214 protein-coding genes, 7 tRNA genes, 3 rRNA genes, 2 pseudogenes and 1 riboswitch (2 of these 227 cut by a window edge) are annotated in these 224,427 nt (G+C 64.3%); of the genes and pseudogenes, 168 read left to right on the forward strand and 58 right to left on the reverse strand.

Annotated features, from left to right (window positions below):
• A protein-coding gene (locus AB3K92_RS23490) for an efflux RND transporter periplasmic adaptor subunit (protein WP_369465923.1) crosses the window boundary here: on the reverse strand, positions 1 to 1,077 show its 5' portion. The gene continues 129 nt to the left of window position 1, outside the view; 1,077 of the gene's 1,206 nt are visible here — the first part of the coding sequence; it begins with the start codon at positions 1,075 to 1,077; its stop codon lies beyond the left edge, outside the window.
• A gap of 371 nt (positions 1,078 to 1,448) precedes the next feature.
• Here AB3K92_RS23490 and AB3K92_RS23495 point away from each other — a divergent pair, with 371 nt between their 5' ends.
• Positions 1,449 to 1,682: a hypothetical protein gene (locus tag AB3K92_RS23495; RefSeq protein WP_369465924.1), complete on the forward strand. Its 234-nt coding sequence runs from the start codon at positions 1,449 to 1,451 to the stop codon at positions 1,680 to 1,682.
• Positions 1,683 to 1,761: 79 nt separating this feature from the next.
• Here AB3K92_RS23495 and AB3K92_RS23500 read toward each other — a convergent pair whose 3' ends face one another.
• Positions 1,762 to 2,532, reverse strand: coding sequence for a Mut7-C RNAse domain-containing protein (locus AB3K92_RS23500; RefSeq protein ID WP_059490205.1), 771 nt, complete (start codon positions 2,530 to 2,532; stop codon positions 1,762 to 1,764).
• A gap of 21 nt (positions 2,533 to 2,553) precedes the next feature.
• Here AB3K92_RS23500 and AB3K92_RS23505 point away from each other — a divergent pair, with 21 nt between their 5' ends.
• The gene (locus AB3K92_RS23505) at positions 2,554 to 3,498 is read left to right on the forward strand and encodes an NAD(P)-dependent oxidoreductase (RefSeq protein ID WP_369466853.1); all 945 of its coding nucleotides are present in this window, start codon (positions 2,554 to 2,556) and stop codon (positions 3,496 to 3,498) included.
• Positions 3,499 to 3,572: 74 nt separating this feature from the next.
• Positions 3,573 to 4,214, forward strand: coding sequence for a LysE family translocator (locus tag AB3K92_RS23510; RefSeq protein WP_021158591.1), 642 nt, complete (start codon positions 3,573 to 3,575; stop codon positions 4,212 to 4,214).
• Positions 4,215 to 4,290: 76 nt separating this feature from the next.
• Here AB3K92_RS23510 and AB3K92_RS23515 read toward each other — a convergent pair whose 3' ends face one another.
• Complete coding sequence (locus AB3K92_RS23515; RefSeq protein ID WP_369465925.1) at positions 4,291 to 5,586, reverse strand: MFS transporter; 1,296 nt, start codon at positions 5,584 to 5,586, stop codon at positions 4,291 to 4,293.
• Positions 5,587 to 5,683: 97 nt separating this feature from the next.
• On the opposite strand from AB3K92_RS23515, the gene AB3K92_RS23520 reads away from it, so the two are divergent.
• Positions 5,684 to 6,613 carry a LysR family transcriptional regulator gene (locus AB3K92_RS23520; RefSeq protein ID WP_021158589.1) on the forward strand — a complete coding sequence of 310 codons (930 nt, stop codon included), beginning with the start codon at positions 5,684 to 5,686 and terminating at the stop codon, positions 6,611 to 6,613.
• Positions 6,614 to 6,797: 184 nt separating this feature from the next.
• Here AB3K92_RS23520 and AB3K92_RS23525 read toward each other — a convergent pair whose 3' ends face one another.
• The 7 genes from AB3K92_RS23525 to AB3K92_RS23555 form a co-directional block, all read right to left on the reverse strand.
• The gene (locus tag AB3K92_RS23525; RefSeq protein WP_042974143.1) at positions 6,798 to 7,631 is read right to left on the reverse strand and encodes an OmpW family protein; all 834 of its coding nucleotides are present in this window, start codon (positions 7,629 to 7,631) and stop codon (positions 6,798 to 6,800) included.
• Positions 7,632 to 7,649: 18 nt separating this feature from the next.
• Positions 7,650 to 8,900: a DUF2957 domain-containing protein gene (locus AB3K92_RS23530; protein WP_048025340.1), complete on the reverse strand. Its 1,251-nt coding sequence runs from the start codon at positions 8,898 to 8,900 to the stop codon at positions 7,650 to 7,652.
• Between the two features lie 139 nt (positions 8,901 to 9,039).
• Positions 9,040 to 10,467, reverse strand: a complete 1,428-nt coding sequence (locus tag AB3K92_RS23535) for a DUF2957 domain-containing protein (RefSeq protein ID WP_111998739.1) — start codon at positions 10,465 to 10,467, stop codon at positions 9,040 to 9,042.
• A 437-nt stretch (positions 10,468 to 10,904) separates the two neighbouring features.
• Positions 10,905 to 11,855: an N-acetyl-gamma-glutamyl-phosphate reductase gene (gene argC, locus AB3K92_RS23540; protein WP_369465926.1), complete on the reverse strand. Its 951-nt coding sequence runs from the start codon at positions 11,853 to 11,855 to the stop codon at positions 10,905 to 10,907.
• A gap of 153 nt (positions 11,856 to 12,008) precedes the next feature.
• A complete protein-coding gene (locus AB3K92_RS23545) occupies positions 12,009 to 12,581 on the reverse strand; it encodes a flavodoxin family protein (RefSeq protein ID WP_021158582.1) in 573 nt (190 codons plus the stop codon).
• 245 nt (positions 12,582 to 12,826) lie between these two features.
• On the reverse strand, positions 12,827 to 13,447 hold the full coding sequence (locus AB3K92_RS23550) for a YbhB/YbcL family Raf kinase inhibitor-like protein (protein ID WP_060127418.1): 621 nt from the start codon (positions 13,445 to 13,447) through the stop codon (positions 12,827 to 12,829).
• Positions 13,448 to 13,687: 240 nt separating this feature from the next.
• Entirely contained in the window at positions 13,688 to 14,374 is a 687-nt protein-coding gene (locus AB3K92_RS23555; protein ID WP_011546659.1) for an orotate phosphoribosyltransferase, read from the reverse strand.
• Positions 14,375 to 14,832: 458 nt separating this feature from the next.
• On the opposite strand from AB3K92_RS23555, the gene AB3K92_RS23560 reads away from it, so the two are divergent.
• Complete coding sequence (locus AB3K92_RS23560; RefSeq protein WP_059814599.1) at positions 14,833 to 17,103, forward strand: NADP-dependent malic enzyme; 2,271 nt, start codon at positions 14,833 to 14,835, stop codon at positions 17,101 to 17,103.
• Positions 17,104 to 17,247: 144 nt separating this feature from the next.
• Here AB3K92_RS23560 and AB3K92_RS23565 read toward each other — a convergent pair whose 3' ends face one another.
• Positions 17,248 to 20,838 (reverse strand): indolepyruvate ferredoxin oxidoreductase family protein, encoded by a 3,591-nt coding sequence (locus AB3K92_RS23565; protein ID WP_369465928.1) that lies wholly within the window; start codon positions 20,836 to 20,838, stop codon positions 17,248 to 17,250.
• Positions 20,839 to 21,167: 329 nt separating this feature from the next.
• Here AB3K92_RS23565 and AB3K92_RS23570 point away from each other — a divergent pair, with 329 nt between their 5' ends.
• Positions 21,168 to 21,362, forward strand: a complete 195-nt coding sequence (locus AB3K92_RS23570) for a hypothetical protein (RefSeq protein ID WP_048025345.1) — start codon at positions 21,168 to 21,170, stop codon at positions 21,360 to 21,362.
• A 132-nt stretch (positions 21,363 to 21,494) separates the two neighbouring features.
• Here the strand turns inward: AB3K92_RS23570 and hppD are convergent, their stop codons facing one another.
• Entirely contained in the window at positions 21,495 to 22,592 is a 1,098-nt protein-coding gene (hppD, locus tag AB3K92_RS23575; RefSeq protein WP_021158576.1) for a 4-hydroxyphenylpyruvate dioxygenase, read from the reverse strand.
• Between the two features lie 213 nt (positions 22,593 to 22,805).
• Here hppD and AB3K92_RS23580 point away from each other — a divergent pair, with 213 nt between their 5' ends.
• Complete coding sequence (locus AB3K92_RS23580) at positions 22,806 to 23,330, forward strand: Lrp/AsnC family transcriptional regulator (protein ID WP_369465929.1); 525 nt, start codon at positions 22,806 to 22,808, stop codon at positions 23,328 to 23,330.
• 59 nt (positions 23,331 to 23,389) lie between these two features.
• On the opposite strand, the gene AB3K92_RS23585 is transcribed toward AB3K92_RS23580, so the two are convergent.
• The 8 genes from AB3K92_RS23585 to paaA all read right to left on the reverse strand — a co-directional run bounded on the left by AB3K92_RS23585 (position 23,390) and on the right by paaA (position 29,669).
• Positions 23,390 to 24,037, reverse strand: coding sequence for a GNAT family N-acetyltransferase (locus tag AB3K92_RS23585; protein WP_021158574.1), 648 nt, complete (start codon positions 24,035 to 24,037; stop codon positions 23,390 to 23,392).
• Positions 24,038 to 24,281: 244 nt separating this feature from the next.
• Positions 24,282 to 24,887 carry a TetR/AcrR family transcriptional regulator gene (locus tag AB3K92_RS23590; RefSeq protein ID WP_011350658.1) on the reverse strand — a complete coding sequence of 202 codons (606 nt, stop codon included), beginning with the start codon at positions 24,885 to 24,887 and terminating at the stop codon, positions 24,282 to 24,284.
• A gap of 16 nt (positions 24,888 to 24,903) precedes the next feature.
• The gene (locus AB3K92_RS23595) at positions 24,904 to 25,728 is read right to left on the reverse strand and encodes a DUF1835 domain-containing protein (RefSeq protein ID WP_369465930.1); all 825 of its coding nucleotides are present in this window, start codon (positions 25,726 to 25,728) and stop codon (positions 24,904 to 24,906) included.
• Positions 25,729 to 25,856: 128 nt separating this feature from the next.
• Entirely contained in the window at positions 25,857 to 26,945 is a 1,089-nt protein-coding gene (paaE, locus tag AB3K92_RS23600) for a 1,2-phenylacetyl-CoA epoxidase subunit PaaE (protein ID WP_369465931.1), read from the reverse strand.
• A gap of 5 nt (positions 26,946 to 26,950) precedes the next feature.
• Entirely contained in the window at positions 26,951 to 27,511 is a 561-nt protein-coding gene (gene paaD, locus AB3K92_RS23605; RefSeq protein ID WP_048025350.1) for a 1,2-phenylacetyl-CoA epoxidase subunit PaaD, read from the reverse strand.
• A 23-nt stretch (positions 27,512 to 27,534) separates the two neighbouring features.
• Positions 27,535 to 28,338, reverse strand: coding sequence for a 1,2-phenylacetyl-CoA epoxidase subunit PaaC (paaC, locus tag AB3K92_RS23610; protein ID WP_021158570.1), 804 nt, complete (start codon positions 28,336 to 28,338; stop codon positions 27,535 to 27,537).
• Positions 28,339 to 28,348: 10 nt separating this feature from the next.
• Positions 28,349 to 28,633, reverse strand: a complete 285-nt coding sequence (gene paaB / locus AB3K92_RS23615) for a 1,2-phenylacetyl-CoA epoxidase subunit PaaB (protein WP_027788585.1) — start codon at positions 28,631 to 28,633, stop codon at positions 28,349 to 28,351.
• Between the two features lie 37 nt (positions 28,634 to 28,670).
• Positions 28,671 to 29,669, reverse strand: a complete 999-nt coding sequence (gene paaA / locus AB3K92_RS23620) for a 1,2-phenylacetyl-CoA epoxidase subunit PaaA (RefSeq protein ID WP_369465932.1) — start codon at positions 29,667 to 29,669, stop codon at positions 28,671 to 28,673.
• A 198-nt stretch (positions 29,670 to 29,867) separates the two neighbouring features.
• Here paaA and AB3K92_RS23625 point away from each other — a divergent pair, with 198 nt between their 5' ends.
• From AB3K92_RS23625 to rrf, 6 genes are all read left to right on the forward strand, one after another.
• Complete coding sequence (locus AB3K92_RS23625) at positions 29,868 to 31,139, forward strand: SGNH/GDSL hydrolase family protein (protein WP_059678269.1); 1,272 nt, start codon at positions 29,868 to 29,870, stop codon at positions 31,137 to 31,139.
• Between the two features lie 563 nt (positions 31,140 to 31,702).
• A 16S ribosomal RNA gene (locus tag AB3K92_RS23630) occupies positions 31,703 to 33,235 on the forward strand.
• A 62-nt stretch (positions 33,236 to 33,297) separates the two neighbouring features.
• A tRNA-Ile gene (locus AB3K92_RS23635) sits at positions 33,298 to 33,374 on the forward strand.
• 38 nt (positions 33,375 to 33,412) lie between these two features.
• Positions 33,413 to 33,488: transfer RNA gene (locus AB3K92_RS23640), tRNA-Ala, on the forward strand.
• Positions 33,489 to 33,763: 275 nt separating this feature from the next.
• Positions 33,764 to 36,645, forward strand: a 23S ribosomal RNA gene (locus AB3K92_RS23645).
• A 154-nt stretch (positions 36,646 to 36,799) separates the two neighbouring features.
• Positions 36,800 to 36,912, forward strand: a 5S ribosomal RNA gene (gene rrf / locus AB3K92_RS23650).
• Together the 16S, 23S and 5S rRNA genes with 2 tRNA genes alongside form the textbook arrangement of a ribosomal RNA operon.
• A gap of 1,203 nt (positions 36,913 to 38,115) precedes the next feature.
• On the opposite strand, the gene AB3K92_RS23655 is transcribed toward rrf, so the two are convergent.
• Entirely contained in the window at positions 38,116 to 38,307 is a 192-nt protein-coding gene (locus AB3K92_RS23655; protein WP_369465933.1) for a hypothetical protein, read from the reverse strand.
• Positions 38,308 to 39,059: 752 nt separating this feature from the next.
• On the opposite strand from AB3K92_RS23655, the gene AB3K92_RS23660 reads away from it, so the two are divergent.
• The 49 genes from AB3K92_RS23660 to dsbD all read left to right on the forward strand — a co-directional run bounded on the left by AB3K92_RS23660 (position 39,060) and on the right by dsbD (position 77,184).
• Positions 39,060 to 39,145: transfer RNA gene (locus tag AB3K92_RS23660), tRNA-Tyr, on the forward strand.
• Positions 39,146 to 39,188: 43 nt separating this feature from the next.
• Positions 39,189 to 39,262: transfer RNA gene (locus tag AB3K92_RS23665), tRNA-Gly, on the forward strand.
• A 24-nt stretch (positions 39,263 to 39,286) separates the two neighbouring features.
• A tRNA-Thr gene (locus AB3K92_RS23670) sits at positions 39,287 to 39,361 on the forward strand.
• A gap of 69 nt (positions 39,362 to 39,430) precedes the next feature.
• Positions 39,431 to 40,621, forward strand: coding sequence for an elongation factor Tu (gene tuf / locus AB3K92_RS23675; RefSeq protein WP_006482910.1), 1,191 nt, complete (start codon positions 39,431 to 39,433; stop codon positions 40,619 to 40,621).
• 59 nt (positions 40,622 to 40,680) lie between these two features.
• Positions 40,681 to 40,756: transfer RNA gene (locus tag AB3K92_RS23680), tRNA-Trp, on the forward strand.
• A gap of 43 nt (positions 40,757 to 40,799) precedes the next feature.
• Positions 40,800 to 41,180 (forward strand): preprotein translocase subunit SecE, encoded by a 381-nt coding sequence (gene secE / locus AB3K92_RS23685; RefSeq protein ID WP_006482892.1) that lies wholly within the window; start codon positions 40,800 to 40,802, stop codon positions 41,178 to 41,180.
• A gap of 1 nt (position 41,181) precedes the next feature.
• Positions 41,182 to 41,739, forward strand: a complete 558-nt coding sequence (nusG, locus tag AB3K92_RS23690; protein ID WP_006400672.1) for a transcription termination/antitermination protein NusG — start codon at positions 41,182 to 41,184, stop codon at positions 41,737 to 41,739.
• Positions 41,740 to 41,880: 141 nt separating this feature from the next.
• On the forward strand, positions 41,881 to 42,312 hold the full coding sequence (gene rplK / locus AB3K92_RS23695) for a 50S ribosomal protein L11 (RefSeq protein WP_006477201.1): 432 nt from the start codon (positions 41,881 to 41,883) through the stop codon (positions 42,310 to 42,312).
• Positions 42,313 to 43,011 carry a 50S ribosomal protein L1 gene (gene rplA, locus AB3K92_RS23700; RefSeq protein WP_006482906.1) on the forward strand — a complete coding sequence of 233 codons (699 nt, stop codon included), beginning with the start codon at positions 42,313 to 42,315 and terminating at the stop codon, positions 43,009 to 43,011.
• 309 nt (positions 43,012 to 43,320) lie between these two features.
• Positions 43,321 to 43,818, forward strand: a complete 498-nt coding sequence (gene rplJ, locus AB3K92_RS23705) for a 50S ribosomal protein L10 (RefSeq protein ID WP_021161756.1) — start codon at positions 43,321 to 43,323, stop codon at positions 43,816 to 43,818.
• 63 nt (positions 43,819 to 43,881) lie between these two features.
• Positions 43,882 to 44,256, forward strand: a complete 375-nt coding sequence (gene rplL / locus AB3K92_RS23710) for a 50S ribosomal protein L7/L12 (protein ID WP_021161757.1) — start codon at positions 43,882 to 43,884, stop codon at positions 44,254 to 44,256.
• 377 nt (positions 44,257 to 44,633) lie between these two features.
• On the forward strand, positions 44,634 to 48,740 hold the full coding sequence (rpoB, locus tag AB3K92_RS23715; RefSeq protein WP_027788581.1) for a DNA-directed RNA polymerase subunit beta: 4,107 nt from the start codon (positions 44,634 to 44,636) through the stop codon (positions 48,738 to 48,740).
• A gap of 21 nt (positions 48,741 to 48,761) precedes the next feature.
• Positions 48,762 to 53,009, forward strand: a complete 4,248-nt coding sequence (gene rpoC, locus AB3K92_RS23720) for a DNA-directed RNA polymerase subunit beta' (protein ID WP_021161759.1) — start codon at positions 48,762 to 48,764, stop codon at positions 53,007 to 53,009.
• A 317-nt stretch (positions 53,010 to 53,326) separates the two neighbouring features.
• Positions 53,327 to 55,174, forward strand: coding sequence for a DNA helicase RecQ (recQ, locus tag AB3K92_RS23725; protein ID WP_369465935.1), 1,848 nt, complete (start codon positions 53,327 to 53,329; stop codon positions 55,172 to 55,174).
• A gap of 227 nt (positions 55,175 to 55,401) precedes the next feature.
• Positions 55,402 to 55,782 carry a 30S ribosomal protein S12 gene (rpsL, locus tag AB3K92_RS23730; RefSeq protein ID WP_006400662.1) on the forward strand — a complete coding sequence of 127 codons (381 nt, stop codon included), beginning with the start codon at positions 55,402 to 55,404 and terminating at the stop codon, positions 55,780 to 55,782.
• Between the two features lie 172 nt (positions 55,783 to 55,954).
• Complete coding sequence (rpsG, locus tag AB3K92_RS23735; protein ID WP_006477195.1) at positions 55,955 to 56,425, forward strand: 30S ribosomal protein S7; 471 nt, start codon at positions 55,955 to 55,957, stop codon at positions 56,423 to 56,425.
• A 123-nt stretch (positions 56,426 to 56,548) separates the two neighbouring features.
• Entirely contained in the window at positions 56,549 to 58,651 is a 2,103-nt protein-coding gene (gene fusA / locus AB3K92_RS23740) for an elongation factor G (RefSeq protein ID WP_021161762.1), read from the forward strand.
• Between the two features lie 39 nt (positions 58,652 to 58,690).
• Positions 58,691 to 59,881: an elongation factor Tu gene (gene tuf, locus AB3K92_RS23745; RefSeq protein WP_057056448.1), complete on the forward strand. Its 1,191-nt coding sequence runs from the start codon at positions 58,691 to 58,693 to the stop codon at positions 59,879 to 59,881.
• A 284-nt stretch (positions 59,882 to 60,165) separates the two neighbouring features.
• Complete coding sequence (gene rpsJ, locus AB3K92_RS23750) at positions 60,166 to 60,477, forward strand: 30S ribosomal protein S10 (RefSeq protein WP_004199280.1); 312 nt, start codon at positions 60,166 to 60,168, stop codon at positions 60,475 to 60,477.
• A gap of 178 nt (positions 60,478 to 60,655) precedes the next feature.
• The gene (gene rplC, locus AB3K92_RS23755) at positions 60,656 to 61,306 is read left to right on the forward strand and encodes a 50S ribosomal protein L3 (protein WP_006482922.1); all 651 of its coding nucleotides are present in this window, start codon (positions 60,656 to 60,658) and stop codon (positions 61,304 to 61,306) included.
• Positions 61,306 to 61,926: a 50S ribosomal protein L4 gene (gene rplD / locus AB3K92_RS23760; protein WP_006477192.1), complete on the forward strand. Its 621-nt coding sequence runs from the start codon at positions 61,306 to 61,308 to the stop codon at positions 61,924 to 61,926. The genes rplC and rplD overlap by 1 nt, the downstream gene beginning before the upstream one ends.
• A complete protein-coding gene (gene rplW, locus AB3K92_RS23765; RefSeq protein WP_004199275.1) occupies positions 61,923 to 62,237 on the forward strand; it encodes a 50S ribosomal protein L23 in 315 nt (104 codons plus the stop codon). Before rplD ends, rplW begins: the two co-directional genes overlap by 4 nt.
• 2 nt (positions 62,238 to 62,239) lie before the next feature.
• Positions 62,240 to 63,067 carry a 50S ribosomal protein L2 gene (gene rplB / locus AB3K92_RS23770; RefSeq protein WP_006482900.1) on the forward strand — a complete coding sequence of 276 codons (828 nt, stop codon included), beginning with the start codon at positions 62,240 to 62,242 and terminating at the stop codon, positions 63,065 to 63,067.
• A 10-nt stretch (positions 63,068 to 63,077) separates the two neighbouring features.
• A complete protein-coding gene (rpsS, locus tag AB3K92_RS23775; protein ID WP_004199273.1) occupies positions 63,078 to 63,353 on the forward strand; it encodes a 30S ribosomal protein S19 in 276 nt (91 codons plus the stop codon).
• Positions 63,354 to 63,365: 12 nt separating this feature from the next.
• The gene (gene rplV, locus AB3K92_RS23780; protein ID WP_004199272.1) at positions 63,366 to 63,695 is read left to right on the forward strand and encodes a 50S ribosomal protein L22; all 330 of its coding nucleotides are present in this window, start codon (positions 63,366 to 63,368) and stop codon (positions 63,693 to 63,695) included.
• An 11-nt stretch (positions 63,696 to 63,706) separates the two neighbouring features.
• Positions 63,707 to 64,507 (forward strand): 30S ribosomal protein S3, encoded by an 801-nt coding sequence (gene rpsC / locus AB3K92_RS23785; RefSeq protein ID WP_006482899.1) that lies wholly within the window; start codon positions 63,707 to 63,709, stop codon positions 64,505 to 64,507.
• Positions 64,508 to 64,509: 2 nt separating this feature from the next.
• Positions 64,510 to 64,926, forward strand: a complete 417-nt coding sequence (gene rplP, locus AB3K92_RS23790; RefSeq protein ID WP_006482873.1) for a 50S ribosomal protein L16 — start codon at positions 64,510 to 64,512, stop codon at positions 64,924 to 64,926.
• Between the two features lie 9 nt (positions 64,927 to 64,935).
• A complete protein-coding gene (rpmC, locus tag AB3K92_RS23795; protein WP_006400652.1) occupies positions 64,936 to 65,130 on the forward strand; it encodes a 50S ribosomal protein L29 in 195 nt (64 codons plus the stop codon).
• Complete coding sequence (rpsQ, locus tag AB3K92_RS23800) at positions 65,127 to 65,399, forward strand: 30S ribosomal protein S17 (protein ID WP_006477189.1); 273 nt, start codon at positions 65,127 to 65,129, stop codon at positions 65,397 to 65,399. The genes rpmC and rpsQ overlap by 4 nt, the downstream gene beginning before the upstream one ends.
• Before the next feature lie 309 nt (positions 65,400 to 65,708).
• On the forward strand, positions 65,709 to 66,077 hold the full coding sequence (rplN, locus tag AB3K92_RS23805) for a 50S ribosomal protein L14 (RefSeq protein ID WP_006482918.1): 369 nt from the start codon (positions 65,709 to 65,711) through the stop codon (positions 66,075 to 66,077).
• A gap of 9 nt (positions 66,078 to 66,086) precedes the next feature.
• Positions 66,087 to 66,395, forward strand: coding sequence for a 50S ribosomal protein L24 (gene rplX, locus AB3K92_RS23810; protein WP_006477187.1), 309 nt, complete (start codon positions 66,087 to 66,089; stop codon positions 66,393 to 66,395).
• A gap of 16 nt (positions 66,396 to 66,411) precedes the next feature.
• Complete coding sequence (gene rplE, locus AB3K92_RS23815; protein WP_006482882.1) at positions 66,412 to 66,951, forward strand: 50S ribosomal protein L5; 540 nt, start codon at positions 66,412 to 66,414, stop codon at positions 66,949 to 66,951.
• 7 nt (positions 66,952 to 66,958) lie between these two features.
• Positions 66,959 to 67,264, forward strand: a complete 306-nt coding sequence (gene rpsN, locus AB3K92_RS23820; RefSeq protein ID WP_011350676.1) for a 30S ribosomal protein S14 — start codon at positions 66,959 to 66,961, stop codon at positions 67,262 to 67,264.
• A 14-nt stretch (positions 67,265 to 67,278) separates the two neighbouring features.
• Positions 67,279 to 67,674 carry a 30S ribosomal protein S8 gene (gene rpsH, locus AB3K92_RS23825; RefSeq protein WP_006477185.1) on the forward strand — a complete coding sequence of 132 codons (396 nt, stop codon included), beginning with the start codon at positions 67,279 to 67,281 and terminating at the stop codon, positions 67,672 to 67,674.
• A gap of 18 nt (positions 67,675 to 67,692) precedes the next feature.
• Positions 67,693 to 68,223 (forward strand): 50S ribosomal protein L6, encoded by a 531-nt coding sequence (gene rplF / locus AB3K92_RS23830; RefSeq protein ID WP_006758786.1) that lies wholly within the window; start codon positions 67,693 to 67,695, stop codon positions 68,221 to 68,223.
• A gap of 12 nt (positions 68,224 to 68,235) precedes the next feature.
• A complete protein-coding gene (rplR, locus tag AB3K92_RS23835; protein ID WP_006477183.1) occupies positions 68,236 to 68,601 on the forward strand; it encodes a 50S ribosomal protein L18 in 366 nt (121 codons plus the stop codon).
• Positions 68,602 to 68,615: 14 nt separating this feature from the next.
• Complete coding sequence (rpsE, locus tag AB3K92_RS23840) at positions 68,616 to 69,134, forward strand: 30S ribosomal protein S5 (protein WP_006482895.1); 519 nt, start codon at positions 68,616 to 68,618, stop codon at positions 69,132 to 69,134.
• A gap of 15 nt (positions 69,135 to 69,149) precedes the next feature.
• Positions 69,150 to 69,332 (forward strand): 50S ribosomal protein L30, encoded by a 183-nt coding sequence (rpmD, locus tag AB3K92_RS23845; protein ID WP_006400644.1) that lies wholly within the window; start codon positions 69,150 to 69,152, stop codon positions 69,330 to 69,332.
• Between the two features lie 26 nt (positions 69,333 to 69,358).
• Positions 69,359 to 69,793, forward strand: coding sequence for a 50S ribosomal protein L15 (gene rplO, locus AB3K92_RS23850; RefSeq protein ID WP_006482880.1), 435 nt, complete (start codon positions 69,359 to 69,361; stop codon positions 69,791 to 69,793).
• A 41-nt stretch (positions 69,794 to 69,834) separates the two neighbouring features.
• Entirely contained in the window at positions 69,835 to 71,184 is a 1,350-nt protein-coding gene (secY, locus tag AB3K92_RS23855) for a preprotein translocase subunit SecY (protein WP_006482915.1), read from the forward strand.
• 8 nt (positions 71,185 to 71,192) lie between these two features.
• Entirely contained in the window at positions 71,193 to 71,411 is a 219-nt protein-coding gene (infA, locus tag AB3K92_RS23860; RefSeq protein WP_004521905.1) for a translation initiation factor IF-1, read from the forward strand.
• 20 nt (positions 71,412 to 71,431) lie between these two features.
• Entirely contained in the window at positions 71,432 to 71,548 is a 117-nt protein-coding gene (rpmJ, locus tag AB3K92_RS23865; protein WP_004199844.1) for a 50S ribosomal protein L36, read from the forward strand.
• 38 nt (positions 71,549 to 71,586) lie between these two features.
• Positions 71,587 to 71,952, forward strand: coding sequence for a 30S ribosomal protein S13 (gene rpsM / locus AB3K92_RS23870; RefSeq protein ID WP_006400641.1), 366 nt, complete (start codon positions 71,587 to 71,589; stop codon positions 71,950 to 71,952).
• Positions 71,953 to 71,980: 28 nt separating this feature from the next.
• Entirely contained in the window at positions 71,981 to 72,382 is a 402-nt protein-coding gene (rpsK, locus tag AB3K92_RS23875) for a 30S ribosomal protein S11 (RefSeq protein ID WP_004197937.1), read from the forward strand.
• Positions 72,383 to 72,536: 154 nt separating this feature from the next.
• Positions 72,537 to 73,160 (forward strand): 30S ribosomal protein S4, encoded by a 624-nt coding sequence (gene rpsD, locus AB3K92_RS23880; protein ID WP_021161733.1) that lies wholly within the window; start codon positions 72,537 to 72,539, stop codon positions 73,158 to 73,160.
• A gap of 124 nt (positions 73,161 to 73,284) precedes the next feature.
• Positions 73,285 to 74,262 (forward strand): DNA-directed RNA polymerase subunit alpha, encoded by a 978-nt coding sequence (gene rpoA / locus AB3K92_RS23885; protein ID WP_006477176.1) that lies wholly within the window; start codon positions 73,285 to 73,287, stop codon positions 74,260 to 74,262.
• A 148-nt stretch (positions 74,263 to 74,410) separates the two neighbouring features.
• Positions 74,411 to 74,806 carry a 50S ribosomal protein L17 gene (gene rplQ, locus AB3K92_RS23890; RefSeq protein WP_006477175.1) on the forward strand — a complete coding sequence of 132 codons (396 nt, stop codon included), beginning with the start codon at positions 74,411 to 74,413 and terminating at the stop codon, positions 74,804 to 74,806.
• Positions 74,807 to 75,014: 208 nt separating this feature from the next.
• On the forward strand, positions 75,015 to 75,341 hold the full coding sequence (cutA, locus tag AB3K92_RS23895) for a divalent-cation tolerance protein CutA (protein WP_021161734.1): 327 nt from the start codon (positions 75,015 to 75,017) through the stop codon (positions 75,339 to 75,341).
• Complete coding sequence (gene dsbD / locus AB3K92_RS23900) at positions 75,334 to 77,184, forward strand: protein-disulfide reductase DsbD (RefSeq protein WP_369465941.1); 1,851 nt, start codon at positions 75,334 to 75,336, stop codon at positions 77,182 to 77,184. Before cutA ends, dsbD begins: the two co-directional genes overlap by 8 nt.
• Before the next feature lie 95 nt (positions 77,185 to 77,279).
• Here the strand turns inward: dsbD and hemB are convergent, their stop codons facing one another.
• Positions 77,280 to 78,278, reverse strand: a complete 999-nt coding sequence (gene hemB / locus AB3K92_RS23905) for a porphobilinogen synthase (protein ID WP_021161736.1) — start codon at positions 78,276 to 78,278, stop codon at positions 77,280 to 77,282.
• Positions 78,279 to 78,531: 253 nt separating this feature from the next.
• Positions 78,532 to 79,191, reverse strand: coding sequence for a ribosome biogenesis GTP-binding protein YihA/YsxC (gene yihA, locus AB3K92_RS23910; RefSeq protein WP_021161737.1), 660 nt, complete (start codon positions 79,189 to 79,191; stop codon positions 78,532 to 78,534).
• Between the two features lie 214 nt (positions 79,192 to 79,405).
• Between yihA and AB3K92_RS23915 the strand changes: the two genes are divergently transcribed.
• The 5 genes from AB3K92_RS23915 (at position 79,406) to msrQ (ending at position 85,454) form a co-directional block, all read left to right on the forward strand.
• Positions 79,406 to 80,059 carry a cytochrome c gene (locus AB3K92_RS23915; protein ID WP_042976545.1) on the forward strand — a complete coding sequence of 218 codons (654 nt, stop codon included), beginning with the start codon at positions 79,406 to 79,408 and terminating at the stop codon, positions 80,057 to 80,059.
• Between the two features lie 122 nt (positions 80,060 to 80,181).
• Complete coding sequence (locus AB3K92_RS23920; RefSeq protein WP_369465942.1) at positions 80,182 to 82,398, forward strand: cytochrome c biogenesis protein ResB; 2,217 nt, start codon at positions 80,182 to 80,184, stop codon at positions 82,396 to 82,398.
• 4 nt (positions 82,399 to 82,402) lie between these two features.
• Positions 82,403 to 83,593, forward strand: a complete 1,191-nt coding sequence (ccsB, locus tag AB3K92_RS23925; RefSeq protein ID WP_021161740.1) for a c-type cytochrome biogenesis protein CcsB — start codon at positions 82,403 to 82,405, stop codon at positions 83,591 to 83,593.
• A gap of 158 nt (positions 83,594 to 83,751) precedes the next feature.
• A complete protein-coding gene (gene msrP / locus AB3K92_RS23930; protein ID WP_059857798.1) occupies positions 83,752 to 84,747 on the forward strand; it encodes a protein-methionine-sulfoxide reductase catalytic subunit MsrP in 996 nt (331 codons plus the stop codon).
• 20 nt (positions 84,748 to 84,767) lie between these two features.
• The gene (gene msrQ, locus AB3K92_RS23935; RefSeq protein ID WP_059857799.1) at positions 84,768 to 85,454 is read left to right on the forward strand and encodes a protein-methionine-sulfoxide reductase heme-binding subunit MsrQ; all 687 of its coding nucleotides are present in this window, start codon (positions 84,768 to 84,770) and stop codon (positions 85,452 to 85,454) included.
• A gap of 76 nt (positions 85,455 to 85,530) precedes the next feature.
• Here the strand turns inward: msrQ and AB3K92_RS23940 are convergent, their stop codons facing one another.
• A complete protein-coding gene (locus AB3K92_RS23940; protein ID WP_060130758.1) occupies positions 85,531 to 85,809 on the reverse strand; it encodes a lipoprotein in 279 nt (92 codons plus the stop codon).
• Between the two features lie 36 nt (positions 85,810 to 85,845).
• Between AB3K92_RS23940 and cyaY the strand changes: the two genes are divergently transcribed.
• Positions 85,846 to 86,172 carry an iron donor protein CyaY gene (gene cyaY, locus AB3K92_RS23945; protein WP_021161744.1) on the forward strand — a complete coding sequence of 109 codons (327 nt, stop codon included), beginning with the start codon at positions 85,846 to 85,848 and terminating at the stop codon, positions 86,170 to 86,172.
• A gap of 78 nt (positions 86,173 to 86,250) precedes the next feature.
• Here the strand turns inward: cyaY and AB3K92_RS23950 are convergent, their stop codons facing one another.
• Positions 86,251 to 88,644 (reverse strand): penicillin-binding protein 1A, encoded by a 2,394-nt coding sequence (locus AB3K92_RS23950; protein ID WP_048025740.1) that lies wholly within the window; start codon positions 88,642 to 88,644, stop codon positions 86,251 to 86,253.
• A 219-nt stretch (positions 88,645 to 88,863) separates the two neighbouring features.
• Between AB3K92_RS23950 and AB3K92_RS23955 the strand changes: the two genes are divergently transcribed.
• The 12 genes from AB3K92_RS23955 to ugpQ all read left to right on the forward strand — a co-directional run bounded on the left by AB3K92_RS23955 (position 88,864) and on the right by ugpQ (position 100,974).
• Positions 88,864 to 89,784 (forward strand): competence protein ComA, encoded by a 921-nt coding sequence (locus AB3K92_RS23955; protein WP_369465943.1) that lies wholly within the window; start codon positions 88,864 to 88,866, stop codon positions 89,782 to 89,784.
• Positions 89,781 to 90,389, forward strand: coding sequence for a hypothetical protein (locus AB3K92_RS23960; protein ID WP_059857802.1), 609 nt, complete (start codon positions 89,781 to 89,783; stop codon positions 90,387 to 90,389). Before AB3K92_RS23955 ends, AB3K92_RS23960 begins: the two co-directional genes overlap by 4 nt.
• A complete protein-coding gene (locus AB3K92_RS23965; protein ID WP_369465944.1) occupies positions 90,386 to 91,252 on the forward strand; it encodes a pilus assembly protein in 867 nt (288 codons plus the stop codon). The genes AB3K92_RS23960 and AB3K92_RS23965 overlap by 4 nt, the downstream gene beginning before the upstream one ends.
• Positions 91,249 to 92,892, forward strand: a complete 1,644-nt coding sequence (pilQ, locus tag AB3K92_RS23970; RefSeq protein ID WP_369465945.1) for a type IV pilus secretin PilQ — start codon at positions 91,249 to 91,251, stop codon at positions 92,890 to 92,892. The genes AB3K92_RS23965 and pilQ overlap by 4 nt, the downstream gene beginning before the upstream one ends.
• A 40-nt stretch (positions 92,893 to 92,932) precedes the next feature.
• Positions 92,933 to 93,487: a shikimate kinase AroK gene (gene aroK, locus AB3K92_RS23975; RefSeq protein WP_034189844.1), complete on the forward strand. Its 555-nt coding sequence runs from the start codon at positions 92,933 to 92,935 to the stop codon at positions 93,485 to 93,487.
• Positions 93,484 to 94,563, forward strand: coding sequence for a 3-dehydroquinate synthase (aroB, locus tag AB3K92_RS23980; protein ID WP_027788565.1), 1,080 nt, complete (start codon positions 93,484 to 93,486; stop codon positions 94,561 to 94,563). Before aroK ends, aroB begins: the two co-directional genes overlap by 4 nt.
• Before the next feature lie 66 nt (positions 94,564 to 94,629).
• Positions 94,630 to 95,814, forward strand: coding sequence for a deoxyguanosinetriphosphate triphosphohydrolase (locus AB3K92_RS23985; protein WP_369466854.1), 1,185 nt, complete (start codon positions 94,630 to 94,632; stop codon positions 95,812 to 95,814).
• Positions 95,815 to 95,904: 90 nt separating this feature from the next.
• Entirely contained in the window at positions 95,905 to 97,239 is a 1,335-nt protein-coding gene (ugpB, locus tag AB3K92_RS23990) for a sn-glycerol-3-phosphate ABC transporter substrate-binding protein UgpB (RefSeq protein ID WP_048025746.1), read from the forward strand.
• A 97-nt stretch (positions 97,240 to 97,336) separates the two neighbouring features.
• Positions 97,337 to 98,221, forward strand: a complete 885-nt coding sequence (gene ugpA / locus AB3K92_RS23995) for a sn-glycerol-3-phosphate ABC transporter permease UgpA (RefSeq protein ID WP_369465946.1) — start codon at positions 97,337 to 97,339, stop codon at positions 98,219 to 98,221.
• Positions 98,218 to 99,063, forward strand: coding sequence for a sn-glycerol-3-phosphate ABC transporter permease UgpE (gene ugpE, locus AB3K92_RS24000; RefSeq protein WP_027788562.1), 846 nt, complete (start codon positions 98,218 to 98,220; stop codon positions 99,061 to 99,063). The genes ugpA and ugpE overlap by 4 nt, the downstream gene beginning before the upstream one ends.
• Before the next feature lie 32 nt (positions 99,064 to 99,095).
• Entirely contained in the window at positions 99,096 to 100,181 is a 1,086-nt protein-coding gene (locus tag AB3K92_RS24005) for a sn-glycerol-3-phosphate import ATP-binding protein UgpC (protein ID WP_042977269.1), read from the forward strand.
• Between the two features lie 28 nt (positions 100,182 to 100,209).
• A complete protein-coding gene (ugpQ, locus tag AB3K92_RS24010) occupies positions 100,210 to 100,974 on the forward strand; it encodes a glycerophosphodiester phosphodiesterase (protein ID WP_369465947.1) in 765 nt (254 codons plus the stop codon).
• 164 nt (positions 100,975 to 101,138) lie between these two features.
• Here ugpQ and AB3K92_RS24015 read toward each other — a convergent pair whose 3' ends face one another.
• Entirely contained in the window at positions 101,139 to 101,870 is a 732-nt protein-coding gene (locus AB3K92_RS24015; protein ID WP_021162706.1) for an OmpW family protein, read from the reverse strand.
• Between the two features lie 193 nt (positions 101,871 to 102,063).
• Between AB3K92_RS24015 and AB3K92_RS24020 the strand changes: the two genes are divergently transcribed.
• The 5 genes from AB3K92_RS24020 (at position 102,064) to thpR (ending at position 111,698) form a co-directional block, all read left to right on the forward strand.
• Positions 102,064 to 102,777: a transposase gene (locus AB3K92_RS24020; RefSeq protein ID WP_006477151.1), complete on the forward strand. Its 714-nt coding sequence runs from the start codon at positions 102,064 to 102,066 to the stop codon at positions 102,775 to 102,777.
• Positions 102,778 to 103,065: 288 nt separating this feature from the next.
• Positions 103,066 to 107,769 (forward strand): glutamate synthase-related protein, encoded by a 4,704-nt coding sequence (locus AB3K92_RS24025; protein ID WP_021162704.1) that lies wholly within the window; start codon positions 103,066 to 103,068, stop codon positions 107,767 to 107,769.
• 85 nt (positions 107,770 to 107,854) lie between these two features.
• Complete coding sequence (locus tag AB3K92_RS24030; protein ID WP_021162703.1) at positions 107,855 to 109,321, forward strand: glutamate synthase subunit beta; 1,467 nt, start codon at positions 107,855 to 107,857, stop codon at positions 109,319 to 109,321.
• A gap of 311 nt (positions 109,322 to 109,632) precedes the next feature.
• A complete protein-coding gene (locus AB3K92_RS24035) occupies positions 109,633 to 111,123 on the forward strand; it encodes a sodium:alanine symporter family protein (protein ID WP_059859855.1) in 1,491 nt (496 codons plus the stop codon).
• The gene (gene thpR / locus AB3K92_RS24040) at positions 111,120 to 111,698 is read left to right on the forward strand and encodes an RNA 2',3'-cyclic phosphodiesterase (protein ID WP_124469771.1); all 579 of its coding nucleotides are present in this window, start codon (positions 111,120 to 111,122) and stop codon (positions 111,696 to 111,698) included. Before AB3K92_RS24035 ends, thpR begins: the two co-directional genes overlap by 4 nt.
• 295 nt (positions 111,699 to 111,993) lie before the next feature.
• Here the strand turns inward: thpR and AB3K92_RS24045 are convergent, their stop codons facing one another.
• From AB3K92_RS24045 to AB3K92_RS24060, 4 genes are all read right to left on the reverse strand, one after another.
• The gene (locus AB3K92_RS24045; RefSeq protein WP_060233284.1) at positions 111,994 to 113,328 is read right to left on the reverse strand and encodes a D-amino acid dehydrogenase; all 1,335 of its coding nucleotides are present in this window, start codon (positions 113,326 to 113,328) and stop codon (positions 111,994 to 111,996) included.
• A 25-nt stretch (positions 113,329 to 113,353) separates the two neighbouring features.
• The gene (locus AB3K92_RS24050; RefSeq protein ID WP_027788552.1) at positions 113,354 to 114,616 is read right to left on the reverse strand and encodes an MFS transporter; all 1,263 of its coding nucleotides are present in this window, start codon (positions 114,614 to 114,616) and stop codon (positions 113,354 to 113,356) included.
• A 238-nt stretch (positions 114,617 to 114,854) separates the two neighbouring features.
• Entirely contained in the window at positions 114,855 to 115,631 is a 777-nt protein-coding gene (locus tag AB3K92_RS24055; RefSeq protein ID WP_059589735.1) for an SDR family NAD(P)-dependent oxidoreductase, read from the reverse strand.
• Entirely contained in the window at positions 115,628 to 117,397 is a 1,770-nt protein-coding gene (locus AB3K92_RS24060) for an ABC transporter ATP-binding protein/permease (protein WP_021163928.1), read from the reverse strand. The genes AB3K92_RS24055 and AB3K92_RS24060 overlap by 4 nt, the downstream gene beginning before the upstream one ends.
• A 269-nt stretch (positions 117,398 to 117,666) precedes the next feature.
• Positions 117,667 to 117,790: riboswitch (TPP riboswitch) on the forward strand.
• Between the two features lie 225 nt (positions 117,791 to 118,015).
• Here AB3K92_RS24060 and AB3K92_RS24065 point away from each other — a divergent pair.
• The 29 genes from AB3K92_RS24065 to tatC all read left to right on the forward strand — a co-directional run bounded on the left by AB3K92_RS24065 (position 118,016) and on the right by tatC (position 139,481).
• A complete protein-coding gene (locus tag AB3K92_RS24065; protein WP_124923787.1) occupies positions 118,016 to 119,152 on the forward strand; it encodes an FAD-dependent oxidoreductase in 1,137 nt (378 codons plus the stop codon).
• Positions 119,153 to 119,183: 31 nt separating this feature from the next.
• Positions 119,184 to 119,381: a sulfur carrier protein ThiS gene (thiS, locus tag AB3K92_RS24070; protein ID WP_011350713.1), complete on the forward strand. Its 198-nt coding sequence runs from the start codon at positions 119,184 to 119,186 to the stop codon at positions 119,379 to 119,381.
• Between the two features lie 38 nt (positions 119,382 to 119,419).
• The gene (locus AB3K92_RS24075; protein ID WP_021163925.1) at positions 119,420 to 120,235 is read left to right on the forward strand and encodes a thiazole synthase; all 816 of its coding nucleotides are present in this window, start codon (positions 119,420 to 119,422) and stop codon (positions 120,233 to 120,235) included.
• Positions 120,232 to 121,356 carry a thiamine phosphate synthase gene (gene thiE, locus AB3K92_RS24080; RefSeq protein WP_063807512.1) on the forward strand — a complete coding sequence of 375 codons (1,125 nt, stop codon included), beginning with the start codon at positions 120,232 to 120,234 and terminating at the stop codon, positions 121,354 to 121,356. The genes AB3K92_RS24075 and thiE overlap by 4 nt, the downstream gene beginning before the upstream one ends.
• 84 nt (positions 121,357 to 121,440) lie before the next feature.
• A complete protein-coding gene (locus AB3K92_RS24085; RefSeq protein ID WP_006477138.1) occupies positions 121,441 to 122,262 on the forward strand; it encodes an ABC transporter ATP-binding protein in 822 nt (273 codons plus the stop codon).
• On the forward strand, positions 122,259 to 123,026 hold the full coding sequence (gene mlaE / locus AB3K92_RS24090) for a lipid asymmetry maintenance ABC transporter permease subunit MlaE (protein WP_021164333.1): 768 nt from the start codon (positions 122,259 to 122,261) through the stop codon (positions 123,024 to 123,026). Before AB3K92_RS24085 ends, mlaE begins: the two co-directional genes overlap by 4 nt.
• A gap of 30 nt (positions 123,027 to 123,056) precedes the next feature.
• Entirely contained in the window at positions 123,057 to 123,620 is a 564-nt protein-coding gene (gene mlaD, locus AB3K92_RS24095; RefSeq protein WP_059484024.1) for an outer membrane lipid asymmetry maintenance protein MlaD, read from the forward strand.
• A gap of 31 nt (positions 123,621 to 123,651) precedes the next feature.
• On the forward strand, positions 123,652 to 124,590 hold the full coding sequence (locus AB3K92_RS24100; RefSeq protein ID WP_059484008.1) for a VacJ family lipoprotein: 939 nt from the start codon (positions 123,652 to 123,654) through the stop codon (positions 124,588 to 124,590).
• Between the two features lie 111 nt (positions 124,591 to 124,701).
• Positions 124,702 to 125,331, forward strand: a complete 630-nt coding sequence (locus tag AB3K92_RS24105; RefSeq protein ID WP_042976633.1) for a phospholipid-binding protein MlaC — start codon at positions 124,702 to 124,704, stop codon at positions 125,329 to 125,331.
• Complete coding sequence (locus AB3K92_RS24110) at positions 125,328 to 125,603, forward strand: lipid asymmetry maintenance protein MlaB (protein WP_027788544.1); 276 nt, start codon at positions 125,328 to 125,330, stop codon at positions 125,601 to 125,603. The genes AB3K92_RS24105 and AB3K92_RS24110 overlap by 4 nt, the downstream gene beginning before the upstream one ends.
• Positions 125,604 to 125,795: 192 nt before the next feature.
• Entirely contained in the window at positions 125,796 to 126,722 is a 927-nt protein-coding gene (locus tag AB3K92_RS24115) for an ABC transporter ATP-binding protein (protein ID WP_021161862.1), read from the forward strand.
• The gene (locus tag AB3K92_RS24120) at positions 126,719 to 127,474 is read left to right on the forward strand and encodes an ABC transporter permease (RefSeq protein ID WP_048026521.1); all 756 of its coding nucleotides are present in this window, start codon (positions 126,719 to 126,721) and stop codon (positions 127,472 to 127,474) included. The genes AB3K92_RS24115 and AB3K92_RS24120 overlap by 4 nt, the downstream gene beginning before the upstream one ends.
• 56 nt (positions 127,475 to 127,530) lie before the next feature.
• The gene (locus AB3K92_RS24125) at positions 127,531 to 127,770 is read left to right on the forward strand and encodes a BolA family protein (protein ID WP_006477131.1); all 240 of its coding nucleotides are present in this window, start codon (positions 127,531 to 127,533) and stop codon (positions 127,768 to 127,770) included.
• A gap of 14 nt (positions 127,771 to 127,784) precedes the next feature.
• Positions 127,785 to 129,134, forward strand: coding sequence for a UDP-N-acetylglucosamine 1-carboxyvinyltransferase (gene murA / locus AB3K92_RS24130; protein ID WP_027788541.1), 1,350 nt, complete (start codon positions 127,785 to 127,787; stop codon positions 129,132 to 129,134).
• 8 nt (positions 129,135 to 129,142) lie between these two features.
• Positions 129,143 to 129,796: an ATP phosphoribosyltransferase gene (gene hisG, locus AB3K92_RS24135; protein WP_027788540.1), complete on the forward strand. Its 654-nt coding sequence runs from the start codon at positions 129,143 to 129,145 to the stop codon at positions 129,794 to 129,796.
• A gap of 24 nt (positions 129,797 to 129,820) precedes the next feature.
• Positions 129,821 to 131,137 carry a histidinol dehydrogenase gene (gene hisD, locus AB3K92_RS24140; protein WP_021161858.1) on the forward strand — a complete coding sequence of 439 codons (1,317 nt, stop codon included), beginning with the start codon at positions 129,821 to 129,823 and terminating at the stop codon, positions 131,135 to 131,137.
• Positions 131,138 to 131,282: 145 nt separating this feature from the next.
• On the forward strand, positions 131,283 to 132,356 hold the full coding sequence (hisC, locus tag AB3K92_RS24145; protein ID WP_369465955.1) for a histidinol-phosphate transaminase: 1,074 nt from the start codon (positions 131,283 to 131,285) through the stop codon (positions 132,354 to 132,356).
• Positions 132,357 to 132,421: 65 nt separating this feature from the next.
• Positions 132,422 to 133,009 (forward strand): imidazoleglycerol-phosphate dehydratase HisB, encoded by a 588-nt coding sequence (hisB, locus tag AB3K92_RS24150; protein ID WP_011350728.1) that lies wholly within the window; start codon positions 132,422 to 132,424, stop codon positions 133,007 to 133,009.
• Between the two features lie 66 nt (positions 133,010 to 133,075).
• Positions 133,076 to 133,696, forward strand: a complete 621-nt coding sequence (locus tag AB3K92_RS24155; protein ID WP_021161856.1) for a MarC family protein — start codon at positions 133,076 to 133,078, stop codon at positions 133,694 to 133,696.
• The gene (gene hisH, locus AB3K92_RS24160; protein ID WP_014898304.1) at positions 133,693 to 134,334 is read left to right on the forward strand and encodes an imidazole glycerol phosphate synthase subunit HisH; all 642 of its coding nucleotides are present in this window, start codon (positions 133,693 to 133,695) and stop codon (positions 134,332 to 134,334) included. Before AB3K92_RS24155 ends, hisH begins: the two co-directional genes overlap by 4 nt.
• A gap of 163 nt (positions 134,335 to 134,497) precedes the next feature.
• Positions 134,498 to 135,253: a 1-(5-phosphoribosyl)-5-[(5-phosphoribosylamino)methylideneamino]imidazole-4-carboxamide isomerase gene (gene hisA, locus AB3K92_RS24165; protein WP_021161854.1), complete on the forward strand. Its 756-nt coding sequence runs from the start codon at positions 134,498 to 134,500 to the stop codon at positions 135,251 to 135,253.
• A 106-nt stretch (positions 135,254 to 135,359) separates the two neighbouring features.
• On the forward strand, positions 135,360 to 136,133 hold the full coding sequence (gene hisF / locus AB3K92_RS24170) for an imidazole glycerol phosphate synthase subunit HisF (protein WP_011350732.1): 774 nt from the start codon (positions 135,360 to 135,362) through the stop codon (positions 136,131 to 136,133).
• On the forward strand, positions 136,133 to 136,549 hold the full coding sequence (hisI, locus tag AB3K92_RS24175; RefSeq protein WP_021161852.1) for a phosphoribosyl-AMP cyclohydrolase: 417 nt from the start codon (positions 136,133 to 136,135) through the stop codon (positions 136,547 to 136,549). Before hisF ends, hisI begins: the two co-directional genes overlap by 1 nt.
• On the forward strand, positions 136,546 to 136,911 hold the full coding sequence (locus AB3K92_RS24180) for a phosphoribosyl-ATP diphosphatase (protein ID WP_006485344.1): 366 nt from the start codon (positions 136,546 to 136,548) through the stop codon (positions 136,909 to 136,911). The genes hisI and AB3K92_RS24180 overlap by 4 nt, the downstream gene beginning before the upstream one ends.
• A 69-nt stretch (positions 136,912 to 136,980) precedes the next feature.
• Positions 136,981 to 137,373 (forward strand): membrane protein, encoded by a 393-nt coding sequence (locus tag AB3K92_RS24185; RefSeq protein WP_011350734.1) that lies wholly within the window; start codon positions 136,981 to 136,983, stop codon positions 137,371 to 137,373.
• A 31-nt stretch (positions 137,374 to 137,404) separates the two neighbouring features.
• On the forward strand, positions 137,405 to 137,770 hold the full coding sequence (locus AB3K92_RS24190; RefSeq protein WP_021161851.1) for a histidine triad nucleotide-binding protein: 366 nt from the start codon (positions 137,405 to 137,407) through the stop codon (positions 137,768 to 137,770).
• Between the two features lie 93 nt (positions 137,771 to 137,863).
• Complete coding sequence (gene tatA / locus AB3K92_RS24195; RefSeq protein ID WP_021161850.1) at positions 137,864 to 138,094, forward strand: Sec-independent protein translocase subunit TatA; 231 nt, start codon at positions 137,864 to 137,866, stop codon at positions 138,092 to 138,094.
• Positions 138,095 to 138,120: 26 nt separating this feature from the next.
• Positions 138,121 to 138,651 (forward strand): Sec-independent protein translocase protein TatB, encoded by a 531-nt coding sequence (gene tatB / locus AB3K92_RS24200; protein WP_059491978.1) that lies wholly within the window; start codon positions 138,121 to 138,123, stop codon positions 138,649 to 138,651.
• A 41-nt stretch (positions 138,652 to 138,692) separates the two neighbouring features.
• Positions 138,693 to 139,481, forward strand: coding sequence for a twin-arginine translocase subunit TatC (gene tatC, locus AB3K92_RS24205; protein WP_021161848.1), 789 nt, complete (start codon positions 138,693 to 138,695; stop codon positions 139,479 to 139,481).
• A 204-nt stretch (positions 139,482 to 139,685) separates the two neighbouring features.
• On the opposite strand, the gene AB3K92_RS24210 is transcribed toward tatC, so the two are convergent.
• Complete coding sequence (locus AB3K92_RS24210) at positions 139,686 to 140,891, reverse strand: Do family serine endopeptidase (RefSeq protein ID WP_021161847.1); 1,206 nt, start codon at positions 140,889 to 140,891, stop codon at positions 139,686 to 139,688.
• 21 nt (positions 140,892 to 140,912) lie between these two features.
• On the opposite strand from AB3K92_RS24210, the gene AB3K92_RS24215 reads away from it, so the two are divergent.
• The 17 genes from AB3K92_RS24215 (at position 140,913) to AB3K92_RS24295 (ending at position 155,719) form a co-directional block, all read left to right on the forward strand.
• The gene (locus AB3K92_RS24215; protein ID WP_048026516.1) at positions 140,913 to 141,659 is read left to right on the forward strand and encodes a Nif3-like dinuclear metal center hexameric protein; all 747 of its coding nucleotides are present in this window, start codon (positions 140,913 to 140,915) and stop codon (positions 141,657 to 141,659) included.
• Between the two features lie 218 nt (positions 141,660 to 141,877).
• Positions 141,878 to 142,498 carry a ubiquinol-cytochrome c reductase iron-sulfur subunit gene (gene petA / locus AB3K92_RS24220; RefSeq protein ID WP_011350741.1) on the forward strand — a complete coding sequence of 207 codons (621 nt, stop codon included), beginning with the start codon at positions 141,878 to 141,880 and terminating at the stop codon, positions 142,496 to 142,498.
• Positions 142,495 to 143,877 carry a cytochrome bc complex cytochrome b subunit gene (locus AB3K92_RS24225; RefSeq protein WP_091924937.1) on the forward strand — a complete coding sequence of 461 codons (1,383 nt, stop codon included), beginning with the start codon at positions 142,495 to 142,497 and terminating at the stop codon, positions 143,875 to 143,877. Before petA ends, AB3K92_RS24225 begins: the two co-directional genes overlap by 4 nt.
• A gap of 21 nt (positions 143,878 to 143,898) precedes the next feature.
• On the forward strand, positions 143,899 to 144,657 hold the full coding sequence (locus tag AB3K92_RS24230) for a cytochrome c1 (protein ID WP_021161843.1): 759 nt from the start codon (positions 143,899 to 143,901) through the stop codon (positions 144,655 to 144,657).
• Between the two features lie 92 nt (positions 144,658 to 144,749).
• Positions 144,750 to 145,361: a glutathione S-transferase N-terminal domain-containing protein gene (locus AB3K92_RS24235; protein ID WP_006400565.1), complete on the forward strand. Its 612-nt coding sequence runs from the start codon at positions 144,750 to 144,752 to the stop codon at positions 145,359 to 145,361.
• Positions 145,362 to 145,432: 71 nt separating this feature from the next.
• On the forward strand, positions 145,433 to 145,960 hold the full coding sequence (locus AB3K92_RS24240) for a ClpXP protease specificity-enhancing factor (protein ID WP_027788532.1): 528 nt from the start codon (positions 145,433 to 145,435) through the stop codon (positions 145,958 to 145,960).
• Positions 145,961 to 145,978: 18 nt separating this feature from the next.
• Positions 145,979 to 146,054, forward strand: a tRNA-Thr gene (locus AB3K92_RS24245).
• A 97-nt stretch (positions 146,055 to 146,151) separates the two neighbouring features.
• The gene (locus tag AB3K92_RS24250) at positions 146,152 to 147,192 is read left to right on the forward strand and encodes a site-specific integrase (protein ID WP_059557094.1); all 1,041 of its coding nucleotides are present in this window, start codon (positions 146,152 to 146,154) and stop codon (positions 147,190 to 147,192) included.
• 46 nt (positions 147,193 to 147,238) lie between these two features.
• Positions 147,239 to 148,486 (forward strand): abortive infection family protein, encoded by a 1,248-nt coding sequence (locus AB3K92_RS24255; protein ID WP_369465971.1) that lies wholly within the window; start codon positions 147,239 to 147,241, stop codon positions 148,484 to 148,486.
• A gap of 354 nt (positions 148,487 to 148,840) precedes the next feature.
• Positions 148,841 to 149,059 carry a hypothetical protein gene (locus AB3K92_RS24260; protein ID WP_038772165.1) on the forward strand — a complete coding sequence of 73 codons (219 nt, stop codon included), beginning with the start codon at positions 148,841 to 148,843 and terminating at the stop codon, positions 149,057 to 149,059.
• Positions 149,059 to 150,105, forward strand: a complete 1,047-nt coding sequence (locus AB3K92_RS24265; RefSeq protein WP_369465973.1) for a hypothetical protein — start codon at positions 149,059 to 149,061, stop codon at positions 150,103 to 150,105. The genes AB3K92_RS24260 and AB3K92_RS24265 overlap by 1 nt, the downstream gene beginning before the upstream one ends.
• Before the next feature lie 356 nt (positions 150,106 to 150,461).
• Positions 150,462 to 150,848, forward strand: a complete 387-nt coding sequence (gene traJ / locus AB3K92_RS24270) for a conjugal transfer transcriptional regulator TraJ (RefSeq protein ID WP_369465976.1) — start codon at positions 150,462 to 150,464, stop codon at positions 150,846 to 150,848.
• The gene (gene traI / locus AB3K92_RS24275) at positions 150,845 to 152,830 is read left to right on the forward strand and encodes a TraI/MobA(P) family conjugative relaxase (protein WP_369465978.1); all 1,986 of its coding nucleotides are present in this window, start codon (positions 150,845 to 150,847) and stop codon (positions 152,828 to 152,830) included. Before traJ ends, traI begins: the two co-directional genes overlap by 4 nt.
• Before the next feature lie 175 nt (positions 152,831 to 153,005).
• Positions 153,006 to 153,785 (forward strand): P-type conjugative transfer protein TrbJ, encoded by a 780-nt coding sequence (gene trbJ / locus AB3K92_RS24280; protein ID WP_369465980.1) that lies wholly within the window; start codon positions 153,006 to 153,008, stop codon positions 153,783 to 153,785.
• Positions 153,786 to 153,795: 10 nt separating this feature from the next.
• Positions 153,796 to 153,987, forward strand: coding sequence for a hypothetical protein (locus tag AB3K92_RS24285; protein ID WP_369465983.1), 192 nt, complete (start codon positions 153,796 to 153,798; stop codon positions 153,985 to 153,987).
• A gap of 10 nt (positions 153,988 to 153,997) precedes the next feature.
• The gene (gene trbL / locus AB3K92_RS24290; protein WP_369465985.1) at positions 153,998 to 155,422 is read left to right on the forward strand and encodes a P-type conjugative transfer protein TrbL; all 1,425 of its coding nucleotides are present in this window, start codon (positions 153,998 to 154,000) and stop codon (positions 155,420 to 155,422) included.
• A gap of 66 nt (positions 155,423 to 155,488) precedes the next feature.
• Positions 155,489 to 155,719 (forward strand): type I toxin-antitoxin system ptaRNA1 family toxin, encoded by a 231-nt coding sequence (locus tag AB3K92_RS24295; protein ID WP_369465986.1) that lies wholly within the window; start codon positions 155,489 to 155,491, stop codon positions 155,717 to 155,719.
• A gap of 28 nt (positions 155,720 to 155,747) precedes the next feature.
• On the opposite strand, the gene AB3K92_RS24300 is transcribed toward AB3K92_RS24295, so the two are convergent.
• Positions 155,748 to 155,906, reverse strand: a complete 159-nt coding sequence (locus AB3K92_RS24300) for a hypothetical protein (RefSeq protein ID WP_369465987.1) — start codon at positions 155,904 to 155,906, stop codon at positions 155,748 to 155,750.
• A 492-nt stretch (positions 155,907 to 156,398) separates the two neighbouring features.
• On the opposite strand from AB3K92_RS24300, the gene AB3K92_RS24305 reads away from it, so the two are divergent.
• Complete coding sequence (locus AB3K92_RS24305) at positions 156,399 to 157,691, forward strand: AAA family ATPase (RefSeq protein ID WP_369465988.1); 1,293 nt, start codon at positions 156,399 to 156,401, stop codon at positions 157,689 to 157,691.
• Between the two features lie 2 nt (positions 157,692 to 157,693).
• Positions 157,694 to 158,602, forward strand: coding sequence for a hypothetical protein (locus AB3K92_RS24310; protein WP_369465989.1), 909 nt, complete (start codon positions 157,694 to 157,696; stop codon positions 158,600 to 158,602).
• A 738-nt stretch (positions 158,603 to 159,340) separates the two neighbouring features.
• Here AB3K92_RS24310 and AB3K92_RS24315 read toward each other — a convergent pair.
• Entirely contained in the window at positions 159,341 to 159,703 is a 363-nt protein-coding gene (locus tag AB3K92_RS24315; protein ID WP_021161841.1) for a hypothetical protein, read from the reverse strand.
• A gap of 377 nt (positions 159,704 to 160,080) precedes the next feature.
• On the opposite strand from AB3K92_RS24315, the gene AB3K92_RS24320 reads away from it, so the two are divergent.
• From AB3K92_RS24320 to AB3K92_RS24330, 3 genes are read left to right on the forward strand one after another with little or no spacing between them, the layout of a single operon-like run.
• On the forward strand, positions 160,081 to 162,213 hold the full coding sequence (locus tag AB3K92_RS24320; protein ID WP_369465990.1) for a type VI secretion system Vgr family protein: 2,133 nt from the start codon (positions 160,081 to 160,083) through the stop codon (positions 162,211 to 162,213).
• A 21-nt stretch (positions 162,214 to 162,234) separates the two neighbouring features.
• Positions 162,235 to 162,657 carry a DcrB-related protein gene (locus AB3K92_RS24325; protein ID WP_021161838.1) on the forward strand — a complete coding sequence of 141 codons (423 nt, stop codon included), beginning with the start codon at positions 162,235 to 162,237 and terminating at the stop codon, positions 162,655 to 162,657.
• A 7-nt stretch (positions 162,658 to 162,664) separates the two neighbouring features.
• On the forward strand, positions 162,665 to 167,278 hold the full coding sequence (locus tag AB3K92_RS24330; protein ID WP_021161837.1) for a DUF6531 domain-containing protein: 4,614 nt from the start codon (positions 162,665 to 162,667) through the stop codon (positions 167,276 to 167,278).
• A 552-nt stretch (positions 167,279 to 167,830) separates the two neighbouring features.
• Here the strand turns inward: AB3K92_RS24330 and AB3K92_RS24335 are convergent.
• The 3 genes and pseudogenes from AB3K92_RS24335 to AB3K92_RS24345 all read right to left on the reverse strand — a co-directional run.
• Positions 167,831 to 167,926: pseudogene (locus tag AB3K92_RS24335) on the reverse strand (transposase); the annotation flags it as partial.
• Between the two features lie 3 nt (positions 167,927 to 167,929).
• Positions 167,930 to 168,664 carry a LytTR family DNA-binding domain-containing protein gene (locus tag AB3K92_RS24340; protein ID WP_021161836.1) on the reverse strand — a complete coding sequence of 245 codons (735 nt, stop codon included), beginning with the start codon at positions 168,662 to 168,664 and terminating at the stop codon, positions 167,930 to 167,932.
• A gap of 1 nt (position 168,665) precedes the next feature.
• A complete protein-coding gene (locus tag AB3K92_RS24345) occupies positions 168,666 to 169,751 on the reverse strand; it encodes a sensor histidine kinase (protein ID WP_369465991.1) in 1,086 nt (361 codons plus the stop codon).
• Between the two features lie 358 nt (positions 169,752 to 170,109).
• Between AB3K92_RS24345 and AB3K92_RS24350 the strand changes: the two genes are divergently transcribed.
• Positions 170,110 to 170,706: a DUF6622 family protein gene (locus AB3K92_RS24350; protein ID WP_306415731.1), complete on the forward strand. Its 597-nt coding sequence runs from the start codon at positions 170,110 to 170,112 to the stop codon at positions 170,704 to 170,706.
• Between the two features lie 354 nt (positions 170,707 to 171,060).
• A complete protein-coding gene (locus AB3K92_RS24355; RefSeq protein WP_027788527.1) occupies positions 171,061 to 171,264 on the forward strand; it encodes a hypothetical protein in 204 nt (67 codons plus the stop codon).
• 59 nt (positions 171,265 to 171,323) lie between these two features.
• Here the strand turns inward: AB3K92_RS24355 and AB3K92_RS24360 are convergent, their stop codons facing one another.
• Together AB3K92_RS24360 and AB3K92_RS24365 are read right to left on the reverse strand one after the other, a co-directional pair.
• On the reverse strand, positions 171,324 to 172,124 hold the full coding sequence (locus tag AB3K92_RS24360) for a transporter substrate-binding domain-containing protein (RefSeq protein ID WP_369465993.1): 801 nt from the start codon (positions 172,122 to 172,124) through the stop codon (positions 171,324 to 171,326).
• Between the two features lie 342 nt (positions 172,125 to 172,466).
• Positions 172,467 to 172,597: pseudogene (locus AB3K92_RS24365) on the reverse strand (IS256 family transposase); the annotation flags it as partial.
• Between the two features lie 363 nt (positions 172,598 to 172,960).
• On the opposite strand from AB3K92_RS24365, the gene AB3K92_RS24370 reads away from it, so the two are divergent.
• The 8 genes from AB3K92_RS24370 to AB3K92_RS24405 all read left to right on the forward strand — a co-directional run bounded on the left by AB3K92_RS24370 (position 172,961) and on the right by AB3K92_RS24405 (position 177,874).
• Entirely contained in the window at positions 172,961 to 173,269 is a 309-nt protein-coding gene (locus tag AB3K92_RS24370) for a hypothetical protein (RefSeq protein WP_059486524.1), read from the forward strand.
• A 672-nt stretch (positions 173,270 to 173,941) separates the two neighbouring features.
• Complete coding sequence (locus tag AB3K92_RS24375) at positions 173,942 to 174,283, forward strand: hypothetical protein (protein ID WP_369465994.1); 342 nt, start codon at positions 173,942 to 173,944, stop codon at positions 174,281 to 174,283.
• Positions 174,284 to 174,542: 259 nt separating this feature from the next.
• Positions 174,543 to 174,866, forward strand: a complete 324-nt coding sequence (locus tag AB3K92_RS24380) for a hypothetical protein (protein ID WP_059486522.1) — start codon at positions 174,543 to 174,545, stop codon at positions 174,864 to 174,866.
• Positions 174,867 to 174,958: 92 nt separating this feature from the next.
• Entirely contained in the window at positions 174,959 to 175,735 is a 777-nt protein-coding gene (locus AB3K92_RS24385) for a hypothetical protein (protein ID WP_369465996.1), read from the forward strand.
• 103 nt (positions 175,736 to 175,838) lie between these two features.
• Complete coding sequence (locus AB3K92_RS24390; protein WP_369465997.1) at positions 175,839 to 176,327, forward strand: DUF4265 domain-containing protein; 489 nt, start codon at positions 175,839 to 175,841, stop codon at positions 176,325 to 176,327.
• A 52-nt stretch (positions 176,328 to 176,379) separates the two neighbouring features.
• On the forward strand, positions 176,380 to 176,820 hold the full coding sequence (locus AB3K92_RS24395) for an SMI1/KNR4 family protein (RefSeq protein WP_060070288.1): 441 nt from the start codon (positions 176,380 to 176,382) through the stop codon (positions 176,818 to 176,820).
• Positions 176,817 to 177,182: a hypothetical protein gene (locus tag AB3K92_RS24400; protein ID WP_369465998.1), complete on the forward strand. Its 366-nt coding sequence runs from the start codon at positions 176,817 to 176,819 to the stop codon at positions 177,180 to 177,182. The genes AB3K92_RS24395 and AB3K92_RS24400 overlap by 4 nt, the downstream gene beginning before the upstream one ends.
• The gene (locus AB3K92_RS24405; protein ID WP_369465999.1) at positions 177,179 to 177,874 is read left to right on the forward strand and encodes a hypothetical protein; all 696 of its coding nucleotides are present in this window, start codon (positions 177,179 to 177,181) and stop codon (positions 177,872 to 177,874) included. Before AB3K92_RS24400 ends, AB3K92_RS24405 begins: the two co-directional genes overlap by 4 nt.
• A 92-nt stretch (positions 177,875 to 177,966) precedes the next feature.
• Here the strand turns inward: AB3K92_RS24405 and icmH are convergent, their stop codons facing one another.
• The 3 genes from icmH to tssJ form a co-directional block, all read right to left on the reverse strand.
• On the reverse strand, positions 177,967 to 178,749 hold the full coding sequence (gene icmH / locus AB3K92_RS24410; RefSeq protein ID WP_021161821.1) for a type IVB secretion system protein IcmH/DotU: 783 nt from the start codon (positions 178,747 to 178,749) through the stop codon (positions 177,967 to 177,969).
• A complete protein-coding gene (tssK, locus tag AB3K92_RS24415; protein WP_011350756.1) occupies positions 178,746 to 180,092 on the reverse strand; it encodes a type VI secretion system baseplate subunit TssK in 1,347 nt (448 codons plus the stop codon). The genes icmH and tssK overlap by 4 nt, the downstream gene beginning before the upstream one ends.
• 102 nt (positions 180,093 to 180,194) lie before the next feature.
• Entirely contained in the window at positions 180,195 to 180,806 is a 612-nt protein-coding gene (gene tssJ / locus AB3K92_RS24420; protein WP_059677145.1) for a type VI secretion system lipoprotein TssJ, read from the reverse strand.
• Positions 180,807 to 181,179: 373 nt separating this feature from the next.
• On the opposite strand from tssJ, the gene AB3K92_RS24425 reads away from it, so the two are divergent.
• The 9 genes from AB3K92_RS24425 (at position 181,180) to tssA (ending at position 192,220) form a co-directional block, all read left to right on the forward strand.
• Entirely contained in the window at positions 181,180 to 181,818 is a 639-nt protein-coding gene (locus tag AB3K92_RS24425) for a M48 family metallopeptidase (RefSeq protein WP_042976611.1), read from the forward strand.
• 46 nt (positions 181,819 to 181,864) lie between these two features.
• Complete coding sequence (tssB, locus tag AB3K92_RS24430; RefSeq protein ID WP_006484395.1) at positions 181,865 to 182,380, forward strand: type VI secretion system contractile sheath small subunit; 516 nt, start codon at positions 181,865 to 181,867, stop codon at positions 182,378 to 182,380.
• Between the two features lie 15 nt (positions 182,381 to 182,395).
• Complete coding sequence (gene tssC, locus AB3K92_RS24435) at positions 182,396 to 183,886, forward strand: type VI secretion system contractile sheath large subunit (protein ID WP_006477094.1); 1,491 nt, start codon at positions 182,396 to 182,398, stop codon at positions 183,884 to 183,886.
• Between the two features lie 70 nt (positions 183,887 to 183,956).
• Positions 183,957 to 184,460, forward strand: coding sequence for a type VI secretion system tube protein Hcp (locus AB3K92_RS24440; RefSeq protein WP_006477093.1), 504 nt, complete (start codon positions 183,957 to 183,959; stop codon positions 184,458 to 184,460).
• A 62-nt stretch (positions 184,461 to 184,522) separates the two neighbouring features.
• Complete coding sequence (gene tssE / locus AB3K92_RS24445) at positions 184,523 to 185,008, forward strand: type VI secretion system baseplate subunit TssE (RefSeq protein WP_021161818.1); 486 nt, start codon at positions 184,523 to 184,525, stop codon at positions 185,006 to 185,008.
• Between the two features lie 77 nt (positions 185,009 to 185,085).
• Positions 185,086 to 186,921 (forward strand): type VI secretion system baseplate subunit TssF, encoded by a 1,836-nt coding sequence (tssF, locus tag AB3K92_RS24450; RefSeq protein WP_060130803.1) that lies wholly within the window; start codon positions 185,086 to 185,088, stop codon positions 186,919 to 186,921.
• The gene (gene tssG, locus AB3K92_RS24455; protein WP_021161816.1) at positions 186,885 to 187,985 is read left to right on the forward strand and encodes a type VI secretion system baseplate subunit TssG; all 1,101 of its coding nucleotides are present in this window, start codon (positions 186,885 to 186,887) and stop codon (positions 187,983 to 187,985) included. The genes tssF and tssG overlap by 37 nt, the downstream gene beginning before the upstream one ends.
• 404 nt (positions 187,986 to 188,389) lie before the next feature.
• On the forward strand, positions 188,390 to 191,059 hold the full coding sequence (tssH, locus tag AB3K92_RS24460; protein ID WP_369466000.1) for a type VI secretion system ATPase TssH: 2,670 nt from the start codon (positions 188,390 to 188,392) through the stop codon (positions 191,057 to 191,059).
• A 39-nt stretch (positions 191,060 to 191,098) separates the two neighbouring features.
• The gene (tssA, locus tag AB3K92_RS24465) at positions 191,099 to 192,220 is read left to right on the forward strand and encodes a type VI secretion system protein TssA (RefSeq protein WP_021161813.1); all 1,122 of its coding nucleotides are present in this window, start codon (positions 191,099 to 191,101) and stop codon (positions 192,218 to 192,220) included.
• An 85-nt stretch (positions 192,221 to 192,305) separates the two neighbouring features.
• Here tssA and AB3K92_RS24470 read toward each other — a convergent pair whose 3' ends face one another.
• The 4 genes from AB3K92_RS24470 to AB3K92_RS24485 form a co-directional block, all read right to left on the reverse strand.
• Complete coding sequence (locus AB3K92_RS24470; RefSeq protein ID WP_369466001.1) at positions 192,306 to 193,235, reverse strand: OmpA family protein; 930 nt, start codon at positions 193,233 to 193,235, stop codon at positions 192,306 to 192,308.
• Between the two features lie 4 nt (positions 193,236 to 193,239).
• A complete protein-coding gene (tagF, locus tag AB3K92_RS24475; RefSeq protein ID WP_021161811.1) occupies positions 193,240 to 194,229 on the reverse strand; it encodes a type VI secretion system-associated protein TagF in 990 nt (329 codons plus the stop codon).
• Positions 194,226 to 198,170, reverse strand: coding sequence for a type VI secretion system membrane subunit TssM (gene tssM, locus AB3K92_RS24480; protein ID WP_059486504.1), 3,945 nt, complete (start codon positions 198,168 to 198,170; stop codon positions 194,226 to 194,228). Before tssM ends, tagF begins: the two co-directional genes overlap by 4 nt.
• Positions 198,171 to 198,471: 301 nt before the next feature.
• Positions 198,472 to 199,317, reverse strand: a complete 846-nt coding sequence (locus tag AB3K92_RS24485) for a M15 family metallopeptidase (RefSeq protein WP_021161809.1) — start codon at positions 199,315 to 199,317, stop codon at positions 198,472 to 198,474.
• 121 nt (positions 199,318 to 199,438) lie between these two features.
• Between AB3K92_RS24485 and AB3K92_RS24490 the strand changes: the two genes are divergently transcribed.
• Together AB3K92_RS24490 and AB3K92_RS24495 are read left to right on the forward strand one after the other, a co-directional pair.
• Positions 199,439 to 200,398, forward strand: coding sequence for a hypothetical protein (locus tag AB3K92_RS24490; protein WP_060156229.1), 960 nt, complete (start codon positions 199,439 to 199,441; stop codon positions 200,396 to 200,398).
• Between the two features lie 204 nt (positions 200,399 to 200,602).
• Complete coding sequence (locus AB3K92_RS24495; protein WP_048023647.1) at positions 200,603 to 201,628, forward strand: transporter; 1,026 nt, start codon at positions 200,603 to 200,605, stop codon at positions 201,626 to 201,628.
• 13 nt (positions 201,629 to 201,641) lie between these two features.
• Here the strand turns inward: AB3K92_RS24495 and AB3K92_RS24500 are convergent, their stop codons facing one another.
• Both AB3K92_RS24500 and AB3K92_RS24505 read right to left on the reverse strand, forming a co-directional pair.
• Positions 201,642 to 201,794, reverse strand: a complete 153-nt coding sequence (locus AB3K92_RS24500; RefSeq protein WP_021161806.1) for a DUF1427 family protein — start codon at positions 201,792 to 201,794, stop codon at positions 201,642 to 201,644.
• A 24-nt stretch (positions 201,795 to 201,818) separates the two neighbouring features.
• Entirely contained in the window at positions 201,819 to 202,796 is a 978-nt protein-coding gene (locus AB3K92_RS24505; protein WP_059622482.1) for a zinc-binding alcohol dehydrogenase family protein, read from the reverse strand.
• 161 nt (positions 202,797 to 202,957) lie between these two features.
• Between AB3K92_RS24505 and AB3K92_RS24510 the strand changes: the two genes are divergently transcribed.
• Entirely contained in the window at positions 202,958 to 203,878 is a 921-nt protein-coding gene (locus tag AB3K92_RS24510) for a LysR family transcriptional regulator (RefSeq protein WP_059486498.1), read from the forward strand.
• Positions 203,879 to 204,032: 154 nt separating this feature from the next.
• Here the strand turns inward: AB3K92_RS24510 and AB3K92_RS24515 are convergent, their stop codons facing one another.
• A complete protein-coding gene (locus AB3K92_RS24515; RefSeq protein ID WP_021161803.1) occupies positions 204,033 to 206,201 on the reverse strand; it encodes a M1 family metallopeptidase in 2,169 nt (722 codons plus the stop codon).
• A gap of 639 nt (positions 206,202 to 206,840) precedes the next feature.
• Between AB3K92_RS24515 and AB3K92_RS24520 the strand changes: the two genes are divergently transcribed.
• The 4 genes from AB3K92_RS24520 (at position 206,841) to AB3K92_RS24535 (ending at position 210,085) form a co-directional block, all read left to right on the forward strand.
• Positions 206,841 to 207,335 carry an LEA type 2 family protein gene (locus tag AB3K92_RS24520; protein ID WP_042976607.1) on the forward strand — a complete coding sequence of 165 codons (495 nt, stop codon included), beginning with the start codon at positions 206,841 to 206,843 and terminating at the stop codon, positions 207,333 to 207,335.
• A gap of 147 nt (positions 207,336 to 207,482) precedes the next feature.
• Complete coding sequence (locus tag AB3K92_RS24525) at positions 207,483 to 207,815, forward strand: YegP family protein (RefSeq protein ID WP_027788501.1); 333 nt, start codon at positions 207,483 to 207,485, stop codon at positions 207,813 to 207,815.
• A 156-nt stretch (positions 207,816 to 207,971) separates the two neighbouring features.
• Positions 207,972 to 209,105 (forward strand): class I SAM-dependent methyltransferase, encoded by a 1,134-nt coding sequence (locus tag AB3K92_RS24530; RefSeq protein WP_060048019.1) that lies wholly within the window; start codon positions 207,972 to 207,974, stop codon positions 209,103 to 209,105.
• An 89-nt stretch (positions 209,106 to 209,194) separates the two neighbouring features.
• Positions 209,195 to 210,085 (forward strand): SAM-dependent methyltransferase, encoded by an 891-nt coding sequence (locus AB3K92_RS24535; protein ID WP_124475812.1) that lies wholly within the window; start codon positions 209,195 to 209,197, stop codon positions 210,083 to 210,085.
• A gap of 76 nt (positions 210,086 to 210,161) precedes the next feature.
• Here the strand turns inward: AB3K92_RS24535 and AB3K92_RS24540 are convergent, their stop codons facing one another.
• Positions 210,162 to 210,734 (reverse strand): DUF1415 domain-containing protein, encoded by a 573-nt coding sequence (locus AB3K92_RS24540; RefSeq protein ID WP_174415802.1) that lies wholly within the window; start codon positions 210,732 to 210,734, stop codon positions 210,162 to 210,164.
• A gap of 76 nt (positions 210,735 to 210,810) precedes the next feature.
• On the reverse strand, positions 210,811 to 211,431 hold the full coding sequence (locus AB3K92_RS24545; protein ID WP_021161797.1) for a TetR/AcrR family transcriptional regulator: 621 nt from the start codon (positions 211,429 to 211,431) through the stop codon (positions 210,811 to 210,813).
• A 220-nt stretch (positions 211,432 to 211,651) separates the two neighbouring features.
• Here AB3K92_RS24545 and AB3K92_RS24550 point away from each other — a divergent pair, with 220 nt between their 5' ends.
• From AB3K92_RS24550 to AB3K92_RS24560, 3 genes are all read left to right on the forward strand, one after another.
• The gene (locus tag AB3K92_RS24550) at positions 211,652 to 212,935 is read left to right on the forward strand and encodes an MFS transporter (protein ID WP_021161796.1); all 1,284 of its coding nucleotides are present in this window, start codon (positions 211,652 to 211,654) and stop codon (positions 212,933 to 212,935) included.
• 165 nt (positions 212,936 to 213,100) lie between these two features.
• The gene (locus AB3K92_RS24555; RefSeq protein WP_021161795.1) at positions 213,101 to 213,706 is read left to right on the forward strand and encodes a nitroreductase family protein; all 606 of its coding nucleotides are present in this window, start codon (positions 213,101 to 213,103) and stop codon (positions 213,704 to 213,706) included.
• A 186-nt stretch (positions 213,707 to 213,892) separates the two neighbouring features.
• Complete coding sequence (locus AB3K92_RS24560) at positions 213,893 to 215,143, forward strand: Hsp70 family protein (protein WP_021161794.1); 1,251 nt, start codon at positions 213,893 to 213,895, stop codon at positions 215,141 to 215,143.
• Between the two features lie 100 nt (positions 215,144 to 215,243).
• On the opposite strand, the gene AB3K92_RS24565 is transcribed toward AB3K92_RS24560, so the two are convergent.
• Entirely contained in the window at positions 215,244 to 215,447 is a 204-nt protein-coding gene (locus tag AB3K92_RS24565; RefSeq protein ID WP_006477070.1) for a cold-shock protein, read from the reverse strand.
• Between the two features lie 420 nt (positions 215,448 to 215,867).
• On the opposite strand from AB3K92_RS24565, the gene AB3K92_RS24570 reads away from it, so the two are divergent.
• Positions 215,868 to 217,466 (forward strand): APC family permease, encoded by a 1,599-nt coding sequence (locus AB3K92_RS24570; protein WP_021161792.1) that lies wholly within the window; start codon positions 215,868 to 215,870, stop codon positions 217,464 to 217,466.
• Between the two features lie 111 nt (positions 217,467 to 217,577).
• Here AB3K92_RS24570 and AB3K92_RS24575 read toward each other — a convergent pair whose 3' ends face one another.
• From AB3K92_RS24575 to AB3K92_RS24605, 7 genes are all read right to left on the reverse strand, one after another.
• Positions 217,578 to 218,369, reverse strand: coding sequence for a class III extradiol ring-cleavage dioxygenase (locus AB3K92_RS24575; protein WP_042976606.1), 792 nt, complete (start codon positions 218,367 to 218,369; stop codon positions 217,578 to 217,580).
• A 219-nt stretch (positions 218,370 to 218,588) separates the two neighbouring features.
• Positions 218,589 to 219,185, reverse strand: a complete 597-nt coding sequence (locus AB3K92_RS24580; protein WP_048023612.1) for a UbiX family flavin prenyltransferase — start codon at positions 219,183 to 219,185, stop codon at positions 218,589 to 218,591.
• A gap of 20 nt (positions 219,186 to 219,205) precedes the next feature.
• Positions 219,206 to 219,517 (reverse strand): Grx4 family monothiol glutaredoxin, encoded by a 312-nt coding sequence (gene grxD, locus AB3K92_RS24585; protein ID WP_021161789.1) that lies wholly within the window; start codon positions 219,515 to 219,517, stop codon positions 219,206 to 219,208.
• 67 nt (positions 219,518 to 219,584) lie between these two features.
• Positions 219,585 to 220,427: a peptide chain release factor N(5)-glutamine methyltransferase gene (prmC, locus tag AB3K92_RS24590; RefSeq protein ID WP_369466002.1), complete on the reverse strand. Its 843-nt coding sequence runs from the start codon at positions 220,425 to 220,427 to the stop codon at positions 219,585 to 219,587.
• 7 nt (positions 220,428 to 220,434) lie between these two features.
• Positions 220,435 to 221,517, reverse strand: a complete 1,083-nt coding sequence (gene prfA / locus AB3K92_RS24595) for a peptide chain release factor 1 (RefSeq protein ID WP_027788492.1) — start codon at positions 221,515 to 221,517, stop codon at positions 220,435 to 220,437.
• Between the two features lie 93 nt (positions 221,518 to 221,610).
• Positions 221,611 to 222,909 (reverse strand): glutamyl-tRNA reductase, encoded by a 1,299-nt coding sequence (hemA, locus tag AB3K92_RS24600; protein WP_021161786.1) that lies wholly within the window; start codon positions 222,907 to 222,909, stop codon positions 221,611 to 221,613.
• A 26-nt stretch (positions 222,910 to 222,935) separates the two neighbouring features.
• The gene (locus AB3K92_RS24605; protein ID WP_021161785.1) at positions 222,936 to 223,697 is read right to left on the reverse strand and encodes a response regulator transcription factor; all 762 of its coding nucleotides are present in this window, start codon (positions 223,695 to 223,697) and stop codon (positions 222,936 to 222,938) included.
• Positions 223,698 to 223,868: 171 nt separating this feature from the next.
• On the opposite strand from AB3K92_RS24605, the gene AB3K92_RS24610 reads away from it, so the two are divergent.
• Together AB3K92_RS24610 and AB3K92_RS24615 are read left to right on the forward strand one after the other, a co-directional pair.
• Complete coding sequence (locus AB3K92_RS24610) at positions 223,869 to 224,123, forward strand: hypothetical protein (RefSeq protein ID WP_021161784.1); 255 nt, start codon at positions 223,869 to 223,871, stop codon at positions 224,121 to 224,123.
• Positions 224,124 to 224,141: 18 nt separating this feature from the next.
• A protein-coding gene (locus AB3K92_RS24615) for an aminopeptidase P family protein (RefSeq protein ID WP_059486488.1) crosses the window boundary here: on the forward strand, positions 224,142 to 224,427 show its start. It continues 1,529 nt past the right edge of the window; 286 of the gene's 1,815 nt are visible here — the first part of the coding sequence; its start codon is at positions 224,142 to 224,144; its stop codon lies off the right edge, out of view.

Below are 224,427 nucleotides of genomic sequence, written 5' to 3' on the forward strand. Positions count from 1 at the left end.
CGTTGCATGCACGACGTCGTCCTTCACGACGAACACGATCGGCCGGCCGTCGCGCTCGACCACCGCGCTCGCCTGCACGGCCGTCACGGGCTGCCGGTCCTGCGCCGACACCGGCTTCGACAGGAACGCGATCTTCGCGCTCATGTCGGGCAGCACGCGCTCGTCGCGGTCGACGAAGCGCACCTTCACGAGCACGGTGGCCTTCGAGCGGTCGACGGTCGGCACGATGCGCGACACGCGGCCCGCGAAGCGCATGTCGGGCAGCGCATCGAGCTGGATCTCGCACGGCTGCTCGGCGCGGATCTTCGCGATGTTCGATTCGGCGACGTCGGCCTCGACCTCGAGCGTGTCCATGTCGGCGATCGTCACGACCGCGCCCTTGCTGTCCGACGCGGACGAGAACGGCGTGATGTTGTCGCCGACGTTCGCGTGTTTCGCGAGCACGATGCCGTCGAACGGCGCGCGGATCACCGTCTGGTCGACCGCGACCTGCGCGGCCTGCGCGTTGGCGTCGGCGGACGCGATCGCGGCCTCGCCGCTGCTGAGCGATGCGCGCGCCTTGTTCACGCGGGCCGTATCGATGTCGAGCTGCGCGGCCGGCACGGCGCCCTTCGGCGCGAGCGCCGCGGTGCGGCGCAGCGCGATTTCGGCGTCCTTCAGCTCGGCCTGCTGCACGCCGAGGTTCGCGCGGGCGACCTTCACCTGGGCGAGCGCCTGCGAGAGCGACGCCTCGACGTCGCGGCTTTCGAGCCGCGCGATGATTTCGTCCTTCTTCACGCGCGTGCCTTCCAGCACGCCGAGCCATTCGACGCGCCCCTGGCCCTTCGACGCGACCGCGGCCTTGCGCTGCGGCACGACGTAGCCGGTCGCATTGAGCTGCGTGTCGTTCTGGTATGGGTAGGCGGACGTGACGGTGGTGGTGTCGACGGCCGGCCGGCCGGTCAGCGCGAGGCCGGCGGCGATCGCGACGACGACGATCGCGGCGGCGGCCGCATAGCGGGGCCACCGGCGCGGGCGGGGCGCCGATGCGAGCGGACGCCGGTCGATTTTCAGTTTGTCCAGATTGTGATCGGGCAATTTGAGCGCCTCGAGACGGCGGCGGCCCTGTGTCGGTATCGGGGCCGGCCGCGATCCGGTTTCCGGGGAAAGGGACGGATGGACGCCAGTATAAGCGTCGCCTCGGCGGCGTGCGAGCGCGTTCGCGGCGCCGCGGCTGCGGCGGCCGAACCGGTCACGGACAGGGAAATACGGGTACGCCTCCGGGGAAACCCGAAGGGTGCAAGCAACGTGTCAACTCGTCGCGAATGCGGTGCGTTATGGAACCAGTGCGTCAGGTTTTGTCGCGACGGAACGGCGGAAGCCGGCCTCGCGGCCTGGGGCTCCGATGCGAATGCCTCGCATCTTTACTTACCGGTACGTTTGATTTTTTCTCCGCTAAAGGAAGAACAATGAAGAAGACGCTCGCTTCGATCATCGCTGCAGCATTCGCGCTCGCATCGGTTTCGGCATTCGCACAGGAAGCAGCATCGGCACCGGCTGGCGACACGTCGGCTGCCGCACCCGCCAAGAAGGATCACAACAAGCCGAAGCACCAGCTGAAGCACCACGGTTCGAAGAAGGGCCAGGCGAAGGCTGCAGCCGCATCGGCCGCCGGCACGAACGACGCAGGCGCGCAGAACTGAGCGGCTTGCCGCCACGGCCGGCGTTGCCGGCCATCGGTCGGCCAACCCCGCATGCTCCGGCATGCGGGGTTTTGTTTTTTCAGGGGCTCGATTCGCCCGGTTCGTCGACCCGGACGGGCGGCGGCGCGCGCATCGCGTCGACCACCGTGCGCATGCGCCGCCAGTGCGAGCCTTCCCAGAACACGCGCCGGCACACGTCGCACGCGGCGAAGCGCCGGTGCCGCTGCCGGACGCCGGCCGGCACGCGCGGCGCGGCGGCGGCCGCGTCGAGCGGATGCAGCGGGGCATTGCAGCGCAGGCATAACCGGAACGGGCGCATGTGCGGCGCCAGATCGAGCCGCTCGAACAGTTCGCGCAGCTGGTCGGCCGGCTGCAGCGCGTGCAGGTAGCAGCCGCGCTCGACCGCACGCCGCTTGAGCAGCTCGCGGTCGCGGGTCAGCACGATCCGGCCCTCGCGCGCGGCGAGCGCCGCCAGTTCGTCGTCGCGGTAGTGGTTGTCGTAGCAGGTGTCGAAGCCCGCGAGGCGCAGCAGTTGCGCGAGGCCGCCGAGATGCGCGTCGGCGACGAAGCGCCATTGCGCCGGCAGCGGCGCGGCGACTCCGCGGGCTGCTGGTTGCGCGCGCTCCGGAAAGGCTTCGACCCGGTCGCCGTCGTCGAGCGGCCGGTCGAGCGCGGCCGGCACGTCGTTGATGCACAGCCGGCCGATTTCGGTATGCGGGACGCCGAGCGCCTCGATCGCGTGCTTCACCGTCGCATCGCGCGCGCAGGCGTGCCCGAACGCGCGGTCGCGCTGCGCGCGCGGGAGAAAGGCGTTCAGTTCGTCGTGGAAGCGGAAGGTCGCGGTCGCCATGCGCGCAGTATGGCACCGCGCATGGCCGGCCGCGTGCCCTGCAGGCACCCCGTATCTGTGTTTAACTCCCCGCTTCACGGAGCGAAGGAGCGGGAAATGGATCTCGGATTTATCGGGCTGGGCGAAATGGGGCAGGCAATCGCGACGAACCTGCTGAAGGCCGGACACACGGTGCGGGTCTGGAACCGGTCGCGCGAGCGCGCCGAGCCGCTGGCCGCGGTCGGCGCGCAGATCGTCGACACGCCGGCCGACGCGTTTCGCGGCGACGCGGTGTTCTCGATGCTGGCCGACGATGCCGCCGCCCGCGAGATCTTCGACGAAACGCTGCTCGCGCAGGCGCCGCGCGGCCTGATCCACGTCAACATGGCGACGGTGTCGGTTGCGCTGGCCGAATCGCTCGCGCACGCGCATGCGTCGCGCGGCATCCATTACGTCGCCGCGCCGGTGATGGGGCGCCCCGATGTCGCGGCCGCCGCGCGCCTGACGATCATGGCGGGCGGCCCGGCCGAGGCGATCGACCGCGTGCAGCCGCTGTTCGACGCGATCGGCCAGAAGACCTGGCGGTTCGGTTCGCTGCCGCAGCACGCGAACGTCGCGAAGATCGCCGCGAACTTCACGCTCGCGTCGGCGATCGAGACGCTCGGCGAGGCGTCCGCGCTGCTGGGCGCGCACGGGGTCGCGATGCGCGACTTCCTCGACGTGATCACCGGCAGCGTGTTTCCGGGGCCCGTCTACGAGGGTTACGGCTCGATGATCGCCGAGCGGCGCTACGAGCCTGCGCGCTTCAAGGCGCGCCTCGGGCTGAAGGACGTTCGCCTGGCGCTGGAAGCCGGCGACGCCGTGTCGGTGCCGCTGCCGGTGGCGAGCGTCGTGCGCGACAACCTGCTCGACGCGCTTGCGCACGGCGGCGGCGAACAGGATTTCGCGGTGCTCGGCGAAGTCGCGCAGCGCCGCGCGGGCCGCTGATCCGCCCGCGACAGAAGTCGGGCGCACCGGCATAATCGATGTTTCGTTTTCCTTGCATCGAGGCAGAGGCGGTCATGAACTTGCATACGTGGTGGCTTTTCGTGGCGACGGTGTTCGTCGTGTCGGCGATTCCGGGCCCGAACATGCTGCTGGTGATGACGCACGGCGCGCGCCACGGGCTGCGCCGTTCGGCATGGACGATGGCAGGCTGCCTCTCCGCGCTGGTGCTGATGCTGTCGGTGTCGGCGGCCGGCCTCGGGGCCGTGCTCGAGGCTTGGCCGGCGATGTTCAACACGTTGCGCTTCGCGGGCGCGGCCTACCTGATCTACCTCGGCGTGAAGGCGTGGCGCGCACGCGTGGACGACGAGCAGCCTGCCGCCGACGTCGAAACCGTGTCGCGCCAGGCCACGCCGGCATCGCGCGGGGTGCTGTTCCGCAACGGTTTCCTGGTCGCGGGCAGCAACCCGAAGGCGATCCTGTTCGCGGCCGCGCTGCTGCCGCAGTTCATCAACGCGGCCGAGCCGACGCTGCCGCAATTCGGCATTCTCGTCGTCACGTTCGCGGTGATCGAGGTGAGCTGGTATCTCGTCTACGCGTCGTTCGGCACGCGCATCGGCGCGACGCTGAAGAGCCAGAGCGTGGCGAAGATCTTCAACCGGCTGACGGGCGGGCTGTTCGTCGGCTTCGGTGCGATGATGGCGCTGGTCCGTCACTGATTTCGATCCGACGCCGGTACGCGGAACGCCCCGTCCCTCGCCAGAGGGCGGGGCGTTCCGCTTTTGGGGGCTCGCTTCACGCGCGCGGGCGAGTCAACGCCGCTGCGCCGGCTTCGCGTCCGGCCGAGAGCCCGAAGACGGCGGCCGCGCCGGCGAACGCGAACCCGACGCCGCACACCGCGCTCCATCCGCCCCACGCCCACGCACTGCCGGCGAGCGCCGCGCCGAGCGCGCCGCCGATGAAGAACAGCCCGACGAACAGCCCGTTCAGGCGGCCGCGTGCGGCCGGGTTCAGCAGGTTGATCGCGCGCCGGCCGATCGTCTGGTCGACGATTACGCCCGCGTCGAGCAGCGCCGCGCCGCCGGCCAGCAGCGCGAGCGCGAGGCCGCGATGCGCGTGCGCGTCGAAGCCGAACCAGCCGGCACCCGCGATCCCGAGCAGGGCGAGCGCTACGAGCATCGTGCCGTGCGCGATCCGCTGCGCGGTCGGCCCGTGACCGCGGTCGCCGGCGCGGCCCGCGAGCGGCGTGACGATCGCGCCGCTCGCGCCGGCGAACGCGAACCATGCGATCCCGTGCAGGTCGAGGCCGAACGGCGGCTGCGCGAGCCGCAGCCCGACCGCGGTCCAGAATGCGCTGAACGCGGCCATCGCGAGCGCGGCCGACAGCGCATGCCGGCGCAGCACCGGCTCGTCGGCCAGCAGGCGCCCCATCGACGCGAGCAGCGCGCGGTAGCCGGCCGTGATCGACGGCGTGCGCGACGGCAGGCGCAGGGCCAGCACGACGGCGATGGCAGCGTTCGCAAGCGCGGCCAGCAGATAGAAGCCGTGCCAGCCGGCCGAGCCCGCGATCAGGCTCGCGAGCGGCCGCGACAGCAGGATGCCGAGCATCAGCCCGCTCATCACGTTGCCGACCGCGCGGCCGCGCTGCGCCTCGGGCGCCATCGCCGCGGCCATCGGCACGAGCATCTGGATCACGCTCGATGCGGCACCGGCCACGAGGGTGGCGAGCAGGAACACGGTGCCCGACCGCGTGAACGCGGGCAGCGCGAGTGCAGCCGCGCATGCGGCCAGCGTCGCGACGATCAGGCGGCGGTTCTCGAGCAGGTCGACGAGCGGCACGAGCAGTACGAGCCCGGCCGCGTAGCCGAGCTGCGGCAACATCGCGACGAGGCCGGCAAGGCCGGGCGGCAGATGCAGATCGGCGCTGATCGGGCCCGTCAGCGGTTGCGCGGCGAACAGGTCCATCACGATCACGCCGACCGTCGCGGCGAAGAACAGCGTCATGCCCGCGCTCAACGCGGGCGGCGTGCCGGCGGGCGCGCTTTCGGGCGTCCGGACGGCGGCGGGGCAAGGGTTGGCGGGGCAGTTCATCGGAAGCCTGGCGAGTGGGTCGAAGGAGTCCCCATCGTAGGTGCCCGATGTTTATGCGACAATTGAAATATCTCTAACATGATTATGCGAGTTTGTTTTGAATACGCGTGATCTCCAGGCGTTCGTCGCGGTGGTCGACAGCGGGTCGATGGTCGCTGCGGCCGCGAAGCTCCACCTGACGCAGCCGGGCCTGACGCGGCGCGTGCAGAATCTCGAAACGCTGCTCGGCATGCCGCTGCTCGAACGGCAAAGCAAGCCGCTGAAGCCGACTGCCGCCGGGCGCGACGTCTACGCGCTCGCGCGCAACGTGCTGGGCGCGGTCGACGAGCTGATGGCGGCGGGCGCGCCGGACAGCGAGCCGTCCGGCGAGCTGCGCATCGGCGTGCCGCCGTTCCTGTCCGAGCTGGCGCTCGAGCAGCCGATCGACCGGCTGCGCGACGCGTTCGGGCGCCTCACGCTGCGCGTGACGGCCGGCTGGTCGCCGGCGCTGATGCAGGGCGTCGAGCGCGGCACGCTCGACGTCGCGGCCGTGATGGTGCCGGCGAGTTCGGTACTGCCCGATACGTTCACGTCGACGCTGCTCGGCACCCAGCCGACGGTGCTCGTCGCCGCGCGCGACTTTCCGCTGCCCGACGGCCCGTTGTCGATCGACACGCTGTCGCGTTTTCCGTGGGTGCTGAGCCAGGACGGCTGCGGGATGCGTTCGGCGCTGAGCCGCACGCTCGGCGCGGCCGGGCTGCCGTTCGACGTCGCGGTCGAGGCGTTCGGCTCGGAGCTGCAGCTGTCGCTCGTCGCGCGCGGCGCGGGCATCGGCATCGCCGCGCCGAACGCGCTGGCGCGCAGCGCGCACCGCGACGCGCTGAGGGTGGTGGAAACGGCGGGACTGGAGACGCGGATCAACGTGTGGATCGTGCACGGCGCGCTGCCGGGCCGGCTGGTGCGGCCCGTCGCGCTGCTGCGCGATGCGCTCGGCGAAGTGCTCGACCGGGAAAACAGGGTGGGGTCAGATGCAGTGAAGGCGATCTAGAGTCGGCATTCGAGGGAAAGTCCGTATTTTCTCTACGGAAATGTTGCATTGCGGAAACCGATTCGCTAGAATTGCACCTGTCTCCTCCATGTCTCCTCTGATATGGATTCAGCCCGCCTCTTAGGCGGGCTTTTTTTTGCCTGCGATTTTGCCGCGGCATGCCATGCGTCGTCCGTCGCGACGCTCAGAACTTGTACGTCATCCCGACGTAGCTGATGATCGGGTCGGCCTTCAGGTCCGATTTCGATTCCGAGAGCACCGTGCCGTCGGCCGCCTTGATCGTCACCGTCGACGTCGTCTTCAGCGGGATGTACGTCACCGACGCGATCAGCCCGAAATGCTCGGTCATGTTGTACTGCAGGCCGGCGTTGAACACTGGCTGCCATGACGACGACGCCTTCGCCTCCACCGATGTCGTACCCGGCTTGCCCGCGCCCGCCGCGAGAATCGCGCCGAGGTTGTCCTGGGTCTGCTTGATGAAGTTCGTGTTGAGCTGAAGGTCACTGAACCAGTTGTACGACACGCCGAGGCCGAGGAACGGCCGGAACTTCGCGGTGGCCTGCCCGAAGTAGTACTGCAGCAGCACGGCCGGGCTCCACTGCCGCACGCTCTTCACGATCGGGTTGACCGACGCGAGCCCGATGTTCTGCGTGCCGAGCGCGCCGGCCGGGCCGGGCGGCTTGATCGTGCCCTGGCCCGACACCTTGAACACCGGCGGCACGCCGGCCACCGACGTGACCGCGATGTGGTCGGTCAGGAAGTGGCTGACCGTCAGGCCGACGGTGTCGGCGCCGCTCGTGTGCAGCCCGGTGCCCGGCGACGTGAACGACGGCGGCAGCCGCAGCGGCGTGTTGATCGGTGTCGGTGCGACGTTGGTCGTCATCGGCGTGCTGCTCTGCTGCGGCATCACGTGGAACCAGCCCAGCGTGACGACGTTGCTGCCGGCGCTCTGCGCGTGCGCCGCGAGCGGCGCCAGCACGGCGGCGCCGGCCGCCGCGCAGCGTAAGGTTCTCTTCATCACGGCATTCCCCTCCGCTTACTGGACGAACGCGCCGATCGTGAAATACGGCGTCGATCCTGCGTTGTCGAGGAACCCGAACACGCCACCCGTGAAGATGAACTTGCCGGTCGGCGTCGTGCTGCTGGCACCCGTGTGGATCGTCGTGACCGTGCCCGGCACCTTCTGCGTGTAGTCGAGATCGAGCGCGGTCGCGAGCGAGGCCTGCGACGCGTTGAACGGATCGAGCAGCGTCGCCTGGTTGTTTGCCAGCGCCGTGGTGCGGTAGTCGAACTGGCTGTCCACGCCGATGTACTCGCCGTTCTGCGAGCCGACCGCGACCGTCGTCTGCGGCGCGAGGATCGAGATGCTCGACTCGTCGTCGGCGGTGAGGCCCGGCACCCCGTTGCTGTCGGGCGTCGGGTTCGGGTTCGCCACCCCGGTGCGCACGAGGATCGGCACGAGCTGGTTGCGCAGCTTGCCGACGATCATGAAGGCCTTGCCCTGCGGCGTCGCCGACAGCGTCGGTTTCAGCTGGCTCGCATAGTTGTTCGACTGGAATGCGCCGCTGCCGTCCGCCGACTGCACGAAGTTCGTGCCTCGCTGCGTGCACGCGCCGCCGGCGAACTGGCCGGTCGAGTCGCACTTGGTCCAGGTGCCGTCGGCGTTGATCGTCACCTTCGCGTCGATCGATGCCGGCGCGAAGTTCTGCGACGGCACTTCACCGAAGCCCGTGTGACTGTACGTGCCCGCCACCTTCGTGATGTCGGTTTCGATCGACGAGAAGCCGATGAACGGGTAGTACGGGAATTTCGTGTCGGGCACCGCGGCCTGGCCGAGCACGCCGTTGAACTGGATCTCCTTGCCGGGAATCGTGCCGCCCGCGACGCCCATGCCGACGAAGATGCGCGCCGGGCGCGACGGATCGAGGCTCGCGCCGTTCAGGCGGAATGCGCACTGGTTCAGCTTGTTGGTCGGCAGCAGCGTTTCCTGCGTGAGCGTGCCGCTGTCGACGGTACCCGCGCGGGTCGGCACGACGGTGCCGGTCGTTTGCGGAACCGGTGATTCGACATAGGTGACCTGCCAGGTCATCTTGGTCGTGTCGAGCTGGACCTTGGCGAGCTCGCCGCTGCCTGCGCCGCCCGTAAACACGGTGGTGTAGTCGAGCGACGCAGGGCAGAGCCGGTCTTCGACGAGCGGGGGCGGATTGTCGCCGCCGCTGCCGCTGCCGCCGCAGGCAGAAAGAAGGGGGGCGGCAAGGGCCGCCGCCAGAATGAGGTTGCGCTTCATGTTGCTCCTCCAGATTTGTCTTGTGCGGCGGCCAGCTCCCTGTCGGCCGCTTCTGTTGCTTGTGCTCGTCCTGCCTGCGCCGTGCCGCGCGCTCGTGCGTCACGCGACGGCGGCCAGCCCGCCGTCGCGTCCTCGTCCGCTACTTGCTGATCTGCGCGCCCACGCCGAAGTACGGTGTCGACGAAGTCGTCGAGTTCGCCGACGTCGACGTGACGCCGCCGTTCACCGTGCCCTGGATCAGCGCCGCGTACAGCCCGCCCGTTGCGATCACCACGCCCGATGCGGACGGGTAGGACGCGCCGCTCGGCGGTGTCGTCTTCGCGTTCAGCAGGCCCGGCGTCGCCTGGCCGTAGTCGAGCGTGAAGCCGTCTTCCTCGACCTGCGTGCTCGGGTTGATGAACGACGCGTTGCTGCCGCGGATCAGGGCCGCCGTGTACTTGAAGTTCGAGTCCGCGCCCGCGTAGCCGCCGTCGATCGCGCCCGACTGGATCGCCGTTGCCGCGCCGAGCACCGCGATGCCCGATTCGTCGTCGACCTGCGCGTCGGTATGCAGCGGCGGCGTGCCGAGGTTCACGTTGCCCGTGCGTACGATCACCGGCACCGTCGCGCCGTTGAGCTGGCCGATCACCATATGCGCGGTGGCCGACTTGCCGGTCGCGCCGACGATCGGCAATTGCGTCTGCGGCAGCGTCTGCGGCGCCTTCGTGCTGTCGAAGTAGCCGCCGTTCGCGCTCGTCTTCCACGGGTCGCCGGTCGTCTGGCAGCCGCCCGAGCCGCTCGACGTGCACGCGCCGTTCGCATCGAACGTCTCGCTCGAGTTCGTGCCTTTCGTCGCGTAGTCGCCTGACGGCACCAGGTGGTAGATCAGCGCGTTGTACGTGCCAGGCAGCTTCGACAGGTCGGTCGTCGTGTTCGCGAAGCCGAGGAACGGATAGAAGTCGAAGTGACGGTTCGGCACCTTGCCGACGTCCTTGGCCACCACGATCGGCCCGATGGCGATCGTCAGCCCGTCGTACTGGATCGTCGCGCCGGGAATGCCGCCGCCCGCGACGCCCATGCCGACCAGCAGCATCGGCGGGTTCGCCTGGTTGAAGTCGGCGGCCGTCGAATACGTGGCGCCGCTCGGCGCCTTGCCCGTGCCCGGCGTCAGGATGAACGCGCAGCGCGTCTGCTCGGCGGTCGGCAGTGTGCCGGTCGGCGGGTGCATGACCGCACCGGTGATCGTCGTGCCGGCGCGGCTCGGCGTGACCGTGCCGGTCGCGAGCGGAATCGGCGATTCGAGCCACTTGAGCGTGTAGGTCATCGCCACGGCGTCGATGTTGACGCTGACGATCTCGCCGCTACCGGCGCCGCCGAGGTACGTGCTCTTCACGATGTCCGCGTTGGCCGGGCACAGCGCGCCGTTGACGGGCTGCGAAGGCGGCGGCCCTTGCGTGCCGCAGCTCGATCCGGAACATTGGGGCGCATTGATCGGCGCGGGTGCGCCGCCGTCCCCCCCACCACAGGCAACCAGGAAAGGGGCAATGGCAAAGGCCGTTGCCACCCCCTTCGATAAGGCGTGCGACATGCCGCTGTCTCCAATCGTTTAATTGTGCGAGCTAATGTCGCTGCCTGGATTTTTGCTGTCAATTGATGAACCCGTCTAAAAAAGGCGATTGAAACGGGCATCGTGTTTTGAATCCTTGTCCGACAGGGTATTCAGTAAGAATTAAAACGTGCGGCAGGCTGCCTGAAGCTGCCGGAGTGGGGAATGTGCGACGCCGGACAGGCCGGCGAGGAGCCTTCCTGCGTATAACGGCAGCGTTTAAAGCAGCCGGTATCCGGTTTATCCCTATTCGGGATTGACTGGATAAAGAGGGGGCGGAATTAATTCGCTGGTAATCGCGCAATCGAAAGCTTGTAAATATTTGTAAATGCGCGATCGGTAATTTTTTTATATATTGCGTGATACCGGTAAATAAAAAGCCGGCCAGTGGCCGGCTTTGCATTGCATGCGATGTTGAATCAGCGTTTGAGACCCGCATCCTCGGCCGCGCCGATGTTCAGGTTCATGCACTGGATCGCGGCGCCCGATGCGCCCTTGCCGAGGTTGTCGAGGCGCGCGACCGTGACGAAGCGCTCTTCGTTGCCGAACACGAACAGGTCGACACGGTTCGTGTCGTTGTTCGCCTGCACGTCGAAGAAGCCGCCGTCGAGGTTCGCGTCCGCATCGAACGGCGCGACGCGCACGAAGGCTTCGTCCGCGTAGTACTCGGCGAACACGCGCTGCACGTCCTGCGGCGTCGCGCGTTTCGCGAGCTGCCCGGGCGTGAAGTAGGTCGTCACCGCGAGGCCCTTCAGGAACGGGCCGACGATCGGCGTGAAGATCGGCGGGTTCGCGAGGCCCGTGTGCACGGCCATTTCCGGCAGGTGCTTGTGCGTGAGGCCAAGCGCGTACGGGCGCGGGCTCGCGAGCTTGCCGCCCGGCGCCGCGCTTTCGTAGTCGGCGATCATCGACTTGCCGCCGCCGCTGTAGCCGGTGATCGAGTAGCTGTGCGCGGCGAACGTCGGTGCGACGATGCCCGCATCGACGAGCGGACGCATCGCGAGCACGAAGGCCGATGCATGGCAGCCCGGCACCGCGATGCGCTTCGACGTGCGAATCTTCTCGCGCTGCGCGCGGGTCAGTTCCGGCAGGCCGTAGGCCCAGTCGGCGCTGGTGCGGAACGCGGTGCTCGCGTCGATCAGCGTCGTGTTCGGGTTCTCGACGAGCGACGCCGATTCGCGCGACGCGACATCCGGCAGGCACAGGAACGTGACGTCCGACGCGTTGATCAGGCGGCGGCGCTCCTCGACGTCCTTGCGCTTCGCTTCATCGATGCGCAGGATCTCGATGTCGCTGCGTGCCGACAGGTATTCGAAGATCTTGAGGCCGGTCGTGCCTTCCTGGCCGTCGACAAAAACTTTGGTGCTCATTTCGCTCTCACTGAATGAAACGGGGCCCGCGCCCTGAATCCGCCATTTTAAGACGTCATCCGGCGGGCCTGCATCGCGCGGGTCGAAAAAAAGACGGCCGGCGGGCCGTCTTGTGTCCCTTTGACGCTTACCGGCACGCTCGCCGGCGCGTGTTCAGCCGCGGCCGGCAACCCAGCGGGCCGTCGCTTCCGCAACTCGCCGGCCGAATGCCTTCCCGGTTTCGAGGTCGCCCGGCAGCGGGCCTTCGTCGGGCGTCGCATCCGCCGGCGACTGCGCGAGCAGGCCCGTCGAGCCGCCCAGGTAGTTGATGTCGTTGCGCGTGGCCGCCTTCGAGTTGGCCGGCATCAGGCTCGTGCCGACCCACACCATCCCATGTTGCATCGACAGCGTGACGAAGTATTGAATCGTCGAGAACTTGTCGCCGTTCATGGTCGCGGAGTTCGTGAAGCCCGCGGCGATCTTGTCCTTCCATTTCTGCGTGAACCACGCTTTCGACGTTGCATCGGCGAATTGCTTGAACTGCGCCGACGGGCCGCCCATGTAGGTCGGTGCCCCGAAGACGATCGCGTCGGCCGCGTCGAGCGCGGCCCAGCCCGCGTCGTCGACGTCGCCGACCGCGAGCAGGCGCACGGTCGCACCGGCGTCCTGCGCGCCCGCGTGAACGGCCTCGGCCAGTTTCTGCGTGTGACCGTAGCCGCTGTGATAGACGATGACGATGTTCGACATGAGGCGTTCTCCGGAAAGGAACGGGAACGGCGGCCGCAGCGGCACGCCGCGTCACGCGCCGCCGGCCGGCGACGCGACGGATGCGCGGCGTGGCGCCGCGACCGGTGACGACGAGTCTAGCAAGCCGAAATGACGGGAAAACACGCGGGCGCGGAATACGCCCGGAGTACGCCAGTTTGCGGCGGCAGGCGATCGCGGCGGCGCGCGGCAGGGGGCGATGCCTGTCGCTGGGTGCCCGTCACCCGTTATTGCCCGTAGTTGACCGTGAGTTGCGCGGTGCCGATCGCCAGCGTGCCGATCTCGTGCTCGAACATCGGCGCGGGGCGCCCCTGCGCGACGCGCAGGTCGTCGCCCTTCAGCGCGTAGACGGTGATCACGTAGCGGTGCGGCTTGCCGGGCGGCGGGCACGGGCCGCCGTAACCGTCGATTCCGAAGTCGTTGCGCGCTTCGCTTGCACCGATGCGCCGCAGGAAGCCGGACGCGCTCGCGTCGGCGGGCAGGCTCGTGACCGTCGCGGGAATGCCCGCCACGGCCCAGTGCCACCAGCCGTGCCCCGGCGCGTCGGGATCGAAGATCGTGATCGCGTAGCCGCGCGTGCCGGGCGGCGGGTTGTGCCACGCGAGCTGCGGCGAGTGGTTGCCGCCCTTGCAGTCGCCGCGGTCGAACACGTTCGCGGCACGGACGCGCCCGCCCGGCGTCAGGTCGTCGCTCGTCACCGTGAACGCGCCTTCTGCATGCGCGGGCACGGCGGTGAACGCGGCGGCATAAAGGAGGGCGAGGTGGGCGAAGAGAGCGAGGAGGGCGGCAAGGAACGGCGACGGGCGACCCGATGGCGCAGGCGGAGTGATCCGGCGATCCACACGCATATGGCGCTTCTCCCGTCACGTGGGCCGGACCGATGCTTCCGGCGTTGTTGGCGTTGTGCGTTGCCCGCGCAGCTGATGGCGACGATGGATCAAGTCTAGCATTAGGGTTCGATGAGCGATGCACACCGCGACCCATCGCCGCGATCGCTTGCTGCGCGAATCGGCGGACGAAAAAAAACCGCCCGCGGTGAAGCGGGCGGCTTGTTCAGCCAGGACGCCGGCCTGCGGGCCGGCGCGGCGTCATTCCTTCGGGGCCGTCGCGCCGCCGTGCGCCGCCGACCACTCGGCCGGTGCGTGCAGGAATTTCTCGACTTCGTCGAGCGTCTTCGTCTCGAAGTAGCCCGAAGCCTTCGCGACGCGCAGCACGTCCCACCACGTGGCGAGCGCGTGCAGGTCGACGTCGATGTCCTTCAGCACCGACACGCTTTCCTTGAAGATGTCGTAGTGGAACAGCACGAAGCAGTGGTTCACCGTCGCGCCCGCGGTGCGCAGCGCATTGACGAAGTTGATCTTGCTGCGGCTGTCGGTCGTCAGGTCTTCCACGAGCAGCACGCGCGAGCCTTCTTCCAGATGGCCTTCGATCTGCGCGTTGCGGCCGAAACCCTTCGGTTTCTTGCGCACGTACTGCATCGGCACCATCATCCGGTCCGCGATCCAGGCCGCGAACGGGATGCCGGCCGTCTCGCCGCCCGCCACCGCGTCGATCTGCTCGAAGCCGATGTCGCGCGTGATCGTCGTTTCAGCCATTTCCATCAGTGCGCGGCGCACGCGCGGATACGAAATCAGCTTGCGGCAGTCGATATAGACGGGGCTTGCCCAGCCGGACGTGAAGATGAACGGTTTTTCTGCGTTGAAGTGTACTGCCTGCACTTCGAGCAGGATTTTGGCGGTCGTATCCGAGATCGACTGACGATCGTAGCCTGTCATGGGCATTCCTTGGGTGATGAGCGAAGAGCGGGCGCGGGCCCGGTGGCGCAGCAAGGGGAACCTGCCCTGGGGGCCGGGGCGCGATCGGAGGGCCAATCGCATCGCTGCGCGCGTAGGCCGCTATTTTACCCGATTCAGGCCGGTTTTCGGCGGAATTCGCGCGGGTTCACCGCTCGGCTCGCCACCGGCGAAACAAACGGGGCGGGATCGCTTGCGCTGATGCAGAGGATGCGGCGCTGCACCAACGGAGGTCATTTAGGGGGTGTACACTAGGCGACCCTTAGAAATCGTTCAGTACTTTGTACTTTCCTCTTGCCATCCGCCAAGGTTCGATGGCGTGCCGACCCGGCGCGCTGCGTGCCGTCTCGCAGTCGACCATCCCCTCGATTCAAGCAGACGCGGCCCAAGGTGCTGTGGACTGAACCGTCAATATTTCGCATGTCTCTCGCAGGTCAATCATGGACGAACAACTGAAGCAGGCCGCACTCGCCTATCACCAGAACCCGAAACCCGGCAAGATTTCGGTCACCCCGACCAAGCCGCTGTCGAACCAGCTCGACCTGTCGCTCGCGTATTCGCCGGGCGTCGCCGCTGCGTGCGAAGCGATCCACGCCGATCCGCTCGATGCGCAGAAGTACACGTCGCGCGGCAACCTCGTCGGCGTCATCACGAACGGTACGGCCGTGCTGGGCCTCGGCAACATCGGCCCGCTGGCCGCGAAGCCGGTGATGGAAGGCAAGGGCTGCCTCTTCAAGAAATTCGCGGGTATCGACGTGTTCGACATCGAACTGTCGGAATCCGACCCCGACAAGCTCGTCGAGGCGATCGCGATGCTCGAGCCGACGCTCGGCGGCATCAACCTCGAGGACATCAAGGCGCCGGAATGCTTCTACATCGAGCAGAAGCTGCGCGAGCGCATGAAGATCCCCGTCTTCCACGACGATCAGCACGGCACCGCGATCATCGCGTCGGCCGCGATCCTGAACGGCCTGAAGGTCGTCGGCAAGCAGCTGTCGGAAGTGAAGCTCGTGTGTTCGGGCGCGGGCGCGGCAGCGATCGCGTGTCTGGACCTGCTGGTGAACCTCGGCCTGACGAAGTCGAACATTCTCGTCGCCGATTCGAAGGGCGTGATCTACGAAGGGCGCGGCAATCTCGATCCGTCGAAGCAGCGCTATGCGGCGACCACCGACGCACGCACGCTCGCCGACGCGATCGTCGGCGCGGACGTGTTCCTCGGCTGCTCGAGCGCGGGCGTGCTGAAGCAGGACATGGTCAAGACGATGGGCGACAAGCCGCTGATCCTGGCGCTCGCGAACCCGGAACCGGAAATCCGCCCGGAAGACGCGAAGGCCGTGCGCCCGGACGCGATCGTCGCGACCGGCCGTTCGGACTACCCGAACCAGGTCAACAACGTGCTGTGCTTCCCGTTCATCTTCCGCGGCGCGCTCGACGTCGGCGCGACGACGATCACGGAAGAAATGAAGCTCGCGTGCGTGCGCGCGATCGCCGAACTGGCGGAAGAAACCGACCAGAGCGAGGAAGTCGCGAAGGCGTATGAAGGCCACTCGCTCGAATTCGGGCCGGACTACCTGATTCCGAAGCCGTTCGATCCGCGCCTGATCATCAAGATCGCGCCGGCCGTTGCGCAAGCCGCGATGGATTCGGGCGTCGCCACGCGTCCGATCCAGGACATGGACGCCTACCGCGAGCAGCTCGGCGCGACCGTCTACCGCACCGGCATGGTGATGCGCCCGGTGTTCGCGGCCGCGAAGCAGAAGCAGGCGCGCATCGTGTTTGCCGAAGGTGAAGACGAGCGCGTGCTGCGCGCCGCGCAGTTCGTGCTGCAGGAAAAGATCGCGAAGCCGATCATCGTCGGCCGTCCGTCGGTCGTCGACATGCGCCTGCAGAAGATCGGCTCGAAGCTCAAGGCCGGCACCGATTTCGAAATCGTCGATCCGGAAGACGATGCGCGCTACCACCGCTACTGGCAGGCGTATCAGGAGATCGGCGCGCGCGACGGCGTGACGCCGGAAGTCGCGAAGGCCGCGATGCGCAAGTTCAACACGCTGATCGGCGCGATGCTCGTGCACCTGGGCGATGCGGACGGGATGATCTGCGGGATGATCGACACGTTCCATAGCCACCTGAAGTTCATCGAGCAGGTGCTGGGCCGCGCGAAGGGCGCCGAGCATTTCGCCGCGATGAACCTGCTGATGCTGCCGGGCCGCAACCTGTTCGTGTGCGACACGTACGTGAACGAGCTGCCGAGCGCCGAACAGCTCGCCGACATGACGATCCAGGCCGCGGCCGAGATCGAGCGCTTCGGCATCGCGCCGAAGGCCGCGCTGCTGTCGAACTCGAACTTCGGCAGCGCGCCGTCGGCGTCGTCGCGCCGGATGGGCGAGGCCCGCAAGCTGATCGTCGAACGTGCGCCGAACCTGGAAGTCGACGGCGAAATGCACGGCGACGCGGCGCTGTCGGAACTGATCCGCAAGCAGGCGTTCCCCGGCACGACGCTGTCGGGCGAAGCGAACCTGCTGATCATGCCGAACGTCGAAGCGGCGAACATCGCGTACAACCTGCTGAAGATGGTCGGCGGCGAAGGCGTGACGGTCGGTCCGTTCCTGCTCGGCGCGGCGAAGCCGGTCCACATCCTGACGCCGGCCGCGACCGTGCGCCGGATCATCAACATGACGGCCGTTGCCGCCGCGAACGTGAACACGAAGTAAGTCCACGCCCGCGTGTGCCGCGCTTCAGGCGCGGCGCAAGGAAAAACGCCACGGAACCTGCATTCCGTGGCGTTTTTTTTATTGCGAATCGCCGGCCGGGACGGGCGTTCGAACCGCGAATGCCCGCGCCCGCCGGCCGGCGCGTTACGCGACCTGCTGGTGCGACTGGCCGCCAGCCGGCGCCCGCCACTTCGCGAGCAGCGTGTTCCACTTCTGGCGTACCGCGCGCAGGTTGTTCTCCTTCACGTGGCCGTAGCCGCGAATGCCGTCCGGCAGCGCCGCGAGCTCGAGGGCGAGCGGGCGGTTGGCCGCGTTCAGCCTGGCCAGCACTTCGTCGATCAGCGCTTCGTACTCGCCGATCAGCGCGCGTTCGGAGCGGCGTTCCTCGGTGCGGCCGAACGGGTCGAGCCCCGTGCCGCGCAGGAACTTCGCCTTCGCGAGCCAGCGGAAGGCCGTCAGCATCCACGGGCCGTACGCCTTCTTCACCAGGTGGCCGTGTGCGTCCGTCTTCGCGAACAGCGGCGGCGCGAGGTGGAATTTCAGCTTCCAGTCGCCTTCGAACTGCGCGGACAGGCGCGCGAGGAACGCGGGATCGGACTGCAGCCGCGCGACCTCGTATTCGTCCTTGTACGCCATCAGCTTGAAAAGGTTGCGGGCGACAGCTTCGGTCAGTTGCTCCTGCGCCGTGTCGCCGTCCGCCAGTGCGCGCTCAGCGGCGCGCACCTTGTCGACGAATGCCGCATAGCGCGCCGCATACGCGGCGTTCTGGTACGCGGTGAGGAATTCCACGCGCTTCGCGATCAGTGCGTCGACTGCCTTCTTCGTGTGCAGCGCGATCACCGTGGCGCCTTGCGCGGGGCGTGCATCGCCGGCCGCGGCCTGCTTCACGCTGGCCAGGTCGTACGCGGCGCGGCGGCCCCAGTCGAATGCCGCACGGTTCTTCTCGACCGACACGGCGTTCAGTTCGATCGCGCGTTCGAGCGATGCGAGCGTGAGCGGCAGCCAGCCTTTCTGCCATGCGTAGCCGAGCACGAACGGGTTCGTGTAGATCGCGTCGCCGAGCAGCGCGACCGCGAAGCGGTTCGCGTCGATGAAATCGACGGCTTCCCCGGCCGCCGCGCGGATGTCGTTCTCGGCGGACAGGCCCGGGAACGCCCAGTTCGGGTTCTTGATGAACTCGGCGGTCGGCGTCTGCGCGCTGTTGACGACCACGCGCGTCGTGTCGTGCCGCATCCGCGACGTGCACTCGTCGCCGGCCGTGACGATCGCGTCGCAGCCGATCACGAGGTCGGCTTCGCCCATCGCGATCCGCGTCGCGTGGATGTCGGTCGGCGCGTGCGAGATCTGCACGTGGCTCATCACGGCGCCGCCCTTCTGCGCGAGGCCGGTGACGTCGAGCACGGTCACGCCCTTGTTCTCCAGGTGCGCGGCCATCCCGAGCAGCGCACCGATCGTGACGACGCCCGTGCCGCCGACGCCCGTGACGAGCACGCCGTATGCGCGGTCGATGTCCGGCAGCGTCGGTTCGGGAATGGGCGGCAGTGCGTTGCCGTCGACCGACACGGCTTTCGGCTTCTTCAACTGGCCGCCCTCGACCGTGACGAAGCTCGGGCAGAAGCCCTTCACGCACGAGAAGTCCTTGTTGCAGCTCGACTGGTTGATCTGGCGCTTCGTGCCGAATTCCGTTTCGAGCGGCTCGACCGACAGGCAGTTCGACTGCACCGAGCAGTCGCCGCAGCCTTCGCACACCGCGTCGTTGATCACGACGCGCTTGGCCGGGTCCGGATAGGTGCCGCGCTTGCGGCGGCGGCGCTTCTCGGTCGCGCAGGTCTGGTCGTAGATCAGGATCGTCGTGCCTTCGATCTCGCGCAGCTCGCGCTGCACGTCGTCGAGCTGGTCGCGATGATGGATCGGCACGCCCGGCGCGAGCAGCGCCTTCTGGCTGTCGTACTTCTCCGGCTCGTCGGTGACGATCACGATCTTCTTCGCGCCTTCCGACGCGAGCTGGTGCGTGATCTGCGGCACCGTCAGCACGCCGTCGACCGGCTGGCCACCCGTCATCGCGACGGCGTCGTTGTAGAGGATCTTGTAGGTGATGTTCGCTTTCGACGAGATCGCCGCGCGCACCGCCAGCAGGCCCGAGTGGAAATAGGTGCCGTCGCCGAGGTTCGCGAACACGTGCTTCTCGTCCGTGAACGGCGCCTGGCCGATCCACGGCACGCCTTCGCCGCCCATCTGGCTGAAGGTGCTCGTGTTGCGGTCCATCCACACGGTCATGTAATGGCAGCCGATGCCGGCGATCGCACGCGAGCCTTCCGGCACGTTGGTCGACGTGTTGTGCGGGCAGCCCGAGCAGAACCACGGCTTGCGCTCGGTCTGCACGTGCGGCTTCGCGAGCGCCATTTCCTTCGCGTTGATCACCGCGAGCCGCGCGGCGATGCGCGCCCGCACGTCGGACGGCAGCTCGAACTTCTCGAGGCGCGTCGCGATCGCCTTCGCGATGATCGCGGGCGACAGCTCGTAGTGCGCGGGCAGCAGCCAGTTGCCCATCGGCACGGACCATTCGCCGCCGGCGCCGTCCTTTTCGTCGAACTTGCCGAACACGCGCGGCCGCTGGCCGTCGGGCCAGTTGTACAGCTCTTCCTTGATCGCGTATTCGAGGATCTGGCGCTTTTCCTCGACGACGAGGATTTCGTCGAGGCCGCGCGCGAACGCCTGGGCGCCCTGCGCTTCGAGCGGCCACACGCAGCCGACCTTGTAGAGCCGGATGCCGATCCGCGCGCAGGTTTCGTCGTCGAGGCCGAGGTCGGTCAGCGCCTGGCGCACGTCGAGGTAGGCCTTGCCGCCGGTCATGATCCCGAAGCGCGCGTTCGGCGAATCGATTTCGATCCGGTCGAGCTTGTTCGCGCGTACATAGGCGAGCGCCGCGTACCACTTGTAGTCGAGCAGCCGCGCTTCCTGCACGAGCGGCGGGTCGGGCCAGCGGATGTTCAGGCCGCCTTCCGGCAGGATGAAGTCGGTCGGCAGCACGATCTCGGTGCGATGCGGGTCGATGTCGACCGATGCCGACGATTCGACCACGTCCGTCACGCACTTGAGCGCGACCCACAGGCCCGAGTAGCGGCTCATCGCCCAGCCGTGCAGGCCGAAATCGAGATATTCCTGCACGTTGGACGGGAACAGCACCGGCAGCCCGCAGGCCTTGAAGATGTGCTCGGACTGGTGCGCGAGCGTCGACGATTTCGCCGCGTGGTCGTCGCCGGCGAGCACCAGCACGCCGCCGTGCTGCGACGAGCCGGCCGAGTTCGCGTGCTTGAAGACGTCGCCGGTGCGGTCTACGCCCGGGCCCTTGCCGTACCACATGCCGAACACGCCGTCGTGCTTCGCGCCGGGGTACAGGTTCACCTGCTGCGAGCCCCACACGGCGGTGGCGGCGAGATCTTCGTTGAGGCCGGGCTGGAAGACGATCTGGTGGGCGGCCAGATGCTGCTTGGCTTTCCAGAGCGACAGATCGAGGCCGCCGAGCGGCGAGCCGCGGTAGCCGGAGATGAAGCCGGCCGTATTGAGACCAGCGGCGCGGTCGCGTTCCTGCTGGAGCATCGGCAGGCGCACGAGGGCCTGGATGCCGCTCATGTACGCGCGACCGCGCTCAAGTGTGTATTTGTCGTCAAGCGTGACGGACTTCAGCGCGGCTTCTAGCGACGCGCGTTGGTCTGCGTCTAGCGGGGCATTCATTAACTGTCTCCTCCACCCGGTCTGGGATCACCAAAACTTCGGTTGCGTCGGCATCTTTTGGATGCGTCGGCAGTGGCCGGCATGTTCGCCGGTTTTAAGCGATGGTAGCACTGGGGCAAACCCGCCGCCCATCGGTTGGAATGCGGGGAGAGCCGCGTCGGCGCACCGTAAAAAAGGGCTGAATCATGCGTTACATCATGTAAAAGCATGTAAGGCCACGTTCATCTGCGCGCAAATGCCGTTAATCTTGTCGGCCTGCCGGAGGTGCCCGGTCGCGTCGGTCTGTTTCGACGCATCGGGGAGGCGCCGGCAGTTTTACAGGAGGTGCAATGAACACACGTCATATCCAGAGTTTCCTGATCGTGTCCGCCGCGTTTTTCTCGATGACCGGCCCGGTGCACGCGCGAGGCGCGAGCGCACTGGCGGCAGCCGGCGCGCAGATGCAACAGATCGCGCCGGCCCAGGACGCCGTCGCGCTGCCGTCGGCCGAGCGCGCCGTCGCGTCGAAGGCGAACGCGCGTTGATCCGGTCGCGCGGCCGTCGGGCCGCGCCGGAATGCAAAAAGGGCGGGAATCCTCGGATTCCCGCCCTTTTTCTTTGTGCCGCCGGATCGGGCAGGTTGCCGGGTTGCCCCGGGCAGCCGCCCGCCGGATGCGTCAGGCCTTGTCCTGCACGACGCCGCGACGGATCTGGTCGAGCTCGATCGATTCGAACAGCGCCTTGAAGTTGCCTTCGCCGAAGCCCTGGTTGCCCTTGCGCTGGATGATCTCGAAGAAGATCGGTCCGATCTGGTTCTCGGTGAAGATCTGCAGCAGCAGGTCGTCGCGCGCGCCGTCGATCAGGATCTTGCGCTTCTTCAGTTCGTCCAGCGATTCGCCGTGGTTCGGCACGCGGCGGTCGACCAGTTCGTAATACGTGTCGATCGTGTCGAGCAGCTTCACTTCCTTGCTGCGCAGGCCGTCGACCGCCTGGTAGATGTCGCTGGCGCCGAGCGCGATGTGCTGGATGCCTTCGCCGTGGTATGCGTCGAGGTATTCCTGGATCTGGCCGGCCGTATCCGAGCCTTCCTCGTTGATCGGGATGCGGATCTTGCCGCACGGCGACGTCATCGCCTTCGACTTCACGCCCGTCACCTTGCCTTCGATGTCGAAGTAGCGCACTTCGCGGAAGTTGAACAGGCGCTCGTAGAACTCGGCCCATTCCTGCATGCGGCCGCGATGCACGTTGTGCGTCAGGTGGTCGATATAGGTGAGGCCGTGGCCGACCGGGTTCGGGTTCGCACCGGCGATCGGCTCGAAGTCGACGTCGTAGATGCTGATGTCGCCGATTGCGCCCGGCTGCGCGCCGTTCTTGCCGCGCCAGCGGTCGACGAAGTAGATCAGCGAATCGCCGATGCCCTTGATCGCCGGGATGTTCAGCTCCATCGGGCCCGTCTTGTTGTCGAAGCCCCATGCGCCGAGTTCGAGCGCGCGCTTGTACGCCTTCGCGGCATCCTGCACGCGGAACGCGATCGCGCAGATCGACGGGCCGTGCAGGCGCGCGAAGCGTTGGGCGAACGAATCGGGTTCGGCGTTGATGATGAAGTTGATGTCGCCCTGGCGATACACCGTCACGTCCTTGTGGCGGTGGCGCGCGATCGCGGTGAAACCCATCCGTTCGAACAGTTGTCCGAGCGCTTTCGGGTCCGGTGCCGTGTATTCGATGAATTCGAAGCCGTCGGTGCCGACGGGGTTGTCCCAGTTCGGGATCTGCATGGCGTGTCTCCTGTGGGGGCGATCGGCCGCGGCGACGGGCGCCTGTCCGGCCTGGTTCGATGTCGAACGTGGCGCACGCGGCGGCATGCGCGACGAATCGGTACGTGCGACAGAGTGTAGCGGGCAGTCGCGAGCGTAAACTTGCGAACTTGATCGCCCGAACCTACGATGGCGCAATTTCCAGTCTTGAAAATAATCATTGGAGGGCAGAAGATGGCGCACGCCGAATTGGATGCCATCGACCGGCGGATTCTCGCGATTCTTCAGGAGAACGGGCGCCTGTCGAACCAGGAGATCGCCGAGCGCGTGAACCTGTCGCCGAGCCCGTGCCTGCGGCGGATCAGGCGGCTCGAGGAGATCGGCGTGATCACCGGTTATGTCGCGCTGCTGAATGCGCAGAAGCTCGGGCTCGACCTGCTCGCGTACGTGAGCGTGCGGCTCGAGAAACGCGGCGGCCTGGCACCGGTGCGGGTCGACGAAACGTCGGCGCGCGCGGGCGCGACCCATGCGGAGCTGTTTCGCGCGGCCGTGCAGACCTGGCCGGAAGTGGTCGCGTGCCACGCGATGACGGGGGACATGGATTACCTGCTGCGCGTGCAGGTCGAGGACATGGCGCATTTCTCCCGCTTCGTGCAGGAGCATTTGCTGCATCACCCGTCGGTGATCGACGTGAAGACGAGCTTTTCGCTCGAATGCTTCAAGGAGACGACGGCGTTGCCGATTCGGTCGGTGCGCTAGCGCGCGGGCGGGGGAGGGAGGGGCCGGGCGCGCGGAAGGCGCGGCCCGGCTGGCCGACGTTACGCCGTCAGGGCGGCGGGCATCAGCGATTCGATGAACTTCGTGGTGCGGCGCGCCTGGCGCTTCATCGCGTAGTCGAACACCGCGGCCTGCTCCTGCAGCATCTCGGCGATGATCGTCGAGTGGTCGGCCGGCGGCAGCGACAGGTACGCATCGGCTTCGCCGTACGCATACTCGATCCGCATCCCGGATTTCTTCGCGATGTGCATCATCGTCGCGTTACGCGACAGGCAGTGCATGTACAGCATCGTCACGTGCGTGTTGCGGCTGCGGATCGCCGCGCGTTCGAACAGCTTCGAGCCGACACCGCGGCCGCGTGCGCTTTCGAGCACCGACACGCCGAATTCGGCCGTGCGCTTGTCGCCCTCGGCCGGCAGGTAGGCCAGGTGGCCGACGCCGATCAGTTCGAGGTCGTGGTCGAACACGCCGAACACGGTGTCGCGACCGAAGTCGATCGTGCGGACATAGTTCTCGATCACGTGGTCGGGCACCATCTGGCCGAAGCGCAGCAGGCGGTCCTCTTCGTCGAGCGAGAGAAAGTGGGTGAGCATCTGCTCACGGTCTTTGGAAGCCAGTTCCCTGACGAGAACCGGCGCAGTACCGGCGGTGCCGACGACATCGGCCGTGCCGTTGAATCGCGTGTTCATCGTGGGTTCCTCAATGTGTGACCGTACAGCGGGTTGTGCAATGCAGCAGCATTTTACCCGACCGTCAGCCGTCGGATTGGGGAAAACCCGTATTTAACGATGTTTGAGCTGGAGGATGAATTCTAAATCCGCTTAGTTAATCGTCTATCTATTTGATTTTTAACGAATTTAAAATTCATCATATGAAACGCGCGGCGGCCGGTCGCAGTGTGCCCGTAGAGCAACGTTTGCTGCTGCGCGGCAATCAGGCGGCCGTCGACAGCCCGCGTTCGATCAGGTCGATCACCTGCTCGGCGAAGTCGCGGTAGCCGAGGCGGCCGCCGGGCTTCAGCCACGTGAACGTCCAGTTGATCATCCCGAACACCATCATCGTCACGGAAGTCTGGTTTTCCTTCGAGATGCGGTCCGGGTACGCGCGCGCCAGCTGTCGCGTGAATGCCGCGACGATGTCGCGCTGGCGGTCGAGCACGATTTCGCGCTGCGCGTCCTCGAGATACTTCACGTCGTTGAGCAGCGCGACGTGGCGGCTGTGCGATGTCTCGTATTCGGCGAGGAACGCGCGCACGAGCTCCGCGAACGCGTCGCGCTCGCTGAGGCCGCGCCGCTGGCTCGCCCCCTCGACCTCGGCGATGATCAGCATCAGCCGTTTCGTGTAGCGGTCGAGCAGGTCGAACAGGATCGCTTCCTTGCTCTCGTAATAGTGATAGAGGCGTGCTTTCGACGTGCCGCTCGCGGTCGCGAGATCGGACATCGACGTGCTCGGGTAGCTCGTCTGCGCGAATTTGTCGGCGGCCAGATCGAGGATCTGCTCGCGCTGGGATTCGTGGTCGGGCGCTCGGGTACGGGCCATGGTCGAATGCGGAAGATTAGCGGTGCGTGGCGGCCGCGCGGGCCGCGCGCACCTGCGTGGAGGAGAGGGCGTCGGGCGTGGCGTCCTGCAGCTCGAGCCGGCCGGTCGCCGCGAGTTCGCGGCAGCGCCACCAGGCGATCGAGTCGCTGACGAACAGCCCGCCGCGATCGGCGTCGGCCATGATGCTGCCGACGAGGCGCCGCGCGGGCAGCCAGTCGGTTTCCGCGCGCGCGAGGATCAGCGCGTCGAGTTCTTCATAGTGGCCGCTCTTGATCGTGTTGCTGACCCAGTAGCGCAGTTCGGCGTTCTGGTGCTTCGCCTCCTGCCATTCGAGCGCGAGGCGGCCGATGCGCAGCACCGAGATCGGCGCGGCCACCGGCCGCTTGCGCGCCAGTTCGGCGGGCGAGAACATGCCGGTCGCGCATGCCTGGTCGGTGCGCGACAGCGACGCGCGCTGCGCCGGATCGAGGTCGGCGGCCGACAGCCGCACTTCGTTCAGGCGTTGCGGGACATTGCGCAGGTGATAGGCGACGCGCCGCAGCAGCAGCTTGTCGCCGACGCTCGGCGCATGCCACACCACCACCTGGCCCGTCTCCGTCGCCAACTGGTCGAGGCGTGCGAACTCGGCTTCGATCTCTGCATTCCAGTCGGGAATCTGGTCGCCGAGCACGCGCTGCCAGAAGGCTGCGCGCGTGTCGGGTGTCTCGTCGGCGCCCTTGAGCGGCCCGACGCCGAGATCGTCGAGCAATCCGACGACGTGCTCGTCGCGCCCGGCTTGTGCGAGTGCCTCGCGCAGCGACGCGGCGGCGGTGCCGCCCTGAATCACATGAATGGTACTCATCGGCCTGTCGTCAACAAAAGAAAACCGCCGGCCGGGCGGACGTTGCGATGTCCAGCCGGCCGGCGGCCCCTAGTGTAAGCGAGATGTGTGACGGCGAGAAACCGCCCGGCGCCGCGATGCGACGTCGCTCAACGCTCGTCGAAGCTCACGACGACCTTGTCGCTGATCGGGTGGCACTGGCACGTGAGCACGAAGCCGTCCTTCACTTCATGCTCCTCGAGCGTGTAGTTCTTCTCCATCCGCACTTCGCCCTCGAGCACCTTCGCGCGGCACGTGCAGCACACGCCGCCCTTGCACGCGTACGGCAGCGCGAGGCCCGCACGCAGGCCGATATCGAGCAGGCTCACGCCTTCGTACGGCAGCCGCAGCTTGCGCTTCTTGCCGTCGAGCACGATTTCGAGGTCGGCCGCCGGCGTCTGGTCGGTGATTTCGACGACTGGCGCACCGGCTTGCGGCAGCGGCGTGCCGAAGCGCTCCACGTGTACCTTCGCCTGCGGCACGCCGGCTGCCTTCAGCGCCGCTTCCGCCGCGTCCATCATCGGCGCCGGGCCGCAGATGAACGCTTCGTCGATCGCGTCGGCCGGCGTCAGCGTGCCGAGGAATTCCGCGCATTTCGTCTGGTCGAGCACACCGTTGAACAGCTCGACGTCCTGCTGGTCGTCCGACAGCACGTGATAGAGGACGAAGCGGTTCATGTAGCGGTTCTTCAGGTCCTCCAGCTCCTCCGCGAACATGATCGCGTCGACGCTGCGGTTGCCGTAGATCAGCGTGAACGTGCTGCGGGGCTCCAGTTCGAGCGTCGTCTTCACGATCGCGAGCACCGGCGTGATCCCCGAGCCGCCGGAGAACGCGACGTACTGCTTGCCGTGGTCGGCGTTCAGGTGCGTGAAGAAACGGCCGTCCGGCGTCATCACGTCGATCGTGTGGCCGGGCTTCAGCGTATCGAAGGCGAAGTTCGAGAAGCGGCCGCCGCGCACGCGCTTGATGCCGATGCGCAGTTCGCCGTCACGGTCGTAGTCCGTCGTGCCGACGCAGATCGAATACGAGCGGCGCGTTTCCTCGCCGTCGATGTGGGTCTTCAGCGTGACGAACTGGCCCTGCGTGAAGCGGTACGCGTCGCGCAGTTCGGGCGGCACGTCGAAGGAGACGGTCACGGCGTCGGCGGTCTCGGGCCGCACGTCGCGGATACGCAGCGGATGAAATTGCGGGGTCGCCATATCGATTAGTAGGGTTTGAAGTAGTCGAAGGGTTCGCGGCAGTCGACGCAGCGATACAGCGCCTTGCAGGCCGTGGACGCGAATTGCGCGAGACGCTCAGTGCGTGCCGAGCCGCAGCGCGGGCACGCGGGCGCCGCGACGGGCCGCGGCACGAAACGCACGACGTTTTCCCGCGGCGCGGCGGCGCCGCATTGGCCGACCGGCGGTGCGATGCCGTACGCACGCAGCTTGTCGCGCGCTTCCTGCGTGATCCAGTCGGTCGTCCACGCGGGCGCGAGCACCGTCTCGATCCGGTGCGGCGGCAGGTCGGCGGCCTGCAGCGCGGCGGCGATGTCTTCGGCGATCTGCGACATGGCCGGGCAGCCCGAGTAGGTCGGCGTGATCACGACCTCGAGCTGGCCGTCGTCCGCGCGGCGGACGTCGCGCAGGATGCCGAGCTCGCGGATCGACACGACCGGGATCTCGGGATCGGGCACGGCTTCGAGCACGTCCCATGCGCGGGCGAGCAGCGGATCGTCGCGGCGCGCGGCAGGCACGGCGTTGGCGGGGGCGGTCTGGACGGACATCGTCGGGCTCCGTGGCGTCGGGGTTACCAGGTCGCGCCGGGGTGCTGGCGTGCGAGGCTTTGCAGTTCCGCGAGCAGGTAGCCCATGTGTTCCGAATGCTCGCCCTGCTTGCCGGTCGTCACATGCTGCACGGGGGCCGGCAGCGTGAGCGTCGCCTCCGCGAGCGCGTCGTCCACGTCCGCGCGCCACGCCGCTTCGAGCGTGGCCGGTGCCGGGGCGATGCCTTCGGCCGCGACTGCGTCGTCGATCGCATCGGCGGCGAAGAATTCGCGCGTATACGGCGTCAGGTAGTCGAGCGCGTCCTGCGCGCGACGGTGCGATTCGTCGGTGCCGTCGCCGAGGCGCACGAGCCACTCGCGTGCGTGCTGCACGTGATAGCGGGTTTCCTTCACCGATTTCGCAGCGATCGCAGCGAGCTGCGTGTCGGCCGACGTTTCCAGCGCGGTCCACACGTGCAGCATCAGCGCCGAGTACAGGAAGTTGCGCACGATCGTCACCGCGTAGTCCTTGTCGGCGTGCGCGGTGCCGGCGAGCGGGCCGTAATGCGGCAGTTCGGCGAGCGTGAAGTTCGCGAACTCGCGCTCGGTGCGGAAGTACGCGTAGTCGTCCTCGGTCTTCGTCGCGCCGGTGAGCTGGCGCTCGAGTTCGGCCGCATGCGTATACAGCATGCGCGCCTGGCCGATGAGGTCGAGGCTCATGTTGGTGAGCGCGATGTCTTCCTCGAGGATCGGGCCGTGGCCGCACCATTCGGCATTGCGCTGACCGAGGATCAGCGTGTTGTCCGCGAGGCGCAGCACGTAGGAGAGGTGTTCGGGCGTGATCGTCATGGCGCGGGCGTTACATGTGGTTGACTTCGTCGGGCAGCGTGTAGAACGTCGGGTGACGGTAGATCTTGTCGCCCGCCGGTTCGAACAGCTCGGCCTTCTCGCTCGGATCCGACGCGGTGATCGCCGACGACGGCACCACCCAGATGCTCACGCCTTCCTGGCGGCGCGTGTAGACGTCGCGCGCCATGCGCAGCGCCATCGACGCGTCGGCGGCGTGCAGGCTGCCGCAATGCTTGTGGTCGAGCCCCTGCTTGCTGCGCACGAACACTTCCCAGATCGGCCATTCCTTGTTCATCACTTTCTCCTGAATCCTGAATTCGATGGTGTGCCGCTCAGGCGGCGTGCTGTTCGGCGCGCGCGCGGTGCTTTGCTTCGTGGGCGAGGGCGGCTTCGCGTACCCAGGCGCCGTCCTCGTGCGCTTTCACGCGGGTCGCGAGGCGTTCCTTGTTGCACGGGCCGTCGCCGTTGACCACGCGCCAGAATTCGTCCCAGTCGATCGTGCCGTAGTCGTGATGGCCACGTGCTTCGTTCCACTTCAGGTCGGGATCGGGCAGCGTCACGCCGAGCACCTTCGCCTGGTCGACCGTCGCGTCGACGAATTTTTGCCGGAGGTCGTCGTTCGTGATCCGCTTGATGCCCCATTTCGCGGACTGGTTGCTGTGGACCGAATCGGCGTCGCTCGGGCCGAACATCATCAGCACCGGCCACCACCAGCGATTCACGGCCTGCTGGACCATCGCGCGTTGCGCGTCGCTGCCCTTCATCATCGACAGCAGCGCGTCGAAGCCCTGACGCTGGTGGAACGATTCTTCCTTGCACACGCGGATCATCGCGCGCGCGTACGGGCCGTACGTGCAGCGGCACAGCGGGATCTGGTTCATGATTGCCGCGCCGTCGACCAGCCAGCCGATCACGCCGACGTCGGCCCAGGTCGGCGTCGGGTAGTTGAAGATGCTCGAGTATTTCGCCTTGCCGGCGTGCAGCGCGTCGATCAGCGAATCGCGCGATACGCCGAGCGTTTCGGCCGCGCTATAAAGATAGAGGCCGTGGCCGGCTTCGTCCTGGACCTTCGCGAGCAGGATCGCCTTGCGCTTCAGGCTCGGCGCGCGGGAGATCCAGTTGCCTTCCGGCAGCATGCCGACGACTTCCGAGTGCGCGTGCTGCGAGATCTGGCGAATCAGCGTCTTGCGATAGGCATCGGGCATCCAGTCCTGCGGTTCGATCTTGCCGTCGGCGGCCATGACCGCATCGAACCGCGCCTGCTCGGGCGACTCGGCTGCGGCGTCGAGCGGCGCGACGTTGCCGGGGATGTCGAGGGATTGCGTGTACATGGCGAGGCTCTCGTCCGGTTGAATGTGTGCGAAGTATAAACCAACCGACCGGTCGGTTAATAAATTTCTTGCGGATTTGCGGAAAGACTCGGGTAAACGAGGGACATCGGGGCGCGATGATGCTGCGTGATGGCGGCCGGCGCGCGGGAGCCGCGCCTTCTGCGGCACAATGCCCGCTTTCCGACGAGGATTTTGCCGATGTCATTCCGAAGCAGTATCGCCGCGGCCGTGCTGGGTGCGGCCGCTTTTGTCTCGCCGCTCGCGGCGTCGGCTTCGGCCGCGCCGGCGGGATGGGTTGCCGCGTGGGCGACCGCGTTGCAGCCGATTCCCGACCTTGCCGCACCGCCGCCGCTTTATCGCGCGCCCGACGTTGCCGGTCGCACCGTGCGCCAGATCGTCTATCCGACAGTGTCGGGGCGCGCCGCACGGATCCGCGTCAGCAATGCATATGGTCGTTCCCCCCTCGTCGTCGAGGCGGCGAGCCTCGCGCGCGCTGGTGAAGGCGCGGCGCTGTCCGGCGATGCGGCCGTGCCGGTCCGGTTCGGCGGCAAGGTGTCGGTGACGCTTGCGCCGGGCCAGGAACTCGAAAGCGATCCGGTCGGGATCGACGTCAGGGCCGGGCAGCCGTATGCGATCAGCCTCCAGATGGGGCCGAACCAGCGGATGACGGTCTGGCACCGCGTGTCGAACCAGTTCAATTATGTGTCGGTGCCGGGCGAGCACGTGAGTGACCCGGGGGCTGCCGCGTTCCGCACCCGCTTTACCCAATTTGCATGGGTGACCGAGCTCGCGGTCGAGACCGGTTCCGCGCGCGCCAGCGTAGCCGCGATCGGCGATTCGATCACCGACGGGCTGCGCTCGAGCGTGAACCGGAACCGTCGCTGGCCGGACGCACTGGCGCGTCGGCTGGCCGCCTCGGGCACGGAATCGATCGGCGTCGCGAATCTCGGGGTCAGCGGAAACCGGCTGCTCAGCGATTCGGCGTGCTATGGCACGTCGCTGGCGTCGCGGTTCGAGCGCGATGCGCTGTCGCGCGCGGGCGTGAAGGCGGCGATCGTGCTGATCGGGATCAACGACATCAACTTTGCGGCGATGCCGCCGCGCGCGGGGCTCGATTGCGACCACCCGCATACGCAGGTTACGGCTGCATCGCTGATCGACGGCTACCGCCGGCTGATCGACGCGGCACACCGTCAGGGCGTGAAGGTTTTCGGCGCGACGCTGACGCCGGCCGGGCTGCCGGCGGGGCGCGAGGCGATCCGGCTCGAGGTGAACCGGTGGATCCGGAGCGGTGGCGGGTTCGACGGAGTAGTGGACTTCGACGCGGTGCTGCGCGATCCGGCGCGTCCGAGCGTGCTGCAGCGTCGATTCGATAGTGGCGACGGCATTCATCCGAGCGACGCGGGATACACGGCGATGGCCGACGCGGTGCCGGTCGAGCAACTGCAGGCCGCGGTGGGCGGCAAGTAATGGGCTTGTATATATAGAGGGAAGTGTTGCCGGTGCCCTGGTGATCGATTGCCTCCGGCGGCCCACTGAGCCCCGGCCCCCGTGCGCGCCAGCGCACGGGGGCTTTCTCAAAATATTTTCACAAAGGGCTTGCGTGGATGGGGGCAGGGCTTAGAATCACGCCTCTTTCGCGCTAACGGAAACACGGCGCGGGAGAGGGAAGCGAAGCTGGTGGTGTGTTGCAGTCTTGGGCGCGCGGCTGGCCTGGAAGTTGAACCCCGCAGTCGCAACGATGTAGTGTAAAAAGTTGTTGACGAACTGCGAAACACGGTTCATAATCTCGTTTCTCTGCTGCTGAAAACGCAGCGCTGCTGAGAAACACGAAGTTCCTCGCAGATTGCTCTTTAAAAATTAACAGCCGATAAGTGTGGGCGCTTGATGGAAGCGAGCTGATCTTCGGATCAGATAGCAAAAGTATCAAGAGTCTCACACTAAAGTAAGTCAGGTTTATGAAGCAATTCATATTCCTGTCAGCTTTGAGTGAGCGACCGGTTCTTAACTGAACCGAAAACAGTAACAGGTTTAAACTGAAGAGTTTGATCCTGGCTCAGATTGAACGCTGGCGGCATGCCTTACACATGCAAGTCGAACGGCAGCACGGGTGCTTGCACCTGGTGGCGAGTGGCGAACGGGTGAGTAATACATCGGAACATGTCCTGTAGTGGGGGATAGCCCGGCGAAAGCCGGATTAATACCGCATACGATCTACGGATGAAAGCGGGGGACCTTCGGGCCTCGCGCTATAGGGTTGGCCGATGGCTGATTAGCTAGTTGGTGGGGTAAAGGCCTACCAAGGCGACGATCAGTAGCTGGTCTGAGAGGACGACCAGCCACACTGGGACTGAGACACGGCCCAGACTCCTACGGGAGGCAGCAGTGGGGAATTTTGGACAATGGGCGAAAGCCTGATCCAGCAATGCCGCGTGTGTGAAGAAGGCCTTCGGGTTGTAAAGCACTTTTGTCCGGAAAGAAATCCTTGGCTCTAATACAGTCGGGGGATGACGGTACCGGAAGAATAAGCACCGGCTAACTACGTGCCAGCAGCCGCGGTAATACGTAGGGTGCAAGCGTTAATCGGAATTACTGGGCGTAAAGCGTGCGCAGGCGGTTTGCTAAGACCGATGTGAAATCCCCGGGCTCAACCTGGGAACTGCATTGGTGACTGGCAGGCTAGAGTATGGCAGAGGGGGGTAGAATTCCACGTGTAGCAGTGAAATGCGTAGAGATGTGGAGGAATACCGATGGCGAAGGCAGCCCCCTGGGCCAATACTGACGCTCATGCACGAAAGCGTGGGGAGCAAACAGGATTAGATACCCTGGTAGTCCACGCCCTAAACGATGTCAACTAGTTGTTGGGGATTCATTTCCTTAGTAACGTAGCTAACGCGTGAAGTTGACCGCCTGGGGAGTACGGTCGCAAGATTAAAACTCAAAGGAATTGACGGGGACCCGCACAAGCGGTGGATGATGTGGATTAATTCGATGCAACGCGAAAAACCTTACCTACCCTTGACATGGTCGGAATCCTGCTGAGAGGTGGGAGTGCTCGAAAGAGAACCGGCGCACAGGTGCTGCATGGCTGTCGTCAGCTCGTGTCGTGAGATGTTGGGTTAAGTCCCGCAACGAGCGCAACCCTTGTCCTTAGTTGCTACGCAAGAGCACTCTAAGGAGACTGCCGGTGACAAACCGGAGGAAGGTGGGGATGACGTCAAGTCCTCATGGCCCTTATGGGTAGGGCTTCACACGTCATACAATGGTCGGAACAGAGGGTTGCCAACCCGCGAGGGGGAGCTAATCCCAGAAAACCGATCGTAGTCCGGATTGCACTCTGCAACTCGAGTGCATGAAGCTGGAATCGCTAGTAATCGCGGATCAGCATGCCGCGGTGAATACGTTCCCGGGTCTTGTACACACCGCCCGTCACACCATGGGAGTGGGTTTTACCAGAAGTGGCTAGTCTAACCGCAAGGAGGACGGTCACCACGGTAGGATTCATGACTGGGGTGAAGTCGTAACAAGGTAGCCGTATCGGAAGGTGCGGCTGGATCACCTCCTTTCCAGAGCTTCTCGCAAAGTTGAGCGCTCACGCTTATCGGCTGTAAATTAAAGACAGACTCAGGGGTCTGTAGCTCAGTCGGTTAGAGCACCGTCTTGATAAGGCGGGGGTCGTTGGTTCGAATCCAACCAGACCCACCATTGTCTGGCGGTAACACCTGAGGGCATCTGTACTCAATGGGGGCATAGCTCAGCTGGGAGAGCACCTGCTTTGCAAGCAGGGGGTCGTCGGTTCGATCCCGTCTGCCTCCACCAATCCTCAACGACAAACATTCGAATGACGATTGTTCGAGTCTTTGTCATTGGCGATTGAGCCAGTCAGAGCGGTACGAAAGTATCGGCTGTCGTTCTTTAACAATCTGGAAGAAGTAAGTAATTTGGATAGCGGAAGCGTCTTGAGATGGACGTGAAAACTATCCGGGTTGTGATTGTATCGATGTATCTCAAGATGATTCGAACTTAATGTTCGGCTCAATTGGAATACGGCACAACGCGAGAACTCAACCTGTAACGAGACAGACTCGTTATAGGGTCAAGCGAACAAGTGCATGTGGTGGATGCCTTGGCGATCACAGGCGATGAAGGACGCGGTAGCCTGCGAAAAGCTACGGGGAGCTGGCAAACAAGCTTTGATCCGTAGATGTCCGAATGGGGAAACCCACTCCTTTTGGAGTATCCATGGCTGAATACATAGGCCATGCGAAGCGAACGCGGTGAACTGAAACATCTAAGTAACCGCAGGAAAAGAAATCAACCGAGATTCCCAAAGTAGTGGCGAGCGAAATGGGATGAGCCTTGCACTCTTTATTTGTATTGTTAGCCGAACGCTCTGGAAAGTGCGGCCATAGCAGGTGATAGCCCTGTAGGCGAAAACAGTATGAAAGAACTAGGTGTGCGACAAGTAGGGCGGGACACGTGAAATCCTGTCTGAAGATGGGGGGACCATCCTCCAAGGCTAAATACTCGTGATCGACCGATAGTGAACCAGTACCGTGAGGGAAAGGCGAAAAGAACCCCGGGAGGGGAGTGAAATAGATCCTGAAACCGCATGCATACAAACAGTCGGAGCCTCGTAAGGGGTGACGGCGTACCTTTTGTATAATGGGTCAGCGACTTACGTTCAGTAGCAAGCTTAACCGTATAGGGCAGGCGTAGCGAAAGCGAGTCCGAATAGGGCGTTCAGTTGCTGGGCGTAGACCCGAAACCAGGTGATCTATCCATGGCCAGGATGAAGGTGCGGTAACACGTACTGGAGGTCCGAACCCACTAACGTTGAAAAGTTAGGGGATGAGCTGTGGATAGGGGTGAAAGGCTAAACAAACCTGGAAATAGCTGGTTCTCTCCGAAAACTATTTAGGTAGTGCCTCGTGTCTCACCTTCGGGGGTAGAGCACTGTCATGGTTGGGGGGTCTATTGCAGATTACCCCGCCATAGCAAACTCCGAATACCGAAGAGTGCAATCACGGGAGACAGACATCGGGTGCTAACGTCCGGTGTCAAGAGGGAAACAACCCAGACCGCCAGCTAAGGTCCCCAAATATAGCTAAGTGGGAAACGAAGTGGGAAGGCTAAAACAGTCAGGAGGTTGGCTTAGAAGCAGCCACCCTTTAAAGAAAGCGTAATAGCTCACTGATCGAGTCGTCCTGCGCGGAAGATGTAACGGGGCTAAGCTATATACCGAAGCTGCGGATGCGTGCTTTGCACGCATGGTAGGAGAGCGTTCCGTAAGCCTGCGAAGGTGCCTTGTAAAGGGTGCTGGAGGTATCGGAAGTGCGAATGCTGACATGAGTAGCGATAAAGGGGGTGAAAGGCCCCCTCGCCGTAAGCCCAAGGTTTCCTACGCAACGTTCATCGGCGTAGGGTGAGTCGGCCCCTAAGGCGAGGCAGAAATGCGTAGCTGATGGGAAGCAGGTCAATATTCCTGCACCATTGTTAGATGCGATGGGGGGACGGATCGCGGAAGGTTGTCCGGGTGTTGGAAGTCCCGGTCGCTGCATTGGAGAAGGCGCTTAGGCAAATCCGGGCGCGCAATTCAAGGGTGTGGCGCGAGCTCCTTCGGGAGCGAAGCAATTGGAAGTGGTTCCAAGAAAAGCCTCTAAGCTTCAGTCTAACGATGACCGTACCGCAAACCGACACAGGTGGGCGAGATGAGTATTCTAAGGCGCTTGAGAGAACTCGGGAGAAGGAACTCGGCAAATTGGTACCGTAACTTCGGGATAAGGTACGCCCTTGTAGCTTGACTGGCCTGCGCCAGGAGGGTGAAGGGGTTGCAATAAACTGGTGGCTGCGACTGTTTAATAAAAACACAGCACTCTGCAAACACGAAAGTGGACGTATAGGGTGTGACGCCTGCCCGGTGCCGGAAGATTAAATGATGGGGTGCAAGCTCTTGATTGAAGTCCCGGTAAACGGCGGCCGTAACTATAACGGTCCTAAGGTAGCGAAATTCCTTGTCGGGTAAGTTCCGACCTGCACGAATGGCGTAACGATGGCCACACTGTCTCCTCCCGAGACTCAGCGAAGTTGAAGTGTTTGTGATGATGCAATCTACCCGCGGCTAGACGGAAAGACCCCATGAACCTTTACTGTAGCTTTGCATTGGACTTTGAACCGATCTGTGTAGGATAGGTGGGAGGCTATGAAACCGGAACGCTAGTTTCGGTGGAGCCGTCCTTGAAATACCACCCTGGTTTGTTTGAGGTTCTAACCTTGGCCCGTGATCCGGGTCGGGGACAGTGCATGGTAGGCAGTTTGACTGGGGCGGTCTCCTCCCAAAGCGTAACGGAGGAGTACGAAGGTACGCTAGGTACGGTCGGAAATCGTGCTGATAGTGCAATGGCATAAGCGTGCTTAACTGCGAGACCGACAAGTCGAGCAGGTGCGAAAGCAGGTCATAGTGATCCGGTGGTTCTGTATGGAAGGGCCATCGCTCAACGGATAAAAGGTACTCTGGGGATAACAGGCTGATACCGCCCAAGAGTTCATATCGACGGCGGTGTTTGGCACCTCGATGTCGGCTCATCTCATCCTGGGGCTGTAGCCGGTCCCAAGGGTATGGCTGTTCGCCATTTAAAGAGGTACGTGAGCTGGGTTTAAAACGTCGTGAGACAGTTTGGTCCCTATCTGCCGTGGGCGTTGGATATTTGAAGGGGGCTGCTCCTAGTACGAGAGGACCGGAGTGGACGAACCTCTGGTGTACCGGTTGTCACGCCAGTGGCATCGCCGGGTAGCTATGTTCGGAAGAGATAACCGCTGAAAGCATCTAAGCGGGAAACTCGCCTTAAGATGAGATATCCCTGGGGACTAGATCCCCTTGAAGGGTCGTTCGAGACCAGGACGTTGATAGGTCAGGTGTGTAAGCGCAGTAATGCGTTCAGCTAACTGATACTAATTGCCCGTAAGGCTTGATCCTATAACAAGTCTGCCTTGTAGATCGGCGCCGTGTGAAAGCACTGGCCGCGATCCAGAGCGACAAGTTGGATTCTCGTGTGTGATACACACAACTCAAAATTACTGCTTCTTCCAAGATTGGTTGTGCTGCGAAGCCAGTGCAACAACCCTCTTTGCCTGATGACCATAGCGAGTCGGTCCCACCCCTTCCCATCCCGAACAGGACCGTGAAACGACTCTACGCCGATGATAGTGCGGATTCCCGTGTGAAAGTAGGTAATCGTCAGGCTCCCTAAGCCAGAAACCCCCGCCCAAAAGGCGGGGGTTTTTGCATTGGTGCGGCGGAAATGCGTGAGTGATCGGGATCGGTGGCATGGCTGCTGCTCGAGCTGGGGCCGGGGTGCCGATTCTCCAGGATTGCCTTTGCGAGACTGACGCAGATCAGACCGATCGGGTTGGCCTTGCACCGCTCGCTGGCGCTGACCAAGACCTGCCATCCAAACATCCATCCACTTGCTGTTCACGAAGACGACGATCAGATCGAGTCGCGACTCCACCGCATTTCTGACCACGTCTCGTCATGGCCAGGAGTGGCATGGCCAGTTGCACGAATACCCGTTATTGTGCGCAGTTTCCCTGCGTATTGAGCGCTTCTCCACCCAAAACCAACGTTGCCGTATCCGAGGGGCACGCCTGGCGGTTCCCGTTACGCGATGAGCCATCAGTGTGACCTGGGCAGCGAGTGGCGAAAATCCGCCGTTCGGCGTCCTTATATGCCGAAAGCTCCAGGCGACTACTGCCAATCGAGCGCACGAAGTCAGGTTTTGTCCAGGACGGCATCTTGTAGCGATCTAGGCTTGTTTGTTTCTCAACTCGTCGCATCTTCTCTCAAATCGATCCGTGTAAAGAAGATGGGGCGCTTTCGGCGTGCCACATGGAAGTCGTTGATACATAGCGCGAACCGGACGTACGCGAGTTCCTCAACCAGATGGCATCAAAAATTCGCGCCGTTTCTTTTGATGGGCACAGGCCGGCCGTCTTGAAACACGCAGACTTCTTCGATGAGCGAATAGCCGGTGCCGCGAAAGCAGTCCCGACTTTCGCCTATCGACGCGAAGGGCGTGCCCCCGCATCGACGCCAGTAGATCGCGCCCTGCCTGGGGTATCCAGATCGCGGAGTGCGGAGCCATTGCCTGGCGCGAACCGGCGCGTCGTATTCAGGCCTTGATCCCCGGTCCGCGCGCGCAAAGTCGGGCAGCTCGCAGCGGTCGTAGAAGAGCGGAAGTTGCCGGCCTGCTTTCTCGCGTCTTCGGATCGATGCTGTGCGGAAAACGCGCAGGCGTCGAATCTTGCGCAGGTATCGGCGTTCAGCTGCTCGAGGCGGGCGTCGTACGGGCATGGGGGATGTCTTGTATATGCGGCGGAATCGCCTCGATAGGTCGGCCAGACGCTGAGTCGGCTTGCGCGGGGGCAAAGTGCAGTCGCCCACGCGCTAAAGAACGTGCGCCGAGATTGCCGCGGCAAACCTGCGCGGCAGCTCCCGGCACGGCCGTATGTCGTCGCTGTCGATGAAGGCTGGGCAGCAGGATTCGTCTGTCGACGCGTCATCACCGGCGCCGGCGGCAATGAAGTACATGGCGGCATCGTTGATCAGCCATGCATAGGCGACCGCATCCTGACCCACGAGGGTGTCTCGGCCGACCCGGCGTGTACCGAACCGAGGCCCTTGGCATTGCGCATGAGCTTCAATCTTTCATATGCGACGGCGCGGCTGCTGCCGGGCGTCCCGGGGCGTGGCTATCAGCCAGCGCCTCCTGACGGGTCCAGGCGATCGTGCTCGGGCGACACTGGCGTTTGCCGGCCCCGCGGCATGTGCGGTCAAAACCATGAAGGACGGAAAAAGATCACGCAGACGCATGAAGATCCGAACCAGGGCGGGCAGGTGGCTCGGGATAGTACGGTTCCCCTGTCTCTGAAGCCGGCAAAGCCCAGCGCCGCCATCGCGATTTCTCGTTGGCAGCGTTGCTCAAACTCATGATGCGATTGCTGGAAAGCGTTCGAAAGTCGTGTCACGTCAATCGCTGGCGGGTCGGGCCAGACAACCCTAGAAACCAGCAATGGACTCCCGGGAGGCATCTAAAAACAGATCATGGCAGCCGCCCGGCACGAAATTTGCGGAAATTTTGCGTCTACCCGCTTGGCAGAGTGCTCAAGAGATCGTATGATGGCGGTCTTTCGTTTTCAGCGCAGATGCAGATCGACGCTGAAAGCGGAGTCTGGCGAAGATGTGACGCTGATCGGTAGGACCCATGCTTGCCTTAGCCGGGCAAGGGCGGGAGATCGGTGGTCAGGCAGGTATCGGGAAGAGGATGAAAATAATCTTCCGGATGTGCTTGACAGGGGTGCGATGTACCCCCATAATCGTCAGTTCTCTACGGAGGGGTGCCCGAGTGGCTAAAGGGGGCAGACTGTAAATCTGTTGGCTTACGCCTACGTTGGTTCGAATCCAACCTCCTCCACCAAGATATCAGCGCAGTGAGCGGTAGGGAATCGTTTGTGGCCCGTGCGGGTGTAGCTCAATGGTAGAGCAGAAGCCTTCCAAGCTTACGACGAGGGTTCGATTCCCTTCACCCGCTCCAGACCGCGAAGTTGAAGCGTAAAGCGCCCATGTGGCTCAGTGGTAGAGCACTCCCTTGGTAAGGGAGAGGTCGGCAGTTCGATCCTGCCCATGGGCACCAGCAGTAAAAAGTCAGTGTCTTGTTGTTTGCGCGCGGCGCAACCTGTGAAATTCCTTTTGGGAGTTGAAAATGGCCAAGGAAAAGTTTGAGCGGACCAAGCCGCACGTGAACGTTGGTACGATTGGTCACGTTGACCACGGCAAGACGACGCTGACGGCAGCGATCACGACGGTTCTGACGAAGAAGTTCGGCGGCGAAGCGAAGGCGTACGACCAGATCGACGCGGCACCGGAAGAAAAGGCACGCGGCATCACGATCAACACGGCACACGTCGAGTACGAAACGGCTAACCGCCACTACGCACACGTCGACTGCCCGGGCCACGCTGACTATGTGAAGAACATGATCACGGGCGCAGCGCAGATGGACGGCGCGATCCTGGTTTGCTCGGCAGCAGACGGCCCGATGCCGCAAACGCGTGAGCACATCCTGCTGGCGCGTCAGGTTGGCGTTCCGTACATCATCGTGTTCCTGAACAAGTGCGACATGGTGGACGACGCTGAACTGCTCGAGCTGGTCGAGATGGAAGTTCGCGAACTCCTGTCGAAGTACGACTTCCCGGGCGACGACACGCCGATCGTGAAGGGTTCGGCCAAGCTGGCGCTGGAAGGCGACACGGGCGAGCTGGGCGAAGTGGCGATCATGAGCCTGGCAGACGCGCTGGACACGTACATCCCGACGCCGGAGCGTGCAGTTGACGGCGCGTTCCTGATGCCGGTGGAAGACGTGTTCTCGATCTCGGGCCGTGGTACGGTGGTGACGGGTCGTGTCGAGCGCGGCATCGTGAAGGTCGGCGAAGAAATCGAAATCGTCGGTATCAAGCCGACGGTGAAGACGACCTGCACGGGCGTTGAAATGTTCCGCAAGCTGCTGGACCAAGGTCAGGCAGGCGACAACGTCGGTATCCTGCTGCGCGGCACGAAGCGTGAAGACGTGGAGCGTGGCCAGGTTCTGGCGAAGCCGGGTTCGATCACGCCGCACACGCACTTCACGGCTGAAGTGTACGTGCTGAGCAAGGACGAAGGCGGTCGTCACACGCCGTTCTTCAACAACTACCGTCCGCAGTTCTACTTCCGTACGACGGACGTGACGGGCTCGATCGAGCTGCCGAAGGACAAGGAAATGGTGATGCCGGGCGACAACGTGTCGATCACGGTGAAGCTGATTGCTCCGATCGCGATGGAAGAAGGTCTGCGCTTCGCAATCCGCGAAGGCGGCCGTACGGTCGGCGCTGGCGTCGTCGCCAAGATCATCGAGTAAGCCAGTTATTCGTTGATCGACAGTTTTGGGGCTGGCAACAGCCGGCCCCAGTATGGTTTAGGGGTATAGCTCAACTGGCAGAGCGTCGGTCTCCAAAACCGAAGGTTGGGGGTTCGATTCCCTCTGCCCCTGCCAAAAAATAGCCACGTGTCCTACGTGGCATTTGTTTTAAGGTGTTATGGCGAATCCATCCGTCGAAACTGTAAATACCTCCGGCGATAAGCTGATGCTGGCCCTGGGCGTATTGCTGGTCTTGGCCGGATTCGTGGGCTTCTTCTGGCTGGCCAATCAGCAGTGGTATGTCCGCGGTGCCGCGTTGGCGGTAGGGATCATCGCCGGCGTGGCCGTCGGGCTGATGTCCGCCCCTGGCAAGAGCCTCATCGCCTTTGCCAAGGATTCGTACAAGGAAGTCCGGAAGGTCGTTTGGCCCACCCGCAAAGAAGCAACGCAAACCACACTCGTCGTGTTCGGTTTCGTGCTCGTGATGGCGATTTTCCTCTGGTTGAGTGACAAATCGATCGAATGGGTGATTTTCTCGGCGATTCTGGGTTGGAAATGATATGAGCGATACTCCGGCATCCCCGAGCGGAAAACGTTGGTACGTCGTGCACGCCTACTCCGGTATGGAGAAGAGCGTGCAACGTGCGCTTCAGGAGCGCATCGAACGTGCTGGCATGCAGGACAAATTCGGTCAGATCCTGGTTCCGACCGAAGAAGTGGTCGAAGTCAAAGGCGGCCACAAGGCAGTAACCGAGCGTCGATTCTTCCCCGGCTACGTGCTGGTGGAGATGGAAATGACGGACGAAACGTGGCACCTCGTGAAGAACACCGCGAAGGTTACCGGTTTCGTCGGCGGTGCACGTAACCGCCCGACCCCGATTTCCCCGAAGGAAGTCGAGAAGATCATGTCGCAGATGCAGGAAGGCGTCGAGAAGCCGCGCCCGAAGACCCTGTTCGAAGTCGGCGAGATGGTGCGTGTGAAGGAAGGCCCGTTCACGGACTTCAACGGCACCGTCGAAGAAGTCAACTACGAAAAATCGCGCGTGCGTGTGTCGGTCACCATCTTTGGCCGATCCACCCCGGTCGAACTCGAGTTCGGCCAGGTCGAAAAAGTTTGATCCCGATTCGGTGGGCAGCCTCGGCTGCCCACCTTCGCGCTTACGGCCCGCGTCATGGCCGTTGAGGAGCGTCAGTAGCCAGAGGCGAAAGCGCGTTATCACTCACCGAACGCCCTTCCGGCGTTCCAATGAGGTTCACAAATGGCAAAGAAGATTATCGGCTTTATCAAGCTGCAGATCCCTGCAGGTAAAGCCAACCCGTCGCCGCCGGTCGGTCCGGCACTGGGCCAGCGCGGCCTGAACATCATGGAGTTCTGCAAGGCGTTCAACGCGCAGACTCAAGGCATGGAGCCGGGTCTGCCGGTGCCGGTGGTCATCACGGCATTCGCGGACAAGAGCTTCACGTTCGTGATGAAGACGCCGCCGGCGACCGTCCTGATCAAGAAGGCGGCGAAGGTGGACAAGGGCTCGAGCAAGCCGCACACCGACAAGGTCGGTTCGATCACGCGCGCTCAAGCCGAAGAAATCGCGAAGACCAAGATGCCGGACCTTACGGCAGCTGATCTGGACGCAGCCGTTCGCACCATCGCTGGTAGCGCACGCTCGATGGGCATCACTGTGGAGGGCGTGTAAATGGCTAAGATCTCCAAGCGCCGTCAGGCATTTGCCGCCAAGGTCGATCGTCAGAAGCTGTACGCGATCGAAGACGCACTGAGCCTCGTGAAGGAATGCGCGAGCGCGAAGTTCGACGAGTCGATCGACGTCGCAGTCCAGCTCGGCATCGATGCGAAGAAGTCGGACCAGGTCGTTCGTGGTTCGGTCGTTCTGCCGGCAGGTACGGGCAAGTCGGTTCGCGTTGCCGTGTTCGCGCAAGGCGAGAAGGCTGAGCAAGCTCGTGCAGCAGGCGCGGAAATCGTCGGTATGGAAGACCTGGCCGAGCAGATCAAGGCTGGCCAGATGGACTTCGACATCGTGATCGCTTCGCCGGACACGATGCGTATCGTCGGTACGCTGGGTCAGATCCTCGGCCCGCGCGGCCTGATGCCGAACCCGAAGGTCGGTACGGTCACGCCGGACGTCGCAACCGCCGTCAAGAACGCGAAGGCTGGTCAGGTGCAATTCCGTGTCGACAAGGCCGGTATCATCCACGCGACCATCGGCCGCGCATCGTTCGAGCCGACCGCACTGCGTTCGAACCTGTCGGCGCTGATCGAAGCGCTGCAGAAGGCAAAGCCGGCAACGAGCAAGGGCGTCTACCTGCGCAAGATCGCACTGTCGAGCACGATGGGCGTCGGCGTGCGTGTCGACCAGGCTACGCTGGCAGCACAGTAAGCAAGTATTCGGGCCGCTTCGTTCGCGAAGCGGCCTACATGGGCTTTGGGCGGTTGTTCGTGCAGGCAAGGCGGGCAACCGGTTATCAAAGACCGTTGGTGGGGCGCAGCAGTCAGGTGATCCCTTAATTCAAGCCAACGCAGATGGCGAACCCGAAAAAGTTTTGCAGTGGTGAAGCCCCAGGCCGTGAAGCGATTCGCGGCATGAGGTGGAAATACTCCTAACGAGGTCGGACGCCGTTGTTGAACGAGGTACGTGAGGTTTCGGCCATGCCGGCCACGCCGAACGTATCGTTTCTGGAGGCTAACCGTGCCGCTTAATAGAGAAGACAAGCAAGCCGTCGTCGCTGAGGTTTCCGCGCAAGTCGCGAAGGCCCAGACCGTTGTGCTGGCTGAGTATCGTGGAATTGCGGTTGGCGATCTGACCAAGCTGCGCGCGAAAGCGCGCGAGCAACAGGTTTACCTGCGCGTGTTGAAGAACACGCTGGCGCGCCGCGCCGTTGAAGGTACGCCGTTTGCTCCGCTGGCAGAGCAGATGACTGGCCCGTTGATCTACGGCATCTCGGAAGATGCAATTGCTGCTGCTAAGGTCGTCAACGACTTCAGCAAGAGCAATGACAAGTTGGTCATCAAGGCTGGTTCGTTCGATGGCAAGGTGATGGACAAGGCTGGCGTGCAAGCGCTGGCAAGCATCCCGAGCCGCGAAGAACTGCTCTCGAAGCTGCTGTTCGTTATGCAATCGCCTGTTTCGGGCTTCGCGCGTGCCCTGGCCGCGCTGGCAGAGAAGAAGCAAGCGGAAGCTGCGTAATCGAACGTGCATCAGCGTCATTGATCGCTGGCTGTATCCGAATTCAATTTAGGAGTATTTCAAATGGCAATCGCAAAAGAAGACATCCTGGCAGCAGTCGAAGGGATGACCGTTCTGGAACTGAACGAACTGGTCAAGGCGTTCGAAGAGAAGTTTGGCGTGTCGGCAGCTGCAGTGGCAGTCGCTGGCCCGGCAGGCGGCGGCGCTGCTGCTGCTGCAGAAGAGAAGACCGAATTCACGGTCGTTCTGGCTGAAGCAGGCAGCAACAAGGTTGCAGTCATCAAGGCAGTTCGCGAACTGACGGGCCTGGGCCTGAAGGAAGCGAAGGACGTCGTTGACGGCGCACCGAAGGCTGTCAAGGAAGGCGTCGACAAGGCTGCTGCTGAAGAAGCCAAGAAGAAGCTGGAAGAAGCAGGCGCGAAGGTCGAAGTCAAGTAAGTTTCGGCGCGCTGTGCGAAGGCTGGCGGTATTTTCACCGCCGGCCTTTTTGTGCTTTGTGGGGACGTTATTCTGGCACTCATTCGGGAGCCCGAATAATCGACCCCAGAAGCCAAAGAAAACCGCCTGATCGTTGTGATTGGTCACGAATGGCGGTTCTCTTTGTCTTCTGAAGCGACTGCAGAAGGCAAGTTTGGTCGGGTAGCGGGCAACACAGGCATCCGCTGCCGTCAGCCAGCGGTTGGTAGCGGCCAACCACCAAGCTTCTCGGCTCGTTCAAGCCGTCGGACGGCCATCGGGTCTCAGTCGGTGAACACTCGGGTTTGAAACGTCCAGGTATTCCGCCTCGATAGCACCCGCCGTGATTCGGAGATCGTATGCAATATTCCTTCACCGAGAAGAAGCGCATTCGCAAGAGTTTCGCGAAGCGCCCCATCGTTCACCAAGTTCCTTTCTTGCTGGCTACCCAGCTTGAATCATTCAGCACGTTTCTGCAAGCCGATGTGCCGGCCACGCAACGCAAGCCTGAAGGTTTGCAGGCCGCGTTCACATCGGTATTTCCCATTGTTTCGCACAACGGCTTTGCGCGCCTCGAGTTCGTGAGCTATGCGTTGTCCGCGCCGGCATTCAACATCAAGGAATGCCAGCAGCGCGGCCTGACGTACTGCTCCGCGCTGCGCGCGAAGGTCCGCCTTGTCATCCTCGACAAGGAATCGCCGAACAAGCCGGTCGTCAAGGAAGTGAAAGAGCAGGAAGTGTACATGGGCGAAATTCCGCTCATGACGCCGACGGGCTCGTTCGTCATCAACGGCACCGAGCGTGTCATCGTCTCGCAGCTGCACCGTTCGCCGGGCGTGTTCTTCGAACACGACAAGGGCAAGACGCACAGCTCGGGCAAGCTGCTGTTCTCGGCACGGATCATTCCGTACCGCGGCTCGTGGCTCGACTTCGAATTCGATCCGAAGGACATCCTGTACTTCCGCGTCGACCGTCGCCGCAAGATGCCGGTCACGATCCTGCTGAAGGCTATCGGCCTGACGCCGGAACAGATCCTCGCGAACTTCTTCGTGTTCGACAACTTCACGCTGATGGACGAAGGCGCACAACTCGAGTTCGTGCCCGAGCGCCTGCGTGGTGAAGTCGCGCGTTTCGACATCACGGATCGTGATGGCAAGGTCATCGTCCAGAAGGACAAGCGGATCAACGCGAAGCACATTCGCGATCTCGAAGCCGCGAAGACCAAGTTCATCTCGGTGCCGGAAGACTATCTGCTCGGCCGCGTGCTGGCGAAGAACGTCGTCGACGGCGACACCGGCGAAGTGATCGCGAGCGCGAACGACGAAGTCACGGAAAGCGTGCTCGAGAAGCTGCGCGAAGCGGGCATCAAGGACATCCAGACGCTCTACACGAACGACCTGGACCAAGGCCCGTACATCTCGTCGACGCTGCGTGTCGACGAGACGACCGACAAGACGGCCGCGCGCATCGCGATCTACCGCATGATGCGTCCGGGCGAGCCGCCGACCGAAGAAGCGGTCGAGGCCCTGTTCAACCGTCTGTTCTACAGCGAAGAAGCGTACGACCTGTCGAAGGTCGGCCGCATGAAGTTCAACCGCCGCGTCAGCCGTGACGAGATCACCGGCCCGATGACGCTGCAGGACGACGACATCCTCGCGACGATCAAGATCCTCGTCGAACTGCGCAACGGCAAGGGCGAAGTGGACGACATCGACCACCTCGGCAACCGTCGCGTGCGTTGCGTCGGCGAACTGGCGGAAAACCAGTTCCGCGCCGGTCTCGTTCGTGTCGAGCGCGCGGTCAAGGAACGCCTCGGCCAGGCCGAAAGCGAAAACCTGATGCCGCACGACCTGATCAACTCGAAGCCGATTTCGTCGGCGATCCGCGAGTTCTTCGGTTCGTCGCAGCTGTCGCAGTTCATGGACCAGACCAACCCGCTGTCGGAAATCACGCACAAGCGCCGTGTTTCCGCACTGGGCCCGGGCGGTCTGACGCGCGAACGCGCAGGCTTCGAAGTCCGCGACGTGCACCCGACCCACTATGGCCGCGTGTGCCCGATCGAAACGCCGGAAGGTCCGAACATCGGCCTGATCAACTCGCTCGCACTGTACGCGCACCTGAACGAGTACGGCTTCCTCGAGACGCCGTACCGCAAGGTCGTGGACAGCAAGGTGACCGACCAGATCGACTACCTGTCGGCGATCGAGGAAGGCCGCTACATGATCGCTCAGGCGAACGCCGCGATCGACGAGAACGGCACGCTGATCGACGAACTCGTGTCGTCGCGTGAAGCCGGCGAAACGATGATGGTCACGCCGGACCGTATCCAGTACATGGACGTCGCGCCGTCGCAGATCGTGTCGGTGGCAGCCTCGCTGATTCCGTTCCTCGAGCACGACGATGCGAACCGTGCACTGATGGGTTCGAACATGCAGCGTCAGGCCGTGCCGTGTCTGCGTCCGGAAAAGCCGGTCGTCGGTACGGGCATCGAGCGCACCTGCGCGGTCGACTCGGGTACGACGGTTCAGGCGTTCCGCGGCGGTGTGGTCGACTACGTCGACGCAGGCCGTATCGTGATTCGTGTGAACGACGACGAAGCGGTCGCAGGTGAAGTCGGTGTCGACATCTACAACCTGATCAAGTACACGCGTTCGAACCAGAACACGAACATCAACCAGCGTCCGATCGTGAAGATGGGCGACAAGGTCTCGCGCGGCGACGTGCTGGCCGACGGCGCCTCGACGGACCTGGGCGAGCTCGCGCTCGGCCAGAACATGCTGATCGCGTTCATGCCGTGGAACGGCTACAACTTCGAAGACTCGATCCTGATCTCGGAGAAGGTGGTTGCGGACGATCGCTACACGTCGATCCACATCGAAGAGCTGAACGTCGTTGCACGCGACACGAAGCTCGGGCCGGAAGAAATCACGCGCGACATCTCGAACCTGGCGGAAGTCCAGCTCGGCCGTCTCGACGAATCGGGCATCGTGTACATCGGTGCTGAAGTCGAAGCAGGCGACGTGCTGGTCGGCAAGGTCACGCCGAAGGGCGAGACCCAGCTGACGCCGGAAGAGAAGCTGCTGCGCGCGATCTTCGGCGAGAAGGCTTCGGACGTGAAGGACACGTCGCTGCGCGTGCCGTCGGGCATGAGCGGTACCGTGATCGACGTCCAGGTGTTCACGCGTGAAGGCATCCAGCGCGACAAGCGTGCGCAACAGATCATCGACGACGAACTGAAGCGCTACCGTCTCGACCTGAACGACCAGCTGCGCATCGTGGAAGGCGACGCGTTCCAGCGTCTCGCGCGCATGCTCGTGGGCAAGGTCGCGAACGGCGGTCCGAAGAAGCTCGCGAAGGGCACGAAGATCGACCAGGCTTACCTGGAAGACCTCGACCACTACCACTGGTTCGACATCCGCCTCGCGGACGACGAAGCAGCGGCATCGCTCGAAGCGATCAAGAACTCGATCGAAGAGAAGCGTCACCAGTTCGACCTCGCGTTCGAAGAGAAGCGCAAGAAGCTCACGCAAGGCGACGAACTGCCGCCGGGCGTGCTGAAGATGGTCAAGGTGTACCTCGCGGTGAAGCGCCGTCTGCAGCCTGGCGACAAGATGGCAGGCCGTCACGGTAACAAGGGTGTCGTGTCGAAGATCGTCCCGATCGAAGACATGCCGTACATGGCCGACGGCCGTCCGGCAGACGTCGTGCTGAACCCGTTGGGCGTTCCGTCGCGGATGAACGTGGGTCAGGTTCTGGAAGTGCACCTCGGCTGGGCCGCGAAGGGCCTCGGCTGGCGTATCGGCGAAATGCTGCAGCGTCAGGCGAAGATCGAGGAACTGCGCGTGTTCCTGACGAAGATCTACAACGAGTCGGGCCGCCAGGAAGACCTGGAAAGCTTCACCGACGACGAGATCCTCGAACTCGCGAAGAACCTGCGCGAAGGCGTGCCGTTCGCGACGCCGGTGTTCGACGGTGCGACCGAGGAAGAAATGGGCAAGATGCTCGACCTCGCGTTCCCGGACGACATCGCCGAACAGCTCGGCATGAACCCGTCGAAGAACCAGGTTCGTCTGTACGACGGCCGCACGGGTGAAATGTTCGAGCGTCGCGTGACGCTGGGTTACATGCACTACCTGAAGCTGCACCACTTGGTCGACGACAAGATGCACGCGCGTTCGACCGGCCCGTACTCGCTCGTCACGCAGCAGCCGCTGGGTGGTAAGGCGCAGTTCGGTGGCCAGCGTTTCGGTGAAATGGAAGTGTGGGCACTCGAAGCGTACGGCGCGTCCTACGTGCTGCAGGAAATGCTGACGGTGAAGTCGGATGACGTGACCGGCCGGACGAAGGTGTACGAAAACCTCGTCAAGGGCGACCACGTGATCGATGCAGGCATGCCGGAATCCTTCAACGTGCTCGTGAAGGAAATCCGCTCGCTCGGTATCGACATCGATCTCGACCGCAATTAATCGGACTACGGAGAGAAAGCAATGAAAGCTCTGCTCGATCTATTCAAGCAAGTCCAACAGGAAGAAGTTTTCGACGCGATCAAGATCGGTCTGGCCTCGCCCGACAAGATCCGTTCGTGGTCGTTCGGTGAAGTGAAGAAGCCGGAGACCATCAACTACCGTACGTTCAAGCCGGAACGCGATGGTCTCTTCTGCGCGAAGATCTTCGGGCCGATCAAGGACTACGAGTGCCTGTGCGGCAAGTACAAGCGCCTGAAGCACCGCGGCGTGATCTGCGAGAAGTGCGGCGTCGAAGTGACGCTGGCGAAGGTGCGTCGCGAACGGATGGGCCACATCGAGCTGGCCTCGCCGGTCGCGCACATCTGGTTCCTGAAGTCGCTGCCGTCGCGTCTGGGCATGGTGCTCGACATGACGCTGCGCGACATCGAACGCGTGCTGTACTTCGAAGCATACGTGGTGATCGAACCGGGCATGACGCCGCTGAAGGCGCGGCAGATCATGACCGAAGAGGATTACTACAACAAGGTCGAGGAATACGGCGACGAATTCCGTGCCGAAATGGGCGCGGAAGGCGTGCGTGAACTGCTGCGCGCGATCAACATCGACGAGCAGGTCGAGACGCTGCGCACCGAGCTGAAGAACACCGGCTCGGAAGCGAAGATCAAGAAGTACGCGAAGCGCCTGAAGGTCCTCGAGGCATTCCAGCGCTCGGGCATCAAGCCCGAGTGGATGATCCTCGAAGTGCTGCCGGTGCTGCCGCCGGAACTGCGTCCGCTCGTGCCGCTGGACGGCGGCCGTTTCGCGACGTCGGACCTGAACGACCTGTACCGCCGCGTGATCAACCGTAACAACCGGTTGAAGCGTCTGCTCGAGCTGAAGGCACCTGAAATCATCGTCCGCAACGAAAAGCGGATGCTGCAGGAAGCCGTCGACTCGCTGCTCGACAACGGTCGTCGCGGCAAGGCGATGACGGGCGCGAACAAGCGTCCGCTGAAGTCGCTCGCCGACATGATCAAGGGCAAGGGCGGTCGTTTCCGTCAGAACCTGCTGGGCAAGCGCGTCGACTACTCGGGCCGTTCGGTCATCGTGGTCGGCCCGACGCTGAAGCTGCACCAGTGCGGTCTGCCGAAGCTGATGGCGCTCGAGCTGTTCAAGCCGTTCATCTTCAACAAGCTGGAAGTGATGGGCGTCGCTACGACCATCAAGGCTGCGAAGAAGGAAGTCGAGAACCAGACGCCGGTGGTGTGGGACATCCTCGAAGAGGTGATCCGCGAGCACCCGGTGATGCTGAACCGTGCGCCGACGCTGCACCGTCTCGGTATCCAGGCGTTCGAGCCGGTGCTGATCGAAGGCAAGGCAATTCAGCTGCACCCGCTCGTCTGCGCGGCGTTCAACGCCGACTTCGACGGTGACCAGATGGCCGTTCACGTGCCGCTGTCGCTCGAAGCGCAGATGGAAGCGCGTACGCTGATGCTGGCGTCGAACAACGTGCTGTTCCCGGCCAACGGCGATCCGTCGATCGTGCCGTCGCAGGATATCGTGCTGGGTCTGTACTACGCGACCCGCGAAGCGGTCAACGGCAAGGGCGAAGGCCTGTCGTTCACGGGCGTGTCGGAAGTGATCCGCGCGTACGAGAACAAGGAAGTCGAGCTGGCCTCGCGCGTCAACGTGCGGATCACCGAAATGGTCCACAACGAAGACACGTCGGAAGGCGCGCCGCCGTTCGTGCCGAAGATCTCGCTGTATGCGACGACCGTCGGCCGCGCGATCCTGTCGGAGATCCTGCCGCACGGCCTGCCGTTCTCGGTGCTGAACAAGCCGCTGAAGAAGAAGGAAATCTCGCGCCTGATCAACACGGCGTTCCGCAAGTGCGGTCTGCGCGCGACGGTGGTGTTTGCCGACCAGCTGATGCAGTCGGGTTTCCGTCTCGCGACGCGTGCCGGCATTTCGATCTGCGTGGACGACATGCTCGTGCCGCCGCAGAAGGAAACGATCGTCGGCGACGCCGCGAAGAAGGTGAAGGAGTACGACCGCCAGTACATGTCGGGTCTCGTCACCGCGCAGGAACGCTACAACAACGTGGTCGACATCTGGTCGGCAACGTCGGAAGCGGTCGGCAAGGCGATGATGGAGCAGCTGTCGACGGAGCCGGTGACGGACCGCGACGGCAACGAGACGCGCCAGGAGTCGTTCAACTCGATCTACATGATGGCCGACTCGGGCGCCCGGGGTTCGGCGGTGCAGATTCGTCAGCTGGCCGGTATGCGTGGCCTGATGGCGAAGCCGGACGGCTCGATTATCGAGACGCCGATTACCGCGAACTTCCGCGAAGGTCTGAACGTGTTGCAGTACTTCATCTCGACCCACGGTGCACGTAAGGGTCTGGCTGATACGGCACTGAAGACCGCGAACTCGGGTTACCTGACGCGTCGTCTCGTCGACGTCACGCAGGATCTGGTCGTCGTGGAAGACGATTGCGGCACGTCGAACGGCGTGGCGATGAAGGCACTCGTCGAAGGCGGTGAAGTCGTCGAGGCGCTGCGCGACCGTATCCTCGGCCGCGTTGCGGTTGCGGACGTCGTGAACCCGGAAACGCAGGAAACGGTGTACGAATCGGGCACGCTGCTCGACGAAACGGCGGTCGAGGAAATCGAACGCCTCGGCATCGACGAAGTGCGCGTGCGCACGCCGCTGACCTGCGAAACGCGCTACGGTCTGTGTGCGTCGTGCTACGGCCGTGACCTCGGCCGCGGCTCGCTCGTGAACGTCGGCGAAGCAGTCGGCGTGATCGCGGCACAGTCGATCGGTGAACCGGGCACGCAGCTGACGATGCGTACGTTCCACATCGGTGGTGCGGCATCGCGTGCGGCAGTGGCTTCGTCGGTCGAAGCGAAGAGCAACGGTATCGTCCGCTTCACGGCGACGATGCGTTACGTCACGAACGCGAAGGGCGAGCAGATCGTCATTTCCCGTTCGGGCGAAGCGATGATCACCGACGATTTCGGTCGCGAGCGCGAGCGTCACAAAGTGCCGTACGGCGCGACGCTGCTGCAGCTCGACGGCGCGACGATCAAGGCAGGCACGCAGCTCGCCACGTGGGATCCGCTGACGCGTCCGATCATCACCGAGTACGGTGGTACGGTGAAGTTCGAGAACGTCGAGGAAGGCGTGACCGTCGCGAAGCAGATCGACGACGTGACCGGCCTGTCGACGCTGGTCGTGATCGACGTGAAGCGTCGTGGTTCGCAGGCTTCGAAGAGCGTGCGTCCGCAGGTCAAGCTGCTCGACGCGAACGGCGACGAAGTGAAGATTCCGGGCACGGAGCACGCGGTGCAGATCGGCTTCCAGGTCGGCGCACTGATCACCGTGAAGGATGGTCAGCAGGTGCAGGTCGGTGAAGTGCTCGCACGTATCCCGACGGAAGCGCAGAAGACGCGTGACATTACCGGCGGTCTGCCGCGGGTGGCGGAACTGTTCGAAGCGCGTTCGCCGAAGGATGCCGGCATTCTCGCGGAAGTCACCGGTACGACGTCGTTCGGTAAGGACACGAAGGGCAAGCAGCGTCTCGTCATCACGGATCTCGAGGGCAACCAGCACGAGTTCCTGATCGCGAAGGAAAAGCAGGTTCTGGTTCACGATGCACAGGTCGTCAACAAGGGCGAAATGATCGTGGACGGTCCGGCCGATCCGCACGACATCCTGCGTCTGCAGGGTATCGAGGCGCTGTCGCGCTACATCGTCGACGAAGTGCAGGACGTGTATCGTCTGCAGGGCGTGAAGATCAACGACAAGCACATCGAGGTGATCGTTCGCCAGATGCTGCGTCGTGTGCAGATCACCGACAACGGCGATACGCGCTTCATCCCGGGCGAACAGGTCGAGCGTTCCGACATGCTGGACGAGAACGATCGCATGATCGCCGAGGACAAGCGTCCGGCTTCGTACGACAACGTGCTGCTCGGTATCACGAAGGCATCGCTGTCGACCGACTCGTTCATCTCCGCGGCGTCGTTCCAGGAAACGACCCGCGTGCTGACCGAAGCGGCGATCATGGGCAAGCGCGACGATCTGCGCGGCCTGAAGGAAAACGTGATCGTCGGCCGCCTGATTCCGGCCGGTACGGGTCTCGCGTTCCACAAGGCACGCAAGGCGAAGGAATCGTCGGATCGCGAGCGTTTCGACCAGATCGCAGCGGAAGAGGCGTTCGATTTCGGCACGCCGAGCACGCCTGCTGCGGAAGAGCCGCAACAGCACCCGGCAGCCGAGTAAGCGCGGGCGGCGCGAGCCGCCTTGCCTCACCACGCTGTCACCGAGACCGCCCGGTTTTGCCGGGCGGTTTTTTTTCATCTGTCGTTCGCGTGCATGACGCGCCTGTGCCGTGCCGGCCTCCCTTGCTCGCGACGGACGTGCGGCCTGGCTGCCAGCGCCGCCGAAGCCGTCGCGATCACTTGCGGCGCGGTCGTGGCAGGCTCGTCATGCACGCGAACGAACCCTGGCCGAATGGCCAAAACCGCACGATTCGCCCCGCGTCCCGCGAGCGGGTTGTTAAAATTGCGGTCATCGTCCAGCCGTCCCCGTCCTCTTCCATGTCCCGCGCCCTCGAAATCCTCGACGAAGTATTTGGTTATCCCGCTTTTCGCGGCCAGCAGGGCGAAATCGTCGAACACGTCGCCGGCGGCGGCGATTGTCTCGTGCTGATGCCGACCGGCGGCGGCAAGTCGCTGTGCTATCAGATTCCGGCGCTCCTGCGTCGCGAGGCCGGACAGGGTGCCGGTATTGTCGTGTCGCCGCTGATCGCGCTGATGCAGGACCAGGTCGCCGCACTGAGCGAAGTGGGCGTGCGCGCGGCGTACCTGAATTCGACACTGTCGGGCGCCGAGGCCGCGGCGACCGAGCGGGCGCTGCGTGAAGGCGAAATCGACCTGCTGTATGTCGCGCCCGAACGGCTGATGACGGGGCGCTTCCTCGACCTGCTCGAGCGCGCGAAGATCGGCCTGTTCGCGATCGACGAAGCGCACTGCGTGTCGCAATGGGGGCACGATTTCCGCCCGGAATACATCCAGCTGTCGGTGCTGCACGAGCGATTTCCGTCGGTGCCGCGCATCGCATTGACCGCGACGGCCGATGCGATCACGCGCGACGAGATCATCCACCGTCTCGCGCTCGACGACGCGCGCGTGTTCGTGTCGAGCTTCGACCGTCCGAACATCCGCTACCGGATCGTCGAAAAGGATAACGCGCGATCGCAGCTGCTCGATTTCATCCGCGCCGAACACACGAATGCCGACGGCACGACGGATGCGGGTGTCGTCTATTGCCTGTCGCGTCGCAAGGTCGAGGAAACGGCCGAATGGCTGAAGGCGCAAGGCGTGCGTGCGCTGCCGTATCACGCGGGGATGGAGTTCGAGGTGCGGCAGAAGCACCAGGAAATGTTCCAGCGCGAGGAAGGCATCGTGATGTGTGCGACGATCGCGTTCGGCATGGGCATCGACAAGCCGGACGTGCGCTTCGTCGCGCACCTGGATCTGCCGAAGAGCGTCGAAGGCTACTACCAGGAAACGGGCCGCGCCGGCCGCGACGGGATGCCCGCGAATGCGTGGATGGCTTATGGGCTCGGCGACGTCGTCCAGCAGCGCAAGATGATCGACGAATCGGATGCGGACGACGCGCACAAGCGTGTCCAGACGTCGAAGCTCGACGCGCTGCTCGGGCTGTGCGAGACGATCTCGTGCCGCCGCGTGCGGCTGCTGAACTACTTCGGCGAGGAGAGCAAGCCGTGCGGCAACTGCGATACGTGTCTCGAGCCGCCCGCGTCATGGGACGCGACGCGTGAGGCGCAGATGGCGCTGTCGTGCGTGTTCCGCGCGCAGCGCGCGAGCGGCTTCAATTTCGGCTCGAGCCACCTGATCGAGGTCCTGCGCGGCGGGCGCACCGAGAAGGTGTTGCAGCGGGGCCACGACCAGCTGACGACGTTCGGGATCGGCGCGTCGCTGTCGGAGCCCGAGTGGCGCGCGATATTTCGGCAGCTCGTCGCGTACGGCTACCTGGCCGTCGATCACGGCGGCTTCGGTGCACTCGTGCTGACCGAGGCCGCGAAGCCGGTGTTGAAGAACGAGGAGAAGGTCACGCTGCGCCGCTACGTGAAGCCGCAGCGCACGCGCCAGTCGTCGGGCCGCAGCGGCACGCGCGTCGACCCGACTGCCGGCATGGGCACGCGCGAGCGCGCAAGGTGGGATGCGCTGCGCGCGTGGCGCGCGGAAACGGCGAAGACGGACGGCGTGCCGGCCTATGTGATCTTCCACGACGCGACGCTCGCCGAGATCGCACGCAACGCGCCGGAGACGATCGACGACCTGCGCCATATCCCCGGCATGGGGGTGCGCAAGCTGGAGCGCTTCGGCGACGAGATCATCGACGTCGTCGAGTCTGCCTGACACAGGCGTTCCGACCCTTCCGGTAAACCACGCGTCCGGCCGACGAATCACGCAAGCCGTTGACTTAGTTGGCATTTCCGGAATATGATGCTGGGTTCCGGTATTCGGTGGGCCGAGTTGCGTTCGAAAGCTCGCACCCGTTTCGCCGGTTCGGAAGTCAACTGTGCGCCGATTCTCGCTTTGCCCGAAATCGATGTGCAGATTTTGTTCAATTTCAGGAATAAACAATGCCAACCATCAACCAACTGGTTCGCAAAGGCCGTCAGTCGGAAACGACGAAGAGCAAGAGCCCGGCCCTGCAGGACTGCCCCCAGCGTCGCGGCGTGTGCACCCGTGTGTACACGACGACGCCGAAGAAGCCGAACTCGGCACTCCGTAAGGTCGCCAAGGTTCGTCTGACGAACGGCTTCGAAGTGATTTCGTACATCGGCGGTGAAGGCCACAACCTGCAGGAACACTCGGTTGTGCTGATCCGCGGCGGCCGTGTGAAGGACTTGCCGGGTGTGCGTTACCACATGGTTCGCGGCTCGCTGGATACCCAGGGCGTCAAGGACCGTAAGCAAGCGCGCTCGAAGTACGGCGCGAAGCGTGCAAAGGCTGCCAAGTAAGCAGTTTTTGATCAGGGATCGCCGCAGGGCGGTCAAGGCGGGAGTGCCGGATTGCCGGTGCTGTCGAGTAAGTGGTCACCCGGCCAAGCTGGTTAGTCGTGAAGATGTGATCGGGTTTGTTGGTGGCCGCGGAGCTGGAATCAGCTCCAACTGAACAAGTAAAGGAAGAATCATGCCGCGTCGTCGCGAAGTCCCCAAGCGGGAAGTGTTGCCGGATCCGAAGTTCGGTAACGTTGATGTAGCCAAGTTCATGAACATGCTGATGCTGTCCGGCAAGAAGTCGGTCGCAGAGCGCATCGTTTATGGCGCATTCGAACAGATCCAGACCAAGGGTGGCAAGGACCCGCTGGAAGTGTTCACGGTTGCGCTCAACAACGTCAAGCCGGTGGTCGAAGTGAAGAGCCGTCGCGTTGGTGGTGCCAACTATCAAGTTCCGGTCGAAGTGCGCCCGTCGCGTCGTATGGCATTGGCGATGCGCTGGCTGCGTGAGGCTGCGAAGAAGCGCAGCGAGAAGTCGATGGCTCTGCGCCTGGCAGGTGAACTCTCCGAAGCGGCCGAAGGCCGTGGCGGCGCGATGAAGAAGCGCGATGAAGTTCACCGCATGGCAGAAGCCAACCGCGCGTTCTCGCATTTCCGTTTCTAAGCGCCTGGCTGGGCTGTTTGCGGAAATAAATTCCGGGCGGGTGCGCTTTTCAGGCGCCTCGCCCGTTTGTGTTGAAGCATGATGCAGCAGGGCTGCATCGTGTCATCCCAGTAGAGGATCAAAGTGGCTCGCAAGACTCCTATCGAGCGCTACCGCAATATCGGTATTAGCGCTCACATCGACGCCGGCAAAACGACGACGACCGAGCGCATTCTGTTTTACACCGGTGTGAACCACAAGATCGGTGAAGTCCACGACGGCGCAGCCACGATGGACTGGATGGAGCAGGAACAGGAGCGTGGCATCACGATCACGTCCGCTGCTACCACGGCCTTCTGGAAGGGCATGGGCGGCAACTATCCGGAACACCGCATCAACATCATCGACACCCCGGGCCACGTCGACTTCACGATCGAAGTGGAGCGTTCGATGCGCGTGCTCGACGGCGCGTGCATGGTGTACTGCGCAGTGGGCGGCGTGCAGCCGCAGTCGGAAACGGTGTGGCGCCAGGCTAACAAGTACAAGGTGCCGCGTCTCGCGTTCGTCAACAAGATGGACCGTACCGGCGCGAACTTCTTCAAGGTCTACGACCAGCTCCGTCTGCGCCTGAAGGCGAACCCGGTTCCGGTCGTGGTGCCGATCGGCGCGGAAGAAAACTTCAAGGGCGTCGTCGACCTGATCAAGATGAAGGCGATCATTTGGGACGAAGCGTCGCAAGGCACGAAGTTCGACTACGTCGACATCCCGGCCGAGCTCGCAGAGACCTGCAAGGAATGGCGCGAAAAGATGGTCGAAGTGGCTGCTGAAGCCAGCGAAGACCTGATGAACAAGTACCTGGAAGAAGGCGATCTGCCGGAAGCCGACATCGTCAAGGCGCTGCGTGATCGTACGATCGCGTGCGAAATCCAGCCGATGCTGTGCGGTACCGCGTTCAAGAACAAGGGCGTGCAGCGTATGCTCGACGCCGTGATCGACTTCCTGCCGTCGCCGGTCGACATCCCGCCGGTCAAGGGCGAGCTCGAAAACGGTGAAGAAGCTGAGCGCAAGGCGTCGGACGACGAGAAGTTCTCGTCGCTCGCGTTCAAGATCATGACCGACCCGTTCGTCGGCCAGCTGATCTTCTTCCGTGTGTACTCGGGCGTCGTCAACTCGGGCGACACGCTGCTGAACTCGACCAAGGGCAAGAAGGAACGCCTCGGCCGTATTCTGCAGATGCACGCGAACCAGCGTGAAGAAATCAAGGAAGTCCGTGCAGGCGACATCGCTGCTGCGGTCGGCCTGAAGGAAGCGACCACCGGCGACACGCTGTGCGATCCGGCAAACCCGATCGTGCTCGAGCGCATGGTGTTCCCGGAGCCGGTGATTTCGCAGGCTGTCGAGCCGAAGACCAAGGCTGACCAGGAAAAGATGGGCCTGGCGCTGAACCGTCTGGCACAGGAAGATCCGTCGTTCCGCGTGCAGACCGACGAAGAGTCGGGCCAGACCATCATTTCGGGCATGGGCGAGCTCCACCTCGAAATTCTGGTCGACCGGATGAAGCGTGAATTCGGCGTGGAAGCGACCGTCGGCAAGCCGCAGGTTGCATACCGCGAAACGATTCGTTCGACGGCGAAGGACGTCGACGGCAAGTTCGTCAAGCAGTCGGGTGGTCGCGGCCAGTACGGTCACGCGGTCATCACGCTCGAGCCGAACGAACAAGGCAAGGGCTACGAGTTCTTCGACGAGATCAAGGGTGGTGTGATTCCGCGTGAATACATCCCGGCGGTCGACAAGGGTATCCAGGACACGCTGAAGTCGGGCGTGCTCGCCGGCTTCCCGGTCGTTGACGTGAAGGTTCACCTGACGTTCGGTTCGTACCACGACGTTGACTCGAACGAAAACGCGTTCCGCATGGCCGGTTCGATGGCGTTCAAGGAAGCAATGCGCAAGGCGAACCCGGTCGTCCTCGAGCCGATGATGGCTGTCGAAGTCGAGACGCCGGAAGACTACATGGGCAACGTGATGGGCGACCTGTCGGGCCGTCGCGGTATCGTCCAGGGCATGGAAGACATGGTTGGCGGCGGCAAGATCGTGCGCGCCGAAGTGCCGCTGTCGGAAATGTTCGGCTATTCGACGTCGCTGCGCTCGCTGACGCAAGGTCGTGCAACGTACACGATGGAGTTCAAGCACTACGCTGAAGCTCCGCGCAACGTTGCTGATGCGATCATCAGCGCGAAGTCGAAGTAATTCGCTATCTCAATCGATAATTTTTGAAAGAAGAGAATCATGGCAAAAGGTAAATTCGAGCGGACCAAGCCGCACGTGAACGTTGGTACGATTGGTCACGTTGACCACGGCAAGACGACGCTGACGGCAGCGATCACGACGGTTCTGACGAAGAAATTCGGCGGCGAAGCGAAGGCGTACGACCAGATCGACGCGGCACCGGAAGAAAAGGCGCGCGGCATCACGATCAACACGGCACACGTCGAGTACGAAACGGCTAACCGCCACTACGCACACGTCGACTGCCCGGGCCACGCTGACTATGTGAAGAACATGATCACGGGCGCAGCGCAGATGGACGGCGCGATCCTGGTTTGCTCGGCAGCAGACGGCCCGATGCCGCAAACGCGTGAGCACATCCTGCTGGCGCGTCAGGTTGGCGTTCCGTACATCATCGTGTTCCTGAACAAGTGCGACATGGTGGACGATGCTGAACTGCTCGAGCTGGTCGAGATGGAAGTTCGCGAACTCCTGTCGAAGTACGACTTCCCGGGCGACGACACGCCGATCGTGAAGGGTTCGGCCAAGCTGGCGCTGGAAGGCGACACGGGCGAGCTGGGCGAAGTGGCGATCATGAGCCTGGCAGACGCGCTGGACACGTACATCCCGACGCCGGAGCGTGCAGTTGACGGCGCGTTCCTGATGCCGGTGGAAGACGTGTTCTCGATCTCGGGCCGTGGTACGGTGGTGACGGGTCGTGTCGAGCGCGGCATCGTGAAGGTCGGCGAAGAAATCGAAATCGTCGGTATCAAGCCGACGGTGAAGACGACCTGCACGGGCGTTGAAATGTTCCGCAAGCTGCTGGACCAAGGTCAGGCAGGCGACAACGTCGGTATCCTGCTGCGCGGCACGAAGCGTGAAGACGTGGAGCGTGGCCAGGTTCTGGCGAAGCCGGGTTCGATCACGCCGCACACGCACTTCACGGCTGAAGTGTACGTGCTGAGCAAGGACGAAGGCGGCCGTCACACGCCGTTCTTCAACAACTACCGTCCGCAGTTCTACTTCCGTACGACGGACGTGACGGGCTCGATCGAGCTGCCGAAGGACAAGGAAATGGTGATGCCGGGCGACAACGTGTCGATCACGGTGAAGCTGATTGCTCCGATCGCGATGGAAGAAGGTCTGCGCTTCGCAATCCGCGAAGGCGGCCGTACGGTCGGCGCTGGCGTCGTCGCCAAGATCCTCGACTAAGATCGACGATCCGCGGGTCCTTCCGGGATCCGCGATCCCACGGTATGCAGTTGTACCGTCGAAACCGGGTGTTCAGCTTGCGCTGGCACCCGGTTTTTCTTTATGGCGTGCCGTCCGCACATTGACAAACCCGCACCACCTCTCCGATTTTTCGTGTAGAATCGCGGGCTTAGCAGTGGAAGTACCGTTCGGAACCTGTCGCTTCGCTCCCCGCAGGCAGCAGGTTTCGCGTTCTTTTAGTGTCCGGCGGTGCAACATCGCCTCGCTCTTTTCAAGGAATCGTCATGCAGCAACAGAAAATCCGCATTCGCCTGAAGGCTTTCGACTATCGTCTGATCGATCAATCGGCTGCCGAAATCGTCGATACCGCGAAGCGGACTGGCGCAATCGTCCGTGGCCCGGTGCCGCTGCCGACGCGCATTCAGCGTTTTGACATCCTGCGTTCGCCGCACGTCAACAAGACGTCGCGCGATCAGCTCGAAATCCGTACCCACCAGCGCCTGATGGACATCGTCGATCCGACCGACAAGACGGTTGACGCGCTGATGAAGCTCGACCTGCCGGCTGGCGTCGACGTGGAAATCAAGCTGCAGTAAGGCTTTCGGCGCCTTCCGGCTTGCCGGGTGGCGCTAAGTCTTTGTATTGCTTGCGGAAATCGAGAAGTCGGGCTATACTGCTTGGCTTTTCGCGTATTCGCGTAAAAAAGTTGGGCCTTGCGTGCCCGGCATTTTGTAAATCAGCCCCGACCAATCGCAGTCGGGAATGGAGAAAATGATGAGCCTTGGACTCGTAGGTCGCAAGGTTGGCATGACCCGTATCTTCACGGCTGAAGGGGATTCGATTCCCGTCACCGTGCTGGACGTGTCGGACAACCGCGTGACGCAGATCAAGACTGTTGAAACCGACGGCTACACGGCCGTGCAGGTTGCATTCGGCTCCCGTCGTGCATCGCGCGTGACGAAGCCGCTGGCAGGTCATCTCGCCAAAGCCGGTGTCGAAGCCGGTGAAATCCTCAAGGAATTCCGCATTGACGCGGCCAAGGCAGCTGAGCTGTCGAATGGCGCCGTGGTCGGTGCTGATCTTTTCGAAGTGGGCCAGAAGGTCGACGTGCAAGGCGTGTCGATCGGTAAGGGCTACGCCGGTACGATCAAGCGTTACAACTTCTCCTCCGGCCGTGCGACGCACGGTAACTCGCGCTCGCACAACGTGCCGGGCTCGATCGGTATGGCGCAGGATCCGGGTCGTGTTTTCCCGGGTAAACGCATGACGGGTCACATGGGTGACGTGACGGTGACGGTGCAGAACCTCGAAATCGCTCGTATCGACGCAGAGCGCAAGCTGCTGCTCGTGAAGGGTGCGATTCCGGGCGCGAAGGGCGGCAAGGTCTTCGTGACGCCGGCCGTCAAGACCAAGGGGGCGAAATAATGGAACTCAAGCTCCTGAACGAAAATGGTCAGGAAGGTGCAGTGGTCAACGCATCGGACGTCGTGTTCGGTCGTGACTACAACGAAGCGCTGATCCACCAGGTCGTCGTCGCTTACCAGGCGAATGCTCGCCAGGGTAACCGCGCACAGAAGGACCGTGAGCAAGTCAAGCACACGACCAAGAAGCCGTGGCGCCAGAAGGGTACGGGCCGTGCTCGTGCCGGTATGTCGTCGAGCCCGCTGTGGCGTGGCGGTGGTCGTATCTTCCCGAATTCGCCGGAAGAAAACTTCTCGCACAAGGTCAACAAGAAGATGCATCGCGCAGGTCTCTGCTCGATCTTCTCGCAGCTGGCCCGTGAAGGCCGTCTGTCGGTCGTCGAGGACATCATCCTCGAAGCGCCGAAGACCAAGCTGCTGGCCGACAAATTCAAGACCATGGGTCTCGACTCCGTGCTGATCATCACCGACACGGTTGACGAGAACCTGTACCTGGCTTCGCGCAACCTGCCGCACGTGGCGATTGTCGAGCCGCGCTACGCTGACCCGCTGTCGCTGATCTACTTCAAGAAAGTGCTGGTCACGAAGGCTGCGGTCGCCCAGATCGAGGAGTTGCTGTCATGAGCGAGATTCGCAAGAACGATCATCGTTTGATGCAGGTCCTGCTCGCACCGGTGATCTCGGAAAAGGCGACGCTGGTTGCCGACAAGAACGAGCAAGTCGTGTTCGAAGTCGCACCGGATGCCACGAAGCAGGAAGTGAAGGCGGCTGTCGAGCTGCTGTTCAAGGTTGAAGTTGATTCCGTCAACGTGCTGGTTCAGAAGGGCAAGCAAAAGCGCTTCGGCCGTTCGATGGGCCGCCGCAAGGACGTGAAGAAGGCGTACGTTTGCCTGAAGCCCGGCCAGGAAATCAACTTTGAAGCGGAGGCCAAGTAATCATGGCAATCGTTAAAGTTAAGCCGACATCGCCGGGTCGCCGCGCGATGGTCAAGGTGGTCAACAAGAACCTGCACCAGGGCAAGCCGTTCGCGGCACTGCTCGACTCGCAGAGCTCGACCGCCGGCCGTAACAACAATGGCCGTATCACCACGCGTCACAAGGGTGGTGGTCACAAGCAACACTATCGTATCGTCGATTTCCGTCGCACGAAGGATGGCATCCCGGCAAAGGTCGAACGTCTCGAGTACGACCCGAACCGCAGCGCGAACATCGCGCTGGTGCTCTACGCAGACGGCGAACGTCGCTACATCATCGCCCCGAAGGGCCTGACCGTCGGCCAACAGCTGATGTCGGGTTCGGAAGCGCCGATCCGTGCAGGCAACACGCTGCCGATCCGCAACATTCCGGTCGGTACGACGATCCACTGCATCGAGATGCTGCCGGGCAAGGGCGCGCAAATGGCGCGTTCGGCTGGCACGTCGGCCATGCTGCTCGCACGTGAAGGCGTCTACGCGCAGGTTCGTCTGCGTTCGGGCGAAATCCGCCGCGTGCACATCGAGTGCCGTGCAACGATCGGTGAAGTCGGCAACGAAGAGCATAGCCTGCGCCAGATCGGCAAGGCTGGCGCGAACCGCTGGCGCGGTATCCGCCCGACGGTGCGTGGCGTTGCGATGAACCCGGTTGATCACCCGCACGGTGGTGGTGAGGGCAAGACGGCTGCAGGTCGCGACCCGGTGAGCCCGTGGGGTACGCCGGCTAAGGGTTACCGCACCCGCAGCAACAAGCGCACGACGACGATGATCGTCCAGCGCCGTCACAAGCGTTAAGGAGTAGGCAATGGCACGTTCTGTTAAAAAAGGTCCGTTCTGCGACGCCCATTTGCTGAAGAAAGTTGAGGCGGCTGCAGCTTCGCGCGACAAAAAGCCGATCAAGACCTGGTCGCGTCGCTCGACGATTCTGCCGGATTTCATCGGCCTGACGATCGCTGTTCACAACGGCCGTCAACACGTTCCGGTGTACATCTCGGAAAACATGGTCGGCCACAAGCTTGGCGAGTTCGCACTGACCCGTACGTTCAAGGGTCACGCAGCCGACAAGAAGGCCAAGAAATAAGGGGCAATCAAGATGGAAGTGAAAGCAATTCATCGCGGTGCCCGCATCTCGGCGCAGAAAACGCGCCTTGTGGCTGACCAGATCCGCGGTTTGCCGGTCGACAAGGCGCTGAACGTTCTGACGTTCTCGCCGAAGAAGGCGGCTGGCATCGTGAAGAAGGTTGTGCTGTCGGCAATCGCGAATGCGGAGCACAACGAAGGCGCTGATATCGACGAGCTCAAGATCAAGAGCATCTACGTCGACAAGGCTGCATCGCTCAAGCGTTTCACCGCGCGCGCCAAGGGCCGCGGTAACCGCATCGAGAAGCAATCCTGTCACATCACTGTGACGGTCGGGAATTAAGGAGCCATACGATGGGACAGAAAATTCATCCGACTGGCTTCCGCCTGGCTGTCAGCCGCAATTGGGCTTCGCGTTGGTACGCGAACAACAACAATTTCGCGGCGATGCTGCAGGAAGACATCGGTGTTCGTGAATACCTGAAGAAGAAGCTGAAGAACGCTTCGGTCGGTCGGGTGGTCATCGAGCGTCCGGCGAAGAACGCGCGCATCACGATTTACAGCTCGCGTCCGGGCGTGGTCATCGGCAAGAAGGGCGAGGATATCGAACAGCTGAAGACGGAACTGCAACGCCGCATGGGCGTGCCGGTTCACGTCAACATCGAAGAAATCCGCAAGCCGGAAACCGATGCTCAGCTGATCGCTGACTCGATCACGCAGCAGCTCGAGCGCCGGATCATGTTCCGTCGCGCGATGAAGCGTGCGATGCAGAACGCGATGCGTCTGGGTGCCCAAGGCATCAAGATCATGAGCGCAGGCCGTCTGAACGGTATCGAAATCGCTCGTACGGAGTGGTATCGCGAAGGTCGCGTGCCCCTTCACACGCTGCGTGCTGATATCGACTACGCGACTTCGGAAGCGAAGACGACTTACGGGATCATCGGCGTCAAGGTGTGGGTCTACAAGGGCGATACGCTCGGCCGCAACGACGCACCGGTGGTGGAAGAAGTAGCCGAAGACAAGCGTCCGCGTCGCAATGCGCGTCCGGGCGACCGTCGTCCGCGCCGTGACGGCGAAGGCGGCGCTCCGGGTGCTCGTCGTGGCGCACCGCGCCGTGGCGCCGGCAAGCCCGAAGACGGCAAGACTGGAGAATAACGATGCTGCAACCGAAACGCAGAAAGTATCGTAAAGAGCAGAAGGGTCGTAACACCGGCAAGGCGACGCGCGGCAACGCAGTGTCGTTCGGTGAATTCGGCCTGAAGGCGATCGGTCGCGGTCGTTTGACCGCACGTCAGATTGAAGCGGCGCGTCGTGCAATGACGCGTCACATCAAGCGTGGCGGCCGCATCTGGATCCGGATCTTCCCGGACAAGCCGATTTCGCAGAAGCCGGCCGAAGTGCGTATGGGTAACGGTAAGGGTAACCCGGAGTACTACGTCGCCGAGATTCAGCCGGGCAAGATGCTCTATGAAATGGACGGCGTAACCGAAGAACTGGCACGCGAAGCGTTCCGTCTGGCTGCAGCCAAGCTGCCGCTGAAGACGGCATTCATCGTGCGCCAGCTCGGCGCCTAAGGAGAAAACATGAAGGCTTCCGAACTTCTCCAGAAAGACCAGGCCGCGCTCAACAAGGAGCTGGCGGACCTGCTGAAGGCGCAATTCGGCCTGCGCATGCAACTCGCGACCCAGCAGCTCACGAACACGAGCCAGCTGAAGAAGGTTCGTCGCGACATCGCACGTGTGCGGACCGTCATGACTCAGAAGGCGAACCAGAAATGAACGATAGCGTGAAAACCTCGCTGAAGCGGACGCTGGTCGGTCGGGTCGTCAGCAACAAGATGGACAAGACCGTCACCGTGCTGATCGAGCACCGCGTCAAGCATCCGATCTACGGCAAGTATGTCGTGCGCTCGAAGAAGTACCACGCGCACGATGAAGCGAACACCTACAACGAAGGCGATCTCGTCGAAATCCAGGAAACTCGTCCTGTTTCGAAGACGAAGGCCTGGACGGTGTCGCGCCTCGTCGAAGCCGCTCGCGTCATCTAAGCGGGCAGCGCAGTAGGCAGTAACGGGCACTTCTCCACGAAGTGCTTGAAATCGCAAAGTTTTTGCTTGCGTGACCAGGGTTATTTGTTATAATCCTGGTCTTCCCTCTTTATGGGAGCCCCGTCGCGGGCGAAGTTGGTGGGGGAAGCGGACTGGCGCCTGCCTGTCCGAAAGATTCACCGAATTGCGATGGCGGGTTTCGTTTGCCGTCGCTGCTGTTCCAACCCAAGCAGCCGATTGGCTGACGGGACCAAGACTGACCGAATGCATCATGGTGGTGCATCCGGATTAAGTTGGGAAAGACAAACCATGATCCAGACCGAATCTCGGCTCGAAGTAGCCGACAACACGGGTGCACGTGAAGTCCTGTGCATCAAGGTGCTCGGCGGCTCGAAGCGTCGTTATGCCGGCATTGGCGACATCATCAAGGTGAGCGTCAAAGAGGCAACGCCGCGCGGGCGCGTGAAGAAAGGCGAAATTTACAACGCCGTGGTGGTCCGCACCGCCAAGGGCGTGCGCCGTCAAGACGGCTCGCTGATCAAGTTCGACGGCAACGCCGCTGTGCTTTTGAATAACAAGCTCGAGCCGATCGGCACCCGTATCTTCGGGCCGGTGACGCGTGAGCTGCGTAGCGAACGATTCATGAAGATCGTTTCGCTGGCGCCGGAAGTGCTGTAAGGAGTCGCGATGAACAAGATTCGCAAAGGTGACGAAGTCATCGTCGTCACTGGCAAGGACAAGGGCAAGCGCGGCGTCGTGCTGGCTGTCGGTGCAGAGCATGTGACGGTTGAAGGTATCAACCTCGTCAAGAAGCATGTGAAGCCGAACCCGATGAAGGGTACGACGGGTGGCGTGGAAGCGAAGACGATGCCCCTGCATATTTCGAACGTCGCACTGGTCGACGCGAATGGCAAGGCGTCGCGTGTTGGCATCAAGGTCGAGGAAGGCAAGAAGGTTCGCTTCCTGAAGACGACCGGTGCCGTACTGAGCGCCTGACGCAGCGGAGTAAAAAATGGCTCGTTTTCAAGAGTTTTACAAAGAAAAGGTTGTGCCCGGCCTGATCGAGAAGTTCGGTTACAAGTCGGTCATGGAAGTGCCGCGCATCACCAAGATCACGCTGAACATGGGTCTTGGCGAAGCGATCGCTGACAAGAAGATCATCGAGAACGCCGTTGGCGACCTCACGAAGATCGCTGGTCAGAAGCCGGTCGTGACGAAGGCACGCAAGGCAATCGCAGGCTTCAAGATCCGCCAGGGTTACCCGATCGGCGCGATGGTGACGCTGCGTGGCCGTGCAATGTACGAATTCCTCGACCGTTTCGTGACGGTTGCCCTGCCCCGCGTGCGTGACTTCCGCGGCGTGTCGGGTCGTGCTTTCGATGGCCGTGGCAACTACAACATCGGTGTGAAAGAGCAGATCATTTTCCCCGAAATCGACTACGACAAGATCGACGCACTGCGTGGGCTGAACATCAGCATCACGACGACTGCGAAGACCGACGACGAAGCAAAGGCTCTGCTCGCCAGCTTCAAGTTCCCGTTCAGAAACTGAGGTTACCGTGGCTAAACTGGCACTGATCGAACGTGAAAAGAAGCGCGCCCGCCTGGTCGCGAAGTTCGCAGCAAAGCGCGATGCGCTGAAGGCGATCGTTGAAGACCAAAGCAAGTCGGAAGAAGAGCGCTACGAAGCACGCCTTGAGCTGCAGCAATTGCCCCGCAACGCAAACCCGACCCGCCAGCGTAACCGCTGCGCGATCACGGGCCGTCCGCGTGGCACGTTCCGTAAATTCGGCCTCGCGCGTAACAAGATTCGTGAAATCGCATTCCGTGGCGAGATTCCTGGCCTGACCAAGGCGAGCTGGTAATAGGAGAAACGTAAATGAGCATGAGTGATCCTATCGCCGATATGCTGACTCGCATCCGCAACGCGCAGATGGTCGAGAAGGTATCGGTTGCGATGCCCTCGTCGAAGGTCAAGGTTGCAATCGCGCAAGTCCTGAAGGACGAAGGTTACATCGACGATTTCGCTGTCAAGGCGGAAGGTGCGAAGTCCGAACTGAATATCGCGCTGAAGTACTACGCAGGTCGCCCGGTCATCGAACGCCTCGAGCGCGTGTCGAAGCCTGGTCTGCGCGTGTACCGCGGCCGTAACGACATTCCGCAGGTCATGAACGGCCTGGGCGTGGCAATCGTGTCGACGCCGAAGGGCGTGATGACCGACCGCAAGGCGCGCGCTACTGGCGTCGGCGGCGAAGTCATCTGCTACGTCGCTTAAAGCCGAGGAGAGAGAAACATGTCTCGAGTAGGTAAGAGCCCGATCGCGCTGCAAGGCGCGGAAGTCAAGCTGGCCGACGGTGCGATCACCGTCAAGGGCCCGCTGGGCACCATCACGCAAGCGATCAATCCGCTCGTGAACGTGGCGAACAACGACGGCACGCTGAACCTGTCGCCGGTGGACGAAAGCCGCGAAGCAAATGCACTGTCGGGCACGATGCGCGCGATCATCGCGAATGCCGTGCACGGCGTGACCAAGGGTTTCGAGCGCAAGCTGACGCTGGTTGGCGTCGGTTATCGTGCGCAAGCGCAAGGCGACAAGCTGAACCTGTCGCTGGGTTTCTCGCACCCGGTGGTGCACCAGATGCCGGAAGGCGTCAAGGCAGAAACCCCGACGCAAACCGAAATCGTGATCAAGGGGATCAACAAGCAACAAGTCGGTCAAGTAGCTGCGGAAGTTCGCGGTTACCGTCCGCCGGAGCCGTACAAGGGCAAGGGCGTGCGCTATTCCGACGAGGTTGTGATCCTCAAAGAAACGAAGAAGAAGTAAGGGTGCGCAATCATGGATAAGACTCAATCTCGCCTGCGCCGCGCTCGCCAGACGCGTATCAAGATCGCTGAGCTGCAGGTCGCGCGTCTCGCCGTGCATCGCACGAACACGCACATCTACGCTCAAGTGTTCTCGCCCTGCGGCACCAAGGTGCTCGCCAGCGCGTCGACGCTCGAAGCAGAAGTGCGCGCTGAACTGGCCGACAAGTCGGGCAAGGGCGGCAACGTTAATGCCGCGACGCTGATCGGCAAGCGTATTGCCGAGAAGGCAAAGGCTGCCGGCATCGAATCCGTCGCCTTCGACCGCTCGGGCTTCCGCTACCACGGCCGCGTCAAGGCGCTGGCTGAGGCAGCTCGCGAAGCTGGGCTCAAGTTCTAAGGAAGGAATTCGTCATGGCAAAGATGCAAGCGAAAGTTCAGGCTGACGAGCGCGACGACGGCCTTCGCGAAAAGATGATTTCGGTCAACCGCGTGACCAAGGTCGTGAAGGGTGGCCGTATTCTCGGCTTCGCCGCACTGACCGTGGTTGGCGACGGCGATGGCCGCATCGGTATGGGCAAGGGCAAGGCGAAGGAAGTGCCGGTCGCTGTCCAGAAGGCAATGGAACAAGCTCGCCGCAACATGTTCAAGGTGCCGCTCAAGAACGGCACGCTGCAACACGAAGTGCACGGCAAGCATGGCGCATCCGCTGTCCTCCTCGCTCCGGCGAAGGCAGGTACGGGCGTGATCGCCGGCGGCCCGATGCGCGCAGTGTTCGACGTGATGGGCGTTCAGAACGTCGTGGCAAAGAGCCACGGTTCGACGAACCCGTACAACCTCGTTCGCGCCACGCTGGACGGTCTGCGCAAGCAGTCCACCCCGGCAGACATCGCGGCGAAGCGCGGCAAGTCCGTCGAAGAAATTTTGGGCTAAGCCCGGGTGGTCACCATGTCTGAAAAAACTGTCAAGGTTCAGCTCGTTAAGAGCCTGATCGGGACCCGCGAATCGCACCGCGCGACCGTGCGTGGCCTGGGCCTGCGCCGACTCAACTCGGTCAGCGAGCTTCAGGACACGCCGGCGGTCCGCGGCATGATCAACAAGGTCTCGTACCTCGTTAAGGTCATCGCGTAAGCGGCCCTACGGATCAAGGAGTTGATATGGAATTGAATAACCTGAAGCCGGCAGCTGGCGCCAAGCACGCCAAGCGTCGCGTCGGCCGTGGCATCGGTTCGGGCCTCGGCAAGACGGCTGGCCGTGGTCACAAGGGTCAGAAATCGCGTTCGGGCGGCTTCCACAAAGTCGGTTTCGAAGGCGGTCAGATGCCGCTGCAACGTCGTCTGCCGAAGCGCGGCTTCACGTCGCTGACGAAGGAATTCGTCGGTGAAGTGCGCCTGGGCGACCTCGAGAAGCTGCCGGTCGATGAGATCGATCTGCTCGCACTGAAGCAAGCCGGCCTGGTCGGCGAGCTGACGAAGAGCGCAAAGATCATCGCGACGGGCGAACTGAAGCGCAAGATCGTCGTGAAGGGTCTCGGTGCCACCAAGGGTGCGCGTGCTGCGATCGAAGCGGCTGGCGGTTCGTTCGCCGAGTGACACGCTAGCGCGTCGTCATTTGCATTCATCGGAGAAGGTACTTGGCTAACAGCCCGAGTCTTGCAAAACCCGGTCGAAGCACGGCGAAATTCGGCGATCTGCGCCGGCGAGCGATGTTCCTGCTCCTGGCGCTGATCGTCTATCGCATCGGCGCGCACATTCCCGTGCCGGGCATCGATCCGGATCAACTGGCTAAGCTGTTCCAGAGCCAGGCGGGCGGCATCCTGGGCATGTTCAACATGTTCTCGGGTGGCGCGCTTTCCCGCTTCACGATCTTTGCGCTGGGGATCATGCCGTACATTTCGGCGTCGATCATCATGCAGTTGCTGGCGATCGTATCGCCGCAGCTCGAGGCGCTGAAGAAGGAAGGGCAGGCAGGGCAACGGAAGATCACGCAGTACACACGGTATTTCACCGTCGTGCTCGCGACCTTCCAGGCGTTCGGTATCGCGGCTGCGCTGGAAAACCAGCCGGGCCTCGTCACCGATCCCGGCATGCTGTTCCGTCTGACGACGGTCGTGACGCTGGTTACCGGCACGATGTTCCTGATGTGGCTCGGCGAGCAGATTACCGAGCGTGGTCTGGGCAACGGTATCTCGATCATCATCTTCGGCGGGATCGCAGCAGGGTTCCCGAATGCCGTCGGTGGGTTGTTCGAGCTGGTGCGTACGGGTTCGATGAGCATCATTTCGGCGATCATCATCGTCGTCCTGATTGCCGCGGTGACTTACCTGGTCGTGTTCATCGAACGCGGGCAGCGCAAGATCCTCGTGAACTACGCGAAGCGCCAGGTCGGCAACAAGATCTACGGTGGGCAGTCGTCGCATCTGCCGCTGAAGCTGAACATGTCGGGTGTGATTCCGCCGATCTTCGCATCGTCGATCATTCTGTTCCCGGCAACGATTCTCGGCTGGTTCAGTACCGGTCAGCCGACGGGAAGCTGGATTTCCAACACGTTGCATAACGTTGCGGAAGCGCTGAAGCCGGGCCAGCCGGTCTATGTGTTGCTGTACACGCTGGCGATCGTGTTTTTCTGCTTCTTCTACACCGCACTGGTGTTCAACAGCAGGGAAACCGCAGACAACCTGAAGAAGAGCGGCGCGTTTGTTCCGGGTATCCGTCCGGGCGATCAGACCGCACGATATATCGACCGCATCCTCACGCGTCTGACGCTGGCCGGTGCGATCTACATCGTCTTCGTGTGTCTGCTGCCGGAATTCCTGGTGCTGCGCTGGAACGTGCCGTTTTATTTTGGTGGAACGTCGCTGCTGATCATTGTCGTCGTCACGATGGACTTTATGGCGCAGGTGCAGTCGTACGTTATGTCGCAACAGTATGAGTCACTGCTCAAGAAGGCTAACTTCAAGGGCGGCAACATCCCAATGCGTTAATAAGGACTATGGCCAAAGACGATGTAATCCAGATGCAGGGCGAGGTGATCGAAAACCTCCCGAATGCGACCTTCCGCGTGAAGCTGGAAAACGGCCATGTCGTGTTGGGGCATATCTCCGGAAAGATGCGGATGCACTACATCCGCATTCTCCCGGGCGACAAGGTGACGGTTGAATTGACGCCTTACGATCTGTCTCGTGCGCGGATCGTGTTCCGGGCGAAGTGATTTGAAAAAAGGGTATTATCATGAAAGTGATGGCATCGGTTAAGCGCATTTGCCGCAATTGCAAGATCATCAAGCGCAAAGGCGTCGTTCGCGTGATCTGCAGCTCGGATCCGCGCCACAAGCAGCGCCAAGGCTGACCGCGCGTTTGTTTGCGCTTTTTGTTTGAGGAAAAACAATGGCTCGTATCGCAGGGGTTAACATCCCGAATCACCAGCATACCGAGATTGGCCTGACGGCTATCTTCGGTATCGGCCGCACCCGTTCGCGCAGCATCTGCGTGGCAGCTGGCGTCGATTTTTCGAAGAAGGTCAAGGACTTGACCGACGCAGACTTGGAAAAGCTGCGTGAAGAAGTGGGCAAGTTTGTCGTCGAAGGCGATCTGCGCCGTGAAGTGACGATGAACATCAAGCGCCTGATGGACCTCGGTTGCTACCGTGGTGTTCGTCATCGCAAGGGCCTGCCGATGCGCGGTCAGCGTACGCGTACGAACGCACGTACTCGCAAGGGTCCGCGTCGTGCAGCGCAAGCGCTGAAGAAGTAAGCGGAACTGACAGTTACAGGAAAACGTAATGGCTAAGGCTTCGAACACCGCGGCGCAACGCGTTCGCAAGAAGGTTAAGAAGAACGTCGCTGAAGGCGTGGTTCACGTTCACGCGTCGTTCAACAACACGATCATCACGATCACCGATCGCCAAGGCAACGCACTGGCATGGGCGACGTCGGGCGGTCAGGGCTTCAAGGGCTCGCGCAAATCGACGCCGTTCGCTGCCCAGGTCGCAGCCGAGTCGGCTGGCCGCGTCGCGATGGAATACGGCGTGAAGAATCTGGAAGTGCGGATCAAGGGCCCGGGCCCGGGCCGTGAGTCGGCAGTGCGCGCACTGCACGGCCTCGGCATCAAGATCACCGCGATTTCGGATGTCACCCCGATTCCGCACAACGGCTGCCGTCCGCCGAAGCGTCGTCGTATCTAAAGATGTGCTGGCACGTTCGTGCTGGCACATTGCCTGTCGCCGCGTAGCGTCGACGGGCGTTGCTTTTTTGATTGACTAAGCCCACCGTTCGCCCCAAAGGGAGCGAACTAGCGCGGATTTCGATCCGCGTGACTGATTGATAAAGGAATGCAAAGTGGCACGTTATATCGGCCCTAAGGCCAAGCTGTCCCGCCGTGAAGGCACCGACCTGTTCCTGAAGAGCGCGCGCCGCTCGCTCGCCGACAAGTGCAAGCTCGACAGCAAGCCGGGCCAGCACGGCCGTACCTCGGGCGCACGTACGTCCGACTATGGTACGCAGCTGCGTGAAAAGCAGAAGGTCAAGCGCATTTACGGCGTGCTGGAGCGTCAGTTCCGTCGCTACTTCGCTGAAGCCGACCGCCGCAAGGGCAACACGGGTGAAAACCTGCTGCAACTGCTCGAGTCGCGCCTCGACAACGTCGTGTATCGCATGGGCTTCGGCTCGACCCGCGCTGAAGCGCGTCAGCTGGTGAGCCACAAGTCGATCACCGTGAACGGCGTCGTCGCAAACGTCCCGTCGCAGCAAGTGAAGGCGGGTGACATCGTCGCGATCCGCGAAAAGGCGAAGAAGCAAGCGCGTATCGTCGAAGCGCTGTCGCTGGCCGAGCAAGGCGGCATGCCGAGCTGGGTTGCAGTCGATGCGAAGAAGTTCGAAGGCACGTTCAAGCAAATGCCGGAACGCGCTGAAATCGCAGGCGACATCAACGAAAGCCTGATCGTCGAATTGTATTCGCGTTAATCCGATTGACGGCCGAGGTACCCCGATTGCGTTGCGCAAGGAGGGGCCTCGGCTGTTTATTTTCTGGTTGTTACCGGTCAGCCTTATCGGTGTAACGAGCCGAGGGTATTGAAAAGGAAAGCCCATGCAAACCAGTTTGCTGAAACCCAAGATCATCGCCGTGGAATCGCTGGGCGAGAACCACGCGAGGGTGGTCATGGAACCGTTCGAACGCGGTTACGGCCATACCTTGGGCAATGCGCTTCGCCGCGTGCTGCTGTCGTCGATGGTTGGCTACGCGCCGACCGAAGTGACGATCGCGGGCGTGGTGCACGAGTACTCGACGCTGGATGGCGTGCAGGAAGACGTCGTCAACCTGCTGCTGAACCTGAAGGGCGTGGTGTTCAAGCTGCATAACCGTGACGAAGTGACGGTTACGCTGCGCAAGGAAGGTGAAGGCGTTGTCACGGCCGGCGATATCGAGCTGGCTCATGACTGCGAAGTCATCAACCCGAATCACGTGATTGCGCACCTGTCGAAGGGTGGCAAGCTCGACGTTCAGATCAAGATCGAAAAGGGTCGCGGCTATGTGCCCGGCAACGTCCGTCGCTACGGCGAAGACACGGCCAAGATCATCGGCCGCATCGTCCTCGACGCATCGTTCTCGCCGGTTCGCCGCGTGAGCTATGCGGTTGAAAGCGCACGTGTCGAGCAGCGTACCGACCTCGACAAGCTCGTGATGAACATCGAAACGAGCGGTGTGATCACGCCGGAAGAAGCGATCCGTCAATCGGCCCGCATCCTGGTCGACCAGTTGTCCGTGTTCGCGGCGCTGGAAGGCACGGAAACGGCAGCCGAAGCGCCGTCGCGTGCACCGCAGATCGATCCGATCCTGCTGCGTCCGGTGGACGATCTCGAGCTGACGGTTCGTTCGGCGAACTGCCTGAAGGCCGAGAACATCTACTACATCGGCGATCTCATCCAGCGCACGGAAAACGAGCTGCTGAAGACGCCGAACCTCGGTCGCAAGTCGCTCAACGAGATCAAGGAAGTGCTCGCTTCGCGCGGTCTCACGCTGGGCATGAAGCTCGAAAACTGGCCGCCGGCTGGTCTCGACAAGTAAGCCCGCTTGTAGCGCTGCTGTTGCTGTAGTTGGCAAAGATGCGGATTTTCCTTTAAAATCCGCATCTTGCTTTTTTCGTTACCGGCCCGTGCACCCATCGAGGTGCGATAGAAGAGCTGGATCAAAACTTTGAATCAAGGAAACTGAAATGCGCCATCGTCATGGTCTGCGGAAACTGAACCGCACGAGCAGCCACCGTCTGGCTATGCTCCGTAACATGTCCAACTCGCTGATCGAGCACGAAGTCATCAAGACGACGCTGCCGAAGGCGAAGGAACTCCGTAAAGTCGTCGAGCCGCTGATCACGCTCGGCAAGAAGCCGTCGCTGGCAAACCGTCGCCTGGCGTTCAACCGCCTGCGCGATCGTGACTCGGTGGCGAAGCTGTTCGACGTGCTCGGTCCGCGTTTCGCGAACCGTCCGGGCGGCTACCTGCGCGTGCTGAAGTTCGGCTTCCGCGTGGGCGACAACGCACCGATGGCACTGGTCGAGCTGCTCGATCGTCCGGAAGTCGACGAAACGGAAAACGTGCAAGAAGCTGAATAAGCTTCCGGTACGCAGCAGTATCTGAAAGGGGCCGAGCAATTGCTTGGCCCTTTTTGTTTTTGAAGCGGCAGCTGCGATCGATTGTCGCAGGGCGGTGCCGGCAGCGTTGCGCGGGCTGCGCTACGATACGGGGCAGCCGGTGCGCTCCCGGGTGGGCACTGTGCGTCGGCAGGAGTCAGGTGCCGATAGACCAGCCAGGAGGATGCGGATGATAGTGGTGCTGATGCTGACGACGGTGCCCGATGCCGCGACCGCCGAAGCGCTTTCCGCCGGTGCGCTCGATGCGCGGCTTGCCGCGTGTGTGTCGGAGCTCGGTGCGATCAGGTCGCGCTATCACTGGCAGGGCAAGGTCGAAACGGCCGACGAGATCCAGTTGCTGTTCAAGACGAGCCCCGTGCGGGCGCTCGAACTGGAGCGATTTATTCTCGCGCATCATCCATACGAGACGCCGGAAATCGTCTCGTGGCAGGCGACGGCCTCGGCCGCCTACGGCCAGTGGGTGACCAGCGAAACTCAACGTCTATTTCATGTTTAACGGTATGGCGCTTTCCGTGCGCGTGCGCGCGCCGCGGTTCCTCGCAGTCCTGTTGTCGTTCATGCTCGTGCTGGGCGGCGGCCTGTCGGTCGCGCGTGCGGCCGACGATTTCCTCGATCCGTCGGTGGCGTTCAAGTTCAGCGCGAGCGAATCGCCGGGGCAGGTGGACGTTCGCTTCAAGGTCGCCAACGGCTATTACCTGTACCGCGAGCGGTTCGCGTTCGCGGTGAAGAGCGGGCAGGCGACGCTCGGCGAGCCGCAGTTCCCCGCCGGCCATGTGAAGTTCGACCAGACGTTCCAGAAGAATGTCGAGACCTACCGCGACGAAGTCGTCGTTCACGTGCCCGTCAAGCAGGCGCAGGGGCCGTTCGAGCTCGCGGTGACGTCGCAGGGCTGCGCCGACGAAGGGATCTGCTATCCGCCCGCCGAGCACGTCGTGAAGGTCGACGGCGCCGCGCTGGGTGCGGCCTCGTCTTCCGGCGATGCGGCTGCCGAGGGCAGTTGGTTCGAGAAGGTCACGAGCGCCGATTTCGCGCAGTCGCTGCTCGAGGGGCATGGCTTCTTCACGATCGTCGCGCTGTATTTCGTCGCGGGCGTCGTGCTGAGCCTCCTGCCGTGTTCTTACCCGATGATCCCGATCGTGTCGGCGATCATCATCGGCCAAGGCACGCGCGCGACGCATGCGCGCGGCTTTGCGCTGTCGCTGACGTACGTGGTCGGTATGGCGCTCGTCTATACGGTGCTGGGCATCGCCGCGGCGCTGGTCGGCCAGAGCCTCGGCGCGTGGCTGCAGAACCCGTGGGTGCTCGGCACGTTCGGCGTGCTGCTCACCGCGTTCGCGGTGTCGCTGATTTCGGGCAAGGACATCGCGCTGCCCGCGCGCTGGCAGAACGGTGCAGCCGAAGTGTCGAGCGCGCGACAGGGCGGTCACTTCGTTGCGGTTGCCGCGATGGGCGCGTTGTCCGCGCTGGTGGTCGGCGCATGCATGACGGCGCCGCTGTTCGCGGTGCTCGCTTTCATCGCACATACGGGCAATGCGCTGCTCGGTGGTGCCGCGCTGTTCGCGATGGGGCTGGGGCTCGGCGTGCCGTTGCTCGTGGTCGGCATCGGTGCGGGTACGGTGCTGCCGCGCGCAGGTGCATGGATGGACGGCGTGAAGGTGTTCTTCGGCATCGTGCTGCTCGCGGCCGCGCTGTGGATCGTGTGGCCGGTGCTGGCCGGCGGCCTGAAGATGGTGCTCGCCGCGTTGTGGCTGCTCATCACGGCCGCGGCGCTTGGCCTGTTCACGCCGCATGCCGGCGCCGCGTCGATCTGGCGCCGCCTCGGCCGTGGCCTCGGCGCCGCGCTCGCGATCTGGGCGGCGACGCTGCTGGTCGGTCTTGCAGCGGGCTCCAACGACCCCGTGAAACCGCTGGCTGTCCTTGCTGCGCGCACGGTCGCGTCGGGCGATGTGTCGGCAGCCGGTGCGGCTGCCGGGCAGCAGGGGCCGGCGTTCGCGTCGGTGCGCTCCAGCGGCGAACTCGACGCGCTGCTGAAGACGTCGGGCCAGCCCGTGATGCTCGACTTCTACGCCGACTGGTGCGTGAGCTGCAAGGAGATGGAGCATCTGACGTTCACGGATTCACGCGTGCAGGCGCGGCTCGCGCAGCTTCACCTGGTACGTGCGGACGTCACCGCGAACAATCCGGACGACCAGGCGCTGCTCAAGCGCTTCAACCTGTTCGGGCCGCCCGGCATCATCTTCTTCGATCGCAACGGCAACGAAATCGGCCGTGTGGTCGGCTATCAGGCGGCCGAGACGTTTCTGCGCAGTCTCGATCGCGCGGCGGTACCAACGGTGTAGCGCACGCTTGTCGGTGGCTTGTACACCGACTGCAAATGAAAACGGCGGGACACCGAAGTGTCCCGCCGTTTTTCGTGGCGCTGCCGGCGCGTGGCTCAGCGCTGCGCTTTCAGGAGGCGTGCGGCGTCGAGTGCGAAGTACGTGAGCACGCCGTCGGCGCCCGCACGCTTGAACGCGAGCAGCGATTCGAGCACGACCTTGTCGTGGTCGAGCCACCCGTTCATCGCGGCGGCCTTCAGCATCGCGTATTCGCCGCTCACCTGGTACACGTAGGTCGGGAAGCGGAACTCGTCCTTCACCCGGCGCACGATGTCGAGATACGGCATGCCGGGCTTGACCATCACCATGTCGGCGCCTTCGTCGATGTCGAGGCGCACTTCGCGCAACGCTTCGTCGCTGTTCGCCGGATCCATCTGGTAGGTCATCTTGTTGCCCTTGCCCAGGTTGGACGCCGAGCCGACCGCGTCGCGGAACGGGCCATAGAACGCCGATGCGAACTTGGCCGAATAGGCCATGATGCGCGTATGGATATGGCCGTCGCTTTCCAGCATCTCGCGGATTGCGCCGATGCGGCCGTCCATCATGTCCGACGGCGCGACGATGTCGACGCCGGCTTCCGCCTGTGCGCGTGCCTGATCGATCAGGATCTCGATCGTGTCGTCGTTGATCACGTAGCCGTTCTCGTCGAGCACGCCGTCCTGGCCGTGGCTCGTGTACGGATCGAGTGCGACGTCGGTCAGCACGCCGAGCTCGGGGAAGCGCTTCTTCAGCTCGCGCACCGCGCGCGGGATCAGCCCTTCCGGGTTGGCTGCCTCGCGGCCGTCAGGCGTTTTCACCGACGGCTCGATGGCCGGGAACAGCGACAGCACAGGCACGCCGAGTTCGACGCATTGCTCGGCGACATGCATCAGCAGATCGACGGACACGCGTTCGACGCCGGGCATCGACGGCACCGGCTGCCGTTCGTTGGTGCCTTCGACGACGAATACCGGATAGATCAGGTCGTCGGTGGTCAGGCGGTTTTCGCGCATCAGGCGCCGGGAGAAGTCGTCGCGGCGCATCCGGCGCGGACGATGAAGCGGATGAAAGCTCATGGCGATTGGGTAGAAATCAGGGCAAGAAGGACCTTACGGAACCCTTCGGTCATTTTCGGGAGCGTTGGTATATGATAGCGATCGAGCGGCACGCGTCGCGTGCAGCTCCCCGCTTCTCCTCCCTGAGCGGGTGCCTGTCGTTTTTCGATTAGGCTGTTTGACCCGCCGTTCAACGGCGGGTTTTTTTATGAGCCGGCCGAATCCGCAGGCGCCGTCAGGTGCGCGCCGCCGATCCCGGCCGCGCGTTGCCCGATCATTGTGCTACAGGCTCGCTTTTTTCGTCGGCGGCGGACGGCCGCACCCAGCTCTCGATCAGTTCGTGCGCCTCGTCGAGCCCCGTGCGCTTCATCGCGGAGAACAGCTGGACCGTCAGCTTGCCCTGGACGCCCTGGTCACGATACGCATCGAGCCCCTTTTGCGTGGTCCGCAGCGCATTGATGCTTTCTTGCCGCGTCAATTTGTCGCACTTCGTCAGCAGCGTGTGGATCGGCTTGCCGGTCGGTACGAACCACTCGATCATGCGGCGATCGAGGTCGGTCAGCGGGCGGCGCGAATCCATCATCAGAATCAGGCCGCAAAGCTGCGAGCGGGTTGCCAGGTAGGACGACAGCAGCATTTCCCAGTGGGCCTTGGCGGCGCCGGGCACTTCCGCGTAGCCGTAGCCGGGCAGGTCGACGAGATTCGCGACGGGCTCGGCGGCCGGGCCGACGGAGAAGTAGTTGATATGCTGCGTGCGGCCGGGCGTCTTCGACGCGAAGGCCAGCCGCTTCTGGTTGCACAGCACGTTGATCGCCGTCGACTTGCCGGCATTCGAGCGGCCCGCGAACGCGATTTCCGGCTGGACCGTCGGCGGCAGGTCGCGCAGATGGTTGACGGTCGTGTAGAAGCGGGCTTGATGGAGCAGAAAGGCCATGGGAACCGGAAGGACGGGCGGCGCGAGCCGCTTGGTGGAGGCGGGGTAGCCCCGATAGGCGCGGGAGCTTTCAACACGATATTGTACAATACGGCGGTTTTACCGAAGGCCACCGGGCGCCTGCCTCGCGCTTTTATGTGGCTTCTGCGGTAGACTGAACGCCGTCGTTTTTTGCAGAACCTCAAATTCCCACAAGACGAAACAGGGTGTGCGAATGAATCGACTGTGCAAGTCTCTGATGGTGCTTCAGGTTGCAGCAGGGTTCGTAGGTTTCGTGGCGGAGGCAAACGCGGCGGAGGCGGCAAAGCCGGATCTCGACCGCGGCAAGGCGATTGCCGGGCAGGTGTGCGCATCGTGTCACGGTGCCGATGGCAATAGCGCGTCGGGCAGTTTCCCGAAGCTTGCCGGCCAGCATCCCGAATATCTGGTCAAGCAGTTGAACGACTTCAAGACGCAGCCGGGCGCGAAGGGGCCGGCGCGGACCAACGCGGTGATGGTCGGATTCGCGAGCGCGCTGAGCGCGGACGACATGCGCAACGTCGCCGCGTACTACGGGTCGCAGACGACGAAGCTCGGCACCGCACGCGATGCGGCGACTGTGCCGATCGGCCAGAAGATCTATCGCGGCGGCATCGCGGAGAAGGGCGTACCCGCCTGCGCGAGCTGCCACGGGCCGACAGGGCAGGGTCTCCCGGTCCAGTATCCGCGTCTGTCGGGGCAGTGGGCCGATTACACGGTCGCGCAGTTGACCGCGTTCCAGCAGGGTGCCGGCGCGCGCAACAACAACGAGGCGATGCATCAGATCGCGACGCGGCTGTCGGACAACGAGATCAAGGCCGTCGCGGATTACATCGCGGGCCTGCGTTGAGCGGTCAGCCGCGAATGAAATGACCGGACGCCCGAAGGGCGGCCGGAGTCAGAACAAGAAAAGGGTGGGGCGCCGCGCAGTCGCGGCCGCCTTGCCCTTTTTTGTTGTCAGTCGGAGTTTGAATGAGCGTTACCACGTCGGGGTTGCAGTCGAAGTCGGGTCAGGGTGCGTCGAAGCGCGCGGTCGAGCTGCTGAGCTCGATGCGCTTCGCGATTGCGTTGCTGGTGGTGCTGTCGATTGCGAGCATCATCGGCACGGTCCTGACCCAGGACGATCCGTATCCGAATTACGTGAACCAGTTCGGGCCGTTCTGGGCGGACATCTTCCGCTCGCTCGGCCTGTACAACGTGTACAGCGCGTGGTGGTTCATGCTGATCCTGATCTTCCTCGTCGTGTCGATCTCGCTGTGCGTGATCCGCAACGCACCGAAGATGCTCGCCGATGCAAAGAGCTGGAAGGACAAGGTTCGCGAAGGCAGCCTGCGGGCTTTCCACCACAAGGCCGAGTACACGGCGTCCGGCACGCGCGCGACCGTCACGGCAACGCTCGCCACCTTCGTCACCAAGGCCGGCTACAAGCACGTCGTGCGTGAAAACGACGGCGCGACGCTGATCTCCGCGAAGCGCGGCGCGATGACCAAGTGGGGCTACATTTCCGCGCACCTCGCGATCGTCGTGATCTGTATCGGCGGCCTGCTCGACAGCAACCTGCCGATCAAATTCCAGATGTGGATGTTCGGCAAGAGCCCGGTCAACACGAGCGCGACGATCAGCGAGATCTCGCCCGACCATCGCCTGTCCGCGTCGAACCCGACGTTCCGCGGCTACGCGTGGGTGCCCGAGGGCCAGTTCGTGTCGACCGCGATCCTGAACCAGCCGAGCGGCTCGCTGATCCAGGACCTGCCGTTCTCGATCCAGCTCAACAAGTTCATCGTCGACTACTACACGACGGGCATGCCGAAACTGTTCGCGAGCGACATCGTCGTGATCGATCGCGAGACCGGCCGGAAAATCCCGGCGCGCGTCGAGGTCAACAAGCCGTTCACGTACAAGGGTGTGTCGATCTACCAGTCGAGCTTCCAGGACGGCGGCTCGCAGATGCAGATGACGGCCTATCCGATGACGGGCGGCAACGCGAAGACCTTCCCCGTGCAGGGCACGATCGGCAGTTCGGCGCCGCTGCAGATGCCGGGCGCCGACGGCGACACGATCGAGTTCGCCGATTTCCGCGCGATCAACGTCGAGAACATGGCCGACGCGAACGGCAAGCCGGACGTGCGTGGTGTGGCGACGACGAGCTCGCTGAAGGAAGTGTTCGACGAACGGCTCGGCTCAGGCGCGAAGACGTCGAAGCCGACGCAGCTCCACAACATCGGCCCGTCCGTGCAGTACAAGATCCGCGGCAAGGACGGCCAGGCGCGCGAATTCAACAACTACATGCTGCCCGTCGACATGAACGGCGAGCGCGTGTTCCTCGCCGGCGTGCGCACGAGCCCGAACGACCCGTTCCGCTACATGCGGATTCCGGCCGACGGCCAGGATTCGATCGGTGAATGGATGCACCTGCGCGCCGCGCTCGAGGATCCCTCCGTGCGCGCCGAAGCCGCCGCGCGCTTCGCGCAGCGTTCGCTGCCGGGCACCGACGCATCGCTGCGCGGCCGCCTGCAGGACAGCGCGTTGAAGGTGCTGACCCTGTTTGCGGCGAGCGACGACAGCGTCGGCCGCGGCGCCGACGGCCAGCCGATCGGCGGCTTCCAGGCCGTGGCGACGTTCATCGATCGCTCGGTGCCCAAGGCCGAGCAGGAGAAGGCCGCGAGCCTGCTGCTGCGGATGCTCGAAGGCTCGATGTGGGAGGTCTGGCAGATCGCGCGCGAGCGTGCGGGGGAGCCGGCGGCACAGCAGGGCACCGACACGATCCGTTTCGTACAGAACGCGATCAACGCGCTATCCGACAGCTTTTTGTATGGATCGCCGGTCTATTTGCAGCTTGACTCATTCAAGCAGGTGCAAGCTTCGGTATTTCAGTTGACGCGCGCACCCGGCAAGAATCTGGTGTATCTTGGCAGCCTGCTGCTGGTCGCCGGCATCTTCTCGATGTTCTACGTGCGCGAGCGGCGCCTCTGGTTCTGGCTGAAGGACGCCGGTTCGGGCGTCGATGTGGTGATGGCAATGTCCACGGCCCGCAAGACCTTCGATTTCGAGAAAGAATACGTGCAGACGCGCGACGCGGCCGGTGCCGCCTTGCACGCCGCACCTCGCGATGCCGCGCCGGCCGGTGCGGCATCGACGGCCCGCTCGCCTGCCGGCGGCGGTTCCGATTCCGAGAATTCCACCCGGTAACATCATGGATCTCACGCAAGTTTCCTCTTCCCATCGGGCGTCGGCCCAGGCGCCGGTCACGGCACCGCTGTTCGACGATCGTCCGTTCCTCGCGCGCCTGTCGTTGCTCGACTGGCTGTTCGCACTGGCGCTCGTGGTGGGCGCGGGCTATGCGCTCGTGCACTACAACGCGCACATGGATTACTACGACAAGGCGGTGATGATCGGCACCGTGCCGGCGCTCATCGCGCTCGGCTGGCGCTGGAAGCCCGCGCGGCTGATGATGGCGTCGATCGCCGTGCTGGCGCTGCTGTCGATCCAGATCTACCAGGGCGATCTCGCGCGCGCCGATTCGGCGTTCCTCCTCAAGTACTTCCTGTCGAGCCAGTCGGCCATCCTGTGGATGAGCGCGCTATTCGTGCTCGCGACGATCTTCTACTGGATCGGCCTGCTCGCGCGTTCGGAATCGGGCTCCGCGATCGGTCAGAAGCTCACGTGGGTTGCCGTGCTGATGGGCTTCACCGGCCTGATGGTGCGCTGGTACGAGTCCTACCTGATCGGTGCGGATGTCGGGCACATTCCGGTGTCGAACCTCTATGAAGTGTTCGTGCTGTTCAGCCTGATCACCGCGCTGCTCTATCTGTATTACGAAGGTCACTACGGGACGCGTTCGCTCGGCGCGTTCGTGCTGCTGGTGATCAGCGCGGCGGTGGGCTTCCTGATGTGGTACTCGGTCGCGCGCGATGCGCAGCAGATCCAGCCGCTCGTGCCGGCGCTGCAGAGCTGGTGGATGAAGATCCACGTGCCGGCGAACTTCATCGGCTACGGCAGCTTCGCGCTGTCGGCGATGGTGTCGGTCGCGTACCTGATGAAGGAGCGCGGCGTGCTCGCCGATCGCCTGCCGACGCTCGACGTGCTCGACGACGTGATGTACAAGTCGATCGCGGTCGGTTTCGCGTTCTTCACGATCGCGACGATCCTCGGCGCGCTCTGGGCGGCCGAGGCATGGGGCGGCTACTGGAGCTGGGACCCGAAGGAAACCTGGGCGCTGATCGTGTGGCTCAACTATGCGGCGTGGCTGCACATGCGCCTGATGAAGGGCCTGCGCGGGACGGTGGCCGCGTGGTGGGCGCTGACGGGGCTGCTCGTGACGACCTTCGCGTTCCTCGGCGTCAACATGTTCCTGTCCGGGCTGCACAGCTACGGCAAGCTGTAAGATTCCCGCTGCTCGTCCGACTATGAGACCGCCGGTGCACTGCGTGCCCGGCGGTTTTCTTTTGTAACGGACGGGCGGTCCGGCCATCGAACGGCGCAAGATGAGGCCGGTCGAACGCCCATGAAGCTGCGCGTGGCGCAGGCAGGAGGAGCAGCACGATGTGGATCAAACGCCCTTTGCTGAACGTAATGACCGGTGGCGATATCGCGCCCGGCGAAATCACGCCGCGCGCGGTCTTCGAGAACCGGCGGCGCGTGTTGCAGGCGGCCGGCCTCGCGGCGGCGGGCGGGCTGCTCGGCGGCAGCGGCGCGGCATTTGCCGCCTATGCGTCGCCCGACGCGCGGGCGGCGAAGCTCGCGGCGAAAACGAACCCGAAGTTCGTCGCGGCCGACAAGGTGACGCCGTTCAAGGACATCACGTCCTACAACAACTTCTACGAATTCGGCACCGACAAGAGCGACCCCGCGCAGAATGCGGGCACGCTGCGGCCGCGCCCGTGGCGTGTCAGCGTCGAGGGCGAGGTGCTGCATCCGAAGGTGTTCGATCTCGACGAACTGCTGAAGCTCGCGCCGCTCGAGGAGCGCGTGTACCGGTTGCGCTGCGTCGAGGGATGGTCGATGGTGATCCCGTGGATCGGCGTACCGCTGTCCGAGCTGATCAAGCGGGTGCAGCCGACCGGCAATGCGAAATACGTGCAGTTCATCACGCTGGCCGACCCGTCGCAGATGCCCGGCCTGTCGACACCCGTGCTCGACTGGCCGTACTCGGAAGGGCTGCGGATGGACGAGGCGATGAATCCGCTGACGCTGCTGACGATGGGCGTCTACGGACAGGTGCTGCCGAACCAGAACGGCGCGCCGGTGCGTATCGTCGTGCCGTGGAAGTACGGCTTCAAGAGCGCGAAGTCGCTCGTGAAGATTCGCTTCGTCGACAAGCAGCCGAAGACGAGCTGGAACACGTATGCGTCGAACGAGTACGGTTTTTATTCGAACGTGAACCCGAACGTCGATCATCCGCGCTGGAGCCAGGCGACCGAGCGGCGCATCGGCGAGGACGGCTTTTTCACGCCGAAGCGCAAGACGCTGATGTTCAACGGCTACGGCGACCTGGTCGCGTCGATGTATCAGGGCATGGACCTGAAGAAGAATTTCTGAGGGCGAAGGTGAGAAACGACATGCCTCCTTCGACGCTGACGCCCGCGCGTGCAGCGGGCGCCGGCCCGGCTGCACGTGCCGTGCGGGCCGGTGCGACTCGCCCTGCCGCGCCGCGCTGGCTCGCGCCGGCCAAGGTGCTGGTATTCGCGGCGGGCCTTTATCCGCTCACGCGTCTCGTGCTGTTCGGGCTGATCGACAGGCTCGGCGCGAATCCGATCGAGTTCATCACGCGCTCGACGGGCCTCTGGACGCTCGTGATGCTATGCGTCACGCTCGCCATCACGCCGCTTCGGCGCATGACGGGGTTCGCCACGCTGCTGCGCTTTCGCCGGATGATCGGGCTGTTCGCGTTCTTCTACGCGACGCTGCACTTCACGACTTACCTGTGGTTCGACAAGTGGTTCGACGTCGTCGCGATCCTGAAGGACGTCGGCAAGCGCCCGTTCATCACGGTCGGTTTCGCCGCGTTCGTGCTGCTGATTCCGCTCGCGGCAACGTCGCCGCGCGCGATGGTGCGCCGGCTCGGCCGCCACTGGGCGACGCTGCACAGCGCGATCTACGCGATCGCGCTGTTCGGTGTGCTGCACTTCTGGTGGATGAGGGCCGGCAAGCACGATCTCGCGCAGCCGAAGCTGTATGCGGCGATCGTCGTCGCGCTGCTCGGCTGGCGGCTGGTTGCATGGGGATGGCGGCGCGTGCGCGCGTGATGGCGCAGCCAAAAACAAAAGGCGATGACCGGGAAGTCATCGCCTCGTTTCGCGAGCCTGCGCAGGCGGCGCGTCGTTACTTCGCGACAGCCGGGCTCGATGCCGGTGCAGCCGTGGCGGATGTCCCGCTCGACAATTCGGGCGACAGCATGAGCGGCGTGCCGGACGAATCGGGCACACTGTCGGACGACGCGTTTTCATCGGTCGGCTTCACGTCCGACGGCGGTGTGTCCTGCTGCTGGAGTGGCTTGGGCAGCGGAGGCACGGTGGGCAGATAGAGCGCGCCGCTTTGACCGCAGCCGGCAAGAATCGCCAAAGCCGCTACAATCGCGCTCATCCGGAAAACGACTCGCATGATCGTCCCTGAACAATTGAACCGATAGAGTTTAGCATGTCCGATACCGAATACCTGACCCGTGCCGAGGCCGTGCTGGCGGCCGTCGAGCGTACCGTCGACGACGCCAACGACGGCGATCACGACATCGATCTGGAGCGCAACGGCAGCGTCCTGACGCTGACGTTCGAGAACGGCTCGAAGATCATCGTCAACCTGCAGCCGCCGATGAAGGAGGTGTGGATTGCCGCGAAGGCCGGCGGTTTCCATTACCGGTTCATCGACGGCGCATGGCGCGATACACGCACTGGCACCGAGTTCTTTTCGGCGCTCACCGAATACGCGACGCAGCAGGCTGGCCTGCCGATCACGTTCAGCGCATGACGATCGGGGCCCGCCCCGACGCGTGACCCAACGAAAAAAGCGCCCCGCGGGGCGCTTTTTTCATGTCCGGGCCGACGGTCAGTGCGCCTGGAACAGGTTCATGATGTCCTGCTTTTCCTGCTCGTCGACGTGCGGCACGGTCGCATCGACGTTTTGCGCGGCCGGTGCCTGCGGCACGCCGACCGTCGACACGAAGCCGTGACCCGGTGCGAACTCGGTGAAGTACAGCTCGCCGCCGAGCGATTCGACGCCGTCCGGCATCGTCGGCTTGAACTCGGGCACACCCTTCAGCGCGGCACCCATGTAGTCGATCCAGACGGGCAGCGAGAGGCCGCCGCCCGTTTCGCGATCGCCGAGGCTGCGCGGATTGTCGTAGCCGATCCACGCGATCGCGGCGAGCGTGTGCTGGTAGCCGGCGAACCACGCGTCGTGCGAGTCGTTCGTCGTGCCGGTCTTGCCCGCGAGGTCGGTGCGCTTCAGCACGTTGGTCCGTGCACCCGTGCCGCGTTGCGCGACGCTCTGCAGCAGGCTGTTCATCACGTACGCGTTACGCGCGTCGATGGCGCGCGGCGCATTCTGTTCGGCGACGAGCGGCTGCGCGCGCACGACGATCGCGCCGCTCGGATCGGTGACTTCGGCGATCAGGTACGGATTGACGCGGTAGCCGCCGTTCGCGAATACCGAATACGCGCCCGCCATCTGCAGCGGCGTGACCTGGCCCGCGCCGAGTGCCATCGGCAGGTACGCCGGATGGCGTTCCGCGTCGAAGCCGAAGCGCGTGATGTACTGCTGCGCGTACTTCGTGCCGATGTGGTTCAGGATCCGGATCGACACGAGGTTGCGCGAGCGCTGCAGCGCGGTGCGCATCGACATCGGGCCTTCGAAGCCGCCGCCGTAGTTCTTCGGCTCCCACGGCTGGCCGCCCGTTTCGGCCGCGCTGAAATACAGCGGACCGTCGTTGATCACCGTCGCCGGCCCGAGGCCCTTGTCGAGCGACGCCGAATAGATGAACGGCTTGAACGACGAACCCGGCTGCCGCCACGCCTGCGTGACGTGGTTGAACTTGTTCTTGTTGTAGTCGAAGCCGCCGACGAGCGAGCGGATCGCGCCGTCCTGCGGGACGATCGACAGGAACGCCCCCTCGACCTGCGGCAACTGCGTGATCGACCATTTGCCGGCGTCGTTCTTCACGACGCGGACGATCGCGCCCGGGCGGATGCGGCGATTCGGCTGCGCATTGGCCGACAGCGCGCCCGACGCGAAGCGCAGGTTGTCGCCTTCGATCGTCGCATTGCTGCCGTCGATGAACGCGACCGTGATCTGGCGCGGGTTTGCGGCCGTGACGACCGCTGCAATCAGTTCGCCGTTGTCGGGGTGTTCGAGCAGCGCATCGTCGATCGCCTGTTCGCGGTCGTCGGCGCCGGCCGGCAGCTCGATGAAGCCTTCCGGCCCCCGATAGCCGTGCCGGCGTTCGTAATCCATGATGCCCTTGCGCAGCGCGGTATAGGCGACCTGCTGATCCGCGGAGTCGATCGTCGTGACGACGTTGAAGCCGCGCGTGTAGGTTTCCTCGTGGTATTGCGCGTACATCATTTGTCGGACCATTTCCGCGACGTACTCGGCGTGCACGCTGAAATCGCGGCCCGGCCCCTTGACGACGAGCGGCTGTGCGACGGCCTCGTCGTACTGCTCGCGCGAGATGAAGTTCAGCTCGAGCATCCGTTGCAGGATGTATTCCTGGCGCACCTTCGCGCGCTTCGGGTTCACGACCGGGTTGTACGCGGACGGCGCCTTCGGCAGCCCCGCGAGCATCGCCGCTTCGGCGAGCGTGATGTCCTTCAGGTCCTTGCCGAAGTAGACCCGCGCGGCGCTCGCGAAGCCGTATGCGCGCTGGCCGAGATAGATCTGATTCATGTAGACCTCGAGAATCTGATCCTTCGTCAGCGCACGCTCGATCCGGTACGCGAGCAGCATCTCGTAGATCTTGCGCGTGTAGGTCTTCTCGCTCGACAGGAAGAAATTGCGCGCAACCTGCATCGTGATCGTGCTCGCCCCCTGCGACGCATGGCCGTTCGTCAGCGCGACGAAGCCGGCGCGCACGATGCCGGTGAGGTCGACACCGCCGTGATCGTAGAACCGCGCGTCCTCGATCGCGAGGATCGCCTTCTTCAGCGAATCGGGCACGTCCTTGAAATGGACGACGTCGCGGCGCTCTTCGCCGAATTCGCCGATCAGCACGTGATCGGACGTATAGATGCGCAGCGGCACCTTCGGGCGATAGTCGGTCAGCGCGTCGAGCGACGGCATGTTCGGCCACGCGACGACGAGCGCGTAGCCGAGCACGAGGCCGCCGGCCACGACGAGCGCCACGCACATCGTGGCGAATCCGAGCAGGACTTTTTGCCACCAGGGCCGCTTCTTCGGCTCCGGGGCGGGAGGCGGGGACGTAGGAGTCGTGGATTGCATAGGCATACCGGAAAACAGTCCCGCGATTATAGCTGCCCGGTAAGACCGGTCCTGACGCGGGGGCCGCCCGCCCTGAAGCCGCGGGCCGGCGCACTTCCAGCATAGCCCGCGCGCGGCCGTCGCGAGCGGATGCTGGCCGTTAGGCCGACTGTCGGCCCGACGCGCCGTTTTGCAGAATCAGTCTCGGAAACGCGGCGTGGGCCGCGACGAGCTCGGGAGGCTGGGATGGCGGGAAGATGGCGGGCGCGGTTTGCGCAGGGCGGGCACCGGTCGACGGGAATCGACGTCGGTGCGGACGAGGTGAGGGTGGTCGTGCTGAGCCGACGTGGCCGGGGCGCCGAGGTGTGCGTCGAGGGGCTGGAGCGGGAGCCGGTCGGGTTGGCGGGCGGGCCGGAGGATGCGCGTTGGGCGGCGGTTGCGCGGGCGCTGGCCGCGGCCGTGTCGAGACTGTCGGCGGCCGACGTGCGGTGTAGCGCGCGCGGCGTGATGGCGTTGCACGATGACGAGATGCGCACCGCGATGCTGGACCTGGCCGGGCGGGACGACGTCGAGGACGCCGCGCGGCAGGCGGCCGAACGCATTTCGGGGCTCGCGCCGGACAGTCTCGCGTTCGACTGGCGGCAGGACGGCGGTGCGGGGGAGATCGAGGTTGCCGTGGCCTCGCTGGCGCTGCTCGAACGGCGGGTCGACGTGGCCGCGCAGGCTGGTGTCGATCTGACGGTGGTCGACTGCGAGTCGGCCGCGGCGCTGCGTGCGTTGCGCTATGCGGCGCAATGCGAACTCGACGCGCAGGCGGGCCCCTGCGCGGCGCTCTGGTTCCATGACTCGGGCGTGCAAGGCTGGCGAATCGACGGTTCGTCGGCCGTACCGGTGCTGAAGCTGTCCGTCGCGGCGCCGGGGGCGTTTTCCGATGCATTGCGCCGGCGCGCGCTCGGGGCCGTGTGCTGTGTCCTCGTGGCCGGGGACGAGCGCTGTATTGCACGCTTCGATACGTCCGTCGCCGAGATCGGCGACGTGGTCGGCGCGGTTGCGGTGCCGTTCGACTGCACGGGCTGGAGCGCGCAATCGTGCCTGTCCACCGGCATGCCGGGCGGCCCGGCATTGGCTGTTGCATTCGGGCTGGCATTGCGCGGAGTGTGGGAATGACGGCCCTCCGTGCGGAGCCGGGCGGCTTCAACCTGTTGCCGTACCGTGAGCGGCTGGCGCGGGCGTTGCGACGTCGTCGGGCCGCGCAGTGCGGTACGGCGATTCTGCTCGGCGTACTCGGCGCCGGCCTGTGGACGGGCGCCGCCAGCGGGGCGCGGTGGCGTGTGGATGCGGAGCGCGCAATCGTGGAGGCGCGGCTGCGGCAGTTGCAGCCACAGGTGGGTGCCGCGACGCGCGCCGCCAATGCGGCGGCCGTCGTCGCGCAGCGTGACGCGCAGGCGGCCGCGCGTGCCGCACCTTACCGGCACGTCGCGGGGCTGCTGGCGACCCTGGCGCAGGTGCACGACGGCACGGTTCGGCTCGATGCGCTGCGCACGACGTCGGCGGGTGCCGTGCTCGATGTCCGCGCCGTGAGCTATCGGGCGGCCGCACGATGGCTCGCGGGGATGGCGCGCGAGCAGCGTGGCTGGCGGATCGATATCGATGCATTGAAGCCAACCCCGGATGCGCCGGTCGCCGCCGGCGGGATGCCGTTCCGGTTCTCGGTCCAGTTGCGCTGGCACGACGCGATGCCGTCCCGGAAAGCATCGGGAGGCGGCGCATGACGGCGCTCGCGCATCGGCCCGCACCGCATCGCGGCGGATGGCGGAGCGGCGTGCGGCGCGTGTCGCCGGCGACTGCGCATGTCGCAGGCTGCGTGCTCGCGTTCGCGGCCGTGCTGACGGGCGGCATTCATCTGGCGAATGCCGCGGACTGGAGCGGGCTCGCGCACAGCCGCGCGTTGCTGGCGGCGGCGCAGAAGCAAGAGGCCGACGCGCAGCGTGTTCTCGCAGCCGCTGCACGGCAACACGACGCGCATCCGGCGGCGGCCGACGGCGATCGCTCGTCGCGTGAGCCGGAATGGGCCGCGTTGATGCTGGAGCTGGCCGATCGCGCCGCGTCGAGCGGGCTGCGCGGCGTATCGATCGAACTACTGCGCGCCGAGGGGGCAGTGCCGGAAGGGCAGCGCTCGGTGCGCATCGTCGCGGACGGCGGGTTTCGCGCGTTGCTGCAGACGGTCGGATGGCTGGCGCGTTTCCCGGTGCTGGCGGTGCCGACCACGCTGCGTGTCGAACGAGGAAGGGAGGCCGTGCGTGTGGAAATGGCGGTCGACGTGTTTCCGGGGTTACCGGCGACGACGTCCAAGGGCGGGGAGACGCCGGTTCTGGCCGACGCGCCCGGCGCCGATCCGTTCGGCGAGGCCGGCTCGCCTGAAACGGAGGGGGCGGCTGCCCGCCTCGCCGGCACGATTCGTGATAGGCGCGCCGGTCTCGCGTTGTTCGACGACGGCGACGGCGCATTCGCGGCCTTGGTGCCCGGCGAAGCCCTCGGGGCCGCGCGGGTGGTGCGAGTCGATCCCGTCGCCGTGACGCTCGCGACGGCGGATGGCGCGTACCGAGTCGCCCTGGACGACGGGAGGCGCCCATGATGAAGCAGGGATGTCGGGCGCTCGCCGTCTGGGCCGGATTGACGGCGGCCGGTGCAAGCGCCTCGTTGCCGCCGCTGCCGGCCGTCTGGCCTGCAGCATCGACGGAGATGCCGGTGCCGGGCCTGCCGTTGCCCCAACGCGCGGTGGACGGGGCGGACGGCCCAGCATCCGCGGAGGCCGGCCTGCCGCCGTTCGACCAGGCGGCTCGCACGGCGCTTCAGGCGGAGGCCGCCGCCCCGGCACCCGGGCTGGAGGGGCCGCCGATCCCGTTGGCGCCGCCGGCCCGGATGGGTGACGCCGCGGCGTGGCAACCAGGCGATGCGGACGACGCACGGCGGATTTCGCTGAATCTGCAGGGAGCGGGGCTTGCGGCCGCGTTCGACGCGTTCGCGCGGTTCACCGGGCTCAATATCGTCGTCGGCGAGCAGGTGCGCGGCACTGTCACGTTACGTCTGAACAATGTCCGCTGGCGCGACGCCTTCGACACGCTGCTCGACACGCACGGGCTCGCGATGTCGCGGCGGGGTAACGTGATATGGGTCACGCCGGCGGCCGAGCTGGCGGCGCGCGAACGCGAGCGCTTCGAAATGCACGCGCGGGCCGCGGATCTGGAGCCGCTTGCGAGCCGGACGTTCGCGCTGCGCTATCCGCGCGCGCAGGACGTGCAACGGCTGCTGGCCGGCGCGACCGGCCAGCGCCTGCTGTCGAAGCGCGGCGCCGCGGCGGCGGATCCGCGGACGAACCTGCTGTTCGTCACCGATCTCGCGCCGCGCCTCGACCAGGTCGCGAGCCTGATCGAGGCGATCGACCGGCCGTCGCGGCAGGTCCGGATCGAGGCCCGCATCGTCGAGGGCGAGCAAGGTTTTTCGCGCAATCTGGGCGCACGTGTCGCGCTGAGGGCGCAGGCGCGGCCGCCGTCGGGCGAGAGTGCGAGCGAAAGCGCCTCGTTCACGACCGGCGCGCGCAACGCGCTCGACCTTGCTGGGCGGCCGCTCGGCGGCTTCGAAGCGGCGACCGCCGGCTTCACGCTGTTTGCCGCGCCGCTCAGCCGTGTGCTCGACGTCGAACTGAGCGCGCTCGAGGCACAGGGGCGGGGCCAGATCGTTTCGAGCCCGCGCGTGGTGACCGCCGATCGTGTCAAGGCGATCGTCGAACAGGGTTCGGAGCTGCCGTACCAGGCGAAGGTGGGCAATGGCGTGAGCGGCGTGCAGTTCCGCCGGGCGACGCTCAAGCTCGAGGTCGAGCCGCAGATCACGCCGGACGGGCGCGTCGTGCTCGACCTGGACGTGACGAAGGACAGCGTCGGCGAGCCGACGGCGGCCGGCCCCGCGATTCATACGAAGCACGTACAGACGCGCGTCGAGGTCGAGAACGGCGGGACGGTCGCGATCGGCGGGATCTATGAGCAACTGAACCGGAACGATGTGACGCGCGTGCCGCTCTTGGGCAAAATACCGTTTCTGGGCGCGCTTTTCCGGCACCGCGCGCAACGCGACCAGCGCAGCGAACTGGTCGTCTTCATCACGCCGACGGTCGTCGATGCGCGCTGCGATGCACGCGGCATGGGCAGCGCGGATGCCGAAAAAACGGGGCCGGAAGCCGTCGGCGCAGGCTCGACAAGGCAGCCGCTTTGCCAGTAAGCTGCGCCACACACCAGCAAGATTGAAGCAGAGGAAGCCGTTGCAAGCGCGGGACCCACATGCAAACGTATTTTTCGTCGGCCTTATGGGAGCGGGTAAGACCACCGTGGGCCGTGCGGTCGCGCGTCGTCTCGACAGGACGTTCTTCGACTCCGACCACGAAATCGAGGCCCGCACGGGCGCGCGCATTCCGGTGATCTTCGAACTGGAGGGCGAGGCCGGGTTTCGCGATCGCGAAACGCAGGTCATCGCCGATCTCACGCAGCGCGAGAACATCGTGCTCGCGACGGGCGGCGGCGCGGTGCTGCGCCCGGAAAATCGCGACTGCCTGAAAAGCAACGGTATCGTCGTCTACCTGCGCGCGAACCCGCACGACCTGTGGCTGCGCACGCGCAAGGACAAGAACCGCCCGCTGCTGCAGACCGACGACCCGAAAGGGCGCCTCGAAGCGCTGTATGAAGTGCGCGACCCGCTGTACCGCGAATGCGCGGATTTCGTCATCGAGACCGGCCGTCCGTCGGTCAACGGTCTCGTCAACATGGTGTTGATGCAACTCGAACTGGCGGGCGTCATCGCCAAGCCGCTACAAGCATGATTACTGTCAACGTCGACCTGGGCGACCGCGCCTATCCGATTCACATTGGCGCCGGCCTGATCGGCCGCGCCGAGCTGTTCGCACCTCACATCAAGGGTTCTTCCGTCACGATCGTCACGAACACGACGGTCGATCCGCTCTACGGCGACGCGCTGCGCGCGGCGCTCGCGCCGCTCGGCAAGCGTGTGTCGACGGTCGTGCTGCCGGACGGCGAGGCGTACAAGAACTGGGAGACGCTGAACCTGATCTTCGACGGCCTGCTGACCGACCGCGCGGATCGCAAGACGACGCTCGTCGCGCTCGGCGGCGGCGTGATCGGCGACATGACGGGCTTTGCGGCCGCATGCTACATGCGCGGCGTGCCGTTCATCCAGGTGCCGACGACGCTGCTGTCGCAGGTCGATTCGTCGGTCGGTGGCAAGACGGGCATCAACCACCCGCTCGGCAAGAACATGATCGGCGCGTTCTACCAGCCGCAGGCCGTGATCGCGGACATCGGCGCGCTGACGACGTTGCCCGACCGTGAACTGGCGGCCGGTGTCGCCGAGATCATCAAGACCGGCGCGATCGCCGATGCGGCATTCTTCGACTGGATCGAGGCGAACGTCGACGCGCTGAACCGTCGCGACCCGGCTGCGCTCGCGCACGCGGTGAAGCGCTCGTGCGAGATCAAGGCGAGCGTGGTGGCGGCCGACGAACGCGAAGGCGGCCTGCGCGCGATCCTGAACTTCGGCCACACGTTCGGTCATGCGATCGAGGCCGGGCTCGGCTACGGCGAGTGGCTGCACGGCGAGGCGGTCGGCTGCGGGATGGTGATGGCAGGCGACCTGTCGGTGCGGCTCGGCCTGCTCGACGAAGCGTCGCGGCAGCGCCTCGATGCGGTGATCGCGGCTGCACACCTGCCGACCCGCGGGCCCGCGCTCGGCGACGCGCGCTACATGGACCTGATGCGCGTCGACAAGAAGGCGGAGGCCGGCGCGATCAAGTTCATCCTGCTGAAGCGATTCGGCGATACGTTGATCACGCAGGCGCCGGACGAAGCCGTATTCGCTACACTGGCGCAGACGACCCGCTAACGGGCGGCCCGGATGCCCCGGCGCCCCTGACATGGAGGAGACGTGAGCGAGACATCCAGCAGCACACTGCCCGAAGCCGGCCGCGTATCCGCTGCGCCGGTGGCCGAGCCGCCGACACTGGCGGCGCTGGAAGCCCATCTCGCTCCGTATGCCGCGCACGCGTCGCAGTCGCGCGGCCGCCGCCATCCGGAAACACCGCCGGCGGCGCGCACCGAATTCCAGCGCGACCGCGACCGCATCGTCCATTCGACCGCGTTTCGCCGGCTCGAATACAAGACGCAAGTCTTCGTCAATCATGAAGGCGACCTGTTCCGCACGCGTCTCACGCACAGCCTCGAAGTCGCGCAGATCGCCCGCTCGGTTGCGCGCAACCTGCGCCTGAACGAGGATCTCGTCGAGGCGATCTCGCTCGCGCACGATCTCGGCCATACGCCGTTCGGCCATGCCGGGCAGGACGCGCTGAACGCCTGCATGCGCGAGCATGGCGGCTTCGAGCACAACCTGCAGAGCCTGGCGGTCGTCGACGAGCTCGAGGAGCACTACGGCGCGTTCAACGGGCTGAACCTGTGCTTCGAGACACGCGAAGGCATTCTGAAGCACTGCTCGCGCGAGAATGCGCGCAAGCTCGGCGCGCTCGGCGAGCGCTTCCTGCAGGGCCGCCAGCCGTCGCTCGAAGCGCAGCTTGCCAACATCGCGGACGAGATCGCGTACAACAACCACGACGTCGACGACGGCCTGCGTTCCGGCCTGATCACGATCGAGCAGCTCGCGGAAGTCGAGCTGTGGCAGCACCACTACGAGGCGGCGCTCGCCGAGTTCCCGCACCTCGAAGGCCGCCGTCTCGTGCACGAGACGGTGCGCCGCATCATCAACACGCTGATCGTCGACCTGATCGACGAAACGACGCGCAATCTCGCGCGCGTCGCGCCGGCGTCGCTCGACGACGTGCGCGCGGCGCCGCCGCTCGTGTCGCACAGCGAATCCGTTGCCGCCCAGGCGGCCGCCCTCAAGCGTTTCCTCTTCAAGAACCTCTATCGCCACTACAAGGTGATGCGCATGGCGAGCAAGGCGCAGCGCGTCGTCACCGGGCTGTTCGATGCGTTCATCGACGATCCGCGGCTGCTGCCGCCGCCGTACCAGTCCGACGACGCCGCGCAGCAGCCGCGCCTCGTCGCGCACTACATCGCCGGCATGACCGACCGCTTCGCGCTGAAGGAGTATCAGCGCCTGTTCGTCATCAACGACAACTGACTGTCACAAACGATCACTAGACTTCGCCGGTTCAATGGCGATGGGAATGTTGCACACGCTGTTGGTAACGTTTTCATAGGAGAGAGGTCGATGAAGAAGAAGCCTGCGGGGACACTGGTTCGTTCGATCGCGCTCGGCGGCGCGCTGATGTTCGGGGTGCAGCACGTGGCGCTCGCCGCGACGGAAATCCAGTTCTGGCATGCGATGGAGGCCGCGCTCGGCGAGCGGGTCAACGCGATCGCCGACCAGTTCAACGCGTCGCAGAGCGACTACAAGATCGTGCCGGTCTTCAAGGGTACCTACGACCAGGCGCTCGCGGCCGGCATCGCGGCCTACCGCAGCGGCAATGCGCCGGCGATCCTCCAGGTCTATGAAGTCGGCACGGCCACGATGATGCAGGCGAAGAAGGCCGTCGTGCCCGTCTACGACGTGTTCAGGCAGGCTGGCGTGCCGCTCGACGAAAAGGCGTTCGTGCCGACCATCGCGAGCTACTACAGCGACGCGAAGACGGGCCATCTCGTGTCGATGCCGTTCAACAGCTCGACGCCGGTGCTGTACTACAACAAGGACGCGTTCAAGAAGGCCGGGCTCGATCCGAACCAGCCGCCGAAGACGTGGGCCGACGTGAAGGACGATGCCGAGAAACTGCGCAAGTCGGGGATGGCGTGCGGCTTCACGACCGGCTGGCAGGGCTGGATCCAGCTCGAAAACTACAGCGCGTGGCATGCGCTGCCGTTCGCGAGCCGCAACAACGGCTTCGACGGTACGGACGCCGTGCTCGAATTCAACAAGCCGCAGCAGATCGCGCACGTGTCGTTCCTGCAGCAGATGGCGAAGGACGGCACGTTCACGTACGCGGGCCGCAAGGACGAAGCATCGGCGAAGTTCTACAGCGGCGACTGCGGGATCATGACGACGTCGTCGGGCGCGCTCGCGAACCTGCAGAAGTTCGCGAAGTTCAGCTTCGGCACGGGCATGATGCCGTACGACGCGAACGTGAAGGGCGCGCCGCAGAACGCGATCATCGGCGGCGCGAGCCTGTGGGTGCTGGCGGGCAAGGATCCGGCGACCTACAAGGGCGTCGCGAAATTCCTCGCGTTTCTCGCATCGCCGGCCGTCGCCGCGAAGTGGCACCAGGACACGGGTTACCTGCCGGTCACCAAGGCGGCATACGACCTGACGCGCGAACAGGGCTTCTACGCGAAGAACCCGAGCGCCGAAACCGCGATCAAGCAGATGCTGAACAAGCCGCCGCTGCCGTACACGAAGGGGCTGCGCCTGGGCAACATGCCGCAGATCCGCACGGTCGTCGACGAGGAGTTCGAACAGGTCTGGGCGCAGAAGAAATCGCCGAAGGACGCGCTCGATTCGGCGGCCTCGCGCGGCAACGAGCTGCTGCGCCGCTTCGAGAAGTCGGGCAGCTAAGCGCGCATCGCGTTCGTGCCGCCGGCCGCGCCGCGCAAGCGCGCGGGCCGGCCGGCGGCGCGGTTTCCTTTCCGTTTCGCCTGACCGGATATCCGCGATGCAATCCCGTTCCCGTTTCGGCACGAGCCTGCTGCCGTACCTGCTGATCGCGCCGCAACTCGCGATCACCGCCGTGTTCTTCCTGTGGCCGGCCGGCGTCGCGCTATGGCAGTCGACGCAGATGCAGGACGCGTTCGGCACGTCGAGTGAATTCGTCGGCTTCTCGAACTTCACGCACCTGTTCGCCGATCCGCTGTATCTCGATTCGTTCCGCACGACGCTCGTGTTCAGCACGCTCGTCACGGTGAGCGGGCTCGTCGTGTCGCTGCTGCTCGCCGCGTGCGCCGACCGCGTGACCCGTGGCGCGCGCACATATCGCACGCTGTTGATCTGGCCGTACGCGGTCGCGCCGACGATCGCCGCCGTGCTGTGGGCGTTCCTGTTCAATCCGAGTATCGGCCTGATCACCTATGCGCTCGCGAAGGGCGGCATCGTGTGGAATCACGCGCTGAACGGCGGGCAGGCGATGTTCCTCGTCGTGCTCGCGTCGGTATGGAAGCAGGTGAGCTACAACTTCCTGTTCTTCTACGCGGGCCTGCAGGCGATTCCGCGTTCGCTGATCGAGGCGGCGGCGATCGACGGCGCGGGGCCGGTGCGACGTTTCTTCAACCTCGTGCTGCCGCTGCTGTCGCCCACCAGCTTCTTCCTGCTGGTCGTCAACCTCGTCTATTCGTTCTTCGACACGTTCCCGGTGATCGACGCGGCCACCGGCGGCGGCCCCGCGCAGAGCACGAAGACGCTGATCTACAAGATCTACGCGGAAGGCTTCCAGGGGCTCGACATCGGCAGCTCCGGCGCGCAGTCGGTGGTGCTGATGATCATCGTCGTCGGGCTCACGGTGATCCAGTTCCGTTTCGTCGAACGCAGGGTGCAATACGCATGATCGAAAATCGCAAGGGTTTCGACCTGTTCTGCCACGCGGTGCTGATCGCGGGCGTCGTGCTGATCGTGTTCCCCGTCTACGTCGCGTTCTGTGCGGCGACGATGAGCGCGCAGGAAGTGCTCACGGTGCCGCTGTCGCTCGTGCCGAGCACGCACCTGTTCGAGAACATCGCGTATATCTGGGGCCACGGCAGCGGTGCCGCGACGGCGCCGTTCGGCCGCCTGCTCGTCAACAGCTTCGCGATGGCGCTCGGCATCTCGGTCGGCAAGATCGCGGTGTCGATCCTGTCCGCATACGCGATCGTCTATTTCCGCTTCCCGTTCCGCAACACGGCGTTCTGGCTGATCTTCGTCACGCTGATGCTGCCGGTGGAAGTGCGGATCTTCCCGACCGTGCAGGTCGTGTCGACGCTGCACCTGACGAACACCTACGCCGGGCTGACGCTGCCGCTGATTGCGTCGGCCACCGCGACGTTCCTGTTCCGGCAGTTCTTCATGACGCTGCCCGACGAACTGATGGACGCCGCGCGCATCGACGGCGCGGGGCCGATGCGCTTCTTCTGGGACGTCGTGCTGCCGCTGTCGAAGACGAGCATCGCGGCGCTGTTCGTGATCACGTTCATCTACGGCTGGAGCCAGTACCTGTGGCCGATCCTGATCACGACGGAGGCATCGCTGTCGACGGCGGTGGTGGGCATCAAGATGATGATCGCGAGCGGCGACGCCGCGACCGAATGGCAATACGTGATGGCGGCGACGCTGCTGGCGATGATTCCGCCGCTCGTCGTCGTGCTGGCGATGCAGCGCTGGTTCGTGCGCGGCCTCGTCGATTCCGAGAAATGAACCACGGACGGTAACCGGGAGAAGGACCAGGTATGGCTGCGCTGAGCTTGAAGGGCGTCAGGAAATCCTACGACGGCAAGCAGCACGTGCTGCATGGCATCGACGTGGAGATCGCCGACGGCGAATTCATCGTGCTGGTCGGCCCGTCGGGCTGCGGCAAGTCGACGTTGCTGCGGATGATCGCGGGGCTCGAGACGGTGACGGACGGCGAGATCGCGATCGGCGAGCGCGTCGTCAACACGCTGGAGCCGAAGGATCGCGACATCGCGATGGTATTCCAGAACTATGCGCTGTATCCGCACATGACGGTCGCGCAGAACATGGGCTACGGGCTGAAGATCCGCGGGATCGAGCGCGCGACGATCGACTCGCGGGTGGCAGCGGCCGCGAAGATCCTCGAACTCGAGCCGCTGCTCGCGCGGCGCCCGCGCGAGCTGTCGGGCGGCCAGCGGCAGCGCGTCGCGATGGGGCGCGCGATCGTGCGCGAGCCGTCGGTGTTCCTGTTCGACGAGCCGTTGTCGAACCTCGACGCGAAATTGCGCGTGCAGATGCGGCTCGAGATCCAGCGGCTGCATGCGCGGCTCGCGACGACGAGCGTCTACGTGACGCACGACCAGATCGAGGCAATGACGCTCGCGCAGCGCGTGATCGTGATGAACCGCGGCTACGCGGAGCAGATCGGCGCGCCGGTCGACGTGTACGAGAAGCCGGCAACGGTGTTCGTCGCGGGCTTCATCGGCTCGCCCGCGATGAACCTGATGCACGGCCGGCTTTCGGACGACGGCGCGACGTTTACGGTCGCGGGCGGCGGTCCCGCGCTGCCGGTCGCCGGTTCGCCCGGCATCGGCGCGGAGATCGCCACCGGGCGCGACTGGGTGCTCGGCGTGCGTCCGGAGCATATGACACCGCAGCCGGGCGTCGCGCAGGCGACGCTGCCGGTCGACTCGTGCGAGCTGCTCGGCGCGGACAACCTCGCGCACGGCCGCTGGGGCAACCATGACGTCGCGGTGCGCCTGCCGCACGCGGACCGCCCCGCGCGCGGCACGGCGCTGGCGGCCGCACTGCCCGCGCACCGGCTGCATTTCTTCGATCCGGAGACCGGCAAGCGTGCCGGCTGAACCTGCTGCACCTGCCGGGAGACCGACGATGACAACCCGTACCGACTGGCCCTATCCGCGCGTCGTCGCCCATCGCGGCGGTGGCACGCTCGCGCCGGAGAACACGCTCGCCGCGCTCGACGAGGGCGCGCGCCGTGGCCACCGGATGGTCGAATTCGACGCGAAGCTGTCGGCCGACGACGTGACGTTCCTGCTGCACGACGACACGGTCGACCGGACGTCGAACGGTCACGGGCCGGCGGCGGGCATGCGATATGAGGCGCTGGCCGCACTCGATGCCGGCGCGTGGCGCGACGCGCGCTTCGCGGGCGAGCGGATGCCGACGCTCGAGGCGGCGGCGGCGCGTTGCATCGCGCACGGGCTGGCCGCCAACGTCGAGATCAAGCCGTGCCCGGGGCGCGAGCGCGAGACCGGGCGGCGCGTGGCGGCCGACGCGGCCGCATACTGGCGCGATGCCGCGGTGGCGCCGCTCTTGTCGTCGTTCTCGTTCGATGCATTGCAACAGGCGCGCGCGACGGCGCCGGCGCTGCCGCGCGGGATGCTTTACGAGGCCGTGCCGGACGACTGGCATGCGCAGGTTGTCGGCGCGCTCGGCTGCGTTTCGTTGCATGCAGACCACAAACAGCTGGACGAACCGCTCGTGCGCGCGATCAAGGCGGTCGGCCTGCGCATCCTGGTTTACACGGTGAACGACCTCGAACGCGCTCGCGAACTTGTGCGCTGGGGTGTCGACGCGGTCTGCACGGACCGGATCGACCTGATTGCCCCCGATGCGCTGGACGACATCGCGTAGCGGAATGCGCCGCGCGATGGCGCGTACGGGAAGACCCTGAGACAAAAAAACGACGCCCCGGCGGGATTTCCGCCGGGGCGTTTTACATCGTGGAGACGTTACGTCAGGAAAAATCCGCTACAAATTGCAGCGGGATTAACCATTCCCCAAATATTCGACTACGCTTAGAAGCGGTAGCCGACGTTCAGGTACGTGACGATCGGGTTCAGCGAGATGTGAGCCTTCGACGTTTCGGTCAGCGTGCCGACCTGGGTCCGCTTGGCCGTCGTGAAGGTCGCGGTCACGCTCACCGGGATGTACGACATCGAGAAGCCGGCAAACCAGTGTTTCGTGAAGTTGTACGTGAAGCCGGCGTTGAAGACGGGTGCCCACTGGTTGCTGGTCTGCGCGCTGGTCGGGCCGCCGAGCACGCCGTTCTCGAACGCGCTGTTCGTGATCTTTGCGCCGGTGAACCAGATATACGAAGCGCCGATGCCGACATACGGACGGAACTTCGCGTTGGCGTCGTTGAAGTAGTACTTCAGGAGGAGCGCGGGGCTCCACTGGTACGCACGGCCGAGCGTACCGAAACGCGAGAACTGGCCCTTGCCGGTGATGTCGAACTTCGGCGGGATGCCGGCGATGAACTCGGTAGCGATGTGGTCGGTCACGAAGTAACCGGTTGCCAGTGCGAGCGTGTCGGCGTCGCTGATGCCGGCGCCGGTGTTGGGAACCGACTGGTTGATCGGCGTGCCGCCTACGCCGTACAGGAACAGCGGGTCGCTGCTGTCCTGCGGCGCAAGGTGCAGCCAGCCGGTGCTGACGTAGAAATCACCTGCGGATTGTGCATGTGCCGTACCGCCCGCAAACGTAAATGCGAGCGCTGCAGCCCCCGTAATGGCCAGTTTTCGTTTCATTGTGTCTCCTCCGATCTAAGGCGTGCTCATTATGACGACTGCGTTTAAAACCAAACAAGCTCGTAAGTTAGAGTTTTCACCCTAGGATTAGTACGACCGTACGCATCCGCGCACCGACAGGACGGGCATTCTGTGCAAGTGCGCACTTCCGGACCCTCGGGTATTTCCTAACGCGTTCAAACGGACATTCAGCATGGCACGGTTAGCACGACTCTACGTTCCCGACCAGCCGCAGCACGTGATACTGCGCGGCCTGGATCAGCAACCCGCGTTCGTCGACGACCAGGACTACGAACTCTTCATCGATTGCCTGAAGGCCGCCGCGCGCGATCACCACCTGTCGGTGCACGCCTACGTGCTGCTGCCGCGCCAGGTGCAACTGCTCGTCACGCCGAGCGACGAGGCGAGCCTGCCGAAAGCGATGCAGGCTGTCGGCCGCCGCTACGTCGCGCATTTCAACCGGCGCTATTCGCGGCGCGGCACCCTGTGGGAAGGCCGCTATCGCGCGACCGTGATCGAAGGCGAGCGCTATTTCCTGCTCGCGAGCCGCGTCGTCGAGATGAGCCCGGTGCGCGCGCAGCTGGTCGCGACGCCGGAGGCCTATCGCTGGTCGAGCTACCGGCATCACGTCGGGCTCACCGTCGACAGCCTGATCACCGACCATCCGCTCTACTGGGCGCTCGGCAATACGCCGTTCGACCGCCAGCGCGCGTACAAGGAGCTGTGCGAGCAGCCGCTCGACGAGCGGCAGGCCGACCAGTTGCAGCAGGCGACGCTGAAAGGCTGGGTGCTCGGCGGCGAGAACTATCGCGAGTGGGCGGCGCGCACGGCAAACCGGCGCGTATCGCCGCTGCCGCGCGGACGCCCCAGAAAGGTGCGCGAGAACACGCCGCCGATCCAGCAGTAACGCGGGAAAGGCGGGCCAGAAGCGGCGCTGCGGGCGCCGCTTCTTTTTGCACCAAAACGATACAGCCCCAATAAAATGGCACCAGATCGAAGCATCCGTTTAATTGGGGTTCGATCAAGCGGTTTTTGTTGCTATTCCCTTGATTCGTCGCGTATATTCCGAATTCCGGTGGCCCGGGCGAAGCATGCCCACCCACTGTCGGCCGCGCCGTCTCCCGTCGGGAGCGGGATCGACGGCAACAAGAAAATGGTTCAACGGCCTCCAGGCCCCCTTTACGACGGTGTCCCCATGAACGACCACCAGCAGCCGCTCGCCGCGGTGCCCGCCGCACAAGGTCTGTATGACCCGCAAAACGAACACGACGCCTGCGGCGTCGGCTTCGTCGCTCACATCAAGGGCAAGAAGAGCCACGAGATCATTCAGCAGGGTCTGAAGATCCTCGAGAACCTCGATCACCGTGGCGCGGTCGGTGCCGATCCGCTGATGGGCGACGGCGCGGGCATCCTGATCCAGATTCCGGACGCGTTCTATCGCGAGGAAATGGCGAAGCAGGGCGTGAACCTGCCGCCGGCCGGCGAATATGGGGTCGGCATGATCTTCCTGCCGAAGGAAAACGCATCGCGTCTCGCGTGCGAGCAGGAGCTGGAGCGCACGGTGAAGGCCGAAGGCCAGGTCGTGCTCGGCTGGCGCGACGTGCCGGTCGACCATGCGATGCCGATTTCGCCGACCGTGAAGGCGAGCGAGCCGCTGATCCGCCAGATCTTCATCGGCCGCGGCAAGGACATCATGGTGACGGATGCGCTCGAGCGGAAGCTGTACGTGATCCGCAAGACGGCGAGCCACCGCATCCAGGCGCTGAAGCTCAAGCACGGCAAGGAATACTTCGTGCCGTCGATGTCGGCGCGCACGATCGTCTACAAGGGGCTGCTGCTCGCGGGCCAGGTCGGCGTGTACTACCGCGACCTGCAGGACACGCGCGTCGTGTCGGCGCTCGCGCTCGTGCATCAGCGCTTCTCGACCAACACGTTCCCGGCATGGGAACTGGCTCACCCGTACCGGATGATCGCGCACAACGGCGAGATCAACACCGTGAAGGGCAACGTGAACTGGCTGAACGCGCGTACCGGCGCGATCGCATCGCACGTGCTCGCCGACGATCTTCCGAAGCTGTGGCCGCTGATCTACCCGGGCCAGTCCGATACGGCGTCGTTCGACAACTGTCTCGAACTGCTGGTGATGGCCGGCTACCCGCTCGTGCACGCGGTGATGATGATGATCCCGGAAGCGTGGGAACAACACACGCTGATGGACGAGAACCGCCGCGCGTTCTACGAATACCACGCCGCGATGATGGAGCCGTGGGACGGCCCGGCCGCGATCGCGTTCACCGACGGCCGCCAGATCGGCGCGACGCTCGACCGTAACGGCCTGCGCCCGGCGCGCTACATCGTCACCGACGACGACCTCGTCATCATGGCGTCGGAAGCCGGCACGCTGCCGATCCCCGAATCGAAGATCGTCAAGAAGTGGCGCCTGCAGCCGGGCAAGATGTTCCTGATCGACATGGAACACGGCCGCATCATCGACGACAAGGAGTTGAAGGACAACCTCGCGAACGCGAAGCCGTACAAGAGCTGGATCGACGCGGTGCGCATCAAGCTCGACGAGATCGAGCCGAAGGCCGAGGAAGTCGCGGCCGGCCGTACGCAGGGCGCCGCGCTGCTCGACCGCCAGCAGGCGTTCGGCTATACGCAGGAAGACCTGAAGTTCCTGATGGCGCCGATGGCGCAGCAGGGCGAAGAGGCCGTCGGTTCGATGGGCAACGACTCGCCGCTCGCGGTGATGTCGAACAAGAACAAGACGCTCTATCACTACTTCAAGCAGCTGTTCGCGCAAGTCACGAACCCGCCGATCGACCCGATCCGCGAGAACATGGTCATGTCGCTCGTGTCGTTCATCGGCCCGAAGCCGAACCTGCTCGACACGAACAACATCAACCCGCCGATGCGTCTCGAAGTGTCGCAGCCGGTGCTCGACTTCAAGGACATCGCGAAGATCCGCGCGATCGACCAGTACACGGGCGGCAAGTTCAGCGCATACGAGCTGAACATCTGCTATCCGGTCGCGTGGGGCAAGGAAGGCATCGAGGCGCGCCTGGCGTCGCTGTGCGCGGAAGCCGTGGACGCGGTGAAGTCGGGCTACAACATGCTGATCGTGTCCGATCGCAAGACGGACGCCGAGCATGTCGCGATCCCGGCGCTGCTCGCCACGTCGGCGATCCACACGCACCTCGTCCAGCAAGGGCTGCGCACGAGCACGGGCCTCGTCGTCGAGACGGGCTCCGCACGTGAGACGCACCACTTCGCGCTGCTCGCGGGCTACGGCGCGGAAGCCGTGCACCCGTACCTCGCGATGGAAACGCTCGCGAAGATGGCCGAAGGCCTGCCGGGCGACCTGTCGCCGGAGAAGGCCGTCTACAACTTCACGAAGGCGGTCGGCAAGGGCCTGCAGAAGGTGATGTCGAAGATGGGCATCTCGACGTACATGTCGTACACGGGCGCGCAGATCTTCGAAGCGCTCGGCCTGTCGAGCGACCTCGTCGAGAAGTACTTCAAGGGCACGGCGTCGAAGGTCGGCGGCATCGGCCTGTTCGAAGTCGCGGAAGAAGCGATTCGCCTGCACCGCGACGCATTCGGCGACAACCCGGTCCTGCGCGACATGCTCGACGCGGGCGGCGAGTATGCATACCGCGTGCGCGGCGAAGACCACATGTGGACGCCGGATTCGATCGCGAAGCTCCAGCACGCGACGCGCAGCAACTCGTACCAGACGTACAAGGAATACGCGCACCTGATCAACGACCAGACCAAGCGTCACATGACGTTCCGCGGCCTGTTCGAGTTCAAGGTCGAGCCGACCAAGGCGATCCCGATCGACGACGTCGAGCCGGCGAAGGACATCGTCAAGCGCTTTGCGACGGGCGCGATGTCGCTCGGTTCGATCAGCACCGAAGCGCACGCGACGCTCGCGATCGCGATGAACCGGATCGGCGGCAAGTCGAACACCGGCGAGGGCGGCGAGGACGAGAAGCGTTACCGCAACGAGCTGCGCGGCATTCCGATCAAGTCGGGCGAGACGCTGAAGTCGGTGATCGGCGACGAGATCGTCAGCGACATTCCGCTGAAGGACGGCGATTCGCTGCGCTCGAAGATCAAGCAGGTCGCGTCGGGCCGCTTCGGCGTCACCGCCGAGTACCTGGCATCGGCCGACCAGATCCAGATCAAGATGGCGCAGGGCGCGAAGCCGGGCGAAGGTGGCCAGCTGCCGGGCCACAAGGTGTCCGAGTACATCGGCAAGCTGCGTTACTCGGTGCCGGGTGTCGGCCTGATCTCGCCGCCGCCGCACCACGACATCTACTCGATCGAGGATCTGGCGCAGCTGATCCACGACCTGAAGAACGTGAACCCGAGCTCGAGCATCTCGGTGAAGCTCGTGTCGGAAGTGGGCGTGGGCACGGTCGCGGCTGGTGTCGCGAAGGCGAAGGCCGATCACGTCGTGATCGCCGGCCATGACGGCGGCACGGGTGCGTCGCCGCTGTCGTCGGTCAAGCACGCGGGCACGCCGTGGGAACTCGGCCTCGCCGAAACGCAGCAGACGCTGGTGCTGAACCGCCTGCGCGGCCGGATCCGCGTGCAGGCCGACGGCCAGATGAAGACGGGCCGCGACGTCGTGATCGGCGCGCTGCTCGGCGCGGACGAATTCGGCTTCGCGACGGCACCGCTCGTCGTCGAGGGCTGCATCATGATGCGCAAGTGTCACCTGAACACGTGCCCGGTCGGCGTCGCGACGCAGGATCCGGTGCTGCGTGCGAAGTTCAAGGGCCAGCCCGAGCACGTCGTGAACTACTTCTTCTTCGTCGCCGAGGAAGTGCGCGAGATCATGGCGCAGCTCGGCGTCGCGAAGTTCGACGACCTGATCGGCCGCGCCGACCTGCTCGACACCCGCAAGGGCATCGAGCACTGGAAGGCGAAGGGCCTCGACTTCTCGCGCGTGTTTTACCAGCCGGAAGAGTGCGAGGACGTCGCGCCGCGTCACGTCGACGTGCAGGATCACGGCCTCGAGCGCGCACTCGACCACGTGCTGATCGAGAAGGCGAAGGCGGCGATCGAGAACGGCGAGCACGTGTCGTTCATCCAGCCGGTGCGCAACGTGAACCGCACGGTCGGCGCGATGCTGTCGGGCGTGATCGCGAAGAAGCACGGCCACGAAGGCCTGGCCGACGACGCGGTGCATATCCAGCTGAAGGGCACGGCCGGCCAGAGCTTCGGCGCGTTCCTCGCGAAGGGCGTGACGCTCGACCTCGTCGGCGACGGCAACGACTACGTCGGCAAGGGCCTGTCGGGCGGCCGGATCATCATCCGTCCGACCAACGACTTCCGCGGCAAGTCCGAGGAAAACATCATCTGCGGCAACACGGTGATGTACGGCGCGATCGAAGGCGAAGCCTTCTTCCGCGGCGTCGCGGGCGAGCGATTCTGCGTGCGCAACTCGGGCGCGACGGCGGTCGTCGAAGGCACGGGCGACCACGGCTGCGAATACATGACGGGCGGTACGGTCGTCGTGCTCGGCGAGACCGGGCGCAACTTCGCGGCCGGCATGTCGGGCGGTCTCGCGTACATCTACGATCCGGAAGGCACGTTCGCGGCGAAGTGCAACAAGTCGATGGTCGCGCTCGAGCCGGTGCTGCAGCAGGCCGAGCAGGAGCGCACGGTCGACCGCGCACTCTGGCATGCAGGCACGACGGACGAAGCGCTGCTCAAGGGGCTCGTCGAGCGTCATTTCCAGTTCACGGGTTCGCCGCGCGCGAAGTCGCTGCTGGAAAACTGGGACGCGGCGCGCCGCCAGTTCGTGAAGGTGTTCCCGCACGAATACAAGCGCGCGCTGGGCGAGATCGGTGCGAAGAAGGCGGCGAAGGAAGAACTGGCCGCCTGAGCGACGAACGACATAGCGAATGCCGCGCGCGCCTGACGGCCGCGCGCGGCTCCCCCACCCGATACACCGAACAGAAGAGCACCTTATGGGCAAGGCAACCGGTTTTCTGGAGTTCGAACGCCGCCACGAGGCGTACGAAGCACCGCTCACGCGCGTGAAGCACTACAAGGAATTCGTCGCGGCACTGACCGACGCGGACGCGAAGGTCCAGGGCGCGCGCTGCATGGATTGCGGCATCCCGTTCTGCAACAACGGCTGCCCGGTCAACAACATCATTCCGGATTTCAACGATCTCGTTTACCGCCAGGACTGGCAGCAGGCGATCGAAGTCCTGCATTCGACCAACAACTTCCCGGAGTTCACGGGCCGCATCTGCCCGGCGCCGTGCGAGGCGGCGTGCACGCTCGGGATCAACAACGACCCGGTCGGCATCAAGTCGATCGAGCACGCGATCATCGACAAGGCCTGGGCGGAGGGCTGGGTGAAGCCGCTGCCGGCCGAGCACAAGACGGGCAAGAAGGTTGCGGTCGTCGGTTCGGGCCCCGCGGGCCTCGCCGCCGCGCAGCAGCTCGCGCGCGCGGGCCACGACGTGACGGTGTTCGAGAAGAACGACCGTGTCGGCGGCCTGCTGCGTTACGGGATTCCCGACTTCAAGCTCGAGAAGTGGCTGATCGACCGCCGCATGCGCCAGATGGAAGCGGAAGGCGTGACGTTCCGCACCAGCGTGTTCATCGGCAAGGATCCGCTGCCCGAGTCGATCGGCAGCCTCGCGAAGGAAACCATTTCTCCGGACACGCTGAAGGAAGAATTCGACGCGGTCGTGATCGCGGGCGGTTCGGAAACGCCGCGTGACCTGCCGGTGCCGGGCCGCGAGCTCGCCGGCGTGCATTACGCGATGGACTTCCTGCCGCAGCAGAACCGCGTGAACGCGGGCGACAAGCTCGCCGACCAGCTGCTCGCGAAGGGCAAGCACGTGATCGTGATCGGCGGCGGCGATACGGGTTCGGACTGCGTCGGCACGTCGAACCGTCACGGCGCGAAGCAGGTCACGCAGTTCGAGCTGCTGCCGCAGCCGCCGGAAGAGGAGAACAAGCCGCTCGTGTGGCCGTACTGGCCGATCAAGCTGCGCACGTCGTCGTCGCACGAGGAAGGCTGCGAGCGCGACTGGGCGGTCGCGACGAAGCGTCTCGAAGGCAAGAACGGCAAGGTCGAGAAGCTGATCGCTGCGCGCGTCGAGTGGAAGGACGGCAAGATGCAGGAAGTGCCGGGCTCCGAGTTCGAACTGAAGGCCGATCTCGTGCTGCTCGCGATGGGCTTCACGCAGCCGGCGGCGCCGGTGCTCGAAGCGTTCGGCGTTGCGAAGGACGCGCGCGGCAACGCACGGGCGGCGACCGAAGGCGATCGCTCGTACTACACGTCGGTCGACAAGGTGTTCGCCGCAGGCGACATGCGTCGCGGCCAGTCGCTCGTGGTGTGGGCGATCCGCGAAGGCCGCCAGTGCGCGCGCTCGGTCGATGCGTACCTGATGGGGCATTCGAACCTGCCGCGATAAGCTGAATATCGCGAGCGGATTCGACGGAAGCCGGGCGTCCGAAAGGGCGCCCGGTTTTTTTTATGGCTGGCGCCAGCCGGGGCGCCCCGGTTTCACGTGCGAGACGGCGCCGTCCGATCGGGCTGCCTTGCCGTGCCGTCACGCCTCATTTTCGCGAAGCGTCGTCTAACCTGATGACATCCGGGCGCGATTTCTCGTCATCCCAAATCCTTTCGTTTTGTAATAATCCTTGAAAACTGTCATATCATGTCGCCCCTCGGGCCGCGTTCGCGGTCGACGCTCATGACTGACCCTATTTACAAGGAAACCGGATGGAAGCACTCCTGCATGGGCTGATCGACGCCGTCAACGGCGTGTTGTGGAACTACGTGCTGATCGCGCTGCTGCTCGGCGCCGGTGCGTGGTTCACGTTGCGGTTTCGGATGATCCAGCTGAAGGCGCTGTTCCTCAGCATGAAACTGGTCGGCAGCAAGGGCGAGCCGGGCAGCATCTCGTCGTTCCAGGCGTTCGCGACCGGGCTCGCGAGCCGCGTCGGCACCGGCAACATCGCCGGCGTCGCGGTCGCGCTGACGGTCGGCGGGCCGGGCGCGATCTTCTGGATGTGGATGACGGCGCTGGTCGGGATGTCGTCCGCGTTCGTCGAGGCGACGCTCGCGCAGATCTTCAAGGTGTCGCACCCGGACGGCAGCTATCGCGGCGGCCCCGCGTACTACATCCAGACGGGCCTGCGCTCGCGCGGCTTCGGCGTGCTGTTCTCGCTGTCGCTGATTCTCGCGTTCGGTTTCGTGTTCAACGCGGTGCAGGCGAACGCGATCGCCGACGCATTCCATACGTCGTTCGGCTGGAGCCGCGAGACGGTCGGCCTCGGCCTCGTCCTGCTGTCCGCGCCGATCATCTTCGGCGGCATCCGCCGTATCGCGACGGTCGCGCAGGTGATCGTGCCGCTGATGGCGATCGGCTATCTCGCGCTCGCGGTCTATGCGGTCGCGACGCACATCGCGCTCGTGCCGGACGTGATCGCGCTGATCGTGAGGAGCGCATTCGGCCTCGAGCAGGCGGCAGGCGGCCTGACCGGCTACGCGGTCAGCCAGGCAATCGCGATCGGCGTGAAGCGCGGGCTGTTCTCGAACGAAGCGGGGATGGGCAGCGCGCCGAACGCGGCCGCGACCGCGAGCACGCGGCACCCCGTCACGCAGGGGCTGATCCAGATGCTCGGCGTGTTCGTCGACACGATCGTGATCTGCAGCGCGACCGCGTTCGTGATCCTGCTGTCGGGCCAGTACGAAGTCGGCACGGGGATGGAAGGCGCGGCGCTCACGCAGCGCGCGATCTCGAGCCACGTCGGCGACTGGGGCGGTATCTACATGGCCGTCGCGATCTTCTTCCTCGCGTTTTCGTCGGTGATCGGCAACTACGCGTATGCGGAGGGCAACGTCGAATTCATCACGAAGCGGCGCGGCGTGCTGCCGCTGTTCCGTGTCGCGGTGCTCGGCATGGTGATGTTCGGCAGCGTCGGGCAACTGCCGCTCGTCTGGGCGATGGCCGATACGAGCATGGGATTGATGGCGATCATCAACCTGATCGCGATCCTCGCGCTCGGCAAGCATGCGCACGCCGCATGGGCCGACTATCGTCGCCAGCGCGCGGCGGGTATCGCCGATCCGGTGTTCACGCGCAACACGATCCCCGAGCTCGCGCGCGTGCTGCCGGCCGACGTGTGGGGCGAGCACGGCCCGCTGCCGCAGCGTCCCGCTTCGGCTCAAACGGCACGCACGCCGCGTGGCGCGGTGAGCGAGTCATGAACGGCGACCGGCTCCGTGCGTTCGTCGCGCTGATGCCCGATGCGGCTTCGCGCGACGCGCTGCACGCGTTGCCGGTCACCCGCGGGGCGCGGCGCACGCAGCCCGCGCAACTGCACATGACGCTCGCGTTCATCGGCGCGATCGAACGGGACCGATGCGAGGCGCTGGCCGCGCATCTGCCCGCGCTCGCGGCCGCCCATGCGCTGCCGTTGCTGCCGGTCGAGCGGATCGCGTGGTGGCCGAGCCTGCCGCGCGCGAGGCTGATCGTCGCGGAGCTCGCGGCCGATCCTGCCTGCCTGGCGTTGAATGCCGGGCTGGTTGCGCTGCTGGGCGAACTCGGCGTGCCGGCCGACCGGCGGCCGTTCCGGCCGCACGTGACGCTCGCGCGGCTGCCGCGCGATGCGGTCGGCCAGCCCGCGCACGGCGGTGCGCCCGGGCGGGCGGTCGCGGTGCGTGTCGAAGCGCTGACGTTGTTCGAAAGCCGGCTGTCGCACGAGGGCGTGTCGCATCGGCCGGTCGTGTCCGCGCCGATCGCATGGGTGGATAGTGAGGCGGACGGTCCGGCGCCGCAGTGAGCGGCTTGCGCACCGTGGTGTGATTGCCGGACGCGATGTGTATCGCGTCGGCGATATCGTCCGGCCTGCCGGGTCTGCCGGGTCTGCCGGGTCTGCCGAGCCTGCCGGGCCAGCTGAGCCGCCGAGGCACCGGGCCGCCGAGGCACCGGGCCACCGGGCCGCCGAGCCCCCGAGCCCCCGAGCCCCCGAGCCCCCGAGCCCCCGAGCCCCCGAGCCCCCGAGGCACCGAGGCACCGAGGCACCGAGGCACCGAGGCACCGAGGCACCGAGGCAGCAGGCCACCGGGCCACCGGGCCTACCGGCCGTAGCGCGCGAGCGTCAGGCCCGACAAGTCGATCTCCGGTTCCCGTCCCGTGACGAGATCCGCCACCACCTTCCCCGACCCCATCGACATCGCCCAACCCGTCGAGCCGTGGCCGACGTTGAGCCAGAGCCCGTCGATCCCGCTCGCGCCGAGCAGCGGCGGCCCGTCGGGCGTCATCGGCCGGCGGCCGACCCAGAAGCGCGCCGATGCGCGATCGGCCGCGTGCGGGAACCAGTCGTCGAGCACCTTCATCAGCGTATCGAGCGCCTGCCGGCGCAGCGCTGCATGCCGGTTGCCGAGTTCCGCCGTACCCGCGACGCGCAACGTCGGGCCGAAGCGCGTGATCGCCGTCTTCAGCGATTCGTCCATCAGCGCGGCGTGCGGCGCTTTTTCGTCGTCGACGACGGAGAGCGTCGCCGAGTAACCCTTCACCGGATAGAGCGGCACGTCGATGCCGTGCGGCCGCAGCAGCGCGGCGCTGTCGACGCCGAGCGCGACGACGATCGCGTCGGCGGCGAGCCGCGCGTCGCGTTGCTTGCTGCCGGCGTTCGATGCGTGCGGATGCGCTCGTGCACGATCCGGCGTATCGTCATCCTCGTTGCCGTTACCGACGGTCCGCACGCCGCGCACCCGGCCCGCTTCAACGTCGAGCGCCTGCACGTCCGTGTGAAAGCGGAACGTCACGCCGTTTGCTTCGCACAGCGCCCGCAGTTCACGCGTAAAGCGTGCGCAGTCGCCCGCTTCGTCGTCGGGCAGGTAGATGCCGCCGACGGGTGCCTGCTGCGCCCAGCGCAGGCCCGGCTCGATCGCCGTGCAGCCGGCCGCATCGAGCTCGCGAAACGCGATGCCGGCGTCGCGCAGCACCTTCAGCGCAGGCTGGACCATCTGCACGTCGAACGCACCGCGCAGCAGCTGGAGGTAGCCCCGGCTCGCGCCGTAGTCGAACGGATGCCGGTCACGAAAGGCGTGCAGGCATGCGCGGCTGTAATAGGCGATGCGCTGCATCCGCTGCTTGTTCACACGGAACCGCTCGAATTCGCATTCGCGCAGCCAGCGCGCGATCCAGCGCCACTGCGCGGCTTCGAGCGTCGGCCGGAAGATCAGCGGCGACGCGGGCTCGAACAGGTACTTGAGGATCTTGCCGGGCATCCCGGGGGCGGCCCACGGCGTCACGTAGCCGGGCGCGATCACGCCCGCGTTGCCGAGGCTCGTCGCCAGCGCGACATCGGCCTCGCGTTCGATCACGGTGACCTCGCAACCTGCTTCGCGCAGGTGCCAGGCAGTGGTGACGCCGATCACGCCGGCGCCGAGAACGATCACGTGCATGCGGTTTCCGGAACGTGGCGGTTGCTCAGGACGCGACGGCCGGATCGTCGACGAGCGACTTGCCGCGCGTTTCCGGCAGGACGAGCGCCGCGACGATCACGAGCAGGTAGCCGCCGCCCGCGACGAGGCCGATCGCCTTCACGAGCGACATCGACTGCGACAGCGAGCCGACGAGGATCGGGAAGAACGAGCCGAGCCCGCGCCCGAGGTTGTAGCAGAAGCCCTGGCCCGAGCCGCGGATCGCACCGGGATACAGCTCCGACAGGTACGCGCCGACGCCCGCGAAGATCCCTTGCACGACAATCCCGAGCGGGAAGCCGAGCAGCAGCATCGCGGTGTCGGTGATCGGCAGCATCGTGTACGCCATGCCGAGCGAGAACGAACCGATCGCGAACAGGATGAACGACGCGCGGCGGCCGAGCCGGTCGGACAGGATCGCGCCGACCACGTAGCCCACGAACGAGCCGACGATCAGCACGACGAGATAGCCGCTCGTGTTGAACACCGACAGGTGGCGGACGGTTTTCAGGTAGGTGGGCAGCCACGTCGTGATCGCGTAGTAGCCGCCCAGCATCCCGGTGCACAGCGCGCTGCCGAACAGCGTCGCGCGCAGGTGCGGCGGCGAGAAGATCTCGAGGAAGTGGCCCGACACGCGGCCTTCGTCGCGCGCGCGGCGGGTGGCCGTGTAGATGTCCGGATCGCTGACGTTGCGGCGGATGTACAGGATCCACAGCGCGGGCGCGATGCCGATCCAGAAGCATGCGCGCCATGCGACCTGCTCGGGCAGCAGCGCGAAGAACGCCCAGTAGAGGATCGCGGCCGCGCCCCAGCCGAACGACCAGCTGCTCTGCACGGTGCCGACGGCTTTCGCGCGGTGTTCGGGCGAGCGGATCGTCTCGGCCATCATGATCGTCACGACCGACCATTCGCCGCCGAAGCCGAAGCCCTGCAGCGTGCGTGTCGCGAGCAGTTGCCAGAACGAATGGGTGAAGCCGGACAGGCACGTGAACAGCGCGAACGTCGCGATCGTCCACTGCAGCACGCGCACGCGGCCGTAGCGGTCGGCGAGGATGCCGGCGACCCAGCCGCCGAGCGCGGACGAGATCAGCGAGCTCGTCGCGATCATCCCGGCCTCGCTCTTCGTCATGCCCCAGGCTGCGATCAGCGTCGGAATCAGGAACGAATAGATCATGAAGTCGAACGCATCGACCGCGTAGCCGCCGAATCCGGCATACAGCGTCCTGCGTTCGCGTGTCGACAACTCGTCGAACCACTGGAATGCCTGCATGCTTGCCGTCCCCCTGTTGTCTCGTCCTGTCTCGCGCTGCCGCGTGGCGGTTATTTTACGGGCGGGGAGCGGGGCGCCAAAAAGACGGGAGCGAGGGCGCGGCGGGCGGCGAGGGTGGGAGGGCGGCGTGGAACGGCGGGTGTCCCGGGAACGTGCGAGCGCCGATCGCGCTCGCGTGCCACGCCAACGTCGGTGGCAGCGACGTCCCGCGCGACCGCACGACGTACGGCCGCTCGATTCAGAGCGTCAGGCCGCCGTCGATGTGGACGATCTGCCCGGTGATCTGTCGCGCCGCATCCGACAGGAGGAACGCGATCAGCGCGGCGACGTCGTCGGGTTCGGCGATCCGGCCGAGCGGTGTCGCCTGTTCGGCCTGTGCCCATGCGTCGGCGTTGCCGGCGCTCGGCCCGTGGTCCTTGCGCGTGAAGCCCGGCGCGACCGCGTTGACGGTGATGCCGCGCGCGGCGAATTCGGCGGCGGCGGTGCGCACGAGCGATTCGAGCGCGGCCTTCGCGGCGGCGGTGGCCGCGAACGGCGCGTCGGCGCGGTAGCGGTGTGCGACGAACGAACTGACCGCGACGATCCGCGGCGCGGCCGACGCCTCGAGCAGCGGCCGCGCGCGGCCCGCGAGCGCGGAGAACGCGCCGGGCATCGCCGCGAAGGCGGACGCGAGCGCGTCCGAGGAAAGACCGGAAAAGGATTGCCGCGCGGCGAAGCCGGCGTTGGCGACGAGATGATCGAGCCCGCCGAAGCGCGTGGCGGCGGCATCGACGAGCGACGCGGCCACGCCCGGCTCGCCGAGATCGCCGGTGAGCGTGACGCACTCCGCGCCGGCCGCCGTGCACGCGCGGGCGACTTCGGCGAGCCGCGCGCGTGCCGCTTCGTCCGCGCCGCGTGCGTGCAGCGCCAGTGCGATGCCGGGCGCCGCGAGCCGCCGCGCGAGCGCCGCGCCGATCCCCGAGCCGGCGCCGGTGATCAGCGCGATCCGGGCGACGTGCGCGGCGCGTGGCCTCACGCGGCGACCTTGTCGCTGTCGTTCACGCGCTCGACGTTGATCGTGCCGACGTGGAACGCGGCCAGCGACTCGCGGTGCGCGATGCTGACGATCGCGGCCTTCGGCAGCCGTTCGGCGAACAGGTGGTACAGGCGCGCCTCGTTGTCGGCGTCGAGCGCGCTCGTCGCTTCGTCGAGGAACAGGAAGTCGGGTTTGTGCAGCAGCACGCGCGCGCCGGCAAGGCGCTGCTGTTCGCCCGGCGACAGCACGCGGGTCCAGTGCGCGGTCTCGTCGAGGCGCTCGGCATAATCGTCGAGGCGGCATGCGCGCAGCGCGTCGCGACAGGCTTCGTCGCTGAACGCGTCGGCTGTCGCCGGATAGGTGAGCGCGGCCTTCAGCGTGCCGATCGGCAGATAGCTCGTTTGCGGCACGAACATCATCCGCGCGCCGACCGGCGCATCGATCGCGCCGTCGCCGAACGGCCAGAGCCCCGCGAGCGCGCGCATGAACGTGCTCTTGCCGGAACCCGACTTGCCGATCACGAGCCAGCGCGAGCCGGGTTCGATCGTGACGCTGCCGATGTTCGCGAGCGCGTTGCCGTTCGGCAGCGCGAGCTTGAGCGACGACGTCGACAGCTTCGCGGCGTCGACGTAATGCAGGTTGATGCCACCGTGCTCGGTCGCGGGCGACAGGCTTTCCTTCAGGTGCGACGTGCCCATCACGCGCTTGAATTCGCGCAGACGGTTGACGGTGGCGCGCCACTCGACGAGGGTCGAGTAACTGTTGATGAACCACGAGAACGAATCGCTGACGGTACCGAACGCGGACGAGATCTGCATCAGCACGCCGAACGAGAACGCGCCCGCGAAATAGCGCGGCGCGGCGACGACGAGCGGGAAGATGATCGCGATCTGCCCGTAGAAGCTCAGCACGAACGTGAGCCGCTTCGTGTACTTCATCACGCGCCACCAGTTGTCGCGGATGCGCATGAAGAGGTTTTGCGCGTTGCCGGTCTCGGTCTTCTCGCCGTCGTAGAACGCGATCTGCTCGGCGTTCTCGCGCACGCGGATCAGCCCGAAGCGGAAGTCGGCCTCGACGCGCTGCTGCTGGTAGTTGATCGACACGAGCGGGTGGCCGACCTTCTGGATGATCAGCGAGCCGACCACCGCGTACAGTGCCGCCGCCCACACCATGTAGCCGGGGATCGTGATCGGCGTCGCGCCGAGCGAGAGCGTCAGCGCGCCGGCGAGCGACCACAGGATCGTGATGAACGACACGAGCGTGACGACCGTCGACAGCAGGTCGAGCGACAGCGCGAGCGTGGTCGTCGAGAACGACTGAAGGTCGTCGGTGATCCGCTGGTCGGGGTTGTCGGCGAGACGGTCACGTTCGATCCGGTAGAACGCGCGATCGCCGAGCCACTGGCCGAGAAAACGGTCGGTGAGCCACTGGCGCCAGCGGAAGCCGAGCATCTGCCGCAGGTAGCGGCCGTACACGGCGAGGATGATGAACGCGAACGCGAGCGCGGAGAACTGCATCAGCAGGTTCGGGAAGTCGTGGACGTCCTTCGACTGCAGCGCGTTGTAGAACTCCGCGTTCCACTTGTTGAGCCGGACGTTGATCCAGACCACGCAGAGGTTGATCGCGATGATCGCGACCAGCAGGCCCCATGCGATTTTCCATTCGGACGATACCCAGTAGGGCTTGATGAGGCTCCATGCGGATACCGGGCGCTCGTCCTGCGGCGCGTCGGAGGCGGAGCGGACGGGATCGATCGATTGGGTCATGTGCTTCCTGATGAGTAGCCGGCGCGCGGGCCGGGCGAAGCCGGGCGCGCGCCGCGATACGGCATGCCGGGACGCGGCGCCGACTGACGGCGGGCGTCCGGATGGTCGCCCGCGTGTCTTAAACGGCACTTAAGGCCGGCGGTGACGCGGCAACCGGCCGCTCGTGCGGCCGGCCTGCGGGCATTGTGCCAGAGCGGCGCGGCACGACGGCGAATTTGCCGCAAGGGGGACAGTTTGCGGCGCTTTCCGCTTTTATGGTCTAATGGCCGACGACGAAACAGGGGTGCTTTGTAGCGCGGCCGGCGGATGTTCCGGGCAGCGCAATGAGGCTGAGAAAGACCCTTCGCACCCGATCCGGGTAATACCGGCGAGGGAAGTTTCTGATCCCGCCGGGTCGCGCTGGCTGCCATCCCACATGGTCAGCGCCCGAGTCCCGCCCGGCCGGCCTTTGCTGCCGGTTTCGTCCTTTTGGGTACGCGCATTGCGCGTTACGGAAGGAATGATGACCGCACAATCTTCAGTCTTTTGCATGGTTCCCGGCCCGATGTCGCGTGCGTTCGCATGCGGCGGCGCGTGCGCGTCGACGTTCGTCGGGCGCGCCCGCGCGGAGGGGGCGCGATGAACGTCCGGGACACCCACCCCGATTTCGCGGTGCTCGGCGGCGGCCTCGTCGGCCGCCTGATCGCATGGCGGCTCGCAGGCGACGGCCATCGCGTCGCGCTTTACGAGCGCGGCGGCCCGGACGGCGAGCAGTCGGCCGCGTGGATCGCGGCCGCCATGCTCGCACCGCTCGCGGAAGCGGCGAGCGCGGAGCTGCTGATCACCGAGCTCGGCGCCGCGTCGCTCGCGCGCTGGCCGCAGTGGCTCGCGGAACTGCCCGAACCCGTCTTCTTCCAGCATCACGGCACGCTCGTCGTCTGGCATCACGCCGACCGCGCGGAGGCGCCGCTGTTCGAGCGGCGCGTGCGCGCGAACGCGCCGGCCGGCCTGTTCGACAGCGGTTTCGTGACCCTCGCCGGCGCGCAGGTCGACGTGGCCGAGCCGGTGCTCGCGGGCCGCTTCGCGCGCGGCCTGCTGCTGCCGAACGAAGGCCAGCTCGACAATCGCCAGGCGCTGCGCGCGCTCGCGGCCGGCCTCGCCGAGCGCGGCGTCGACCTGCACTGGCACGTCACGATCGACGATGCGAACCTGCCCGCCGCGCATTTCACGATCGATTGCCGCGGGCTCGGCGCGAAACCCGCGCTGCCCGCGTTGCGCGGCATCCGCGGCGAAGTCGCGCGCGTGCACGCGCCCGGCATCGGGCTCACCCGGCCCGTGCGGCTGCTGCATCCGCGCTACCCGCTCTACATCGCACCGAAGCAGGACGATCTCTACGTGATCGGCGCGACCGAGGTGGAGGGCGAGGACATGTCGCCCGTCAGCGTGCGCTCCGCGCTCGAACTGCTGAGCGCGGCATTCTCCGTGCATCCGGCGTTCGGCGAGGCGCGCATCCTGGAACTCAATGCGCAGTGCCGGCCGACGCTGCCCGATCATCGCCCGGCGGTGATCTGGGATGGTGCGTCGACGCTCGCCGTCAACGGCCTGTACCGGCACGGCTTCATGATCGCGCCGGAAGTCGCGCACGCGGCCGTCGCGCTTGCCGAAGCCGCGCTCGGCGGCGTGTTCGGCGATCCCGACGCGTTCGCCGCGTGGCGCGACGCCGAGCGCTGGCCGACGCTCCTTCATTACCGCAACGACGCGCGCCAGCCGGCCTGACGCGCACCGCCGACCGAATTCGACGAGCCTCATGGACATCCAGATCAACCAACAGAACCTGACGTTGCCCGACGGCGCAACGGTGGCCGACGCGCTCGCCGCGTACGGCGCGCGTCCGCCGTACGCGGTCGCGCTGAACGGCAACTTCGTCGCGCGCACGCAGCACGCGGCGCGCGCACTCGCGGCGGGCGACAAGCTCGACGTCGTGCACCCGGTCGCGGGCGGCTGAGCGCCGCCGGTTCGTCCCCGCTCTTTCAGGAAAACGACATGACGTCCCTCACCTCCGCCGACGCGCTGACGCTGTACGGCGAAACCTTCGCAAGCCGCGTGCTGATCGGCACGTCGCGCTATCCGTCGCTGCAGTCGCTGTCCGATTCGATCGCCGCGTCGCGCCCCGGGATGGTGACGGTCGCGCTGCGCCGCCAGATGACGGGCGGCACGGCCGAAGCCGGCTTCTTCGACCTGCTCAAGCGCCACGCGGTGCCGCTCTTGCCGAACACGGCCGGCTGCCAGACCGTCGCCGAAGCCGTGACGACCGCGCACATGGCGCGCGAGGTCTTCGGCACCGACTGGATCAAGCTCGAGCTGATCGGCGACGACTACACGCTGCAGCCCGACCCGGTCGGCCTGATCGAGGCGGCCGCGCAACTGGTCAAGGACGGTTTCAAGGTGCTGCCGTACTGCACCGAGGATCTCGTGATCGGCCGGCGCCTGCTCGACGCCGGCTGCGAGGCGCTGATGCCATGGGGCGCGCCGATCGGCACCGGCAAGGGCGTCGTGAACCCGTACGGGCTGCGCGTGCTGCGCGAGCGCCTGCCGGACGTGCCGCTGATCGTCGACGCCGGGCTCGGCGTGCCGTCGCACGCGTGCCAGGTGATGGAATGGGGCTTCGACGGCGTGTTGCTGAACACCGCCGTGTCGCAGGCCACGCACCCGGAGATCATGGCGCGTGCGTTCGCGCAGGGCGTCGAGGCCGGCCGTGCCGCGTATCTCGCCGGGCCGATGGACGCGCGCGAGACCGCGCACGCCAGCACGCCGGTCGTCGGGATGCCGTTCTGGCACCAGGACGGGGGCGGCGCATGAGCGTGCGTTTCGCCGATGCATTCTGGCCGCCGGCCGACGAACTGGCCGAAGCGGCCGAACGGATTCGCGCCCGGCTGGGCGACTGGCCGGGCGCCGCCGCGCCGTGGCGGCTTTGCGTCGCGGTTCCCGATGCGCCGGCCGACGGCGACGTGCTGATCGTATCGGCCGGCGACCGCGCCGCGCAGGCGCGCGCGTCGGCCGCGTCGCGGCCCGCGGCGCCGGGCGCGGTCGCGATCGAATTCGACGAGCAGGGCGCGGTGCTGCACACGGCGGGCGCGCGCCACGCGCTCGACGCCGCGCACCCGCTCGCGGACGACTGGATTGCCGCGCTCGCCGCGTTCCTCGACTGCGGCTTTGCGCCGGTCGACGCGCTGGTGCTGGCGCTGGCCTGGCGCGACGGCGACGAAACGCGCGCCGCCGATGCGTGGCCGGTCGACGCCGCGCGGTTTCCGCGTGTCGCCGGGCTGCCGGCCGCGCCGGAGCCGGCGTTCGCGCCGTGCCCCGCGCAGCTCGGCCTCTATCCGGTCGTGCCGGACGCCGAATGGGTCGAGCGCGTGCTCGATTGCGGTGTGCGGACCGTGCAACTGCGCGTGAAAGGCGCGACGCCGGACACGTTGCGGCGGGAAATCGCACGCGCGGTCGCGGCCGGGCGCCGCCATCCCGATGCGCGCGTGTTCATCAACGATCACTGGCAGATCGCCGTGGAAGAGGGGGCGTACGGCGTTCATCTGGGCCAGGAAGACCTCGAAACGGCCGATCTGGCCGCGATCGCGCGCGCAGGCCTGCGGCTCGGACTTTCGAGCCACGGTTATTACGAAATGTTGCGCGCATTGCACGAGCGCCCGAGCTACCTCGCGCTCGGCCCCGTGTTTGCGACCGCGACCAAGGCCGTCGCCGCGCCGCCGCAGGGCCTGGCGCGGATTGCCCGCTATGCACGCTTCGCGGGGGCGCGTGCGCCGCTCGTCGCGATCGGCGGGGTGGGGCTCGACGCGCTGCCGGCCGTGCTGGCGACGGGTGTCGGCAGTGTCGCGGTGGTCAGTGCGGTGACGGGCGCGGCCGACTATCGGGCTGCCGTTGTTGCATTGCAGCAATGTTTTCCCGGACAATTTGACAATCATTGACCGCAGGGCCCGGAACGGCGTCACGACATCATTCCAATGCAGGCCCTATAATTCGGCGTTCTGCGTAAAAGGACTGTCAGCTCCGTGAGCCCCACTCCTACCGAGACCCTGCTGGAACTTCGCGACGTCGACTTTGGCTACGGCGACCGCCTCGTCCTGTCCAACCTGAACCTGCGCTTCGGGCGTGGGCAGGTCGTCGCGGTCATGGGCGGGTCGGGTTGCGGCAAGACGACCGTGCTGCGCCTGATCGGCGGCCTCGTGCGTGCGCGCCGCGGCCAGGTGCTGTTCGACGGCGCCGATGTCGGCGCGCAAACGCGCGACGGCCTGTATGCGCTGCGCCGCAAGATGGGCATGCTGTTCCAGTTCGGCGCGTTGTTCACCGACATGTCGGTGTTCGAGAACGTCGCGTTCGCGCTGCGCGAGCATACCGACCTGCCCGAAGACCTGATCCGCGACCTCGTGCTGATGAAGCTCAACGCGGTCGGGCTGCGCGGTGCGCGCGACCTGATGCCGTCCGAGGTGTCGGGCGGGATGGCGCGCCGCATCGCGCTGGCGCGCGCGATCGCGCTCGATCCGCAGCTCATCATGTACGACGAGCCGTTCGCCGGCCTCGATCCGATCTCGCTCGGCATCACCGCGAACCTGATCCGCACGCTGAACCAGGCGCTGGGTGCCACGTCGATCCTCGTCACGCACGACGTGCCGGAATCGTTCGCGATCGCCGACTACGTGTATTTTCTGGCCAACGGCGGCGTGCTCGCGCAGGGTACGCCCGACGAGCTGCGTGCGTCGACCGATCCGAGCGTGCGGCAGTTCATCGACGGCGCGCCGGACGGCCCGTTCAAATTTCATTACACGAGCCCGCCGCTGGCGGCGGATTTCGGACTCGGCGGAGGGCGTGCATGATCAGCGCGATCGGACGTTACGTCATCGGTGGCCTCGAGCGCGCGGGCTACGGCACGCGGCTGTTCGTGCGCCTCGTGCTGGAATTCTTCCCGCTGCTGCGCCGGCCGCGGCTGGTCACGAAGCAGATCCACTTCCTCGGCAACTATTCGTTCGTGATCATCGCCGTGTCGGGGCTGTTCGTCGGCTTCGTGCTCGGCCTGCAGGGGTACTACACGCTGAACCGCTACGGTTCCGAGCAGGCGCTCGGCCTGCTGGTCGCGCTGTCGCTCGTGCGTGAGCTCGGGCCGGTCGTCACTGCGCTGCTGTTCGCGGGCCGCGCGGGCACGTCGCTCACGGCCGAGATCGGTCTGATGAAAGCCGGCGAGCAGCTCACCGCGCTCGAGATGATGGCGGTGGACCCGATCAAGAACGTGATCGCGCCGCGCCTGTGGGCGGGCATCATCGCGATGCCGCTCCTGGCCGCGATCTTCAACGCGGTCGGCGTGCTCGGCGGTTACTTCGTCGGTGTCGTGCTGATCGGCGTCGATCCGGGTGCGTTCTGGTCGCAGATGCAGGGCGGGGTCCAGGTCTGGGCCGACGTCGGCAACGGCGTGATCAAGAGCATCGTGTTCGGGTTCGCCGTGACCTTCATTGCACTGTTTCAAGGGTATGAAGCGAAGCCCACGCCCGAGGGCGTGTCGCGCGCGACGACCAAGACGGTCGTGTTCGCGTCGCTCGCCGTACTCGGCCTCGATTTCCTGCTGACCGCGCTGATGTTCAGCTAAGCCTCAGCCAAGCCAAATTTTGGGATGACGATGAAAAAGACTGCTCTCGACTTCTGGGTCGGCCTGTTCGTGGTGGTGGGCTTCCTTGCGGTGCTGTTCCTGGCGCTGAAGGTCGGCAACATGAGCTCGTTTTCGTTTCAGCCGACCTACTCGGTGAAGATGAAATTCGACAATATCGGCGGGCTGAAGCCGCGCGCGGCCGTGAAGAGCGCGGGCGTCGTGGTCGGCCGCGTGAAGGCGATCGGTTTCGACACGAACACGTACCAGGCGCTTGTCACGATCGATGTCGACGGCCAGTATCAGTTCCCGAAGGATTCGTCGGCGAAGATCCTGACGTCGGGCCTGCTCGGCGAGCAATATATCGGCCTCGATCCGGGCGGCGACACCGAAATGCTGAAGTCGGGCGATACGATCACGATGACGCAATCGGCGATCGTCCTCGAGAACCTGATCGGCCAGTTCCTTTACAGCAAGGCCGCCGATGCGGGCGGCGCGAAGCCGGCAGCCGGCGCGCCGGCCGCGCCTGCGCCGGTGGCGGTGCCGGCGTCGGCGGTGTCCGCTGCGCCCGCCGCGTCCGGTTCCGCGGCCCAATAACCACACGAGAGATTAGAAGAGGGTAATGACCATGCAGACGATCCGCATCAGGCACGCCGCGCTGGCGATAGCGGCAGTCGCCGCGTTGAGCGGCTGCGCGACCGTGCAGACGCCGACCAAGGGCGATCCGCTCGAAGGCTTCAACCGGACGATGTACAAGTTCAACGACACGGTCGATACGTATGCGCTGAAGCCGGTCGCGAAGGGCTACCAGTACGTGGTGCCGCAGCCGGTTCGCGACAGCGTGACGAACTTCTTCTCGAACATCGGCGACGTCTACATCGCGGCGAACAACATCGTGCAGCTGCGGATCGCGGACGGCGTCGGCGACATCATGCGCGTCGTGATCAATACGGTGTTCGGCGTCGGCGGCCTGTTCGACGTTGCGACGATCGCGAAGCTGCCGAAGCACACGGCCGACTTCGGGATCACGATGGGCCGCTACGGCATGCCGTCGGGCCCGTATCTGGTGTTGCCGCTGCTCGGCCCGAGCACGCTGCGCGACACGGCCGGCCTGGGCGTCGACTACGTCGGCAACCCGCTCACCTACGTGAAGCCGGATGGCCTGAGCTGGGGCCTGTTCGGCGTCAACCTCGTCAACACGCGTTCGAACCTGCTCGGCGCGGGCGACGTGCTGGATGCCGCGGCACTCGACAAGTATTCGTTCGTGCGTAACGCGTACCTGCAGCGCCGCCAGATGCTGATCAGCAACGCGCGCGGCGAGGCGGCCGCGACGTCGAGCAACGACGCGCTGCCGAAGTACGACCTGCCGGACGACGGCGCGGCACCGGCGGCAGCCGGTGCGGCCGGTACGGCGGGCGCGGCAGCGGTGGGCGGCGCGACGGCGCCGGCAGGCGCATCGGGCGCGGCCGAATCGCCGAACCCGGCCAGCGAGACGAACGTGCCGCCGATGCAGGTGGCGCCGCCATCGCCGGGCGGGTTCCGCTTCCCGAGCATTCGTCTGCACTGACGGATTTACATTCGTTACAGCCAGAAACGATTCAGTCGGTAGCGTGCGCGAACTTGCGCGTAAGCTACCTGCTCCAACCTTCGCATCGACTTATTCATGCAGGTCACTATGATGAAAAAACTGTTCCTGATCCCCGTTTTCGCGGCGCTGTTCTCGTTCGGCAGCGCAGCCCACGCGCAAGTCGACCAGTCGAACCCGCAGGCGCTGATCAAGACGGCGACGCAGCAGGTGCTCGACGAAGTCAAGCAGCAGACGATCAAGCAGGGCGACACCAACCGCATCATCTCGATCGTCAACAAGGACATCCTGCCGTACACCGATTTCCGCCGCACCACGCAGCTCGCGATGGGCCGCAACTGGCGCACGGCGACGGCCGAACAGCAGCAGCAGGTTCAGGAGCAGTTCAAGCTGCTGCTGATCCGCACGTATTCGGGCGCGCTGGCGCAGCTGAAGCCGGACCAGCAGATCCAGTACCCGCCGTTCCGTGCCGATTCGGCCGATACCGACGTCGTGGTCAAGACGGTCGCGATGAACAACGGCCAGCCGGTCCAGATCGACTACCGCCTGTACAAGACGGCGAACGGCTGGAAGGTGTATGACCTGAACGTGCTCGGTGCATGGCTGATCCAGACGTACCAGCAGCAGTTCAACGAGAAGATCCAGCAAAGCGGCGTGGACGGCCTGATCCAGTTCCTCACGCAGCGCAACCAGCAACTTGCCGCCGGCAAGCAAGCGTCGTGAGCGGTTTCGAAGCCGGCTCCTCGCTGACCGTCGCGAGCGCGAAGTCCGCGCTCGCGGACGGTCTTGCGCGCATCGGCGCGGGCGCGACCGCCGTCGATTGCGCGGCGCTGACGCAGTTCGACTCGTCCGCGCTCGCCGTGCTGCTCGCATGGCAACGTGCCGCCAAGGCGCGCGGCGCGACCCTCGACATCCTCAATCTCCCCCCGAAGCTCGCCAGCCTCGCGCGCGCCTACGGCGTCGACGCGCTCATCGAAGGCACCGGGCGACATTGACCCTGTCCGACCGGAGCCTGCCGCGCCAGCCGGCGCGCGCACGCTTCAGGCCGCGTGCCTCCGGCACCGGCTCCACCAGCCGGTTTGCCCTATAATCAAGCGTTTTGCGGGGCAGCCAATCGGCGTCCGGCCCCCATTTTCATTCGCAGCAAGCACAGAATAGGCGTCGCGGCCCTTGCGCCGCGCACAGTCATGTCAGCCATAGAAATCCGTCACGTCAAGAAGCGCTACAAATCGCTTCAGGCGCTCAAGGGCGTCAGCCTGTCGGTCGAGGAAGGCGAGTTTTTCGGTCTGCTCGGCCCCAACGGCGCAGGCAAGACCACGCTCATCAGTATCCTCGCCGGGCTCGCCCGGGCCGACGAAGGCAGTATCTCGGTGCGCGGTCACGACGTCGTCAAGGACTTCCGTGGCGCGCGCCGCGCGCTCGGTGTCGTGCCGCAGGAACTCGTGTTCGACCCGTTCTTCACCGTCCGCGAGACGCTGCGGATCCAGTCCGGCTATTTCGGGCTGCGCCGCAACGACGACTGGATCGACGAGGTGATGGCCAATCTCGACCTCACCGAGAAAGCCGACGCGAACATGCGCGCGCTGTCCGGCGGGATGAAGCGCCGCGTGCTGGTCGCGCAGGCGCTCGTGCACCGGCCGCCCGTGATCGTGCTCGACGAGCCGACCGCCGGCGTCGACGTCGAGCTGCGCCAGACGCTGTGGAAATTCATCTCGCGCCTGAACCGCGAAGGTCACACGATCGTGCTGACCACCCACTACCTCGAGGAAGCCGAGTCGCTGTGCGACCGCATCGCGATGCTGCGCCGTGGCGAAGTCGTCGCGCTCGACCGCACCGACGCGCTGCTGCGCCGCTTCGCCGGGCTGCAGCTGTACCTGCGGCTGGCAACGGGCGCGCTGCCCACCGAGCTGCGCGGGCTGGAGACCGATCCGGCCGCGCGCGCGCCGGGCGAGCACCTGCTGCGCCTGACGAGCTACGACGATGTCGAGCGGATCCTCGCGCAATGCCGCGCGGCGGGCTGCACATTCGACGAGATCGAGGTCCGCAAGGCCGACCTCGAAGACGTGTTCGTCCAGGTGATGAACGGGGCCGAGGTGATCGAGGGACTGGCATGAGCGGGTTTCAAACGCTGTTCTACAAGGAGCTGCTGCGTTTCTGGAAGGTGTCGTTCCAGACGGTGCTCGCGCCGATCGTGACGGCGCTGCTGTACCTGACGATCTTCGGCCACGCGCTGTCGGGCCGCGTCGAGGTCTATCCGGGCGTCGAGTACGTGAGTTTTCTCGTACCGGGCCTCGTGATGATGAGCGTGTTGCAGAACGCGTTCGCGAACAGTTCGTCGTCGCTGATCCAGTCGAAGATCACCGGCAATCTCGTGTTCATGCTGCTGCCGCCGCTGTCGTACCGCGACATCTTCGGCGCGTACGTGCTCGCGTCCGTGGTGCGCGGCCTCGCGGTCGGCACGGGCGTGTTCGTCGTGACGATCTGGTTTATCCCGATGCATTTCGCGGCGCCGCTGTTCATCATTGCGTTCGCGCTGCTCGGCTCGGCGATCCTCGGCACGCTCGGCCTGATCGCCGGGATCTGGGCCGAGAAGTTCGACCAGCTCGCCGCGTTCCAGAACTTCCTGATCATGCCGCTGACGTTCCTGTCCGGCGTGTTCTATTCGACGCATTCGCTGCCGCCCGTGTGGCGCGAGATCTCGCGTCTCAATCCGTTTTTCTACATGATCGACGGCTTCCGTTTCGGGTTCTTCGGCGCGTCCGACATCAACCCGTTCGCGAGCCTCGCGATCGTCACCGGTTTCTTCGTGCTGCTCGCGCTGATCGCGATGCGGCTGCTCGCGACCGGCTACAAACTGCGTCATTGATATCGACAGGCAGCGGCCGCCATCCAGGCGGCGCGCGCCGACAGGAGCCTTACACCATGTTGCCGACTCCCGAACAGGTCAAGCAATACATCGCCGGCGGTCTCGCCTGCACGCATCTGGAAGTCGAAGGCGACGGCCAGCATTTCTTCGCGACGATCGTGTCGGCGGCCTTCGAAGGCAAGCGCCCGATCCAGCGGCACCAGCTCGTCTACGCGGCGCTCGGCGATCGCATGAAGCAGGAAATTCACGCGCTCAGCATGAAGACGCTGACGCCCGCCGAATGGCAGAACGCATAACCGGAACTCACTGAGTGCAAGTCACCGTCAACGAGCGCGACGCCGTCCAGAGCGTCGCCACGGCACACCCGGCCGCCAACGGGGAATCGCATGGCCATGGGATGGACAAGCTCGTGATCGAAGGCGGCCACCGCCTGTCGGGCGAGATCGTCGTGTCGGGCGCGAAGAATGCCGCGCTGCCGATCCTGTGCGCGGGGCTGCTCACCGCCGATCCGGTCGACCTCGACAATGTGCCGAACCTGAAAGACGTGCGCACCACGCTGAAGGTGCTGAACCAGATGGGCGTGAAGAGCGAGACCGACGGCTGCCGCGTGCAGCTCGACGCGTCGCGCGTCGACAACCTCGTCGCGCCGTACGAGCTCGTCAAGACGATGCGCGCGTCGATCCTCGTGCTCGGGCCGCTGCTCGCGCGCTTCGGCGAGGCGAAGGTGTCGCTGCCGGGCGGCTGCGCGATCGGCGCGCGGCCGGTCGACCAGCACATCAAGGGCCTGCAGGCGATGGGCGCCGAGATCAGCATCGAGCACGGCTTCATCGAAGCCCGCGCGAAGCGGCTGAAGGGCGCGCGCATCGTGACCGACATGATCACGGTGACGGGCACCGAGAACCTGCTGATGGCCGCGACGCTGGCAGACGGCGAGACGGTGATCGAAAACGCGGCGCGCGAGCCGGAAGTGAGCGATCTCGCACACTTGCTGGTCGCGATGGGCGCGAAAATCGACGGCATCGGCACCGATCGCCTCGTGATCCAGGGCGTCGAGCGGCTGCACGGCGCGCGCCATTCGGTGATCCCCGACCGCATCGAGGCCGGCACGTTCCTGTGCGCGGTCGCGGCGGCGGGCGGCGACGTGATGCTGACGGGCGTGCGCCCGCACATCCTCGACGCGGTGATCGACAAGCTGCGCGAAGCCGGCGTGTCGATCGAGGAAGGCGACAGCTGGCTGCGCGTGAAGATGGACCGCCGGCCGTCGGCGGTCACGATCCGCACGTCGGAATACCCGGCGTTCCCGACCGACATGCAGGCGCAGTTCATGGCCCTCAATACGGTCGCGACGGGCACCGCGCAGGTCGTCGAAACCATTTTCGAGAACCGCTTCATGCACGTGCAGGAGTTGAACCGGCTCGGCGCGAACATCACGATCGACGGCAACACCGCGCTCGTGACGGGCGTCGAGAAGCTGTCGGGCGCGAACGTGATGGCGACCGACCTGCGTGCGTCGGCGAGCCTCGTGATCGCCGGGCTGCGTGCCGACGGCGAAACGCTCGTCGACCGCATCTATCACCTGGACCGCGGCTACGACCGCATGGAAGCCAAACTGACCGCTGTCGGCGCGAACGTGCGCCGCCTTTCCGGGAGCCAAGCATGACCGCGCCGCTGACCCCGCCGTTGACCCTTGCGTTGTCGAAGGGCCGGATTTTCGAGGAAACCCTGCCGCTGCTCGCCGCCGCCGGCGTGCAGGTGACGGAGGATCCGGAAACGTCGCGCAAGCTGATCCTGCCGACGACGAACCCGGACCTGCGCGTGATCATCGTGCGCGCGAGCGACGTGCCGACCTATGTCGAATACGGCGCGGCAGATTTCGGCGTGGCCGGCAAGGACGTGCTGGTCGAGCATGGCGGCTCGGGCCTGTACCAGCCGATCGACCTGAACATTGCGCGCTGCCGGATGTCGGTAGCCGTATCGGCCGGCTTCGATTACGCGAGCGCCGTGCGCCAGGGCGCGCGGCTGCGCGTCGCGACGAAGTACGTCGAAACGGCGCGCGAACACTTCGCCGCGAAGGGCGTGCACGTCGACCTGATCAAGCTGTACGGCTCGATGGAACTCGCACCGCTGGTGGGGCTGGCCGACGCGATCGTCGACCTCGTCAGCTCGGGCGGCACGCTGAAGGCGAACAATCTGGTCGAGGTCGAGGAGATCATGGCGATCTCGTCGCGCCTCGTCGTGAACCAGGCTGCGCTGAAGTTGAAGCGCACGGCGCTCAAGCCGATCCTCGACGCGTTCGAACGCGCGTCGCAGAATGGCGGTTGAGCGCATCACCGTAACGGAACTCCCATGTCCATCACCATCCGCAAGCTCGATTCGACGAGCGAAGGCTTCGGCGCCGAGCTGCGCGCGCTGCTCGCATTCGAGGCAAGCGAAGACGCGGCGATCGAGCAATCGGTCGCGCAGATCCTCGCCGACGTGAAGTCGCGCGGCGACGCCGCGGTGCTCGAATACACGAACCGCTTCGACCGGCTGAGCGCGAACAGCGTCGCCGCGCTGGAGCTGCCGCAGGACGCGCTGCAGACGGCGCTCGACGGCCTCGCGCCGAAGGCGCGCGCGGCGCTGGAAGCGGCGGCCGCGCGGGTGCGCGCGTACCACGAGAAGCAGAAGATCGAGTGCGGCACGCATAGCTGGCAGTACACGGAAAGCGACGGCACGGTGCTCGGCCAGAAGATCACGCCGCTCGACCGCGTCGGCCTGTACGTGCCGGGCGGCAAGGCGGCGTATCCGTCGTCGGTGCTGATGAACGCGATTCCCGCGCGCGTCGCGGGCGTCGGCGAGATCGTGATGGTCGTGCCGACGCCGGACGGCGTGAAGAACGACCTCGTGCTCGCCGCGGCGCTGCTCGGCGGCGTCGATCGCGTGTTCACGATCGGCGGCGCGCAGGCGGTCGGCGCGCTCGCGTACGGCACGGCGACGGTGCCGGCCGTCGACAAGATCTGCGGCCCCGGCAATGCGTACGTCGCGTCGGCGAAGCGCCGCGTGTTCGGCACGGTCGGCATCGACATGATCGCCGGGCCGTCGGAAATCCTCGTGCTGTGCGACGGCACGACCGACCCGAACTGGGTCGCGATGGATCTCTTCTCGCAGGCCGAGCACGACGAGCTCGCGCAGTCGATCCTGCTGTGTCCGGACGGTGCGTTCCTCGAGCGCGTCGAGAAGGCGATCAACGAGCTGCTGCCGTCGATGCCGCGCCAGGACGTGATCCGCGCGTCGCTCGAAGGCCGCGGCGCGCTGATCAAGGTGCGCGACATGGCCGAAGCCTGTCGGATCGCGAACGACATCGCGCCCGAGCACCTGGAAATTTCCGCGCTGGAGCCGCAACAATGGGGCCAGCAGATCCGCCATGCGGGCGCGATCTTCCTCGGCCGCTACACGAGCGAGAGCCTCGGCGACTACTGCGCGGGCCCGAACCACGTGCTGCCGACGTCGCGCACCGCGCGTTTCTCGTCGCCGCTCGGCGTGTACGACTTCATCAAGCGCTCGAGCCTGATCGAGGTGAGCGCCGAAGGCGCGCAGACGCTCGGCGAGATCGCATCCGAACTCGCGTATGGCGAGGGGCTGCAGGCGCACGCGAAGAGCGCCGAATTCCGGATGAAGAACTGAGCGCACGCAGCGCGGGGCCGGGGCAGGCGCGGATGTGCCGCCCGGCCCGCACCCCGAAGGCCGGGGCTGGAGACACCTGTGCAGGGCGGCGGCCTCCGCCTTGCCGATCATTTGACGCCGGCGCGACGCACGCCGGCTTGAGATCATGACGACGCCACAAGACATCATTCGCCGCGACGTGCTCGCGATGACGAGCTATCCGGTGCCGGACGCGAGCGGGTTTGTGAAGCTCGACGCGATGGAGAACCCGTACCCGCTGCCCGAACCGCTCGCCGCGGCGCTCGGCGAGCGTCTCGCGCAGGTCGCGCTGAACCGCTACCCGGCGCCGCGCCCGGCCGCGCTGATCGACAAGCTGCGCCATGCGATGGGCGTGCCGGCCGCCTGCGACGTGCTGCTCGGCAACGGCTCGGACGAAATCATCAGCATGATGTCGGTGGCCTGCGCGAAGCCGGGCGCGAAGGTGCTCGCGCCGGTGCCGGGCTTCGTGATGTACGAACTGTCCGCCAAGCTCGCGCAGCTTGAATTCGTCGGCGTGCCGCTGAAGGCCGACCTGACGCTCGACGTCGACGCGATGCTCGCGGCGATCGCCGAGCATCGTCCGGCGCTCGTCTATCTCGCCTATCCGAACAACCCGACCGGCACGCTGTACGACGATGCCGACATCGAACGGATCGTCGCGGCCGCGCGGCACAGCCTGATCGTGATCGACGAGGCGTACCAGCCGTTCGCCGGGCGCTCGTGGCTGCCGCGCGCCGCCGAATTCGACAACGTCGTCGTGATGCGCACGGTGTCGAAGCTCGGCCTCGCGGGCATCCGCCTCGGTTATCTGGTCGGTTCGCCCGCATGGCTGACCGAATTCGACAAGGTGCGCCCGCCGTACAACATCAACGTGCTGACCCAGGCGACCGCCGATTTCCTGCTCGACCACCTCGGCGTGCTCGACGCGCAGGCGGCCGATCTGCGGGCGGAACGCGCGCGTCTCGCGAAGGCGGTGGCCGCGCTGCCGGGCGCGACGGTGTTCCCGAGCGCCGGCAATTTCCTGCTGGTGCGGGTGCCGGACGCGGCCGCCGTGTTCGACGCGCTGCTCACCGAGCGGGTTTTGGTCAAAAACGTGAGTAAAATGCATCCGTTGCTGGCTGAATGCGTGCGGCTCACCGTCGGTTCTCCCGACGAAAACGCGCGCCTGCTGGCCGCTTTGAAACTCGCGCTGCCCGATTGAGCCTGCGGGCGCCGCGGCGCGAAACGATCAATCCCCATTTACATCGACTCAGTCAAGGAATTGCCATGCGTGTGGCGGAAGTCGTTCGCAATACCAGCGAAACGCAGATCCGTGTGAAGCTCAATCTCGACGGCACGGGCCAGCAGAAGCTGGCTACCGGCGTGCCGTTCCTCGACCATATGCTCGACCAGATCGCTCGACACGGTCTGGTCGATCTCGAGGTTGAAGCGCATGGCGATACGCATATCGACGACCACCACACGGTCGAGGATGTCGGCATCACGCTCGGGCAGGCCGTCGCGAAGGCGATCGGCGACCGCAAGGGCATCCGTCGCTACGGCCATTCGTACGTGCCGCTCGACGAGGCGCTGTCGCGCGTCGTGATCGACTTCTCCGGCCGGCCGGGCCTCGAATTCCACGTGCCGTTCACGCGTGCGCGGATCGGCACGTTCGACGTCGACCTGTCGATCGAGTTCTTCCGCGGTTTCGTGAACCACGCGGGCGTCACGCTGCACATCGACAACCTGCGCGGGATCAACGCGCACCATCAGCTCGAGACCGTGTTCAAGGCCTTCGGCCGTGCGCTGCGCGCGGCGGTGGAGCTGGACGAGCGTGCGGCGGGGCAGATCCCGTCGACGAAGGGCAGCCTCTGAACCTGAACTGACCGGACGGAGCGTCTAGGACAACCTCACGGCTTCGGCGCGCGGCGCCGGCTTGCGATGGATCTGCTCAAATCGTTCATTTCGCTGCTGGCGCTGATCAACCCGATCGGCGCGGTGCCGTTCTTCCTGAGCCTGACGGCGCAGCAGACGGACCTCGAGCGGCGGCGTACGATCCGGATCGCGTCGGTGTCGGTGTTCTGCGTGATGACGGTGACGGCGCTGCTCGGGCAGCAGATCATCGACTTCTTCGGCATTTCGGTCGGGTCGCTCGAGGTGGGCGGCGGGATCATCATGCTGCTGATGGCGATCAACATGCTGAACGCGCAGATCGGCAACACGCGATCGACGCCGGAGGAGCGCCACGAGGCCGAGCTGAAGGACAACATCGCGGTCGTGCCGCTGGCGATTCCGCTGCTCACGGGCCCCGGCTCGATCAGCACGGTCATCATCTACGCGGCGAACTCGCGTCACTGGTATGAACGGGCCGGGCTGGTCGCGATCGGCGCGGTCCTGGCTTTTCTGTGTTTCGTCGCGATGCGGCTCGCCGAGCCGATCGCGAACTGGATCGGCCGCACGGGCATCAACATCGCCACGCGGCTGATGGGTCTGATGCTGTCGGCGCTGGCGGTGGAATTCATCGTCAATGGACTGAGGGCGCTACTGCCTGCACTGAGATGAAAACTTCGATTGCGATTGTGGATTATGGGATGGGCAACCTGCGCTCGGTCGCGCAGGCGCTCAAGAAGGCCGAACCGGCCGCCGACGTGGCGATCGTCGACACGCCGGCCGCGATCCGTGCGGCCGACCGTGTCGTGCTGCCCGGCCAGGGCGCGATGCCCGACTGCATGCGCTGTCTCGGCGAGTCGGGCCTGCAGGAGGCCGTGATCGAGGCCTCGCGCACTAAGCCGCTGCTCGGCGTGTGCGTCGGCGAGCAGATGCTGTTCGACTGGAGCGCGGAAGGCGACACGAAGGGCCTCGGCCTGTTGCCCGGCAAGGTCGTGCGTTTCGAACTCGACGGCCGCCTCCAGGACGACGGCTCGCGCTTCAAGGTGCCGCAGATGGGCTGGAACCGCGTGCGCCAGTCGCAGCCGCATCCGCTGTGGGACGGCGTGCCCGACGACGCGTATTTCTACTTCGTGCACAGCTACTACGTGACGCCGGACAACCCGGCGCATACGGTCGGCGAAACGGCCTACGGCGCGCCGTTTACGTCCGCGGTCGCGCGGGACAACCTCTTCGCGACCCAATTCCACCCCGAGAAAAGCGCGGAGGTCGGGTTGCGTCTGTATCGCAACTTCGTACACTGGAAACCGTGAACGTCGCGTGCGTGCCACAGTCGGCGGGCCGCAGAGGCCCGTCTTACGGGGCTCGCGCGCCTAAGCGCCGAAAGAGTTGTACTAAACTAGCGAGACGGCGCGGTACCGGATTGGCCGGTACGCGCCGGATTCTTTTCTTCTTCCACGACGACACCCGATTGCTATGTTGCTGATTCCGGCCATCGATCTCAAAGACGGTCAGTGTGTGCGCCTCAAACAGGGCGACATGGACCAGGCCACGATTTTCTCCGAGGACCCGGCGGCGATGGCCCGCAAGTGGGTCGATCTCGGCGCCCGGCGGCTCCATCTGGTCGACCTGAACGGCGCATTCGCCGGCAAGCCGAAGAATCTCGAGGCGATCGAAGCGATCCTCGACGAAGTCGGCGATGAAATCCCCGTACAGCTCGGCGGCGGCATCCGCAGCCTCGAGACGATCGAGAAGTATCTCGACGCGGGCCTGTCCTACGTGATCATCGGCACCGCGGCCGTGAAGGATCCGGGTTTCCTGCAGGACGCGTGCACCGCGTTCGCGGGCAACATCATCGTCGGGCTGGACGCGAAGGACGGCAAGGTCGCGACCGACGGCTGGAGCAAGCTCACGGGCCACGAAGTGGTCGATCTCGCGAAGAAGTTCGAGGACTACGGCGTCGAATCGATCGTCTACACGGACATCGGCCGCGACGGGATGCTGCAGGGCATCAACATCGAGGCGACCGTGAAGCTCGCGCAGGCGGTCGGCATTCCGGTGATTGCCAGCGGTGGCCTGTCGAACCTCACGGACATCGAGAATCTGTGCGAAGTGGAAGAGCACGGCGTCGAAGGCGTGATCTGCGGCCGTGCGATCTACTCCGGCGATCTCGATTTCGCGGCCGCGCAAAAGCGCGCGGACGAACTGAACGGCGAACTCGACAACGCGTAAGCGCGGTTGTCCCGCTCGCCGGGGCTGCCAGCAGGCGGCCCCACCGGAAGCCTCGCGCGAGGCTTTCCGCAACCGGCCGTCCCATCGCGGCATTTGGCGCAACATCATGGCTCTAGCTAAACGCATCATCCCCTGCCTGGACGTGACTGCCGGGCGTGTCGTCAAGGGCGTCAACTTCGTCGAACTGCGCGATGCCGGCGACCCCGTCGAGATCGCCCGCCGCTACGACGACCAGGGCGCCGACGAACTGACGTTCCTCGACATCACCGCGACGTCCGACCAGCGCGACCTGATCCTGCCGATCATCGAAGCCGTCGCGTCGCAGGTGTTCATTCCGCTGACCGTCGGCGGCGGCGTGCGCGCCGTCGAGGACGTGCGGCGCCTGCTGAACGCGGGCGCGGACAAGGTCAGCATGAATTCGTCGGCAGTCGCGAACCCGCAGCTCGTGCGCGACGCGGCCGACAAGTACGGCTCGCAGTGCATCGTCGTCGCGATCGACGCGAAGCGCGTGTCGGCCGACGGCGAGACGCCGCGCTGGGAAGTCTTCACGCACGGCGGCCGCAAGAACACGGGCCTCGACGCGATCGAATGGGCGCGCAAGATGGCCGAGCTCGGCGCGGGCGAGATCCTGCTCACGAGCATGGATCGCGACGGCACCAAGTCGGGCTTCGACCTCGCGCTCACGCGCGGCGTGTCGGACGCGGTGCCGGTGCCGGTGATCGCGTCGGGCGGTGTCGGCTCGCTGCAGCACCTGGCCGACGGCATCAAGGACGGCCGCGCCGATGCGGTGCTGGCCGCGAGCATCTTCCACTACGGCGAGCACACGGTCGGCGAGGCGAAGCGCTTCATGGCCGACCAGGGCATCCCGGTGAGGCTGTGATGAATACGGAAACGAATGCATTGCCCGCGTGGCTCGACAAGGTCCGCTGGGACGACAACGGCCTCGTGCCGGTGATCGCGCAGGAGGCATCGACAAACGACGTGCTGATGTTCGCGTGGATGAACCGCGAGGCGCTCGCGAAGACGATCGAGACGCACCGCGCGGTCTATTATTCGCGTTCGCGCAAGCGCCTGTGGTTCAAGGGCGAGGAGTCGGGCCACGTGCAGCACGTGCACGAAGTGCGGCTCGATTGCGACGAGGACGTCGTGCTGCTGAAGGTCGAGCAGGTGTCGGGCATCGCGTGCCACACCGGCCGGCATTCGTGCTTCTTCCAGAAATTCGAAGGCACCGTCGACAGCGGCGACTGGGTCGCGGTCGAGCCGGTGCTGAAAGATCCCGAACACATCTACAAATGACGCAATCGACCGAAGACACGCTGCTGCGCCTCGCGGCCGTGATCGATAGCCGCAAGGGCGGCGACCCCGATCAATCGTACGTATCGCGCCTGTTCCACAAGGGCGACGACGCGGTGCTGAAGAAGATCGGCGAAGAGGCGACGGAAGTCGTGCTGGCCGCGAAGGACGTGCGCCAGGGCGGCGCGCCGACCGCGCTGGTCGGCGAGGTGGCCGACCTGTGGTTCCACTGCCTCGTGATGCTGTCGCATTTCGACCTGAGCCCGGCCGACGTGATCGCCGAGCTCGAGCGCCGCGAAGGGCTGTCGGGGATCGAGGAGAAGGCCCTGCGCAAGCGTCGTGAGCGCGAGGAAAACGGCGGGTGACGGACCCTTGTCGCGGGATGGCCACAGTGCGGTAAGCTGTAAGAATTGTCATCTAACGGGGGTAGCATCATGACCGATACGCCAAGTCAGTTTCCGCCGCCGTCGGTGCCGGGGGCCGCGGACGCCGAACGCCTGAACGGGCTGCGCACGTTGACTCACGTGCTCTACGGCCTCTATGCGTTTCATTGGCTCACGGGTGGCGTCACGGGCATCATCGCGATCATCATCAACTACGTGAAGCGCGACGATGTGGCCGGCACGCCGTATGCCGCCCACTTCGAGTGGCAGATCCGCACGTTCTGGCGCGCGCTGATCGCGTACGTGATCGGGTTCGCGCTGATGTTCGTGGTGATCGGATTCGCAGTGATGTTTGTCACATGGATCTGGACGCTGTACCGTATCATCAAGGGTTGGCTGTACCTGAACGACAACAAGCCGCTCGATCCGCAGGCCTGGTTCTGACCGGCCGCGCTCGGGCGTCTGCAGGAGCAACATGAGTCACGATCCGAATTGCCTGTTCTGCAAGATCGCGGCAGGCGAGATCCCGAGCACGAAGGTGCACGAGGATGACGAATTCGTCGCGTTCCGCGACATCCGCCCGGCGGCCGAGACGCACGTGCTCGTGATTCCGCGCCAGCACCTGCCGACGCTGTCGGCGGCGAGCGAGGCCGATGCGCCGATGCTCGGCCGGCTGATGCTGCTCGTCTCGCGTCTCGCCGGCCAGCTCGGCGTCGCCTATACGGGTGGCGAAACCGGTTTCCGTACTGTGATCAATACAGGCCCGGGCGGCGGGCAGGAGGTCTACCACCTGCACGCGCATATCCTGGCCGGCCCGCGCCCCTGGCAGCGGATGGGTTGACGGCGCGGGGCGTTTCCCCGCATCGATAGTCGAAGCCGGCACGTTGCCGGCGATTTGCGCCGCGTAGCGGCGTGGTTGAGGAGAGGTTTCATCATGGGTGGATTGAGCATTTGGCACTGGCTGATCGTGCTGCTGATCGTCGCGCTGGTTTTCGGTACGAAGAAGCTGCGCAATATCGGCAACGATCTCGGCAGCGCCGTGAAGGGTTTCAAGGACGGCATGAAGGACGGTGAAGCACCGGCTGACGCGCAGCAACTGCCGCGCTCGGGCTCGGTCGACGTCAACGCGAAGGAAACGACGCGTTCCGATTCGAACAAGGCGTAACGCCGGCACGCTGACAGGCATTCGCGATGCTGGATCTCGGTCTTTCGAAGATGGCGCTGATCGGCGTCGTCGCGCTCGTGGTGCTCGGCCCCGAGCGCCTGCCGCGCGTCGCGCGTACGGCAGGCGCATTGTTCGGCCGCGCGCAGCGGTACATCAACGACGTGAAGGCCGAGGTCTCGCGCGAAATCGAACTCGACGCGCTGCGGACGATGAAGACCGATTTCGAATCGGCCGCGCGCAATGTCGAGACGACGATTCACGACAACCTGCGCGAGCACGAAAAGGAACTGAACGACACGTGGCATTCCGCGGTTGGCGGCCTTGACGAAGCGTCGGGCAGCACCGGGTCCCATGATTCCGACACGCCCGCGGCGCCGTCGTGGCGCGGCAGTACGGCCGCGCTCGCGCCCAAGCGCCGCAACTGGCGTGTCAAGCAGGCGGCTGCGCCTGTCTGGTACAAGCGCGCGACCACCCGCCGCACGCACGTGCAGTCGGGCGCCGCGCGCGTCGCGCGCCACCAGCCGGCCAGCCTGCGCCGGCCGACGCGCTTCTTCTGAGCCGAGCGCATGCTCGCTCGTCAATCCTACCGAGGGCCGGTGTGAGCGACCCCCAGCAGAACCCGGGCGACGCCCCGGAAGAAACTTTCATTTCCCATCTCGTCGAGCTTCGCGATCGCATCATTCGCGCGGGGGCGGCCGTGATCGTCGTGTTCCTCGGGCTCGTCTACTGGGCGCCCGACATCTTCCGGCTGCTTGCGCGGCCGCTAATGGAGAACCTGCCGAAAGACGGCAAGATGATCGTCACCGACGTCACCGGTTCGTTCTTCGTGCCGATGAAGGTCACGATGCTCGTCGCACTGGTGATCGCGCTGCCGATCGTGCTGTACCAGATCTGGGCGTTCGTCGCGCCGGGGCTGTACCAACACGAGAAAAAGCTCGTCGCGCCGCTCGTCGGCAGCAGCTACTTCCTGTTCCTGTGCGGGATGGCATTCGCGTACTTCCTCGTGTTCCCGACGATCTTCCGCGTGATGGCGCACTACAACGCGCCGCTCGGGGCGGAAATGACCACCGACATCGACAACTACCTGAGCTTCGTGCTCGGGATGTTCATCGCGTTCGGGGTCACGTTCGAGGTGCCGATCGTCGTCGTGCTGCTCGTCCGGATGGGCGTGCTGTCGCTGAAGAAGCTCAAGGAGATGCGGCCGTACGTGATCGTCGGCGCGTTCATCGTCGCGGCGGTCGTTACGCCGCCGGACGTATTCTCGCAACTGATGCTCGCGTTGCCGCTCATCGTGCTGTTCGAGATCGGGCTGCTGGCCGCGCGGTTCTTCGTGCCGAAGAAGCCAGCCGAGGAAGGCGAGGCGGGGAACGGCGAAGCCGCCAGCTGATGGCGGCGCGCCGGGCGATGCACGGCAGGCGGGTTTCCGGCCAGGCCTGAGCGGCCGGGTCGCATGGCCGGCCGGAGCGCGTGCGGCAAGGCCGGCGTTCCGGCAACGAAGGTCTTTCGATGCAAAGCAAAAGGGCAGCCAGGAGGCTGCCCTTTTTCGTTTCCGGCGGAGTTCGGCACGCGGCTGTGTGCCGCCCGCCCGACGTCATTCGGTATCGCTGTCCTGCTCGTCGAGCGTCTGCTTCGGCGGCGGCGGGCGCTTGCCGATCACGACGTTCATGTCGAACTCCTTGCCCTTGCGGACGACGTGCACCTTGGTCGGCGTGCCCGGCTTGATCTGCGCGACCGTGTTCAACAGCTTCGTCGTGTCGGTGATGTCCTCGCCGTTGACCGAGACCAGGATATCGCCCGGCTTGATGCCGGCCTTGTCGGCCGGGCCGCCCTGCAGCACGCCGGCGACGATCGCGCCCGATTTCTGCTGAAGCCCGAACGATTCGGCGATCTCCGGCGTGACGTCCTGCGGCTCGACGCCGATCCAGCCGCGCGTGACCGAGCCCGTCGTGATGATGCTTTCGAGCACCGTGCGCGCGGTCGACACGGGAATCGCGAAACCGATGCCGAGCGAGCCGCCCGAGCGCGAGTAGATCGCGGTGTTGATGCCGAGCAGGTTGCCGTTCACGTCGACCAGTGCGCCGCCCGAGTTGCCGGGGTTGATCGGCGCGTCGGTCTGGATGAAGTTCTCGAACGTGTTGATGCCGAGGTGGTTGCGGCCCAGTGCGCTGATGATCCCCATCGTGACGGTCTGGCCGACGCCGAACGGGTTGCCGATCGCGAGGACGACGTCCCCGACCCGCGACTGGTCGGAGCGGCCGAGCGTGATCGTCGGCAGGTTCGTCATGTTGATCTTCAGCACGGCGAGGTCGGTTTCGGGATCGCTGCCGATCACCTTCGCGGTGGCCGTGCGCCCGTCGGCGAGCGCGACCTCGATCTGGTCGGCGCCATCCACGACGTGCTGGTTCGTTAGAATGTAACCTTCAGGGCTCACGATAACGCCCGAGCCGAGGTTGGCGGCTGGTTCGTCCTGCTGCTTGCGGGCGTTGCGGTCGCCGAAGAAGTAGCGGAACAGCGGATCTTTCGCGCGCGGATCGGGGGGCAGCGAGCCGTCCTTGCTGGAGAAGACGTTGACGACGGCCGGCATCGCCTTCTGCGCGGCTTCCGCGTACGACGTGGTCGCCGGCGCGCCGCCGATGCCCGGCGCGACTTCCCGCAACGCGACGATCGGCGTGGCGAGCTGCTTGCCGAGCTGTCCTTGCCGTTGCAGCCATTGCGGCTTGAGCGTCACGACGATGAACATCAGCGCGAGCAGCACGGTAACCGCCTGCGCGAAGAACAGCCAGAAGCGTCTAAGCATCTGAATGGATTAGAGGTTTATATGGATCGGATCGAACTTGAATTGTACTTGAACAATACCCTTGAAACCGCGCGCTTCAAGGACTATTGCCCGAACGGCCTGCAGGTCGAGGGGCGTCGCAAGATCGAGAAGATCGCCACCGGCGTGACGGCGTCGGTCGCGTTTCTTGAAGCCGCGCTCGAATGGGGTGCGGATGCCGTGCTTGTCCATCACGGCTATTTCTGGCGCAACGAGCCGCCGCAGATCACGGGCCGCAAGTATCAGCGCCTGAAGCTGCTGCTCGCGAACGACCTTAACCTGTTCGCGTTCCACCTGCCGCTCGACGCGCATCCCGAATTCGGCAACAACGCGCAGCTCGGCGAGCGGCTCGGGCTGATCGGCGAGCAGCGTTTCGGCGAAGGCGAGCTCGGCTGGATGGCCACGCTGCCGATGCCCGTCTCGCTCGAGCACTTCGTCGCGAAGGTCGAGCGCACGCTCGGCCGCACGCCGCTCGTGCTCGGCGATCCGGACATGCAGCTGCGGCGCATCGCGTGGTGCACGGGCGCCGCGCAGAGTTATTTCGACGCGGCGATCGATGCCGGCGCGGACGTGTTCCTGACCGGCGAGGTGTCCGAACACGTGACGCACACGGCCGCGGAGAGCGGCGTCGCGTTCGTTGCGGCAGGGCACCATGCGACCGAACGCTACGGAATCCAGGCACTCGGCACCCACTTGTCCGAAGAATTCGGTATCGAACACCTTTTTATCGATATTCATAACCCGGTCTGAGTGCCGGATTTGCGGCAGCGCATCGAAATTTCTCAATGTAGCGGATGCTTAATAGCGAAATGATTTAATCGCTCCGATAGTGGGGGGAAACCCTTAACTATCAAACACTTCGAAGGGATTTTCATCTCCGGGCCTTGTAAATGGCGACTCCATTCGAGCAAACTAGCGGCGGAATGGAAAGTCGTGACGGAAAATCCAACTCAGAAGTGGGGCGTGTGATGCGAGACAAGGAAGAGAAACGCGTCGACAGCGGCCGCCGTACCTGGCTGATTGCGACATCCGTAGCAGGTGGCGTGGGAGGCGTAGCCACCGTCATACCTTTCGCGGCGTCGCTTGCGCCGTCCGCGAAAGCGAAAGCGGCCGGAGCACCGGTCGAGGTCGACATCAGCGGGCTGAAGCCTGGTGAAATGGTGACCGTGCCGTGGCGCGGCAAGCCGGTGTGGATCCTGAACCGCACCGACGCGATGCTTGCCGACGTGGTCAAGGCCGACAAGGAAGTGGCCGATCCGACCACCGAAAAGCCCTATACGATGCCGTTGCCCGCGTATTGTGCGAACGAATATCGCTCGCGGGCCGATCGCAAGAACATTCTCGTCGTGATGGCCGTGTGTACGCACCTCGGCTGCACGCCAAGCCAGCGCTTCACGCCGGGTCCGCAGCCGAACCTGCCGGACGACTGGCCGGGCGGTTTCCTCTGCCCGTGCCACGGTTCGACCTACGACCTCGCCGGCCGTGTGTTCAAGAACAAGCCGGCGCCTCAGAATCTCGACATCCCGCCCTACATGTTCACGTCGGCGACGACCCTCGTGATCGGCAAGGACGAGAAAGGAGAAGCGTGATGGCCGACAACAAGGAAGTCTCCACGACAGGTCTCACCGGCTGGATCGATCAGCGCTTCCCGCTCACGTCCACCTGGAAAAAGCACGTTTCCGAGTACTACGCGCCGAAGAACTTCAACTTCTGGTACTTCTTCGGCTCCCTCGCGCTGCTGGTGCTCGTCAACCAGATCGTCACCGGCATCTTCCTGACGATGAACTACAAGCCCGACTCGACGCTCGCGTTTGCGTCGGTCGAGTACATCATGCGCGAGGTGCCGTGGGGCTGGCTGATCCGCTACATGCACTCCACGGGCGCGTCGATGTTCTTCGTGGTCGTCTACCTGCACATGTTCCGCGGGCTGCTTTACGGGTCGTACCGCAAGCCGCGCGAGCTCGTGTGGATCTTCGGCTGCGCGATCTTCCTGTGCCTGATGGCCGAGGCGTTCTTCGGTTACCTGCTGCCGTGGGGCCAGATGTCGTTCTGGGGCGCGCAGGTGATCGTGAACCTGTTCTCGGCGATCCCGTTCGTCGGCCCCGACCTGTCGCTGTGGATTCGCGGCGACTACGTCGTGTCGGACGTCACGCTGAACCGCTTCTTCGCGTTCCACGTGATCGCGATTCCGCTCGTGCTGGTCGGCCTCGTGATCGCGCACCTCGTCGCGCTGCACGAAGTGGGGTCGAACAACCCGGACGGCATCGAGATCAAGGCGAAGAAGGACGAGAACGGCGTTCCGCTCGACGGCATCCCGTTCCACCCGTACTACTCGGTGCACGATTTCCTCGGCGTGTGCGTGTTCCTGATGGTGTTCGCACTGATCGTGTTCTTCTCGCCCGAGATGGGCGGCTACTTCCTCGAGGCGAACAACTTCGTCCCGGCGAACCCGTTGCAGACGCCGCCCGAGATCGCGCCGGTCTGGTACTTCACCGCGTTCTACGCGATGCTGCGCGCGACCACCGACCCGTTCAAGATCGTCCTGATGATCGTCATCGCGCTGCTCGGCGTGCTCGCGCTGATCCGCGCGCGCGGCAAGTGGAAGGCCGGGTTGCCGGTGCTGGCCGCGGCGATCGTCGTCTTCATGTACCTGACGGAGTCGAAGTTCTGGGGCGTCGTCGTGATGGGTTCGGCGGTGATCACGCTGTTCTTCCTGCCGTGGCTCGACCGCAGCCCGGTGAAGTCGATCCGCTACCGGCCGCTGTTCCACAAGGTGTTCCTCGGGATCTTCGTCGCGGCGTTCCTGACCCTCGCGTTCCTCGGCACGCGGCCACCATCGCCGGCGGCCACGTTGATCGCGCAGTGTTGCGCGCTGATCTACTTCGCGTTCTTCCTCGGCATGCCCGTCTGGACGCCGCTTGGCACGTTCAAGCAGCCGCCGGAGCGGGTGCGCTTCAAGCCCCATTAACGTGAGCGAGGAGAGAACGACATGAAGAAACTGCTTTCGACACTCGCGCTGATCGGGGCGACCGCGTGTGCGCTGCTGGTGGCGCCGGCGGTGCGGGCGGAAGGTAATTTTCCGCTCGACCGGGCGCCCGATAACACGGAAAATCTCGTTTCGCTTCAGCACGGCGCGCAATTGTTTGTAAACTATTGCCTGAACTGCCACAGCGCGAACCTGATGCGCTACAACCGTCTGACGGATCTGGGCATATCCCAGAAGGAGATCGAAAAGAATCTCCTGTTCACGACCGACAAGGTCGGCAACACGATGTCCGTCGCGATGCGGCCTGAAGACGCGAAGAACTGGCTCGGCACCTCGCCGCCCGACCTGTCGGTCGAGGAGCGCGCGCGCGGCCGCGACTGGCTGTATACGTATCTGCGCAGCTTCTACCGCGACGATACGCGGCCGACCGGCTGGAACAACGCGGTGTTCGAGAACGTCGGCATGCCCCATGTACTGTGGCAGCTGCAGGGGCAGCGCACCGCCAAATTCGAAGACAAGACGGACGAGGAGACGGGCGAGAAGGTCCATACGCTCGTCGGCTTCCAGCAGGTCACGCCGGGGACACTGTCCGCGGTGGATTATGATGCTGCGGTTGCCGACCTGGTGGCGTACATGACCTGGATGTCCGAGCCGGCTCAGCAGACCCGCAAACGCCTCGGCGTGTGGGTGCTGATCTTTCTCGGTGTCCTGACTTTCCTGGCCTGGCGGCTCAATGCCGCGTACTGGAAAGATATCAAGTAATCACGCCTGACCGGCGTGGGGCCGGCGCAAGGTGGACCCCGGAAGGAGGTTCGCCGCGTGCCGGCCCTCGGCTTTTTTGAGGAAACGCAAACATGATGGTTCTGTATTCCGGCACAACTTGCCCGTTCTCCCAGCGTTGCCGGCTGGTGCTGTTCGAGAAGGGCATGGACTTCGAAATCCGTGACGTCGACCTGTTCAACAAGCCGGAAGACATTTCGGTGATGAACCCGTACGGTCAGGTGCCGATCCTGGTCGAGCGCGACCTGATCCTGTACGAATCGAACATCATCAACGAGTACATCGACGAGCGCTTCCCGCACCCGCAACTGATGCCGGCCGACCCCGTGCAGCGCGCACGTGCACGCCTGTTCCTGCTCAACTTCGAGAAGGAACTGTTCGTCCACGTCAGCACGCTCGAGAACGAGAAGGGCAAGGCAGCGGAGAAGAATCACGAGAAGGCACGCCTCGCGATCCGCGATCGCCTGACGCAGCTCGCGCCGATCTTCGTGAAGAACAAGTACATGCTCGGCGAAGAGTTCTCGATGCTGGATGTCGCGATCGCGCCGCTGCTGTGGCGTCTGGATCACTACGGCATCGAGCTGTCGAAGAACGCCGCGCCGCTGATGAAGTACGCCGAGCGGATCTTCAGCCGTCCGGCCTATATCGAAGCACTGACGCCGTCCGAAAAGGTCATGCGTCGTTGATGATGCAATGAAGGCAAGACGGGGAGGGCGGCGCGGCGTGCCGCGCGCCCGCTCCGGGTTCGAGGATTGTGATGCAAGAGATTTCAACGAAGCCTTATCTGCTGCGCGCGCTGTACGAGTGGTGCACCGATAACGGTTACACACCGCATATCGCGGTGAGGGTCGACAACTCGACGCGCGTGCCGCGTCAGTTCGTGCGTGACGGCGAGATCGTGCTCAACATCAGCTTCGAGGCGACGAGCCAGTTGCAGATGGGCAACGAGTGGATCGAGTTCACGGCCCGGTTCTCCGGGAAGGCGCACAAGATCGAGATTCCGGTTGCCAACGTGCTCGCAATCTATGCGCGCGAGAACGGGCAGGGGATGGCGTTCCAGGTCGATGCGGTCGCGGGTGAAGGCGAGGATTCGGGTGCGTTCGACGAAGAAGCCGCGCAGGCGGATGACGCGCAGCGCGACGAGTCGCCTGCTGCGTTGACGCCGGTTGCCGACCGCGGCGCGAACGAGGAACCCTCCGAAGGCGCCGACGAACCGCCGAAAACCGACGGCGATGGCGACGGTTCGAAAGGTGGCAACAGACCTCGCCTCAAGATCGTGAAATGAGGTAGAATCTCGCGCTACGCCGGCTTAGCTCATCTGGTAGAGCAGTTGATTTGTAATCATCAGGTGGCGGGTTCGAGTCCTGCAGCCGGCACCAATAGAATCAAGGGGTTACGTGAATTTCACGTAACCCCTTGTGCTTTCTGGGTGCTGAAAAGTACATTTTCGGTACAGTCAGCTCTCAGAACAGGTACATGGCAACCATCGTCAAGACGCCTTCCGGCACGTGGAAGGCAGTCATTCGCAAGATCGGTTGGCCGACTACGGCCAAGACTTTCCGCACCAAACGTGACGCCGAGGACTGGGCGCGCCGGACCGAAGATGAGATGGTTCGAGGCGTCTACCTGTCTCGCGCCCCCTCCGAAAAGCTCACCGTGTCGGCCGCACTGAAGCGGTACATGGAGGAGGTGTCCGTGACCAAGAAGCCGACCACCCAGCGCAGCGAGCGCTTTACCTCCCAGCACCTAGATACTTTTTTCGGGAAGTACTCGATGGCGGCGGTTAGTGCCGAACTTGTAGCCAAGTATCGCGATGAGCGGCTTGCGGCCGGCAAGTCGAACAACACCGTGCGGATCGAACTGGCAATGCTGGGGCATCTGTTCCGGGTTGCGATTCAGGAGTGGGGTATCGGCCTCACGTTTAATCCGGTCGCCAACATCCGAAAGCCTAGCCCCGGTGCTGGCCGGGATCGGCGCTTGACTCCAGAAGAGCAGCAACGACTTTTCGCCGCAGCCGACGGCCATAGCAATCCGATGCTTGGGTGGATCGTGCGATTGGCTGTCGAGACAGGCATGCGATCGTCAGAGATCACCGGGCTACGCCGCTCACAGGTCGATCTGAACCGACGAGTTGTTACCCTCAAGGACACCAAGAACGGCTCTGCTCGCTTGGTTCCGTTGTCACGTGTAGCAGCCGAAACGTTGCGTTCGGCGCTGGACAATCCGATTCGGCCGCTCGACACCGATCTCGTGTTCTTCGGGGAGCCTGGGCGAGACAAGAAGCGCAAACCATACGTGTTTCAGAAACTCTGGGCCGATATTGTTCGCGATCTCGGTCTTGACGATCTCCATTTCCACGACTTGCGGCATGAGGCTGTCAGTCGCTTGGTGGAAATGGGGTTGAGCGATCAGGAAGTTGCCGCGATAAGCGGGCATCGGTCGATGCAGATGCTCAAGCGATACACACATCTGCGAGCGGAAGACTTGGTAAGTAAGCTGGATAGGGTTGGCGCATAGAGCGCTAAGCTGATCTCGTAGCAGCTTTCCTGATTTGAGGGTATGCATGGACGAGCAAAACTTAGAAGAGACACTGGCGACCGTCTATACGCTGCTCCAGGCGGAGGGAATGGACGACGCAGCTAACATAGTGCGCGAATATCCGGCTCGGGCGGAGCAGACCGGCTACGACAACTGGAATGGCGGGACTGAAATCTGGGAGGTACAACTCGAAGTGCCGCCGCAGGAATTCGCGCGCCTGAACGCCAAGCGAGCGCAACTCGAAGAGCAAATTACCGCGCGGTTGAAAACGGCTTTAGAGCACGATACTCAAGACTGGTATTCCGCAAGGATTGTTCCGGCAAAAGTCCGGCGTAAGGACTGGCGTGTGACGGACTCGAGTGTGCCGCGCCAGGTGCGCGTCAATATCCTCGACGGGATGAGACTCGAGACCGTAGCGTGGTACGGGCAGCTCAATGATGTTGAGTTCCTGAGCCGGCTATACGATTTGCAGCAGCTTCCTTCCCACGATAGCCGCTTCAAGGATGCTGCGCGAGATATCTGGCAGCACCGCGTGAACAATGATGACTGGGATCTCGACTGGGTGTATTCGGACGATCGGTTCAACCTTGTCGGTGGTTCTGCGGATAGTTTCCTACGGTTTTTGTGCGAAGTTGTGCATCCGATTGTTAGGCCAGATCGCGACGAAGTGATCAAGCTCGTTTCGCACTTCAACGATCAACTGCGCCAAGGCGGATGGGAGCTTTACGAAGAGGAACTCGTCGCTGGTAGACCGCGCTTCGCGTACCGCCAAGCTTCGGGCAACGATTCACGTGTAGTGTCGCGAGCGCGCACAGTTGCGGACGCGCTGGACGCTGGATGGATGGCCAAAGAGATTCAGCGATTGGAGAACGCGGTCGATCGCGATCCCGCGCTTGCGATCGGGACGGCAAAGGAACTTGTCGAGTCGTGTTGCAAGACGATATTGACGAAAAGAGGCGTGGCATTCACAAAGTCCGAAGACCTGGGGGATTTGACGAAGAAGCTCTCAAAAGAACTTCAACTTGTTCCTGAAGGGATTAGCGACGAAGCAAAGGGCGCAGATAATATTCGGCACATACTCCGCAATCTTGCGCAGCTCACCAACCATCTGGCTCAGTTGAGAGGGCTGTACGGAACCGGACACGGTCGCGATGGACAATATCGGGGCCTACAACCACGCCACGCAAGGTTGGCAGTCGCGTCTGCGGTAGCTTTCATCGACTTCGTTGCGGAGACGTATCGGCATCGCGAAGCGACGGCGGGGAAACAATAGGCGTAGTCCAATCGCATTAGTGGATGCGGGTGCTGGATTTTAGCGGCTAAAATTTCAGCTTCCTCCGCTCATCTAATCGAATGCTGAAGCGCGACCTGTGAGTCGCGCTTTTTTTTGTGCCATAAGGATGTTGAGCTAAATGTTAGAAAAATGGTTTAGCTAAACTTTTTCCTTTGAAATCAATTGCTTGCAAATTTTCTATTTGTTTGAAAGAATTAACGTGCGTTTATGCAGAAGCTCTATTAATTAACGTGCGTTTCGGGTCGTAGTGCTGGTGGTATGCCTTCGAATTTGGATAGTTCGCTACCCCGACTCACGAGCCCTGATGTCCATCAGCCTGGGTGGAGAAGCTTGATGACGAAGACAGAAGAGATGTTGGTCAGTCGATATGGAGTCCTACTTACATTGTCTGATTGTGCGGCACTGCTCAACCGTAGCGTAACGGGCCTGCGGGTCACGCTGAACCGCGACTGCGAACTGGCTACGAAGCTCAAGCCCGCAAAGATCCGTCTCGGTCGGCGCGTGATGTTCAGAGCCTCGGAGCTGGCGAAGTTCCTCGACGAGGCATCGTGATGGGACGCCAGCGCACGATTAATGACGTCGCATTTTGGCGCTCACCGAAGATGGCAGGCCGGACGCAAGAGGACCGAGCGCTGCTGACGTATCTCCTTACGGGGCCGTTCAGCAACATCATCGGTGTCTACCAAATAGTTCCGAGAATAGCCGCATCCGAGATGGGATGGGACACCGAGTCGCAAATGATCCCCGTTCTCCAGCGTTTGCGTGATGACGAACTCGTCGAGTTCGCTCCGGATTCGAATTTCGTTTGGGTGCGAATATGGTGGGATCACAATTCGGCCAGCATGTCGGTCGGGGGGACCCTGCGGCAACGAACAATGGAACAAATTGCCGACATTCCGCCGCAGTGGCGCGAATCGTTTGTCGCAGATTTCCTTGCGCGCCTTCCTGCGCATGGCAGTAAGAAGCACGGCGATCTTCGCGCGTCTGTCGAGAATCAGCTCGTCGAGAGCGGCTTGCTGAATAGTGGATCGACGTCGCGCCCATACCCTAGCGATACCGTATCGGTACCCGCGTCATACCTTGCCGAAAGCACGTCGCGTGGATCGGCAATGGAGGCAGGATTTCAAGCAACCGTAGGAACTGCTGCCGGCGGCTGCTCCCCAAAGGACACGGTATCGATACCCTATCAACACCGTATGGATAGGGCGCACGTTAACACTACCTTTAACGTTAACTATATCTCTAACACTACTACCGCACTCAGGTTCCCGGCTTCGTTGACACCTGAGGAGCGTGCCTTTGCGGTGAAGTGTTTGGCACCGTTCGGAACTGCCGACGCGCAGGACTTGCTTGATGAACTGGCGGCGAAGTTGCACGCCGGGAAAGTGCAAAGCAACCCCCTGAGCTATTTGGCTGGTCTTGCACGTAAGGCCAGCGCCGGCGAATTCGTGCCAACCGCCCAATCCACGCGGGCGCAGACGGGGTCGGGAAATTGTGCTCCTTCAACGGTGCCAATGGACTCGCGCGATCACACGACGATGATGCGGCAGGCAATAGCAAAAGAGATCCTAAAAAATGCGACTCCAAGCAGTGACTAGTTTTATCGGCGTACCTGGGGCTCACACGAAGGCTCTCTTGGATCTTGGCGTTCGACCATCACGCAAGGGGACAACTTCCGGATGATGGGCACGAAATCTCTGGTTCAACAGGAAAGTCGGGATGTTTTGCAGGTCCATTCCAGCGAAAAACACGGTCGATTGCAGAATTCTCAACGTGAAAAACAGGCATTGATGCACGTTTTTACCGGCAATCTGCAGAGGCTATCTCAGGGCAGGATGTGTGAAGTAGTCCCACCGGCAAGCCGGCGTTTCTACTTCACTTTCCTTATTCGCACCTTCGGTGCTCAACGGACATCCTGCTCTGCGAGGCAAGTCGGCAGAGCCGGAAGCGAGTAATGGGGACGTCCTTGGAAGTCAAAGTGAAGAACGTGACCCGCAAGGGTTGCTCGCCGATCAAGGTCTACTGCCTCCCGGACGAGCGTGCCGAAATTGAAGCAATGGCGAATGCAAGCGGACACAGCACATCGACTTATCTGCGCTTGGTCGGGATGGGTTATCGCATCCAAGGTGTGATAGACGCTGCGCAGGTACGCGAACTGGTTCGCGTGAATGGCGATATGGGCCGCCTCGGAGGCCTGCTGAAACTCTGGCTGACGAACGACGCTCGCGTGGCGGGATTCACTCCGGCCACGATCGTTGCGTTGCTGTCCAAGATCGAAGCGATGCGGGACGAGATGAGTCAGATCATGGAAAAGGTAGTGCGGCCGAGGGCCGAGCCATGATTGCCAAGCACGTTCCCATGCGCTCGCTCGGCAAAAGTGATTTCGCGGGCTTGGTGAAGTACATCACGGCAGACCAGGCCAAGGAGCACCGAATTGGGGAGGTGCGACTGACGAATTGCGCGGCCCATACGGTTCGGGACGCGGTCACAGAGGTACTCGCCACCCAGCAGGCGAACACGAGGGCGAAGAGCGACAAGACCTATCACTTACTGGTCAGCTTCCGCGCAGGCGAACAGCTCGATGCTGCGACGTTGCAAGCCATCGAAGCTCGAATATGTGCGGGCCTCGGGTTTAGCGATCACCAGCGCGTCAGTGCCGTGCATCACGACACTGACAACCTGCACGTACACATCGCCATCAACAAGATTCACCCGACGCGGAACACCATTCACGAACCGTATTATCCGCACCGGACGTTGGCCGAGCTGTGCAACGTGCTCGAGCGGAGCTACGGGCTGCAACACGACAACCACACACCGCGCCGGCGTGGTGCCGAGTCGCGGGCGGCCGACATGGAAAGGCATTCCGGTATCGAAAGCCTGGTCGGCTGGATCAAGCGCGAGTGCCTGGAAGAAATTCGAGGTGCGCGGAGCTGGGCCGAACTGCACCACGCCATGCGTGCCAACGGGCTGGAAATCCGGGCAAAAGGGAACGGGCTTGTGATCGAGGCCAGTAACGGTACGCAGATCAAGGCAAGCACGTTGGGCCGTGACTTCTCAAAAGTGAAGCTGGAAGGCCGGTATGGTCCATTCGAGTCCTTGCCGATGCGGCGGGCCGATGTCTCGTCGAAGCGCCAGTACCAAAAGAATCCTATACGGCTGCGCGTAAACACCGTGGAGTTGTACGCGAAATATCAGATTGCCCAGCAGCGTGCGACGATCGAGCGCGCGGCTGCCTTGGTCGAGCTGCGCCGTCAAAAAGAAAAGCAGATTGAGAACGCCAAGATGAAAGGGCAGACTCGGCGCGCGGCAATCAAGCTGTTGGGCGGCGGCCGTCTGACGAAAAAGGTGCTGTATGCCCAAGCGAGCGGTGTCCTGAAATCGGAGCTGGAAGCAATCTATACGCAGCATCGGGTCGAGTGCCAGCGCCTCTACGAGCGGCACCGCCGGCATACATGGGCCGACTGGCTCAAGCAGGAGGCTTTGCAAGGTAGCGCAGAGGCCCTGACGGCGCTGCGTGCCAGGGAGGCCGCCCAAGGCCTACAAGGCAGCACGATAAAGGCCGAGGGCCGGCAGCAGTCTGGCCAAGCGCCCGTAATCGACAACATCACCAAGACCGGAACGATCATCTATCGATCCGGCAGTAGCGCCGTGCGGGACGATGGCGACCGCTTGCAGGTATCTGCACAGGCAGGCCAAGCGGGTGTGCAGCAAGCTCTACGGCTGGCGGTCGAGCGATACGGCGATCACATCACGGTCGCTGGCAGCGCGGAATTCAAAGAGCGCGTCATTCGAGCAGCCATTGATATGCGGCTTCCCATCACGTTCGATGATCCATCGATGGAGCGGTTGCGCCAACAGTACATGACGGCCCGTCAACCTGCGCGGGTCAGTCGTCCGGCGGTGAAGTCTGTTGGCCAGGCGCCTCCCCCACAGGCTCGGAATCGTCTGCGCACGATGTCTCAACTCGAAGTGCTGTCGATCAAAGGTAGCGATCGAGCGGTAAGCGGTCACTCGGTCAAGCAGTCGATCACAGGCGATCCAGCGTGTCGGCAGGTCGAGCAGGCTGCACAGCAGGCAGTTAGCCGATTCAAAGCGGCCGCGAATCGTCGGAAGGTGCGAGCAAACGGCTTTGGAGACCAAGGTAAGGCCTGGCAGAACTTGCCAGACGCATTGCGACAGCGGATCGATCGTTTCAATTCGCAACCGCCGGAACGCCAGGAGATCGAGCTAGCAAGGATGCGCCGCGAGGTCGTGGAGAGCCGCGGCGGTGAATTGTCGTCTCTGGACGGTTCGACAAGGCAGAAAGGCCGCTCGCGATGAGGCAGAGAGCCGACAAGGCATAGACGCTAGGCAGTCCATCGACGGTCGAGTGTGCTGACACCGTGACATCAAAAAAAATGAGGCCGGGCGTCGGTGTCGCTCTGGTCACCTACCGGTAGCTATCGTGGCGAAGCTACTCGATGTTCCAGGGGCCACATACCGAAGGACTATCGTCATGACGAAGAAAATTTTAGCCGCTAAAACGGCGACGGTCGCATTCGCGATCTCCTGCATCTTTTCGCAACCGGCCGATGCTGGCGGCATCCCGGTGATCGATGTCACGAACGTCATGCAGACAACGATCAGCGCGATAAACAACGTGCAATCGGTTCAGAAGCAAATCGAGCAATACACAACGCAGTTGCAGCAGTACCAGAACATGCTTCAGAACACGCTGGCGCCGGCGGCCTACGTGTGGGATCAGGTGAACGGCACGATCAACAAGCTCCTGCAAGCGCAGGACATGCTGAATTACTACAAGAACCAGGCCGGCAGCATCGACGCGTATCTGTCGCGATATCAGGACGTGGCGTACTACCGGTCGTCCCCATGTTTCACCGCGACTGGCTGCACGGACGCCCAGCGGCAAGCTCTGGTCGATGCGCAAGTGAACGGCTCGGAAGCTCAAAAGCGTGCAAACGACGCCGTGCTGAAGGGCGTCGATCAGCAGCAACAAACGCTGGTCACGGACGCGGCAAACCTGCGTTCGTTACAGGCGCAAGCCTCGAGCGCACAGGGGCAATTGCAGGCTATCCAGGCAGCCAATCAGCTCGCCAGCGCTCAAACGAATCAACTTCTCCAACTTCGTGGACTGCTCGTCGCACAACAGGCTGCTGCCGCAACGCGTGCGCAGATCGTTGCAGATCGCGAGGCTCAACAGGCCGCCGCTGGTGCTCAACTGCGCGATGGCAGCAACATCACGCGCTCCGTTCCCAAGAGCTGGACTTTCGAATAAGGAGGCGGAAATGAAAGTAGCTATTTTTGCGCTCGTGTCCCTTGCAACGCTCGCCGGGTGTGATGACAAGGTGGCTTCGGTCGACGCGAAACAGGCTGCCTCCGCCGCGCAATTGCGTGACGGCAGCAATATCGTCAGCGCTCCGCCAAAGAACTGGACGTGGGGCGATGCACCTTCTCAACAATCGAAGAAGAATCAATGAGGGCGATGCCATGAGAACCATGTATTTCAAAAGCGGCAAGCTGATTGTGCTCGGTTCAATGATCTTCCTTCACGTTGCAACTGCCCTTGCCGCACCGATGAATGCGAACGTCGTTGATTCGGTAATGGGAAAGTACCAAACCGCGGCCGGCGCGTGGGGCAACGTCATGGTGAGTTACGGATCGTGGCTCTTCTGGGGGCTGGCGCTCGTCAGCATGGTGTGGACGTACGGAATGATGGCGATGCGCCGCGCTGACATTCAAGAGTTCTTTGCCGAGTCAATTCGGTTTTTCGGTACGCTCGGCTTCTTCTGGTGGATTCTGTACAACGGCCCGGCGATCGGAGATGCCATCGTCAAATCGATGTGGATGATCGGGGCAAAGGCCATCGGCCAAGCAACCGACTTTACACCTGGCGGCATCGTACAAATCGGCTACGACATTTTTGCCAAGGCGCTCGACCAGTCTTCTGTCTGGTCACCCACCGATAGTGTCGTTGGGATTCTCATGGCGTTGGTCGTGATGCTTGTTCTGGCGATCGTCGGCGCGAATTTGCTCCTAGTCTTCGTATCGGCTTGGATCATGATCTACGGTGGCGTGTTCTTCCTCGGCTTCGGGGGATCGCGCTGGACCTCGGATATTGCTATCAGCTTTTACAAGCACGTCTTGGCGATAGGTGCGGAGCTGATGGTAATGCTCCTGCTCATCGGCATCGGCAAGACGTTCATCAACGAGTACTACTCCAGCATGGCCGCTGGCATTGATCTCAAGGAAATGGCGGTCATGCTCATCGCTGCCTTCGTGCTGATGTATCTCACAAACAAGATACCGCCGAGGGTCGCGGGCATCGTTGGCGTTGGAGGCGTCGGCTCGATCGGCGGTGTTGGCTTGGGCTCGCTAATGGCTGCGGCTTCGATGACGGCTGGCGCAGCAGTGTCGGCAGGTTCGGCAGTAGTGGCCGGCGCCACGAGCGCCGCCGGCGGCGCATCTGCGATCAAGGCGGCATTCCAGGGCGCGCAGCAACATATGGCCGAGGGAATGGGCATGTTTGGCAGTAGTGGCGGTGGCGGCTCTCGCAGTTTCGCCGGCGGTAGTGGTGGCGTCAGCACCTCGTCGGGCGGCAGCACTGGCTTCCAGTCGTTTATGAGTAACGCGGGCCGTTTCGCGGCCGACATGGGCGCTAATCTCGCGACGGGCGTCGGGCAGGTCGCGACCGACAAGGCCGCGTCGATGATGGCGTCAGGCAAAGAACGCGTGGCGCAAACCATGGGCGGCAAGGTCGCGTCGGAAATCCGAGGCGATTCTGATTTCCGGGAGTTGGCCGGTGCGAGCACGACGCGCTTCGCTGGCGACAGTGTCGGTGGAACTGACCAAGTCACGCCGACGAACGATGAGGTGGCAGCATTCGTTAACCGGCAACCTTCGCCGGATGCATGAGAGCGCACCGGCCGGCGGCAACCGGCCGGCACTTCCACGTAACAACACCTGCTAGAGAGGTGAAGCATGGCAACTACACATGATACCGAAGCACGGCACGTCGTTCGCAATGCAGCGACAGAGCTCGCTGCCTTAGATTTCTTAGATCAGCTGGCCCTTAAAGATTTATCGGAAGTGATCGAAGCGGTCGCAGATTTGCTTACAGCCATGCTCTACCAGGCTGAAACAGGTCGGGTGACACGCTCAGACTATGGCGGGGCGTTGGACGCTGTTCGGCAAGTGCTGCAGCGGTACTGACGAGGGCAATCTGGACTACCGTGGCCGATCAATCGGTCACCGGAAGGTTCTCCAATCCCCATGAGTCGCCGTTGTCGAACGGCGGCCACACCTCACGACCGACTGGTCGGCCAAAGCTCACCTCGTCATGTAGATTTTCCGATGTAATGCCGGCGACTAGCTCCAGCAGTTCGTCGATTTCTTTCATGATTTACACCACTGATTTTGGGAGCGTGTCTGCGTCACGGTATCACGTCTGGACGCTATCCCTTTGCGCAGGATAGGTGTCCGCGCAGTGAGCGCGGGCGAATTGCTCGAGTCTTGCTCTGTCGATTCGGTCATGGCTGAATGCACACAAAGGACTGCTGTCTTTCTTTACCGCGCCATAAGGATTTCACCGCGTCATACGGGGAGTGGCTTGAGAGTGACACGCGCACATCGACTGTCAGCGAACGAGAGCAATAGTGCCTCGCTGCTGGCAAACCCTAATGGTATCGCTTTGCGTACGTAGCTTCGCCAGAAATCGGCGGTCACTCGACGGGGTAGAAATGTTGCGGCTCTCGACGCTGTTTCATCTGTCGTGCAAAATTGAGATACGCGATGTCGCGCAAAAGCGAGAGTCGTCTAGGCGGAAGATCATGCTGCTGGATGAAGCATTCCACGCTAGGTCTTCTGAAGGCCCAGCTCAAAATTGAGAATTATGGAAAATTATATAGCTAGTGCGGTCATTACGGGTCTATGGGGTAGGGAGAATGAGCGGCTTAATTTTAAGTTCAACGAGAAGTTTAATTTTATAATTGGGCGAAATGGCACGGGAAAGACAACTGTAATAAATCTTCTTGCTGCAGCGCTAACCGCTGATTTTGAGCGGCTCGATAAAATTCAGTTCTCGGAGGTTTTGATTGTTTTGCGACCCAAGTCGGGCCGCCATCGACCATCAATTCAGGTTCTGAAGACGCTAAAGCCAAATCTTCCATATTTCGACATCACGTACAAGATTAAGGATTCGGCAAACTCGGAAGCAAAGACGTTTGATTTGGATGCGTTTGAGGAAGAGCGAGTCTATCGTGGCTTGCCTTCCCGCGCAATGAGGGAGCGCTACTACCGAGAGAGATTTATTTTTGTTCAACGCCACCTTGAAAGTTTTGTTAGGGTAAATTGGTTGTCGGTGCATCGGCAGATCAATGAGGTGGCAGATCTTCGCCCGGAAGAGCGGCGGACGATGCCGCCAATTGATCAAAAGTTGGCTGCGATGAATAATCAGCTAGTTCGGTATTTTTCTCGAATCGCAACTAGTTATGCCGAAGAGACGTTGAATTTCCAGAGGGCCAGCTTCCTTTCGCTTATTAGCTTGAGTAATGATACGGATTTGCGAAGTTTTGTCGGGAGTATGAATATTGATGAGGAGAAGAAATCCTTGGCGTCAATTCTCGACTTGCTAGGAATAAGTTCGCGTCAATATTCTCGACTTCTCGATCAAGTTGCTAATAAATTCGAGGGCGCTCGCGAGCCATTTATTAAATCTGAGAGTATTACTATTCAGCAGTTGCTGGCGATCTTTAATTCATATAAAGCCCACAGTTTGGTGCAGGCGTATGAGGATCTTCAGAAGAGGAAAAGTAAAATATTTGCAACAATTGATATATTTCTCTCGGTTTTGAATGGCCTTCTCGCTCCAAGAAAAACGGCTTCGCTGTCTGAGCAAAATGAACTTGTTATAAAGAACAAAGATGGCGCGCCGATTCAAATCGAAGACCTTTCGTCTGGCGAGAAGCAGCTTTTGATCATATTGGGTCAGGCGCTTTTGCAGGAATCGGCGCCAGTGATATATATTGCCGATGAGCCTGAGCTGTCTTTGCACGTCGATTGGCAGGAAAAAATCACGTCTTCTATCTCGGAAATTAACCCGAACGCGCAGATTATATTTGCAACGCACTCGCCAGATATCGTTGGCCCAAATTCGGATTCCATCATTGATATGGAGCGGGTATAAGCATGAGTGCGGCATTTACTAGAACTGCATCGGGGTTGGCAAACTACAATCGCTTTCATGGTGTGGACTGTATGGTATATACGGAAGGGGTGAATGTAGGGGGCGACTCTGAGGTTGAGGTGGATGGTAATATTATTCCCCGCCCGGATGTGGAGTATTATTCTGCGATACTGAAGGCTGCGGCTCCAACAAAGCGCTTTAAGGTGAAGTGTGTTGGAAATAAGGCGGCTGCACTGACATATGCGAAAAACATCGAGCTGGCGAATGCGAAAAATTCGTTTGTAATAGTCGATAAAGATCTCGAGGGCGTTGTCTGTTCGACGCTGATGAATGGTTATGTAATTACCACAAAGGGTTACAGCTGGGAAAATGAACTCTGGGGAAGCGGAACGACTGTCGCCGTGCTCTCTGTTCTGACCAATGAAAATAAGACGGCTTGCAACTGGGTTCGTGATTCTGTTGCCGCTATGGGGCGCCGGCTGCGATATATTGGGGCGCTTGATGCCGCGGCTCAAACTTCTGGATTTGCGATTTTGAAAAAAACCAGTGCCCTTTGTGGGGTGCAATTCACATTTGGTCAAACTGCTAATCCGCTGTCGGCGGCTCAGTGCAAGAAATTCGGTGAAGTATATCGATTATCTGCTGCAAATGCTTGTCCGGTTTCGAGTGCGGTGTTCGCCAATGCAAGAAAATTACCGGTGTCTGAAATCGTCCAAGGGCACTTTTGGAGTAATGCTACCATGAGGCTCATGGCGCATATCTATAAGGCGGTTGTTAAGGATGTTGCGCCAAGTAATACGTTATTGTTAAATATTGGGCTATCGGCTTTGCGGCAGAATCCTCTGGGAACTGTGGGGCAGGCAGTTATAAACTACTATCAACAGAACTTGCTGCGACTCGGTATTCAATAAAATATCGAGTGCCAGCTGATGTTGGTTGAGGAGGCCAGCCGCCGAAGGTCTGTGCGGAATGGGTCCCTCAAATGTCAATTCTGACGGCGGGAGCGCTCTTCTTGGCCATGCGTTCCCCGCAATCCTAGGTCAGGAGGGAGGCCTTGGTTGACACATGAGGGACATTGCCGGGCTGAACCGCTGGCTGTAGAAGGTACATTGAGAGTACAGCGACTAGGTTTCGCTAATTTTCTTGAATTTCGCTAAGTTGCTGAATATAAAGTACTTTTAGTTTTCCTCTGTTACGGCTACTTTCCCTTAATTTTCAGTAACTTATTGATTTGCCTGGAAATTTGTAATCATCAGGTGGCGGGTTCGAGTCCTGCAGCCGGCACCATATCTGACAAGGGGTTACGCGATGTTTGCGTAGCCCCTTCGCGTTTCCAATTCCCCCTCGGCATTTCCAATCTGCATTGGCGAACAGGCTTGTTCAGCTACGTGATGTGTAGCCGTCGTTCTTATTCCAGCGCCACTTCAGGGTGAAAGTTGCGTAGGTAGCGCAGCTTGCCGCCGTTTAGTGCAGTGCAAGCAGGCAGTCGGGCGACGCCATGCCGTCGTCGTATTGTCGAGAAACCTCAAAGTGATGAGCCTGTAGATACGTCAGCAAGTCGCTCTTCGCCCAGTGCGGGATCGGGAGTAAATAGACGCGGCCATCGCCGTCAGTGGCCCCGATGTGAGTGGCGTCCGCTTGGCCTCGTATCACCAAGCGAAGTTGCCGGTCGCGGTTGCCTTGGCCATTGGTTTCCAGAAGTTCGCCAGGCAGCAGTCGTAGCGATTCAGGAGCCCGAACCGATCATCGGGTGGTTCAACCATTCGACCGAACCAAGTCGCGCGAATCGGGACGCAATCCGCCGGCCACGTATTGGTGGACGTTGCGCGCCACTGCGCGTTGCCGCCAACTTCAACGACCTCGCGCACCATCCGGAGAACGTCTTCGAATAGCTCTCGGGCTTTCGGATAGGCGTCGCCGCGGCTCGACCACATGACCGTCAATCGATCCCAGTATCGACGCAGCAGATACTGGCAAGCGAGCGAATCTTTGCCGCTGGAAATTGCAGGCAAAGCCGGTGCTCGTTCGCTCCATTTCGTCGCGCGCGGCGTTGGCCAGAAACTCCATTCGACTAACCGTGCTCACGGAGCCGGATACAAGGCGCTTCCGTCGCATTGTCTCGATGTCTGTTCCCAGTACTGCGAATGCTCTATATATCGAAACATGGAGAGTGCTGTGGCGGGACCGATGACCGGTGTGGTCACCGCGAGGGCGAGCGGAAAGATCGAACTTCAACAAATCATTCCGCCGCAGATCACATAGCCGATCGGTACATCCATGAAATCAGGGGCCAGATAGTGTCTTTTGTTTTGTCGGACTTTCTCCTACAGTAGCGGGGCCTCGGGCCTGCTGGCCCGCCGGGCAGAACCTGAGAAGGAATGAACAAAAAATGAGTTTCGCTCCGAATGGCGGTCCTCCGACCGGGCTCGGCGGCAGCCCGCTGGGCGCCTTGACGTCGATTGGCAGTGCATTGGGCGGCCTCGGCGGCTCGCTCGCTTCCAGTGTCGCCGGACAGCTTGGCCCGCTCGCGGGGCTGGCCGGGCACGTCGACACCGTCCAGCGCGCGATGCAGCTCGCGCAGACCGGCTTCTCGCTGATGGACAAGACGCCCGGCGCGATCGCCGAGGCGATCAACGGCGCCGCCAACCCCGCGCGCCTGACCCAGCTCAACCGCTACGTGACGCTCGATACGCCGCTCGGCCCGGATGTGTTGCTGGTCAGCGCCGCCGTCGTTGACGAGCACGTGAACCGGTTGCCCGAGATCCACCTCGACCTGCTGTCCCATCGCCACGACCTTCGCCCGGAGGACCTGATCGGCCAGCAGGTCAAGATCCGGTTCGACCAGCAGGCGCGCCTGTCGACGCTCGAGCGTGTCGTCGCATCGGGTACCGGCGACAACGACCGTTATTTCGACGGCTACGTGGCGTCGTTCGACCGCGCGGGCAACCCCGGGAACGTCACGCAGTATCACCTGACGGCGGTGCCGTGGTTCTGGTTCCTGACGCGCTCGACCGACTGCCGGATCTTCCAGAACAAGACCGCGCAGGACATCCTCACCGAGATCTTCCAGGAGCACGGTTTTTCCGACTTCGTGTTCGATATCCGGACGAGCCAGAAGCCGCTCGAGTATGTCGTGATGTACCAGGAGAGCTACTACAACTTCTGCGCGCGGTTGATGGAGCAGGAGGGGCTCGTCTGGACGCACCGCTACGAGAAGGACAAGCACACTCTGGTGATCGGCGATTCGAACCTGCTGTTCCGCCCGATCGACGGGCTCGCCACGGTGCCGTTCGCGGCCACCGAGGCGAGTGAGGACAGCGGGATCGACCAGTTGCACGAAGGCCGGCGCTTCGGCGTCGGCAAGGTCACGTTCCGCGACTTCAATCACCAGAACCCGTCGTCGCCGCTGATGCTGGTGGAGGCCGGGCCGCAGAACCTCAAGCATGCGCGGCTCGACGCGACCGAGCGGTTCGAGCACCAGTCGCTGTACGACCACGGCGACGACGGCAACCGCTACGCCCGCTTTGCGATGGAGGCCGAGGAGGCGCAGGCCCACCGCTATACCGGCGGCGGCTACGCGTGGCGCATGACCACGGCGGGCGCGGTCACCGTGGCGAATCACCCGGTGCTCGAGAACAACCAGGAATACGTGATCCTGCACGTGCGTCACGAGGCGGTGAACGACTACACGCAGCACAGCGCGAAGCTGCCGTACCGCAACAGCTTTGCGCTGCTGCCGAAGAAGGTGCCGTATCGCGCGCCGCGCAGCACGCCGAAGCCGGTGATTCACGGCACGCAGTCGGCGATCGTCGTCGGGCCGAAGGGCGAGGAAATCTACACCAACGGCAGCGCGGTGAAAGTGCATTTTCCGTGGGACCGGCGCGGCAAGAAGGACGGATCCGATTCGATGTGGGTACGCGTGTCGCAACCGTGGGCGGGTGACGGCTGGGGTGCGGCGGCGATTCCGCGGATCAAGCAGGAAGTGCTCGTCGCGTTCAACCAGGGCGATCCGGACAACCCGGTGATCGTCGGCCGCGTGTTCAACGGCGAGCAAGGCAATCCGTATCACGGCGCGGCCGGCCAGACGATGGGGATCAAGAGCCAGACGCACAAGGGGCAGGGGTCGAACGAGTTGCTGATGAGCGACGTCAACGGTGCGCAGATGCTCTACATGCATGCGCAGAAGGATATGCATACCGTTGTCGAGGACGCGCAGTGGACTCAAGTTCTGAAAGGCGATCGGACCGTCGAGGTCGGGAAGGGCAACCATACGACGGCCATTGCGGTTGGCAACCTGTCAGACGTTGTGGTGCAGGGCAATACACTGCATCAGACTCCGCAGGGCGTGCATACGCTCGAAGCCAAAGAACTCTGGATCAAGATTGGCGGCGATGGCGGCACGCGAATCCACATGACAGCTGACTCGATCGACATCTACAAGGGCGATTCGGTGATTCACCTCGACGACAGCAACATCAATATCCAGGCATCCCGAACCGACATCAACCCGAAGAACGGCTAACACCCATCAGGAAAACAAAACATGTACCAGATGCATGAAGGCACGCTGGCGCTGCCGGCCGAGTGGCAGGACAAGACGATGAACGTGTTCGTGTCAGCCGCCAGCGGTACGGAAGGCGTCAGTTTCGTCATCACGCGCGAGCGGCTGCCGTGGGGCATGAAGTTCAATGAATATGTGGCGAGCGAGATTCGGAAGGTGGCAAAGCAGGTGCCGGACTATTCCGAGGTAGCAAACGAAGATGCCACGGTGTCTGGGCGCGCTGCGCACGTGCACGAGTTTACGTGGACGAACAATCAGGCAACGATTCATCAGCGGCTGACGATGGTGGAGTACGGACAGGTGGTGATGATGCTGACCTTCACAGCGCCCGGCACGCTGAGTGACACCCAGCGCAAGCAAATCGAGGCTGTCATTCAGAGCCTTCAGTTGCGCGACCCGATCTGAGGTCGCGATGTCGGACACGCCGAATTACAACGAGCCGAGCGGCACCGCGCAGGAGCGTCTCGATCAGATCGCCAAGCTGGAGGATGGTGAAGCCGCGAAAGCGGCCGAGCAGCCGTTCTATGAGCACCTCAACTACGGGATGCTGGGCGCCGACGCGGGCCTGACTGCGCTCGAGGGGACGGCTGCGGGGCTAAGTGCTGCAGGCACGGCGCTCGCGGGCGGCGCAACCGGCGGGGCCGCGTTGGGCGCCGGCGCGATTGCGGCAGGCACCGTGATGTTGCCGCTGGCGATTGCGGTCGGTGGGGCATGGGCGGCGGACAGGTTCGGCCTGACCGGTTGGCTTGCAGGGAAATTCACACAAGCGGGTGACGCCTTCGGTTTAACGATCGGCCGCGGCGATCCGCATCCCGCCTGCGTCGGCGATCGGATTGCGCATTCGTCGGGGTTTATGGGAATCCTCACCGGCATTGCCGTCGGGGTGGCGATCGGTGTTGCGGTGGCGGCCACTGTGGCGACAGGTGGACTCGTCGGCGGGCTGATCGTCGGGGCGTGCCTGGCGGGCGGCCTGACGCTCGGCGGTGCGCTTGCGTCGGCCAGCCAGAGCATCGGCAACAACTGTGGGGAGATCAAGACTGGATCGGACAATGTGTACTTCGAGGGCAAAAAGGTCGCGCGTGTCACAGATCTCGTGAAGTGTGATCACCATTCGAGCGCACCGCAGGCGCTCGTCGACGGCAGCAAAACCGTATTCGTCAATGGCCTGCCGCTGGTGCGGATCGGCCACGAGACTTACTGTAGCGGCAAAGTCAATTCGGGGCGCAACAGCATCTGGATCGACAAGACGACGGGCCACTATGGCCCGAAGAATCCGGAGTTGTCCGCGACTCAGGAATTCCTGGCAGGTTTGCTCGGGGGGATCGTAGGCGGTGGAGTAGGAAAATTTGCCGGCAAGGGGTTGCGCGATAGATTCAGACCGGAGCCGACACGATCCGCCGAACAGACGGGGATCAAGGACGAGAATCGTCCAATGTGCCAGGATCCGGTCGACCCGGTATCCGGTGAAATGTTAGAAATCCGAACGGATATCGCCATTCCCGGCATCCTGCCGCTTGAGCTAAAACGCCGCTATCGGACTCGATCGGACGATCACGGACTACTCGGGCACCGCTGGTCGGACAATTGGTCGCAGCACCTGACATTCGACGGTGACCGCTTCGTGAGATTTCACGACGGCGCCGGCCTTGCTCTCGGCTTTGATGCGCCGGACATGGCACTTGACGGTATCAACTTGCGCGAGCCGCGTTATCGGCTGGTCGGCAGCCGACTCGAACCGCGCATCTTCGACCGCGACACCCGGCAACTGCGCATTTTTTCACCACTCGTCGAAGGCCGTTCGTCGCGCCTCAGCCGGATCGAGGATCTCGACGGCAACGCGATCGTCTTTGCGTACGACACGGGCGGTCGGTTGAACCGCCTGAGCCATAGCCACGGCTATTGGCTGGAAGTCGCCTACCATGGGAGCGACCATCGGCCTGAACGGATCGTTCTACATGACGCCGACGGCGAGTTTCGGACACTCGTCGACTACGGCTATCAGGACGGCATGCTCACCCACGTGGCGAGCTTCCAGTTTGGCGAGTTCCACTACGCCTATGAAGAGCATGGCTGGATCACGCAGTGGCGGGATACGGACCAGACCTATGTCAGATATCAGTACGACACCGCCGGACGTGTCGTCGAGACCGGCACGCGGCAGGGCTATCACACTGGCCGGTTCATTTACGAAGCCGGCCGCACGCGTGTGATGGACGCCGACGGCGAGCGGATCTACGACTACAACGACGAAGGTCTCGTCACGGCCGAAACCGATCCGCTCGGCCAGTGCACTCACTCGGAATGGGAACTCGGCCGCCTGATGGCTCGGATCGATCCGCTTGGGCGGCGGACCGAGTACGACTATGACGATCTGGGCCAACTGATCGCTACGAGGGAAAGCTCCGGGCGCACGATCGGCTTCGAATACGACGGCGAGCAGCGCCTCACGGCGGTGAGTCAGCCCGACGGCGGCCGCATCAAGCTCGAGTACGATCATCTGCGCCGGTTGATTACACGCACTGAGCCGGACGGCGTCAATACAAACTATCGTTATGGTCCACGAGGCGAATTGCTGCGCGTGGTTCAGGGCAATCGCGAGACGCGTCTGGACTATGACGATCGGTTGCGATTGACCGACATCGTGTTGCCCGGCGGAGCGCACTTCCGGCGCGAGGTCGACGTATTAGGGCGGGTGTTGGCGGAAACGTCGCCCGACGGGCATATGACCCGTTTCGACTATGCTGACGGCCCGGACAACCCGCGTGGTCTACCGCGCGCGATCATGCTCCCGGATGGCTCGTTGTCGCGCGTGAAATACAACGGCGAGAGCTTGCCCGTCGAGTTGACCGATCCGCTCGGCCGCACGATCCAACGAACCTACGGTCCATTCGACTTACTTACGAAATCGATCGATGCCGCCGGCCACGCGACACATTTCGAGTACGACCATGCAACCCGGCTGACAAAGGTCATCAATGCGCTGGGCGAGACCTACACGTACCGTTACGATGCAGCCGGGCGTCTCTCGGCCGAGATCGACTGGGGCGGTCGAGCGACACGATACGAGCGCGATGCCGGCGGTCGTCTGCTGGCGAAGACGTTGCCCGACGGGGAACAGTGGCGCTATTCGTACGATGTGAACGACCGGCTCGCCGAGGTTGATGCTGGCGACGTCAAGCTTGTCTATCGCTACGATACGGGTGGAAGACTGGCATCTGCGGAGGTGCAAGGCGAGCATGCTCACGTGACGCACTTTGCTTATGACCGGAATGGTCGGCTGATCGGTGAAGATCAGCATGGCGAACTGTTGCGTCATGTCTACGATGCCGATGGACAACGCTGCTTGCGGATGACGCCGCGGCGCGAGACGGCGTATGCGTACGATCTCTCGGGCGCGCTGACACAGGTCGGCGAACTGACGATCCAGCGCGATGGCCTGGGACGCGAGATCGGCCGGCAGGCTGGAGATTATGTCGCACAGCAACAGTACGATGCGCTCGGCCGCATTCGCCGGCAGATTGCGGGGCCTGCCGTAGCGTTCGAAACGTTGCAAACCGACCCGGCACGTGCGCTCGATCAACTGACACGGCAGGTTTATCACTACGACACGGCTGGACGGCTTGAGCGGGTCGACACCGATACCGATACGCTTACGTACGGGCGCGATACGCGCGGCCAGATTGTCACGGCCGGAAGTCTGCTGCAGCCCGCCGAGCATTTCCGCTATGACGCGGCGATGAATATCGCCGCGCACGGGCAGCAGGCTCCCGTGGATACTCATCACTACGCCCGGGGTGGCCTGCCGGAGCGGATCGGCTATGCGCGGTACCGGTACGACGCACGTGGCCGCACGATCGAGAAGACGATCGAACAGCCCGGTTTTCGGCCGAAGACGTGGCAATACACATGGGATGGTCTTAACCGTCTCGTAAAGGTAGTGACGCCCGAACGTGGTGTTTGGGGGTATCGCTACGATGCGTTTAATCGCCGCGTCGCGAAGCAGCAGGTCGGCGGCAGCGAAACGGTGAGGTTCTTGTGGGATGGGCAGACGCTTGCCGAGCGCTGGGTTGAGCAGCGGGACGGCACGACAGGGCAGGTGGTGACGTGGCATATCGAGCCGGGTAGTTTCTCGCCGCTTGCGCAGGAGGCTGACGACGGCCTCCATCCGATCCTGACGGACCAGGTCGGCTTGCCGAAGGCAGTGTTCGATAAACACGGCAAGCCGGTATGGAGAGCCGCGTACTCCCTTTGGGGGAAACTGCTGCCGGCGAGGCGCGCTGCGAATGACGGGCACAGCGTGGCGATCGACACGACACTGCGCTTTCCCGGCCAGTGGGCCGACGATGAGACCGGGCTGAACTACAATCTGAACCGTTATTACGATCCGGATTCGGGGCAATATCTCTCGGTCGATCCCATCAGACTCGAGGGCGGCATTCGAACACAGGGTTATGTCCATGACCCATCGGAATATTTCGATCCACTTGGCCTTGCTGTTTGTCCGCTCCGATACGAGCGCTACAAAATGTATCGCGATGCAGGCTTTTCGGCCCAAGACGCCGCGAAAATGTCGAAAGGCATGCAGGAGGGTTACTTTGCTTCGCTTATGGGTGCACGAGGTCCGAAGTATTATGACAATCCCAACGCGACGCTCGGTGCCCCCGGGTACCAGATGTGGCTTGCTCCCGCGGAAGACTATGCTGGCGTGACCAACAGGGCAGCAGCGGTAACGGCGACGGGTAAGGCTCCCAGCGTTGTTCAGTCTTATCGGACGGGTGAACCGATATACGGAATCGCTGTTCCAAAAGATGCGGTCTCTGTACGTCTCCCCGCAGCAACGGATGGGGGCGCTAACGAACATTGGCGACCAGGCGGATTTACCGGTGTTCAGAATTCGAAGACGGGGGAATGGACGAGCAGTAACGTTAGAGAGGTTATTACCGATGGTGGTAAGCCAATGCCGGAAGGCTCGGTATTTTTTGAGATGAATCCAGATGGAAGCTGGACCCCGATCAGGAGATTTTGATGTCGTGTGAAAAGTGTCGAAGCTTTAGCGGAACGAGTTCCAACTATGAGTATCTGGGTATAAATATTTCCAGGCATGCGGAGTTGTACCGGTGCAAGAATTGTGGCCAACTTCTAGAGATTGTTGCGGAAGCGAGAGCGCCATATTTTCTTACGCTTGAGCAGGCCAAAGAGCACTTTCCGGATGCCCGAAAAGATCTCGAAAATCTTGCACCATGAATGTGACCGCACGAGTATGCTCGAAGGGTACTAGGCTGGCGATGATGGCTGGAGGAGGTTCTCCGATCTCTTCTCGAAATACGAGGATTTGCCGGAGGTCCAAGAGCTGGCCAGAGACCTTCGTGAGCGACTCGATCTTGCTTACCCAATTTACCGGGTTGCCGGTCCGGAATCTGCCAAAAAGTGAATAAACTCCAATGTCCCCGCATTCGACGGTATTCGCCCCATTGATTGGGCTGGCGATTCAAAGTTGACTAAGCCTCTGCGCGAATACCTAATGCGCGTGCCCTCTTGATGATCGATGCGAGTAATTCGCGAAGTGTGATCGTGCTCCTGACTCATCCATGCCGCCGTAGCGGCTATGCCAGCTATAGAACGTCGCATCCGATATGCCGTGCTTGGGGCACAGATCCGCGATCTTCATGCCTGCCCCTCACATCTGCCTGAACAACCCCGCATACGCACGACTGACGGGCAGCATTTCCCGCTGCCCATGCACGCGAATCCGCAATCTCCCGAGCAAGTCGCGCTCGATACGATCGATCGCTGCATACGCAACGATCACGCCGCGATGCACCTGCGCGAACCGCTCCGGATCGAGCCGCTGCATCAGCTCTTTCAGCGGCGTGCGAATCACGAGCCGTTCGCCGGCCGTGACGACTTCCGTGTATTTCTCCGATGCCTGGAAATACAGCACATCGTCGACCGAAACGAGTCGCGTCGCATCCTTCACGCCTACCGTCAGCCAGCGGATCGGCACCGCTTCTCTTGCTTGTGCCGCCTGCGCAAGCGCATCGGCCTGCGCAAGCGCCGGCCCGCCGCGCTGAAGCTTCGCGATACACCGCAGCAGCCGCTCGTCCGTCACCGGCTTCAACAGGTAGTCGACGGCCGCGCGATCGAATGCATCAACCGCATATTCGTCGTAGGCCGTGACGAACACGACATGCACGTCCGGCACCAGCGCGGCCAGCTTCAACCCGTCGATGCCGGGCATCCTGATGTCGAGAAACGCGATGTCCGGGCGTGGCGACGCGTTCAGCGCGGCCAGCGTTTCGATGCCGTTGCGCGGCATCGAAACGATTTCCAGTTCGGGCCAGAGTTGCCCCAACCGCTGCGCGAGCGAGGCGGACAGGTTCGGTTCGTCGTCGGCGATGAGGGCGGTCGGCATGTCAGTCGATCGGAATCAGCAGGGTAGCGGTGACGCCATGCGCGGCGGCGGTGTTCGTTTCGACGCAGACTCGGCCACGCTCGCCGTGCAGCGTCCGGATGCGCGCCGCGACGTTGGCGAGCCCGACGCCGCCATGCAGGCGCGTGTCGCTTTTGCCGAGGCCGACGCCCGTATCGATCACGTTGAGTTCGAGTTTGTCGCCACGCATCCTGCCGCGAATCACGATCACGCCGCCGTCGATGGACGGCTCGATCCCGTGCAGCAGTGCATTCTCGACGAGCGGTTGCAGCAGCAGCGGCGAGAACGGCAGCGCGTGCAGGTCCGCCGGCACGTCGATCGTATAAGAAAGCCGCTCGCCGAGCCGGATCGATGCGATCTTCAGCAGTGCTTCAACGAGTTCGAGTTCCTCGCCGAGCGTGGACGTCGCATCGCGCGTGCGCCGCAGGCTCGCGCGCAGGTAGCGGTTCAGGCTGTCGAGCATCGTCGAGGCGCGAGTCGGGTCGCGCTCGATCAGGCTCTGCACGTTCGCGAGCGTATTGAACAGGAAGTGCGGCTCGATCTGCGCCTGCAGCAGTGCGAGTCGCGCGGCCGTCTCGGCCTGGCGCGCTTCGGCGGCTTCGCGGCGCTCGGTCTCGAGCGTCGCACGCATGCGCATCGATTGCAGGAACAACGATACGCACACGAACAGGATCGCCGAGATGAGCAACGACGGCCCATAGTTGTCCCATGTTCCGAGGCGGGCGCGCCCGAACACGTGCGGCACGTTCCCGCGGATGATCGCTGCCGATATCTCGAAACCGATGAGCACGCTGGCCGGTGCAATCACGACGGTCTTCAGCGCGAGCCCCGGCTTGCGCGGCAGCAGCCGGTCGGCGGCGTGGCTGAACAGCAGCGCGCAGAAGCCGATCGTGTTGGCGACGACGAGGTAGGGCAACAGCGGTTCGTTGAAATGGATCGCCCAGAACCCGAGGCCGACGACCGAGTTGAAGCACGCGAACGCAAGCAGCGCGGCCGGATCGCGCAGCAGCCGCGGCGGGGCGCCGGCGAGTGGCTGCGGAATCGGCGACGGGTCGGACGTGGCGCGCATGGTGTCGGGTGAAGGTGGGCGCGCGATGCGCCGATGGCCTGACCTTACTGCCGGACGGGCCGATAACGCGCGCGCTGCGACGAACGGCGCGCGGCTTCGACGAAGCGCTTCGGTTGCCGACGGTTGGCCGGTTTCCGCCACGAGTGTAGTGGAAGGTGCTGCAGAAGGACACGGGGTGTAGCCGGTTGCGCGTCGAGCACGATGAGTCGGCTGGCGCGGGAGGGGGGCATTCAGCTCGGACGTCGCCGGCGGCCGGATTCGGTGGCGCGTCATTCGTCCCGATTCGCCGGACGATCATCGCCGCGACGCGCAACTCGTCCGCAAATTCCGGCCGCCCGTCGCAAGCGGTGCCGTCTGCCTGAGCGGCGCAGTACGGTGTTGCCGTGTCCACTCCGATCAGGCGACTTCAACCATGTCCGCGCTCCTTCACCTGAAGCCTTACGTGTACGTCATGTTCTGCGTGCTGCTCTACATCGGCATCAAGCGCTGTTTCCCGCGAGAGGTGCCGGCGGCACGACCGCTGATCTCGCCGATCGCGTTCGGGATGCTCGGCATCGTCAGCCTGAACGGGCTTTTTCCGCATGCCGGCATCGACGCGAACGCGATTGCGCTGGCGGCCGTCCTGGGCGGCGCAGCGCTGGGCTGGCTGCACGCGAGCCGGTGGCGGCTCGAGTATCGTCCGGCGTCGTCGGGCCTGCGCGTGCGCTTGCCCGGCGACGCCAGCCTGCTCGTCACGCTGATGCTGACGTTCGTCGCCGAGACCGGCATCCATTACGCGGTCGCCGTGCACGCGCCGTGGGCGGCGACGAGCGGCTTCGTGATGCTGTCGTTCGCGGTATGGGGCGTGCTCGTCGGGATGACGCTCGGGCGCGCGGTGAACGTGGTCGTGCGCTGCATGCGCCACGCGAGCGGATCGGCAAGCGGCGGGTTCCCGTATTCGGTCGACCCCCGATGAAGGGCGCGAAACAACCGGCGCGCAGAAAACCGCCGGCCGAGCATGCGATCCGTCTTCGTCAATTGGATCGGCATCGAATCGACGCGGCATGTAACGCGCGCTGTCTTGCGCCCTGTTTTCCTGTCATGGTCGCGTCATGGTGCGCCCATAACGTTGCACGTTCCCGTCGCGGCGGCATCGCCGGAACCGCGGCGTGCGCAAGCAACCCCCCTAGCGACGACGTGCCCGCGTCGCAGGCAGGCCTGCCGGGATCTCGCTCCCGGCGGCGCGGCGGTCATGCCACGCGCCATTACATTCGAAAATACGATCGACGCCGGTTCGAACCGGATCGCGGACGATCAGGAGACAGGGACCATGCTGAGCCCGCATGAATTCTCGATGCTGTTGCGTGTTGCACGTGCGCCGGACAGCGTCGATCCGTCGAATCCGGCTTTTGCCGTGCTGGTCGAGAAGCGGCTGGTCGATGATACGCAGATGCGCATGAACGCCGTGGCCGCGCGCCCGGCGCTGACACCGGTGGGCCAGATGCTGCTGGCGCGCTTCGACGAAGCGGCTTGAGGGGAGGCGTCACGCATTCACCGAAGCGAATGGCGTGACGCGTTCAAGCGCCTGGTCGCTTACTGCGCGACCGGCACGGTCACATCGCTGCCGAACCAGTGCATCGAGATCTTCTTCAGCGTGCCGTCCTTGTGCAGTGAGTCGAGCGCGTCGTTGATCGCCTTCTCGAACTTCGGGTTGCCCTTGCGGAACGGGATCGCCATTTCCTGCTTGCCGCCGTTCAGCACTGCGCCCGCGCGCAGCGGCAGGTTCGACGTCTTGATCATGTACGGCAGCATCAGGCGGTCGTCGAGCGTCGCCTCGATCCGGCCGGCGGCGAGGTCGCGCAGTTTCTCCGGCGCGCCCGGATACGTCTGCACCTCGATGCCCGGCACGGTGCGCGCCATCTGGTCGTAGTTGGTGCCGAGCGTCACGCCGAGCTTCTTGCCCCTGAAATCGTCGAGCGACTTGAAGTTGCGCGTGTCGTCCTTGCGCTGGATCAGCTGGGCGGCCGAGTACGTGTACGGCTCGCTGAAGTCGAGCGCTTCCTTGCGCTGCGGCGTGATCGTGACCTGGTTGACGATCACGTCGAACTTGCCGGCCTGCAGGCCGGCGATGATGCCGCTCCATTCGGTCGGGATGAACTGCGTCTTCACGCCGAGCTTGCCGGCGACCGCGTTCGCGACGTCGACGTCGAAACCCTCGAGCTGGCCGGACGTGCCGCGCGAGTTGAACGGCGGATACGTGCCCTCGAGGCCGACGCGCAGCACGCCGGCTTTCTTGACCGAGTCGAGCAGGTCTTCGGCGTGCGCGGCGACGGCCGTGAAGCCGAGGGCCGACGCGAGCAGCAGGCCCGACAGCAGGAACTTCGAACGTTTCATCGCAGATCTCCAGAGGTCAATGTCGTGTGGTGAGCGCCGGGTATCGGTCGAACCCGGGGGCGGCCGGAATACGGGCATGTAGACACTACTCGCAACCGCGCCGCGCCGGAAGTCGAATTGGCCCTGATTGAAATCGATTTCAGCAGGGCGGGGGCGGCCGGCCGCGTGATTGGCGTGTGGGAGGCGTCGTACAAGGCGTGGGGAGTCGCGCAAGAAGTTGTTGCGCGGGTATCGCGAGTGACGGGCGAAATCACTCGAAATTCACTCAGATTTCAGGGTCAGCAAATTGATGATGAAAGTGGATTGCACGGAGTTGGACGCCTGGACGCGGATTGGCTGGCCTGCTGCAAGCCGTTCGTTGATCGTCGACCGGTTCAGCGTCCCGGGCACCGGTTGCTTGATCAGTGCCGGGTCAAGGTTCAAGCCGTCGTGCCCGGTTCAATCGTCACTTCTTCCTTGCGTTTGCGTGGCATAAAAGTGGTTCCTTGGCTCTCGGTTTATGACTCACACAAAAGATCGGATCAGCTCCTGCCCGTCGGTCTGGATAGACGGCCTTGTTGCCGACTACGCCGTCGTCGCTGATCTCGATCCGCAGTGAGTCGAAAAAAATAGTCGCATGCATACATCGCGAAGAAATTGGAACGCTTTCATTCCAATGAGTGAATTTTCATTTTTAAGCCGATGTGTCGCCGCGGGTCTCGCCGTCGCGTGGTCGATAATTATTATGGGAAAAATTACGAGGCAAAAGAAAATCGCCTGCGGTGAAGTCAAGACGTGGATCAGGAAAGTCATCGATTCGCTAAAATTGCGAATGGGAAACGACAATCGGATGAGACATGGGCCGGATACTGTGTAAATCGCATGGCGCAACCGGGGTGATACATGTTTCAAGCGATATCGGCGCCGACATGAAAACGGACGCGAGGCGCTTGAAGATTCTCCGTTACGACATCGACTGGCTGGGAGACGGACTCGCCGACATTTCGTACTTTGTTTCGACCGAGGTCGCGAAACAGTTCGGTTTGCCGGAGCCTGGTGATGCGCCGTTTGGATCCGATTTCGAGGATCAGCATGCGGCAGTCTTCGACGGGCTCGTTGTTGTTTGCGACAAGTGTTTTGGCGAGTATCAGAGCAGAGCTGTTTGACCGGTTGGGCTCATCATGTACTGGTCATGTGGCGAAGCGAGCCTACGGATGGGGAGTCGATATCGAAGCCGACAAGGCGACGTGGCGTCGGACACGTTAACTGGCCGACAGCGCCGAGCCTCGAAGTATTGCCATCGAAGTGCTGCGGATTCCGGGTACCCGCCTGAAGCCGGAACTTAGCGCCGTCGGTCTCCTCGATCCGCAGTGAGTCGAAGAGCAATACCTGATGCATCGCGTCAAGCGGACGGTTCTGCCAACTCAGCGCTTTGGCGATCCCCCTTCAGTAACCGTGTCGATGAGGTCGGGTGATACATCGATGCCATAGTGCTCGGCTAGAGACCTCTGGACCTCACGTACACTCATGTCGCATGCATACATCGCGAAGAAATTGGAACGCTTTTATTCCAATGAGTGAATTTTCATTTTTAAGCCTATGTGTTGCCGTGGGTCTCGCCGTCGCGTGGTCGATAATTTTTATCGGAAAAATTACGAGGCAAAAGAAAATCGCCTGGGGTGATGTCAAGACGTGGATCAGGAACGTTGTCGATTCGCTCTTTGGGATGGGGTAGCGCGACAAGCGTGCCGACCACGTGCCGCAGGTCGTCGGCTTCACACGCCTCGCTGAACCTGATGGTCGCGATCCTGCGTTGCGAGCGCACATCTTTGAGATATATGACGACTCACTACCCATCCCTCGAAGCGGCTTTTCGGGATCGTCCGATCCGGATTGCGGACTGGGGATACTTCGAATGCCGGGAGACAGACTTGACTGCATCGGGTGTCGAATTCTTCGACGATGTGGAAGACCCGGGGCATTGTCGGCGCGCAGCGTTCACGGGAAGCGGTGGGTGCCTCGTCGTGCTGACCGTTTATGGCGATCCCAAATTCAATGAAGTCGTGTTCGCGCCCGATGCGAAAATTGCAGGGAAAATCGATTTGCTGAACCCGCTGCCGGAGCCATTCCATCGATGGGTCGACATGTTCGAGGTCGTTTATTTCGGCCAACCGGTCTAAGTGGCAGGCCGCAGCGGGCAGCCAACATGTTGTTCAATCGCCCCGGCAAAAAATGGTGGCAGGTTTCGCCTCCCGCATCATTGGCATAATCACGACCTTTTGCGGCATCATGCGCGAGCGCTGATGTCCGATTCCGTGATGCCGACGAACAACGTACGCGCTTTGCAGCGCCCACGTGAATTCATCGAAGCAATCGCACGTGCATGTCACGACGCCGTGCCATCCGCGCCTCCAAACGTTACTCCCACCCCTACAACCCATGCTCGCAACAACCGACCTGACGACCACAGTCAGCCTGAAGCAGATCCTCGAAACGCCCGGCGACTTCTCTGGTTGGCTCCATCTGCCGCCGAAGCCGTGGACGCTCGATACAGAGGGCGCATTCTCGGCAGACGCGCAACATGCCGAAGACGATGCATCGTCCTCGATCGCGCTGCAACCCGGCTGGAGCATCACGCTGAACAGTGCGACGATCGAAGATATCGTGATCAACGCCCACGACCAAATCGACGAACCGAGCGTTTCGCAGTTGCTCGACGCATTCGTCTTTTACGTAGAGAACGATGAATTCATCCTGTTCTGACGACGTGGTTTGCCACACGTCGTCATGAAGTCCTGGCGGGACATCCTGATTGCAGCCAATCCGCTCGTTCGATTTCTCGAGGAGGATGCATTTTGGGCACCGCCTATCTCGGCCGTCCAGCGGCCCATTACGTTGTCCGGGATGCGATGGTCGCAAGTCGTTTAGCGACCGATGACTCCATCGACGATTTCGGTGAATTCAAGTGCCGGCATGCGGCTGACAGAGAGACGCGAGACCGCTATCGTTCGCAATTGATTCGACAAGGCGCCATGTCGCCGGGAGGCACGATGCACAATCGGGATCTGAAGCAGTTCCTCGTCGAAATTCGCGACACTGTGGGCGTGCACGCAAGCATCGGCGCACCTGCGCCCGATCATGCAATGCACGCGAGTTCCCTCTCCGTGAGCGATGAAATTGCCGCATGGTTCAGCGCACTCGACGATGTCGATCTGTCGATTCCCTGGACCGCTGACGACCTCCTGTTGTACGGCAACCAGGCGAGTCTCGCGCGTGGCCAGACCGGCTATCGTGTCGACGCATCTGGCCGGCGTCTGTCCGGATGGCACGACGACTGGATCGTGCTGGGTCAGATGGGCGGCGATCCCGTGATCGTCGTCCCGGGAGGCGATGTGCTGTTCGACCGCCACGGCGCGGGCTCCTGGGCACCATCGCGCGTTGCGTCATCCCTCACGCACTTCGCCCACGCGCTGTGTATCTGGTGCGAGTTGTACGTTGGAAAGTACTCACGCGATATCTTCGACGACACGTATGAAATCCGCCCGGCATTCCTTGCTGAAGTCCGGGCGCGGATAGACGAGGCGCTGCCCGATGCGGAAGCGGTGGTGTTCGTGGAGATGGTCGGCGGGTGAGTGCGGGCGAGCAGTCTCGAGCAATGCGCAGGCCAATCCGCAAGCAGCCCCGGGTGACAGAAGTGATTGACTGAAACACGGTCTTACTTACGGCGAGAACGACATGCTTGACCCCGACCAGGATGACGACCTGATCCACGTCTACGCAGGTAGCTCCGGAGATGCACCGGTTCATGAAGAACTTCCCGCGCGTCAGATCGAGCCGGGCATCTACGAATTGCTGGCATCGCCCGGCCTGGCGCTGAATCTCGCGAAAAGCGATCTTGTCCGCATCGATGACCCCGATCGTCCTGCCACGGTACTGAAGCGCGGCGGAAACTACTGCATCCAGATCTATGGCGACGCGATTCCGGATCACGAGATCGACCGGCTTGCGAGCGAGGTCGAATCCGAACTGGGCGGTACGCTCGACGGTTGTTACGGCGGATCGCTCGCGCTATCGGTGCCGTCCGGTGCGGGAGGCGAGCGAATCCGTACTGTCTTCGACGGCTTCACGGCAAGAACCGGCCTTGCCTGGTACTACGCGAACATCTACCGGAACTTCGAGGATCCGGACGACGAAACGCTGCTCGACTGGTGGCTCGAGCCGTGACGCGCAAAATCGAACACGTGTACGTCGGAGATACCGACAGGAAGATCAACCGATGACCCGCACACCGACCATCGGCACGACCGTGGCCGAAATCGAAGCAGCCGAAGCGTCACTCGGCCGCGCGTTGCCGCATTCGTTCGCGACATGGCTGCTGCTCAACAACGGCAGGTCGCTTGGCGGAGTGTCCGTGTTCCCCGTCTTCGATGCGCGCAATCCTCGCAAGACCTGGAATTCGATCGTTCGGCACTACAGCGAGGGCTGGCGCGCGTGGCGAGACAACTTCGACCACACGGGTGCCGATTTCTCGAATCTGTTGCCGTTTGCCGAGTTCGGGACGGGTGACTACTACTGCTTCGACTACGACCGGACAGAGGCATCGTGCGAGCCGGCCGTCGTCCTTTGGTCGCACGAGACGGGCGAGACGACGCCGGTATCCGACAGTTTCACGGCTTTTCTGTCGATGCAGGACGGCATGGAGGGGAGCGGGAAATGAACCTGACGGATGATCCGGCCGGGTTGCGTGAACGCCAGGAGGCCGTGTGTGCGCGCTACGCTCTGCGTGCTGCCGAACCCGGGCACAAGGTTGCGGTCGCGATAGCGACGCTCGGGCGGATGCCAGTCTATGGCACGCGCATCGTGCTGTCGGAAGGCGATGACATCGGCTGGTTTTTCCACTGCGGCGAATATTCAGAGGCGCCCGACTTCTACCAGCCGCTGCACGCCGCACATCTGCCCACCTACCTGCCGCTGGTCTTGCCCTATTTGATGCTGCCGCCCGGCGCGCGTTTCATCATCGACGACGCCGGCTACGAAGACGTCTGGATGGATCTCCCCGGCAAGGAGGCGTCGCGGTGAGTGCGCGGCAGACCTTTCGCAAGGCGCTGATGCTGCTCGATCATGGCATGACGGATCGGGGCGAAGCCGTGCTGCATCTTGCGCTGACCGGGGCCGAGCGGGAGGGCGATCGCGTTGTACTCGCCCAGTCGCTCGTCGCGCTGGGCGACCTGATGTGCGAGACGTCGCGCAGTGGATCGGCGCGTCCGTTCCTGGAGCGGGCGCTTGCGGCGGCACGAGACCTCGATGCCGGCCTGCTGGCGTGCGAGCGTGGCAGGGCCGAACGATTGCTGGCGCGTATCGAATGCGAGCGCATCGGATTGCAGATTCGCGGCCCGGAAGATTTCAAGAACAGGACGTTCACGCTTGCCGACTTCATCGCGGTTGTGCGCGCGAAGGCCGAACGGCCGGAGGGCTACGATCCGGCGTGGCAATACGATGTGTACGGAAATGACGGCGATACAGACTGGTGTCCGCGGCAGACGATCTATATCGGCGACAAGGTACAGGTCGACGACGACGATCGCGAGCGCTACCCCGAGCGGGTCACCGAGCTCGGTTACGTATTCCGCTACTCGTGCGAGCACTTCCAGGACGTCGTCGATCTGGCCTGTCGTCAGAAACCGGGCGCATCGATCGACGACCTCGTCCGCTGTCTCAACCACTTCGATCGCCACGACGACTTCCTCGATCTGGATTCGAACGGCGAGTAGCCGCGAGCACGACGAACGGGACGTCGCAACAAAAAAGGACCGCCGGGGCGGTCCTTTCTCATCGTGAAGCGAGGCAGAGAAGCCTCCGCTCCTCAAGGCAGCGAAATCGTCAAATTGGCCGATTCCGGCCCGACCTTGATGACCTGCGAATAAGGCGCCAACGCCTGCAGCGTCTTGTCCTTCAGATACGTATTGAGCCCGAGATACCCGAGCAGCGCCACCAGCGCAAAAACCGCACCGATCGCCCAAACCGGCACTTCGCGTTTGAGTCGATGCGCGATCTGATCCGGCAACGGCCAATGCGGCGCGAACGGCGCCCGCTTGCCCTTCATATGCGCGATCTCGTCCCCCAGCCGCGCGGTGAGGTAAGCCAGCTTCTCCGGCCCTTCGAGCAGATACTTGCCCTGGAACCCGAGCAGCAGGCACATATGAAACACCTCGAGCGACTGCAGCCGCGCCGCACCCTGCGCGCGGCACTCCTCGAGATACTGAAAGAACTTTTCGCCCGCGAGCTGCTCGCCGAACAGCACGAGCTGCAGCGGCCGGCGTTCCCAGTCCGCACGGATCTTGAACTGCGACGACAGCACCATCTCGTCGATGGCCGCGCAGAACGCGAACTTCGCGCCGTACACATCCTCGGCCGCGATATTCAGCTTCTTCGCGCCACGCTCGAAATCCGACAGGAATTCCTGGATCCGCGTGCTGAACTCGCTCGCGCTATCCGGCTCCCGCCTGTTCTTGAGCAGGAACAGCATGAAGAACCCGTCGTACAGCAGGTCGAGCAGCGAACGGGCCTGGAACGAGGCATCCGTCGACGCCGGGGTATGCAGGGGAGGCGGCGCGTTGTCGCCGAACAGGGAAGGCGCGTAGCTCATGATGTGACCGCGATCAGTTCGAACTTCAGGTCATTGATGCCAGTCGGCGCGTAGATCATCGCGGACTGGGCCTGCAGCATGCGCTCGTACAGCGCGCCGCGCGAATCGAGCGCGAAGTAGCAGGCGCCGGGGCGCACCGGAATCGCGGGCGGCACCTGCGGCGTGTACGACAGCCGCACGCCGGGCATCGCCGACAGCACGAGCTTGTCGACGTCATCGGGCGCACCGACCTTGAAGCGGGCCGGCACCGCATCGACGAGCTCGACGCTCGGCATGTCCGCGGACACCGCGAGGTAGAACTCGGTCTTGTCGTCGATCTTGCCGGAATCGAGGCGGCCGAGGTGGAACGACGGGCGCACCTCGTCGAGCGTGATCGCGAAGTAGCGCGTCGAGATCACGGTGTCGAGCAGCTCGCGCAGCATCAGGTCGAGACGCGCAAAGCTCGGGCCCGGATCGTCGTGGCGGTACACCGGCAGGTCCGCGAGCGTGTAGCCCTTCGAGAACGTCATCAGCTGGCCCGCGAGGCGCAGCAGTTCCTGGAACAGCCGCTCGGGATGCAGCGCCGAGTGCTGGTGCAGGTGCGCGAGCGTCGCGAACGCGGCGTTCGCGGTGTGCAGCAGCCAGAACGACGCGATGTCGCCCGAGCGGAATTCGATGATGTTCTTCGACGGCTCGCGGTGAAAGCCGTACAGCGCGTTCACCTTCGCCTGCAGCGCATCGACGAGCTGGCGCAGCCGCTGGTGCAGGATCGGCGATGCGTCGATCGCGAGGCACGGCGGCACGAAGCTGTCGTCGATCTCGAAACCGGACGTCGCGGTGCGGCGCACGCGTACGAGCGGCACCGACAGCAGCTGGTCGCGCGGTTCGCTGTGCGCGATCAGCTTGACCTGCGTCTTCAGGAACGTGATGTCGGCTTCGGCTGCGTCGGTGAAGTTGTCGCCGACGCTGGTCTGCTCGCTGACGAAACGCGTCATGAAGCCGGCGGCCGGATCGTCGCTGTAGTTGGTGCCGTTCTCGCGCAGCGGGTGCAGCGCGAGATAGAACACGAATTCGTTGATGCCGTCAGGCAGCGTGTCCAGCGCGATCGGCGGCGGCAGGTCGTCGGCCTGCGGCGCGGCGTACAGCGCGCCGTCCGGGAACACGAGCGCGAGCTCGGCCACCCGCAGCACGTTGCTGCCGAGTGCGTCGCGGTCGATGCGCACCGAGCGCACGCCCCAGTTGTACGGCTGGATCGCCTGGATCGATTCGAACAGGCGCGCTTCGTGGTACGCGTCCTGTCGCTGAAAGTGTTGAGGCCGGAGGAACAGCCCTTCCCCCCACAGCACCTTGGCCGAATAACTCATGTCAAATCCGGTTAATGTCGCGTTGCGATGTAATCGATTCGTTCGTGCCCGAATTAAATCGCCAATTGTTAACTCTTGTTAATTGACATTCGTGCGTCATGTTTAACCGCAGGAGACCGAAGAAAGCAAATTCAGCGGTTGCGAAGGCGCACCCTGTTGCGGTGCGATGACGGTGCCATCGGTGACCGTCATCGCGCAATTATGCAGGCCGATGATTATGCCGGATTTCTCCGACTTCACCGGATCGAACGTCAGTTTCCATCGTTGTAGTGCGGGATCGCGGAACAGCGCGACGATGCCGAACGCTTGCGCTTCGCGCGAAACCTTCTCGGTCGCCGTATAGCGCTGGCCCGGAATCAGCGTGATTTCACGCACGTTCAGCAAATCCGCGCCCAGCGCGGCTTTTTCCTTGGTCGGATCCGTAAATGCGTCGAACGGCGCCTGCTGGAACGACGTCGGGTCCTTCAGCGCATAGAGCCGCACGACGAGCGCGAGCGGCTTGTTGTCGGTCGCGGCGTTCAGGTTCGGCGCCGCGGCGAGCGTGATGCCGAGGTTGCGCGGCGGCTTCTGCGCGTCGGGCACCTCGGGCTTGCCGATGCCGGCCGCGGACATCACGGCGCTCGCGGCCGAGCCGAGCAGCGGGGCGGCCGCGCATCCGGCCAGAAGGGCGCAGGCAAGCAGCGGCAGCGCATAGCGAATCATCAACGATCTCATCGTATTTCCGGCGTGCTGCCTTTATCCCTGTCAAATCTGCCGGGTATTTCCGCGCGCGTTGCGTATCCCCGACATTGCACTGTTCAACTATTAAGCACGCCCGCGTCGTGGCGAGCGCCCGGAAATTTTTTCCGCCGCCCCGGCGGCGCGTCGTGCAACCAGTAAAACTTGCCCATTCCGGCCGAAAGAAAAATCGCTGCGAGCCCGCGGCGAGCGGCCATTGGAGGGGGTAGCGCCCGGTTTTAAAAGGAATTACTCTTCACACGACGATTGAATTATGAAAAATTGATCGGTACTATACCCGCGCGCTTCTTGCAAAGCAAAAGAACCAGATTCTCAACGATTTAAAACTCACGCGCCGGTGGATATAACGATGAAAGACCGTCTCTTCGCAAAACTGTCTGGGGTAGTAGTGGCTTGCGGCGTGATCGCCGGCTGTGCGAGCCAGCCTCCCGCGCCGCCGACTGCAGAGGTGTTCAACAAGTCGCTGGCGGATGCGGACGCAGTTGCGAAGGCGGGGGACCAGGACAAGGCCCTCGGCCTGTATCAGCAGCTCGCGAAGTCGGATCCGACGCGCGAGGAGCCGTGGTCGCGCATTGCGCAAATCCAGTTCGCACAGAACCACTACGGTCAGGCAATCGTTGCCGCGCAGGAAGCGCTGCAGCGCGACGCGACCGACCGTCAGGCGAAGAGCGTGCTGGCCGTGGCCGGCCTGCGGATCGCGACGCAGTCGCTCGGCGAGCTGCGTCAGGATTCGTCGCTCGCGGGCGACGCGAAGTCCGATGCGCAGGCGCTCGCGAAGCAACTGCGCGACACGCTGGGCGAATCGGCGTTGTTCCCGCCGGAGACGACTGCCCGCCCCAGCGGCCGAATCAAGAGGACCCGCACGGTCGTGCACAAGAAAGGCACGACGCCGGCCGCCGAAACCACCGCTACGGTGCCGCCGGCGAACACGTCGTCGGGCGGCGCCGCGCCGAAGGGCGGCGATCCGTTCGGCGCACTGCGCAACTGAAACCGCAACTGACGCGATAACCACAACTAACCTGGGAGCCGTCGAGATGGCCAAGAAAGAAAGCATTCAGAAAAGCTTGCAGAAAATACGGCCGCCGCGCGTCCAGCTGACCTATGAGGTCGAGAAGGGCGATGCGATCGAGGTGAAGGAACTGCCGTTCGTCGTCGGGGTCGTCGGCGATCTGGCGGGCCAGTCCGAAATCGAGCAGCCGAAGCTGCGCGACCGCAAGTTCGTCAACATCGACCGCGACAATTTCGACGACGTGATGAAGGCGATCGAGCCGCGTGCCGCGTTCCAGGTGGAAAACCGCCTGAGCCCGGAAGGCGGCAAGTTCGCGGTCGACCTGAAGTTCCGCTCGCTGTCGGATTTCAGCCCGGACGAAGTCGTCGAACAGGTCGAGCCGCTGCGCCGCCTGCTCGAGGCGCGCTCGAAGCTCGCCGACCTGCGCAACAAGCTCGCCGGCAACGACAAGCTCGAGGATCTGCTGTCCGAGGTGCTGAAGAACACGCAGCAGCTGCAGGAGCTCGCGAAGGGCACCGGCGGCGACAAAGACGGCGAATGACGACGGAGTGTTGAGATGAACCAGCAAACGGCTGCGGCCCAAGCGAGCGGCGCGGAATACGCCGCCGGGACTTCGCTGCTCGACGACATCGTCGAGAAGAGCAAGGTCGCGAAATCCGATTCCGAGCATGCACGTGCGAAGGACCTGATCGGCGAACTCGTGCACCAGGTGCTCGACGGCACGGTGATCGTGTCGGACAACCTGTCGGCCACGATCGACGCGCGCGTCGCGGAACTCGACCGCCTGATTTCCACGCAGCTTTCCGCGGTGATGCACGCGCCGGAATTCCAGCGCCTCGAAAGCACGTGGCGCGGGATGGACTATCTGGTCAAGGAAAGCAATACCGGCCAGACGATCAAGATCAAGGCGCTGCACGCTCCGAAGCGCGACCTCGTGCGCGACTTCAAGGGCGCGAGCGAATTCGACCAGAGCGCGTTGTTCAAGAAGGTCTACGAAGAGGAATTCGGCACGTTCGGCGGCTCGCCGTTCGGTGCGCTGATCGGCGATTACGAGATCTCGCGCCAGCCGGAGGACATGTACTTCATCGAGCAGATGTCGCACGTCGCGGCAGCCGCGCATGCGCCGTTCATCGCGTCGGCGTCGCCCGAGCTGCTCGGCCTCGAGTCGTTCTCCGACCTCGGCAAGCCGCGTGATCTCGGCAAGGTGTTCGATACGGTCGAATATGCGAAGTGGAAGTCGTTCCGCGACGCCGAGGATTCGCGCTACGTCGGCCTGACGCTGCCGCGCTTCCTCGGTCGCCTGCCGTTCAATCCGAAGGACGGCCAGACCGCGGAGAACTTCAACTTCGTCGAAGACGTCGACGGCACCGACCACGACAAGTACCTGTGGTGCAACGCCGCGTGGGCGTTCGCTGCACGCCTGACGGCTGCATTCGACGACTTCGGCTGGTGCGCGGCGATCCGCGGCGTCGAAGGCGGCGGCCTCGTCGAGGACCTGCCGACCCACACGTTCAAGACCGACGACGGTGAAGTCGCGCTGAAGTGCCCGACCGAAATCGCGATCACCGATCGCCGCGAGAAGGAACTGAGCGACCTCGGCTTCATCCCGCTCGTTCATTGCAAGAACTCGGATTACGCTGCGTTTTTCGCTGCGCAATCGGTGCAGAAACCGAAAAAATACAGCACCGACAGCGCGAATGCGAACGCCGTCCTGTCCGCCCAGCTTCAGTACATCTTCTCGGTGTCGCGCGTGGCGCACTACCTGAAGGCGATGATGCGGGACAAGATCGGCAGCTTCGCATCGGCGCAGAACGTAGAGACTTTCCTCAACCGGTGGATTTCGCAGTACGTCCTGCTCGACGACAACGCGTCGCAGGAACAGAAGGCGCAATTCCCGCTGCGCGAGGCATCCATACAAGTGTCGGAGATTCCGGGCAAGCCGGGCTCGTATCGTTCGGTCGCGTTCCTGCGCCCGCACTTTCAGCTCGACGAACTCTCGATTTCTCTGCGACTTGTCGCTGATCTGCCCAAACCGGCAAATTCATAAGCGAGTAAATCGCCCGGGCGGGCCGCCTGGGTAGGACGTTAAAACCACCTCTTTGGGGAGTCGAAGGGCCATGTTACATATGCACTTGCAGTTTGGTAGTCCCGCGGTGAAGGGCGAGTCCGCGGACAAGGACCACCAGGGCTGGATCGAACTGAAATCGTGGGATCACTCGATCGTTCAGCCGCGTTCGGCAACCGCATCGACCGCTGGCGGTCACACGATGACGCGTTGCGAGCACGGCGACATGATTTTCACGAAGGAAATCGATTCGTCGAGCCCGCTGCTGTACCAACACGCTTCGGGCGGTACCACGTTCGACGAGGTGACGGTTCATTTCTCGCGCGCTGACGGTGAAGGCAAGCGCGTGCAGTATCTGGAAGTCAAGCTCAAGTACGTGATCATCTCGAGCATCGCCCCGAGCGTTCGCGAGGAAGGTCTGCCGCTCGAGACGTTCTCGCTGAAGTACGCAGCCGTGCAGTGGAAGCAAACCCAGCAGAAGATCGGCGGCAACCAGGGCGGCAACACGCAAGGCGCCTGGAGTCTGACGAAGAACGACAAGACCTACGCGGTCTAAGGTCGGTTGCGGCAGCGGGGCGCTCGGCGTCCCGTTGCCGTTTTCGCTGTAAGTACCGGCCGATGAAACGATTCGAACCCAGTTTTCTCGACAAGCTGTTCGACGACGAACCGCACCTGCCGGCCTCGGCAGCGATGCGGCAATTGTCGCTGGACGAGCTCAAGAACACGGTCGCCCGCGACGTCGAGGCGATCCTCAACACCCGTATCGCCCACACCGAGAACGAGCTGGCCACGCTGCCGGAGTGCCAGAAGTCGGTGCTGACCTACGGGCTGAACGATTTTGCAGGGCTGAGCCTGGCGAGTCACTACGACCGCGCGTTCATCTGCAAGTCGATCCAGCAGGCCATCGCGCGCCACGAGCCGCGCCTGCAGCAGGTGCAGGTGACGTTCGAGCTGAACGAGCAGGCCACCAACGCGCTTTATTTCGCGATCCAGGCGCTGCTCGTCGTGCACCCGGCCGAGGAGCCGGTGAGTTTCGACGCGATGCTGCAGCCGTCGACGCTGCAGTATTCGGTCACGCGCGCACGTGCCGCCAGAATGCAGTAAATCAAGCCGCCGAGCGGGCCGGACCGCCCGGTGATGGTTCAGGGTCCGGCAGGAAATATTGAGGTTCGGGGTCGTCGATGGAAGAATTGCTGCCGTATTACGAGCGCGAATTATCGTTTTTGCGGCGCTATTCGCGAGATTTCGCCGAACGTTATCCGAAGATCGCGGCGCGGCTCGCGCTGTCCGGCGAGCATTGCGAGGACCCTCACGTCGAGCGGATGATCGAGTCGTTCGCGCTGCTCGGCGCGCGCATCAACAAGAAGCTCGACGACGATTACCCCGAATTCACCGAAGCGCTGCTGGAAGTGCTCTATCCGCACTACCTGCGGCCGTTCCCGTCGTGCTCGATCGCGCAGTTCACGCCGGCCTCGCCCGGCCAGCAGACCGAGCCGGTCGTGATCGATCGCGGGACCGAGCTGAAGAGCCGCCCGATCCGGGGCGTGCAGTGCCGGTTCCGCACCGCCTATGACGTGACGCTCGCGCCGATCCGCATCTCGGAAGCGCGCTACACGCCGGTCGCGCTCGCGCCGAGCGCGACGGTGCTGCCGTCGAACGCGACGGGCGTGATCTCGATCACGTTCGAGTCGCTCGCCGCGCAGCTCGATCTCGGTGCGCTGAAGCTGCCGACGCTGCGCGCGCACCTGCACGGCGAGCAGTCGTTCGTCGCCGCGCTGACCGACTGCCTGTTCGTCAACGTGCTCGGCGCGTATGTGGAGCCCGAACGCAACGGCCGCTGGACCGCGTTGCGCAAGCTGCCGATCGCGCACGCCGGCTTCGACGAGGACGACGCGCTGATCGACTACCCGGCGAAATCGCATCCCGCGTATCGCCTGCTCACCGAATACTTCGCGTTCCCCGACAAGTTCGATTTCGTCGACTTCGACATCGCGGCGATCGCGCGCGCGACGGGCCGCTGCCAGCGGGCGACGCTGCACCTCGTGCTGCAGGACGTGCGCAGCGATTCGCACGTCGCGCGGCTGCTCGAGCTGCTGACGGCGAGCCACTTCCGGCTGTTCTGCACGCCGATCGTCAACCTGTTCCGCCAGCACGGCGAGCCGATCCGCATCACGCACCGCGCGGTGTCCTACCCGGTGATCGCCGAGGCGCGGCGCGCGTTCGCGTACGAGGTGTATTCGATCGATTCGGTGAAGCTCGTCAGGCAGCAGGCGCACGAGGAATCGGTGATCGAATTCCGGCCGTTCTACTCGCTGCATCACGGCGAATCGGCGCGGATCGGCCATTACTGGTTCGCGCGCCGCAACGACTGGGTCGCGCAGAAGAGCCCCGGTTATGAAACCGAAATCTCGATCGTCGACATCGATTTCGAGCCGACGTCGCCGCAGACCGACACGCTGAGCCTCGACCTCACCTGCACGAACCGCGACCTGCCGGCCATGCTCGCGTTCGGGCTCGAAGGCGGCGACCTGTTCCAGGAAGGCGGCGCGCAGACGAGCGGCATCTCGATGCTGCGCCGCCCGACGCAGAGCGTGCGCTTCGAGCGCGGCCGCGCCGCGCACTGGCGGCTCGTGTCGCACCTCGCGCTCAATCACGTGTCGCTGGTCGCGCACGGCCTCGCGCCGCTGAAGGAAATGCTGACGCTGTACGACCTGCGCCGCACCGCCGTGTCGATGCGCCAGATCGACGGCCTCACCGGCGTCGAGCAGCGCGGCGCCGTGCAGTGGCTGCCCGGCAAGCCGTTCGCGACCTTCGTGCGCGGCATCGAGATCCGCCTGACGATCGACGAGGAGCACTTCGTCGGCGCGAGCCTGGCCTCGTTCGTGCGCGTGCTCGACAGCTTCTTCGGGCTGTACGTTCACCTCAACAGTTTCGTTCAACTAGTCGTCGTGTCGAAGCGCACCGGCGAGGAGATCATCCGATGCAAGCCCCGGACCGGCGAATCGATCCTGGCGTAGTCGACGCACTGCTCGACGAACCGCACCGCTTCGAGTTCTTCCAGGCCGTGCGCGTGCTCGAAGGGCTGTTCGCGCGGCAGGCGTCGGATGCGCCCGGCGCGTGGCGGCAGGGCGACGTGGTCGCGCAGCGCATCGAATTCCGCAACACGCTGTCGCTCGGCTTTCCGCCGAGCGAGATCGAAGGCGCGCGCTCGTTCGACGGCGACGGCACGCAACTGAAGACGGACGAGCAGCGCGGCGCCGCGCTCGCGGCCGGCGAGCTCGGCCACGTCGAGCTGACGCCCGCGTTCTTCGGGCTGCTGGGCGGGCAGGGCGCGCTGCCGCTGCATTACACCGAGCAGATCATCGCGCGCGAGCACCTGAAGCGCGACCACGCGGCGCGCGCATTCTTCGACGTGTTCTCGAACCGCGCGACCGCGCTGTTCTATGCCGCGTGGAAGAAATACCGGCTGCCGTTCCATTACGAGCTCGATCGCGACGAACGTTATCTGCCGCTGCTGCTCGCGATCGCGGGCGTGCCGAGCGACGAAGTGCGCGACAGCCTCGCGGCCGGCGTGGGCGGCGTGCTCGACGAGGCCGTTGCCGGTTATGCGCTGGCCGCGCGGCACCGGCCGATGTCGGCCGCATACCTGCAGCGCACGCTGTCGGACTATTTCCGCGTGCCGGTGAAGATCGACCAGTTCGTCGGCAAGTGGTACGACGTGCCGCCCGACCAGCTGAGCGTGCTCGGCGAGGTCAACGCGGTGCTCGGCGCGACGGCGCTCGTCGGCGAACGCGTATGGCAGCGCGACATGCGCGCGCGGATCGTCGTCGGCCCGCTGTCCAAGCGCGACTACGAGGCGTTCCTGCCCGGCGGCGCGCAGGCCGTCGCACTGGAGCGGATGCTGACGCTGCTGGCCGGCGTCACGCTCGAATACGAGGTGAAGCTCGTGCTCAAGCGCACCGAGGTCGGTGCGAGCGTGCTCGGCGCCGGCTCGCGGCTCGGCTGGGACGCGTTCCTGTGCACGCGAGACGCGCTCGAGGATCGCTCCGACGCGCGTTACGAACTGCACGTGATTCACTGATTCCAAGGGTCTGTTTACATATGGAACGCGCATGCGAATGCCCGAAATCGCTCGTCCCCCAAGGGGACTTCCTAACGGGGCGCAGGCAAGAAGTGAGGAGCGCCGTTTGGCCGAGCCAAACGCCCCGCAGGAAGTCCCCTTGGGGGACAAGTGACGAGCGACGCCGCCATGCGGGCGATTTCGGGCATTCCCGTGATATGAATTTTTTGATTTGGGGTTGCCACGAGAACGGCCGCTCGCCGCGTTGCGCTCCTTGCGAATACGTCAGTATTCGCGGCGTCCCACGGGGACTTCCGTTGGTCGTCGCGCGCCTCGCGAGCGGCCGTTCTCGTGGCAACGCATGCGCGTTCCATATGTAAACAGACCCTAACAACAAACACGCAATCGAACCTGAGATCGACGCCATGAGCACGCCTCTGAAGACCCTGATCACGAAACTGAACCCGCTGTGCCGCCACGCGACCGAGCGTGCGGCGAGCGCGTGCCTGGCGCGCGGCCACTACGAAGTCGATCTGGAGCACCTGTTCCTCGCGTTGCTCGAGGAGCCGGCGGGCGACCTGCCGCTCGCGCTGCGCGCGAGCCGTGTCGATCCGCATGCGCTGCGCGCCGATCTGGAGCGCGAACTGACGCGCCTGAAGACCGGCAACACGCGCACGCCGGTGTTTTCCGTGCACCTGATCGCGCTGTTCGAGCAGGCGTGGCTGATCGCTTCGCTCGATTCGCAGCTCGGCCGCATCCGTTCCGGGCACCTGTTGCTCGCGCTGCTGACCGCGCCGGATCTCGCGCAGTTCGCGCAGCGGATGTCGTCGCAGTTCGCGGAAGTGAACGTGACGGACCTGAAGCACAAGTTCGACGAAATCATGGCCGGATCGAGCGAGGCCGAACCGCGCCAGGGCGATACGGAAGACGGCAGCCTCGCGCCGGCAGCCGACGGCGCGGCGCCCGCGGCGGGCCCGTCGAAGACGCCCGCGCTCGACACGTACACGACCAACCTCACGCAGCGCGCACGCGACGGCAAGATCGACCCGGTGATCGGCCGCGAAGCCGAGATCCGCCAGGCGATCGACATCCTGATGCGTCGCCGCCAGAACAACCCGATCATGACCGGCGAGGCCGGCGTCGGCAAAACGGCGGTCGTCGAGGGCCTCGCGCTGCGTATCGCGGCCGACGACGTGCCGCCGCCGTTGCGCGGCGTCGCGCTGCACGTGCTCGACATGGGGCTGCTGCAGGCCGGCGCGAGCGTGAAGGGCGAGTTCGAGAATCGCCTGAAGAGCGTGATCGACGAGGTGAAGAAGAGCGCGCACCCGATCATCCTGTTCATCGACGAGGCGCACACGATCATCGGCGCGGGCGGCCAGGCCGGCCAGAACGATGCGGCGAACCTGCTGAAGCCGGCGCTCGCGCGCGGCGAGCTGCGCACGATCGCCGCGACGACGTGGAGCGAATACAAGAAGTACTTCGAGAAGGACGCGGCGCTTGCGCGGCGCTTCCAGGTCGTGAAGGTCGAGGAGCCGAGCGAGCCGCTCGCGGCCGCGATGCTGCGCGGGATGTCCGGCCTGATGGAAAAGCACTTCAACGTGCGGATCCTCGACGATGCGATCACCGAGGCCGTGCGTCTGTCGCACCGCTACATCAGCGGCCGCCAGCTGCCGGACAAGGCGATCAGCGTGCTCGACACCGCGTGCGCGAAGGTCGCGCTCGCGCACAGCGCGACGCCGGCGGCGATCGACGACACGAAGAAGCGCATCGAGCGGATCGACGCGGAAATCGCGTCGCTGGAGCGCGAGGCGGCCGGCGGCGCGGCGCACGACGAGCGGCTCGGCGAGCTGCGCGGCGCACGCGACACGGCGCTCGAACAACTGGCGAAGGACGAAGCGCGTTATGAAGCCGAGCGCGTGATCGTCGCCGAGATCACCGAGCTGCGCGACACGCTCGACAAGGCACGCGGCCCGTCGGAAGACGGCCAGCCGGTCGACGTGCAGGCGACCCGCGACAAGCTCGCCGAGCGCGTCGCGGCGCTGCACGCGCTGCAGGGCGGCGAGCCGATGGTGCCGCTGCAGGTCGACGGCCATGTCGTCGCCGAGATCGTCGCCGCGTGGACGGGCATTCCGCTCGGCCGGATGGTGAAGGACGAGATCGACACCGTGCTGAACCTGCAGCCGCTGCTCACCGCGCGCGTGATCGGCCAGGACCATGCGCTCGACGCGATCGCGCAGCGCGTGCGCACCGCGACCGCGAACCTCGAGGATCCGAACAAGCCGCGCGGCGTGTTCATGTTCGTCGGGCCGTCGGGTGTCGGCAAGACCGAGACGGCGCTCGCGCTGGCCGACATCCTGTACGGCGGCGAGCGCAAGATGGTCACGATCAACATGAGCGAGTACCAGGAAGCGCACAGCGTATCGGGCCTGAAGGGCTCGCCGCCGGGCTACGTCGGCTACGGTGAAGGCGGCGTGCTGACCGAGGCCGTGCGCCGCAACCCGTATTCGGTCGTGCTGCTCGACGAAGTCGAGAAGGCGCACCCCGACGTGCTCGAGATGTTCTTCCAGGTGTTCGACAAGGGCGCGATGGACGATGCGGAAGGGCGCGAGATCGATTTCCGCAACACGCTGATCATCCTGACGTCGAACGTCGGTTCCGCCGCGGTGATGCAGGCGTGCCTGAACAAGCCGGCCGAGGAACTGCCCGATCCGGATGCCCTTGCCGAGACGCTGCGCCCGCAGCTGTACAAGACGTTCAAACCCGCGTTCCTCGGGCGCATGAAGGTCGTGCCGTACTATCCGATTTCCGACGACGTGCTGGCCGAGATCATCGAGCTGAAGCTCGAGCGGATCCGCCGCCGGATCGAGGCGAACCACAAGGCGGCGTTCAAATGGGACGAGTCGCTTGTCGACGCGGTGCTCGCGCGCTGCACCGAAGTCGATTCGGGCGCCCGCAACGTCGACCATATCCTGAACGGCACGCTGCTGCCGGAGATCGCGGGCCACGTGCTCGGCCGGATCGCCGACGGCGCGGCCATCGCGCGCATCGCGGTGCGCGCGGACGAGGCCGGCGAATTCACGTACACCGTCGAATGAGCGCGGCCGCGCATCACCCCGCATTGATGAACTGAAACCATGCCGATCAATCTCCCCGAGCTGCTGACGCCGATCAGCGATGCGTCGCCCAGCGGCGACGACCTGCTGTTTTCGAACGAATTCGACGCGATCCAGGACGCGCGGCGCTACGACGATCCGACGCTCGACCAGGGCGAATGGGTGACCGAGATCAAGGAGGCCGACTGGGGCTTCGTCGTCGATCACGCAGGCGAGCTGCTGCGCACGCGCACGAAGGACCTGCGGCTCGCCGTGTGGCTGACCGAGGCGCTCGCGCTCGAGGACGGCATCACCGGCCTCACCGAAGGTTATGCACTGCTCGAGGGCCTGTGCCGCGACTTCTGGGACACCTTCCACCCGCTGCCCGAAGACGACGACATCGAGCACCGGCTCGGCAACGTCGCGTGGCTGTCCGGCCGCACGGCCGAGCTGCTGCGCGCGGTGCCGTTGACGGACGGCGCGTCGAACGCGTTCAGCACGCTCGACTGGGAAGTGGCGCAGCACGTCGCGCAGGCCATCAAGCGTGACCCCGAACACGCGGACGACATCGCACGCGGCAAGCCGTCGATCGAGCAGATCGATTCGTCGCGGCGCGTGACGTCGATCGCGTTCTACACGGCGCTGCTCGCGAACCTGAAGGCGTTCGAATTCGCGCTCGATGCGTTCGAGGAGCGGCTCGTCGAGCGCGCGGGCGATTCGGCGCCGAGCTTCCGGCAGGCGCGCGACGCGTTCGAGACCGTGTACCGCCTCGCCGAGCGCTTTGCGCGCGAGCAGGGTTATACGGGCAGCGCGCCGCACACACAGTCGGCACCGCAGGCGCAACCCGAGCGCATCGAGCCGGTGTTCGGCAATCCGATTCAGACCGAGGAGACTCACGTGCAGCCGCAGCCCGTTCCGCGCGCCCCGGTGACGCAGATGATCGCCGGCATCCAGAACCGTGCGCAGGCCGTCGACCAGCTGCGCGCGGTCGCCCGCTATTTCCGCCAGACCGAGCCGCACAGCCCGGTCGCGTATCTCGCCGACAAGGCGGCCGAATGGGCCGACATGCCGCTCCACAAGTGGCTCGAGAGCGTCGTGAAGGACGACGGCTCGCTGTCGCATATTCGCGAACTGCTGGGCGTGAGGCCGGACGAGCAGTCGTAAACGCGAAACGGGCGGCGCATCGCTGCCGCCGCCCGCTGCCTGCCGGGCCGCTTCGCACGAAGCGGCCCGTGACACCCCTCTACGCTTACTGCCCCACCCGGAACTCGATCCGTCGGTTCCGCGCGCGCCCGTCCGCCGTATCGTTCGGCGCGATCGGCTGATCCGGCCCGACACCCGTCGTCGTCATCTGCTGCGGCGGGATGCTCTTCGTGATCAGGTAACCCTTCACCGCATCCGCACGCGCCTGGCTGAGCGCGATGTTCGACGTGCGGTTCCCCGAGTTGTCGGTGTGGCCGATGATGTCGACCGTGCGGTTCTGCATCTTCGCGAGCGCGGCCGCCATCTGGTCGAGGATCAGCTTGCCCTGCGGCGTGAGCGTCGCGCTGCCCGTCTCGAACTCGATCGTCCGGTTCGCGAGCGTCTGGTCGAGCACGCCCTGTTCGGATGCCGATACGCGCAGCCCGTTCCTGATCGTATACGTCGGGTTCAGCGTGTTCGCCATGTCGCTCGCGAGCTGCTGGCGCTGCGCTTCGTTGTGCACCTCGCCCTTCATCTCGATCTGCGTGCCGTTGATCTTCAGCTGCCCCTTGCTGATCTGCTTGAGCTGCGCGCCGAGCAGCTTCTGCACGTTCGCGCTCCAGTTCGGCGGCGTTGCGACGTCGCCGACCTCGATCTGGTCGACGACGTTCGTCGCGCCGTAGGTGTCGCGCAGCTTCTGCAGCACGGCGGCCTTGGTCGCCTCGTCGGGCACCTTGCCGCCGACGACCACCTGGCCGGGTGTCGCGGCCGCGGGCGGCGGCGTGATGGTGCTCGCGGTGCCGGCCGTGCCGTGCACGACGGCGCCTGACGCCGTCCCCGGTGCGGCACCGGGGTTCGCGGGCAGCGCGGTCGTCGCGACCGTGCCGTTGCCGACCGGCGTGACCGTCGCGCCCGTGTTCTGCGCGAAGGCCGTGCCGCTGCCGATGAACAGGCCGGAGGCGAGGAGGGCGACGAGGACGTGATTCATGCGATGCATCCCGTCAGCCTCCGATGAACGCTTCACGGAACGCGTCGATGGCGACGCGCAGCGAGAGTTGCGGTTGTTCGAGGTAGCTGACGAGCTTGCTGATCTGGTGATCGTTTTGCGCATGGGCGTCGATCCACTCGGGATCGTCGATGTCGATGTTGTGGGCGGCGTAGGTCTGCGGGTCGACGACGCTCAGCAGCGTCTTGGCCGACGCGCCGTTGAAGCCGATGATGAGCCGTTCGCGTTCGGCGATCGTGCCGATGAAGATCGCGAGCTCGAAGTCGGCCTGCGCGACGAACGGCGCGATCAGTTCGAGCCAGAACGCGGCGACGAGGCTGCGGTAGAACGGATCGACCGGCAGCGGCAGCGTGAGGCCGCGCTCGATGTGCGACGAACCGCTCTGCATCACCGGCCGCAGCAGCGAGCCGAGCGCGAGCATCGCGCCGCGCAGCCGCACGGGATGACCGCTGTCGAGCAGCATCTCCTGGAGGCCGTACAGCGACTGGTGTTCGACGAAATCGTTGAAGGTGCCGTCATGCGACGTGCCGGGGCCGCCGACGTCGATCGGCACCTGCGTGTCGCCGAGCGCCTGCAGCGCGCCGGGCGGCTCGTCCTTGCCGAGCAGCGGCGGGATCTGCGTGGCGACGCGCGACCACAGCCGCGCGAACGCCAGCGGGCTGCGCGCGAGGAACGCGAGCGGCCGGTCGACCTCGAGCGCCGTTGCGCCGAGGAACGGGAAGCGGCGCATCGACACGTCGTGGCTCGCGACCATGTGGCCCGCGATCGCGAGCTTGCTGCGCGAGCCGAGGAACGCGAAATGCATCGGCTTCGCATCCTCGTAGACGAGCTTCCAGCGCGGATCTTCCGCGAGCAGTTCGAGCGCCTGCGCGATCCAGCGATCGAGCGTCTGCAGCAACTGCGGATTGTGCGGGCTCTTCACGAAGTCGCCGCGCGACGGAATCTTGCCGAAGTAGGCGATTTGCGCCTGTACGGTTTGCGTCATTGCGCCCCCTGTGCATTCGTTGCGTTGGCGGCCGCGACGGCCGGCGCTGCGCCCGGCGTACCCGTGCCGGACTGGGTCGCGTTCTGCGCGGCGCCCGCGCTCGCGTCGGCGACCGACGACGGCAGCTGCAGGCCGCGCAGGCTCTGCTGCTGCGGCTGGTCGCTGCCCCCGCCGCCGGACGGTTGCGACGTGCTGATGATGCGCATCGTCACCGACACGTTCACGCTGCCCTGCGCCCACGTCAGGTCGAAGGTGCCGTCCGGACGGCGCTTGCGTTGCGCCGAGTTGATCAGTTTCTCGAGGCCGTAGCGGCCCGGCTCGTTGACGAGCTGCACCGTGCGGCCGTCGAAGGTCGTCGCGGACAGCGTCGCGCCCGGCGAGCCCTGCGGGTTCGGCCACACGAAGTTGGTCCACTGCGGCGGCGTGTTGCGGTAGCGCAGTTGCTGGCCGTCGATCGCGATCGTGTATTCCGTCGTGCCCGTGCTCGGCTGCGGCAGGATCTGGAACACCGTCTGCGGCTCGGACGACGCGGCCGCGCCGCCTGCCGCACCGCCCGCGAGCGGCGCGACCCAGCGCGCGAAGCCGTTCGTGAAGTCCGGCGTGAGGCCGATGCCCATGTCGCCCCACGTGCGGGCGGCGAGGGTGTCGCCGCGGCGCACCGCGAGCGGCCCGAGCGTCGTGCCGACGAACTTCGCGATCGAGCCGTCCGGACCGAACACCTGCGCGATTTCGCCGGCGCCGGCCTCGACCTTCGCGCTCGCCGCGAACGGGTACTTCGTCGCGAGCGAGTTCTGGAACGGCTGGTAGACCTGCGCGTTCCACACCTTGTTGACTTCGGCGCTGGCCGGCTGGATCACGACCGCGAACGCCTGCATCAGCGGCCGCACGAGCAGCGGACGCAGCGACTTGCGTTGCGAATCGGTGAGGCCGGTCAGCATCTGTTCGTCGACGAGCTTCAGCGAATCGGCGAGTTCCGAACCGTTGCCGTCGAGCGTCTGCTGCATCAGCTGGCGCGCGCCCGGGCCCGGGTCGCCCTGGTTCTTGATCACGTTGAAGCGCGTGCGGACCTTCGACAGCGACTCCATGTAGCCCTTGAGCATCGACGTGCCGTCATGCACCGCGACGATCCGCGCGAGCCCGATGAATTCCTGGCCGATCGGACCCATCGGCACCTCGGCCGGATTGCCGTTGATGTCGATGTTGGCGGCCGCCACCTGGCCGGCCGGCGAGCGCGAGAACAGTTGCTTGACCCAGTTCACGACACCCGTCTGCGCCTTCTTGATCGTCACGTTCGCGAGCGACGGGTTGTCCCACGACGTCTGGTCGTACGCGGTCTCGAGGATCTTGCGGATCGGTGAATCCTGCGGGTCGCCGAGGCGGTTCATCCCGTCGACGGCCTGGCCGAAGCTGCTGAAGCCCTGCACGGCGATGCCCTGCATGAACTTCTGCCAGTGCTGCGCATACTCGGTCTTGTACATGCCGACGAGCGTCTTCTGGATCTGCTCGGGGCTGCCCTCGAGCGTCAGGTCGTCCTGCGTCGACGTGTTCAGCACCCAGTCCTTCGCCTGCAGTTCCTTGGTCGCCGCGTCGCGGATCGCCGGCTGCACGTAGTCGAACCACGCTTCGCGCGTGAACGTGCCCGGAATCGCGTAGCTGCCTGCCACGAGCCCCTGGTTGCCGTCGCCGACGATGCGCGCGATGGTCATCGGCGCGAAGCGGGTCGACGCGCGTGCCTTGATTTCCTCGTACACGCGCTGGCGGGCCGGCATGCCGCGCACGACGCGGCGCAGGTTCTCGCGGGTCTGGTCGACGAGCGCGAGGTTCGCGTCGATCATCGGCCAGTCGTCGTCGTTCACGCGCGACAGGTAGAACGAGATCATGCGCTCCGCGCTCTTGATCATCTCGTCGCGCGGCATGTTGCCGCGATTCGTCTCGAGCCAGCCGCGCCAGAAGCGGGCGAGCTGGTCGGTCAGGTGCGCCTGTTCGACGTGACGCTTGTCGGACAGCATGAGGTACGTCTTGAGCGCGTTGTACGCGTCCTGCACGTTGGTCGGCGACGCGTCGCTGTAGAGGCCGCCCTGCGGAGCGGCCGGCTGTTGCGCTGCGGCCGGCGCGGTGCCGGACGCGGCCAGTGCGGCACCGGCCTGCGGCGCGGCGCCTGCCGCGTTCGTCGAGACCGGAATCGCGCCACCCTGCACGGCGCCCGATTCGGGCGGGCGCGTCATCGGCACGAGCTGCTCGGGGTGCGCGTTCACGTCCTTCATGAACGACGCGAGATTCTGCGACACGGGGGCCAGCAGGATCTGGCGCACGCCGTTGTAATACTCGGTCAGCAGGTGCTGCTCGAGACGGTCGCCCTGGTACAGGCCGAGCGACACCGAGACCGGCTTGTCGCGGCGGAACTGCTCGAGCTGCTCGATCCGGTCCTCGAGGATGTCCATCGCCTGCAGGCGCGACTGCAGGTCGTTGCGGCCCTGCTGCAGGCGCGTGACGTTGTCGAGGTCGGCCTGCACGTTCGCGACGAGCTGCTGGTTGCCGATCGTCGACCAGGTCCAGCCGCCCAGCGCGAGCGCGAGCGCCGCGACGAAGCCGAAGAAGGTCGCGTAGCGCAACCGGGTCTTGGTCGGGCTCGCGAACTGCCGCACCGTCTGGCGGTCCGCGAAGATCACCTTCGAGAACAGGTCGCGCAGGAAGAAGCCGTTCTTCGAGAACGCGCTGTGCGGCTTCGGCAGCGCGCTGCCGTCGAGGCCGAAGCGCTGCGCGATGCGCTGCGCGGCCGCGCTGTTGGTTTCGCCTTCCTGCAATGCGCTGGTGAAGTAGAAGCCGCGGAAGATCGGCTTGTACTGGAACGGGTTGTTCTCGAACAGCGTCGCGAGGAACGCGCGCAGCGACGGCTTGATCGTCGAGAATTCGAGCGGGAAGCTCAACTGGCCCGGCGACAGCTGGTTGCCGCGCGACAGCGACAGCTGCGCGACGCTGATCTCCTTCAGCCCTTCGTACAGCTCCTCGAAGTGCGTGTCGAACTGCGCGACCACGTCGCGCTTGTCGTCGGGTTCGTAGGGCAGGGTGGCGCCCCACACGCGGTCGTACTCGTGCTTGTCGCTGCTGCTGAAGAATTCGGTGAAGCCGGTGATCAGGTCGGCCTTCGTGAACATCACGTAGACCGGTGCGAACACCTCGAGCTTCTCCGTGAGCTCCTGAACGCGCTGGCGGAGGTTTTTCGCGAGGTTGATCGCGAATTCGGGACGGTTGCCGGTGAGTTCGGCGATGCTCGCGGTGACGATGATGCCGTTGATCGGCGCCTTCGGGCGATAGCGCTTGAGCAGGCCGAGGAAGCCGAGCCATTCGCTGCGATCTTCCTCGTGCACCGAATAACGGCCGGCCGTGTCGAGCAGGATCCCTTCGGTCGTGAAGAACCAGTCGCAGTTCCGCGTGCCGCCGATGCCGTGGATCACCGCGCTGTTCTTGTCCGCGAACGGGAACTGCAGGCCGGAATTGAGCACGGCGCTGCTCTTGCCCGCGGCCGGGTTGCCGATGACGATGTACCACGGCAGTTCGTACAGCGCGGAGCCGCCCGACACCTGGCCGATCTTCGACGTCTTGATCGTCTTCACCGCGTCCGACAGCCGCGTGCGCAGCACGTCGAGATCGGCCGTCTTCGCGTCGGGGGCGAGCGCGGCGGCGGCGGGCGCGGCGATCTTGCCGGTTTCCGCCTGCTCCTCCAGCACCTGGCCGAGCTGCTGGTTCGCGCGCTTCACGCGCCAGCGGCGCCACAGCGCGACGACGAGCCACAGCGCGAGGATCGCCGCGAACGCGATCGCTGCCCACAGGAGCGGCAGCTGGAGCATGTCGGCGACGATGAAGAGGATGGCCGCTAGCGCGACGATCCCGACGATCGAGAGCGTACGCGGATGAGTCAGCACGTTGAGGATGCGTTGCATAGGACGTTCAGGTTCCGGTGCGATTCGGTGAGGCGACGCAGGCGCGTCGAGCGGCAAGGGTGGCGCCGCGATGTGTCGCCATGCTGTCAAACGGGATGAAGGGGGCTGGCATCAATGCGCCCGCGGCATCGGAGAAGGCGCGCGCATTAACGAAAGGACGCTGTGAGATTTAAAACGGAAGCGGCGGCCGGAAAAAATCGCGCACCGGAATGCATGATTTTTTGCGCCGCCCATATCGTTTCCTGCCGGGATATTAAAAAGCCCCATGCCGCCCTCATTATTTCCTGTCCGGCAGCCCTGGCTAGCTGCCGCGTCCCAGTTTAAAACCGGGTTTATGGTATTCCACGTGCCCGAGATCCATCATTTTCCAGCGGCCCCCCCAGGTCAGGCCAACCTGTTCGGCGACCTGGCCGTACAACTGGTAGCCGCGCATCGCCCACGGATCTTTCTCGGAAATGACCAGCTTGCCGTCGCGCAGGAATGCGTTGTCGGCCGCCAGCCCGAATTGGTGATAACTCTGGAAGGCCGCCGCGTTGGTCACGTTGCCGCCCATTGCCGCCAGCCGGTTCTGCCGTTCCGGGCTCCGGTAACCTTCCAGCAACGCCATTTCATATCCATATTGTTCGTGCATGATCTTGTAGACCAGCAGCAAACGCGTACGGAAATCCGGATCCAGCAGGTTCCAGTCACGGCTTGCATCCTTCAGCGCCGGACGTACCTGTTCGACTTCCTTGGTGGCGAAGACTTCCGGCGGCAGCGGCGGGGGCGGTACGAGCTGTTCGCCCTGCAGCAGGGCGGCGATCTTCTCGTCGGGCACGCGCGCCGTGTCGTCGTACTGGAACAATTGCCGGCCGCGTAACGCAATGGCGACCAATGGCGGCGTCGCAAGAATACCTGCCGATACCATAATCATCAAGCGCCGTCGAACCAGTAAATTTTGCACATCGTTTAAAGCGCCGCGCGTAACGCTTGCCGATTTAACAATCTGACTTCGCGTACGCGCGGCGCGATCGTTCGCACGGCGTGTAAGACGGCCGTGAAACTGGGCGACGGATTCGAAAACGGTCGCGCGGATACCCGGTAAAAGCAACAGTGCCGCAACTGCTACGGCAAGGGCGAAATAGGCGACGAGTGCGACGGCAATCAACGAAATCCCCGGAAATTGGAATTGATTGTGTTTTGCAATGCTTGCTCTTAGAATCAGGCTGCTTCGAGAGGCCGGGCTATATTATCGCGGTGAATTAAACCAGGATTCAATGAGACGCTGAATGAGTGCGCCGGAAAATTCAAATTCGAAATCTCCGCCCAGCCTGCTGTCCGATACCAAACCGGCAGGCGACGGAGCTCAGCAGTCGCGCATTCTCGCGAATCTGGAAGGACGTGTCACGCCGCCGGCCGAACCGCCGCGCCGTTCGCTGAAGGCGCCGATCGCAGCCGTCGTTGCACTGGTGGTTGCCGTCGGTGGCTGGGGTGCATGGCGCATGCAGCATTCGAACGAGCAGGCCGCCGCCGTCACGGCCGAGGCCGCACCCGCGGCGGCCGCGCCGGCGAAGGCCGCAGCGGCCAGCGACGCTGCCGTGCAGGTCGCGCAGAATGCGGCATCCGCCGCGCAGCCGGCCACGATCGTCAACGACGACGCAGCTTCCCGAACCGTTGCTTCCGCATCGTCCGCGTCCGCCGCGGACAACAGCCGCTTATCGCGCGCGCTCGCCAACGGCGCCGACGATGCATCGGGCACGGCCACGGCCGGTGCGGCCGCCGCCGCTGCTGCGACCAAGACCGCGAAGGCCGACGCAGCGAAGAACGCGAAGGTCGCGGCGCACGGCAAGACCGACACGAAGGCCGATACCAAGGCTGACGCAAAGGCCGAGGCCCGCAAGCATCGCAAGGAACAGCAGGCCGAGCTCGCGCAGGCGAAGAAGCGTCGCGACGCGACGTCGACCCGCACCGCGAGTGCGAAGGCGGCCGGGAAGGACGATCCGGATGCGGATCTGCTCGCGGCGCTCGTCGCGCGCACGAAGCCCGCCGACAAGAAACTCGCCGCGCAGAAGGCGCAGGCCGTGCCGACCAAGACGGCCGCGACGGCCGGCTCGCTGGCGTCGCGCGTGAAGGAATGTTCGGAGCGCGGTTTCTTCGAGGATCAACTGTGCCGCTGGCGCGTCTGCGAAGGTCACTGGGGCAAGGATCCCGCGTGCCCGAGTGCCGCGCAGTCGGAGACGCGGCAGTAACGCGTCTCGTGTGCCGGCCTGCCGCACCTGCGCCGCCCGTTGGGCGGCGCGTTGCTTTTGGGGTGCGGAATCGGCCGGTATGATGCGGCGTGACGCTGTCACCGGCGCGTCATGCCCGTCGGGCATACGTTTCCTTTCCTTTTCCGGCGCGGGCTCGCGACCCGCGATGCGCGGCGCGCCGCGCGCCGCACGACCTTCGACACGATGGACCTGATCGTACAGACTTACGGCGCCGATACGTCCGGCATGGTGTGCGGATTCCGCTTCGATCCGGGCGGATCCGGCGCGACGCTCGACGCGGACACGGCCGCCGCGTGGCTGCGCACGTGCCGCGAGCGCGATGGCGCGTCGGACGATTTCGTCTGGCTGCACTTCAATCTCGCGCACGGCGCGAGCGAGCGCTGGATGCGCACGCACCTCGATCTGCCCGACAGCTTCTTCGAATTCCTCCACGAAGGGTCGCGCTCGACGCGCATCGAGCAGGAGGACGGCGCACTGCGGGCGATCGTCAACGACGTGATGTTCAACCTCGAACTGACGCCGTCGGAAATCGCGACGCTGTTCGTCCACGTCGAGCGGCGCATCATGGTCACCGCGCGGCTCAAGCCGCTGCGCTCGGTCGACACGCTGCGCGCGTGCGTGCGCGACGGCGAGCAGTTCCGGTCGCCGGCGGAGCTGCTCGTGCACCTGCTGCGCGACCAGGCCGACCTGCTGATCCAGATCATGCGGCGCACGAGCGTCGACGTCGATCGCATCGAGGACCGCTTCCTGTCGCAGCGGCTCACGTCGAGCCGCATCGAGCTCGGCGCGATGCGCCGCACGCTGACGCGCCTGCAGCGCATGCTCGCGCCCGAGCCCGGGTCGATCTTCCGGCTGCTCGCGAAACCGCCCGCCTGGCTGCACGTGGAAGACGTGCAGGAGCTGCGCGAGTCGACCGAAGAGTTTTCGCTGGTGCTCGCCGATCTGGCCGGGCTCAACGAGCGGATCAAGCTGCTTCAGGAAGAGATCGGCTCGCGTCTCGACGAGCAGAACAACCGGACGCTGTTCACGCTGACGCTCGTGACCGTGATCGCGCTGCCGATCAACATCGTCGCCGGCTTCTTCGGGATGAACGTCGGCGGCGTGCCGTTCTCGGAGAACAAGCACGGCTTCTGGCTGATGGTGCTGCTCGTGGCGGGCTTCACGGCACTCGCCGCGTGGTGGGCATTCCGCCGGCGCGACGACCGCTAGCGGCATCGACCCGTCAGCGCAGCAGCGCGATCGCGCGTTCGCCGATCACCATTCCAAGCAGCCCGACGAGCGCGACGAGCGGCGGGGCCGGCGAGCGCACGTGCAGCAGCGCATACAACACGCCGACGCCGAGGCCCACCGCGAGCGAGGTCACGTAATCCGTCATGGCGGTCTCCCGTGTGATCCGGCGTCAGGGTTTGAGGATGACGCGCTCGCGCGCACCGGCCAGCACCGCGCGATACGCATCGTGCGCGCGCTCGAGCGGATAAATGTAGTCGTCGCCGATCGGGAACGGGCGCAGGGTGCCGTTGCCGAAGCCGGGTGCGAGCGTGTCGAGGATCTGCGCGACCGCGGCGCCGCCGAGCTGCAGCGAATCGATGCCCACGAACGTGTGCTGGCCGCGATAGAACGCGAAGATGTCGAACGGCACGCTGCGCTCGATCGTCGAGATGAAGATCTGCCGCGCACCGATCGCCATCGACGCGTTCGCCGCTTCGAAGTACGGGCTGCCGACCGTGTTGTAGACGATGTCCGCGCCGCGGCCGCCGGTCGCCGCGCGCACCGCGTCGGCCACCGGTTCTTTCGACGCGTCGATCATGTGCACGTCGCTCGATGCGTGGCCACGATAGCCGCCGGCGCTGCGCTCGACGCCGATCACGGTTGCGCCGTGCGCGGTCGCGAGCTGGATCGCGGCCTGGCCCACCTTGCCGTTCGCGCCGAACACGAGCACGACGTCGCCGGCCGTCGGCATGCCGGCGCGGCGCAAGCCCTCGTAGGCTGTGACGAACGGCACGCCGACGCCGGCCGCTTCGTCGAGCGTCAGCACGGCGGGCTTGCGGCGCACCAGTGCCGCGTCGAGCACGAGCCATTGCGCGTGCGAGCCGTCGCGCCCGACGCCGAGATCGCCGCCCGACCCCCACACCGGCGCGCCGATCCAGCCTTCCGGGCCGCTGCGCACGATGCCGGCCCAGTCGCGCCCGGGCGTGCGCGGCCACACCGCGTGCGGCATGCGGCCGAGCGCGGCCTTCACGTCACTCGGGTTCACGCCGGCCGCGTGCACCTCGATCAGCATCTGGCCGTCGCCCGGTACGGGCGTGTCGATTTCCCTGACCCGCGCGTCGAGCGACTCGATGTCGGCGGCGGGGGCGTCGAAGCGGATGCTGCGCATGGTGATCTCCGTGGCGGTTGGCTGCCGCGCGGCCCGGTGAGGCGGGGCGTGCAGCGAGTGAAATGGATGAACGCAGTCTAGTCGGCCCGGTTTGACGCGGAAACCCGCAAAGGCGGATGATTGTTTTGCGATAAACGCATAGCCAAATCCGAAGGCACCGAATGGACGATTTCCTTTCCCCGCACCTGGCGCTGTTCGTCGACGTGGTCGACCAGCAGAGCTTCTCGGCGGCCGCCCGCCGGCTGGGTGTCGCCGCGTCGTCGGTCACGCGGCGCATCGACCGGCTCGAGACACAGCTCGGCATCCGCCTCCTGCATCGCACCACGCATGCGCTGCGGCCCACCGAGGCCGGACAGTTGCTGTACGGGCGCGCGACGCGGATGCTGGCCGAGCTGCGCGGCCTGCAGGAAGACCTGCACAGCCAGCAAGACGAGCCGAGCGGGCTGCTGCGCGTCGACTGTCCGGCGCCGTTCGGCCGGCGGCACCTGGTGGCCGCGCTGGCCGCGTTCATGCAGCGTCATCCGGCGCTGCAGGTCGACCTCGTGCTGACCGACAGCATGGTCGACCTGCAGGGCGCGCGGCTCGGCTCGGACGTCGATCTCGCGGTGCGTATCGGCCCGCTCGAGGACACGCGCCTCGTCGCAACCGTGCTGGCGCCGCAGCGGCGCGTGCTGTGCGCGAGCGCGGCGTATCTGGCGCGGCGCGGCGAGCCGGATACGCCCGACGCACTCGCCGGACACGACTGCCTCGCCTGGCACGGCGTGCCGCCGCCGGGCGCGTGGCGCTTCGGCGAGCGCCGCCACGCGCCGGCGCAGCCGCGGTTTCGCAGCAATCATTCGGAAGCGTTGCTCGAAGCCGCGATCGACGGGCTCGGGCTCGCGCACCTGCCGACCTGGCTCGCGGGGGACGCGCTGCGCGACGGCCGCTTGCGCGCGGTGCTGCCGCAGTTCGCGGCGGCGCCCGAGCCGGCGACGATCCACGTGTTGCGCCAGCCGGCGCGCGGCACCGCACGCGCGTCGCGGCTCGTCGCGTTCCTCGCGACGTGGTTCGCGCAGCCGGTGTGGGATGCCGCGTGGGCGTGACGACGACGGCGGGCGACGGCCGGCGGCGTGTCGCCGGGCCCGACGCACGCCGGGCATGAAAAAGGGCCTCGCACGCGAGGCCCGTCAAAGGTCGGAGAAACCGGTACGCCGGCCGGCCGCCGCAGGCTGCGCGGCACCGGCCGGGCGCGCACCGTTACTGCGTGACTACCTTGCGCGGCTTGAAGATGCCCTGGTATTGCAGTGCCGGGCGTTCCTTCGTCACCGGTTCGATGCCGCCGAAGGTCGGCGTCTGGCGCAGCTTCATCGCGGCCGGCGAAGCGACCGAGCCAATCGACGTCGAGCGCGATGCCGGCGCGAGGTTGTTCGCGACGAGCAGCGCGGCTTCGCTCTTCAGGTTCGCGAGCAGCACCGGATCGGTCGAGCCGTTGACCTGCGTGAGCAGCCCGCTCCAGGCCGCGTCGCTGTAGTTCACGACGTAGTAGTCGAGCCCGCTCGGGTCGGCCACCACGCCCGTGCAGCCGTCGATCCGCGTTTGCGTCTGCGTATCCTTCAGCGCGAGCGTCGTGCGTTTCGCGAGACCCTGGCCGTACGCGAGCGTGATCGGTACCGTCCACTGCAGGCCCGGATACGCGTTCTTGTTCGGGAACGGCTGCTGTTTCAGCGTGACGACCGTCTGGTTCTTCGTCAGGTCGCACTGCGTGTCGAGCGAGATCAGCGGCACGCCGGTCTGGCGGACGTAGCTGTCGCCGATCGCGCCGATCGCCTGGCCGCTTTCCTTCGACAGCGCATCCCACAGGCGCTTCGGTGTGCCGTTGCCGAACGAGTAGTCGACGAGGTACTGCTGCAGGCCCTTGCGCAGCGTCTGTTCGCCGAGATAGTTCTCGAGCGTCTTAAGCACGTGGCCGCCCTTGTCGTACGTGAACGCGCTGGCGCTCAGCACGAAGTCGTTCGAGGCCCAGCCGTTGAAGTTCGGCGCGACCGGGAAGGCGTTCGGGCCGATGTCACGATTGATCACGCGATACTTGTTCTTCACCTGGTCGAGCCAGCTGAACTCGTCGGGGAAGAACTGGATCGTCGTCTTCGTCTCGAAGAACGTCGCGAACGACTCGTTGAGCCACACGTTGTCCCACCAGTCGGTCGTGACGAGATCGCCGAACCACTGGTGCGCGACTTCGTGCGTCAGCACCTCGTTGCCGTAGTGCGACATCGGCTGGCCCGGCTGCGGCAGGATGTCGTCGGCGAACTCGAGGATCGACCCCCAGTTCTCCATCCCGCCGAAGTTCAGGTCCTTCTGCTCCTTGAACGCATCGTTCGCGGCCACCGTGTCGAACTTCGTGAGCGGCAGCGCAATGCCCGTGTAGCGGTAGTAGAAGTCGAGTGCCTGCTTGGTGCGGTCCATCGCCGGCTTCGCCCAGTCGCTCATGCCCGGCGGCGTGAACACGCGCAGGTGCAGGCCGCCCTTGCCGCCCGGCAGCGGGCTCGTGAAGTCGTCTTCATAGGTGTCGAACTGGCCGCCGCCGAAGAACAGCAGGTACGACGGCATCGGCGGGGTCTTCTCGAACTGCACGAGCTTGTAGCCGCCGCCGACGTTGGTCGACGGCTTCTCGGCCGCGTTCGACACGACGCGCCAGTTCGACGGCACTTCGGCCGTCACTTCATAGGTCGGGCGGAACGCCGGCTCGTCCCAGCCGGGGAACCACTGGCGCGACAGGTTGGTTTCGCCCTGCGTGAGGATCGCGCCGCTCGTCTTGCCGTCGGTGCCCTTCAGGTCGACGCGGAACACGCCTTCCGCGGCCGAGCAGCCCGGATACGGATCGTCGCCGCAGCTGCCGCCCGTCTTCGTGCCCGGATCGTCATACGACTTGAAGTTGATGATGCCCGACCACTCCATGTGCAGCGAATAGTTGCCCGGCGAGATCGTGCCGCTTACGGGGCGCAGCTGGTAGAAGTCGCCCTTGTCCTGCGGCGTCGCGATCAGCTGGATGTTGCCCGGCTGCAGCGTGATGCGGCCGTTCGTGAACTTGATCCGGTGGCCGGCGATCACGATGTTGTTGACCGGCTTCAGCACCTTGATCTCGACGTCGGCGCGGCCGTCGAACGCGTTCAGCGCGTCGTTCGGGCGGAACCACAGCCGGTAGTTCACGGGCACCACGGTGTCCGGCAACTCGACAGGCGACACGCTCTTGTCGACGTTGGATGCGCTCGGCGGCGCGTTGACGGTGGGCGACGAGCCCGAGTGCGGCGCGCCGGCGGAGCTGAGCGCGGAAGCGGAGCCTGCACCGCCGTCGTCACCGCCGCACCCGGCGAGTGCGAGCGCGGCGACGAGCGGCAGATAACGCATCTTGCGAATATCGATCGACATGACTGAAACCTCGATTGTTGAAAGAATCGTTCAGTGCTGCGAAAACGCCGGCAAAAACAATCCCCTCGCCGTTAATCAACAGCGATGAAAATGCCAATGACGGATTATTCGAAAACGCGGCGGCTGACTACGTGAAGGTAATCATGGTTTACTGCCCCCTCTGGATTTCCGGATGTCGGTTAACTTGCCGGTTCAAAATGGCCGGGCGCGTGTTGTACTGAGTTGATTTCGCGCGCACGACACAGAGCCGCACGCCCTGCGCGGGCGCGCGATTCCCTTGAACCGACGACCTACGGGGCTGGCCGGGCCGGGCCGCAGGATGGCCGGAAGGCGTGTCGCCGTTCCGTAAAATCGCCGTCATGCGGCTTCAAGCTTTGTCGGCTTGCTCGAAGGATGCGTAAATATACTTGATGGTTTTAGGTAAAGGAAACGAAAAATTTAGAAATTGCATCTATTGAATTCGCCGCGCTTCATTGAATGCTGGAAAGCATTAATGCGCTTTCCGTTTGGCTGGTATTTTCGTAGTTTTAATCTATTAACGATCCGGCGTGGCCGCGAAAACTACGAAATCCGGTGTGCGGGGCGCACTCGGTACAATGCAGCGACGATGCGCTCACCGATTGCCGCGAGGAGGCCCCCATGCCACGAACCCTGTTCCGAATCGCGCCGCTGCGCGCCGTGCTGCTGCTGTTCGCCGCCGTGCTCCTGCTCGGCGGCTGCGCGGGGCTCACGCGCGATTCCGTGCGCGTGTCGGTCGCCGGGCTCGACCCGCTCGTCGGGCAGGGCCTCGAGATGCGTTTCAACCTGAAGCTGCGCGTGCAGAACCCGAACGACACGCCGATCGAATACGACGGCATCTCGGTGGCGCTCGACCTGAACGGCACGCCGTTCGCGAGCGGCGTGAGCGACCGCTCGGGCGTCGTGCCGCGCTTCGGCGAGGCCGTGCTCGACGTGCCGGTTTCCGTGTCGGCGTTCGCCGCCGCGCGGCAGGCGTGGAACCTGCCCGGCGCGGCTGCCAGCGGCGAGTTGCCGTATGCGCTGCGCGGCCGGCTCGCGGGCGGCGTGCTCGGCACCGTGCGCTTCAGCGATGCGGGCACGCTGCGCATGCCGGCGACGCCCGGGTGGGGCGGGTAGACGATGCCGGGCCGGACGAAGCGTCGCGATCGCGGCGCCGTCTGACGATTCCTGACGATCGGGCTTCGAATGCCTTACGTTTTGCGCGTCAATCGCGTTTAGACTGCCTCAGTCCCGAGGGCCGGGCGACTTTTTCGAGAGGGCACCATGGCAGCGAAATTCGTCATCAAGAAAGCGAGCGACGGGCAGTTCCTGTTCCACCTGAAGGCCGCCAACGGCGAGATCATTCTGCGCAGCGAGCTGTACAAGACCAAGGCGTCGGCGGAAAACGGCGTCGCGTCGGTGCGCAAGAACGCGCCGGACGATGCGCGCTACGAGCGCAAGACCGCGAGCAACGGCCAGTTCATGTTCAACCTGAAGGCCGGCAATCACGAGATCATCGGCACGAGCGAGCTGTACAAGGCCGAAGCGAGCCGCGAGAACGGCATCGCGTCGGTGAAGCAGAACGCGCCGGATGCCGCGCTCGACGACCAGAGCTGAGCGGCCCGATAGCGCCAATACGCCGCGAGCATCGCGCGGGTGGCGGTCGGGGCGGTCGCCCGCGCTTTGCCGCGCGGGCAAAGCGCGGTATGGTGTGGTCCGCGCGGCGCACGCCTGTAGCGCCGCCTGTCTGAAGCCAACCGTAGCCGAGCTCGCGTGACCGATTTCCCCGTTTTCCACTGGACCGACGCCGACGGCGCCGAACATGCCGTGCGCTGGCGCTCCGAAGCCGGCGTGCAGCCGCCGAAGCGCGCTGTGCCCGCCGACGACCGTCTCACTGCCGACGCGGCCTACCGCCTGGCCTGCGAGGGCACCGCGCTCGTCTGGCAGGGCGACTTCCAGAATGCGCGCCAGCTCGTGCAGGCGATGGCGCGCCGCGTCGAGCGCAAGCCGAAGAAGGCGAAGGCCGCGGTGGGCGTCGACGCATTCAACCTGCATCGTCTTGCGCAATCGCAGCGTGCCCGCACGCTCGGGATGCTGCTGATCCCGCTCGATGCCGACTACACGATCCCGCTGCGCCGCGCGCCCGACGTACGCGCCGCATGCGAGGAAGCGTACGGCCCGGGCGGCGAACCGTCGGTCGTGTCGCTGCGCGAGCTGCTCGGCCTCGTCGGCGCGCACGAATGGCGCAAGAAGGGTGTGCCGATCCCGGCGCTGGGCGGCGCGCCGATTCATCCGCACTACGGCGTGTTCTCGCCGGTACGCGGCGAATACGTCGAACTCGTCGCGCGCGCGCCGCTGCCGGCGACGTCGCTCGCGTTCGACGTCGGCACGGGCACCGGCGTGCTCGCGGCCGTGCTGGCGTCGCGCGGCGTCGAGCGCATCGTCGCGACCGATCAGGATCCGCGGGCGCTCGCCTGTGCGCGCGAGAACGTCGAGCGGCTGGGCCACGCGGGCCGCGTCGAGGTCGTCGAGGCGGATCTGTTTCCGGCCGGCCGCGCACCGCTCGTCGTCTGCAACCCGCCATGGGTGCCGGCCCGGCCGAGCGCACCGATCGAATACGCGGTCTACGATCCCGACAGCCGCATGCTGCGCGGTTTCCTCGCGGGGCTCGCCGACCATCTCGAGCCAGGCGGCGAAGGCTGGCTGATCCTGTCCGATTTCGCCGAGCATCTCGGCCTGCGGCCGCGCGACACCCTGCTGCAGTGGATCGACGAAGCCGGCCTCGTCGTGCTCGGCCGCGAAGACATCCGCCCCGCACACCCGAAGTCCGCCGACGCCGACGATCCGCTGCATGCGGCACGCCGCGCCGAGGTCACGTCGCTCTGGCGGCTCGGCGCACGAGCCTGACCGCGCATTTTCGGTAAACTAGCGCCATTCCTCACGAATTCCCGCCGCCGGGCCGTGGTCTGCCGACCGTGGCCCGGCGCCGCATCACGATGTCGAACAAGACCCACGAAATCCGCCCGGAGCAGTCCGTCGAGCTGCTGAAGGAACTGCACATCCTCACCCGCGACGGGAAGCTGAACCAGGACAGCCGCCGCAAGCTGAAACAGGTCTATCACCTGTTCCAGTTCATCGAGCCGCTGCTTGCCGGCGTGCAGGCCGACCGTGGCGGCGTGACGCTCGTCGATCATGGCGCCGGCAAGTCGTATCTCGGCTTCATCCTGTACGACCTGTTCTTCAAGCAGCAGCCGGGGCACGGCACGGCGGCGTTTGCGTCGCACGTGTACGGGATCGAGACCCGCGAGGAACTGGTCACGCGTTCGGCCGAGCTGGCCGCGCGGCTCGGGTTCGGCGGCATGTCGTTCCTGAACCTGTCGGTCGCCGATTCGATCACATCGCCGAAGCTGCCCGAAACGGTCGACGTCGTCACCGCGCTGCATGCGTGCGACACGGCGACCGACGACGCGATCCGCTTCGCGCTCGCGAAGCGCGCGCAGCACATCGTGCTCGTGCCGTGCTGCCAGGCGGAAGTCGCGGGCGTGCTGCGCAAGAACAAGGGCAAATCGCTCGCGAACGCGCTGACGGAAGTGTGGCGGCATCCGCTGCATACGCGCGAATTCGGCAGCCAGATCACCAACGTGCTGCGCTGCCTGCAGCTCGAAGCGCACGGCTACCAGGTCAGCGTGACCGAGCTGGTCGGCTGGGAGCATTCGATGAAGAACGAGCTGATCATCGCGCAGTACAAGAACCTGCCGCGTCGTCGGCCCGGCGAGCGGCTGAACGAGATCCTGGGGATGTTCGGGCTTGCCGAGCTGAACGCACGTTTCTTCGTGCCGGAAGCCGCGGCGACGGGCGGCGAGGTCGCGGAGCCGGCTGAAGGCTGACGCACGGGCGGGCGGCGGCGCGCGGCGCGGCGCACGTTGCACGCCGCACGTTGCACGCCGCACGTTGCACGCCGCGTCAGACGTCGTCGCCCGGCCGGCGCATCCATTCGCGCCAGCCGTCGTGGCCGAGGCGGCGCAGTGTTTCCTGATTCCTTTCGTAGATCGCGGACGCGTCCGGGAACGCGTCGACCGCGCGCGCGATGCTGTTCTCGCGCAGCAGGTGCAGGATCGGATACGGCGCGCGGTTCGTGTAGTTCTCGATGTCGTCGGGCTCGCTGCCTTCGAACCGGTAGTGCGGATGGAAGCTCGCGATCTGCAGCACGCCGTCGAGCCGCAGTTGCCGCACCAGGCGGTCGGCAAAGAACAGCGCATCGTTGTAGTCGACGAAGTCGGCGAACGCATGCGGGAAGATCAATAGCGTCGTGTCGACCTGCTGCGGGTCGGCCGCGTCGAGCGCGCGCAGTTCCGTTTCGAGTTCGGCGAGCGCGTCTTCGAGCGTCGTCGCTTCGCTGATCGCGTAGCGCACCTGTTCCTTCACGTAGACGCTTTTCGCGAACGGGCACAGATTGAGCCCGATCACCGCGCGCGCGAGCCAGTGCCGCGTGGCGGCGAGGATGTCGTCGTGCGATTCGGGGCGGGTGTCGGTCATCGTGAAACCAGTCGGGCGGAAGGGCGGCGAGGGCCGCATTGTAGCGGGCGCGCAGGGTGCGGACGCGCGCGGCCCGTCACGCGCACGCGGCTTCGATCAATTGCGTGACGAGCGCGGGTGCGGTGCCGATCGGCGTTTCGCCGTGCCGGTAGGTCTGGCTCGCCGCGTAGATACCCTCGATCACCAGCGCGAGCGCATCGGCGAGCGCCTGCGGTTGCCGCGCGCCGGCGCCTTCGCATAGCGCGACGAGCCGCTTCATCAACTGTTCCTTGTTCTGCGCGACGCGCTCGCGCGCCGGGTGCGATGCATCCGGAAACTCCGCCGCGACGTTGACGAACGGGCAGCCGCGATAGTCCTTCTGCGTCGCGCGCTCGGCCAGGTCGACGAAATACTGGATCAGTTGCGCCTTCGGCTGGCCCGGATGCTTGGCGGTGCTTGTGTCGAGACGCTCGAAGAAACACGCATCCATCCGCTCCAGATACGCGAGGATCAGGTCGTCCTTCGACGAGAACTGCCGATACAGGCTCATCTTGTTGACGCCCGCGCGTTCCACGACCGCCTCGACGCCCACCGTCCGAACGCCTTCCCTGTAAAACAGCTCCTCGGCGGCGCGCAGCAGGTGCTCCTGCGCGGTGGCGCCGTCGATCGGCCGGCGCGTACGGCGCGCCGGCGGCTTGGCGATCTCGATGCCCGACATGATGACCCTCGACTGCATATTGGATTGCTTGACATGTTACCGATTGGTCACTACGATCGCAACACACTTGTGACCGGTCGGTAACAATGCCGACCGGATCGACAGACAAATGCCAAGCGTCGGCCCGGGTCAGCCGATGCAGCGTGCGGCGGAGGTGGCCTGGCTGGGTGGGGCGGAGCGGGCGCGGAGGTGCCGGCGCCGCCAACTGGAGAACGCGAAGATGAACTGGGCGGTGACACGAATCGGCGGGCGCTTCCACTACGGATGGCTCGCGGCGGCGGTGGTATTCCTGATCCTGCTGGCGGCCGCCGGCACGCGCGCGACGCCGAGCGTGCTGATGGTGCCGCTCGAACGCGAGCTCGGCTGGAGCCGCGCGGCGATTTCGCTGGCGATCTCGGTGAACATCGCGCTGTATGGCCTGACCGGCCCGTTCGCGGCCGCCGCGATGCAGCGCTTCGGGCTGCGCCCGACCATCCTCACCGCGCTCGTGACGATGAGCGCGGGCGTCGCGCTGTCGTCGATGATGACGCAGAGCTGGCAGATGGTGGTGATCTGGGGCCTGATGGTCGGCTGCTCGACGGGGGTCGTCGCGCTGACGCTGTCCGCGACCTTCGTCACGCGCTGGTTCCATGCGCGGCGCGGCCTCGTGATGGGGATCCTGACCGCGAGCACGGCCACCGGCCAGCTCGTGTTCCTGCCGATGCTCGCGGCGATCGCGCAGCGCCATGGCTGGCGGCCGGTCGTGCTGGTCGTCGCGGTGGCGGCCGCGATCGTGATTCCGCTCGTTGCGTTCCTGTTGCCCGAGCGGCCGGCCGACGTGCAGCTGCGTCCGTACGGCGAGCCGGCCGATGCGCCGCCCGCGCCCGATGCGACCAAGGAGAACCCGCTCGCGGTCGCGTTCCGTACGCTGCTGACCGCGAGCCGCTCGCGCGATTTCTGGCTGCTGTTCTTCAGCTTCTTCATTTGCGGCGCGAGCACCAACGGTTACGTCGGCACGCACCTGATCGCGATGTGCAGCGACTACGGGATGACGGAAGTGCAGGGCGCATCGCTGCTCGCGGCGATGGGCGTGTTCGACCTGTTCGGCACGACGCTGTCGGGCTGGCTGTCCGACCGCTACGACAATCGCGTGCTGCTGTTCTGGTACTACGGGCTGCGCGGGCTGTCGCTGATCTACCTGCCGCACGCGTTCGGGATCGATTTCTTCGGGCTGCCGCTGTTCGCGATGTTCTACGGGCTCGACTGGATCGCGACCGTGCCGCCGACCGTGCGCCTCGCGACCGACGTGTTCGGCAAGGCCGCGGCGCCGGTCGTGTTCGGCTGGATCGTCGCCGGCCACCAGCTCGGCGCGGCGTTCGCGGCGCTCGGCGCGGGGCTGCTGCGCGCGAGCCTCGGCACCTACACGATCGCGTCGATGATTTCGGGCGGGCTCTGCATCGTCGGCGCGCTGATCGTGCTGCGCATCAACCGCGGCCCGTCGCGCGCGGCTGCGCAGGCGGCCTGATCGCGGCAAGCCGGCAGTCCGGCCGGCCCGCGCGGCGGGCGGCCGGCCATTGCACGCACGGAGATTTGCATAGCGCGGCAGGATCGGGCGCGGATCGGCTCAAGCGGGTATGCTTGCGGTTCGCCAGGCGTTCGCGCCCCTTCATCGATGTCAGCGAGGATCCGCATGTCCGTCAAACCTGCTCCCACCACTGTTTCGATTCACGATCTGATCGCGGGCCGCTGGAGCCCGCGCGCGTATTCGGATGAACCCGTCAGCGCCGGCGATCTGCATGCGGTGCTCGAGGCTGCCCGCTGGGCACCGTCTGCGTACAACGCGCAGCCGTGGCGCTTCATCGTATTCGACCGCACGCAGGACGAAGACGCATTCAAGCGCGCGTTCGCGACGCTGGTGCCGTTCAACCAGGGCTGGAATGCGCCGGCGCCCGTGCTGATCGCCGTGACCGCGCACACGCTCACGCCGAAGGGGGAACCGGCACCGACCGCGCTGTACGACGCGGGCGCCGCCGCGATGTCGCTGGTGCTGCAGGCGCACGCGCTGGGCCTGGCCGCCCACCAGATGAGCGGCTTCGACGCGAAGGCGTTCCGGGACGCGTTTGCGATCCCGGCCGACGTTGCGATTCCCGCGATCATCTCGCTCGGTCACTACGGCAACGTCGACAAGCTCGATCCCGTGCTGCGCGATCGCGAGAAGGCGCCGCGCACGCGTCATGCGATCGGCGAGGTCGTCTATGCGGGCGCGTGGAAGAAGGGCTTCGACGCGGCGGCCTGACCTGCCCGGAGGGGGCTGCGTCGCGCATCCCGTCCGCCTGTCTTCCCGGCGCGCCCGTCTGCGCGCCGTCGCCACCGGGGCCCGCTGCGCGGCACCGGTGGCCGGCCCCGGTTGTGATCCCGCGGGCTTCATGTTAAAAAGCCCGTCCTTTCCGTTTTCGCGCCGGCCCTGCTGCGGCAATTTCCCATGACTTACTGCGCGATCGATTTCGGCACGTCCAATTCCGCCGTGGCGCTGCCCGACGGCGATGGCATGCGCCTCGCGCCCGTCGAGGGCGACCACCTGACGCTGCCCACCGCGATCTTCTTCAACAACGACGAAGAGACGGTCGAATACGGCCGTGCGGCGCTGGCTTCCTACATCGACGGTTTCGACGGCCGGCTGATGCGCTCGATGAAGAGCATTCTCGGCTCGCCGCTCGCGGAAACGACGACCGACCTCGGCGACGGCAGCGCGATCGCGTACACCGACATCATCGCGCGCTTCCTGACGCACCTGAAGCGCAAGGCCGAAACCCGCGCGGCTGCGCCGATCGGTCGTGCGGTGCTCGGCCGGCCCGTGTTCTTCGTCGACGACGATCCGCGCGCCGACCGCCTTGCACAGGACCAGCTCGAGGCTGCCGCGCGATCGGTCGGCTTCACGGACGTTCAGTTCCAGTACGAACCGATCGCGGCCGCGTTCGACTACGAATCGCGTCAGCAGGCGGAGCGCCTCGTGCTCGTTGCCGACATCGGCGGCGGCACGTCCGACTTCTCGCTGGTGCGCGTCGGGCCCGAGCGGATGGCGCGGCTCGAGCGCAAGGACGACGTGCTGGCCCACCACGGCGTGCACGTCGCGGGTACCGACTACGACCGGCGTGTCGAGCTGGCCGCGATCCTGCCCGCATTCGGCTACCGTTCGCTCGATCCCGAAGGGCGCGAGTTGCCGAACAAGATCTACTTCGATCTCGCGACCTGGCACCTGATCAACACGGTCTACACGCCGAAGCGGCTCGGCGAGCTGAAGCTGATGAAGCACCTGTACCGCGATGTGCAGCAGTACGACCGGCTCACGACCGTGGTCGAGCAGCGGCTCGGGCATGCGTTGATGGCGCGCGCGGAGGAAGCGAAGATCGGCGTCGCGGCGGGCGGGGAGACGATGATCGACCTGAACGACGTGGAAGAGGATCTGCAGATCGCGTTCGATGCCGAGCGCCTCGTCGATGCGAGCCACGACGACACCGCCCGCATCGTCGATGCCGCGCGCGAGACGGTGCGGCTTGCGGGTGTCGCGCCGCGCGATGTCGGCGCACTGTATTTCACCGGCGGCTCGACGGGGCTCGCATTCCTGTCGGGGGCGCTCGCAGGTGCATTCCCGGATGCGCAGCCGGTGTTCGGCGACCGCCTCGCGAGTGTCGCGACGGGGCTCGGCATTCACGCGCAGCGATTGTTCGGCTGAATGCGGGCGGCTGAAAGGCCGTCATGCCGGGCGACCGGCGCCGAAAAACAAAAAGCCCCGCCGAAGCGGGGCTTTTTTTACACGAATTATCGCGCCAAGCTTAGACCGGACGGATGTTCGCAGCTTGCAGACCCTTCGGGCCCGTCTTCACTTCGAATTCAACCTTCTGGTTTTCTTGCAGCGTCTTGAAGCCTTCGACGCGGATTTCCGAGAAGTGCGCGAACAGATCGTCGCCGCCGCCTTCCGGGGTGATGAAGCCGAAGCCCTTTGCGTCATTGAACCACTTGACGGTACCGGTTGCCATGTTACTTGTTCCTAAAAAGATAAAACGGGGCCGAAGCCCATGGTGTGCGGAAAATCAAGGAAGGGGTAATAGGACCAACCGGAGTACCGTTGATGGGCGAACTACGAAAGAACCAATTCACTCGCCACTTGAAATCCTGCGAAGTCCTTTATACGGCTTATCACCCGCGTGGTCAACCGTATTTCCATGGACTCAGGGTTATTGCGGAGATCAGGTTTACAAAGCTTGCAAACGATGCGAATTTTTTGTAGGGGCCGAACGATTTTGGCGCCACGCCCGAGGTGCAACCGTTAAACTACGCGCCGCGCGGACGGGTTGCCCTGATCGGGTGACGCGTCCCCCCAAGAATGCGTGCGCGGTGCAGTCCGAGCCGATCCCGGACCGCGGGCCGACCATGCTTTTTGAGACACAGGAGAGGATGTGAAGAGTTCTATTCAACGGAACATCGGCCCGTTTGCATTGATGCTGACGGGGCTGGGTTCGATTATCGGCTCGGGCTGGCTGTTCGGCGCCTGGAAGGCCGCAAAGATCGCCGGTCCGGCAGCGATCTGCGCATGGATCATCGGCGCGGTCGTGATTCTCGCGATTGCACTGACGTATGCGGAACTGGGTGCGATGTTCCCCGAGTCGGGCGGCATGGTGCGCTACGCGCGCTACTCGCATGGCTCGCTGGTCGGTTTCATCAGCGCGTGGGCGAACTGGATCGCGATCGTATCCGTGATCCCGATCGAGGCTGAAGCGTCGATCCAGTACATGAGCACGTGGCCGTATCCGTGGGCGCATGCGCTGTTCGTGAACGGCGAGCTGACGACACCCGGCCTGCTGTTGTCGGCCGTGCTGGTCGTCATCTACTTCTTGCTGAACTACTGGGGCGTGAAGGCGTTTGCCCGGGCGAACACCACGATCACGATCTTCAAGTTCCTGATCCCCGGCCTCACGATCCTCGGCCTGATGCTGACGAGCTACCATCCGGAAAACCTCGGCACCGCATCCAATGCAAGCTTTGCGCCGTACGGCTGGTCGGCGGTGCTGACCGCGGTCGCGACGAGCGGCATCGTGTTCGCGTTCAACGGCTTCCAGAGCCCGGTGAACCTCGCGGGCGAAGCGCGCAACCCGTCGCGCAGCGTGCCGTTCGCGGTGATCACGTCGATCCTGATCGCGCTCGTGATCTACGTACTGCTGCAGATGGCGTACATCGGCTCGGTGAATCCGGCTGACGTCGCGCAGGGCTGGTCGCACTTCAACTTCAAGTCGCCGTTCGCCGAACTGGCGATCGCGCTGAACCTGAACTGGCTCGCGATCCTGCTGTACGTCGACGCGTTCGTCAGCCCGAGCGGCACCGGCACGACGTACATGGCGACCACCACCCGCATGATCTACGCGATGGAGCGCAACAACACGATGCCGAAGATGTTCGGCAACGTGCACCCGCTCTACGGCGTGCCGCGCCAGGCGATGTGGTTCAACCTGCTGGTCTCGTTCATCTTCCTGTTCTTCTTCCGCGGCTGGAGCTCGCTTGCGGCGGTGATCTCGGTCGCGACGGTGATCTCGTACCTGACCGGCCCGATCAGCCTGATGGCGCTGCGCCGCTCGGCGACCGACATCGAGCGTCCGCTGTCGATTCCGCTGATGAAGCTGATCGCGCCGTTCGCGTTCGTCTGCGCGTCGCTGATCCTCTACTGGGCGAAGTGGCCGCTGACGGGCGAGATCATCCTGCTGATGATCGTTGCGCTGCCGGTGTACTTCTACTTCCAGGCGAAGTCGGGCTGGACCGGCTGGGGGGCCGACCTGAAGGCCGCATGGTGGCTGGTCGCGTACCTGCCGACGATGGCCGTGCTGTCGCTGATCGGCAGCAAGGAGTTCGGCGGTTACGGCGTGCTGCCGTACGGCTGGGACATGCTGATCGTCGCCGCAATCTCGCTGGTGTTCTACTTCTGGGGCGTGAATACCGGCTACCGGACCCAGTATCTCGACGAGCGTGAATCGCACGACGAGATCCTTGAGGGGGTCGGTGCCTGACGCGTGACCTGTCGCCGGATTCGGCGGCGGCAGCCAGCAGCGGAAAAAAAGCCCGCCCGAGCATCGCTCGGGCGGGCTTTTTATTGGCGGTCGACGGTTGTCGCGCGACGCTCAGGCGGCCGCGCTCGCGAACACGTAGTTCGTCATCGCGAGCACGCGCTGGTACGTGCCGAGCGACTGGATGCCAAGCTGGTAGTCGTCGTCCGCCGCGCCGAGCGCCGTGAACACCGGCAGCAGATGCTCGTCGGTCGGATGCATCAACGCGGCATGCGGCGCCTGCCGACGGTAGTCGAGCAGCGCGTCGACGTCGCGCGCGGCCAGCTTCGCCTCGAACCAGTCGGTGAATTCCGCGACGCGCGGGTCCGCGTCTTCCGGTGCCGCACCGAAATCGGCGGCGCGCAGGTTGTGCGTGATCTGGCCGGAGCCGATCACCATCACGCCTTCGTCGCGCAGCGGTCGCAGCGCGCGGCCGAGCGCGAAGTGGTGAGCCGCATCCGCGCGCGGCTGGATCGACAGCTGTGCCACCGGCACGTCGGCTTCCGGGAACATCAGCAGCATCGGTACCCACGCGCCGTGGTCGAGGCCGTGCTCGGTCGTCGCGGTGGCGATGCCGGCCGCATTCAGCAGTCCGGCCGCGCGCTCGGCGACGTCGGGCGCGCCGGGCGCCGGGTAGCGGATGTCGTACAGCGCCTGCGGAAAGCCGTAGAAGTCGTGGATCGTTTCGGGATGCGCGGCGACGCTGGCGACGGGACGCTGCGTGCCCCAGTGCGCGGACAGCATCAGTACCGCGCGCGGGCGCGGCAATTCTGCGCCAAGATGGGTGAACGCGCCGGACGGCAGCGTCGGGTCGATCGGCAGCGTCGGGGCGCCGTGGGACAGGTAGAGCGAAGGCAAGCGGTTCATGGTGGTGGCCTGCAAAGGGATTTGCCTGTGACTATAGGCGCGCACCGGGCATTGATAAATCCGTCGCGAGGAATTTGATTGAGTCGTATTGGTTGATAATCGGGCCGATTTCACGAACGCGAGGGCGGACGGGGGCTCGAGGTGGTCGATTCAGCACGGAAGGCAGGTGAATCGGCGAAGATGCGCGAAGAACGATGCGGAAGCGCCGCGGCGAGCGGCTTACTGCGCCGGCCGGATGCCGGCCCACGGCGTCGTCATCGGTGCACTGAGCGCGAACAGGTCGAGCACGCGGGTGACGGTCTGGTCGACGAGTTCCTCGATCGTCTTCGGCATCGCGTAGAACGCGGGTAGCGGCGGGAAGACGATGCCGCCCATTTCGGTTACGGCGGTCATGTTGCGCAGATGCGCGAGGTTGAACGGCGTTTCGCGCACCATCAGCACGAGGCGGCGGCGCTCCTTCAACGTGACGTCGGCCGCGCGCGTGATCAGGTTGTCGGACAGCCCGTGCGCGACGCTCGCGAGCGTCTTCATCGAGCAGGGCGCGATCACCATCCCGTCGGTCGCGAACGACCCCGATGCGATCGTCGCGCCGACGTCGCGCACCGAGTGCACGACGTCCGCACGGCTTTCGATTTCGGCCTTCGACAGCTTCAGTTCGTGCTGGATGTTGAGCCAGCCGGCGTTCGAAATCAGCAGGTGCGTTTCGACGCCGCCGGCGGCGCGCAGCAGGTCGAGCAGCCGTACGCCGTAGATCGCGCCGGTGGCGCCGGTGATCGCGACGATCAGCCGGCGTGGCGGCGCGCTGGGAGATGCCATCGAAAAGGGGGCGGGGCGTATTACGCGGCGGCGAACAGTTGCTGCAGTTCGCCCGACTGGTACATCTCCATCATGATGTCCGAGCCGCCGATGAATTCGCCCTTCACGTAGAGCTGCGGGATGGTCGGCCAGTTCGAGAATTCCTTGATGCCCTGGCGGATCTCGTCGTCTTCGAGCACGTTGACCGTCTTGAACTGATCGACGCCGCAGGCCTTCAGCACCTGGATGGCGCGGCCCGAAAAGCCGCACATCGGGAATTGCGCGTTGCCCTTCATGAAGAGCACGACCTGGTTTTCGTCGACGATTTGCTTGATACGTTGTTGGGTGTCCATGACTGACCTTGCGTTTGCGGGGCGTTAGATCGAAATGATAGCGGATTTCAACCGGACGGGCCGGGCATCAGCCCGGCAGGCGGCCGCCTGTCGTGCGTTCGATTGCGGCCAGATCGGCGAGCGATTCGACCGCGACGAAGCCGTGCGATGCGAGTATGGCGCGCACGGCCTCGGCCTGGTCGTAACCGTGCTCGATCCAGAGCGTGCCGCCCGGTTTCAGGTAAGTGCCGGCGCCCGCGACGATCGTTCGGATCGCGCTGAGGCCGTCGGCATCGTCGGTGAGTGCGCCGCGCGGCTCGAAACGCAGGTCGCCCTGCGTGAGGTGCGGATCGTGCTGCGCGATGTACGGCGGATTGCTGACGATCGCGTCGAAGGCGAGCGCAGGCTCGAGCGCCGCGTACCAGTCGCTCTGCAGCCAGTGCAGCGGGCCGCCGGGGCGGTGCGCGTCGAGCAGCTTGCTTGCGTTGCGTTGCGCGACCTCGAGTGCGGCCGGCGAACGGTCGAGCGCCCACACGCGGGCGTCGGGCCGCTCGGCGGCGATGGAGACGGCAATCGCGCCGCTGCCCGTGCCGAGATCGAGCACCGCCGGATGCGGCAGCCCGTCGATCGCATCGAGTGCGGCTTCGACGAGCAGTTCGGTTTCAGGGCGCGGGATCAGCACGTCGGGCGTCACGTCGAACGGCCGGCCGAAGAATTCGCGCATCCCGACGAGCTGCGCGACCGGCTCGCCGGCCATGCGGCGTGCCTCGAGCGTGCGGTAGCGTTCGACCGCGGCCGCGTCGAGCGGCGCGTCGCCGCGCGTGATCAGTTGCGTACGGGTCCAGCCAAGCGCGTGCGCGAGCAGCACGCGCGCATCGACCGCGTCGAGCGCGGACGCGCGCAGCAGTTCGTCGGCGGTCGTGTCGGGCATCGTGACCTCAGTCGGCGTCGCCGAGCGACGCGAGCAGTTCGGCCTGGTGCTCGCTGACCAGCGCGCTGATCAGTTCGTCGAGGTCGCCGTCCATGATCGCCTCGAGCCGGTACAGCGTCAGGTTGATCCGGTGGTCGGTCATCCGGCCCTGCGGGAAGTTGTACGTGCGGATCCGTTCCGAGCGGTCGCCGGAGCCGATCAGGCTCTTGCGCGTCGCGGCTTCCTTCGCGTGCTGCTCGTGATACTGCTTGTCCTTGATGCGCGCGGCGAGCACCTTCAGCGCGCGATCCTTGTTCTTGTGCTGCGAACGGTCGTCCTGGCACTCGACGACGATCCCGGTCGGGATGTGCGTGACGCGCACCGCCGAATCGGTCTTGTTGATGTGCTGGCCCCCCGCGCCGGACGCGCGGAACGTGTCGATCCGCAGGTCGGCCGGATTGATCTCGACCTCGCCGATTTCGTCGGCTTCCGGCATCACCGCGACCGTGCACGCGGACGTGTGGATGCGCCCTTGCGTCTCGGTTGCCGGCACGCGCTGCACGCGATGGCCGCCCGATTCGAACTTCAGGCGCGAATACGCGCCCTGGCCCGCGATCCGCACGATCACTTCCTTGTAGCCGCCGAGATCCGATGCGCTCTCCGACATCATTTCGACCTGCCAGCGCTGGCGTTCCGCGAAGCGCAGGTACATGCGCAGCAGGTCGCCGGCGAACAGCGCGGATTCGTCGCCACCCGTGCCCGCACGGATTTCGAGGAAGATGTTGCGGTCGTCGTTCGGATCCTTCGGCAGCAGCATCTTCTGCAGCTCGGTCTCGAGGCGGGTCATGCTCTCGCGCGCGCTGCGGATTTCGTCTTCCGCGAAGTCGCGCATCGACAGATCGCCGAGCAGCTCCTGCGCGGCCGTCTCGTCGCTGCGCGACTGGCGCCATAACGCGTATTGCTCGACGACCGGGCCGAGTTCCGCATGTTCGCGTGTCAGCTTGCGGTACTGGTCGAGGTCGGCCGTGACGTTTTCGCGGCTCAGCAGGTCGTTCAGTTCGGCCAGCCGTGTGGAAAGCTGGTCGAGCTTGCGTTGCATGCTCGTCTTCATGGTGTGGAGCGGCGCTCCCGGGCAAGGGGTATTCGGAAAGGATAGGCCGGCGGCGGGACAACGATCGGCCGGCGGCAGGGCGACCGGGCGGCGCTAGTGGCCGGATTGGTCGTTCGAGCGCGGTGCGTGCTGGTAGAAGCCGCGCATCAGGTCGATCAGCGAATCGCGATCGGCGCCGTTCACGCGGTTGAGCGCGCTCGTCGGGCCGTGGATCAGCTTGTTGGTCAGCGCTTGCGACAGTGCTTCGAGCACGGCAGCCGGATCGTCACCGCGCGCGAGCAGCTTCTGCGCTTTCTCGACTTCGGCCCGGCGCAGCGCGTCGGCCTGCGTATGCATGTGACGGATCACCGGCACGACGCTGCGCGTGTCGAGCCATTGCATGAAATTCTGCACGCGCGTTTCGATGATCGATTCGGCCTGCGCAACCGCAGCCTGGCGCGATGCGTTGCCTTCGCGCACGATCGCGCCGAGATCGTCGACGGTATAGAGGAACACGTCCTTCAGCTTGCCGACTTCGGGCTCGATGTCGCGCGGCACCGCGAGGTCGACCATGAAGATCGGCCGGTGGCGGCGTGCCTTCACCGCGCGCTCGACTGCGCCGAGGCCGATGATCGGCAGCGTCGACGCCGTGCACGACACGATGATGTCGAATTCGTGCATGCGGGTCGGCAGATCCGAGAGCGGCATCGCGCGGCCGCTGAAGCGTTCGGCCAGGCGCTGACCGCGTTCGGCCGTGCGGTTCGCGACGACGAGTTCGCGCGGGCCTTGTGCGGCGAAGTGCGTCGCGCACAGCTCGATCATTTCGCCGGCGCCGATGAACAGCACGCGCTGATCGGACACTTTTTCGAAGATCCGCTGCGCGAGGCGCACCGCGGCGGCGGCCATCGACACCGACTGCGTGCCGATTTCGGTCGTGCCGCGCACTTCCTTCGCCACCGCGAACGTGCGCTGGAACAGCTGGTTCAGGTAGGTGCCGAGCGCGCCGGCTTCCGTCGCGGTGCGGACGGCATCCTTCATCTGGCCCAGAATCTGGGTTTCGCCCAGCACCATCGAATCGAGGCCGGATGCGACGCGGAACGCGTGCCGGACTGCTTCCGACTGCGGCAGCGCATAGACGTGCGGCGCGAGCTCGTCGACCGGAATCCGGTGATACTCCGACAGCCAGCGGACCGCGCCTTCGCGTGCGGCGCGATCATCGGTCGCGCAATACAGTTCGGTGCGGTTGCAGGTGGAGAGGATCGCCGCTTCGGGCGTGTTGGGCGCCTGGGGGCCGAGAAACACGTTCTTGAACGTGACGAGAGCCGGCTTGATCTGCTCGAGCGGAAACGCCACGCGTTCGCGCAAGGCGACAGGCGCAGTGTGGTGATTGATTCCGATCGTGAGGAGTTGCATATCGAGGGCTATCGTTTAGCCCCATATTATAGCGTTTCAGCGATTTCCTCACTCGCGGCATACCGGGCATCGGCGTGGCGGGGCCGGGAATTTGGGGGCTCGATCGGCACGCGGTCGAGCTGATAGCCATAGCCGTAGAGCGGCAGCAGCCGGTAGCCGCGCTCCGGAAGCAGGTGCAGCTTGCTGCGCAGCCGGGACGCGTGGGTATCGAGCGTGCGCGACTTCGTGTCGCGGCGGCGCGCCCACACCGTTTCGAGAATATGGGCGCGCGACACGGGCCGCGACAGGTTCGCGAACAGCAACTGCGCAAAACGGAACTCCTTCGGCGTGAGTGAAACGATTGCGTTGCCGAAGCGAACGAGGCAGTGCGTGGCGTCGAAAGCGTATTCGCCATACATTTCGCGCGAGCGGGCCGGCGGCCGGCGCACGCCGGCGCGCCGGCTCAGCGCGTTGACGCGCGCGAGCAGCTCGGGCCCGCTCACCGGGCGCACGAGGCAATCGTCGGCGCCCGCGTGCAGGCACGATACGATCTCGCTTTCGCGCGGCATCTGCATCACGGCGATCGCCGGCAGCCCGGGCAGGACTGCCTGCGCGCGCGGAATGACTTCCTCGGCCGGCTGGTCGCCGGCCCAGTGGCCGGTGATCAGCATGTCGCAGGTATTGGCGGCGAGCCACTCGAAGAACGCCGTACTGGACGGAAACGCGTGGCATACGTGACCGCCCGCAAAGAGCAGGCGGTTCAGGAGCGCGGCATGGCGCGCGTCCGGATCGATCAGAGCGATTCGCATGAGAATTTCTTCAATACGGCAGCTGGTGCGCGCTTGCCATAACGTCGAGTCGGCCCCTACACTCGAACGTTCGCGGCACCCGGCTGGTCTCGGGTTCGATGGATGAATCGATGCTAGCCGCTGGCAACGTTCACGCCTATGGGACGAATCCGAATTTATCGAAGGCGTTGAATGAACTGGTTTGGAATCCTTGTCCTGGGAGCGGCCGTCGGGCTGTTCGGCCGATGGCTGCATCCGATGCGGCGCACGGCCCGGCCGGCGTGGTGGATCGCGGTGCTCGCCGGTATCGTCGGCGCGGCCGCGGCCCGCATGGCCGGCAATCTCTCTGGACTGTTTTACGATGGCGAGACGCTCGAATGGCCGGTCTGCACCGGCGTCGCGTTCCTCGCAGTAGCCGTGACGGTTGCGCTGTCGGCCCGTCGCTGAATGCTCTCAGGTGAAATCATGAATGCCCGTCTTCCCGAAGTCTCGCCGGTGCCGGCCCGTCTCGCGCTGCTGCGTGGCGCGATGGTCCGCGAGGACCTGGCCGCCTATCTCGTGCCGTCCGCCGATCCCCATCTGTCCGAGTATCTGCCGGAGCGCTGGCAGGCCCGCCGCTGGCTGTCCGGCTTCACGGGCTCGGTCGGCACGCTAGTCGTAACCGCGGATTTCGCGGGGCTGTGGGTCGACAGCCGCTACTGGGTGCAGGCCGACGCCGAACTGGCCGGCACGGGCGTGCAACTGATGAAGA

The sequence above is a fragment of the Burkholderia sp. Bmkn7 genome, from assembly GCF_041103175.1.
Lineage (GTDB): Bacteria > Pseudomonadota > Gammaproteobacteria > Burkholderiales > Burkholderiaceae > Burkholderia > Burkholderia cepacia.

Excerpts from the sequence above, each read along its gene's own strand:
- AB3K92_RS23495 (WP_369465924.1), top strand. The coding sequence starts at position 1,449 with ATGAAGAAGACGCTCGCTTCGATCATCGCTGCAGCATTCGCGCTCGCA.
- AB3K92_RS23500 (WP_059490205.1), bottom strand. The coding sequence starts at position 2,532 with ATGGCGACCGCGACCTTCCGCTTCCACGACGAACTGAACGCCTTTCTC.
- AB3K92_RS23505 (WP_369466853.1), top strand. The coding sequence starts at position 2,554 with ATGGCCGGCCGCGTGCCCTGCAGGCACCCCGTATCTGTGTTTAACTCC.
- AB3K92_RS23510 (WP_021158591.1), top strand. The coding sequence starts at position 3,573 with ATGAACTTGCATACGTGGTGGCTTTTCGTGGCGACGGTGTTCGTCGTG.
- AB3K92_RS23515 (WP_369465925.1), bottom strand. The coding sequence starts at position 5,586 with ATGAACTGCCCCGCCAACCCTTGCCCCGCCGCCGTCCGGACGCCCGAA.
- AB3K92_RS23525 (WP_042974143.1), bottom strand. The coding sequence starts at position 7,631 with ATGAAGAGAACCTTACGCTGCGCGGCGGCCGGCGCCGCCGTGCTGGCG.
- AB3K92_RS23530 (WP_048025340.1), bottom strand. The coding sequence starts at position 8,900 with ATGAAGCGCAACCTCATTCTGGCGGCGGCCCTTGCCGCCCCCCTTCTT.
- AB3K92_RS23535 (WP_111998739.1), bottom strand. The coding sequence starts at position 10,467 with ATGTCGCACGCCTTATCGAAGGGGGTGGCAACGGCCTTTGCCATTGCC.
- argC (WP_369465926.1), bottom strand. The coding sequence starts at position 11,855 with ATGAGCACCAAAGTTTTTGTCGACGGCCAGGAAGGCACGACCGGCCTC.
- AB3K92_RS23545 (WP_021158582.1), bottom strand. The coding sequence starts at position 12,581 with ATGTCGAACATCGTCATCGTCTATCACAGCGGCTACGGTCACACGCAG.
- AB3K92_RS23550 (WP_060127418.1), bottom strand. The coding sequence starts at position 13,447 with ATGCGTGTGGATCGCCGGATCACTCCGCCTGCGCCATCGGGTCGCCCG.
- AB3K92_RS23555 (WP_011546659.1), bottom strand. The coding sequence starts at position 14,374 with ATGACAGGCTACGATCGTCAGTCGATCTCGGATACGACCGCCAAAATC.
- AB3K92_RS23560 (WP_059814599.1), top strand. The coding sequence starts at position 14,833 with ATGGACGAACAACTGAAGCAGGCCGCACTCGCCTATCACCAGAACCCG.
- AB3K92_RS23565 (WP_369465928.1), bottom strand. The coding sequence starts at position 20,838 with ATGAATGCCCCGCTAGACGCAGACCAACGCGCGTCGCTAGAAGCCGCG.
- AB3K92_RS23570 (WP_048025345.1), top strand. The coding sequence starts at position 21,168 with ATGAACACACGTCATATCCAGAGTTTCCTGATCGTGTCCGCCGCGTTT.
- hppD (WP_021158576.1), bottom strand. The coding sequence starts at position 22,592 with ATGCAGATCCCGAACTGGGACAACCCCGTCGGCACCGACGGCTTCGAA.
- AB3K92_RS23580 (WP_369465929.1), top strand. The coding sequence starts at position 22,806 with ATGGCGCACGCCGAATTGGATGCCATCGACCGGCGGATTCTCGCGATT.
- AB3K92_RS23585 (WP_021158574.1), bottom strand. The coding sequence starts at position 24,037 with ATGAACACGCGATTCAACGGCACGGCCGATGTCGTCGGCACCGCCGGT.
- AB3K92_RS23590 (WP_011350658.1), bottom strand. The coding sequence starts at position 24,887 with ATGGCCCGTACCCGAGCGCCCGACCACGAATCCCAGCGCGAGCAGATC.
- AB3K92_RS23595 (WP_369465930.1), bottom strand. The coding sequence starts at position 25,728 with ATGAGTACCATTCATGTGATTCAGGGCGGCACCGCCGCCGCGTCGCTG.
- paaE (WP_369465931.1), bottom strand. The coding sequence starts at position 26,945 with ATGGCGACCCCGCAATTTCATCCGCTGCGTATCCGCGACGTGCGGCCC.
- paaD (WP_048025350.1), bottom strand. The coding sequence starts at position 27,511 with ATGTCCGTCCAGACCGCCCCCGCCAACGCCGTGCCTGCCGCGCGCCGC.
- paaC (WP_021158570.1), bottom strand. The coding sequence starts at position 28,338 with ATGACGATCACGCCCGAACACCTCTCCTACGTGCTGCGCCTCGCGGAC.
- paaB (WP_027788585.1), bottom strand. The coding sequence starts at position 28,633 with ATGAACAAGGAATGGCCGATCTGGGAAGTGTTCGTGCGCAGCAAGCAG.
- paaA (WP_369465932.1), bottom strand. The coding sequence starts at position 29,669 with ATGTACACGCAATCCCTCGACATCCCCGGCAACGTCGCGCCGCTCGAC.
- AB3K92_RS23625 (WP_059678269.1), top strand. The coding sequence starts at position 29,868 with ATGTCATTCCGAAGCAGTATCGCCGCGGCCGTGCTGGGTGCGGCCGCT.
- tuf (WP_006482910.1), top strand. The coding sequence starts at position 39,431 with ATGGCCAAGGAAAAGTTTGAGCGGACCAAGCCGCACGTGAACGTTGGT.
- secE (WP_006482892.1), top strand. The coding sequence starts at position 40,800 with ATGGCGAATCCATCCGTCGAAACTGTAAATACCTCCGGCGATAAGCTG.
- nusG (WP_006400672.1), top strand. The coding sequence starts at position 41,182 with ATGAGCGATACTCCGGCATCCCCGAGCGGAAAACGTTGGTACGTCGTG.
- rplK (WP_006477201.1), top strand. The coding sequence starts at position 41,881 with ATGGCAAAGAAGATTATCGGCTTTATCAAGCTGCAGATCCCTGCAGGT.
- rplA (WP_006482906.1), top strand. The coding sequence starts at position 42,313 with ATGGCTAAGATCTCCAAGCGCCGTCAGGCATTTGCCGCCAAGGTCGAT.
- rplL (WP_021161757.1), top strand. The coding sequence starts at position 43,882 with ATGGCAATCGCAAAAGAAGACATCCTGGCAGCAGTCGAAGGGATGACC.
- rpoB (WP_027788581.1), top strand. The coding sequence starts at position 44,634 with ATGCAATATTCCTTCACCGAGAAGAAGCGCATTCGCAAGAGTTTCGCG.
- rpoC (WP_021161759.1), top strand. The coding sequence starts at position 48,762 with ATGAAAGCTCTGCTCGATCTATTCAAGCAAGTCCAACAGGAAGAAGTT.
- recQ (WP_369465935.1), top strand. The coding sequence starts at position 53,327 with ATGTCCCGCGCCCTCGAAATCCTCGACGAAGTATTTGGTTATCCCGCT.
- rpsL (WP_006400662.1), top strand. The coding sequence starts at position 55,402 with ATGCCAACCATCAACCAACTGGTTCGCAAAGGCCGTCAGTCGGAAACG.
- rpsG (WP_006477195.1), top strand. The coding sequence starts at position 55,955 with ATGCCGCGTCGTCGCGAAGTCCCCAAGCGGGAAGTGTTGCCGGATCCG.
- tuf (WP_057056448.1), top strand. The coding sequence starts at position 58,691 with ATGGCAAAAGGTAAATTCGAGCGGACCAAGCCGCACGTGAACGTTGGT.
- rpsJ (WP_004199280.1), top strand. The coding sequence starts at position 60,166 with ATGCAGCAACAGAAAATCCGCATTCGCCTGAAGGCTTTCGACTATCGT.
- rplC (WP_006482922.1), top strand. The coding sequence starts at position 60,656 with ATGAGCCTTGGACTCGTAGGTCGCAAGGTTGGCATGACCCGTATCTTC.
- rplD (WP_006477192.1), top strand. The coding sequence starts at position 61,306 with ATGGAACTCAAGCTCCTGAACGAAAATGGTCAGGAAGGTGCAGTGGTC.
- rplW (WP_004199275.1), top strand. The coding sequence starts at position 61,923 with ATGAGCGAGATTCGCAAGAACGATCATCGTTTGATGCAGGTCCTGCTC.
- rplB (WP_006482900.1), top strand. The coding sequence starts at position 62,240 with ATGGCAATCGTTAAAGTTAAGCCGACATCGCCGGGTCGCCGCGCGATG.
- rpsS (WP_004199273.1), top strand. The coding sequence starts at position 63,078 with ATGGCACGTTCTGTTAAAAAAGGTCCGTTCTGCGACGCCCATTTGCTG.
- rplV (WP_004199272.1), top strand. The coding sequence starts at position 63,366 with ATGGAAGTGAAAGCAATTCATCGCGGTGCCCGCATCTCGGCGCAGAAA.
- rpsC (WP_006482899.1), top strand. The coding sequence starts at position 63,707 with ATGGGACAGAAAATTCATCCGACTGGCTTCCGCCTGGCTGTCAGCCGC.
- rplP (WP_006482873.1), top strand. The coding sequence starts at position 64,510 with ATGCTGCAACCGAAACGCAGAAAGTATCGTAAAGAGCAGAAGGGTCGT.
- rpmC (WP_006400652.1), top strand. The coding sequence starts at position 64,936 with ATGAAGGCTTCCGAACTTCTCCAGAAAGACCAGGCCGCGCTCAACAAG.
- rpsQ (WP_006477189.1), top strand. The coding sequence starts at position 65,127 with ATGAACGATAGCGTGAAAACCTCGCTGAAGCGGACGCTGGTCGGTCGG.
- rplN (WP_006482918.1), top strand. The coding sequence starts at position 65,709 with ATGATCCAGACCGAATCTCGGCTCGAAGTAGCCGACAACACGGGTGCA.
- rplX (WP_006477187.1), top strand. The coding sequence starts at position 66,087 with ATGAACAAGATTCGCAAAGGTGACGAAGTCATCGTCGTCACTGGCAAG.
- rplE (WP_006482882.1), top strand. The coding sequence starts at position 66,412 with ATGGCTCGTTTTCAAGAGTTTTACAAAGAAAAGGTTGTGCCCGGCCTG.
- rpsH (WP_006477185.1), top strand. The coding sequence starts at position 67,279 with ATGAGCATGAGTGATCCTATCGCCGATATGCTGACTCGCATCCGCAAC.
- rplF (WP_006758786.1), top strand. The coding sequence starts at position 67,693 with ATGTCTCGAGTAGGTAAGAGCCCGATCGCGCTGCAAGGCGCGGAAGTC.
- rplR (WP_006477183.1), top strand. The coding sequence starts at position 68,236 with ATGGATAAGACTCAATCTCGCCTGCGCCGCGCTCGCCAGACGCGTATC.
- rpsE (WP_006482895.1), top strand. The coding sequence starts at position 68,616 with ATGGCAAAGATGCAAGCGAAAGTTCAGGCTGACGAGCGCGACGACGGC.
- rpmD (WP_006400644.1), top strand. The coding sequence starts at position 69,150 with ATGTCTGAAAAAACTGTCAAGGTTCAGCTCGTTAAGAGCCTGATCGGG.
- rplO (WP_006482880.1), top strand. The coding sequence starts at position 69,359 with ATGGAATTGAATAACCTGAAGCCGGCAGCTGGCGCCAAGCACGCCAAG.
- infA (WP_004521905.1), top strand. The coding sequence starts at position 71,193 with ATGGCCAAAGACGATGTAATCCAGATGCAGGGCGAGGTGATCGAAAAC.
- rpmJ (WP_004199844.1), top strand. The coding sequence starts at position 71,432 with ATGAAAGTGATGGCATCGGTTAAGCGCATTTGCCGCAATTGCAAGATC.
- rpsM (WP_006400641.1), top strand. The coding sequence starts at position 71,587 with ATGGCTCGTATCGCAGGGGTTAACATCCCGAATCACCAGCATACCGAG.
- rpsK (WP_004197937.1), top strand. The coding sequence starts at position 71,981 with ATGGCTAAGGCTTCGAACACCGCGGCGCAACGCGTTCGCAAGAAGGTT.
- rpoA (WP_006477176.1), top strand. The coding sequence starts at position 73,285 with ATGCAAACCAGTTTGCTGAAACCCAAGATCATCGCCGTGGAATCGCTG.
- rplQ (WP_006477175.1), top strand. The coding sequence starts at position 74,411 with ATGCGCCATCGTCATGGTCTGCGGAAACTGAACCGCACGAGCAGCCAC.
- cutA (WP_021161734.1), top strand. The coding sequence starts at position 75,015 with ATGATAGTGGTGCTGATGCTGACGACGGTGCCCGATGCCGCGACCGCC.
- dsbD (WP_369465941.1), top strand. The coding sequence starts at position 75,334 with ATGTTTAACGGTATGGCGCTTTCCGTGCGCGTGCGCGCGCCGCGGTTC.
- hemB (WP_021161736.1), bottom strand. The coding sequence starts at position 78,278 with ATGAGCTTTCATCCGCTTCATCGTCCGCGCCGGATGCGCCGCGACGAC.
- yihA (WP_021161737.1), bottom strand. The coding sequence starts at position 79,191 with ATGGCCTTTCTGCTCCATCAAGCCCGCTTCTACACGACCGTCAACCAT.
- AB3K92_RS23915 (WP_042976545.1), top strand. The coding sequence starts at position 79,406 with ATGAATCGACTGTGCAAGTCTCTGATGGTGCTTCAGGTTGCAGCAGGG.
- AB3K92_RS23920 (WP_369465942.1), top strand. The coding sequence starts at position 80,182 with ATGAGCGTTACCACGTCGGGGTTGCAGTCGAAGTCGGGTCAGGGTGCG.
- ccsB (WP_021161740.1), top strand. The coding sequence starts at position 82,403 with ATGGATCTCACGCAAGTTTCCTCTTCCCATCGGGCGTCGGCCCAGGCG.
- msrP (WP_059857798.1), top strand. The coding sequence starts at position 83,752 with ATGTGGATCAAACGCCCTTTGCTGAACGTAATGACCGGTGGCGATATC.
- msrQ (WP_059857799.1), top strand. The coding sequence starts at position 84,768 with ATGCCTCCTTCGACGCTGACGCCCGCGCGTGCAGCGGGCGCCGGCCCG.
- AB3K92_RS23940 (WP_060130758.1), bottom strand. The coding sequence starts at position 85,809 with ATGCGAGTCGTTTTCCGGATGAGCGCGATTGTAGCGGCTTTGGCGATT.
- cyaY (WP_021161744.1), top strand. The coding sequence starts at position 85,846 with ATGTCCGATACCGAATACCTGACCCGTGCCGAGGCCGTGCTGGCGGCC.
- AB3K92_RS23950 (WP_048025740.1), bottom strand. The coding sequence starts at position 88,644 with ATGCCTATGCAATCCACGACTCCTACGTCCCCGCCTCCCGCCCCGGAG.
- AB3K92_RS23955 (WP_369465943.1), top strand. The coding sequence starts at position 88,864 with ATGGCGGGAAGATGGCGGGCGCGGTTTGCGCAGGGCGGGCACCGGTCG.
- AB3K92_RS23960 (WP_059857802.1), top strand. The coding sequence starts at position 89,781 with ATGACGGCCCTCCGTGCGGAGCCGGGCGGCTTCAACCTGTTGCCGTAC.
- AB3K92_RS23965 (WP_369465944.1), top strand. The coding sequence starts at position 90,386 with ATGACGGCGCTCGCGCATCGGCCCGCACCGCATCGCGGCGGATGGCGG.
- pilQ (WP_369465945.1), top strand. The coding sequence starts at position 91,249 with ATGATGAAGCAGGGATGTCGGGCGCTCGCCGTCTGGGCCGGATTGACG.
- aroB (WP_027788565.1), top strand. The coding sequence starts at position 93,484 with ATGATTACTGTCAACGTCGACCTGGGCGACCGCGCCTATCCGATTCAC.
- ugpB (WP_048025746.1), top strand. The coding sequence starts at position 95,905 with ATGAAGAAGAAGCCTGCGGGGACACTGGTTCGTTCGATCGCGCTCGGC.
- ugpA (WP_369465946.1), top strand. The coding sequence starts at position 97,337 with ATGCAATCCCGTTCCCGTTTCGGCACGAGCCTGCTGCCGTACCTGCTG.
- ugpE (WP_027788562.1), top strand. The coding sequence starts at position 98,218 with ATGATCGAAAATCGCAAGGGTTTCGACCTGTTCTGCCACGCGGTGCTG.
- AB3K92_RS24005 (WP_042977269.1), top strand. The coding sequence starts at position 99,096 with ATGGCTGCGCTGAGCTTGAAGGGCGTCAGGAAATCCTACGACGGCAAG.
- ugpQ (WP_369465947.1), top strand. The coding sequence starts at position 100,210 with ATGACAACCCGTACCGACTGGCCCTATCCGCGCGTCGTCGCCCATCGC.
- AB3K92_RS24015 (WP_021162706.1), bottom strand. The coding sequence starts at position 101,870 with ATGAAACGAAAACTGGCCATTACGGGGGCTGCAGCGCTCGCATTTACG.
- AB3K92_RS24020 (WP_006477151.1), top strand. The coding sequence starts at position 102,064 with ATGGCACGGTTAGCACGACTCTACGTTCCCGACCAGCCGCAGCACGTG.
- AB3K92_RS24025 (WP_021162704.1), top strand. The coding sequence starts at position 103,066 with ATGAACGACCACCAGCAGCCGCTCGCCGCGGTGCCCGCCGCACAAGGT.
- AB3K92_RS24030 (WP_021162703.1), top strand. The coding sequence starts at position 107,855 with ATGGGCAAGGCAACCGGTTTTCTGGAGTTCGAACGCCGCCACGAGGCG.
- AB3K92_RS24035 (WP_059859855.1), top strand. The coding sequence starts at position 109,633 with ATGGAAGCACTCCTGCATGGGCTGATCGACGCCGTCAACGGCGTGTTG.
- thpR (WP_124469771.1), top strand. The coding sequence starts at position 111,120 with ATGAACGGCGACCGGCTCCGTGCGTTCGTCGCGCTGATGCCCGATGCG.
- AB3K92_RS24045 (WP_060233284.1), bottom strand. The coding sequence starts at position 113,328 with ATGCACGTGATCGTTCTCGGCGCCGGCGTGATCGGCGTCACCACTGCC.
- AB3K92_RS24050 (WP_027788552.1), bottom strand. The coding sequence starts at position 114,616 with ATGCAGGCATTCCAGTGGTTCGACGAGTTGTCGACACGCGAACGCAGG.
- AB3K92_RS24060 (WP_021163928.1), bottom strand. The coding sequence starts at position 117,397 with ATGACCCAATCGATCGATCCCGTCCGCTCCGCCTCCGACGCGCCGCAG.
- AB3K92_RS24065 (WP_124923787.1), top strand. The coding sequence starts at position 118,016 with ATGAACGTCCGGGACACCCACCCCGATTTCGCGGTGCTCGGCGGCGGC.
- thiS (WP_011350713.1), top strand. The coding sequence starts at position 119,184 with ATGGACATCCAGATCAACCAACAGAACCTGACGTTGCCCGACGGCGCA.
- AB3K92_RS24075 (WP_021163925.1), top strand. The coding sequence starts at position 119,420 with ATGACGTCCCTCACCTCCGCCGACGCGCTGACGCTGTACGGCGAAACC.
- thiE (WP_063807512.1), top strand. The coding sequence starts at position 120,232 with ATGAGCGTGCGTTTCGCCGATGCATTCTGGCCGCCGGCCGACGAACTG.
- mlaE (WP_021164333.1), top strand. The coding sequence starts at position 122,259 with ATGATCAGCGCGATCGGACGTTACGTCATCGGTGGCCTCGAGCGCGCG.
- mlaD (WP_059484024.1), top strand. The coding sequence starts at position 123,057 with ATGAAAAAGACTGCTCTCGACTTCTGGGTCGGCCTGTTCGTGGTGGTG.
- AB3K92_RS24100 (WP_059484008.1), top strand. The coding sequence starts at position 123,652 with ATGCAGACGATCCGCATCAGGCACGCCGCGCTGGCGATAGCGGCAGTC.
- AB3K92_RS24105 (WP_042976633.1), top strand. The coding sequence starts at position 124,702 with ATGAAAAAACTGTTCCTGATCCCCGTTTTCGCGGCGCTGTTCTCGTTC.
- AB3K92_RS24115 (WP_021161862.1), top strand. The coding sequence starts at position 125,796 with ATGTCAGCCATAGAAATCCGTCACGTCAAGAAGCGCTACAAATCGCTT.
- AB3K92_RS24120 (WP_048026521.1), top strand. The coding sequence starts at position 126,719 with ATGAGCGGGTTTCAAACGCTGTTCTACAAGGAGCTGCTGCGTTTCTGG.
- AB3K92_RS24125 (WP_006477131.1), top strand. The coding sequence starts at position 127,531 with ATGTTGCCGACTCCCGAACAGGTCAAGCAATACATCGCCGGCGGTCTC.
- hisD (WP_021161858.1), top strand. The coding sequence starts at position 129,821 with ATGTCCATCACCATCCGCAAGCTCGATTCGACGAGCGAAGGCTTCGGC.
- hisC (WP_369465955.1), top strand. The coding sequence starts at position 131,283 with ATGACGACGCCACAAGACATCATTCGCCGCGACGTGCTCGCGATGACG.
- hisB (WP_011350728.1), top strand. The coding sequence starts at position 132,422 with ATGCGTGTGGCGGAAGTCGTTCGCAATACCAGCGAAACGCAGATCCGT.
- AB3K92_RS24155 (WP_021161856.1), top strand. The coding sequence starts at position 133,076 with ATGGATCTGCTCAAATCGTTCATTTCGCTGCTGGCGCTGATCAACCCG.
- hisH (WP_014898304.1), top strand. The coding sequence starts at position 133,693 with ATGAAAACTTCGATTGCGATTGTGGATTATGGGATGGGCAACCTGCGC.
- hisA (WP_021161854.1), top strand. The coding sequence starts at position 134,498 with ATGTTGCTGATTCCGGCCATCGATCTCAAAGACGGTCAGTGTGTGCGC.
- hisF (WP_011350732.1), top strand. The coding sequence starts at position 135,360 with ATGGCTCTAGCTAAACGCATCATCCCCTGCCTGGACGTGACTGCCGGG.
- hisI (WP_021161852.1), top strand. The coding sequence starts at position 136,133 with ATGAATACGGAAACGAATGCATTGCCCGCGTGGCTCGACAAGGTCCGC.
- AB3K92_RS24180 (WP_006485344.1), top strand. The coding sequence starts at position 136,546 with ATGACGCAATCGACCGAAGACACGCTGCTGCGCCTCGCGGCCGTGATC.
- AB3K92_RS24185 (WP_011350734.1), top strand. The coding sequence starts at position 136,981 with ATGACCGATACGCCAAGTCAGTTTCCGCCGCCGTCGGTGCCGGGGGCC.
- AB3K92_RS24190 (WP_021161851.1), top strand. The coding sequence starts at position 137,405 with ATGAGTCACGATCCGAATTGCCTGTTCTGCAAGATCGCGGCAGGCGAG.
- tatA (WP_021161850.1), top strand. The coding sequence starts at position 137,864 with ATGGGTGGATTGAGCATTTGGCACTGGCTGATCGTGCTGCTGATCGTC.
- tatB (WP_059491978.1), top strand. The coding sequence starts at position 138,121 with ATGCTGGATCTCGGTCTTTCGAAGATGGCGCTGATCGGCGTCGTCGCG.
- AB3K92_RS24210 (WP_021161847.1), bottom strand. The coding sequence starts at position 140,891 with ATGCTTAGACGCTTCTGGCTGTTCTTCGCGCAGGCGGTTACCGTGCTG.
- AB3K92_RS24215 (WP_048026516.1), top strand. The coding sequence starts at position 140,913 with ATGGATCGGATCGAACTTGAATTGTACTTGAACAATACCCTTGAAACC.
- petA (WP_011350741.1), top strand. The coding sequence starts at position 141,878 with ATGCGAGACAAGGAAGAGAAACGCGTCGACAGCGGCCGCCGTACCTGG.
- AB3K92_RS24230 (WP_021161843.1), top strand. The coding sequence starts at position 143,899 with ATGAAGAAACTGCTTTCGACACTCGCGCTGATCGGGGCGACCGCGTGT.
- AB3K92_RS24235 (WP_006400565.1), top strand. The coding sequence starts at position 144,750 with ATGATGGTTCTGTATTCCGGCACAACTTGCCCGTTCTCCCAGCGTTGC.
- AB3K92_RS24240 (WP_027788532.1), top strand. The coding sequence starts at position 145,433 with ATGCAAGAGATTTCAACGAAGCCTTATCTGCTGCGCGCGCTGTACGAG.
- AB3K92_RS24250 (WP_059557094.1), top strand. The coding sequence starts at position 146,152 with ATGGCAACCATCGTCAAGACGCCTTCCGGCACGTGGAAGGCAGTCATT.
- AB3K92_RS24255 (WP_369465971.1), top strand. The coding sequence starts at position 147,239 with ATGGACGAGCAAAACTTAGAAGAGACACTGGCGACCGTCTATACGCTG.
- AB3K92_RS24260 (WP_038772165.1), top strand. The coding sequence starts at position 148,841 with ATGACGAAGACAGAAGAGATGTTGGTCAGTCGATATGGAGTCCTACTT.
- AB3K92_RS24265 (WP_369465973.1), top strand. The coding sequence starts at position 149,059 with ATGGGACGCCAGCGCACGATTAATGACGTCGCATTTTGGCGCTCACCG.
- traJ (WP_369465976.1), top strand. The coding sequence starts at position 150,462 with ATGGGGACGTCCTTGGAAGTCAAAGTGAAGAACGTGACCCGCAAGGGT.
- traI (WP_369465978.1), top strand. The coding sequence starts at position 150,845 with ATGATTGCCAAGCACGTTCCCATGCGCTCGCTCGGCAAAAGTGATTTC.
- trbJ (WP_369465980.1), top strand. The coding sequence starts at position 153,006 with ATGACGAAGAAAATTTTAGCCGCTAAAACGGCGACGGTCGCATTCGCG.
- AB3K92_RS24285 (WP_369465983.1), top strand. The coding sequence starts at position 153,796 with ATGAAAGTAGCTATTTTTGCGCTCGTGTCCCTTGCAACGCTCGCCGGG.
- trbL (WP_369465985.1), top strand. The coding sequence starts at position 153,998 with ATGAGAACCATGTATTTCAAAAGCGGCAAGCTGATTGTGCTCGGTTCA.
- AB3K92_RS24295 (WP_369465986.1), top strand. The coding sequence starts at position 155,489 with ATGGCAACTACACATGATACCGAAGCACGGCACGTCGTTCGCAATGCA.
- AB3K92_RS24300 (WP_369465987.1), bottom strand. The coding sequence starts at position 155,906 with ATGAAAGAAATCGACGAACTGCTGGAGCTAGTCGCCGGCATTACATCG.
- AB3K92_RS24305 (WP_369465988.1), top strand. The coding sequence starts at position 156,399 with ATGGAAAATTATATAGCTAGTGCGGTCATTACGGGTCTATGGGGTAGG.
- AB3K92_RS24310 (WP_369465989.1), top strand. The coding sequence starts at position 157,694 with ATGAGTGCGGCATTTACTAGAACTGCATCGGGGTTGGCAAACTACAAT.
- AB3K92_RS24320 (WP_369465990.1), top strand. The coding sequence starts at position 160,081 with ATGAGTTTCGCTCCGAATGGCGGTCCTCCGACCGGGCTCGGCGGCAGC.
- AB3K92_RS24325 (WP_021161838.1), top strand. The coding sequence starts at position 162,235 with ATGTACCAGATGCATGAAGGCACGCTGGCGCTGCCGGCCGAGTGGCAG.
- AB3K92_RS24330 (WP_021161837.1), top strand. The coding sequence starts at position 162,665 with ATGTCGGACACGCCGAATTACAACGAGCCGAGCGGCACCGCGCAGGAG.
- AB3K92_RS24340 (WP_021161836.1), bottom strand. The coding sequence starts at position 168,664 with ATGCCGACCGCCCTCATCGCCGACGACGAACCGAACCTGTCCGCCTCG.
- AB3K92_RS24345 (WP_369465991.1), bottom strand. The coding sequence starts at position 169,751 with ATGCGCGCCACGTCCGACCCGTCGCCGATTCCGCAGCCACTCGCCGGC.
- AB3K92_RS24355 (WP_027788527.1), top strand. The coding sequence starts at position 171,061 with ATGCTGAGCCCGCATGAATTCTCGATGCTGTTGCGTGTTGCACGTGCG.
- AB3K92_RS24360 (WP_369465993.1), bottom strand. The coding sequence starts at position 172,124 with ATGAAACGTTCGAAGTTCCTGCTGTCGGGCCTGCTGCTCGCGTCGGCC.
- AB3K92_RS24370 (WP_059486524.1), top strand. The coding sequence starts at position 172,961 with ATGGGCCGGATACTGTGTAAATCGCATGGCGCAACCGGGGTGATACAT.
- AB3K92_RS24375 (WP_369465994.1), top strand. The coding sequence starts at position 173,942 with ATGACGACTCACTACCCATCCCTCGAAGCGGCTTTTCGGGATCGTCCG.
- AB3K92_RS24380 (WP_059486522.1), top strand. The coding sequence starts at position 174,543 with ATGCTCGCAACAACCGACCTGACGACCACAGTCAGCCTGAAGCAGATC.
- AB3K92_RS24390 (WP_369465997.1), top strand. The coding sequence starts at position 175,839 with ATGCTTGACCCCGACCAGGATGACGACCTGATCCACGTCTACGCAGGT.
- AB3K92_RS24395 (WP_060070288.1), top strand. The coding sequence starts at position 176,380 with ATGACCCGCACACCGACCATCGGCACGACCGTGGCCGAAATCGAAGCA.
- AB3K92_RS24400 (WP_369465998.1), top strand. The coding sequence starts at position 176,817 with ATGAACCTGACGGATGATCCGGCCGGGTTGCGTGAACGCCAGGAGGCC.
- icmH (WP_021161821.1), bottom strand. The coding sequence starts at position 178,749 with ATGAGCTACGCGCCTTCCCTGTTCGGCGACAACGCGCCGCCTCCCCTG.
- tssK (WP_011350756.1), bottom strand. The coding sequence starts at position 180,092 with ATGAGTTATTCGGCCAAGGTGCTGTGGGGGGAAGGGCTGTTCCTCCGG.
- tssJ (WP_059677145.1), bottom strand. The coding sequence starts at position 180,806 with ATGAGATCGTTGATGATTCGCTATGCGCTGCCGCTGCTTGCCTGCGCC.
- AB3K92_RS24425 (WP_042976611.1), top strand. The coding sequence starts at position 181,180 with ATGAAAGACCGTCTCTTCGCAAAACTGTCTGGGGTAGTAGTGGCTTGC.
- tssB (WP_006484395.1), top strand. The coding sequence starts at position 181,865 with ATGGCCAAGAAAGAAAGCATTCAGAAAAGCTTGCAGAAAATACGGCCG.
- tssC (WP_006477094.1), top strand. The coding sequence starts at position 182,396 with ATGAACCAGCAAACGGCTGCGGCCCAAGCGAGCGGCGCGGAATACGCC.
- AB3K92_RS24440 (WP_006477093.1), top strand. The coding sequence starts at position 183,957 with ATGTTACATATGCACTTGCAGTTTGGTAGTCCCGCGGTGAAGGGCGAG.
- tssE (WP_021161818.1), top strand. The coding sequence starts at position 184,523 with ATGAAACGATTCGAACCCAGTTTTCTCGACAAGCTGTTCGACGACGAA.
- tssF (WP_060130803.1), top strand. The coding sequence starts at position 185,086 with ATGGAAGAATTGCTGCCGTATTACGAGCGCGAATTATCGTTTTTGCGG.
- tssG (WP_021161816.1), top strand. The coding sequence starts at position 186,885 with ATGCAAGCCCCGGACCGGCGAATCGATCCTGGCGTAGTCGACGCACTG.
- tssH (WP_369466000.1), top strand. The coding sequence starts at position 188,390 with ATGAGCACGCCTCTGAAGACCCTGATCACGAAACTGAACCCGCTGTGC.
- tssA (WP_021161813.1), top strand. The coding sequence starts at position 191,099 with ATGCCGATCAATCTCCCCGAGCTGCTGACGCCGATCAGCGATGCGTCG.
- AB3K92_RS24470 (WP_369466001.1), bottom strand. The coding sequence starts at position 193,235 with ATGCATCGCATGAATCACGTCCTCGTCGCCCTCCTCGCCTCCGGCCTG.
- tagF (WP_021161811.1), bottom strand. The coding sequence starts at position 194,229 with ATGACGCAAACCGTACAGGCGCAAATCGCCTACTTCGGCAAGATTCCG.
- tssM (WP_059486504.1), bottom strand. The coding sequence starts at position 198,170 with ATGCAACGCATCCTCAACGTGCTGACTCATCCGCGTACGCTCTCGATC.
- AB3K92_RS24490 (WP_060156229.1), top strand. The coding sequence starts at position 199,439 with ATGAGTGCGCCGGAAAATTCAAATTCGAAATCTCCGCCCAGCCTGCTG.
- AB3K92_RS24495 (WP_048023647.1), top strand. The coding sequence starts at position 200,603 with ATGGACCTGATCGTACAGACTTACGGCGCCGATACGTCCGGCATGGTG.
- AB3K92_RS24500 (WP_021161806.1), bottom strand. The coding sequence starts at position 201,794 with ATGACGGATTACGTGACCTCGCTCGCGGTGGGCCTCGGCGTCGGCGTG.
- AB3K92_RS24505 (WP_059622482.1), bottom strand. The coding sequence starts at position 202,796 with ATGCGCAGCATCCGCTTCGACGCCCCCGCCGCCGACATCGAGTCGCTC.
- AB3K92_RS24510 (WP_059486498.1), top strand. The coding sequence starts at position 202,958 with ATGGACGATTTCCTTTCCCCGCACCTGGCGCTGTTCGTCGACGTGGTC.
- AB3K92_RS24515 (WP_021161803.1), bottom strand. The coding sequence starts at position 206,201 with ATGTCGATCGATATTCGCAAGATGCGTTATCTGCCGCTCGTCGCCGCG.
- AB3K92_RS24520 (WP_042976607.1), top strand. The coding sequence starts at position 206,841 with ATGCCACGAACCCTGTTCCGAATCGCGCCGCTGCGCGCCGTGCTGCTG.
- AB3K92_RS24525 (WP_027788501.1), top strand. The coding sequence starts at position 207,483 with ATGGCAGCGAAATTCGTCATCAAGAAAGCGAGCGACGGGCAGTTCCTG.
- AB3K92_RS24535 (WP_124475812.1), top strand. The coding sequence starts at position 209,195 with ATGTCGAACAAGACCCACGAAATCCGCCCGGAGCAGTCCGTCGAGCTG.
- AB3K92_RS24540 (WP_174415802.1), bottom strand. The coding sequence starts at position 210,734 with ATGACCGACACCCGCCCCGAATCGCACGACGACATCCTCGCCGCCACG.
- AB3K92_RS24545 (WP_021161797.1), bottom strand. The coding sequence starts at position 211,431 with ATGTCGGGCATCGAGATCGCCAAGCCGCCGGCGCGCCGTACGCGCCGG.
- AB3K92_RS24550 (WP_021161796.1), top strand. The coding sequence starts at position 211,652 with ATGAACTGGGCGGTGACACGAATCGGCGGGCGCTTCCACTACGGATGG.
- AB3K92_RS24555 (WP_021161795.1), top strand. The coding sequence starts at position 213,101 with ATGTCCGTCAAACCTGCTCCCACCACTGTTTCGATTCACGATCTGATC.
- AB3K92_RS24560 (WP_021161794.1), top strand. The coding sequence starts at position 213,893 with ATGACTTACTGCGCGATCGATTTCGGCACGTCCAATTCCGCCGTGGCG.
- AB3K92_RS24565 (WP_006477070.1), bottom strand. The coding sequence starts at position 215,447 with ATGGCAACCGGTACCGTCAAGTGGTTCAATGACGCAAAGGGCTTCGGC.
- AB3K92_RS24575 (WP_042976606.1), bottom strand. The coding sequence starts at position 218,369 with ATGAACCGCTTGCCTTCGCTCTACCTGTCCCACGGCGCCCCGACGCTG.
- AB3K92_RS24580 (WP_048023612.1), bottom strand. The coding sequence starts at position 219,185 with ATGGCATCTCCCAGCGCGCCGCCACGCCGGCTGATCGTCGCGATCACC.
- grxD (WP_021161789.1), bottom strand. The coding sequence starts at position 219,517 with ATGGACACCCAACAACGTATCAAGCAAATCGTCGACGAAAACCAGGTC.
- prmC (WP_369466002.1), bottom strand. The coding sequence starts at position 220,427 with ATGCCCGACACGACCGCCGACGAACTGCTGCGCGCGTCCGCGCTCGAC.
- prfA (WP_027788492.1), bottom strand. The coding sequence starts at position 221,517 with ATGAAGACGAGCATGCAACGCAAGCTCGACCAGCTTTCCACACGGCTG.
- hemA (WP_021161786.1), bottom strand. The coding sequence starts at position 222,909 with ATGCAACTCCTCACGATCGGAATCAATCACCACACTGCGCCTGTCGCC.
- AB3K92_RS24605 (WP_021161785.1), bottom strand. The coding sequence starts at position 223,697 with ATGCGAATCGCTCTGATCGATCCGGACGCGCGCCATGCCGCGCTCCTG.
- AB3K92_RS24610 (WP_021161784.1), top strand. The coding sequence starts at position 223,869 with ATGAACTGGTTTGGAATCCTTGTCCTGGGAGCGGCCGTCGGGCTGTTC.